General features: G+C 64.8%; 200 protein-coding genes, 9 tRNA genes and 1 pseudogene (2 of these 210 running past the window's edge). 144 read left to right on the forward strand and 66 right to left on the reverse strand.

Annotated elements, in window-relative coordinates:
* The 4 genes in view from AB4Y36_RS10370 to AB4Y36_RS10385 are tightly spaced (at most 53 nt apart) and all read left to right on the forward strand, a layout consistent with a single transcriptional unit that may run on beyond the window.
* Positions 1–273, forward strand: the final stretch of a protein-coding gene (locus tag AB4Y36_RS10370; protein ID WP_368682929.1) for a contractile injection system protein, VgrG/Pvc8 family. Its footprint begins 852 nt before the window's first position; 273 of the gene's 1,125 nt are visible here — the last part of the coding sequence; its start codon lies off the left edge, out of view; the stop codon is at positions 271–273.
* Between the two features lie 53 nt (positions 274–326).
* Complete coding sequence (locus tag AB4Y36_RS10375; protein WP_368682930.1) at positions 327–608, forward strand: holin; 282 nt, start codon at positions 327–329, stop codon at positions 606–608.
* A complete protein-coding gene (locus AB4Y36_RS10380) occupies positions 601–1,158 on the forward strand; it encodes a hypothetical protein (RefSeq protein ID WP_368682931.1) in 558 nt (185 codons plus the stop codon). Before AB4Y36_RS10375 ends, AB4Y36_RS10380 begins: the two co-directional genes overlap by 8 nt.
* A complete protein-coding gene (locus tag AB4Y36_RS10385; RefSeq protein WP_368682932.1) occupies positions 1,155–1,688 on the forward strand; it encodes a DUF2514 family protein in 534 nt (177 codons plus the stop codon). Before AB4Y36_RS10380 ends, AB4Y36_RS10385 begins: the two co-directional genes overlap by 4 nt.
* Positions 1,689–1,735: 47 nt before the next feature.
* Here the strand turns inward: AB4Y36_RS10385 and AB4Y36_RS10390 are convergent, their stop codons facing one another.
* The 3 genes from AB4Y36_RS10390 to AB4Y36_RS10400 form a co-directional block, all read right to left on the reverse strand.
* Positions 1,736–2,500, reverse strand: coding sequence for a transcription elongation protein SprT (locus AB4Y36_RS10390; RefSeq protein WP_368682933.1), 765 nt, complete (start codon positions 2,498–2,500; stop codon positions 1,736–1,738).
* 702 nt (positions 2,501–3,202) lie between these two features.
* The gene (locus tag AB4Y36_RS10395; protein ID WP_069268162.1) at positions 3,203–3,475 is read right to left on the reverse strand and encodes a hypothetical protein; all 273 of its coding nucleotides are present in this window, start codon (positions 3,473–3,475) and stop codon (positions 3,203–3,205) included.
* Positions 3,476–3,947: 472 nt separating this feature from the next.
* Positions 3,948–4,196, reverse strand: a complete 249-nt coding sequence (locus AB4Y36_RS10400; RefSeq protein ID WP_069268161.1) for a hypothetical protein — start codon at positions 4,194–4,196, stop codon at positions 3,948–3,950.
* A 431-nt stretch (positions 4,197–4,627) separates the two neighbouring features.
* Here AB4Y36_RS10400 and AB4Y36_RS10405 point away from each other — a divergent pair, with 431 nt between their 5' ends.
* The 5 genes from AB4Y36_RS10405 (at position 4,628) to AB4Y36_RS10425 (ending at position 8,353) form a co-directional block, all read left to right on the forward strand.
* On the forward strand, positions 4,628–5,242 hold the full coding sequence (locus AB4Y36_RS10405) for a glutathione S-transferase family protein (protein ID WP_069268160.1): 615 nt from the start codon (positions 4,628–4,630) through the stop codon (positions 5,240–5,242).
* Between the two features lie 239 nt (positions 5,243–5,481).
* Positions 5,482–5,691, forward strand: coding sequence for a hypothetical protein (locus AB4Y36_RS10410; protein WP_069268200.1), 210 nt, complete (start codon positions 5,482–5,484; stop codon positions 5,689–5,691).
* A 343-nt stretch (positions 5,692–6,034) separates the two neighbouring features.
* Entirely contained in the window at positions 6,035–7,438 is a 1,404-nt protein-coding gene (locus tag AB4Y36_RS10415; protein ID WP_368682934.1) for an FAD-containing oxidoreductase, read from the forward strand.
* Positions 7,439–7,448: 10 nt separating this feature from the next.
* The gene (locus AB4Y36_RS10420; RefSeq protein WP_069268158.1) at positions 7,449–7,823 is read left to right on the forward strand and encodes a cupin domain-containing protein; all 375 of its coding nucleotides are present in this window, start codon (positions 7,449–7,451) and stop codon (positions 7,821–7,823) included.
* Positions 7,824–7,864: 41 nt separating this feature from the next.
* Positions 7,865–8,353 carry a metallophosphoesterase gene (locus tag AB4Y36_RS10425; RefSeq protein WP_368682935.1) on the forward strand — a complete coding sequence of 163 codons (489 nt, stop codon included), beginning with the start codon at positions 7,865–7,867 and terminating at the stop codon, positions 8,351–8,353.
* Between the two features lie 68 nt (positions 8,354–8,421).
* On the opposite strand, the gene proP is transcribed toward AB4Y36_RS10425, so the two are convergent.
* The 3 genes from proP to argA all read right to left on the reverse strand — a co-directional run bounded on the left by proP (position 8,422) and on the right by argA (position 12,243).
* Complete coding sequence (gene proP, locus AB4Y36_RS10430; RefSeq protein WP_342945915.1) at positions 8,422–9,888, reverse strand: glycine betaine/L-proline transporter ProP; 1,467 nt, start codon at positions 9,886–9,888, stop codon at positions 8,422–8,424.
* 645 nt (positions 9,889–10,533) lie between these two features.
* Positions 10,534–10,809: an oxidative damage protection protein gene (locus tag AB4Y36_RS10435; RefSeq protein WP_069268157.1), complete on the reverse strand. Its 276-nt coding sequence runs from the start codon at positions 10,807–10,809 to the stop codon at positions 10,534–10,536.
* Between the two features lie 42 nt (positions 10,810–10,851).
* Complete coding sequence (gene argA, locus AB4Y36_RS10440) at positions 10,852–12,243, reverse strand: amino-acid N-acetyltransferase (protein WP_069268156.1); 1,392 nt, start codon at positions 12,241–12,243, stop codon at positions 10,852–10,854.
* A 23-nt stretch (positions 12,244–12,266) separates the two neighbouring features.
* Between argA and hrpA the strand changes: the two genes are divergently transcribed.
* The 5 genes from hrpA to AB4Y36_RS10465 all read left to right on the forward strand — a co-directional run bounded on the left by hrpA (position 12,267) and on the right by AB4Y36_RS10465 (position 20,999).
* Positions 12,267–16,886, forward strand: a complete 4,620-nt coding sequence (gene hrpA, locus AB4Y36_RS10445; RefSeq protein ID WP_368682936.1) for an ATP-dependent RNA helicase HrpA — start codon at positions 12,267–12,269, stop codon at positions 16,884–16,886.
* Positions 16,887–17,032: 146 nt separating this feature from the next.
* Complete coding sequence (locus tag AB4Y36_RS10450; RefSeq protein WP_368682937.1) at positions 17,033–18,058, forward strand: beta-propeller fold lactonase family protein; 1,026 nt, start codon at positions 17,033–17,035, stop codon at positions 18,056–18,058.
* Positions 18,059–18,075: 17 nt separating this feature from the next.
* Complete coding sequence (locus tag AB4Y36_RS10455) at positions 18,076–19,134, forward strand: sterol desaturase family protein (RefSeq protein WP_368682938.1); 1,059 nt, start codon at positions 18,076–18,078, stop codon at positions 19,132–19,134.
* Between the two features lie 138 nt (positions 19,135–19,272).
* A complete protein-coding gene (locus tag AB4Y36_RS10460; RefSeq protein ID WP_069268153.1) occupies positions 19,273–20,106 on the forward strand; it encodes an EI24 domain-containing protein in 834 nt (277 codons plus the stop codon).
* Positions 20,107–20,141: 35 nt separating this feature from the next.
* Entirely contained in the window at positions 20,142–20,999 is an 858-nt protein-coding gene (locus tag AB4Y36_RS10465; protein WP_342945910.1) for a molybdopterin-binding protein, read from the forward strand.
* 114 nt (positions 21,000–21,113) lie between these two features.
* Here AB4Y36_RS10465 and AB4Y36_RS10470 read toward each other — a convergent pair whose 3' ends face one another.
* On the reverse strand, positions 21,114–21,578 hold the full coding sequence (locus tag AB4Y36_RS10470) for a rhodanese-like domain-containing protein (protein WP_133181498.1): 465 nt from the start codon (positions 21,576–21,578) through the stop codon (positions 21,114–21,116).
* Between the two features lie 465 nt (positions 21,579–22,043).
* Between AB4Y36_RS10470 and glnA the strand changes: the two genes are divergently transcribed.
* The 4 genes from glnA to AB4Y36_RS10490 all read left to right on the forward strand — a co-directional run bounded on the left by glnA (position 22,044) and on the right by AB4Y36_RS10490 (position 28,681).
* A complete protein-coding gene (glnA, locus tag AB4Y36_RS10475) occupies positions 22,044–23,459 on the forward strand; it encodes a type I glutamate--ammonia ligase (RefSeq protein WP_042264808.1) in 1,416 nt (471 codons plus the stop codon).
* Positions 23,460–23,689: 230 nt separating this feature from the next.
* The gene (glnL, locus tag AB4Y36_RS10480) at positions 23,690–24,832 is read left to right on the forward strand and encodes a nitrogen regulation protein NR(II) (RefSeq protein WP_368682939.1); all 1,143 of its coding nucleotides are present in this window, start codon (positions 23,690–23,692) and stop codon (positions 24,830–24,832) included.
* A gap of 66 nt (positions 24,833–24,898) precedes the next feature.
* Entirely contained in the window at positions 24,899–26,470 is a 1,572-nt protein-coding gene (gene ntrC, locus AB4Y36_RS10485) for a nitrogen regulation protein NR(I) (RefSeq protein ID WP_368606285.1), read from the forward strand.
* Positions 26,471–26,587: 117 nt separating this feature from the next.
* Positions 26,588–28,681, forward strand: a complete 2,094-nt coding sequence (locus AB4Y36_RS10490) for a prolyl oligopeptidase family protein (RefSeq protein WP_368682940.1) — start codon at positions 26,588–26,590, stop codon at positions 28,679–28,681.
* 9 nt (positions 28,682–28,690) lie between these two features.
* Here AB4Y36_RS10490 and xth read toward each other — a convergent pair whose 3' ends face one another.
* On the reverse strand, positions 28,691–29,476 hold the full coding sequence (gene xth, locus AB4Y36_RS10495; RefSeq protein ID WP_069268147.1) for an exodeoxyribonuclease III: 786 nt from the start codon (positions 29,474–29,476) through the stop codon (positions 28,691–28,693).
* A gap of 83 nt (positions 29,477–29,559) precedes the next feature.
* Positions 29,560–30,288: an SDR family oxidoreductase gene (locus tag AB4Y36_RS10500; protein WP_069268146.1), complete on the reverse strand. Its 729-nt coding sequence runs from the start codon at positions 30,286–30,288 to the stop codon at positions 29,560–29,562.
* Positions 30,289–30,388: 100 nt separating this feature from the next.
* On the opposite strand from AB4Y36_RS10500, the gene AB4Y36_RS10505 reads away from it, so the two are divergent.
* On the forward strand, positions 30,389–31,009 hold the full coding sequence (locus tag AB4Y36_RS10505) for a 2-hydroxychromene-2-carboxylate isomerase (RefSeq protein ID WP_368682941.1): 621 nt from the start codon (positions 30,389–30,391) through the stop codon (positions 31,007–31,009).
* A gap of 61 nt (positions 31,010–31,070) precedes the next feature.
* Here the strand turns inward: AB4Y36_RS10505 and AB4Y36_RS10510 are convergent, their stop codons facing one another.
* Complete coding sequence (locus tag AB4Y36_RS10510) at positions 31,071–32,072, reverse strand: NAD(P)H-dependent flavin oxidoreductase (RefSeq protein WP_368682942.1); 1,002 nt, start codon at positions 32,070–32,072, stop codon at positions 31,071–31,073.
* A gap of 189 nt (positions 32,073–32,261) precedes the next feature.
* On the opposite strand from AB4Y36_RS10510, the gene AB4Y36_RS10515 reads away from it, so the two are divergent.
* Both AB4Y36_RS10515 and AB4Y36_RS10520 read left to right on the forward strand, forming a co-directional pair.
* Positions 32,262–32,804 carry a PadR family transcriptional regulator gene (locus AB4Y36_RS10515; RefSeq protein ID WP_368682943.1) on the forward strand — a complete coding sequence of 181 codons (543 nt, stop codon included), beginning with the start codon at positions 32,262–32,264 and terminating at the stop codon, positions 32,802–32,804.
* A gap of 135 nt (positions 32,805–32,939) precedes the next feature.
* A tRNA-Met gene (locus AB4Y36_RS10520) sits at positions 32,940–33,016 on the forward strand.
* A gap of 97 nt (positions 33,017–33,113) precedes the next feature.
* On the opposite strand, the gene AB4Y36_RS10525 is transcribed toward AB4Y36_RS10520, so the two are convergent.
* Positions 33,114–33,821, reverse strand: a complete 708-nt coding sequence (locus AB4Y36_RS10525; protein ID WP_368682944.1) for an aspartate/glutamate racemase family protein — start codon at positions 33,819–33,821, stop codon at positions 33,114–33,116.
* Positions 33,822–33,986: 165 nt separating this feature from the next.
* Here AB4Y36_RS10525 and dinB point away from each other — a divergent pair, with 165 nt between their 5' ends.
* The gene (gene dinB / locus AB4Y36_RS10530) at positions 33,987–35,159 is read left to right on the forward strand and encodes a DNA polymerase IV (protein ID WP_368682945.1); all 1,173 of its coding nucleotides are present in this window, start codon (positions 33,987–33,989) and stop codon (positions 35,157–35,159) included.
* 113 nt (positions 35,160–35,272) lie between these two features.
* Complete coding sequence (locus AB4Y36_RS10535; RefSeq protein ID WP_368682946.1) at positions 35,273–36,559, forward strand: amidohydrolase family protein; 1,287 nt, start codon at positions 35,273–35,275, stop codon at positions 36,557–36,559.
* Positions 36,560–36,642: 83 nt separating this feature from the next.
* Here the strand turns inward: AB4Y36_RS10535 and AB4Y36_RS10540 are convergent, their stop codons facing one another.
* The 4 genes from AB4Y36_RS10540 to fixL form a co-directional block, all read right to left on the reverse strand.
* A complete protein-coding gene (locus AB4Y36_RS10540; RefSeq protein ID WP_368617687.1) occupies positions 36,643–38,742 on the reverse strand; it encodes a M3 family metallopeptidase in 2,100 nt (699 codons plus the stop codon).
* Between the two features lie 246 nt (positions 38,743–38,988).
* Entirely contained in the window at positions 38,989–39,843 is an 855-nt protein-coding gene (gene folD, locus AB4Y36_RS10545; protein WP_368682947.1) for a bifunctional methylenetetrahydrofolate dehydrogenase/methenyltetrahydrofolate cyclohydrolase FolD, read from the reverse strand.
* A 218-nt stretch (positions 39,844–40,061) separates the two neighbouring features.
* On the reverse strand, positions 40,062–40,709 hold the full coding sequence (gene fixJ / locus AB4Y36_RS10550) for an oxygen response regulator transcription factor FixJ (RefSeq protein ID WP_042264842.1): 648 nt from the start codon (positions 40,707–40,709) through the stop codon (positions 40,062–40,064).
* A complete protein-coding gene (fixL, locus tag AB4Y36_RS10555; RefSeq protein ID WP_368606274.1) occupies positions 40,706–43,219 on the reverse strand; it encodes an oxygen sensor histidine kinase FixL in 2,514 nt (837 codons plus the stop codon). Before fixL ends, fixJ begins: the two co-directional genes overlap by 4 nt.
* Between fixL and AB4Y36_RS10560 the strand changes: the two are divergent.
* The 4 genes and pseudogenes from AB4Y36_RS10560 to lpdA all read left to right on the forward strand — a co-directional run bounded on the left by AB4Y36_RS10560 (position 43,139) and on the right by lpdA (position 49,819).
* Positions 43,139–43,361 (forward strand): annotated as a pseudogene (locus AB4Y36_RS10560) (hypothetical protein). The gene fixL and the pseudogene AB4Y36_RS10560 overlap by 81 nt on opposite strands.
* Before the next feature lie 153 nt (positions 43,362–43,514).
* Complete coding sequence (gene aceE, locus AB4Y36_RS10565) at positions 43,515–46,211, forward strand: pyruvate dehydrogenase (acetyl-transferring), homodimeric type (RefSeq protein WP_069268136.1); 2,697 nt, start codon at positions 43,515–43,517, stop codon at positions 46,209–46,211.
* A 78-nt stretch (positions 46,212–46,289) separates the two neighbouring features.
* Positions 46,290–47,960, forward strand: coding sequence for a dihydrolipoyllysine-residue acetyltransferase (aceF, locus tag AB4Y36_RS10570; protein ID WP_342945895.1), 1,671 nt, complete (start codon positions 46,290–46,292; stop codon positions 47,958–47,960).
* A 95-nt stretch (positions 47,961–48,055) separates the two neighbouring features.
* A complete protein-coding gene (gene lpdA, locus AB4Y36_RS10575) occupies positions 48,056–49,819 on the forward strand; it encodes a dihydrolipoyl dehydrogenase (RefSeq protein WP_368682948.1) in 1,764 nt (587 codons plus the stop codon).
* Positions 49,820–50,050: 231 nt separating this feature from the next.
* On the opposite strand, the gene AB4Y36_RS10580 is transcribed toward lpdA, so the two are convergent.
* Complete coding sequence (locus tag AB4Y36_RS10580; RefSeq protein WP_069265519.1) at positions 50,051–50,629, reverse strand: phasin family protein; 579 nt, start codon at positions 50,627–50,629, stop codon at positions 50,051–50,053.
* A gap of 714 nt (positions 50,630–51,343) precedes the next feature.
* On the opposite strand from AB4Y36_RS10580, the gene pbpG reads away from it, so the two are divergent.
* Positions 51,344–52,528 (forward strand): D-alanyl-D-alanine endopeptidase, encoded by a 1,185-nt coding sequence (pbpG, locus tag AB4Y36_RS10585; RefSeq protein ID WP_069265520.1) that lies wholly within the window; start codon positions 51,344–51,346, stop codon positions 52,526–52,528.
* Positions 52,529–52,691: 163 nt separating this feature from the next.
* On the opposite strand, the gene AB4Y36_RS10590 is transcribed toward pbpG, so the two are convergent.
* Entirely contained in the window at positions 52,692–53,492 is an 801-nt protein-coding gene (locus AB4Y36_RS10590) for an IclR family transcriptional regulator (protein ID WP_028210073.1), read from the reverse strand.
* Between the two features lie 190 nt (positions 53,493–53,682).
* Between AB4Y36_RS10590 and AB4Y36_RS10595 the strand changes: the two genes are divergently transcribed.
* From AB4Y36_RS10595 to iscX, 12 genes are all read left to right on the forward strand, one after another.
* Positions 53,683–54,405, forward strand: coding sequence for a (Fe-S)-binding protein (locus AB4Y36_RS10595; protein ID WP_368682949.1), 723 nt, complete (start codon positions 53,683–53,685; stop codon positions 54,403–54,405).
* Positions 54,406–54,507: 102 nt separating this feature from the next.
* Entirely contained in the window at positions 54,508–55,944 is a 1,437-nt protein-coding gene (locus AB4Y36_RS10600) for a lactate utilization protein B (protein WP_368617683.1), read from the forward strand.
* 159 nt (positions 55,945–56,103) lie between these two features.
* Positions 56,104–56,334, forward strand: coding sequence for a hypothetical protein (locus AB4Y36_RS10605; RefSeq protein ID WP_069265523.1), 231 nt, complete (start codon positions 56,104–56,106; stop codon positions 56,332–56,334).
* 107 nt (positions 56,335–56,441) lie between these two features.
* Positions 56,442–56,924 (forward strand): low molecular weight protein-tyrosine-phosphatase, encoded by a 483-nt coding sequence (locus AB4Y36_RS10610; protein WP_368682950.1) that lies wholly within the window; start codon positions 56,442–56,444, stop codon positions 56,922–56,924.
* A gap of 155 nt (positions 56,925–57,079) precedes the next feature.
* A complete protein-coding gene (iscR, locus tag AB4Y36_RS10615) occupies positions 57,080–57,613 on the forward strand; it encodes a Fe-S cluster assembly transcriptional regulator IscR (RefSeq protein ID WP_069265525.1) in 534 nt (177 codons plus the stop codon).
* Between the two features lie 78 nt (positions 57,614–57,691).
* A complete protein-coding gene (locus tag AB4Y36_RS10620; RefSeq protein ID WP_069265526.1) occupies positions 57,692–58,915 on the forward strand; it encodes an IscS subfamily cysteine desulfurase in 1,224 nt (407 codons plus the stop codon).
* A 109-nt stretch (positions 58,916–59,024) separates the two neighbouring features.
* Positions 59,025–59,429: a Fe-S cluster assembly scaffold IscU gene (gene iscU, locus AB4Y36_RS10625; RefSeq protein ID WP_028216879.1), complete on the forward strand. Its 405-nt coding sequence runs from the start codon at positions 59,025–59,027 to the stop codon at positions 59,427–59,429.
* A 150-nt stretch (positions 59,430–59,579) separates the two neighbouring features.
* Positions 59,580–59,903, forward strand: a complete 324-nt coding sequence (gene iscA / locus AB4Y36_RS10630) for an iron-sulfur cluster assembly protein IscA (protein ID WP_028210067.1) — start codon at positions 59,580–59,582, stop codon at positions 59,901–59,903.
* Positions 59,904–60,009: 106 nt separating this feature from the next.
* Positions 60,010–60,558: a Fe-S protein assembly co-chaperone HscB gene (gene hscB / locus AB4Y36_RS10635; protein WP_368617681.1), complete on the forward strand. Its 549-nt coding sequence runs from the start codon at positions 60,010–60,012 to the stop codon at positions 60,556–60,558.
* Positions 60,559–60,622: 64 nt separating this feature from the next.
* Positions 60,623–62,494, forward strand: a complete 1,872-nt coding sequence (gene hscA, locus AB4Y36_RS10640; protein ID WP_368682951.1) for a Fe-S protein assembly chaperone HscA — start codon at positions 60,623–60,625, stop codon at positions 62,492–62,494.
* A 184-nt stretch (positions 62,495–62,678) separates the two neighbouring features.
* The gene (fdx, locus tag AB4Y36_RS10645) at positions 62,679–63,020 is read left to right on the forward strand and encodes an ISC system 2Fe-2S type ferredoxin (protein WP_069265529.1); all 342 of its coding nucleotides are present in this window, start codon (positions 62,679–62,681) and stop codon (positions 63,018–63,020) included.
* 30 nt (positions 63,021–63,050) lie between these two features.
* A complete protein-coding gene (gene iscX, locus AB4Y36_RS10650; protein ID WP_028204168.1) occupies positions 63,051–63,248 on the forward strand; it encodes a Fe-S cluster assembly protein IscX in 198 nt (65 codons plus the stop codon).
* Positions 63,249–63,338: 90 nt separating this feature from the next.
* Here iscX and AB4Y36_RS10655 read toward each other — a convergent pair whose 3' ends face one another.
* The 5 genes from AB4Y36_RS10655 to AB4Y36_RS10675 form a co-directional block, all read right to left on the reverse strand.
* The gene (locus AB4Y36_RS10655; protein ID WP_368682952.1) at positions 63,339–64,070 is read right to left on the reverse strand and encodes a glycine zipper 2TM domain-containing protein; all 732 of its coding nucleotides are present in this window, start codon (positions 64,068–64,070) and stop codon (positions 63,339–63,341) included.
* 305 nt (positions 64,071–64,375) lie between these two features.
* Entirely contained in the window at positions 64,376–65,911 is a 1,536-nt protein-coding gene (gene lysS, locus AB4Y36_RS10660; protein ID WP_069265728.1) for a lysine--tRNA ligase, read from the reverse strand.
* Between the two features lie 211 nt (positions 65,912–66,122).
* A protein-coding gene (gene prfB, locus AB4Y36_RS10665) for a peptide chain release factor 2 (protein WP_342945887.1) occupies positions 66,123–67,227 on the reverse strand; the annotation gives its coding sequence in 2 pieces (ribosomal slippage) (positions 66,123–67,145 and positions 67,147–67,227; 1,104 coding nt in all).
* Positions 67,228–67,346: 119 nt separating this feature from the next.
* Entirely contained in the window at positions 67,347–69,053 is a 1,707-nt protein-coding gene (gene recJ / locus AB4Y36_RS10670) for a single-stranded-DNA-specific exonuclease RecJ (RefSeq protein ID WP_069265531.1), read from the reverse strand.
* Between the two features lie 33 nt (positions 69,054–69,086).
* Positions 69,087–70,214, reverse strand: a complete 1,128-nt coding sequence (locus AB4Y36_RS10675; protein ID WP_342945886.1) for a regulator — start codon at positions 70,212–70,214, stop codon at positions 69,087–69,089.
* A gap of 319 nt (positions 70,215–70,533) precedes the next feature.
* Here AB4Y36_RS10675 and AB4Y36_RS10680 point away from each other — a divergent pair, with 319 nt between their 5' ends.
* The 4 genes from AB4Y36_RS10680 (at position 70,534) to AB4Y36_RS10695 (ending at position 75,856) form a co-directional block, all read left to right on the forward strand.
* Positions 70,534–71,787, forward strand: a complete 1,254-nt coding sequence (locus AB4Y36_RS10680) for a lipoprotein-releasing ABC transporter permease subunit (RefSeq protein WP_069265533.1) — start codon at positions 70,534–70,536, stop codon at positions 71,785–71,787.
* Complete coding sequence (lolD, locus tag AB4Y36_RS10685; protein WP_069265534.1) at positions 71,780–72,511, forward strand: lipoprotein-releasing ABC transporter ATP-binding protein LolD; 732 nt, start codon at positions 71,780–71,782, stop codon at positions 72,509–72,511. The genes AB4Y36_RS10680 and lolD overlap by 8 nt, the downstream gene beginning before the upstream one ends.
* Before the next feature lie 21 nt (positions 72,512–72,532).
* On the forward strand, positions 72,533–73,321 hold the full coding sequence (locus AB4Y36_RS10690) for a TatD family hydrolase (protein ID WP_368682953.1): 789 nt from the start codon (positions 72,533–72,535) through the stop codon (positions 73,319–73,321).
* A gap of 90 nt (positions 73,322–73,411) precedes the next feature.
* Positions 73,412–75,856, forward strand: a complete 2,445-nt coding sequence (locus AB4Y36_RS10695; RefSeq protein ID WP_368682954.1) for a ComEC/Rec2 family competence protein — start codon at positions 73,412–73,414, stop codon at positions 75,854–75,856.
* 30 nt (positions 75,857–75,886) lie between these two features.
* On the opposite strand, the gene AB4Y36_RS10700 is transcribed toward AB4Y36_RS10695, so the two are convergent.
* Positions 75,887–76,948, reverse strand: a complete 1,062-nt coding sequence (locus AB4Y36_RS10700; protein WP_368682955.1) for a tyrosine-type recombinase/integrase — start codon at positions 76,946–76,948, stop codon at positions 75,887–75,889.
* 572 nt (positions 76,949–77,520) lie between these two features.
* Positions 77,521–78,123 carry a recombinase family protein gene (locus AB4Y36_RS10705; RefSeq protein ID WP_368682956.1) on the reverse strand — a complete coding sequence of 201 codons (603 nt, stop codon included), beginning with the start codon at positions 78,121–78,123 and terminating at the stop codon, positions 77,521–77,523.
* A 248-nt stretch (positions 78,124–78,371) separates the two neighbouring features.
* Here AB4Y36_RS10705 and AB4Y36_RS10710 point away from each other — a divergent pair, with 248 nt between their 5' ends.
* Both AB4Y36_RS10710 and AB4Y36_RS10715 read left to right on the forward strand, forming a co-directional pair.
* Positions 78,372–79,451 (forward strand): ATP/GTP-binding protein, encoded by a 1,080-nt coding sequence (locus tag AB4Y36_RS10710; RefSeq protein WP_368682957.1) that lies wholly within the window; start codon positions 78,372–78,374, stop codon positions 79,449–79,451.
* Entirely contained in the window at positions 79,436–80,101 is a 666-nt protein-coding gene (locus tag AB4Y36_RS10715; protein WP_368682958.1) for a DUF3226 domain-containing protein, read from the forward strand. The genes AB4Y36_RS10710 and AB4Y36_RS10715 overlap by 16 nt, the downstream gene beginning before the upstream one ends.
* Positions 80,102–80,440: 339 nt before the next feature.
* On the opposite strand, the gene AB4Y36_RS10720 is transcribed toward AB4Y36_RS10715, so the two are convergent.
* The 3 genes from AB4Y36_RS10720 to AB4Y36_RS10730 are packed head-to-tail and all read right to left on the reverse strand — an operon-like array spanning position 80,441 to position 82,010.
* Positions 80,441–80,776 carry a hypothetical protein gene (locus tag AB4Y36_RS10720; RefSeq protein ID WP_368682959.1) on the reverse strand — a complete coding sequence of 112 codons (336 nt, stop codon included), beginning with the start codon at positions 80,774–80,776 and terminating at the stop codon, positions 80,441–80,443.
* Positions 80,773–80,973 (reverse strand): hypothetical protein, encoded by a 201-nt coding sequence (locus AB4Y36_RS10725; protein WP_368682960.1) that lies wholly within the window; start codon positions 80,971–80,973, stop codon positions 80,773–80,775. The genes AB4Y36_RS10720 and AB4Y36_RS10725 overlap by 4 nt, the downstream gene beginning before the upstream one ends.
* Complete coding sequence (locus AB4Y36_RS10730; RefSeq protein WP_368682961.1) at positions 80,970–82,010, reverse strand: hypothetical protein; 1,041 nt, start codon at positions 82,008–82,010, stop codon at positions 80,970–80,972. The genes AB4Y36_RS10725 and AB4Y36_RS10730 overlap by 4 nt, the downstream gene beginning before the upstream one ends.
* 329 nt (positions 82,011–82,339) lie before the next feature.
* Here AB4Y36_RS10730 and AB4Y36_RS10735 point away from each other — a divergent pair, with 329 nt between their 5' ends.
* Entirely contained in the window at positions 82,340–82,804 is a 465-nt protein-coding gene (locus AB4Y36_RS10735) for a hypothetical protein (RefSeq protein WP_368682962.1), read from the forward strand.
* 438 nt (positions 82,805–83,242) lie between these two features.
* Here AB4Y36_RS10735 and AB4Y36_RS10740 read toward each other — a convergent pair whose 3' ends face one another.
* Together AB4Y36_RS10740 and gspG are read right to left on the reverse strand one after the other, a co-directional pair.
* Positions 83,243–83,962, reverse strand: a complete 720-nt coding sequence (locus AB4Y36_RS10740; RefSeq protein WP_368682963.1) for a lysozyme inhibitor LprI family protein — start codon at positions 83,960–83,962, stop codon at positions 83,243–83,245.
* A gap of 5 nt (positions 83,963–83,967) precedes the next feature.
* A complete protein-coding gene (gene gspG, locus AB4Y36_RS10745; protein ID WP_368682964.1) occupies positions 83,968–84,594 on the reverse strand; it encodes a type II secretion system major pseudopilin GspG in 627 nt (208 codons plus the stop codon).
* Positions 84,595–84,846: 252 nt separating this feature from the next.
* On the opposite strand from gspG, the gene AB4Y36_RS10750 reads away from it, so the two are divergent.
* From AB4Y36_RS10750 to ftsB, 7 genes are all read left to right on the forward strand, one after another.
* On the forward strand, positions 84,847–85,197 hold the full coding sequence (locus AB4Y36_RS10750) for a helix-turn-helix domain-containing protein (RefSeq protein WP_368682965.1): 351 nt from the start codon (positions 84,847–84,849) through the stop codon (positions 85,195–85,197).
* 354 nt (positions 85,198–85,551) lie between these two features.
* Entirely contained in the window at positions 85,552–85,674 is a 123-nt protein-coding gene (locus AB4Y36_RS10755) for a hypothetical protein (RefSeq protein WP_368682966.1), read from the forward strand.
* Between the two features lie 71 nt (positions 85,675–85,745).
* Positions 85,746–86,549 carry an alpha/beta fold hydrolase gene (locus tag AB4Y36_RS10760; RefSeq protein WP_069265537.1) on the forward strand — a complete coding sequence of 268 codons (804 nt, stop codon included), beginning with the start codon at positions 85,746–85,748 and terminating at the stop codon, positions 86,547–86,549.
* Between the two features lie 139 nt (positions 86,550–86,688).
* On the forward strand, positions 86,689–88,350 hold the full coding sequence (locus tag AB4Y36_RS10765) for a CTP synthase (protein ID WP_069265538.1): 1,662 nt from the start codon (positions 86,689–86,691) through the stop codon (positions 88,348–88,350).
* Positions 88,347–89,201, forward strand: a complete 855-nt coding sequence (gene kdsA / locus AB4Y36_RS10770) for a 3-deoxy-8-phosphooctulonate synthase (RefSeq protein WP_368682967.1) — start codon at positions 88,347–88,349, stop codon at positions 89,199–89,201. Before AB4Y36_RS10765 ends, kdsA begins: the two co-directional genes overlap by 4 nt.
* A 279-nt stretch (positions 89,202–89,480) precedes the next feature.
* Positions 89,481–90,764: a phosphopyruvate hydratase gene (gene eno, locus AB4Y36_RS10775; RefSeq protein ID WP_028216897.1), complete on the forward strand. Its 1,284-nt coding sequence runs from the start codon at positions 89,481–89,483 to the stop codon at positions 90,762–90,764.
* 101 nt (positions 90,765–90,865) lie between these two features.
* A complete protein-coding gene (gene ftsB, locus AB4Y36_RS10780) occupies positions 90,866–91,288 on the forward strand; it encodes a cell division protein FtsB (RefSeq protein ID WP_069265540.1) in 423 nt (140 codons plus the stop codon).
* 96 nt (positions 91,289–91,384) lie between these two features.
* Here the strand turns inward: ftsB and AB4Y36_RS10785 are convergent, their stop codons facing one another.
* The 3 genes from AB4Y36_RS10785 to AB4Y36_RS10795 form a co-directional block, all read right to left on the reverse strand.
* A complete protein-coding gene (locus tag AB4Y36_RS10785; RefSeq protein ID WP_368683074.1) occupies positions 91,385–91,744 on the reverse strand; it encodes a hypothetical protein in 360 nt (119 codons plus the stop codon).
* 195 nt (positions 91,745–91,939) lie between these two features.
* Positions 91,940–92,902 carry an Hsp33 family molecular chaperone HslO gene (hslO, locus tag AB4Y36_RS10790; protein WP_069265731.1) on the reverse strand — a complete coding sequence of 321 codons (963 nt, stop codon included), beginning with the start codon at positions 92,900–92,902 and terminating at the stop codon, positions 91,940–91,942.
* 66 nt (positions 92,903–92,968) lie between these two features.
* On the reverse strand, positions 92,969–93,493 hold the full coding sequence (locus tag AB4Y36_RS10795) for a gamma carbonic anhydrase family protein (RefSeq protein ID WP_069265541.1): 525 nt from the start codon (positions 93,491–93,493) through the stop codon (positions 92,969–92,971).
* 188 nt (positions 93,494–93,681) lie between these two features.
* On the opposite strand from AB4Y36_RS10795, the gene AB4Y36_RS10800 reads away from it, so the two are divergent.
* From AB4Y36_RS10800 to AB4Y36_RS10845, 10 genes are all read left to right on the forward strand, one after another.
* On the forward strand, positions 93,682–94,602 hold the full coding sequence (locus tag AB4Y36_RS10800) for a ferritin-like domain-containing protein (protein WP_368682968.1): 921 nt from the start codon (positions 93,682–93,684) through the stop codon (positions 94,600–94,602).
* Between the two features lie 61 nt (positions 94,603–94,663).
* The gene (locus tag AB4Y36_RS10805; RefSeq protein ID WP_368682969.1) at positions 94,664–95,563 is read left to right on the forward strand and encodes an alpha/beta fold hydrolase; all 900 of its coding nucleotides are present in this window, start codon (positions 94,664–94,666) and stop codon (positions 95,561–95,563) included.
* A 103-nt stretch (positions 95,564–95,666) separates the two neighbouring features.
* Positions 95,667–96,497 (forward strand): 3',5'-nucleoside bisphosphate phosphatase, encoded by an 831-nt coding sequence (locus AB4Y36_RS10810; protein ID WP_342945880.1) that lies wholly within the window; start codon positions 95,667–95,669, stop codon positions 96,495–96,497.
* 178 nt (positions 96,498–96,675) lie between these two features.
* On the forward strand, positions 96,676–97,314 hold the full coding sequence (locus AB4Y36_RS10815) for an L-threonylcarbamoyladenylate synthase (RefSeq protein WP_254315176.1): 639 nt from the start codon (positions 96,676–96,678) through the stop codon (positions 97,312–97,314).
* Positions 97,315–97,385: 71 nt separating this feature from the next.
* Complete coding sequence (locus AB4Y36_RS10820; RefSeq protein ID WP_069265545.1) at positions 97,386–98,051, forward strand: site-2 protease family protein; 666 nt, start codon at positions 97,386–97,388, stop codon at positions 98,049–98,051.
* Between the two features lie 4 nt (positions 98,052–98,055).
* Entirely contained in the window at positions 98,056–99,258 is a 1,203-nt protein-coding gene (locus tag AB4Y36_RS10825) for a tryptophan--tRNA ligase (protein WP_069265546.1), read from the forward strand.
* Between the two features lie 17 nt (positions 99,259–99,275).
* Entirely contained in the window at positions 99,276–99,899 is a 624-nt protein-coding gene (locus tag AB4Y36_RS10830) for a class I SAM-dependent methyltransferase (protein ID WP_368683075.1), read from the forward strand.
* 44 nt (positions 99,900–99,943) lie between these two features.
* The gene (gene dapA, locus AB4Y36_RS10835) at positions 99,944–100,849 is read left to right on the forward strand and encodes a 4-hydroxy-tetrahydrodipicolinate synthase (protein ID WP_342945878.1); all 906 of its coding nucleotides are present in this window, start codon (positions 99,944–99,946) and stop codon (positions 100,847–100,849) included.
* A gap of 136 nt (positions 100,850–100,985) precedes the next feature.
* Positions 100,986–102,125: an outer membrane protein assembly factor BamC gene (gene bamC / locus AB4Y36_RS10840; protein WP_069265548.1), complete on the forward strand. Its 1,140-nt coding sequence runs from the start codon at positions 100,986–100,988 to the stop codon at positions 102,123–102,125.
* A gap of 11 nt (positions 102,126–102,136) precedes the next feature.
* Complete coding sequence (locus AB4Y36_RS10845) at positions 102,137–102,913, forward strand: MBL fold metallo-hydrolase (RefSeq protein ID WP_069265549.1); 777 nt, start codon at positions 102,137–102,139, stop codon at positions 102,911–102,913.
* 121 nt (positions 102,914–103,034) lie between these two features.
* Here AB4Y36_RS10845 and AB4Y36_RS10850 read toward each other — a convergent pair whose 3' ends face one another.
* On the reverse strand, positions 103,035–103,733 hold the full coding sequence (locus AB4Y36_RS10850; RefSeq protein ID WP_042264929.1) for a Bax inhibitor-1/YccA family protein: 699 nt from the start codon (positions 103,731–103,733) through the stop codon (positions 103,035–103,037).
* Positions 103,734–104,036: 303 nt separating this feature from the next.
* Between AB4Y36_RS10850 and ndk the strand changes: the two genes are divergently transcribed.
* From ndk to AB4Y36_RS10935, 17 genes are all read left to right on the forward strand, one after another.
* Complete coding sequence (ndk, locus tag AB4Y36_RS10855) at positions 104,037–104,462, forward strand: nucleoside-diphosphate kinase (RefSeq protein ID WP_069265550.1); 426 nt, start codon at positions 104,037–104,039, stop codon at positions 104,460–104,462.
* 147 nt (positions 104,463–104,609) lie between these two features.
* Positions 104,610–105,773 (forward strand): 23S rRNA (adenine(2503)-C(2))-methyltransferase RlmN, encoded by a 1,164-nt coding sequence (gene rlmN, locus AB4Y36_RS10860; RefSeq protein ID WP_368682970.1) that lies wholly within the window; start codon positions 104,610–104,612, stop codon positions 105,771–105,773.
* Positions 105,774–105,973: 200 nt separating this feature from the next.
* Positions 105,974–107,164, forward strand: coding sequence for a helix-turn-helix domain-containing protein (locus tag AB4Y36_RS10865; protein WP_368682971.1), 1,191 nt, complete (start codon positions 105,974–105,976; stop codon positions 107,162–107,164).
* Positions 107,165–107,288: 124 nt separating this feature from the next.
* The gene (gene ispG, locus AB4Y36_RS10870) at positions 107,289–108,596 is read left to right on the forward strand and encodes a flavodoxin-dependent (E)-4-hydroxy-3-methylbut-2-enyl-diphosphate synthase (RefSeq protein ID WP_368683076.1); all 1,308 of its coding nucleotides are present in this window, start codon (positions 107,289–107,291) and stop codon (positions 108,594–108,596) included.
* A 96-nt stretch (positions 108,597–108,692) separates the two neighbouring features.
* The gene (hisS, locus tag AB4Y36_RS10875) at positions 108,693–110,030 is read left to right on the forward strand and encodes a histidine--tRNA ligase (protein WP_368617667.1); all 1,338 of its coding nucleotides are present in this window, start codon (positions 108,693–108,695) and stop codon (positions 110,028–110,030) included.
* A 79-nt stretch (positions 110,031–110,109) separates the two neighbouring features.
* Positions 110,110–110,739 (forward strand): tetratricopeptide repeat protein, encoded by a 630-nt coding sequence (locus AB4Y36_RS10880; protein ID WP_368682972.1) that lies wholly within the window; start codon positions 110,110–110,112, stop codon positions 110,737–110,739.
* A gap of 87 nt (positions 110,740–110,826) precedes the next feature.
* On the forward strand, positions 110,827–111,972 hold the full coding sequence (bamB, locus tag AB4Y36_RS10885) for an outer membrane protein assembly factor BamB (protein WP_069265554.1): 1,146 nt from the start codon (positions 110,827–110,829) through the stop codon (positions 111,970–111,972).
* Between the two features lie 332 nt (positions 111,973–112,304).
* Positions 112,305–113,642 (forward strand): ribosome biogenesis GTPase Der, encoded by a 1,338-nt coding sequence (gene der, locus AB4Y36_RS10890; protein WP_324160615.1) that lies wholly within the window; start codon positions 112,305–112,307, stop codon positions 113,640–113,642.
* 162 nt (positions 113,643–113,804) lie between these two features.
* The gene (gene hfq, locus AB4Y36_RS10895; RefSeq protein WP_027793540.1) at positions 113,805–114,041 is read left to right on the forward strand and encodes an RNA chaperone Hfq; all 237 of its coding nucleotides are present in this window, start codon (positions 113,805–113,807) and stop codon (positions 114,039–114,041) included.
* Between the two features lie 59 nt (positions 114,042–114,100).
* Complete coding sequence (gene hflX, locus AB4Y36_RS10900; RefSeq protein WP_083245311.1) at positions 114,101–115,285, forward strand: GTPase HflX; 1,185 nt, start codon at positions 114,101–114,103, stop codon at positions 115,283–115,285.
* Between the two features lie 98 nt (positions 115,286–115,383).
* Positions 115,384–116,859, forward strand: a complete 1,476-nt coding sequence (gene hflK, locus AB4Y36_RS10905) for an FtsH protease activity modulator HflK (protein WP_368682973.1) — start codon at positions 115,384–115,386, stop codon at positions 116,857–116,859.
* Between the two features lie 13 nt (positions 116,860–116,872).
* Positions 116,873–117,787 carry a protease modulator HflC gene (gene hflC / locus AB4Y36_RS10910; RefSeq protein WP_069265735.1) on the forward strand — a complete coding sequence of 305 codons (915 nt, stop codon included), beginning with the start codon at positions 116,873–116,875 and terminating at the stop codon, positions 117,785–117,787.
* A 47-nt stretch (positions 117,788–117,834) separates the two neighbouring features.
* Positions 117,835–118,026, forward strand: coding sequence for a DUF2065 domain-containing protein (locus AB4Y36_RS10915; RefSeq protein ID WP_028210024.1), 192 nt, complete (start codon positions 117,835–117,837; stop codon positions 118,024–118,026).
* A 121-nt stretch (positions 118,027–118,147) separates the two neighbouring features.
* A complete protein-coding gene (locus tag AB4Y36_RS10920) occupies positions 118,148–119,299 on the forward strand; it encodes an ATP phosphoribosyltransferase regulatory subunit (protein WP_342945874.1) in 1,152 nt (383 codons plus the stop codon).
* A 180-nt stretch (positions 119,300–119,479) separates the two neighbouring features.
* Complete coding sequence (locus AB4Y36_RS10925; protein ID WP_069265559.1) at positions 119,480–120,826, forward strand: adenylosuccinate synthase; 1,347 nt, start codon at positions 119,480–119,482, stop codon at positions 120,824–120,826.
* A gap of 23 nt (positions 120,827–120,849) precedes the next feature.
* Positions 120,850–121,419, forward strand: a complete 570-nt coding sequence (locus tag AB4Y36_RS10930; protein WP_028204126.1) for a phosphoribosyltransferase — start codon at positions 120,850–120,852, stop codon at positions 121,417–121,419.
* 262 nt (positions 121,420–121,681) lie between these two features.
* Positions 121,682–123,568, forward strand: a complete 1,887-nt coding sequence (locus AB4Y36_RS10935; RefSeq protein ID WP_368682974.1) for a potassium transporter Kup — start codon at positions 121,682–121,684, stop codon at positions 123,566–123,568.
* A 96-nt stretch (positions 123,569–123,664) separates the two neighbouring features.
* Here the strand turns inward: AB4Y36_RS10935 and AB4Y36_RS10940 are convergent, their stop codons facing one another.
* Entirely contained in the window at positions 123,665–126,016 is a 2,352-nt protein-coding gene (locus AB4Y36_RS10940) for a Tex family protein (protein ID WP_368682975.1), read from the reverse strand.
* Between the two features lie 366 nt (positions 126,017–126,382).
* On the opposite strand from AB4Y36_RS10940, the gene AB4Y36_RS10945 reads away from it, so the two are divergent.
* The 3 genes from AB4Y36_RS10945 (at position 126,383) to AB4Y36_RS10955 (ending at position 129,887) form a co-directional block, all read left to right on the forward strand.
* Entirely contained in the window at positions 126,383–127,219 is an 837-nt protein-coding gene (locus AB4Y36_RS10945; protein WP_368682976.1) for a colicin transporter, read from the forward strand.
* A gap of 87 nt (positions 127,220–127,306) precedes the next feature.
* The gene (locus AB4Y36_RS10950) at positions 127,307–127,540 is read left to right on the forward strand and encodes a DUF465 domain-containing protein (RefSeq protein WP_028204122.1); all 234 of its coding nucleotides are present in this window, start codon (positions 127,307–127,309) and stop codon (positions 127,538–127,540) included.
* 76 nt (positions 127,541–127,616) lie between these two features.
* Positions 127,617–129,887: an ATP-dependent DNA helicase gene (locus AB4Y36_RS10955; RefSeq protein ID WP_069265563.1), complete on the forward strand. Its 2,271-nt coding sequence runs from the start codon at positions 127,617–127,619 to the stop codon at positions 129,885–129,887.
* A gap of 166 nt (positions 129,888–130,053) precedes the next feature.
* Here the strand turns inward: AB4Y36_RS10955 and AB4Y36_RS10960 are convergent, their stop codons facing one another.
* Both AB4Y36_RS10960 and AB4Y36_RS10965 read right to left on the reverse strand, forming a co-directional pair.
* Complete coding sequence (locus tag AB4Y36_RS10960; RefSeq protein WP_081771656.1) at positions 130,054–130,329, reverse strand: hypothetical protein; 276 nt, start codon at positions 130,327–130,329, stop codon at positions 130,054–130,056.
* Between the two features lie 232 nt (positions 130,330–130,561).
* Positions 130,562–131,794: a cupin domain-containing protein gene (locus AB4Y36_RS10965; protein WP_368605041.1), complete on the reverse strand. Its 1,233-nt coding sequence runs from the start codon at positions 131,792–131,794 to the stop codon at positions 130,562–130,564.
* Positions 131,795–131,826: 32 nt separating this feature from the next.
* On the opposite strand from AB4Y36_RS10965, the gene AB4Y36_RS10970 reads away from it, so the two are divergent.
* Positions 131,827–132,372: a peptidylprolyl isomerase gene (locus tag AB4Y36_RS10970; RefSeq protein ID WP_069265565.1), complete on the forward strand. Its 546-nt coding sequence runs from the start codon at positions 131,827–131,829 to the stop codon at positions 132,370–132,372.
* A 7-nt stretch (positions 132,373–132,379) separates the two neighbouring features.
* Here the strand turns inward: AB4Y36_RS10970 and AB4Y36_RS10975 are convergent, their stop codons facing one another.
* The 4 genes from AB4Y36_RS10975 to AB4Y36_RS10990 form a co-directional block, all read right to left on the reverse strand.
* A complete protein-coding gene (locus AB4Y36_RS10975) occupies positions 132,380–133,864 on the reverse strand; it encodes a hypothetical protein (protein WP_368682977.1) in 1,485 nt (494 codons plus the stop codon).
* Positions 133,830–136,514, reverse strand: coding sequence for a DNA mismatch repair protein MutS (gene mutS / locus AB4Y36_RS10980; RefSeq protein ID WP_368682978.1), 2,685 nt, complete (start codon positions 136,512–136,514; stop codon positions 133,830–133,832). The genes AB4Y36_RS10975 and mutS overlap by 35 nt, the downstream gene beginning before the upstream one ends.
* Positions 136,515–136,610: 96 nt before the next feature.
* Positions 136,611–137,909, reverse strand: coding sequence for a lysophospholipid transporter LplT (gene lplT / locus AB4Y36_RS10985; protein WP_368605044.1), 1,299 nt, complete (start codon positions 137,907–137,909; stop codon positions 136,611–136,613).
* A gap of 155 nt (positions 137,910–138,064) precedes the next feature.
* Positions 138,065–138,865, reverse strand: a complete 801-nt coding sequence (locus tag AB4Y36_RS10990) for an inositol monophosphatase family protein (protein WP_266227414.1) — start codon at positions 138,863–138,865, stop codon at positions 138,065–138,067.
* A 482-nt stretch (positions 138,866–139,347) separates the two neighbouring features.
* Between AB4Y36_RS10990 and AB4Y36_RS10995 the strand changes: the two genes are divergently transcribed.
* Both AB4Y36_RS10995 and cysE read left to right on the forward strand, forming a co-directional pair.
* Positions 139,348–140,154, forward strand: coding sequence for an RNA methyltransferase (locus AB4Y36_RS10995; protein ID WP_141710715.1), 807 nt, complete (start codon positions 139,348–139,350; stop codon positions 140,152–140,154).
* Positions 140,155–140,372: 218 nt separating this feature from the next.
* Positions 140,373–141,197 (forward strand): serine O-acetyltransferase, encoded by an 825-nt coding sequence (gene cysE, locus AB4Y36_RS11000; protein ID WP_368682979.1) that lies wholly within the window; start codon positions 140,373–140,375, stop codon positions 141,195–141,197.
* Positions 141,198–141,253: 56 nt separating this feature from the next.
* On the opposite strand, the gene AB4Y36_RS11005 is transcribed toward cysE, so the two are convergent.
* From AB4Y36_RS11005 to AB4Y36_RS11020, 4 genes are all read right to left on the reverse strand, one after another.
* A complete protein-coding gene (locus AB4Y36_RS11005) occupies positions 141,254–142,051 on the reverse strand; it encodes a UDP-2,3-diacylglucosamine diphosphatase (protein WP_069265572.1) in 798 nt (265 codons plus the stop codon).
* A gap of 33 nt (positions 142,052–142,084) precedes the next feature.
* Positions 142,085–142,579 (reverse strand): peptidylprolyl isomerase, encoded by a 495-nt coding sequence (locus AB4Y36_RS11010; RefSeq protein WP_069265573.1) that lies wholly within the window; start codon positions 142,577–142,579, stop codon positions 142,085–142,087.
* 160 nt (positions 142,580–142,739) lie between these two features.
* The gene (locus tag AB4Y36_RS11015) at positions 142,740–143,324 is read right to left on the reverse strand and encodes a peptidylprolyl isomerase (protein WP_069265574.1); all 585 of its coding nucleotides are present in this window, start codon (positions 143,322–143,324) and stop codon (positions 142,740–142,742) included.
* 58 nt (positions 143,325–143,382) lie between these two features.
* Positions 143,383–144,093, reverse strand: a complete 711-nt coding sequence (locus AB4Y36_RS11020) for a M48 family metallopeptidase (protein ID WP_069265575.1) — start codon at positions 144,091–144,093, stop codon at positions 143,383–143,385.
* 274 nt (positions 144,094–144,367) lie between these two features.
* Here AB4Y36_RS11020 and cysS point away from each other — a divergent pair, with 274 nt between their 5' ends.
* The 7 genes from cysS (at position 144,368) to AB4Y36_RS11055 (ending at position 152,051) form a co-directional block, all read left to right on the forward strand.
* On the forward strand, positions 144,368–145,765 hold the full coding sequence (cysS, locus tag AB4Y36_RS11025) for a cysteine--tRNA ligase (RefSeq protein WP_368682980.1): 1,398 nt from the start codon (positions 144,368–144,370) through the stop codon (positions 145,763–145,765).
* 47 nt (positions 145,766–145,812) lie between these two features.
* The gene (locus tag AB4Y36_RS11030; protein WP_069265577.1) at positions 145,813–146,697 is read left to right on the forward strand and encodes a DNA-3-methyladenine glycosylase; all 885 of its coding nucleotides are present in this window, start codon (positions 145,813–145,815) and stop codon (positions 146,695–146,697) included.
* A 128-nt stretch (positions 146,698–146,825) separates the two neighbouring features.
* Complete coding sequence (locus tag AB4Y36_RS11035; RefSeq protein WP_028204107.1) at positions 146,826–147,797, forward strand: acetyl-CoA carboxylase carboxyltransferase subunit alpha; 972 nt, start codon at positions 146,826–146,828, stop codon at positions 147,795–147,797.
* Positions 147,798–147,838: 41 nt separating this feature from the next.
* Positions 147,839–149,269, forward strand: coding sequence for a tRNA lysidine(34) synthetase TilS (gene tilS, locus AB4Y36_RS11040; RefSeq protein WP_368682981.1), 1,431 nt, complete (start codon positions 147,839–147,841; stop codon positions 149,267–149,269).
* Between the two features lie 436 nt (positions 149,270–149,705).
* Positions 149,706–150,956 carry an aspartate kinase gene (locus AB4Y36_RS11045; protein WP_069265579.1) on the forward strand — a complete coding sequence of 417 codons (1,251 nt, stop codon included), beginning with the start codon at positions 149,706–149,708 and terminating at the stop codon, positions 150,954–150,956.
* Positions 150,957–151,180: 224 nt separating this feature from the next.
* Positions 151,181–151,274, forward strand: a tRNA-Ser gene (locus tag AB4Y36_RS11050).
* A gap of 414 nt (positions 151,275–151,688) precedes the next feature.
* Positions 151,689–152,051 carry a hypothetical protein gene (locus AB4Y36_RS11055; RefSeq protein ID WP_069265580.1) on the forward strand — a complete coding sequence of 121 codons (363 nt, stop codon included), beginning with the start codon at positions 151,689–151,691 and terminating at the stop codon, positions 152,049–152,051.
* Positions 152,052–152,198: 147 nt separating this feature from the next.
* Here the strand turns inward: AB4Y36_RS11055 and fabI are convergent, their stop codons facing one another.
* Entirely contained in the window at positions 152,199–152,987 is a 789-nt protein-coding gene (gene fabI, locus AB4Y36_RS11060; protein ID WP_069265581.1) for an enoyl-ACP reductase FabI, read from the reverse strand.
* Between the two features lie 201 nt (positions 152,988–153,188).
* Here fabI and AB4Y36_RS11065 point away from each other — a divergent pair, with 201 nt between their 5' ends.
* The 5 genes from AB4Y36_RS11065 (at position 153,189) to AB4Y36_RS11085 (ending at position 159,680) form a co-directional block, all read left to right on the forward strand.
* Positions 153,189–155,018 (forward strand): extracellular solute-binding protein, encoded by a 1,830-nt coding sequence (locus AB4Y36_RS11065; protein ID WP_368682982.1) that lies wholly within the window; start codon positions 153,189–153,191, stop codon positions 155,016–155,018.
* 29 nt (positions 155,019–155,047) lie between these two features.
* The gene (locus tag AB4Y36_RS11070; protein WP_028204101.1) at positions 155,048–156,085 is read left to right on the forward strand and encodes a microcin C ABC transporter permease YejB; all 1,038 of its coding nucleotides are present in this window, start codon (positions 155,048–155,050) and stop codon (positions 156,083–156,085) included.
* A gap of 34 nt (positions 156,086–156,119) precedes the next feature.
* The gene (locus AB4Y36_RS11075; RefSeq protein ID WP_256094788.1) at positions 156,120–157,193 is read left to right on the forward strand and encodes an ABC transporter permease; all 1,074 of its coding nucleotides are present in this window, start codon (positions 156,120–156,122) and stop codon (positions 157,191–157,193) included.
* Complete coding sequence (locus AB4Y36_RS11080; protein ID WP_368682983.1) at positions 157,190–158,809, forward strand: ABC transporter ATP-binding protein; 1,620 nt, start codon at positions 157,190–157,192, stop codon at positions 158,807–158,809. The genes AB4Y36_RS11075 and AB4Y36_RS11080 overlap by 4 nt, the downstream gene beginning before the upstream one ends.
* A 160-nt stretch (positions 158,810–158,969) precedes the next feature.
* Positions 158,970–159,680, forward strand: coding sequence for a C40 family peptidase (locus AB4Y36_RS11085; RefSeq protein WP_368682984.1), 711 nt, complete (start codon positions 158,970–158,972; stop codon positions 159,678–159,680).
* A 99-nt stretch (positions 159,681–159,779) separates the two neighbouring features.
* Here AB4Y36_RS11085 and AB4Y36_RS11090 read toward each other — a convergent pair whose 3' ends face one another.
* Positions 159,780–160,724 (reverse strand): patatin-like phospholipase family protein, encoded by a 945-nt coding sequence (locus tag AB4Y36_RS11090; protein ID WP_368682985.1) that lies wholly within the window; start codon positions 160,722–160,724, stop codon positions 159,780–159,782.
* A 477-nt stretch (positions 160,725–161,201) separates the two neighbouring features.
* On the opposite strand from AB4Y36_RS11090, the gene gltX reads away from it, so the two are divergent.
* From gltX to AB4Y36_RS11135, 9 genes are all read left to right on the forward strand, one after another.
* Positions 161,202–162,623, forward strand: a complete 1,422-nt coding sequence (gltX, locus tag AB4Y36_RS11095; protein ID WP_368682986.1) for a glutamate--tRNA ligase — start codon at positions 161,202–161,204, stop codon at positions 162,621–162,623.
* Positions 162,624–162,868: 245 nt separating this feature from the next.
* Positions 162,869–162,944: transfer RNA gene (locus AB4Y36_RS11100), tRNA-Ala, on the forward strand.
* 55 nt (positions 162,945–162,999) lie between these two features.
* Positions 163,000–163,075 (forward strand) — tRNA-Glu (locus AB4Y36_RS11105).
* 75 nt (positions 163,076–163,150) lie between these two features.
* A tRNA-Asp gene (locus AB4Y36_RS11110) sits at positions 163,151–163,227 on the forward strand.
* 71 nt (positions 163,228–163,298) lie between these two features.
* A tRNA-Glu gene (locus tag AB4Y36_RS11115) sits at positions 163,299–163,374 on the forward strand.
* A 99-nt stretch (positions 163,375–163,473) separates the two neighbouring features.
* A tRNA-Asp gene (locus AB4Y36_RS11120) sits at positions 163,474–163,550 on the forward strand.
* A gap of 82 nt (positions 163,551–163,632) precedes the next feature.
* A tRNA-Glu gene (locus AB4Y36_RS11125) sits at positions 163,633–163,708 on the forward strand.
* Between the two features lie 80 nt (positions 163,709–163,788).
* Positions 163,789–163,865: transfer RNA gene (locus AB4Y36_RS11130), tRNA-Asp, on the forward strand.
* A gap of 166 nt (positions 163,866–164,031) precedes the next feature.
* Complete coding sequence (locus AB4Y36_RS11135) at positions 164,032–164,496, forward strand: GNAT family N-acetyltransferase (RefSeq protein ID WP_028204095.1); 465 nt, start codon at positions 164,032–164,034, stop codon at positions 164,494–164,496.
* A gap of 18 nt (positions 164,497–164,514) precedes the next feature.
* On the opposite strand, the gene AB4Y36_RS11140 is transcribed toward AB4Y36_RS11135, so the two are convergent.
* Positions 164,515–165,447 (reverse strand): helix-turn-helix transcriptional regulator, encoded by a 933-nt coding sequence (locus AB4Y36_RS11140; RefSeq protein WP_342945855.1) that lies wholly within the window; start codon positions 165,445–165,447, stop codon positions 164,515–164,517.
* A 115-nt stretch (positions 165,448–165,562) separates the two neighbouring features.
* Between AB4Y36_RS11140 and AB4Y36_RS11145 the strand changes: the two genes are divergently transcribed.
* On the forward strand, positions 165,563–165,970 hold the full coding sequence (locus AB4Y36_RS11145; RefSeq protein ID WP_069265589.1) for a gamma-glutamylcyclotransferase: 408 nt from the start codon (positions 165,563–165,565) through the stop codon (positions 165,968–165,970).
* Positions 165,971–166,064: 94 nt separating this feature from the next.
* Here the strand turns inward: AB4Y36_RS11145 and aceB are convergent, their stop codons facing one another.
* Together aceB and AB4Y36_RS11155 are read right to left on the reverse strand one after the other, a co-directional pair.
* Positions 166,065–167,657: a malate synthase A gene (aceB, locus tag AB4Y36_RS11150; protein ID WP_368682987.1), complete on the reverse strand. Its 1,593-nt coding sequence runs from the start codon at positions 167,655–167,657 to the stop codon at positions 166,065–166,067.
* 68 nt (positions 167,658–167,725) lie between these two features.
* Entirely contained in the window at positions 167,726–168,499 is a 774-nt protein-coding gene (locus AB4Y36_RS11155; protein WP_368682988.1) for a haloacid dehalogenase type II, read from the reverse strand.
* Between the two features lie 165 nt (positions 168,500–168,664).
* On the opposite strand from AB4Y36_RS11155, the gene AB4Y36_RS11160 reads away from it, so the two are divergent.
* Together AB4Y36_RS11160 and AB4Y36_RS11165 are read left to right on the forward strand one after the other, a co-directional pair.
* Positions 168,665–169,567, forward strand: coding sequence for a LysR family transcriptional regulator (locus AB4Y36_RS11160; RefSeq protein ID WP_069265592.1), 903 nt, complete (start codon positions 168,665–168,667; stop codon positions 169,565–169,567).
* 192 nt (positions 169,568–169,759) lie between these two features.
* A complete protein-coding gene (locus AB4Y36_RS11165; protein WP_069265593.1) occupies positions 169,760–170,194 on the forward strand; it encodes a universal stress protein in 435 nt (144 codons plus the stop codon).
* A gap of 237 nt (positions 170,195–170,431) precedes the next feature.
* Here the strand turns inward: AB4Y36_RS11165 and aceA are convergent, their stop codons facing one another.
* The 3 genes from aceA to AB4Y36_RS11180 form a co-directional block, all read right to left on the reverse strand.
* Complete coding sequence (gene aceA, locus AB4Y36_RS11170) at positions 170,432–171,739, reverse strand: isocitrate lyase (RefSeq protein WP_342945852.1); 1,308 nt, start codon at positions 171,737–171,739, stop codon at positions 170,432–170,434.
* 410 nt (positions 171,740–172,149) lie between these two features.
* Positions 172,150–173,880 (reverse strand): DEAD/DEAH box helicase, encoded by a 1,731-nt coding sequence (locus AB4Y36_RS11175; protein ID WP_368682989.1) that lies wholly within the window; start codon positions 173,878–173,880, stop codon positions 172,150–172,152.
* A gap of 412 nt (positions 173,881–174,292) precedes the next feature.
* Entirely contained in the window at positions 174,293–174,562 is a 270-nt protein-coding gene (locus tag AB4Y36_RS11180) for an acyl-CoA-binding protein (RefSeq protein ID WP_368682990.1), read from the reverse strand.
* Positions 174,563–174,758: 196 nt separating this feature from the next.
* Here AB4Y36_RS11180 and tsaB point away from each other — a divergent pair, with 196 nt between their 5' ends.
* The 4 genes from tsaB to AB4Y36_RS11200 are packed head-to-tail and all read left to right on the forward strand — an operon-like array spanning position 174,759 to position 178,075.
* Positions 174,759–175,568 (forward strand): tRNA (adenosine(37)-N6)-threonylcarbamoyltransferase complex dimerization subunit type 1 TsaB, encoded by an 810-nt coding sequence (gene tsaB, locus AB4Y36_RS11185; RefSeq protein WP_368682991.1) that lies wholly within the window; start codon positions 174,759–174,761, stop codon positions 175,566–175,568.
* Positions 175,565–176,059, forward strand: a complete 495-nt coding sequence (gene rimI, locus AB4Y36_RS11190; protein ID WP_069265597.1) for a ribosomal protein S18-alanine N-acetyltransferase — start codon at positions 175,565–175,567, stop codon at positions 176,057–176,059. Before tsaB ends, rimI begins: the two co-directional genes overlap by 4 nt.
* Positions 176,046–177,032, forward strand: coding sequence for a uracil-DNA glycosylase family protein (locus AB4Y36_RS11195; RefSeq protein ID WP_368682992.1), 987 nt, complete (start codon positions 176,046–176,048; stop codon positions 177,030–177,032). The genes rimI and AB4Y36_RS11195 overlap by 14 nt, the downstream gene beginning before the upstream one ends.
* Entirely contained in the window at positions 177,029–178,075 is a 1,047-nt protein-coding gene (locus AB4Y36_RS11200; protein WP_368682993.1) for a DUF1853 family protein, read from the forward strand. The genes AB4Y36_RS11195 and AB4Y36_RS11200 overlap by 4 nt, the downstream gene beginning before the upstream one ends.
* A 16-nt stretch (positions 178,076–178,091) precedes the next feature.
* Here the strand turns inward: AB4Y36_RS11200 and thiD are convergent, their stop codons facing one another.
* The gene (gene thiD / locus AB4Y36_RS11205) at positions 178,092–178,898 is read right to left on the reverse strand and encodes a bifunctional hydroxymethylpyrimidine kinase/phosphomethylpyrimidine kinase (RefSeq protein WP_342945846.1); all 807 of its coding nucleotides are present in this window, start codon (positions 178,896–178,898) and stop codon (positions 178,092–178,094) included.
* A gap of 116 nt (positions 178,899–179,014) precedes the next feature.
* Positions 179,015–180,325, reverse strand: a complete 1,311-nt coding sequence (lplT, locus tag AB4Y36_RS11210; protein WP_069265601.1) for a lysophospholipid transporter LplT — start codon at positions 180,323–180,325, stop codon at positions 179,015–179,017.
* A gap of 220 nt (positions 180,326–180,545) precedes the next feature.
* Between lplT (AB4Y36_RS11210) and alr the strand changes: the two genes are divergently transcribed.
* The 3 genes from alr (at position 180,546) to AB4Y36_RS11225 (ending at position 183,414) form a co-directional block, all read left to right on the forward strand.
* On the forward strand, positions 180,546–181,616 hold the full coding sequence (gene alr, locus AB4Y36_RS11215; protein WP_069265602.1) for an alanine racemase: 1,071 nt from the start codon (positions 180,546–180,548) through the stop codon (positions 181,614–181,616).
* Between the two features lie 16 nt (positions 181,617–181,632).
* A complete protein-coding gene (gene radA / locus AB4Y36_RS11220; protein WP_069265603.1) occupies positions 181,633–183,009 on the forward strand; it encodes a DNA repair protein RadA in 1,377 nt (458 codons plus the stop codon).
* Positions 183,010–183,150: 141 nt separating this feature from the next.
* Positions 183,151–183,414, forward strand: coding sequence for a DUF2866 domain-containing protein (locus AB4Y36_RS11225; RefSeq protein WP_042265827.1), 264 nt, complete (start codon positions 183,151–183,153; stop codon positions 183,412–183,414).
* A 67-nt stretch (positions 183,415–183,481) separates the two neighbouring features.
* On the opposite strand, the gene AB4Y36_RS11230 is transcribed toward AB4Y36_RS11225, so the two are convergent.
* Together AB4Y36_RS11230 and AB4Y36_RS11235 are read right to left on the reverse strand one after the other, a co-directional pair.
* The gene (locus AB4Y36_RS11230) at positions 183,482–184,711 is read right to left on the reverse strand and encodes a CaiB/BaiF CoA transferase family protein (RefSeq protein WP_368682994.1); all 1,230 of its coding nucleotides are present in this window, start codon (positions 184,709–184,711) and stop codon (positions 183,482–183,484) included.
* A gap of 66 nt (positions 184,712–184,777) precedes the next feature.
* The gene (locus AB4Y36_RS11235; RefSeq protein ID WP_368682995.1) at positions 184,778–186,727 is read right to left on the reverse strand and encodes an ATP-binding cassette domain-containing protein; all 1,950 of its coding nucleotides are present in this window, start codon (positions 186,725–186,727) and stop codon (positions 184,778–184,780) included.
* 161 nt (positions 186,728–186,888) lie between these two features.
* On the opposite strand from AB4Y36_RS11235, the gene AB4Y36_RS11240 reads away from it, so the two are divergent.
* The gene (locus AB4Y36_RS11240) at positions 186,889–187,371 is read left to right on the forward strand and encodes a glutathione peroxidase (protein ID WP_069265605.1); all 483 of its coding nucleotides are present in this window, start codon (positions 186,889–186,891) and stop codon (positions 187,369–187,371) included.
* Positions 187,372–187,395: 24 nt separating this feature from the next.
* On the opposite strand, the gene cls is transcribed toward AB4Y36_RS11240, so the two are convergent.
* The 6 genes from cls to dapC form a co-directional block, all read right to left on the reverse strand.
* Positions 187,396–188,838: a cardiolipin synthase gene (gene cls, locus AB4Y36_RS11245; RefSeq protein WP_342945842.1), complete on the reverse strand. Its 1,443-nt coding sequence runs from the start codon at positions 188,836–188,838 to the stop codon at positions 187,396–187,398.
* Between the two features lie 167 nt (positions 188,839–189,005).
* Positions 189,006–189,902, reverse strand: coding sequence for a 50S ribosomal protein L3 N(5)-glutamine methyltransferase (prmB, locus tag AB4Y36_RS11250; protein WP_069265607.1), 897 nt, complete (start codon positions 189,900–189,902; stop codon positions 189,006–189,008).
* 33 nt (positions 189,903–189,935) lie between these two features.
* A complete protein-coding gene (dapE, locus tag AB4Y36_RS11255) occupies positions 189,936–191,075 on the reverse strand; it encodes a succinyl-diaminopimelate desuccinylase (protein ID WP_321925410.1) in 1,140 nt (379 codons plus the stop codon).
* A gap of 125 nt (positions 191,076–191,200) precedes the next feature.
* The gene (locus AB4Y36_RS11260; protein ID WP_368682996.1) at positions 191,201–191,566 is read right to left on the reverse strand and encodes an ArsC family reductase; all 366 of its coding nucleotides are present in this window, start codon (positions 191,564–191,566) and stop codon (positions 191,201–191,203) included.
* Positions 191,566–192,393, reverse strand: coding sequence for a 2,3,4,5-tetrahydropyridine-2,6-dicarboxylate N-succinyltransferase (gene dapD, locus AB4Y36_RS11265; RefSeq protein WP_069265609.1), 828 nt, complete (start codon positions 192,391–192,393; stop codon positions 191,566–191,568). The genes AB4Y36_RS11260 and dapD overlap by 1 nt, the downstream gene beginning before the upstream one ends.
* Positions 192,394–192,475: 82 nt before the next feature.
* Positions 192,476–193,699 (reverse strand): succinyldiaminopimelate transaminase, encoded by a 1,224-nt coding sequence (dapC, locus tag AB4Y36_RS11270; protein WP_342945840.1) that lies wholly within the window; start codon positions 193,697–193,699, stop codon positions 192,476–192,478.
* Between the two features lie 311 nt (positions 193,700–194,010).
* On the opposite strand from dapC, the gene AB4Y36_RS11275 reads away from it, so the two are divergent.
* The 5 genes from AB4Y36_RS11275 (at position 194,011) to def (ending at position 203,140) form a co-directional block, all read left to right on the forward strand.
* The gene (locus AB4Y36_RS11275) at positions 194,011–195,114 is read left to right on the forward strand and encodes a DMT family transporter (protein WP_083245316.1); all 1,104 of its coding nucleotides are present in this window, start codon (positions 194,011–194,013) and stop codon (positions 195,112–195,114) included.
* 169 nt (positions 195,115–195,283) lie between these two features.
* Positions 195,284–198,802, forward strand: coding sequence for a chromosome segregation protein SMC (gene smc / locus AB4Y36_RS11280; RefSeq protein WP_368682997.1), 3,519 nt, complete (start codon positions 195,284–195,286; stop codon positions 198,800–198,802).
* Positions 198,803–198,946: 144 nt separating this feature from the next.
* Complete coding sequence (locus AB4Y36_RS11285; RefSeq protein ID WP_069265610.1) at positions 198,947–200,242, forward strand: cell division protein ZipA C-terminal FtsZ-binding domain-containing protein; 1,296 nt, start codon at positions 198,947–198,949, stop codon at positions 200,240–200,242.
* Positions 200,243–200,540: 298 nt separating this feature from the next.
* On the forward strand, positions 200,541–202,610 hold the full coding sequence (ligA, locus tag AB4Y36_RS11290) for an NAD-dependent DNA ligase LigA (protein ID WP_368682998.1): 2,070 nt from the start codon (positions 200,541–200,543) through the stop codon (positions 202,608–202,610).
* Entirely contained in the window at positions 202,607–203,140 is a 534-nt protein-coding gene (gene def / locus AB4Y36_RS11295; protein WP_368682999.1) for a peptide deformylase, read from the forward strand. Before ligA ends, def begins: the two co-directional genes overlap by 4 nt.
* Positions 203,141–203,218: 78 nt before the next feature.
* Here the strand turns inward: def and AB4Y36_RS11300 are convergent, their stop codons facing one another.
* Positions 203,219–204,157: a pseudouridine synthase gene (locus AB4Y36_RS11300; protein ID WP_368683000.1), complete on the reverse strand. Its 939-nt coding sequence runs from the start codon at positions 204,155–204,157 to the stop codon at positions 203,219–203,221.
* A 246-nt stretch (positions 204,158–204,403) separates the two neighbouring features.
* Between AB4Y36_RS11300 and AB4Y36_RS11305 the strand changes: the two genes are divergently transcribed.
* Complete coding sequence (locus tag AB4Y36_RS11305; protein ID WP_368683001.1) at positions 204,404–205,288, forward strand: hypothetical protein; 885 nt, start codon at positions 204,404–204,406, stop codon at positions 205,286–205,288.
* Between the two features lie 196 nt (positions 205,289–205,484).
* Here the strand turns inward: AB4Y36_RS11305 and AB4Y36_RS11310 are convergent, their stop codons facing one another.
* Positions 205,485–208,064: a [protein-PII] uridylyltransferase gene (locus AB4Y36_RS11310; RefSeq protein WP_368617640.1), complete on the reverse strand. Its 2,580-nt coding sequence runs from the start codon at positions 208,062–208,064 to the stop codon at positions 205,485–205,487.
* Positions 208,065–208,334: 270 nt separating this feature from the next.
* A complete protein-coding gene (gene map / locus AB4Y36_RS11315) occupies positions 208,335–209,156 on the reverse strand; it encodes a type I methionyl aminopeptidase (protein WP_069265615.1) in 822 nt (273 codons plus the stop codon).
* A gap of 438 nt (positions 209,157–209,594) precedes the next feature.
* Between map and rpsB the strand changes: the two genes are divergently transcribed.
* The 16 genes from rpsB (at position 209,595) to AB4Y36_RS11395 (ending at position 225,961) form a co-directional block, all read left to right on the forward strand.
* Positions 209,595–210,350 (forward strand): 30S ribosomal protein S2, encoded by a 756-nt coding sequence (gene rpsB / locus AB4Y36_RS11320; protein WP_069265616.1) that lies wholly within the window; start codon positions 209,595–209,597, stop codon positions 210,348–210,350.
* A 210-nt stretch (positions 210,351–210,560) separates the two neighbouring features.
* The gene (gene tsf, locus AB4Y36_RS11325) at positions 210,561–211,442 is read left to right on the forward strand and encodes a translation elongation factor Ts (protein WP_069265617.1); all 882 of its coding nucleotides are present in this window, start codon (positions 210,561–210,563) and stop codon (positions 211,440–211,442) included.
* Positions 211,443–211,698: 256 nt separating this feature from the next.
* Positions 211,699–212,415 (forward strand): UMP kinase, encoded by a 717-nt coding sequence (gene pyrH / locus AB4Y36_RS11330; RefSeq protein WP_028204061.1) that lies wholly within the window; start codon positions 211,699–211,701, stop codon positions 212,413–212,415.
* Between the two features lie 92 nt (positions 212,416–212,507).
* Positions 212,508–213,068: a ribosome recycling factor gene (frr, locus tag AB4Y36_RS11335; protein WP_069265618.1), complete on the forward strand. Its 561-nt coding sequence runs from the start codon at positions 212,508–212,510 to the stop codon at positions 213,066–213,068.
* Positions 213,069–213,139: 71 nt separating this feature from the next.
* Positions 213,140–213,916, forward strand: a complete 777-nt coding sequence (locus AB4Y36_RS11340) for an isoprenyl transferase (protein ID WP_069265619.1) — start codon at positions 213,140–213,142, stop codon at positions 213,914–213,916.
* Positions 213,910–214,719: a phosphatidate cytidylyltransferase gene (locus tag AB4Y36_RS11345; protein ID WP_069265620.1), complete on the forward strand. Its 810-nt coding sequence runs from the start codon at positions 213,910–213,912 to the stop codon at positions 214,717–214,719. The genes AB4Y36_RS11340 and AB4Y36_RS11345 overlap by 7 nt, the downstream gene beginning before the upstream one ends.
* 37 nt (positions 214,720–214,756) lie before the next feature.
* Positions 214,757–215,938: a 1-deoxy-D-xylulose-5-phosphate reductoisomerase gene (locus tag AB4Y36_RS11350; RefSeq protein WP_042265799.1), complete on the forward strand. Its 1,182-nt coding sequence runs from the start codon at positions 214,757–214,759 to the stop codon at positions 215,936–215,938.
* Positions 215,939–216,047: 109 nt separating this feature from the next.
* Complete coding sequence (rseP, locus tag AB4Y36_RS11355) at positions 216,048–217,436, forward strand: RIP metalloprotease RseP (RefSeq protein WP_368683002.1); 1,389 nt, start codon at positions 216,048–216,050, stop codon at positions 217,434–217,436.
* A 68-nt stretch (positions 217,437–217,504) separates the two neighbouring features.
* Positions 217,505–219,811: an outer membrane protein assembly factor BamA gene (gene bamA, locus AB4Y36_RS11360; RefSeq protein ID WP_342945832.1), complete on the forward strand. Its 2,307-nt coding sequence runs from the start codon at positions 217,505–217,507 to the stop codon at positions 219,809–219,811.
* A gap of 71 nt (positions 219,812–219,882) precedes the next feature.
* A complete protein-coding gene (locus AB4Y36_RS11365; RefSeq protein WP_141710716.1) occupies positions 219,883–220,431 on the forward strand; it encodes an OmpH family outer membrane protein in 549 nt (182 codons plus the stop codon).
* A 37-nt stretch (positions 220,432–220,468) separates the two neighbouring features.
* Positions 220,469–221,542, forward strand: coding sequence for a UDP-3-O-(3-hydroxymyristoyl)glucosamine N-acyltransferase (gene lpxD, locus AB4Y36_RS11370; RefSeq protein WP_069265624.1), 1,074 nt, complete (start codon positions 220,469–220,471; stop codon positions 221,540–221,542).
* A 240-nt stretch (positions 221,543–221,782) separates the two neighbouring features.
* A complete protein-coding gene (gene fabZ, locus AB4Y36_RS11375; protein WP_028204052.1) occupies positions 221,783–222,247 on the forward strand; it encodes a 3-hydroxyacyl-ACP dehydratase FabZ in 465 nt (154 codons plus the stop codon).
* 78 nt (positions 222,248–222,325) lie between these two features.
* Positions 222,326–223,114: an acyl-ACP--UDP-N-acetylglucosamine O-acyltransferase gene (gene lpxA, locus AB4Y36_RS11380; protein ID WP_342921362.1), complete on the forward strand. Its 789-nt coding sequence runs from the start codon at positions 222,326–222,328 to the stop codon at positions 223,112–223,114.
* 3 nt (positions 223,115–223,117) lie between these two features.
* Positions 223,118–224,287, forward strand: coding sequence for a lipid-A-disaccharide synthase (gene lpxB / locus AB4Y36_RS11385; protein ID WP_069265626.1), 1,170 nt, complete (start codon positions 223,118–223,120; stop codon positions 224,285–224,287).
* Positions 224,284–225,072 carry a ribonuclease HII gene (rnhB, locus tag AB4Y36_RS11390; protein ID WP_368605421.1) on the forward strand — a complete coding sequence of 263 codons (789 nt, stop codon included), beginning with the start codon at positions 224,284–224,286 and terminating at the stop codon, positions 225,070–225,072. The genes lpxB and rnhB overlap by 4 nt, the downstream gene beginning before the upstream one ends.
* Before the next feature lie 103 nt (positions 225,073–225,175).
* Complete coding sequence (locus tag AB4Y36_RS11395; RefSeq protein WP_368683003.1) at positions 225,176–225,961, forward strand: TrmH family RNA methyltransferase; 786 nt, start codon at positions 225,176–225,178, stop codon at positions 225,959–225,961.
* Positions 225,962–226,028: 67 nt separating this feature from the next.
* Here the strand turns inward: AB4Y36_RS11395 and AB4Y36_RS11400 are convergent, their stop codons facing one another.
* Positions 226,029–226,844 carry a pyruvate, water dikinase regulatory protein gene (locus AB4Y36_RS11400; RefSeq protein WP_028204047.1) on the reverse strand — a complete coding sequence of 272 codons (816 nt, stop codon included), beginning with the start codon at positions 226,842–226,844 and terminating at the stop codon, positions 226,029–226,031.
* A 399-nt stretch (positions 226,845–227,243) separates the two neighbouring features.
* Here AB4Y36_RS11400 and ppsA point away from each other — a divergent pair, with 399 nt between their 5' ends.
* The 3 genes from ppsA to AB4Y36_RS11415 form a co-directional block, all read left to right on the forward strand.
* Entirely contained in the window at positions 227,244–229,643 is a 2,400-nt protein-coding gene (gene ppsA / locus AB4Y36_RS11405; protein ID WP_069265628.1) for a phosphoenolpyruvate synthase, read from the forward strand.
* Positions 229,644–229,790: 147 nt separating this feature from the next.
* Positions 229,791–230,276, forward strand: a complete 486-nt coding sequence (locus tag AB4Y36_RS11410) for an NfeD family protein (RefSeq protein ID WP_141710708.1) — start codon at positions 229,791–229,793, stop codon at positions 230,274–230,276.
* Between the two features lie 55 nt (positions 230,277–230,331).
* Positions 230,332–230,686 carry the 5' end (the start) of an SPFH domain-containing protein gene (locus AB4Y36_RS11415; RefSeq protein ID WP_069265629.1) on the forward strand. 605 nt of this gene lie beyond the right edge of the window, so 355 of the gene's 960 nt are visible here — the first part of the coding sequence; its start codon is at positions 230,332–230,334; the stop codon falls past the right edge of the window.

Here is a 230,686-nt window from a genome sequence, read left to right on the forward strand (position 1 = left end):
TTGACGTTCCCCGGCGTGGCGGGTATTCAGGCGCAATCCGCGTTCTACCTGTCCGGGTTCCGGTCGGACATTCCCGCGCGCTGGCTTGTGTCGCGTGTCGTGCATACCTACAGCGGCGACGTGTACCGCTGCAGTGTCGATCTGGAATTACCCAATGACGATTCTGACGTGACGATTGTCGAGACAACGAAAAAGCTGGTGAAGCGCACAAACGATAACGGCATGGTGTATGGCGAAATCGTTGACGAAGAGGTGCAATCTGATGGTTCGTGACTGTGTAGAATCGCGCGTGCGACTTTACCTATAGATAAACTTTTCAGACCATCATGGAAATCTCGGCATCGGAAGCAACTGCATACGCGGGTTCGGCGGCAAGCCTCGGTTCAAGCCTCACCCTTACCAATGTCGGGATTTGCGTTGGTATCGCAACCGCCATTCTGACGTTCGCCGCCAACGTCTATTTCATGCGCCAGCGCCGCGCCGAAGAACGAGAAGAACACTTGGCGCGCATGGCTGAAATCGAGGCGAACACGAAAGCCGGGGTCCCGATTGCGATGGGGGCGCCCGCACCCTCGCGGGACGGAATGGAGGTTATGGAAAATGGCTGAAACGCGCACGCGACTGGCGCAAAAGGTCACGGCGGGGCTGGCGGCTTTGATCGGCGCGAACGCCGCCGCCTTGTGCATTCACCTGACGGGCGGCGCGGAAGGCAAGCGAAATGACCCGTACCTTGACCGCGTGGGAAACACGGTCATTCCCACGGTGTGCTATGGGCAAACCGGCGTTCCGATGCGCCACTATTCGACGCCCGAATGTGACCGCATGCTTTCCGATCACTTGGGCGACTTCGCGGTTGGCCTGAAAAAACGGCTTCCCGAATTCGACGCCTACACGGACGGCGAGAAAGCCGCGTTGATCGACTATGCATACAACCGTGGCCTTGGGAATCTCGACAAGGCCAGCGGCCCGAATGACCCGCCGAACGTCCTGGTGCTTTACCGGACACATGACCCGGCTCGGTGCGATGCGTTCGAACGTTGGGCGGTCGTGAAGCGCGGCGGCAAGTGGGTTGATTGCAGCAAGCGCGCCAATCAGTGTTTCGGGATTTACGTTCGGCGCATGGAGGAATCCGTCATGTGTCGCGGCGAATCTGTGTGACTTCAAAAGGGGATGACGTGGGATCGATTAAGGCGGCGCTGATTGGCGCACTGGTCGGCGCTGCATTGGGTGGCGCGGCTGTCTTGTACGTGGAGCATGCGCAAGCCGCTAAAGCGGCGTTGGCGGCTTCGCAGCACGAAACGCGGGCGGTCGAAGCTGCGCGCGAAGAGGAACAGCGGCGAACCGCCGCGCAAACGGAGATTGCGAACGATGCACAAAACCAAAGGACTGCGGCGCTTGCTGACGCTTTCGCTGCCCGCGCTGATGCTGGCGGGTTGCGCCAGCAAGTCGCTAAACTACTCGACAACGCCAAGCATTCCGCCGCTACCGGCGACGGCGCGGCAACCGTTGGCCCCCTCGATCTGCTCGCCAACGTGTTCGGGGAATCTCTCGACCGCAACGAAGCGCTGGCGGAATACGCTGACCGCGCCCGAATCGCCGGGGAAGAGTGCCAGCGCGACTATGACGCTTTGACCGGCGCGAATCCCGCGCCAGCGGCTTCCGATCCGCCCGCCGATACCCAACCATAGGGAAGGCGCAAAAAAGCCCGCATGGAGCGATCCAGCGGGCTTTTTCTTTACTCTGCAACTTCCATCGCGCCATGTAGCGGGCAATGCGGCGGGCCTACTTCGTCAATCCACTTTTGCGAGGTCCGCGCAATGTAATGGCACATGGGGCATTCGCACTTAATCATTCGGGTTGATTGCTTCGGCGCTTTGTTGTTCGCCGGTTCCGCGTCATCGCCCGATTCCCCTTCGTCCGGGTCCGCGTCCGGGTCAACCGGCACGGCGTCAACGCCGCCGCCTTTCACGCGCTTGGTTGCCTTCCGCAAGCTGACGCCTGACCGTGGGCGAATCTCTGCGTGCGGGAACGGCCCCAACTTGTCGATCATCGGCTGTACCCATTCCATCAACTTCGCGGGTTGCTGCGCTTCCGTCAATGGGCGCTGGAAGCCAAGAGCCATTGCGATTTTGGCGAAGTCGCCTTTGTGACCGTGCGACAAGCCAGCGGCTGCGTGCGTGAGTTCGTGCGCGAGCGTGCAAGCAACTTGGGCGCTATTCGACCGGCGCGGGGAAAGGAAAATTTCATAGTGGTTATCCGCCGACACATGCGGGGACCAACATTCGCCTGTCACGGGCGCGTCCATGCCGCTGCTAGACCAACCCAACGACACGCGGAACGGCGGGAGCGCGTGACCCAACTCAGCGAAGCGCGGGGCCATCATCGCGGCCATGTTGTTAAGCCAGCTTTCCCGGTTCATGTTCTCGACTAGATCGCGCGTCCGGTTATCTTCCTGTTGCTTGCCGCTGGTGACAACGTGCGCTTCGTTTTTCTTCGTCATCGCTTTCCCCGTGGGTTCGTTTAAACAGGCTGGAACTGTATCACGGATCATTCCCCATGGGTAAATTTCGGACGAAAAAATAGTGGGCGCACTCTAATTCGGCTCCCGGCGCGGGACTCGCGGCGCGCTCCCCAAATTTCCCCCACGGCGGCGCGTGGGCCGTTGCTGGCGGGCTTGATGGTTTCCGGTCCCCGGCACCAGATGTTGTTGTTCCAGCGAATGCCGCTGGATTCCCGAAACCCGCGATAGCTTCAGGCTTCGCGGGTTTTTCATTTGCATGGCTAAATCCGTGCGGGCGCACGAAGGGATCTGGCTACACCGAAGAGAAAAAACAGGATAGGGCGGGAAAAGCCCGAGGCAGCCGCGCAGAATGGCGGCGCGAGGATTAGTCGGGCGCTGCGCCGCAACCGGGCGCTTGCGCAATCAACGACTACCGATCTTCCCGGTGAGAGGATTGATCAGCCTTGCGAACCCGAACAATGCCGCGATGCCGAAGGGGCAGGCGATAAAGAATGCGGTCAACATGACGCGGCCCTAAACGTAACAAAATGTATCGTCAGTTTAGCGCGGTCATGCGATTTGGGTATCAGGGTGAACGACAACAAACTATTGCGCCATCTCGAGCAATCTGGTCTGCAACAGCGCGCTAACGGGCTGCAACGCCCGTTTGACGCGGATGCGCGAGAAGACTGTGCGGTCCCCTCAGATGCAGTCGAAGATGACTTCTACTGTCTGGGACGTCATGCCGCGCACGCCTTCGCTGTGGATCTCGACCGTGTGCAACTGCTTCTTCCGTTTTTCGCAGTAGTCCTCGGCTTCGCTGAGCCCGACTGCGCGCACGTGGTTCCACGAAACAAGCTCCCAGCGCGCGCGGCTCGTGACGGTGAGATGCCCATCCTGTCTCGAATTGACGGCCGTTACCGATGTGCACGCCGCCAGCATGCTGACTCCAAACAACAGGATGCAACCTTTCATAGATTCTCCGTGGTCCGCGAGCATTCTCGCCGCCAACCCGGGGAATTGGCAACCCGCAGCGGTGCGTCCCGGCGCGCCGGGTTTGCTTGACGCTGTGGAACCGCCCGCGCCTGCGTCAACGAGCGGGAGCGACTGAGCGGTGCCTGCGGAGGTATCGACTTCGGGTGGCGCGGATGCGCGTGAACTTACGGGCGTCAGCGCGAGTCGACGACTTGTCGCACCTGAGGTCAAGGGCGAAGGTGTCGGGCAGCCGGGCGTTGGCTTCGGGGCGGCCGCGGACATCGAGGTCCGCAGTGGCGGGCGTGTGACCCTGTCCAGCCGAATGCTGAACGGCGTTCGGCGGGTCGGTCATGAGCGCGCTCCGGCGGTGGGGCCGCGAGCGAGCGTGGTACCACGTGTCGCGCCGTTAAACCGCGCCCACGCCGCGAAACGCGGCTGGGCGCTCGCGGCGTGGGCGCTCAGTCATTGGCGCTCAGTCGTGGGCGATCAGGTCGCCGACTTGACCCTGGCCTGAAACGAGACAGGAAGAGAGGAAGTTTTCGCTCTGGGCGCTCGCACCGTGTTCGCCGAATCCGCGCACGAGGGCTTCGGCCTTGACGAGTGCCGAGCCCTGGGCACAGGTAAGCGAGCCAGCCTCGTGAGCCTGCACACGTGTCATGGCACGATTCGCGAGGAGGAGTGCGAGGACGATGACAACACCAACGTTGAATGCTTGTCTCATGATTCCGTCTCCTTGTGCATTGAGACTATCTCAGCCGTTCGGCGTCCGAATCCAGGAGTTTCCCGGCGATGCACTGCAGCACATGCGGCGCGCAAAAACCCGGTTTCATGCGGTCTGCCTAATGCTTCGGCATCCTTTGCTTGCACCCCGCACGCCGCTGCGCCTTGAGCAGCGCGGCACGGTAAAAAGACGCCGGTACGCTGGGTGAAGCGCTGCGGCGCAACAATGCCGCGACGCGTCAGATTCGACGTCTGCTAACAAATGTAGCCCTGCAGTGCGGCGAGCCGGACGTGGCACATCGACACGGTGTGTTTTTGCACAACGACCGCGTTGCCGTGGCGCCGTTCCGGGATGCTCAACGTGGCTTGAAATGCGATGGGGCTTCCTGCAAGATCGACGTCCGATCCCTTTTTACTGTTCGAGGTGAACCCATGCAGTTGATCGGTATGATGGACTCCCCCTACGTGCGTCGCGTCGCGATTTCGCTCCATGTGCTGGGGCTCGAGTTCGAGCACCGCAGCATTTCGGTATTTCGGCAGTACGACGAATTTGCTCGGATCAATCCCGTCGTGAAGGCGCCGACCTTCGTCGACGACGACGGCACCCAGTTGATCGACTCGACGCTGATCCTCGACTATCTGGACCGCAAAGTGCCCGCCGCGCGGCGGCTCATGCCGGAGGAGGCGCAGGAGCGGACCTTCGCGCTGCGCGTGAACGGTTTCGCGCTCGCGGCCATGGAAAAGACGGTGCAGCAGGTCTATGAACGCCAGTTGCGCCCCGCCGAGCGCCAGCACGAGCCGTGGTTCGAGCGCGTGAACGCCCAGATGCACGCGGCCTGGACCGTACTCGACCAACTCGTTGCCGGTCGCGACGGCTGGCTGTGCGCGGGCCGCATCACGCAGGCCGACATCACCGCGGCCGTAGCGTGGCGTTTCAACCAGTACATGCTGCCCGGCTGCGCTGATCCCGCCCGATATCCGGCCATTGCCGCGCTTTCCGCACGTGCCGAGACACTGCCGGAATTCGTCGCTACGCCCCTCGACTGAAGCGCGTCCGCAGGGCCGGAATTCGCCCAAAGCCGTGTGGCGCGGCCGCGCGCGATGCCCGGCGAACACGGCGGACCCCGCCGCCGCACCCCTTGTTTCCGCATTCGGGTCGATTGTTTGCGATTCTCGACAAGTGACTTCGCTGGGGGCCCATTTATCCACGCACGCCGCATTCCTAGAATGACAACCATGGAATGACCTTGCGTCAGGAGGACGCGGGGCATGCAGCGGGAGCGGTCATGAAATCCTTTATCGAACGACAGTTATATCAGCCAGCATTGGTCCTGCCGATGGTGGACCTGATGCAGCTGATGGTGTCGCACGACTTCAACATGGGGCAAATCGGCCTGATGATGGCGACGCGCGGCGCGCGCGCCGCATTCCTGCGCTCGCGCGAACTCTGGAACGCGGGCCACGGAGAATGTGCGGCCACCGATTGTGTGCACTGATTGTGTGCTGATTGCACGCACGCGGAGCTTCCTCAACTTCAACGATTGAATATCCAGTCACGGATTCACCGAACGCCTGACGCAAGCGTGTCCGAAGTTCGCCGATCCCCCTGACGCGCAGCGGCTTCGCCCGTTTGCTGTTGCGACGTCACCCTGTGAGCCGCCTCGACGTGCGAGGCGGCTCTTTTTTTGCCCCTGCGCCCCCTTCGCAATACGTGCCAATGCGTACCCGATTCGCACAATCACGCTGCGGGCGGTGGCTATTCGTCGCGCGTAAGATGGCGCGATCGGCCGCCTTTCGCGACTCGCGGCTCAACTCGCGTCAACGGCAAAGGAGAGCGGCATGGCACAACGTTTCGATGCGATCGTGATCGGCACGGGGCAAAGCGGGCCGCCTCTCGCGGTGCGGCTCGGCAAGAGCGGCCGCAAGACCGCGGTGATCGAGCGCGCGTCATTCGGCGGGACCTGCGTGAACGTCGGCTGCACGCCGACCAAGGCCTACGTCGCCTGCGCACGTGCCGCTCATGTTGCGCGCCACGCGGCGGACTTCGGCGTGCAGATCGGCACGGGCGCGCCGCCCGGCGACGTGCGCGTCGATCTCGCGTTCGTGAAGGCGCGCAAGGAGCGCATCATCGGGGCGTCGCGCGATGGTGTCGAGCAGTGGCTGCGCCATGCGCCGAACGTCACCGTGTTCAAGGGGCACGCGCGCTTCACGGGAGCGCATGCGGTGCGCGTGGCTGCGCACGACGGTGCGCAGGTCGATCTCGAAGCGCCCGAGATCTTCATCAACACGGGCACACGCGCGCTGATTCCTGCCATTCCCGGCGTCGAGACGATCCGCTACGAGACTAACTCGACGCTGCTCGCGCTGGAGCAACTCCCCGAGCATCTGGCGATCTGCGGCGGCAGCTACGTGGCGCTCGAATTCGCGCAGATGTTCCGCCGCTTCGGCAGCCGCGTGACGGTGCTCGTGCGCGGGCAGCGTGTCCTCGCACGCGAGGACGAGGATTATTCGCGCGCGGTCCAGGACGTGCTCGCGCGTGAAGGCGTGGATTTTCGCTTCGGCGCAGAGCCGCGCAGCGTTGCGCCGCTAGATGGCCAGGCTGGCGTGCGCATCGCGCTCGACAGTGGTTCGCTCGACGTTTCGCATCTGCTCTTCGCGACTGGGCGCCTGCCTAACACTGACGATCTGGGGCTGTACGCGGCGGGCATCGAGCGCGACGCCCACGGGCTCATCGCCGTGGACGGCCAGTTGCGCACGCGCGTAGAGGGCATCTGGGCGCTCGGCGACGTGAATGGCCGCGGCGCGTTCACGCACACGTCATACGACGACTTTCAGATCGTCGCGGCGAATTTGCTGGACGGCAAAGCGCGCAGCGCCGACACACGCATTCCCGCCTACGCGGTGTTCGTCGATCCGCCGCTCGCGCGCGTCGGCATGAGCGAGCGCGAAGTGCGCGAGCGCGGCAAACCCGCGCTCATCGCCACCATGCCGATGTCGCGCGTGGGCCGCGCGCGCGAACGCGGCGAGACGGACGGTTTCATGAAGGCGCTGGTGGACCCGCCAACGCAACGTATTCTCGGCGCAGCGATCTTCGGCATCGAGGGCGACGAGGCGATCCACACGTTCATCGACACGATGACGGCCGACGCCCCCTATACGACGCTGCAATACGCGATGCACATCCACCCGACCGTGAGCGAGCTGGTGCCGACCTTGCTCGACGGCCTGAAACCTCTCGAATGAGCGCATTGGCATGAACGAACCGAACACGGTTGCATTCGGCAATCTCTTCGCAGGCATCGACGCAAATGCCGAGGATGAGCGCTTCGACACGCTCGTTTCGCGTGACGGGGTGCTGATCGAGCGCATCGTCTCCACGGGCCAGGCGAGCCCGCCCGGTTTTTGGTATGACGACGCGCGCGAGGAATGGGTGGCGCTTCTCGCCGGCGCGGCGACGCTGGAATTCGAGAACCCGGCAGTGCCGCCGCGACGCCTGCTGCCCGGCGACTATGTGCACATCCCGGCGCACTGCCGTCATCGCGTGTCATGGACCGATCCGACCGTGCCGAGCGTCTGGCTCGCGGTGTACGTCGGCGCAGCGCCTGAGGAAGGCGACGGCGAGGCGTGAGCGCGGCGATAATCGGCAGGATTCAACCGAAACGCAACGTCATGTCCGCGAAACATCCGCTACCTCCGCTACGTGTTGCACTGGTTTCCGACACGCACAATCTGCTGCGTCCGGAGCTACTCGCCTTCGTCGAGGGCGCGGACGCCATCGTGCATGCGGGCGACATCTGCGATCAACGCGTGCTCGACATGCTCGCGGCCATCGCGCCGCTCACCGCCGTGCGCGGCAACAACGATCATGGCGCGTGGGCCGAGGCGTTGCCGGTGCAAACGACCGTCGCGTTCGCTGGGGTCCGGCTTGCGGTGGTCCACGAATTACCTGACCTGCAGGGCGATCCTGCTGGCGAAGGCATTGCTGTGGTCGTGAGCGGCCATTCGCACAAGCCAGCGCTCGAAACGCGCGAGGGCGTGCTGTACGTGAACCCCGGCAGCGCGGGGCCGCGCCGTTTCAAATTGCCGATCTCGGCGGCGATGCTGACGATCGGCGACGACGGCGCATTGGACGTCGAGCACGTCAATCTCGTCGAATAGGCTCAAGCGAGCGCGCAAGAAAAAAGGCCAGCACGAAGCTGGCCTTTTTGCGTTTCAGTGGTGCCCTATCAGGCGCGCACGGCGTTGGCGACGGCGTATTCCTCGTCGAGTTCGCGCGCGAGACGCACCCCGCGTAGCACCGCGTGTGCTTCCGCCCTGGTGCTCACGCTCGGCGCCGAGCCCGGCAGCGGGCGGCGCGCCGTTTCATGCAGCGCCAGCACCGAAATGATGCCGATCACGGCTGCGCCCATCAGGTAGTACGCGGGCATCATGAGGTTCTGCGTGTGCTCGACGAGCCATGCCGCCACGAGCGGCGTGGTACCGCCGAACAGCGACACCGAGACGTTGAAGCCGATGGCGAGCGCGCCATAGCGGATCGCGGTCGGGAACAGCGCCGGCAGCGCCGAGGGCATCACGCCCGTGAAGCACGAGAGCAGCGCGCCGAGGATCAGGAGACCGAAAAACACCGGCACGAGGGCGCCCGTCTGGATCAGCGTGAGCGACGGGATCGACAGCAGGATCAGGCCCACGCAGCCCGCGAGCATCACGGGCTTGCGGCCCACGGCGTCGGACAGGCGGCCGAACGCGAGCGTCATCGGCATCATCAGCACCATCACGATCAGCACGAGGAAGAGGCCGTGCGTCTCGTTGAAGTGCAGCGTCGCCGAGAGGTAGCTCGGCAGGTACGACAGCGCCATGTAGTCGGTCACGTTGAAGATCAGCACGAGACCCACGCACAGCAGGAAGGGGCGCAGATGCTGTGTGAGGAGCGAATGCAGCGTGAGCTTGGGGCGCGTGTGCTCTTCGGCCTCGCGCAGTTCCGCTTCGCGCTTGAACGCCGGCGTTTCCTCGAGCTTCATGCGGATATAGAGACCGACGAGGCCGAGCGGGCCCGCGATCATGAACGGCACGCGCCAGCCCCAGTCGAGCAGTTGCTGGTGCGAGAGCACGGCGGTCAGCACGGCAACCGTGCCCGCGCCGAACACGTAGCCGATCAGCGTGCCGAACTCGAGGAAGCTGCCCATGAAGCCGCGGCGCTTGTCGGTGGCGAATTCGGCGATGAAGGTCGCCGCGCCGCCGTATTCGCCGCCGGTCGAGAAACCCTGAACGAGGCGTGCCACGAGCAGAAGCGCCGGCGCGGCAATGCCGATCGACTTGTACGAGGGAATCAAGCCGATGGCGAAGGTGCCGCAGGCCATCATGATCATCGTCATCGCGAGCACGCGCTGGCGGCCGATGCGGTCGCCGAGCGGCCCGAACACCATGCCGCCGATCGGGCGCACGACGAACGCGGCCGCGAACGTGCCGAACGTGGCGATGAGCTGCGCCGAGGGGCTGCTCGACGGGAAGAACACCTGGCCGAGCGTGACGGCGATGTAGCTGTACACGCCGAAGTCGAACCATTCCATGGCGTTGCCGAGCGCCATGGCGCCGACGGCGCGTTTGAGGAGGCTTTTGTCGACGATCGTGATGTCGTCGAGGGTAAGGTCGGTCTGGGCCGACGCGCCGGAAGTGGAAGCGGTCAAGGTCTGCATCTCCAATGACTGCGACGAACCCATGAGGGCCCGCCACGGTTGCCGGAGAGTACCGTTTCGCGATAGCGGCGACATTTCGCGCACGGCACGCCACGTTGCGTCAGCGACGAAGGCGGGCCGATGGTGCATCGCGCAAGGCGAGCGGCGCACGAAAGCAATGCTGAAGTGTCGCGAAACGACACTCGGACAAATTGTGTTTAACGTTGCGCCTGCGTGGCCGTGGATGGGGAGCAGGGCGCATGAGGACGCTGGACCGGCACGAGGTGCCTCGGATTGCCTGGTCAAAGCGCCACTGAAACGAAAAAGAAGCCCGCGTGGCGGAGCGTTCCTTTTGTCATATGCGCATTCGGAATGATGGCGTTTTTGGGCGCCGTGCCGAATGCAATTGATGGCTAATGCCTGTTGAACGAGGCCACATGTTAGCACGATAACGGAAGATCGCGCAAACCCAAGTATCTGCGGGGATTCGGGGCGCGGACTGGAAGCCCCACGCGGCGGGGGATTGCGCCGTTTCGATGGAACCGTTTCCGCGCCCTGGAATGCGCATGAAGCGCATAAAAAAACCGCGCCGGGGGCGCGGTTTTTGCAGGGTAACCGGTTGCGTGATGCGGCTCAGGGACGGATCCCGGTGCGCATCGCGAAGCCTTAGCCTTCGGTCGGCGGCACGTAGCCCGAAGCCTGGTCGGCGCCTTCGCCGAAGAAGAACTTCTCGGTCTGCTTCATCAGGTACTGGCGCGCGCGCGGATCGGCCATGTTCAGGCGGTTTTCATTGATGAGCATGGTCTGCTGCTTGAGCCACTGCTGCCATGCCTCTTTCGAGACGCTTTCATAGATACGCTTGCCGAGCTCGCCCGGCAGCGGCGGAAAGTCGAGACCTTCGGCTTCCTTGCCGAGCTTCGCGCATTGGATCATACGGGCCATGCTGTGCTTCTCCTGTAGTCGTATGTGTGGGTGGCGGCGCGCTCAGAGCTGTTTCATCAGCACGAGCGATTTGCGCTGCCAGTTATAGAGGCGGCGGCGGTCTTCGGGCAGGTCGTCGACCGTTGCCTTGACGAAGCCGCGCTTCAGGAACCAGTGTTCGGTGCGCGTGGTGAGCACGAAGATGCGTGTGAGACCGCGCGCCCGTGCACGCTGCTCGATGCGGCGCAAGAGACGTTCGCCGTCGCCGGAGCCTTGTGCTTCGGGAGAGACCGTGAGGCACGCCATTTCGCCGATACGCTCCTGCGAGTACGCGTAAAGCGCCGCGCAGCCGAACAGCACGCCATCGTGCTCGATCACCGAGAAGTGGTCGATGTCGCGCTCGATCTGGTGACGCCCGCGCCGCACGAGTGTGCCGTCGGTTTCGAGCGGCTCGATCAGCGTGAGAATGCCGCCGACGTCGTCAGGCGTGGCTTCGCGCAGGCTTTCCAGATTCTCGTACGAGATCATGGTGCCCACGCCGTCGTGCAGGAACAGTTCGAGCAGCAAGCCGCCGTCGAGCGCGTAGGGAATGATGTGCGCACGCCCCACGCCGCCGCGGCACGCGCGAATGGAGTGCTTCAGATAGAAGCCTTCGTCGCCGAGCACCGTGCCGCCTTCTTGCAGTTTGTAGGCGTCGTCGAGCGACATTTCGCGGATCAGCTCGCCTTCCTCGTCGATCAAGCCCTGCGTTTCCGTAAGGAAGACGATCTTGTCGGCGCGCAGCGCGATGGCTGCCGCCGAGGCGACGTCTTCCATCGACAGATTGAACGCCTCGCCCGTGGGCGAAAAACCGAGCGGCGAGAGCAGCACGAGCTTGCGGCTCGCGAGCGAGTGGCGGATCGAATCGGCGTCGATCTTGCGCACGACGCCCGTGTGCTGGAAGTCCACGCCGTCGAGAATGCCGACCGGCCGCGCCGTCACGAAGTTGCCCGACACCACGCTGATGTGCGCGTGTGCCATCGGCGTGTTCGGCAGACCCTGACTGATCGCGGCCTCGATGTCGAGACGCACTTCACCGGCCGCTTCCTTCGCCGATTCGAGCGCGCGGGCATTGGTGATGCGCATGCCGTGCGAGAACTCGGACTCGACGCCGTGCAGGCTCATCTGCTCCTCGACCTGCGGGCGCGAACCGTGCACGAGCACGATCTGGATGCCCATGGCCTGCAAGAGCGCGATGTCGGCGACGAGCGCGTTGAGCAGGTTCTGGTGCACGACCTCGCCGCCGAAACCGACGACGAACGTCTTGCCCTGGAACGCGTGGATGTAGGGCGCGACCGATCGCATCCAGTCGACGAACTGCGCGTGCTGCGCCATGATCTGCGAGTCGGAATCCGCAGCGGCGGCGGAGGCCGGCGCGCTGGCAGTAGCGGGGACGAGGTCGGTTTGGGAATTCATGCCCGGGATTATAATGCGCCCCCATGTCGAATGTACCCAAAAGACCTGCCTCGGCGCAGGGCAGCAACACCCCGGCCGGGAAGGAAACGGCGCAGGACGGCGCGAAAGCGAAAGGCGCGGCGCAGAAGTATGGCGACGGGCAAAAGCTCGCGTCGACGGACAAGCTTGCCGCGCTGATGGGCGGTGGCGCGTTGGGCGGCGCGCGCGTGCAGGACAAGCGTGCGGAGCAGAAGCAACCACAGGCGCAACAGCAGACGCCGCCGCGCGCGGAACAGCGCCCGGATCAGCGACCGGATCAGCAGCCGGATCAGCAACTGCATCAGCAGCCTGAGCAGGGAAACGAAACGAAACCCGCGCCGCAGTCGCCGTCACAATCGCCATCGCGAGGCGAACCGCGTGCGCAGCGCAGCGCCGCTCAGCCCGCCAGGCGACGCGAGGCGCGCGACGATCGACGCCCGGCGCAGCGAAACGAGCCACGAGATCGCCCGAACGAATCGCGCGAGGCACGCGCCGAGGCGCCGCGCAATCAACCGTCGCGCGCGCAGCAACCTCCGAAGCAGGCGAAGCCGCAGAACCCGCCGAATCCGCAGCGATCCGCAAAACCGAAATCCGAACACGCGCCGCGCCCCGGCAGTGAAGGCGAACGTGATCGCGCGCCGCGCGCCGAACGCCAGGAACGTCCGCCGCGTGCACCACGCGCGCACGTCGAGCCGAACAAGGTTCCGCCCATCACGTTCCCCGAAGCGCTGCCGGTCTCCGGCCGCCGCGAAGAAATCGCGCGTGCGATCGCACAGAATCAGGTCGTGATCGTGAGCGGCGAAACGGGCTCGGGCAAGACCACGCAGTTGCCGAAGATCGCGCTCGCGCTGGGCCGCGGCCTCGGCGCGGGCGGCACGGGTTTGATCGGCCATACGCAGCCGCGTCGGATCGCGGCTTCGGCCACGGCGCGGCGCATCGCCGACGAACTCAATACGCCGTTCGGCGAAGTGGTCGGCTACAAGGTGCGCTTCACCGACAATCTCTCGCCGGGCGCCTCGGTCAAGCTCATGACCGACGGCATTCTGCTCGCGGAGACGCAAACCGATCCGCTGCTCAAGGCCTACGACACGATCATCATCGACGAGGCGCACGAGCGCAGCCTGAACATCGACTTCCTGCTCGGCTATCTGAAAGAGATTCTGCCGCGCCGGCCCGACCTGAAGCTGATCGTGACGTCGGCGACCATCGACGCCGATCGCTTCGCGCGCCACTTCGGCAGCGAGGAAAAGCCCGCGCCCGTGATCGAGGTGAGCGGCCGGCTGTATCCCGTCGAAGTGCGCTATCGCCCGGTGCAGGAAGACAGCCCGGCGGTGAAGAACGCGCAGGGCACGACGGGCCGCGAAAAAGGTGCGAAGTCTCAGCGCGACACCGATCGCGACCTGATGGAAGCCATCGTCGATGCCGTCGACGAACTCTGCCGCGAGGGCTCGGGCGACGTGCTCGTGTTCCTGCCCGGCGAGCGCGAGATTCGCGACGCCGCGGAAGCACTACGCAAGCATCATCCGCCGCACACGGAAATCCTGCCGCTATTCGCGCGGCTGTCCGCGCAGGAGCAGGAGCGCGTCTTCAAGCCGTCGAACGCGCGCCGCATCGTGCTCGCGACCAATGTGGCGGAAACGTCGCTCACGGTGCCGGGCATCCGCTACGTGGTCGATACGGGCCTCGCGCGCGTGAAGCGCTATTCGTATCGCAACAAGGTCGAGCAGCTGCAGATCGAGTCGATTGCGCAGGCGGCGGCGAACCAGCGCGCGGGCCGTTGCGGGCGGGTCGCGGACGGCATCTGCATCCGGCTTTACGAGGAAGCGGATTTCATCGCACGGCCGCGCTTCTCTGATCCGGAAATCCTGCGCTCGTCGCTTGCCGCCGTGATTCTGCGCATGAAGTCGCTGCATCTCACGGCGATCGAGACGTTCCCGTTCATCGAGCCGCCGCCGGGCCGCGCGATCGCCGACGGCTATCAGCTGCTCAACGAACTCGGCGCCGTTGACGACGACAACGCGCTCACGCCGCTCGGCCGCGAACTCGCGCGCCTGCCGCTCGATCCGCGTGTGGGACGCATGATTCTCGGCGCACGCGACGAGCAGGCGCTGCGCGAAGTGCTCATCATCGCGAGCGCGCTGTCGGTGCAGGATCCGCGCGACCGACCGATCGAGGCGCAGGAGCAGGCGGACCAGGCGCATCGCCGTTTTGCGGACGAACGCTCCGAGTTTCTGCAGTGGCTCAAGATCTGGGCCTGGTTCGAAGAGGCCGTCGCGCACAAAAAGTCCAACCGGCAACTGCTCGATGCGTGCCGCGCGAATTTTCTGTCGCACTTGCGTCTGCGCGAATGGCGCGACGTGCATTCGCAATTGCTGACCGTGGTGCGCGAGCATGGCTGGCGCATCAACGAAGCCGACGCGACCTACGAGCAGATCCATCACGCGCTGCTCACGGGCCTGCTCGGCAATATCGGTCTGAAGGCCGACGACGACCCGCATTACCTCGGCGCGCGCGGCATCAAGTTCCACTTGTGGCCGGGCTCGGCGCTCGTGAAGAAGGCGGGGCGCTGGGTGGTGGCCGCCGAACTCGTCGAAACGAGCCGCCTCTACGCGCGCTGCATCGCGAAGATCGAACCCGAGTGGCTGGAGAAGGTCGGCGCGCACTTGTTAAAGAAGTCGCTCTCCGAGCCGCATTGGGAAAAACGCGCGGCGCAGGTGAGCGCGTTCGAGCGCGGGGTGCTGTATGGCCTGCCGGTGTATCAACGCAGGCGCGTGGCGTTCGGCAAGCAGGACCCGGCGCGCGCCCGCGAACTCTTCATTCGCGGCGCGCTCGTGGAGGGCGAGTTCGACACGAAGCTCGCGTTCTTCGCGCACAACCGCAAGCTGCTCGCCGATATCGAGCAACTGGAACACAAGTCGCGCCGCCAGGATGTGCTGGTCGACGATGAGCTGATCTACGGCTTCTACGATCAGGCGATTCCGGAAGGCATTTACTCGGGCGCGTCGTTCGAGCGCTGGTATCGCGACGAGGTGAGGAAGGGCGGCGAGCCCGAGGACAAGCTGCGTCTGTTGTACCTCTCTCGCGACGACCTGATGCGCCATGAGGCGGCGGGCGTGACGACCGAGCTGTTCCCGAAGCGCATGACGATGTCGGGCGTGGCGATGGCGCTCACGTATCACTTCGAGCCGGGCTCGCCGCGCGACGGCGTGACGCTCGCGGTGCCGCTCTACGCGCTCAACCAGGTCGATGCGCGCCGCTGCGAATGGCTCGTGCCGGGCATGCTCAAGGAGAAGGCGCAACTGCTGCTGAAGTCGCTGCCGCAGAAGCTGCGCCGCCACTGCGTGCCGCTGCCCGAGTACGCGGCCGGCTTCGCGGAGCGCGTGGGCGGCGAGCGTTTCGGCGCGGGCGGCCTGCTGGAAGCGCTGATCGCCGACGTGCGCGAGCAAAAGCAGATCGCCCTGAAGTCGGCCGACTTCAAGCTGGAGACGCTGCCTGCGCACCTCTTCATGAACTTCAAGGTGGTCGACGAGCACGGTCGCCAGCTCGCGATGGGCCGCAACCTCGCGCAACTGCGCGCCGAACTCGGCGCGCAGGCGCAGCAGCAATTCCAGAAGCTCGCGAGCGCGACGGCGCTCGCGGCGCTGGAAACGCATGCGCAGGGCGGTGAAGCACCACAGAACGCTCCGGGCGAGCGCATCGCAAGCAACAACGCGCCGCAAAAGAGCAATGCACCACATACGCCCACGCTGGGCGACGCCGCACCTGCCACGGCGCTCTACGAAAACCTCACGACGTGGAATTTCGGCAAGCTGCCCGAGCTGCTGGAAATCCGCCGCGGCGGACAAACGCTGTTCGGCTATCCCGCGCTCGTCGATCGCGGCACGCATTGCGACGTCGAAGTGTTCGATTCGCCGGAGGAGGCCGCACGCATCCATCGCGCGGGGCTGCGCCGGCTCTTCGGGCTGCAGTTGCGCGAGCCGATCCGCTACCTGGAGAAGAACCTGCCGGGCCTGCGCGAGATGGCGATGCAGTTCATGGCGCGCGCCACGCAGGAGGAACTGCGCGACCAGCTGGTCGAACTCGCGCTCGATCGCGCCTGCCTGCAAGACCCGCTGCCCGACGACGACGCGAGCTTCCACGCACGCAAGGATGAAGGCCGCGGACGCCTTTCGCTGCTCGCGCAGGAAATCGCGCGGCTGGTCGGGCAGATCCTCGCGGAATACGCATCGTTGGCGAAGAAGCTCGTGCAGGCCAAGGCCTTCGGCGCGCCGGCCGCGGACATGCAGGCGCAGGTCGACGCGCTCATCAGCAAGCGCTTCATTCTGGAGACGCCCTATGCACAGCTCGTGCATTTCCCGCGCTACCTGAAGGGCGTCGCGCTGCGCATCGACAAGCTGCGCGCCGACCCCGCTCGCGACGCACGCCAGGCCGCCGAATTCCAGCCACTCGCGCAGCAGTATCAGCGCGCGCTCTCGCAGCGCGGGGGCGTGTTCGATCCGCGTCTTTCGGAGTTCCGCTGGCTGCTCGAAGAGCTGCGCATATCGCTCTTCGCGCAGGAATTGCGCACACCGATGCCGGTCTCGGTCAAGCGCCTCCACAAGGTATGGGAATCGATGCAGCGATAAAGCGCATTGCGGGCCATAACAGTTCTTCAAAATTGTTCGAAAAAGGGGCGCTCAATTGCGCCTCTTGCATATTTCAAGGGCTTTACGTCAACCTTGCTTGCGGGTAGACGTTCTACAATCACGAATCTGCCCGGGAACGATTCTTCATGCCGAACAACAACACCTTTAGCCGCGTCGCCGCCAAGGCCGCAACGTTTGCGCTCGCTTGCGCAGCGACGGTCGCCACTTTCGCCTCCACGGCCGCTTACGCGAACAACATCATCGTCCTGAATTCGGGCGAAGCCACGTTGAGCCTCATCGACGACAAGACGCACGAAGTCGTCGGCACCGTGCCCACGGGCAAGGAACCGCACCACCTCTTTCCCACGCCGGACAACGCCTCGCTGATCGTCGCGAACTCGGTGTCGAACAACCTCCTGTTCGTCGATCCGAAGACCGGCAAGGCGCAGCGCTGGGTCGAAAACGTCGAAGACCCGTACCAGCTCGGCTTCTCGCCCGACCGCAAGTGGTTCGTGACCACGGGCCTGCGCCTCGACCGCCTCGACATCTACAATTACGCGGGCGGCAGCAACATCACGCTCGCCAAACGCCTGCCGCTCTCGGCCATGCCGAGCCACCTGGCGTTCACGAACGACAGCCGCACCGTGTTCGTTTCGCTGCAGGTTTCCGGCGAAATCGCCGCGGTCGATCTGCCGACGCAGAAGGTGCTCTGGAAGATGAAGGTCGGCGCCGCGCCGGCTGGCCTGTGGCTCACGCCCGGCGACAAGTATCTGCTCGTCGGCATGACGGGCGCCGACTACGTGGCGGTGGTGGACTGGCGCAACCAGAAGATCGTCAAGACGATCCAGGTGGGCAAGGCCGCGCACAACTTCCGCTCGCTCGTGGACGGCCGCCATGTGCTGGTGTCGAGCCGCGTGGCGAACGTCATCAGCATCATCGACGAGGACACGCTCGAAAAGACCGGCGAGATCAGCGGCCTGATGCCCGGCCCCGACGACATGGAGCTGACCGCCGACAAGCGCTATCTGTGGGTGACGTTCCGTTTCGCGAAGCACATCGGCCTCATCGACATGCAAACCAGGAAGCTCATCAAAACCATCGCCGTGGGCCGCTCGCCGCATGGCATCTACTTCTACGATCGCGCGCCCGTCACGGCGCCGAACGGAGCTTAAGGCAACGGGGCGCGCGCATGGATACGGTGGCGTCGTTGCTGGCCTTCGTCGCGCACGCGGGGCAGTCCGTGATCGCGTCGGCAGACGACCTCGTCTCCTGGCTGCAAACGCTCCTCTACATCGACGTCATTCAGCCGGTGCTCTTTCGCATCGGCATGATGGACGTGGACGAAGACACCTACGACGCGCTGTACTGGGTGATCGTGGGTGTGCTCGAAGTGGGCCTGATGTACGCGCTGCTGCGCCCGCTCGAAGCGCTCGTGCCCGCGGAGAAGTGGCGCGACCGCAAGGGCGTGGGCGTCGATGCGCTCTACACGTGGGTCACGCGCCTCGGCATCCTGAACCTGCTGTTTTTCTTCACGATGCAGCCGTTCTTCGATCGTGCGCAGAGCGCGCTGCGGCTCATGGGCGTGAAGACGGTGGACCTCGACAATCTCTGGCCGGGCGTGAGCACGCAGCCACTCGTGGCGTTCGCGATCTATCTCGTGGTGCTCGACTTCTTCAGCTACTGGTACCACCGGCTTTCGCATCGCTACGGCGTCTGGTGGGAGTTGCACGCCGTGCACCACAGCCAGCGCAAGATGTCGCTCTGGTGCGACGACCGCAACCACCTGCTCGACGTGATCGGGCAGTCGTGCATGTTCGCCGCCGTGGCACTCGTCATCGGCGTGCCGCCCGCGCAATTCGTGGTGCTCGTCGCGCTCACGAACTTCGTGCAGAGCGTGCAGCACGCCAACATTCGCGTGCATTTCGGCTGGCTCGGCGAGCGTCTGCTGGTGAGCCCGCGCTTTCACCGCCGCCATCACGCCGTCGGCTATGGCCACGAAGGCACCCACTATGGCTGCAACTTCGGCGTGCTGTTCCCCTGGTGGGACATGATGTTCGGCAGCGCGTCGTTCAATCGCGAGATCGAGCCCACGGGCATTCGCGATCAGCTCGAAGGCGTGAGCTATGGCGAGGGTTTCTGGGCGCAGCAGGGTTATGCGTTCACCCGCATCGCGCGGCGCCTGCGTTCGCGTTCGCACGCCGCCGCCGCCACGCCGGCCGAGGCGCGCGACGACGCCACCGTGACCTGAGCGCCGCCACGGCGTCCTTGCACTTGCTCGCACCCGTCTTACCCGCCATGCGCGCGGTGGTTTATGCTGTCGGCTTGGTCGCACCGATTTCGCCGACACCGTGTTCTCCACCCGTCCTTTTCGCCGTATTCCGCTCGCATGAATGACCTGTTGCGCTCGTTCGGACGCGCGCTCGCGAGCGTGTTCCATCCCGCCATGCTGCTGCTCACCTTCGTGCCATTTCTCGTGGCGGCGGCGGTGTGGGGCGCTGTGCTCTACGTGTTCTGGCAGCCGCTGCTCGACCTGATGCGCGGCGCGCTCGCGAACTGGTCCTCGACGGCCTACCTCTATCATCTGTTCGACGCGCTCGGTTTCGGCTGGCTGCGCGCGACGATCGCGCCGTTTCTCGTCATCATCCTGACGATTCCGCTCATCGTGATCACGGTGCTGCTGCTGATCGTCGCGATTTCGATGCCGCGCGTGATCCGACATCTGTCGAAGCGCCAGTACGGGACGCTCGAGATGCGGCACGGCGGCAGTTGGTACGGCAGCCTGTTCTATTCGCTCGTCACGACGCTCGTCTGCCTGATCGTGATGATCGTGACGCTGCCGCTGTGGCTCATTCCGCCGTTCTTCGCGCTGATTCCGCCGCTGTTGTGGGGCTGGCTCACGTATCGGGTGATGACCTACGATGCGCTTGCGCTACACGCAACCGTCGAAGAGCGCCGCACGCTGGTGCGCAGCCATCGGCTGCCGCTGCTCGTGATCGGCGTGGTGAGCGGACTGCTCGGCTCGCTGCCCACGGCCATCTGGGCCGTGTCCGCGTGGCTGCTGCTGTTCTTCCCGGTACTGGCGGCGGTGACCATCTGGATCTATGCGTTCATTCTGGTGTTCACGGCGCTCTGGTTCGGTCACTACTGCCTGCGGGCGCTGCAGCGCATGCGTGCCCACGATGTGCAGCAGGCGTCCGGCGACGTGACGATCGTGCACTAACGCTCAATCATCAAGACAATCCAACGAGGCGGCCCATGGCATTTGGCGTCATCATCATCGGCGACGAGATTCTCTCGGGGCGCCGCTCCGACAAGCATCTGCCGAAGGTCATCGAACTGCTCGGCGCGCGCGGCCTCTCGCTCGAGTGGGCCCAGTACGTGGGCGACGATCCCGAGCGCATCACCGAGACGCTGCGGCGCTCGTTCGCTTCGGGCGACATCGTGTTCTCGACGGGCGGCATCGGCGCGACGCCGGACGACCACACGCGCCAGTGCGCCGCTGCGGCGCTGGGCGTGCCGCTCGCGTTGCACCCTGACGCCGAGGTGGCGATCCGCGAGCGCATCCGCGACATGCACACGGGCGCCGATCCCGTGAATTACCAGTCGCCAGAGAATCTGCACCGCTTCCAGATGGGCACGTTCCCGCAGGGCTGCGAGATCATCCCGAACGGCTACAACAAGATTCCGGGTTTTTCGATTCGCGATCATTACTTCGTGCCCGGTTTTCCCGTGATGGCCTGGCCGATGATCGAATGGGTGCTCGACACGAAGTACGCGCACCTGCATCACCAGACGCCGCACGCCGAGAAGTCGCTGCTCGTGTTCGAGCTGCCGGAGTCGACGCTCACGCCGCTCATGGAGCGCATCGAGCGCGATTTTCCGGGCGTGCGGGTGTTTAGCCTGCCGAGCGTGGGCGATGCGGAGCGCGGCGGCATTTATGCGCGCCGGCACATCGATCTGGGCGTGAAGGGCGAGCCCGAGGCCGTGGCGGCCGCCTTCGTGAAGCTGCGCGAAGGCGTGCACGAGCTGGGCGGCGATGTGGTCGAGCCGGCGGCGCCGGGCGAGGGGACGCCCGATCGCGAACGCCGCAGCGCGCCGCGCGCCGGTTTTTGAATCAGCGTGTGAAGATGGGCCGCGTGCGGCGGGAGGGCAGGCGGCGCATCATCGGCATGTCACACGGGGCGCTCAGAGTGGCCCGTTGGGTTGGAGCGGGGCGGTTTCAGGGTGTCAGGCGCCGATCCACGGCAGGCCGCGGAAGCACCAGCCCGTAACGGTCTTGCGGTGCCCCTGGCCGTCCTTGTCGCCTTCGAAGCCTTCGAGCAGGTCATAGGCCTTCGTGAAGCCGGCCTTGGCGGCCTCGATGGCGGCGAGCTTGGAGCGCGCGGCGCTGCGGCACAGGAACAGCACTGGCGCGTCGGCTTCCACGGCGCTCTTGAGCTGGGTGAGGAACTCGGCGTTGGGCACGCCGCCCGGATAGCGGGTCCATTCGACATGCGAATACTGGCCGTCGCCCACGACGGGACGGCCGACCCAGTCGAGTTCGGCGCGTGTGCGCACGTCGACGAGGCGCGCACGCGGGTCGAGCTGCAGAAGCTCGAATGCCTCTGCGGGCGACACCGCGCCCGCGTAGGGCAGCTGGTTCTCGACGCGGCGTTTCTCGGCCTGGGCGTACAACTGTTCGAGCGTACTCATGACAACGGATCTCCTGTTTCGCGTTGGACCAAAAAAACATTCTAGCGCGTAGGGACGGAGCGGGCAGGACGGTCCGGACAAGGTGAAACCGGACGTACACGATGGATTGGGCGGCACAAAGGGCAAGATGCATTGAAATGGTGCACGCGAGGTGTTTTGCACCATAATGAAGAGAGATTCGCGCGCCAAATTCGGGATTGCACGAATTTGGTGCCGATGAGCCGCCACGGTGGCGGCTCCATAAAAGCGCGGCGCACGATTTTTGACTCCAAGTGCGTGTCGCGAAAGGGATTTGCGCCACGTTGGCGCATGCATGGCACGGAAGCTGCTTTATACGTCTCGATCGATTCGCAGCCGGCCAGCCAGGGCAGCAGGGCAGACCCGGGAAAGAGGCGGCCGGCGGGGATCAAACAAGATTGGGACGGCGGCAGCGTTCGCCGAAATCGTTAATCAGGAGAATAGGTTATGAGTAAATCCGTGGCCGACGTCATGCAACTCGTCAAGGACGAAGACGTCAAGTTTGTCGACTTCCGCTTCACGGACACGCGCGGCAAGGAGCAGCACGTTTCGGTTCCGCTGTCGGCATTCGACGAAGACAAGTTCGAGTCGGGTCATGCGTTTGACGGTTCGTCGATCGCCGGCTGGAAGGGCATCGAAGCCTCGGACATGTTGCTCGTGCCGGACCCGAACACGGCCTTCATCGACCCGTTCTACGAAGAATCGACGCTCGTGCTGACCTGCGACGTGGTCGAGCCGGCCGACGGCAAGGGCTACGAGCGCGACCCGCGTTCGCTCGCCAAGCGCGCTGAAGCCTACCTGAAGAGCACCGGCCTCGGCGACACCGCCTTCTTCGGTCCGGAGCCGGAATTCTTCATTTTCGATTCGGTCCAGTGGAACACGGATCAATCGGGCTGCTTCGTGAAGATCGGCTCGGATGAAGCACCGTGGTCGTCGGGCCGCGAAATCGAAGGCGGCAACACGGGTCACCGTCCGGGCACGAAGGGCGGCTACTTCCCGGTCGCACCGGTCGACACGTTCCAGGACATCCGCTCGGAAATGTGTCTGCTGCTCGAGCAGATCGGCATTCCGGTCGAAGTGCACCACCACGAAGTGGCGGGCCAGGGCCAGAACGAAATCGGCACGAAGTTCTCGACGCTGGTTCAGCGCGCGGACTGGACGCAGCAACTGAAGTACATCGTCCACAACGTCGCGCACACGTACGGCAAGACGGCGACGTTCATGCCGAAGCCGGTCGTCGGCGACAACGGTTCGGGCATGCACGTTCACCAGTCGATCTGGAAGGACGGCCAGAACCTGTTCGCGGGCAACGGCTACGCTGGTCTGTCGGAATTCGCGCTGTTCTACATCGGCGGCATCATCAAGCACGCTCGCGCGCTGAACGCCATCACGAACCCGGGTACGAACTCGTACAAGCGTCTCGTGCCGCACTTCGAAGCGCCGGTCAAGCTCGCTTACTCGGCACGCAATCGTTCGGCATCGATCCGTATTCCGCACGTGTCGAACCCGAAGGGCCGCCGTATCGAAACGCGCTTCCCGGATCCGCTCGCCAACCCGTACCTGTGCTTCTCGGCACTGATGATGGCAGGTCTGGACGGCGTGCAGAACAAGATCCATCCGGGCGAAGCCGCCGACAAGAACCTGTACGACCTGCCGCCGGAAGAGGATGCAAAGATCCCGACCGTCTGCGCCGGCCTCGACCAGGCTCTCGAAGCGCTCGACAAGGATCGCGAGTTCCTGACGCGCGGTGGTGTGTTCACCGACGGCATGATCGACGCGTACCTCGCGCTGAAGGAAAGCGAACTGCAACGCGTGCGTATGACCACGCACCCGGTCGAGTTCGAACTGTACTACTCGCTGTAATTGGCGATGGCGCTTCGCTGCATGCTACACAGCGAAGCGCCGGTTCAGTTTCTTCGACTCGCAGGACGCGTGCGCGTTGGGTCTCCAAGGGACGGCGGTGCCGTCCCTTTTTCGTTGGGGCACCTGTCGCTCGTCGACGAGACGTATCGACCCGCTAGTTGACCAGCGTATTGACCAGAACTAACGACCAGGACCGTTGCTGGCGCGCCGCATGGCGTCCGGCCTGAAACATGGTGCTCAAGAATCTGATCAAGGCAAGAAAGGGCCACGCCGAACCGCTCTCCGACGACGCGCCGCTCGTCGAGTCGGGCCTGTTGCCCGGCTTCGAGGCGCTGCCCACGGTCGTGCTCGTGCTCGACAAGCGCACATTGCGCGTTGCCTTCGCGAATCCGTCGGCGGAGGCGATGCTCGATCTCTCGCGCCGTCAGCTCGCGCAGATGGGGTGGTCCGATCTCTTCTCGAATGCGGACGAGCTGCTTTCGACGATCGCGTCGATCGCCGAGCATCGCTTTCACGCGACGCGGCTCGACGCTTCGCTGGAACGCCCCGGACGCGAGCCGCTGAACGTGCATGTGGTCGTGGGCTTTCTCGAAAGCACGCCCGATTACGTGCTGCTCGAACTCTTCGAGAACGAGCAGCATCTGCGCAGCGACCGCGAGGAGCGTATTCACGACCTCACGGCCGTGAACAAGCATCTGATCCGCAATCTCGCGCACGAGATCAAGAATCCGCTCGGCGGTATTCGCGGCGCGGCGCAGTTGCTCGAATTCGAACTCGGTGCGCTGGAGCGCGACGAGCTGCGCGAGTACACGCAGGTGATCATCAAGGAGTCGGACCGCCTGCAGACGCTCGTCGACCGGTTGCTGGAGCCGCACCGGCATCCGCATATCGTCGGCGACGTGAACATTCACGAAGTATGCGAGCGCGTGCGCGCCGTGATCCTCGCGGAGTTCCCGCGCGGCCTCACCATCGAGCGCGACTACGACGTGAGCGTGCCCGACCTGCGCGGCGACAAGGAGCAGTTGATCCAGGCACTGCTGAACATCGTGCGCAACGCGGCGCAGGCGCTGCGCGAACGCATTTCGCAGGGCGACGCGCGCATTGAATTGCGCACGCGCATTGCGCGCAAGGTCACGATTTCCAAACGCTTGTGCAAGCTGGCACTGGACTTGCATATCACTGACAACGGGCCCGGCATTCCCGAGGAGATTCGCGACCGCATCTTCTATCCGCTCGTCTCCGGACGCGAGGATGGCAGCGGTCTCGGCCTCACGCTCGCACAGACGTTCGTCCAGCAGCACGACGGATTGATCGAAGTGGATAGCCGGCCGGGACACACCGAGTTTCAGATACTGCTGCCGCTCGAAAGTTGAATCGATAGCTAGACCTGAATTGAGATTTACCGATACCGCACGCCACCAGGACTTCTGACCGAACTTATGAAGCCGATCTGGATAGTAGACGACGACCAATCGATACGCTGGGTGCTAGAAAAGGCCCTTGCCCGCGAGAACTTCGCTACCCGAAGCTTTTCGAACGTGCGCGAAGCCGCGAGCGCGCTCGATCACGACAGCCCGCAGGTGCTCGTCTCCGACATCCGCATGCCGGGCGGCTCGGGCCTCGAGCTGCTGCAAACCGTGCGTGAGCGCGTGCCGGGTTTGCCCGTCATCATCATGACGGCGTTCTCCGACCTCGACAGCGCCGTTGCCGCGTTTCAGGGCGGCGCGTTCGAGTATCTCGCCAAGCCGTTCGATGTCGACAAGGCCGTCGAGCTGATTCGCCGCGCCGTGGACGAAAGCATGCGGGGCGAGCAGCAGTGGGACGAGCGTCCCGCCGAAGCGCCCGAGATGCTCGGCCAGGCGCCGGCCATGCAGGACATGTTTCGCGCCATCGGGCGGCTTTCGCATTCGGCGGCCACCGTGCTCATCACCGGCGAGTCTGGCACCGGAAAGGAGCTTGTCGCGCGCGCCTTGCACCGACATAGCCCACGCGCGAACGGTCCGTTCATCGCGCTGAACACTGCGGCGATCCCGAAGGATCTTCTGGAATCCGAACTGTTCGGCCACGAACGCGGTGCGTTCACCGGCGCGCAGGCCATGCGCCAGGGCCGCTTCGAGCAGGCCGAGAACGGCACGCTGTTCCTCGACGAAATCGGCGACATGCCGTTCGACCTGCAAACGCGCCTCTTGCGTGTGCTCTCCGATGGGCAGTTCTACCGCGTGGGCGGGCACAACCCGCTGCGTGCGAACGTGCGCGTGATCGCCGCGACGCACCAGAACCTCGAAACGCGTGTGCGCCAGGGGCTGTTCCGTGAGGACTTGTATCACCGCCTCAACGTGATTCGGCTGCGTTTGCCTGCGCTGCGCGAACGCAGCGAGGACATTCCGCTGCTCACGCGCCACTTCCTTCAGAAGAGCGCGCGCGAGCTGGGCGTGGAGCCCAAGCGCGTGTCGGACGAGGCGCTCGCGTGGATGTCGTCGCTACCGTTTCCCGGCAATGTGCGTCAGCTCGAGAATCTCGCGAACTGGCTCACCGTGATGGCGCCCGCGCAGACCATCGAGATCAAGGATCTGCCGCCTGACCTCGTGCCTGCGCACGGCTCCGCGGGAGCGGTGGTGCATCTCGCCGATGCTTCGGCCGCCTCCGAAGTGGGCGCGGCGGCCAATGGCGCGGGCGGCGTCTCGCCGGTTGCGGGCGCCGTGGCCGGGGCGGGCTTGCCGGGCGTGATCGGCGGCGTGGTGTTCGGCACGCCGGCGTTCGGTGCGTCCAACGGCGCCGTTGCCGCAGTCTCGGCGCTGAGCGTGTGGGAGAGCGGTCTGCGCACGGAAGTCGCGCGTCTGTTGCGCGAAAACAGCGCCGACGTCATGGACGAACTCTCGCGCCGCTTCGAAGCCGCCGTGATCCGAGAGGCGCTCGACTTCACGCGCGGGCGCAAGGTCGAGGCGGCCGAGCGTCTTGGCATCGGCCGCAACACCATCACGCGCAAGATCCAGGAACTCAATCTGGAATGAGCGCGTACTAGCTTGTGGCACCGGTCCGGTCTCGCGTTACGCGAGCCGGCCCGGCGCGCAGTGCATCGGCGCGCACACAGGGCATAATCGACGCTGTTTTCCTGTCGACGACCGATCATGCCCGTGACTTCTCCCTGGCCCACCGAGGCCGATCCGTTCCTTTCGCTCGAATCACTCGACGACCCTGCCGTCATGGCCTGGGTCGAATCGCAGAACGCGCGCACGCGCGCCGCGTGGCAAGGTGGTGCGCGCTTCGAGGCGCTCGAGAAGCGCCTCGCGCAGGCCTACCTGCCGCGCGAGCGGCCCGTGATCCCGAGCCGCTGGCAGGAATGGGCCTACGATCTCTGGGAGGACGAAGACAATCCCAAGGGCCTGTGGCGCCGCGCGCTTTGGGCCGACTGGCGCGCCCACGAGCCGCAGTGGCAAACGCTCATCGACTTCGACGCGCTGGGCGCGAAAGAAGGCATGCCATGGGTGTGCGCCGGCATCGACATCCTCTACCCTGACGGCGACCGCGCGCTGATCCAGCTTTCCGATGGCGGCTCCGATGCGGTCATCGTGCGCGAGTTCGACATCGTGAAGCGCGAGTTCCTCGACGATGGTTTCGCCATCGCGAAGGAAGGCAAGCACATCATTTCGTGGATCGATCGCGATACCGTGTACCTGGGATGGGACGCGGGCGGCAAGAGCGGCAAGAAGATGCTCACGCGCTCGGGCTATCCGCGCGAGGTGCGCCGCTGGACGCGCGGCACCGCGCTCGCCGACGCACCCGTGGTGTTCAGCGGCGAGTTCGACGACATCAGCGTGGAGGGCGACTACGATCCGGTCGAGAAGCGCCACGACGTGGTGCGCAGTGTCGACTTCTTCGATTCATACACCTATCGTCTCGATGAGCGCGGCGACTGGCAGGTGTACGACGTGCCTACGCATGTCTCAGTCGGCGCGTGGCACGGCTGGCTGCTGCTCGAGCCGCGCCTCGACTGGAGCGTTGCGGGCGTGACGTACAAGGGCGGTGCGTTGCTCGTGATCCGCGAAGACGCTTTCCTCGCGGGCGATCGCGCGTTCACGACGCTCTTCACGCCCACGCCGGTTACGTCGGCGTGCGACTGGACCAATACGCTCAATGTCTTGATCGTCTCCTGGCTCGATGATGTGGAAAGCCGCACGATGCTATGGCAGCCGCAGCAGGACGATGGCGCATGGCGCTGGGAGTCGCGCGTGTTTCCTGCGCGTGCGAGTTCGCAGGTGGATGTCTCGCCCATCGAAGACACGCTCAATGACGAAGTATTCGTCGATGTCGACGACTACCTGCTGCCGCCCGAATACTGGCTCGCCGATCTCGCGCAAACCGATCTCCAGCAGTGGGAATTGCTCGACCGCTGGCCCACACAGTTCGATTCCGGCCCGCTCGCGGTGATCCGCTCGCACGCGCGCTCGGCGGACGGCACGAGCGTCCCGTTTACCGTGATCGGCCCGAAGGCCGTACTCGAAGGCGAGTCGCGCAAGGCGTCGCCGTGCCTGCTCACGGGCTACGGCGGCTTCGCCATCGCGCTCACGCCGCAATACCTCGTCGGCTCGGGCATTGGCTGGCTGGAGCAGGGTGGCGTGGTGGCGATCGCGCACATCCGCGGCGGCGGCGAGTACGGCACCGCCTGGCACGTCGAGGCGCAGCGCGAGCATCGCCAGCGCTCGTTCGACGACTTCATCGCGGTGGCTGAGCAGTTGATCGCCGATGGCTACACGAGCGCCGCGCAACTGGGCATTAAGGGCGGCAGCAATGGCGGGCTCCTCGTGGGTGCGTGCATGGTGCAGCGCCCCGAGCTGTTCGGCGCCGTGGTGTGCGAGGTGCCGCTGCTCGACATGCAGCGCTACCCGCTGCTGCATGCGGGTGCGTCATGGATCGACGAATATGGCGATCCTGAGGATGCCGAAGAGTCGCGTGCGCTGGCCGCCTATTCGCCTTACCACCATGTGAAGCCCGGTGTCGTGTATCCGCCGTCGCTGTTTACGACTTCGACGAGCGACGACCGCGTGCACCCCTCACACGCGCGCAAGATGGTCGCGCGCATGGAGCAGCAGGGGCACGCGAACGTCTGGTATCTGGAGAACACCGAAGGCGGCCACGGCCCCGGCAGCGATTCGCTCGAGCGCGCGGAGTATGACGCGCTCGTTTATCGCTTTCTGTGGACTACGCTCGCAGGGAACTGGTAAGGCGCGCGTTTAGCCCGCCATATCGAGCGTGGCGATCACCGGCGTGTGATCGGACGGCTGTTCCCACTTGCGCGGCACCTTGTCCACTTCGCACGCGGTGAGGTGCCCGGCAAGCGCGGGCGAGAGCAGGATATGGTCGATGCGCAAGCCCGCGTTGCGGCGAAACGCGAACATGCGATAGTCCCACCATGTGAAGAGCTTTTCGGGCTGCTCGAACTGGCGGAACGCATCGACGAAACCCAGTTCGATCAGGCGGCGAAACTGCGCGCGCTCCTCGGGCGAGACGAGGTTCTGGCCTTCCCAGGCCTTCGGATCGTGCACGTCGCGGTCTTCAGGCGCGATGTTGTAGTCGCCGAGCAGCGCGAGTTTCGGGTAGCGCTGCATTTCCTGCGCGAGCCAGTCGTGCATGGCGTCGAGCCATTGCAGCTTGTACGCGAACTTTTCGGTGCCGGGCGCCTGGCCGTTGGGGAAATACGCGCTCACCACGCGCACGTCGCCGATGGTCGTGGCGATCACGCGCTGCTGCGGATCTTCGAAGCCCGGAATGTTGCGCACGACCGTGGCCTCGTCGACGAACAGGCCTTCGCGCACGAGGATGCCCACGCCGTTATAGGTCTTCTGGCCCGCGAACCAGCTGCGATAGCCGTGCGCCTCGAGTTCGGCACGCGGGAACTTGTCGTCGGTGAGCTTGAGTTCCTGGAGGCAGAGCACGTCGGTCTTGCTCTCGTTGAGCCAGTCGATGACGTGCTGCAGACGGACCTTGAGGGAGTTGACGTTCCACGTTGCGATTTTCATGTGAGGCTCGGTAGGGTGACGGTGTGCATTCGGTGCACTTGGCCGCCATTATCGCCTGCTTCGCCAGGCGGGCAACAGTTGCCTCACCATTGCTCGAGCCACGGCCGCAGATCGAGTTCGTGTGTCCACGCATCGCGCGGCTGCTGGTGCAGCGTCCAGTAGGCGTCGGCGATGTGCTCCGGGTTCAGGATGCCGTCGCGTTCCTTGAGCTTGTAGCGCTCGGGAAAATTCTCGCGGATGAACTCGGTATCGATCGCGCCATCGACAATGATCTGGCCGACGTGAATGCCCTGCGGTCCGAGTTCGCGCGCCATCGACTGGGCGAGGGCGCGCAGCGCGTGTTTTGCGCTTGCGAACGCCGCAAAACCCTCGCGCCCGCGCAGGCTCGCGGTGGCGCCCGTGAAGAAGATCGAACCGCGCTCGCGCGGCAGCATCACTTTTGCGGCTTCGCGACCCATCAAAAACCCGGCGAAGCAGGCCATTTCCCAGACCTTGTGATAGACGCGCGCCGTGGTTTCGGTAATGCCGAAGCGCACGTTCGCGCCGATATTGAAGATCGCCACCTCGATGGGCGCGATGCGCGTTTCGATGTCCGCGAACAGCGCGATCATGTCCTCTTCCTTGCGCGCGTCCGAGCCGAAGGCGTGCGCTTCGCCGCCCTCGGCTTCGATCTGCGCGACGAGCGGCGCGAGCTTGTCGGCATTGCGGCGCGTCACGCACGCAATGTAGCCCTCGCGTGCGAAGCGGCGCGCGATGGCGCCTCCGGTGGCATCGCCTGCGCCGATTACCAGTACGGCTTTCTTTTGCGTCATGGTGCTTGTCTCACTGTCGATTGCAGCGGCCCGGTTTCAGGTATCTTAGGACGTCGGCGCGCTCGGGCAAAGGTGCGCGAATTCACATAAGGGAGACATGATGGCTGACATCAAGGTGCAGTTTCTGTTCGACTTCGGCAGTCCTAACGCTTACCTGTGCCACAAGGTGATCGGCGGCATCGAAGCGCGCCGGCAGGTGCGTTTCGAGTATGTGCCGATCCTGCTTGGCGGCCTCTTCAAGCTGAGCGGCAATCGCTCGCCGGCCGAGGCGTTCGCGGACATCGAAAACAAGCGCAAGTTCATGATCCTCGAGATGCGGCGCTTCATAGAGCGGCATGGGCTGAGCGCTTATCGGCCCAATCCGCACTTCCCGGTGAATACATTGCAGATCATGCGCGGCGCGATTGCGGCGCAGCGCTTCGGCACGTTCGAGCGCTACGTGGACCGCATGTTCGCGCACATGTGGGAAGAGCGCCTCAAGATGGACGACCCCGCCGTGATCCGCGCGGCGCTGGAGGCGGACGGCCTCGATGCCACGGCATTCGAGACGGCGATTCAGGACGCCGATGTGAAAGCCGCGCTGCTTGCGAACACGCAGTCGGCGTTCGAGCGCGGCGCGTTCGGTTCGCCGACGTTCTTCGTCGGCGAGGAAATGTACTTCGGCAAGGATCAATTGCGCGACGTCGAAGAGGAAATCGCGCGCCTGAAGTCGCACGCGTAAAAGGCGTTGCATCACGAGGCGAGGCGGATGCGGCATGATCGCTCCCGCCTCGCGCTGCGCATCAGAGCGCGGCTTGTTCTACGGATCGTTGCTCGGCTAGCGGCGCGCTCACCACGCCGAGACGCACGCGCGCCGCCTCGTATTCGCGCTTCAAACGCGCGATGAGTTCAGCCGCCGGGACGATGCTCTTTACCGCGCCGATGCCCTGGCCCGAGCCCCAGATGTCCTTCCACGGCTTCACGCGCGTCGAGCCGAAATTCATCGCCGACGGATCCGACTGCGGCAGCGCCTCCGGATCGAGACCACTCGCCACGATGCTCTGGCGCAGATAGTTGCCGTGCACGCCCGTGAAGAGATTCGAGTACACGATATCGCCCGCGCTGCCTTCGACGATCATCTGCTTGTAGGCGTCGACGGCATTCGCTTCACGCGTGGCGATGAACGCCGAGCCGATATAGGCGAGATCGGCGCCCGCCGCCTGCGCCGCGAGAATCGCGTTGCCGTTGCCGATCGCGCCCGACAGCAGCAGCGGGCCGTCGAACCATTCGCGAATTTCGTGGATGAGGGCGAACGGCGAGAGCGTGCCCGCATGGCCGCCCGCACCGGCGGCCACGGCGATCAGGCCGTCCGCGCCTTTCTCGATGGCCTTCTTGGCGAACGTGTTGTTGATCACGTCGTGCAGCACGATGCCGCCCCATGCGTGGATCGCGTGGTTGACCTCTTCGCGCGCGCCAAGCGACGTGATGACGATCGGCACCTTATATTGGGCGCACACGCCGAGGTCGTGCTCGAGGCGGTCGTTCGACTTGTGCACGATCTGGTTGACCGCGAAGGGCGCCGCCGGGGCGTCCGGATGCTTTGCGTTGTACTCGGCGAGTTCGGTGGTGATGCGGTCGAGCCATTCACCGAGCACGTGTTCAGGGCGCGCATTGAGCGCGGGGAACGAGCCGACGACACCCGCCTTGCACTGGGCGATCACGAGATCGGGATTCGAAATGATGAAGAGGGGCGAGCCGACGACCGGAATCGACAGGCCGCGGCGCAGCACGGCGGGAAGGGACATCCATATCTCCTGGACTGGCGGGGGCCGCCGGGTGCGGCTGCCCTCGCGTGATTCGATGCGCCGGCGTGCGCGCCGGCTGGCAGGTTCAAACATAGCAAAGCCGTCGAAACTATGCAACCAGTTGCATAGCTGGAAAATTCGATCCGCAACAGATCCGGTATCGGGCGAGGCGTGGTTTAGAATCGCCGCATGTCGACGCCGCATGCCATCCTCATCGCCTTGCTGGAAAAGCCTTCGTCGGGCTACGACCTCGCGCGCCGCTTCGATCGCGCAATCGGCTATTTCTGGCACGCCACCCATCAGCAGATCTATCGCGAGTTGGGCCGCATGGTCGACGCGGGATGGGTGTCGGTCATCGAGGACGAGACGGCCGCCGCGTCGCGCAAGAAGGTGTATTGCGTATTGCCGGTCGGGCGGGATGAAGTGGCGCGCTGGGTGCGCGAGACCGCGCTCGACCTCGACTCGCGCAACGTGTTTCTGCTCAAGCTGCGCGCCGATGCCGTGATCGGGCCGCTTGGCCTCGCCGAGGAACTCGCGCGGCTCATCGAAGAAAATCGTGCACGGCTCGCGACATATCGGGAGATCGAGCAGCGCGATTTCGGCGCGGCGTCGCTCACGCGCGGGCAGCAGTTGCAGTACGCGATCCTCAAGGCGGGCATTCATACGCAGGAGATGTGGCTTGCCTGGGCGGAAGAGGTGCGCACGCTGGTGGAACCCGCGCAGGCACAGTGATGTGCCAGGTTGTCCGAAGGAATTCTCGTGTCGCGTTTGCTTGCCGACGGTGTCCGAACGCGCCATGTTTCAGTCATGTGAAAAAGACCCTTGACGCAGAAGCGCGTGCACCCTATAATTCTTTTCTCTGACGGACGCGGGGTGGAGCAGTCTGGCAGCTCGTCGGGCTCATAACCCGAAGGTCGTAGGTTCAAATCCTACCCCCGCAACCAAACGTCTGAAGCAGCAAGGCCTCGTGCCAATCAACGAACCCGCTCCAAGCGGGTTTTTTGTTTTCTGCATCTCGAAGCAGCCACGAGCGTCATAGCGCTAAGCACCTGCCTCGCTTCCAATCGCCCAATCCACCGCAGCCTGCGCGTGCAACGCGGTCGTGTCGAACACCGGCAGGGCAGAATCGTTCTGCCCGATGAGCAGCGTGATTTCCGTGCAGCCGAGAATGACCGCCTGCGCGCCGCGTGCCGCGAGGTCATCGATCACGCGCTGATACACGCGCCGCGACTGCGCATCGACGTTGCCGTGACACAGCTCGTCGTAGATGATCCGATGCACGTCCGCGCGATCGTGTTCGTTCGGCACGATCGCTTCGATGCCGTGCGTCTCGCGCAATCGTCCCACGTAGAAGTCCTGTTCCATCGTGTAGCGCGTGCCGAGCAGGCCCGCGCGCGTGAAGCCGGCGGCGCGCAACGCCTGGCCGGTCGGGTCCGCGATATGCAGGAAGGGGATCGAAATCGTCGCCTCGATTGCCGCGCGCACGCGGTGCATCGTGTTCGTCGCGAGCAGCACGATATCGGCGCCGCCGCGTTCGAGCTGCTGCGCTGCTTCGGCCATCTGCACGCCTAGCGCGTCCCAGTTGCCCGCGCGCTGGAGCGCTTCGACCTGCGCGAAGTCTACGGTCACCATCAGGCTGCGCGCGTTGTGATGGCCGCCCAGACGCGCCTTGGCGTGGCGGTTCAGCAGCCGGTAATACTCGGCCGACGATTCCCAGCTCATCCCCCCAACCACCCCGATTGTCTTCATCGATTCGTTCCTCACGCTCGTGGCCCGTTCAGTCCGCACGAGTATAGGCCCGCGCAGCCAGCAGTCCAGAGACGGTCCGGCCGATCCGAAGCGGTACGGGAGCCGACAAAGGGCGCGGACACTTGTCTTGAAAATAATACTGTGTTTTTGTACAGTATCGGGACCGTGACCTCGCCTTCTTCCGACCTCGCGCCGCCGCCTGCACCCGACCCGGGGCGCACCGCCGCCGCACTTGCCGCCGCCGCTCGCAAGATCATCCATTGCGACTGCGACTGCTTCTATGCGTCGGTCGAAATGCGCGACGACCCCTCGTTGCGCGGCCGTCCGCTCGCGGTGGGCGGCCGGCCCGACCAGCGCGGCGTGATCGCCACCTGCAACTACGAGGCGCGGCGCTTCGGCATTCATTCGGCGATGTCCTCGGCGCTCGCCATGCGCAAGTGCCCCGAGCTCTTGATCCTGCCCACGGCGATGGAGAAGTACCGCACCGCCTCGCGCGCGATCATGGCGATCTACCGGGACTACACGCCCGACGTCGAACCGCTCTCGCTCGACGAAGCCTATCTCGACGTCACGCGCGCCTCGCGCTGCAAAGGCAGCGCCACGCTGATCGCCGAGGAAATACGCGCGCGCGTGCGCGAAACCGTGGGCGTGACGGTATCGGCCGGCGTCGCGCCGAACAAGTTCATCGCCAAGATCGCCTCGGACTGGAACAAGCCCGATGGCCTCTTCGTCGTGCGTCCGCCTGAAGTCGATGCCTTCATCGCTGCGCTGCCGGTGCGCAAGATTCATGGCGTCGGCAAGGTCACGGCAGCGAAGCTCGAAAACCTCGGGCTCACCACCTGCGCGCAACTGCGCACATGGTCGCTGTTCGACCTGCATCGGCATTTCGGCGTGTTCGGCAAGCGGCTCTACGAACTCGCGCGCGGCCTGGACGACCGGCCCGTGCGCGCCGATCAGGAGCGCAAGTCGGTGAGCGTCGAGACGACCTACGTGGACGATCTGCTCACGCTCGAAGCGTGCAGCGAGGAGCTCCAGCGTCTTGCAGTGCAGCTCGACGCGCGCATCGAACGCGCGGGTTGCGCGCACGCCGTGCGCAAGCTCTTCGTGAAGATCCGCTTCGCCGACTTCCAGCGCACGACGGTCGAGTGTGTGGCCAGTTCCACCGATGTGCGCACCCTGCTGCTGATGCTCGAAAAGGGGCTCGCGCGACGCAAGCTGGCGGTGCGGCTGCTCGGCGTGGGCGTGCGGCTCGAAGAGGAGAGCCCGGCGTTGCGCGGGCAGTTCGCGCTTTTCGACGACGACCCAGCGGAAGACGATGGCCCGAACGCGCTCGTGTGACGCCTTCGCGTGGAGGGGGGGCACGCCGCTGGCGGCGCCATTCTGGCGCCGATAGAATCGACGCGAGCCGAAACGAAAGCGCCACGCCACCACGCCAGAACAAGGAGCCGCAGATGGACCTGATCATTCGCCGCGCGGTGCTCGCGCATGCGCATCCCGCCGGGTATCCCACGGTGGATATCGGCATCGAGGCGGGGCGCATTACCGCGTTGGAGCCGCACCTCGCGACCGCGGCGCGCGAGGAGATCGACGCCGCGGGTGCGCTCGTGAGCGCGCCGTTCGTCGATGCGCATTTCCACATGGACGCCACGCTCTCGTACGGCCTGCCGCGCGTGAATGCGTCGGGCACGCTGCTGGAGGGCATCGCGCTGTGGGGCGAGCTCAAGCCGCATCTCACGCAGGAGGCGCTCGTCGAGCGCGCGCTGCAGTACTGCGACTGGGCTGTCGCGCGCGGGCTTCTCGCGATCCGCTCGCACGTCGACGTGTGCGATGCACGGCTACTCGCGGTCGAAGCGCTGCTCGAAGTGAAGCGCCGCGTCGCGTCGTATCTCGATCTCCAACTCGTGGCGTTTCCGCAGGATGGCGTATTGCGCAGCCCCGGTGCATTCGACAATCTCAAGCGCGCGATCGCGATGGGGGTGGACGTGGTGGGCGGCATTCCCCACTTCGAGCGCACGATGGCCGACGGCGCCGAATCGGTGCGCCTGCTCTGCGAGTTCGCCGCCGAAAAGGGCCTGCGCGTGGACATGCATTGCGACGAATCCGACGACCCGCTCTCGCGCCACATCGAAACGCTCGCGGCGCAAACGCACCGGTTGGGCCTGCATGGGCGCGTAGCCGGCTCGCATCTCACGTCGATGCATTCGATGGACAACTACTACGTGAGCAAGCTGATCCCGCTCATGCGCGAGTCGGGTGTCGCGGCGATCGCGAATCCGCTCATCAATATCACGCTGCAAGGGCGCGCCGATACCTATCCGAAGCGCCGCGGCATGACGCGCGTGCCCGAGTTGATGGCGGCAGGCGTGACCGTCGCGTTCGGCCATGACTGCGTGATGGACCCGTGGTACAGCTTCGGCTCGGGCGACATGCTCGAAGTCGCGCACATGGGCCTGCACGTCGCGCAAATGACGGGCACCGAGGCCTCGCGCGCCTCGTTCGACGCGGTGACCGTGAATGCCGCGACGATCCTCGGCCTCGAAGGCTACGGCGTGGCGCCCGGTTGCGCGGCGAATCTCGTGGTGCTCGACGCGCGTGATCCCATCGAGGCGATCCGGCTGCGCGCGGCGCGGCTCGCGGTCGTGAGCCGGGGCAGGGTGGTGAGCCGGCAACCCGCGCAGCGCGCAGCGCTTGCGCTCGAAGGTCGGCCGCCAAGCGTCGACTTCAGGCTGTATCGATAAAACGCGGGGCAATAAAAAACCGCGTATGGGTTCCACACCCATGCGCGGTTTAAGTTCGGATCGCTTACGAGCGAGTCACGCGTTCACTGCTGTGCCGGCGGCTGCTCCATGCCGTTGTGGCGCAGCAGCGCGTCGATGTTCGGCTCGCGGCCGCGGAAGGCCTTGAACGATTCCATCGCCGGGCGGCTGCCGCCCACTTCCAGAATTTCCTTGCGGTAGCGCGTGCCGGTCGCTTCGTCGAGCACGCTCGACTTCGCGGCCTGCGCGGCTTCCTCGAAGGCTGCATAGGCATCGGCGGAAAGCACTTCGGCCCACTTGTAGCTGTAATAGCCGGCCGCGTAGCCGCCCGCGAAGATGTGGCTGAACGTGTTCGGCCAGCGCGAGAACGATGCCTGCGGAATGACGTGGTAGCGCTCGTTGATCTCGCGTGCGAGGTCGTTCGCGCTCTTGCCCTTCGAAGCGTCGAAGTCCACGTGCAGCGCCATGTCGAACATCGAGAACACGATCTGGCGCAGCGTGCCGAGACCGCTCTGGAAGTTCTTCGCGGCGAGCATCTTGTCGAAGAGTTCGCGCGGCAGCGGCCTGGCGGTTTCGACGTGCGAGCTCATTTCGCGCACTACGTCCCATTCCCAGCAGAAGTTTTCCATGAACTGCGAGGGCAATTCGACGGCATCCCACTCCACGCCGTTGATGCCCGACACGCCCAGTTCGTCCACACGCGTGAGCATATGGTGCAGGCCGTGACCGAACTCGTGGAAGAGCGTAATGACTTCGTCGTGCGTGAAGCACGCGGGGCGGCCGCCGACCGGCGCCGAGAAGTTGCACGTGAGATACGCGACGGGCGTTTGCACGTCGTTGCCTTCGAGCTTGCGGCGCGAGCGGGCGTCGTCCATCCATGCGCCGCCGCGCTTGCCTTCGCGTGCATAGAGGTCGAGATAAAACTGCGCGACGAGCGTGCCGTCCGCGTTTTCCACGCGGAAGAAACGCACATCGGGATTCCACACCGGCGCGCTGTCCGGGCGGATGCGCACGCCAAAGAGCGTTTCCGTGACCTTGAAGAGGCCCTGCAGCACGAAGTCTTCCGGGAAGTACTGCTTCACTTCATTTTCCGAAAACGAGTAGCGCTTCTGGCGCAGACGCTCGGCGGCGAATGCCATGTCCCACGGCTCGATCTGCGTGAGGCCCAGTTCACTCGCGGCGAACTCGCGCAGCTCTTCCCAGTCCTTTTCGGCGTGCGGGCGCGCGCGCGTGGCGAGGTCTTCGAGGAAGCTCATCACCTGAGCCGGCGTTTCCGCCATCTTCGGCGTGAGCGAGACTTCGGCGAAGTTGTCGTAGCCGAGCATCTTCGCTTCTTCGGCGCGCAGCTTCAGTTGCTCCTCGATGATCGCCGTGTTGTCCCATTCGGCCTTGCCGCCGCCGTAGACGGGGCCAAGCTCGGACGCGCGTGTGACGTAGGCGCGGTACATCGTCTCGCGCATCGCGCGGTTTTCCGAGTACTGCAGCACCGGGAAGTACGAGGGGAAGTGCAGCGTGAACTTCCAGCCTTCCTTGTTCTCGCGCTCGGCGGCTTCGCGCGCGGCGGCGATCACGTCCTCGGGCAGGCCCGCGAGGTCGGCTTCATTCGTGGCATAGAACGCGTAGCCATTGGTTGCGTCGAGCACGTGGTCGGAGAAGGCTTTGGCGAGCGCGGCCTGGCGCTCCTGCAGCTCGGCGAAGCGCGGTTTCTGGTCTTCGGGCAGTTCCGCCCCGGAGAGGCGGAAGTCGCGCAGCGAGTTGTCGAGGATCTTCTTGCGCTCGCCCGAGAGCAGCTCGAACGAGTTGTGATTCGTAATGGCCTTGTACTTCTTGAAGAGCTCGAGATTCTGGCCGACGCTCGACCAGAATTCGGTCACGCGCGGCAGGTTCTCGCCGTGGGCGGCGCGCAGCTCCGGCGTGTCGGCGACGGCGTTCAGGTGGCCGACCACGCCCCAGGCGCGCGAAAGCGGCTCGCTGGCGCGCTCGACCGGCTCGACCACGTCGCTCCATTGCGCGGGCGTCATGGGTTGCGCGGCGCGCTCGACCGCGGCCTTCGCGTTCGCGAGCAGGACGTCGAGCGCGGGCGTCACGTGTTCGGGGCGGATTTCGCCAAAGCGCGGCAGTCCGGTGAAGTCGAGGAGCGGATTGTCGGAGGGGGTAGTAGCCATGATGCTTCCTGTTCCTGTCTGTCGCGGGTTAGGGGACCGGGGCGCGGCATGCGTGCGCCCGATAGCCAGAGTATTGGGGCGCCAGGCGCGCTTTCCAACCGGGTTATCCGAGCAAATTAACAGATGTCGGGGGGCGGTGCCGCAATCGCGGCTGCACTCGTTCAGGCGGGCGGCGCCGCAAAAAGAAAGCGGCCCGTGAGGGGCCGCTTGGGGAACGTCATGCTGTGACGCGGCGTCGCGTGTTGCTTACGCGCCTGCCGCGCGCTCCGCGGCTTCGATCGTGTTCACGAGGAGCATCGTGATGGTCATCGGGCCGACGCCGCCCGGCACCGGCGTGATGAAGCCGGCCACGTCCTTCAGGCCCGCGAAATCGACGTCGCCGCAGAGCTTGCCGTTGTCGTCGCGGTTCATGCCCACGTCGATCACGGTCGCGCCGGGCTTGACCATGTCGGCGCTCAGCACGTTGCGCTTGCCCACCGCGGCGACCACGATGTCGGCGTCGCGCGTGTGCTTCGCGAGGTCGCGCGTCTTGCTGTGGCAGATCGTGACCGTCGCGCCCTTTTCGAGCAGCAGGAGCGCCATCGGCTTGCCGACGATGTTCGAGCGGCCGATCACCACGGCGTTCGCGCCTTCGAGCGGGATCTCGTATTCCTCGAACATCTTCATCACGCCATAGGGCGTGCAGGGGCGAAAGAGCGGCTGGCCCGTCATGAGCGCGCCCGCGTTGGCGACGTGAAAGCCGTCCACGTCCTTCTCGGGCGCGATGGCTTCGATCACCTTGTGGCTGTCGATGTGCTTCGGCAGCGGCAACTGCACGAGAATGCCGTTGATTTTCGGGTCGCGGTTCAACTCGTCGATGCGCTTGAGCAGGTCGGCTTCGGAAAGCGAGTCGGGATAGCGGTCGTACGACGAGTAAAGGCCGTTGTCCTCGCAGGCCTTGACCTTGTTGCGCACGTAGACTTCGCTCGCCGGATTGTCGCCGACCAGCACGACGGCGAGTCCCGGCTGATGGCCGCGGGCGGTGAGGGCGGCGGCGCGCGTGGCGACTTCGGCGCGCAGTTTCCTGGAGAGGGCGTTGCCGTCGATGATAGTGGCAGTCATGGTCGGTCGGGGTCGAGAGTGGGCAATGCGGGCTCGTGTGGGCGCGAGCGCTGGCGCGCGTGGGGCGGGCGCCATTCAAAGGGCGATATTATACCCGCGCAGCGGCCGTGCTCCTGCCTGAACGGACGATGGGGGGTGGAAAGAGGGTCGCGGCGAGACGCCGGCGGCAGCATGCGCGCGCCGTGGGTGCGCATGCATGCTGCCGGAGAAAGACGTGCTTACTGCTGCGCTTGTTGCGGCTTGTTGGAGAGCGCCAGTCGCAGCAGGTCGGCGACCGTGTTGACGTTGAGCTTCTCCATGATGTTGGCGCGGTGCGCCTCCACCGTCTTGATGCTGATCCCGAGGTCGTCGGCGATCTGCTTGTTCAGGCGGCCCGCGATGATGCGCTCGAGCACCTGGTGCTCGCGCGCCGTGAGCTTGCCGAGGCGTTCGGCGGCCGCGCGCTGTTGCTGCACGTTGGTGCTTTCGTTGCGCGCCTTGTCGAGCATGCGCTCCACCAGCTTGCGCAGCTCGGCTTCGTCGAAGGGCTTCTCGATGAAGTCCATCGCGCCCTTCTTCATGGTCGAAACGGCCATCGGCACGTCGCCGTGGCCCGTCACGAAGATGATCGGCAGCGAGGCGTTTTCGGCGATCAGACGTTCCTGCAGTTCGAGGCCGCTCATGCCTTGCATGCGCACGTCCAGAATCATGCAGGCGATCTGCCCGGCTTGTTGCGCCGGCTGGTACGCCTCGAGGAACTCCTCCGCGCTGTTGAAACACTGGACGCGGTAGCCGTTCGCTTCGAGGAGCCAACGCAGGGAATCTCGTACGGCCTCGTCGTCATCGACAACAAAGACGGTTTCCTGGGTGGTGACTGGGCTGTTCATGGCTCTCCCGTAACGGTTTGTGGAGTCGGTTCGTCGGTGTTCCGCGAGGGGGTGTCCGATTCGCCGATAGGCAGACTGCAATGGAACGTTGCGCCGCTGATGTGGCCGTCGGATTCGACGTTGTTGACCACCCAGAGACGCCCGCGGTGCGATTCGATGATGGAACGGCAGATGTTCAGGCCCATGCCCATGCCGTCCGACTTGGTGCTGTAGAAGGGTTCGAAGAGACGCTCGGCCGTGGCTTCGTCGACGCCGGGGCCCTGATCGACCACGCTGATGCAGACGTTGCCGCCTTCGCGCTTCACGATCACGCGGATCACCGGGTCGATCGCATTCGGGCGCGCTTCGGCCATGGCTTCCGCGGCGTTCTTCAAGAGGTTGACGAGCACCTGTTCGATCAGCACCGGATCGACGTAGATCACGGGCATGCGCGAGCGCATGTCGGTCACGATGCGGATGCGGCGCTTGCGCGCCTCGATCTCGGCGAGGCCCACCGCGTCGGCGACGATGTCGGCTACGCGCGTGGCCTGCCGCTTGGGCTCGGAGCGTTTCACAAACTCGCGGATGCGCTTGATGATCATGCCCGCGCGCACGGCTTGCTGCGCCGTTTTCTCGAGCACGGGCAGCAGGTTGTCGGGCGCGGCACGGCCCGACTTCACGAGCGCGACGGTGCCCGAGGCATAGTTGTTGATCGCGGCGAGCGGCTGGTTCAGCTCGTGCGCCAGCGACGAGGCCATTTCGCCCATCGTCATCAGGCGGCTCGTGAACTGGAGCTTTTCGTCCTGCTGGCGAGCCAGTTCCTGCGCCTGCTTGCGCGTGGTGATGTCGGTCGCGATCTGCATCTGCGCGAGGTGGCCGTCCACCCACTGGATGTACTGACGGCGCACTTCGAACCACTTCTGGATGCTCTCGACATAGACCTCCTGCGCGTCCGCCGTGCTCTCGGTGAGCGCGGTGGCGGGCAGGCCGGCGAAGGCGTCGACCATGTCGATCGAATCGGAAGAGGCGCTCGCCGAATCGAAGCCGCCGCCGCCCGCGAGTTCCAGATGGCCGTCCGGGCGGATGCCGAAGAGGTGGCGGTAGTAGCGGTTCGCAAACAACAGTTCGGCTTCGTCGGCGGCGAGCACCGAGACGGCGGCGTCGAGGCTTTCCAGCACGGTGGTGAAGCGCTCGTGCGCGGCGGCGAGTTCTTCGCGGGCGCGCTTGGGCTCCGTGATGTCGGTCATCGACGACATCCAGCCAGTCTGGCGGCCCGAGCTGTCGATGAGCGGCGAGACATAGAGGCGCGCATGGAACTGCGAGCCGTCCTTGCGGCGCACGCGCAGTTCGAACCCCGAGGAGGGCGCCTTGCCACGCAGCGTCATGTCGAGCTGGCGCTGCATTTCGGGGTAGGCGTCGCGCGGCCAGTAGGGGAACGGTGCGTTCTTGCCCACGAGGTCGCTTTCGTCCCAGCCGGTCATGCGGCAGAACGCCGGGTTCACGTGCGTGATGCGGCCGTGCATGTCGAGCACGCGCATGCCGATCAGCACCGAGTTTTCCATCGCGCGGCGGAAGAACGCCTCCGCATAGAGCGCCTGCTGTGCCTCGAAGCGCTGGCGCGTGTGCTTCCAGAGGCTCCAGAGGCTCCACAGCACGAAGCACGACAGCCCCGCGACCAGCCACACGAGCGTGTTATTCGTGAAGTTGGTCATCTGCGGATACGAGTACACGCGTACCGACACGCCCTGGCCGGGCGGATCGAGCGGCAGGTCGTAATAGACGTCGCGCGGCAGGCGCGGCCGGGTCGAGGTGGTGGCGAGCTCGCGGTTGTTCGCGTCGAGGATCGAAATCTTGTACTTGGCCGACAGCTCAGATGGAATGTCGTGCTTCAGGATGCCTTCGACCGAAAACACGGCCGCGATCGACCCAAGAAATTCACGATCGCGGTATACCGGCGTTTGCAGCGTGATGTAGCCGTTACCGACGTCGTCGTAAATAAGCGGCGAATACACCTGGCGGCGCGTGGCGCGCGCCTCGGCGAAAGCGGCCTTCACGGCCTCGTCCATTTGCGCGTCGTTGGGCTTCGCGAGGCGCTGGCCGAAGACCGGCATCGCCGTGTTGGGCCAGCGCGGCGCCTCCTGGCTCGTGTACCAGTTGAGATAGAGGATCTCCGGATGGCCCTGCATGATGTCCGTGGTGGACGTCTGGAAATACTGCGGATCGCTGTGGCCCGCGGCGAGGTCGCGAGCGAGCGCCTGCAGCTGCTCCTGCGCGCCTGTCATGGATAGCCGGATCTGCTGCTGGGCCCATGCGACGTTGCGGTAGAGCGTGTCTTCCTGCTGCTGTTGCTCGCGGCGGTTCAGGCTCCACAAGATCAGGCTCATGACGATCAGGAACACGAGGATCGACAGGAGCGGCGTCAGCAAATAGGAATTCGACCACCAGGGTCCGTGGTGCCAGCGAGACGGCGACGACTCGCCGGGCGTTCCGGGCGGCCGCGCCGAGCGTGCGAAAAGCCGTTCGGTCAACATGGCAAGGATTGTAGCTCAGCGTAAGACACGGAAATGCCGCGAAAAAAGGCGTAAATCGCCGATAAACAGGTGCAAACTGGCCGTTATCGGCTCAAGGGCGCGAACGATTAAGCGTGCGCTGCAGCAATTTTTCGCATTATAAAATCGCATCTCGCAATTCGAAAATTTTGTTGCGCGATGGTCAGGGGGGTCATTACAATCGCCCCGAAGCTGCTGCGGTTGGCCCGGTCACGTCTTAAGCGTTGCCGCCCGCATGGTCCGATCAACAGCGTTCCCCTATATTCAGGAGACGAGCATGTCCGCTGTACCCGACGAAGTCCTCAAGTACGTTGCCGCCGACAAGGACGAGGATCCCCAGGAAACCGCCGAATGGCTTGAAGCGCTGGACGGCGTCATTTCGACTGTCGGCCCTGATCGCGCCCACTACCTGATCGAAAAGCAGATCGAATTCGCCCGTGTGCACGGCGAGCATCTGCCGTTCTCGGCGAACACGCCGTACATCAACACGATCCCCGTCGCCAACCAGGCCAGGAACCCGGGCGACCAGGACATCGAACACCGCATCCGCTCGTACACGCGCTGGAACGCCATGGCCATGGTGCTGCGCGCGGGCAAGCACACGAACGTGGGCGGCCACATCGCTTCGTTCGCATCGGCGGCCACGCTCTATGACGTCGGCTACAACCACTTCTGGCGCGCGCCTTCCGCCGAGCATGGCGGCGACCTCGTGTTCGTGCAGGGCCACTCGTCGCCGGGCGTCTACTCGCGCGCGTTCCTGCTCGGCCGCCTGACCGAAAAGCAGCTCGACAACTTCCGCCAGGAAGTGGGCGGCGAGGGCATCTCGTCGTACCCGCACCCGTGGCTCATGCCGGACTTCTGGCAGTTCCCGACCGTCTCGATGGGTCTCGGCCCGATCATGGCGATCTACCAGGCGCGCTTCATGAAGTACCTGCAGGCGCGCGGCATTGCCAAGACCGACGGCCGCAAGGTCTGGGCCTTCCTCGGCGACGGCGAAACGGACGAGCCGGAATCGCTCGGCGCGATCGGCATGGCCGGCCGCGAGCGTCTGGACAACCTCGTGTTCGTCATCAACTGCAACCTGCAGCGCCTCGACGGCCCGGTGCGCGGTAACGGCAAGATCATCCAGGAACTCGAAAGCGAGTTCCGCGGCGCCGGCTGGAACGTCGTCAAGGTCATCTGGGGCAGCCGCTGGGACGCGCTCTTCGCACGCGACAAGTCGGGCGCGCTGATGCGCCGCATGATGGAAGTGGTCGACGGCGAGTACCAGACGTACAAGTCGGAGTCGGGCGCGTTCGTGCGCGAGCACTTCTTCAACACGCCGGAACTGAAGGCGCTGGTCGCCGACTGGTCCGACGACGACATCTGGAATCTGAACCGCGGCGGCCACGACCCGCACAAGATCTACGCGGCGTTCCACGAAGCTTCGAACTCGAAGGGCCAGCCGACCGTCATCCTCGCGAAGACGATCAAGGGCTATGGCATGGGCGAAGCCGGCCAGGCCATGAACATCACCCACCAGCAGAAGAAGATGCAGGTGGATCAGCTCAAGAAGTTCCGCGACCAGTTCCGCCTGCCGATCACGGACGAGCAGATCGTCGACGTGCCGTACCTCACGTTCGAGGAAGGCTCGAAGGAACTCGAGTACATGCGCCAGAAGCGCATGGACCTCGGCGGTTATCTCCCGGCTCGCCGCCAGAAGGCCGAGTCGCTGCCGGTGCCGGCGCTCGACGCATTCGAGCCGCTGCTCAAGGGCACGGGCGAAGGCCGCGAGATCTCCACGACGATGGCGTTCGTGCGGATCCTGAACATCCTGCTGAAGGACAAGGCGCTCGGCAAGCGCGTCGTGCCGATCGTGCCGGACGAGTCGCGTACGTTCGGTATGGAAGGCCTGTTCCGCCAGATCGGCATCTGGAATCAGCAAGGCCAGAAGTACGTGCCGGAAGATTCCGACCAGCTGATGTTCTACAAGGAATCGGAAACCGGTCAGATCCTGCAGGAAGGCATCAACGAAGCCGGCGGCATGTCGGACTGGATCGCAGCTGCGACGTCGTACTCGACGCACGGCGAGATCATGATCCCGTTCTACATCTTCTACTCGATGTTCGGCTTCCAGCGTATCGGCGACCTGGCCTGGGCCGCAGGCGACATGCGTTCGCGCGGCTTCCTGCTGGGCGGCACGGCGGGCCGTACGACGCTCAATGGCGAAGGTCTGCAGCACGAAGACGGCCACTCGCTCCTGTGGGCGGCTTCGGTGCCGAACTGCGTGAGCTACGACCCGACGTTCGGCTATGAACTCGCGGTCATCATGCAGGACGGTCTGCGCCGCATGGTGCAGGACCAGGAAGACGTGTTCTATTACGTCACGGTGATGAACGAGAACTACGAGCACCCGGCGATTCCGCAGGGCGAGAGCGTGGCGGCCGACATCATCAAGGGCATGTACTCGTTCCGCAAGGCCGACGCGAACGCCAAGGCGCCGCGCGTTCAGCTGATGGGCGCGGGCACGATCTTCAACGAAGTGATCGCGGCCGCTGACCTGCTGAAGAACGACTGGGGCGTCGAAGCCGATCTCTGGAGCGTGCCGAGCTTCACCGAACTCGCTCGCGAAGGTCATGAAGTCGAGCGCTGGAACCTGCTGCACCCGAGCGAGCCGCGCCGCGAATCGCACGTCGAGAAGCTGCTCAAGGACACGCAAGGTCCGATCATCGCTTCGACCGACTACGTGCGTGCGCTGGTCGACCAAATCCGCGGTCTGGTGCCGCGCAAGTTCGTGGTGCTCGGCACCGACGGCTTCGGCCGTTCGGACACGCGTGAGAAGCTGCGTCACTTCTTCGAAGTCGATCGTTACTGGACCACGGTTGCAGCGCTCAATGCGCTCGCAGACGAAGGCAAGATCGAGCGCAAGGTGGTTGGCGAGGCGATCGCCAAGTACAACCTCGATCCGTCCAAACCCAACCCGATGACCGTCTAACCCATCACCCCTGTGCATGGCATGTGCGCCTCCCCGAAACGGGGAGGCGTGTCGTATGCGGCCCCGGAGACACTAACAATGAGTCAAGCGATCGAAGTCAAGGTGCCGGACATCGGCGATTACAAGGACATTCCTGTGATCGAGGTGCTGGTGAAGGCGGGCGATACCGTCGAAAAAGAGCAGTCCCTCATCACGCTCGAGTCGGACAAGGCGACCATGGACGTGCCGAGCCCGGCGTCGGGCACGGTCAAGGAAGTGAAGGTCAAGGTCGGCGATAACGTGTCGGAAGGCTCGCTCGTGCTGGTGCTGGACGGCGCCGGTGCAGGCGCTGCGCCCGCCGCTCCCGCGCCCGCCGCGAAGGCAGAAAAGGCCGCTCCTGCCGCCGCGCCCGCGCAGGCGGCTGCGCCGGCCCCCGCTGCAGCGCCCGCCGCAAGCGGCGGCGTGCAGTCGGTCAAGGTCCCCGACATCGGCGACTACAAGGACGTACCGGTCATCGAGATCGGCGTGAAGGTCGGCGACCGCGTCGAGAAGGAGCAGTCGCTCGTCACGCTCGAATCGGACAAGGCGACGATGGACGTGCCGAGCCCCGTGGCCGGCGTCGTCAAGGAAATCAAGGTCAAGGTCGGTGACAACGTGTCGGAAGGCACCGAGATCGTCGTCGTCGAAGCAGAAGGCGCCGCGGCGCCCGCCGCCGCACCGGCTGCGAAGCACGTCGAAGAGCCGTCGGACGCGCCCCAGCAAGCGCCGGCCAAGGCTGCTGCCGCAGCGCCTTCGGCACTCGCGCAGGCGCCGATCATTCCGGCAGGCGAAGGCGGCTCGCGCCGTCCGAGCCATGCCTCGCCGTCCGTGCGCAAGTTCGCGCGCGAACTCGGCGTGGACGTTGCCCGTGTCACGGGTACGGGTCCGAAGGGGCGCATCACCCAGGACGACGTCACCGCGTTCGTGAAGGGCGTGATGACGGGCGCGCTCGCAGCGCCGGCCGGCGCCGCAGCCGCACCGGCTGCGGGCGGCGCGGGCCTGAACCTGCTGCCGTGGCCGAAGGTCGACTTCACGAAGTTCGGCCCGATCGACACGCAGCCGCTGTCGCGCATCAAGAAGATCTCCGGCGCGAACCTGCACCGCAACTGGGTCATGATCCCGCACGTCACGAACAACGACGAAGCGGACATCACCGACCTCGAAGCGCTGCGCGTGCAGTTGAACAAGGAAAACGAGAAGGCGGGCGTGAAGTTCACGATGCTCGCGTTCGTCATCAAGGCCTGCGTCGCGGCGCTCAAGAAGTTCCCGGCGTTCAATGCGAGCCTCGACGGCGACAACCTCGTCTTCAAGCAGTACTACCACATCGGTTTTGCCGCCGACACGCCGAACGGCCTCGTCGTTCCGGTGATCCGCGACGCGGACAAGAAGGGCCTCGTCGACATCGCGAAGGAAATGGCCGAGCTCTCGAAGCTCGCGCGCGAAGGCAAGCTCAAGCCGGACCAGATGCAAGGCGGCTGCTTCTCGATTTCGTCGCTCGGCGGCATCGGCGGCACGCATTTCACGCCGATCATCAACGCACCGGAAGTGGCGATCCTCGGCCTGTCGAAGAGCGCGATGAAGCCGGTGTGGGACGGCAAGCAGTTCGTGCCGCGCCTCACGCTGCCGCTGTCGCTCTCGTACGATCACCGCGTGATCGACGGTGCAGCGGCCGCGCGCTTCAACGCGTACCTCGCTTCGATCCTCGGCGATTTCCGCCGCGTGATTCTGTAAAACCGATTTGACCGGCACGCGCTAACGCGCCGCACGTCCACGACGTGCGCGCTGCGGCAGGCGCGGCCGGTCATCCTTTAGGGGTAGGGGACACCATGAGTCTCGTCGAAGTGAAAGTGCCGGATATCGGCGACTTCAAGGACATCGACGTCATCGAAGTCAATATCAAGGCGGGCGATGTCATCGAGAAGGAGCAGACGCTGCTCTCGCTCGAGTCGGACAAGGCCACGATGGAAGTGCCCAGCGACGTCGCGGGCACCGTTAAGGAAGTGAAGATCAAAGCGGGCGACAAGGCTTCGCAGGGCACGGTGATCGCGCTGGTCGAGGCGTCGGAAGGCGCAGCGGCGCCGGCTCCGAAGGCTGAAGCGCCCAAGGCTGCTGAAGCACCGAGGACCGCAGAAGTTTCGAAAACCGCGGCCCCGCAAGCCGGCAGCTTCAGCGGCAGCGCCGATGTCGAATGCGACGTGCTCGTGCTCGGCGCAGGCCCCGGCGGCTACTCGGCGGCGTTCCGCTCCGCCGACCTCGGCATGAAGACCGTGCTGGTCGAGCGTTATTCGACGCTCGGCGGCGTGTGCCTGAACGTGGGCTGCATTCCGTCGAAGGCGCTGCTGCACACGGCGCTCGTGATCGACGAAGCTGAAGCGCTCGGCTCGCACGGCATCACGTTCGGCAAGCCGCAAATCGACCTGGACAAGTTGCGCGACTTCAAGTCGGGCGTCGTCAAGAAGCTGACGGGCGGCCTCGCCGGCATGGCGAAGGCGCGCAAGGTCGAAGTCGTGACGGGCGTGGGCGCGTTCCTCGATCCGAACCACATGGAAGTGGTGGGCGAGAACGGCAAGAAGATCGTCAAGTTCAAGCAGGCGATCATCGCTGCGGGTTCGCAGGCCGTGAAACTGCCGTTCATGCCGGAAGATCCGCGCGTGGTCGATTCGACCGGCGCGCTGGAACTGCGTCAGATTCCGCAGAAGATGCTTGTGATCGGCGGCGGCATCATCGGTCTGGAAATGGCCACCGTCTACGCGACGCTCGGCGCGCAGATCGACGTCGTGGAAATGCTCGACGGCCTGATGGCCGGCGCGGACCGCGATCTCGTGAAGGTCTGGGAGAAGTACAACGCGAAGCGCTTCGCGAACGTCATGCTCAAGACCAAAACCACGAACGCCGAGGCGAAGGACGACGGCATCTATGTGTCGTTCGAGGGCGAAAAGGCGCCGGCCGAGCCGCAACGCTACGACCTCGTGCTGGTCGCCGTGGGCCGCTCGCCCAACGGCAAGAAGATCGGCGCGGACAAGGCGGGCGTAGCGGTGACGGACCGCGGCTTCATCGAAGTCGACAAGCAGATGCGCACCAACGTGCCGCACATCTTCGCGATCGGCGACGTGGTCGGCCAACCGATGCTCGCGCACAAGGCCGTGCATGAAGGCCACGTGGCGGCGGAAGCGGCGCACGGCGAGAAGGCGTACTTCGACGCGCTGCAGATTCCTTCGGTGGCTTACACCGATCCGGAAGTGGCGTGGGCCGGCAAGACCGAAGACCAGTGCAAGGCCGAAGGCATCAAGTACGGCAAGGCGGTGTTCCCGTGGGCCGCTTCGGGCCGCGCGATCGCCAACGGCCGCGACGAGGGCTTCACGAAGCTGATCTTCGACGAAGAGACGCATCGCGTGATCGGCGGCGGCATCGTCGGCCTGAACGCGGGCGACCTCATCAGCGAAGTCTGCCTCGCGGTGGAAATGGGCGCGGATGCGACCGACATCGGCAAGACGATTCACCCGCACCCGACGCTGGGCGAGTCGATCGGCATGGCCGCCGAGCTGTACGAAGGCGTTTGTACCGACCTGCCGCCGCAGAAGAAGAAGTAAGTTCGTGCCGCGCGGCTCGTTGCGGCGCGCATGAAGAAACGGCGCACTCCGTGAGGGGTGCGCCGTTTGCTTTTGGGTCCTGCGGTATGTGCTACGAGAGGCGCCGGAGCGTAAAAAAGATTCCCGGTCGGCGACCGGGTAAGTGACATGCCGGGCGGCATGCCGGAGCGTTCAGGCCCGGCGCCCGGTGCGCCGCTGCTTCAGCGCACGCACCGGATCAAGCTACAACCTTCAGACCGTCTTCTTGGCCGAGGCCGAAGCGGCAGCCGAGCGCGACGCTTGGGCCGCAGCCTTGCTCGCAGCAGCGGTGGCGGCGTTGAAGTTGCTTTCCGCCATTTCCACGGCTTGCTTCGTCGCCTTGTGGACCGTTTCGTAGGTCGTGTTGGCGGCGTTGATGGCCGACTTGATCACAGCGACTGCGGTTTCCGAGCCGGCCGGCGCATTCTTCGCGACGTTGTCGACGAGCGATTGAACCTTGCGGTTCTGCTCTTCGTAGTGGGCTTCGGCGACCTTCGCGAACTCAGCCTGGGTGGCCGAGGCGATTTCATACACATGACGGCCGTACGACAGCAGCTTTTCGGTCAGCGGCTGGGCATAGCTCGTTTGCAGGGCCAGGAATTCCTGCGCGTCCTTCACCGACAGTGCGCGCTGGGCCTGTTCCTGCGATTCCGCCAGATTCGAGCGGACGGCCTGAAGATTCAATTCGACGAGCTTTTCCACGCCTTCGAATGCCTTGCCGGTGAGGCCGAACAGCGTTTCGAGGTTGGCTTTCTGGGCAGCGGCGAATTGCTCAGGGGTCAGCAGACTCATGTTTACGCTCCTGTATGTCGGCGGCCTTCGTGGGTCGCCTGAAGTAAGTGGCACGGCGCTGGTGCTCTGTCACTCGCTTTGTGCGTCGCAACATTGATTCGATTTTAGGATGCCCCAGAAGAAAGTCAAGGCTTTTTGGTGCGTCGCACAATGTCGATAATTTATTATTAAACAATCACTTATGCCCGACGCATGGCGCAACCGCGACAACGCGCCAATGCCCCGTTGCGCGGGGTTCGCTGCGAGTTGGGGGAGGCTGCGCGAAGGGTGGGGCAAGCGCGCAAAGGCGGGTTCTGGCAAGATGCGGCATGGATCGCGTGAGAGCGCCTATAGGATTTCACCTGGGTGCGTCCACCGAATTCCTGGATGGAACGTTAATGATCCATTGCGGTCGAACGCGCGTCGCGCGGCACGGCGGCACTGGTAGTCAGACAAATCTCACCTGTTTTTTCCTCAGTTCAAGTTCCTACGACGAACGCCGTTAACGCAGCAAGCGCATTTTGCGTGTGCCGCAAACGTTTTCAGCAAGCGGCGTCGCGGCGAGAGGAGTGCCTTGGCAATTGTCTGACTCCATCGAATGCGGGAAGTGCATTGGCCTGCTCAATCGAAGGTCATACTTCGGTTTAATGAGCGCCTATAAGTGCTTCAATTTGCGAATTTTTCGTGGTTTTACTACACTTGGCGAACGATCCCGCCGCTCCATCAAGAACACCAATGAAATCCGACAAGCTCCTGTCGTTCTCACTGATGCCGTCGTCGGTTATCAGCACCGCATTGTCGGTTGCTGTATCCGTCGCGATCGGTGCGACGCTCGTGGCGCCTGAGGGCGCCTTTGCTGCGTCGCAAGACGCTGCACCGGCCAAAACGGCCAAGGTGAATAAAGCCAGCAAGAAGGTTGCGAAGGCCGAGCCGGAAACGGCCAGGGCCAGCAAGAAGGCGGGCGCAACCCGTACCGTCGCCGCCAAGGAAGACGATGCGCGTCCGGTGGCCAGGAAACGCCGCGTCACTTATACGATGAACGGTCGCCACCACTCGGCGGTGCGCCGTGTCGCGTTCGAACCGCGCCAGCCGAGCGTCGGTCAGGCGTTCGGTTTGCACGATTCGCCCGACTCGCTGATGCTGCGCTCGGGCGTGGGGTACGTGGTCGACCAGAACACCCTCGAGCCGCTGTTCGACAAGAACTCGCACGCCGTCGTGCCGATCGCCTCGATCTCGAAGCTCATGACCGCGATGGTCGTGCTCGACTCGAAGGCGTCGCTCTCGGAACCGATCGAAGTCACGGACGAAGACCGCGACTACGAGAAGAACACGGGCTCGCGTCTTTCGGTGGGCTCGGTGCTCTCGCGCGAGGACATGCTGCATATCGCGCTGATGGCGTCGGAAAACCGCGCGGCAGCGGCTCTCTCGCGCTATTACCCGGGCGGTCGTCCGGCATTCATCGCGGCAATGAACGCGAAGGCGAAGCAACTCGGCATGACCGATACGCACTTCGAGAATTCGACGGGGCTTACGAGCCGCAACGTCTCGACCGCGCGTGACCTCGTGAAGATGGTGAACGCGGCGTACCAGTACCCGATGATTCGCCAGTTCTCGACCGATCGCAGCTACGACGTGTTCACGGGCAAGCGCAATCTTGCCTACAACAGCACGAATGCGCTGGTGCGCAATGCATCGTGGGACATCGGCCTGCAGAAGACGGGCTTCATCAACGAAGCGGGTGAGTGCCTAGTCATGCAGACGACGATTCACAACCGTCCGGTGATCATGGTCCTGCTCGATTCGAGCGGCAAGTACTCGCGCTTCGCGGATGCAACGCGCGTGCGCACGTGGCTCGACAATGGCGGCGCCGACCAGCAGCCGCGCATTACGAGCGCCGACGCAGGCGGCGCTGGGACCTAGATCTCAGCTTTTTCGGAATTACTCGACAAACGCCCCGCAACTGCGGGGCGTTTTGCTTTCTGGTGCGTGCCGTTCGTCCGATGTCGATACGTGAGGCACGCGGCAAGCCAAAAAAAAGCGGAGGGCACGCCTCCGCTCTTCTCGATTCTGCTGCGCCCTGCCTTCAGGCGGGCTGCGCGTTGCCTTCAGCAGGCTCCGGGTGATAGCCGAGCGACTCTGAAATCGTCAGCGCCGTCTTGCTCAACTGGCCGAGCCACGAATCCTGCAGGCGATCCGCGGGCGCCGAGAGCGAAAGACCTGCCACCAGCTTGCCGGTGTCGTCGTAGATGCCGGCAGCGATGCAGCGCACGCCCAGTTCGAGCTCTTCGTTATCACGTGCGCAGAATTGCTGGCGTACGTGAGCGAGTTCGCGCTCGAGGCGTCCGAGGTCGGTAATGCTGTTGCGCGTGTGGCCCGACAGGCCGGTGCGTGTGGCGTACGCGCGCACGCGGTTCGCTTCGTCGGCGGCAAGAAAGAGCTTGCCGACCGAAGTGAGGTGCAGCGGAGCCCGGCCGCCAATGGCGCGTACCACCTGCATGCCCGAACGCTCCGAATAGGCGCGTTCGATATAGACGATCTCGTCGCCCTGACGCACGGAGAGGTTGACGGTCTGGCCCGTGAGACGGTGCAGTTCGCGCATCGGCGTAAGCGCCGCGTCACGTACCGAAAGCCGCGCTTTCACGAGGTTGCCGAGTTCGAGCAACCGCATGCCGAGCCGGTAAGTGCCGGGATCGGAGCGGTCGACGAGACGGCAACTCACCATATCGTTCAGGATGCGGTGCGCAGTCGAAGGATGCAGTTCGGTGCGCTGCGCAAGCTCCTTCAGGCTGACAGGGTCGCTGTGCGCGGCCAGCGCGTCCAGCAGGCGCATCATGCGCTCGATCACCTGAATCGAGGTCTTCGGATCTGGATGGGTGTCGCTCATGAGTTCAGATTCGTTTGACGCGTGAGGCGGAAAATGCATTGTATCTCGTATCGTGAAAAAAGTAAGCGCCAGGACCAAGGCTCGCGCTGCACTGCGGCATCGCGGGCGGCCGGCGTGGGCGATGCCGACCGGCGTTGGTCACGGCGACGAAACAGCGGATAATCGGGGACGGTTTTCACGAGGAGTCCCCATGCGAGTCGGCTTGTTCGTCACCTGCCTCATCGACACGATGCGTCCGGAAATTGGTTTTTCGACGCTCAAATTGCTCGAAGAGGCGGGCTATGAAGTGGTCGTGCCGTCCGCACAAACCTGCTGCGGCCAGCCGGCCTACAACTCCGGCGAGCGCGCCATTGCGCGCGATCTCGCGGAAAAGACGCTGCGCGAATTCGAGCAGTTCGACTATCTCGTCGTCCCTTCGGGTTCGTGCGGCGGCATGATCCGCGTGCACTACGGCGATCTGTTTCGCGACGACCCGGAATTGATGGCGCGCTATGGCAAGTTGCGCGAGCGCGTCTACGAACTCACGGATTTCCTCGTGAACGTCGCAAAGGTCACGCTGCCGCAAGGGGAGTTCAGCGGACCGGTGACCTATCACGACTCGTGTTCCGGGCTGCGCGAACTTGGGGTCAAGGCGCAGCCGCGCGCGTTGCTCGCCCAGCGCGGCATCGAAGTGCGCGAGATGAAGGACTGCGAGCACTGCTGCGGCTTCGGCGGCACCTTTGCGGTGAAGTACGGGGACATCTCTACAGCCATTGCAGACGAGAAATGCGCGAACGTTCAGGCGAGCGGCACGCGCGCGGTGGTGCTCGGCGACCTTGGCTGCATGTTGAATATCGAAGGGCGTTTGCGCCGCACCGGCGACACCGCCACGCGCGTGCTGCACATTGCGCAAGTACTGGCCGGCGACGTGTGACGCGCCGCCGGCTGCCGCCGCTCGTTTCGCACGGCATGTGCATCTAGACGCAAAACTCAGCCCCAGACCTCGCCGAACATCGCTCAACCTCGCCCTCACGCCATGCAAGTCCAATCGATGCAGTTCAAGGCGCGCGCCGGTCAGAAGCTGGCCGATCAGCGTCTGCAGCACAACCTCAAGAAGCTCTCGACCAAGTTCGTCTCGGCGCGCGCCGAGGCGATCACCGCGATCGATTTCCCCGCCACGCGCGCGGCACTCAAGGCGCGGCGCAACCGTGCGCTCGAAAATCTCGACGTCTGGCTCGAGCAGTTCGAGACCGAGGCGACGCGGCGCGGCGTGACCGTCCTGTACGCGGAAACGGCGCAAGATGCGGCGAAGTTGGTCGCGGACATCGCGCGGCGCCACGACGTGCGCAAGGTCATCAAGACCAAGTCGATGGTCTCGGAGGAGATGCGGCTCAATACGGTGCTCGCGGAGATGGGTGTGCAGTCCATCGAGACCGATCTGGGCGAGTACATCTTGCAGATCAACGACAACGAGCCGCCGAGCCACATCATTGCGCCGGTCGTCCACAAGGACAAGGACGAGATCGCCGATCTCTTCGCGAAGACGCACGACAAGCCGCGCCTGACCGAAATCCCCGACATGACCCGCGAGGCGCGCGAAGTCCTGCGCCCGCATTTTCTTTCGGCGGACATGGGCGTGACGGGCGGCAACTTCCTCGTCGCGGAAACCGGCTCGGTCGTGCTGGTCACCAACGAGGGCAACGAGGGCATGTGCACCGTGATGCCGCGCGTGCATGTGGCGGTGACGGGCATCGAGAAGGTGCTGCCTACGCTCGAAGACCTCGCCACCGCGATGCGTCTGTTGCCGCGTTCGGCAACGGGGCAGGCCACGTCGAACTACTTCTCGGTTCTCACGGGCCCGCGTGGACCCGAGGACCAGGACGGCCCCGAGCACATGTACGTCGTGCTCGTGGACGGCGGCCGCACCGGCCTGATCGGCGGCGAATTTCAGGAGATGCTGCGCTGCATCCGTTGCGGGGCGTGTATGAACCACTGCCCGGTCTATCAGAAGGTGGGCGGCCACGCGTATGGCTGGGTCTACCCCGGTCCGATGGGCTCTGTGCTCACGCCAGGCTACGTCGGCATCGAAAAGACACTCGATCTGCCGCAGGCCGCTACGCTGTGTGGCGAATGCAATAGCGTCTGCCCGGTGGGCATCCCGCTTTCGGACCTGCTGCGCAAACTGCGCGAGAAGCAGACGGAGCGGCATCTGCGTCCGTGGCGCGAGCGCGCGGCGCTGGCAGCCTGGGGCTGGCTCGCGCTACACCCAACCGCGTACGCGCTGCTCACCAAACTCGGGGTGCGGATACTCGAGCGCATGGGCGGGCAGACAAGGCTCATTCGCAAGCTGCCATTCGCGCGCGGCTGGACCAACGGACGCGACATGCCCGCACCGGTCGGGCGCACGTTTCGCGAGTTGTACGCGGCACGGCACACGCATCTGGACACGACAAGGCGCCCCGAACAGGCCTGACACTCCCAGATCGGTCAAGTCCAGGTTGCCGACTATTTAAGCTGGCGCAACAGTGTGTTCGTCCGGACCGGGTTTTTCCTGATTGCGACTCTCTATATCATCTCGACTGGCGATAGTGCGTCCGCACCTGTCGCTTCACAGTCGATAGAGAGTCGCATCATGAGAAAGAAAATAACGGTGTACTGGCCGCTGGCGCTGATCGTGCCGCTCGCGGTGATCGCATGGATCCATGCATGGAAGACCGCCGAGCAGCAAATGCCGCTCGCCGCCGATCAGGTTACGGCAGAACTCGCGCGCGCCGTGTCTTATGGTCTCGTGGGCAGCGAAGGCAAGACGCCGGTGAAGGCGATGAACGGCATCGCGACGCTGCCGCGCTCGAACGCGATCTGAGGATCGCGCTGGCGCCAACGCGCCGCGCAGCGTGTACCTCGTGCGCTTTGTATAATTTGAGATTCGCCGTCGCGCGCTGAACGCCTCTCGCTGCCCAGCCCCCACGAATGAAAAAGGTTTCCGTCTGCTTCGTTTGTCTTGGCAATATCTGCCGCTCGCCCACGGCCGAGGCCGTGATGCTGCGTCTCGTCGACGAGGCGGGGCTGGCCGGGCGCGTCGAGATCGATTCGGCAGGCACGGGTGACTGGCATATCGGCGAGGCGCCGGACGAGCGCGCCCAGCGCGCGGGCGGTCTGCGCGGCTACGCGCTCGCGGCGTTGCGCGCCAGGCAGATCGCCGCCGACGATTTTCGCCGTTTCGACCTGATCGTGGCGATGGACGACGCCAACGTCACCGCGCTTCAGGGCGTCTGCCCGGCGAGCGAGCGCGACAAGATCCGCCTGCTGATGGAATTCGCGCCGCAGGCGGAAACGCGCGTGGTGGTCGATCCCTATTTCGGCGGCGACGCGGGCTTCGAAATGGTGCTCGATCAATGCGAGGCCGCCTACGCGGGCCTGCTCGCCGCCTTGCGTCCGCAACTGGCGGATTGAGATGAGCGGCGCGAATCCGCCGAACGTGGAAATCGCGCCATTTTTTGCGATTCGCTGCGCACCTAATAACCCAGATCGCGACGTTGATACTTGACTAAACTAGTCATGTATTTATACTTGACGAAAATTGTCGAGAATTGCGGTTCCCATACATCATGAGACTCACCACCAAAGGCCGTTTCGCCGTCACGGCGATGATTGACCTGGCACTGCGCCAGGAGCAGGGCCCGGTGACGCTTGCGGGTATCAGCCAGCGGCAGCACATCTCGCTGTCGTACCTCGAACAGCTGTTCGGCAAGCTGCGCCGTCATGAAATCGTCGAATCGGTCCGTGGGCCGGGCGGCGGGTACAACCTCGCGCGCCGCGCGGAGGACGTCACGGTCGCGGACATCATCATCGCCGTGGACGAGCCGCTCGACGCCACCCAGTGCGGCGGCAAGGGCGCCTGCGAGGGCACCAAGCAGCACGACGGCCACTGCATGACGCACGAACTCTGGTCGACGCTGAACCAGAAAATGGTCGAGTACCTCGATTCGGTGTCGCTCAAGGATTTGGTGGACAAGCAGCGCGCCCGCGAAGGCGCCGCGCCCGCCGTCCTGCGCGATCGCCGCACCGAGGCGCCGGCGGTGGAGCCGGTCAGGGCGATGCCGCTGGGTCCGAACTCGATCTTCAACATGGCGGGTTCGTAAGTCCTTCGAGCGCCGCCAGAAAGCCGCAGTTGGCAATACACAGTACAGCGCAGCACACAAGATTCCCCGGAGCGATAGATGAATAACGACATTCCCCACCTGCCCATTTACATGGACTACAGCGCGACGACCCCCGTCGACCCGCGCGTGGTGGACAAGATGATTCCGTATCTGCGCGAGCAGTTCGGCAATCCGGCGTCGCGCAGCCACGCCTATGGCTGGGATGCGGAGCGCGCCGTCGAGGAAGCGCGCGAGCAGGTCGCCGCGCTCGTCAACGCCGACCCGCGCGAAATCATCTGGACCTCCGGCGCGACCGAATCGGACAACCTCGCGATCAAGGGTGCCGCGCACTTCTACAAGAGCAAGGGTAAGCACATCATCACGGTGAAGACCGAGCACAAGGCCGTGCTCGACACCTGCCGCGAACTCGAGCGCGAAGGCTACGAAGTCACGTATCTGGACGTCAAGGACGACGGCCTGATCGACCTCGAAGCGTTCAAGGCCGCACTGCGCCCCGACACGATCCTCGTTTCCGTCATGCACGTGAACAACGAGATCGGCGTGATCCAGGACATCGCGACGATCGGCGAAATCTGCCGCGAAAAGGGCATCATTTTCCACGTCGACGCTGCGCAATCGACGGGCAAGGCGCCCATCGACCTGCAAAAGCTCAAGGTCGACCTGATGTCGTTCTCGGCGCACAAGACCTACGGCCCGAAGGGCATCGGCGCGCTGTACGTGCGCCGCAAGCCGCGCGTGCGCATCGAAGCGCAGATGCACGGCGGCGGCCATGAGCGCGGCATGCGCTCGGGCACGCTGGCCACGCACCAGATCGTCGGCATGGGCGAAGCGTTCCGCATCGCGCGTGAAGAGATGGCCACGGAAAACGAGCGCGTGCGCATGCTGCGCGACAAGCTCCTGCGCGGCCTGAAGGAAATCGAAGAAACCTACGTGAACGGCGACATGGAACAGCGTGTCCCGCACAACCTGAACATCAGCTTCAACTTCGTCGAAGGCGAGTCGCTGATCATGGCGGTGAAGGACGTGGCGGTGTCGTCGGGTTCGGCGTGCACGTCCGCATCGCTCGAGCCGTCGTACGTGCTGCGCGCGCTCGGCCGCAACGACGAACTGGCGCACAGCTCGATCCGCTTCACGGTGGGCCGCTTCACGACGGAGCAGGACGTGGATTACGTGATCAACCTGCTGAAGACGAAGATCGCCAAGCTGCGCGAGCTTTCGCCGCTGTGGGAAATGCATCAGGACGGCATCGATCTGTCGACCATCCAGTGGGCAGCGCACTGAGCCAGGCGGCGAAGTCAGCAGCGAACAACGACCCGGCCGCAGCGCAAGAGCAGTCAACTATCAGTCAACTGCGTGCAGCGCGGCAAACACGAATTGAAGGAGTGTGATCATGGCATATAGCGACAAGGTTCTGGACCACTACGAAAACCCGCGTAACGTCGGCTCGTTCGCCAAGGACGACGACGCAGTGGGCACCGGTATGGTCGGCGCGCCGGCGTGCGGCGACGTGATGAAGCTGCAGATCCGCGTGGGCGCGGACGGCGTGATCGAAGACGCGAAGTTCAAGACCTACGGCTGCGGCTCGGCGATCGCGTCGAGTTCGCTCGTGACCGAGTGGGTGAAGGGCAAGACGCTCGACCAGGCGCTCGACATCAAGAACACGCAGATCGCCGAAGAACTGGCGCTGCCGCCGGTGAAGATCCACTGCTCGATTCTCGCGGAAGACGCGATCAAGGCAGCGGTTGCCGACTATCGCCAGCGTCACACGACCGAAGCGAAGGCCGACGCGGCGTAAAGCGCAGCGCTGCGGCGTAGTAGAGGCAGGACGGCGCCGGACCGGAAAGTTCGGTGCTCTGGACTAACGATTCTGGATGCAGCAGGGTTGCGTCGCGACGCGAGGGAAGGCGAGAGCCCAACTGGCGGCGCGAGGCGCGGCGAAGATGCTATGGCAATTACGTTGACTGAAAAAGCGGCACAGCACGTGCAAAAGTACCTGACCCGTCGCGGCAAGGGCGTGGGCCTGCGTCTTGGCGTGCGCACCACGGGCTGCTCGGGCCTCGCGTACAAGCTCGAGTACGTCGACGAACTCGCGCCCGAGGACAACGTCTTCGAGAGCCACGGCGTGAAGGTCATCGTCGACCCGAAGAGTCTCGCCTATATCGACGGCACGCAGCTCGACTTCGTGCGTGAAGGCCTGAACGAGGGCTTCCGGTTCAACAACCCGAACGTGAAGGACGAGTGCGGCTGCGGCGAGTCCTTCCGCGTTTGAGCCCGCGTCGAGCGGTGAAAAGGCGGCCTGTGCCGCCTTTTTGATTTTGACGGCCCGCTGGTTGGCCCTCTCAGCCCTTCACAGCTCCACAAGAACGTTCCAGCCGATGAACACGCCTTCCACGCCTTCCCGGTCGCTCTCCGACAGCCACTTCGTGCTGTTCGGCCTGCCCGAGCAGTTCGCGATCGATGCGAACGCGCTCGACCATGCCTACCGCACGGTGCAGGCGCAGGTGCATCCCGACCGCTTCGCCGCGGCCGGCGAAGCGCAAAAGCGCATCGCCATGCAATGGGCCACGCGTACGAACGAGGCGTATCAGACGCTGCGCGATCCGCTCAAGCGCGCGAAGTATCTGCTGCATCTGCGCGGCATCGACGTTGGCGCGGAGAACAATACCGCGATGGAGCCCGCGTTCCTCATGCAGCAGATGGAGTGGCGCGAGGCGATCGAAGACGCGGTCGGCGCGAAGAACGTCGATGCGCTCGATGCACTCGCGGGCGAGCTGCGCGACGACGAACGCGTGCGCTTCACGAAGCTCGCTGCGCTGCTCGACAGCGGCTCGAATCAGCCCGCAGCCGAGGCCGTGCGCCAGCTCATGTTCATCGAGCGCGTGGCGGGCGAAATCGACTCGCAGATCGAGCGGCTCGAAGGCTGAAACCGGGCGCGCAAACGCATATCGGGCGCCTGGCGCCCATCAGGTTAAAAAGCAGATCACACAGATGGCCTTACTGCAAATCTCCGAACCCGGCATGGCGCCGGCGCCGCATCAGCGGCGACTCGCCGTCGGCATCGACCTCGGCACGACGAACTCGCTGGTCGCCGCGGTGCGCAGCGGCGTGCCCGACGTGCTGCCCGACGAAGACGGGCACGTGCTGTTGCCCTCCGTCGTGCGCTATCTCGCGAACGGCGGCCGCCGCATCGGCCGCACGGCGAAGGCGCAAGCCGCGACCGACCCGCGTAACACGATCGTGTCGGTCAAGCGCTTCATGGGCCGCGGCAAGTCCGAGGTCGAAGGCGCGGCCAACGCGCCGTACGACTTCGTCGACGCGCCGGGCATGGTGCAAATCCAGACGATCGACGGCGTGAAGAGCCCCGTCGAAGTTTCGGCGGAAATTCTCGCGACGCTGCGCCAGCGCGCCGAAGACACGCTCGGCGACGAACTCGTCGGCGCCGTCATCACGGTGCCGGCGTATTTCGACGAAGCGCAGCGCCAGGCGACCAAGGACGCCGCGCGTCTCGCCGGCCTGAACGTGCTGCGTCTGCTCAACGAGCCGACCGCGGCGGCGATCGCGTACGGGCTCGACAACGGCGCCGAAGGCCTCTACGCGGTCTACGACCTCGGCGGCGGCACGTTCGACCTGTCGATCCTCAAGCTCACGAAGGGCGTGTTCGAAGTGCTGGCGGCCGGCGGCGATTCGGCGCTCGGCGGCGACGATTTCGACCATGCGCTCTTTGCCTGGGCGCTGGAGCAGTCCGGTATCGAGCGTGCGACGCTCGCGCCCGAAGACGTGCGCCTGTTGCTCGACCGCGTGCGCGATGCGAAGGAAGCGCTCTCGTCCGCGCCCGACGCGCGCATCGAGGCGACCCTGTCGAGCGGCCAGCAGATCGCGCTGACGATCGACGAGCCGCGCTTCGAAGCGCTCACGCAAGCGCTCGTGCAGCGCACGCTCACGCCGACGAAGAAGGCGCTGCGCGACGCGAAGGTGGCGGCGAAGGACGTGAAGGGCGTGGTGCTGGTCGGCGGCGCGACGCGCATGCCCGTGATTCGCCGCGCCGTGGAGCAGCACTTCGGCCAGGCGCCGCTCACGAATCTGGACCCCGATCAGGTCGTCGCGCTGGGCGCTGCGATCCAGGCCGACCTGCTGGCGGGCAACCGCGGCGGCGAAGACGACTGGCTGCTGCTCGACGTCATTCCGCTGTCGCTCGGCGTGGAGACGATGGGTGGCCTCGTCGAGAAGATCATCCCGCGCAATTCGACCATTCCGGTCGCGCGTGCGCAGGACTTCACGACCTTCAAGGACGGCCAGACGGCCATGGCGATTCACGTCGTGCAGGGCGAGCGCGAGCTCGTCGCCGACTGCCGCTCGCTCGCCCGTTTCGAGCTGCGCGGCATTCCGCCGATGGCGGCGGGCGCGGCGCGCATTCGCGTGACTTACCAGGTGGATGCGGACGGCCTCTTGTCGGTGTTCGCGCGCGAGCAGCTCTCGGGCGTGGAAGCATCGGTGGTGGTGAAGCCGTCGTACGGCCTTGCCGACGACGACGTGGCCCGCATGCTCGAAGACAGCTTCAAGACCGCCGAAGTCGACATGCGCGCCCGCGCGCTGCGCGAGGCGCAGGTCGAGGCGCAACGCATCATCGAAGCGACGAACGCCGCTTTGGGCGCCGATGGCGAATTGCTCGACGACGCCGAGCGCGCGCAAGTCGATGCGCTGATCGCCGCGCTCGCACAAGTCGCGCAGGGCGAGGACGCGGGCGCGATCGAAGCCGCCACCAAGGCGCTGTCCGAAGGCACCGACGAGTTTGCCGCGCGCCGGATGGACAAGGGCATCAAGCGCGCGCTGGCGGGCAAGAAGCTCGACGAGATCGGCTAAAGGCGCGGCCAGGAGCGCGCCTGCAGCCTCAACAGCGTAAAGGCGAACGCGTCGTTAGCAAACGGCGTACGCGTGCGTGCTTTCCCGATGTGGCTGAGCGCGCACCGACAGTAGAATGGGCACATGCCGCCGTCGGAGGCGGGGCATGCGCCCGATATGAAAGTTATTGGATACGGAAATCACAATGCCTCAAATCGTGGTGCTGCCCCATGTCGAACTGTGCCCTGAAGGCGCGGTCATCGACGCCAAGCCGGGCGAGAGCGTGTGCGACGCGCTGCTCGAACACGGTATCGAAATCGAGCACGCATGCGAAAAGTCGTGCGCCTGCACGACCTGCCACGTGATCGTGCGCGAAGGTTTCGATGCGCTCGTGCCTTCAGAGGAAGACGAAGACGATCTCCTCGACAAGGCGTGGGGCCTCGAGCCGACGTCGCGGCTGTCGTGTCAGGCCATCGTGCCGGAGAACGACGACCTGGTGGTCGAGATTCCGCGTTACTCGATCAACCACGCGAAAGAAAACCACTGAGCCACTAAACACCAGGAGGAGCGCGCAGCCATGAAATGGACCGATACGCAGGACATCGCGATGGCCTTGACGGACACCCATCCCGAAGTGGATCCGCAGTACGTGCGCTTCACCGATCTGCACCGCTGGATCACCCAGCTCGACGGTTTCGACGACGACCCCGAGCGCTCGAACGAGAAGATTCTCGAAGCGATCCAGGCCGCGTGGATCGAAGACGCGGACTACTGATTCCCTGCACGCCCGGCAGGCAGACGAGAAAAAGGCGATTTGCCAGTACGGCAAATCGCCTTTTTTATTGCTCGTTCAGCGTCAGGGCAATCAGCCCGCGACCAACGTGCCGTTCTCCACACGCACGCGCTCGCCTTGCTGGAACGGCGGCGCTTCGTGATACGTGAAGTAGCGCATCTTGCCGTTCTCCATGCGCACGCGCACCGAATAACTGGTCGTGCTGCGCAGGTGTTTTTCGACCGAGTTGCCGGCGAAGCCGCCACCCAGTGCGCCGAGCAGCGTCATGGCCGTACGGCCGTTACCCGAGCCGAACTGGTTGCCGACCACGCCACCGGCTACCGCGCCGCCGACTGCGCCGATACCGGTGCCGTGGCCCTCATGCTTGACCTCGGAAATCGCGACGACCGTGCCACACGTCGAACAAGCGGGGTGGGCCGGCGGCGCTTCCTGTGCGTATTGCTGCTGCACAGGTTGCGCCGGCTGGGCAGGCTGCTGACCATACTGCTGCTGCGCCGGGGCGACGGGCACGGCCGCCTGCTGTTCAGGCTGTGCCGGCGCCTCTTGCGGCTCGGCGGGCGCATTCTGCCCGTTCTGCGCATACTGCGAGGCCTGCACCGGCTTCGTCGAGTCGACCACCTGCGGCTGTGAAGCCGTCATGGCCGTCTGACCCTGGGCGCTCTGTTCGGCGGTGCTGGAAGCTTTCGGGAAAACGCCGGTGATGGCCGCTGTGGCCGCAAGGCTCGCGACGATGACGGCTGCCGCCGCGGTTGCGATCAGCGGATGGAGGCGGCGTTTCGGTGTGGTCGGATCGGTTGTGTTCATGACAGGCTCCGTCTTTGGCAGAGTTGGCTCTCTTGTAAGAACCAGTTTGAGCCAATCCAGGTCTGTGAGCGTTTCATTTTGTAACCCCGCGCGATGGGTGCGGGCAGACGCCGAGGGCGTGATCGTCGGGCAGCGTTGCACAGCGCGGTTTTCCACGAGGGCGCAATCGACGTACCCGTCCCGGCCGCTGCGCTCGCCGGCAGATTTTACCGATGGTTACAAACGCATGCGCTGAAAGGCCCCAAAGAAACGGGGCGCATACGGTGTCAACCGCATGCGCCCCGTCATGTCAGGCAGGGGTCTGCTTAGTCTTCGCGGCGCAGATGCGGGAACAGGATCACGTCGCGGATGCTTGCGCTGTCCGTGAGCAGCATGATCAGACGGTCGATGCCGATGCCGCAGCCGCCCGTCGGAGGCATGCCGTATTCGAGCGCGCGGATGTAATCGGCGTCATAGAACATCGCTTCTTCGTCGCCGGCGTCCTTTTGCTCGACCTGCTTCTTGAAGCGCGCGGCCTGGTCTTCCGGATCGTTCAGCTCCGAGAAGCCGTTGGCGATCTCGCGGCCCGTGATGAACAGCTCGAAGCGCTCGGTGATGCCCGGCAGCGTGTCCGAGGCGCGCGCGAGCGGCGACACTTCGACGGGGTAGTCGATGATGTAGGTCGGTTCCCACAGCTGCGACTCGGCCGTCTCTTCGAAGAGCGCCAGTTGCAGCGAGCCCACGCCTGCGTTCAGGAAGGCCGGCTGGTTCGCGTCCACGCCGAACTTCTTGAGTTCCGTGCGCAGGAAAACGGCGTCGGCAAGCTGCTCGTTCGTGTATTGCGGCGCGTACTTCTGGATCGCCTGCACGATCGTCAAGCGATGGAACGGCTTCGAGAGGTCGAGTTCACGGCCCTGATACGTCAGCACGGCGGTGCCGCTCGCGTCGATGGCGGCCTGGCGGATCAGCTGCTCGGTGAAGTCCATGAGCCATGCGTAGTCGGTGTACGCAGCGTAGAACTCCATCATCGTGAATTCCGGATTGTGACGCGGCGAAACGCCTTCGTTACGGAAGTTCCGGTTGATCTCGAACACGCGTTCGAAGCCGCCCACGATCAGGCGCTTCAGATACAGCTCGGGCGCGATGCGCATGAACATCTGCATGTCGAGCGCGTTGTGGTGCGTGACGAACGGCTTGGCGGCCGCGCCGCCCGGGATCGGGTGCAGCATCGGCGTTTCGACTTCCATGAAGCCCGAGTCGGCCATGAAGCGGCGCACCGAGGAAATCGCCTTGGTGCGCGCCTGGAAGGTCTGACGCGCTTCCGGCGTGACGATCAGGTCGACATAGCGCTGGCGATAGCGCATTTCCTGGTCGGCGAGGCCGTGGAACTTGTCGGGCAGCGGGCGCAGCGCCTTCGAGAGCAGACGCAATTCCGTGCAGCGCACCGAAAGCTCGCCCTTGTTGGTGCGGAACAGCACGCCCTTGGCCGCGACGATGTCCCCGAGGTCCCACTTCTTGAACGCGTCGTAGGTGGCCTCGCCCACGTCGGCGGGCGTGATGAAGAACTGGATCTGGCCCGAGCCGTCGCGCACCGTGGCAAAGCTTGCCTTGCCCATCACGCGCTTGAGCATCATGCGGCCGGCGATTGCCACTTCGAGCGGATTGGCCTCGAGCGCGTCCTTGTCGGTGTCGGCGTAATCGCGCGCCAGGTCGGCGGCGTGATGGGTCGGGCGGAAGTCGTTCGGATAGGCGACGCCTGCCTCGCGCAGCGCGCGCAGTTTCTCGCGGCGCTCGGCGATGATCTGGTTGTCGTCGAGTTCGGGCGCGGCGCTGGGCGCGTTCTGCTGGGTCGGTTCAGTCATGATGGCTCGGAGTTCTTTGATTCGCAGGTGTTTCGGCGAGTTTTCGGGGCTGCGGCCCCGGCATGGTCCTTCGCGGGACACGGCGCGCATCGCACGCAGATAAGCGGACTTCGGTTCCTGCTGCGCGTCGCACGCCTCGCGCTCGAAGCGGGCGGCGCAGCAGGAGAGGGCGGCATGCGGTGAACTGCTGCGCCCGCGGCGTGCGGCAAGCTTACACGCCCTGTTTCAGGCTCGCGCTGATGAAGGCGTCGAGATCGCCGTCGAGCACGGCCTTGGTGTTGCTGATTTCGACGTTGGTGCGCAGATCCTTGATGCGGCTGTTGTCGAGCACGTAGGAGCGGATCTGGTGACCCCAGCCCACGTCCGACTTGCCCGCTTCGAGCTTGTCCTGTTCCGACTGGCGCTTGCGCATCTCGGCTTCGTACAGGCGCGACTTCAGCATGGCCATGGCTTCGGCGCGGTTGCGGTGCTGCGAGCGGTCGTTCTGGCACTGCACGACGATGCCCGACGGGACGTGCGTGATACGCACGGCGGAGTCGGTCTTGTTGATGTGTTGACCGCCCGCGCCGGAAGCGCGGTACGTGTCGATGCGCAGATCGGCCGGATTGACTTCGATTTCGAACGAGTCGTCGATCTCCGGATACACGAACACCGACGAGAACGACGTATGACGCCCGCCCGACGAGTCGAACGGCGACTTGCGCACGAGGCGGTGAATGCCGGTTTCGGTGCGCAGGAAGCCGTAGGCGTATTCGCCTTCGACCTTGATCGTCGCGCTCTTGATGCCGGCCACGTCGCCTTCGGACTCTTCGAGCACTTCGGTCTTGAAGCCCTTGCGTTCGCAGTAGCGCACGTACTGGCGCAGCAGCATGGACGCCCAGTCGCAGGCCTCGGTGCCGCCGGCGCCGGCCTGGATGTCGATGAACGCGTTGTTCGGATCGGCCGGATTCGCGAACATGCGGCGGAACTCGACGTCGGCTACGCGCGCTTCGATCGCGTGAGCGTCGGTTTCGATGGCGACGAGCGTGTCCTCATCGCCTTCTTCGCGCGCCATTTCGAAGAGATCCTGGGTGTCGCGCGTGTCGTTCTCGATGCCGTCGAGCACGTGCACCACGCCCTCGAGCAGTTTCTTTTCCTTGCCGAGACCCTGGGCGTGCTTGGAGTCGTTCCAGACGTTGGGGTCTTCGAGTTCGCTGTTGACTTCGACGAGCCGTCGGGCTTTTACGTCGTAGTCAAAGATACCCCCGTAGCTCGCCCGCGCGCGTGCGCAGGTCCGCCAAAAGGGCTTCGATCGCGTTGAGACGTTCCGCTTCCATTTGTATCGTGATCCGGCGTGTAAAACATTGAATTATAGCCGATTGGACCCGGATCAAGGGCGGCGCGGGCGCTTCCGGCGGCCCGCGCTTTTCAGTGCAACGTGCAGTTCAAGGCGCGCTTAGAGCGCAGCGTGCTCCACCACGAGCTGCACGCGCGACACGCCATTCCAGGTGTCGCGCACGAGCCGATAGGCGACCGTGGTGTGCTGCGGCAGCGATTCGGTGTGATTGAACCAGATCGCGTTGAAGCGCTGGCGCCCGCGCAGCAGTTGCAGTTTGAGGTGCTTGTCCTTCACGAGCGCCTGCGAGGCCACCTCGAATTCCCCCGAAAACACGGGCGCCGGGAAGCCCTGGCCCCACACGGCGGCATCGAGCATCTCCACGAAATCGGGCGTGAAGTAGGCGTCTTCGAGATCGCCGTCGGTTTCGACGGTGCGCGCGAGCGCCTCTTCGGTGAGCCACTCGCGGCCCACGCGCTCGAAGGCGGCGGCAAAGCGCGGCACGTCGGCAGCGGCGATCGTCATGCCCGCGGCCATCGCGTGGCCGCCGAACTTCTGGATCAGACCGGGCTCGCGCTTGCTGATCAGATCGACCGCGTCGCGCAGATGGAAACCGGGGATCGAACGGCCCGAGCCCTTCACGAGCTCGCCGTCGTCGTCGGCAGGCGCGAAGGTGAACGAGGGGCGGTGAAAGCGCTCCTTGAGCCGTCCCGCGACGATGCCGATCACACCCTGGTGCCAGCTTTCGTTGAACAGCGTGAGCGTGGCCTTGCCTTGCGGATCGACGTCGGCGAGATCGGCGAGCGCCTGCTGCTGCATGCCGGCTTCGATCTCGCGGCGTTCGCGGTTCATGCCGTCGAGCTGCTGCGCAAGCTCCCAGGCGCGGCCCACGTCGTCGGTGGTCAGGCACTCGATGCCGAGCGACATGTCCGAGAGCCGGCCGGCCGCATTTAGGCGGGGGCCGAGCGCGAAGCCGAAGTCGAAGCCCGACGCGGTTTTCGCGTCGCGGCCCGCCGCGCGAAAGAGCGCGGCGATGCCCGGCTGCATGCGGCCGTTGCGCACGCGCTGCAAGCCTTGCGCGACGAGCACGCGGTTGTTGCAGTCGAGCTTCACGACGTCGGCGACGGTGCCGAGCGCGACGAGATCGAGCAGGCCGTCGAGACGTGGCTCGGGCTTGCCGTCGCTGAACGCGCCGCGCCTGCGCAGCTCCGCACGCAGCGCGAGCAGCGTGTAGAACATCACGCCCACGCCCGCGATGCACTTGCTCGGAAACTCGCAGCCCGGCTGGTTCGGGTTGACGATGGCGCGCGCGTCGGGGAGCGTGTCGCCGGGCAAGTGGTGGTCAGTCACGAGCACCTCGATGCCGAGCGCGTTGGCGGCTTCGACGCCTTCCACGCTGGCGATGCCGTTGTCCACCGTGATCAGGACGTCGGGTGGACCACCCTTGCGTTGCGCGGCGAGTGCGACGATCTCGGGCGTGAGGCCGTAGCCATACTCGAAGCGGTTCGGCACCAGATAGTCGATCTGCGCGCCGAACATGCGCAGGCCGCGCACGGCCACGGCGCACGCCGTCGCGCCGTCGCAATCGTAGTCGGCGACCACGAGCATGCGGCACTCGGCTTCGAGCGCGTCGGCGAGCAGTTCGGCGGCCTCGTCGAGGCCCTTCATGCCGGTGGGCGGAATGAGGCGCGCGAGGCCGGTTTCGATCTCGTCGGGCTGGCAAACGCCGCGCGAGGCGTAGAGGCGCGCGAGCACCGGATGCAGGCCGTGGCGCACGAGCGCTTCGGTGTCGGCGGGCGAGCAGGCGCGGGTGACGATTCGGGTCATGCGTGAGCGCGGAAAAAAGAAGTCATTCGGGAATCATTCGATAAAAAGCGACGCGAACAGGCGGCGTCGCCAGAACTTGCGCAAATCGCCGCGCGTGATGGACAGCGTGACCGAGCCCGTGTCGCCGCATAGCGTGAGATCGAGCGCGGCGAGCGCGCCCGTTTGCAGCGCCGTGAGCGCCGGCGCGAACCAGTCGCGCTCAAGTTGAGCGAACGCGGCGTTCCAGCGGCCCCAGTCCTGCTGGATGAAGGCCGCCGAGAACGGATCGAGCTCGACGAGCGTCGCTCCCGTGCCCGAACCGTTGTTGAGCGCGGCTGCGAGCGCGGCAAAGGTCGCGGGCGCGGCATCGACTTGCGCCTTCGCGGCGAGCGCCAGGCCGCGCGTGGCGGCCGCATCGGAGCGCACGCGCGCATAGGGGCTCGTGACGGTGCGCAGCGCGCCCTGGGCGTGGAACCAGATCGAATTGACGGCGGGCAGACCGCGCGCTTCGCGGGCCTCGTTCACGGGATGCTCGAACCACGCCATCTGCACTTCGTTCTGCACCTTCATCCAGGCGCGCGAACGCTGGCCCGAATGGGCCTCGTGCGGCAGCCAGATCTCGATGTTGCGGCCGCTCGCGCGCAAGGGCGACGCGCCCGCGAGCGTGCCGAACGCTTCCGACGAGAGATACCAGCGCTGCGGCGTCGGCGCCTCGATGCGCACGCCCAGTTCTTCGATCAGCGGGCGGGCGACAGTGTAGAGCGTGGCGGCGTCGGCGTCGGCGAGTTCGAGCGAGGCGGGGTCGATCAGCACCAGATGATCGTGCGCGATGCGCACGTGCACGGGCTGCACGCACGCCCAGGTGGCGTCGCCGGGCGTGCCGCCATCGGCGAGCAGCATGTAAGGCGCAAGCGGCGCTTCGTCGTCGGCGGCCGGCGCGGAGTTTGCGCGGTTCGCGCTCGCCGGACCGAGCGCGCCGAACTGGCGCGCGACCCAGCGCTCGTGCGGCAACGTACGCTGGAAGTCCTCGCCGATCACCTGCTCGCCGAGTGTCGCGCGCGCAACCAGTTTCGCGAGCGCCGGGTATTCGAGGCCCGCGAGCGCGGTGGAGGCGGCCGCGGCGGACGGCAAGGCAAAGGGGACGAGGAAATGGAGTCGGTCGGCGGGCATGATGGTGCGCATTGTACTTCGGCGCTACGTGCGCCGGGCGGCCCTCGGGCGTGCCGCAACGGCATCGCCTCGACCCGTTATGCCGGTGCTGCGGCACTTGTGGGCGAATTGCGGCTCGAAGCAGAGGGCGGGCAAACGCCTCACGGGGGCTGCGGTTCTCACGCGGGAAAGTTCACGGGGAACTCCGTCGAATATCCGTGACCCGCCGCCAGTGTGGCAAACTTCGCGGTTGATCGCCGCCCGACCCGGCACGATATTCTCCGGCCGTCCGGCGCACTGGCCCCAGGGTCAATACGGCGCCGGAGCGCAACGAAGACGCAAAAGGATTCGCTTGAAACTTCCCTACGAATGGCAGATAGGCTGGCGCTACACCCGCGCCGGCAAACGCACGACCGGCAACGGGTTCATCTCGTTCATCGCGCTCATATCGATGTCGGGCATCGCGCTCGGCGTCGCGGCGCTGATCGTCGTGCTTTCGGTGATGAACGGCTTCCAGCGCGACGTGCGCGACCGCATGCTTTCCGTGCTTGCGCACATCGAGATTTTTTCGCCGACGGGCACGATGCCCGACTGGCAGCTCACCGCGAAAGAAGCGAAGACCAATCCTGAAGTCATTGGCGCGGCGCCTTACGTGGACGCCCAGGCGCTGCTCACGCGCGGCGACAGCGTGAACGGCGTTGCGCTGCGCGGCATCGAACCTTCCGAGGAGCCGCAGGTTTCGGACATCGGCCGGGAAATGAAGGCGGGCAGCCTGAACGACCTCACGCCCGGCAGCTTCGGCATCGTGCTCGGCGCCGATCTCGCTGTGAACCTGGGCGTGACGGTGGGCGACAAGGTCACGCTGGTCGCGCCCGAGGGTTCGATCACGCCGGCCGGCATGCTGCCGCGCTTGAAGCAGTTCACGGTGATGGGCGTATTCGAGTCGGGCCATTACGAGTACGACAGCACGCTCGCACTCACCAACATCCGCGACGCCGAAGTGCTTTATCGCTTAGGCGCGCCAAGCGGCGTGCGTCTGCGCTTGAAGGACATGCAGCGCGCGCCGGCGGTGGCGCGCCAGCTCGTGCATACGCTCTCGGGCGACCTCTATATCCGCGACTGGACGCAGCAGAACAAGACCTGGTTCTCGGCCGTGCAGATCGAAAAACGCATGATGTTCATCATTCTCACGCTCATCATCGCGGTCGCGGCGTTCAACCTCGTTTCGTCTCTCGTCATGACCGTCACCAACAAGCAGGCCGATATCGCGATCCTGCGCACGCTCGGCGCGCAGCCGGGCTCGATCATGAAGATCTTCGTCGTGCAGGGCGTGACGATCGGCTTCGTGGGCACGGCCATCGGCATTGCGCTCGGCTGCCTGATCGCGTGGAGCATTCCATGGAGCGTGCCGGCGATCGAGCATCTGCTCGGCATTCAGTTCCTGCCGCCTTCGGTTTATTTCATCAGCGAGCTGCCTTCCGAACTCGTGGCTTCCGACGTGATCCGCATCGGCGTGATCGCCTTCGTGCTGTCCGCGCTCGCCACGCTCTATCCGAGCTGGCGCGCGGCCAAGGTTCGTCCCGCGGAGGCGCTGCGCTATGAATGACCGTCAATCGCTGATCGCCGCGGCTGGCGATTATCCGTACGTGCTCGAAGCGCACGGTGTCTCGAAGGTGTTTGGCCAGGGCCAGCTTGCAGTGCAGGTGCTGCACGACACCGATCTGAAAGTGAAGCGCGGCGAGAAGCTCGCTGTGGTGGGCGCATCGGGCTCGGGCAAGAGCACGCTGCTGCACGTGCTCGGCGGACTCGACGAGCCGGGCGCGGGCAAGGTCTCGGTGCTCGGCAAGCCGTTCACCGAGCTGTCAGAGCGCGAGCGCAACGAACTGCGCAATCGGGCGCTGGGCTTCGTCTATCAGTTCCACCATCTGCTGCCGGAGTTTTCGGCGCTCGACAACGTGGCGATGCCGTTGCGTATTCGCCGCATGACGCAGGAAGACGCGCGTGCCGAGGCGATGCAGATCCTCGATCGCGTGGGCCTCTCGCATCGCGCGCGCAACCGGCCGGGCGAGCTGTCGGGCGGCGAGCGCCAGCGCGTGGCCATTGCGCGTGCGCTCGTGACGAAGCCCGCATGCGTGCTCGCCGACGAGCCCACGGGCAACCTCGACGGCGCGACAGCGGATAACGTCTTCAACCTGATGCTCGAACTCTCCGACCAGTTCGATACGAGTTTCGTGATCGTCACGCATGATCCCGACCTCGCGGCGCGCTGCGACCGCATCGTGCGCCTGCGCGACGGCATGCTGCACGAGGAACCGGTCGTACCGGTCTGAGCCTTCCCGCGAGCGAGCGCCATGTGGATCGACACGCACTGCCATCTCGATGCCGCCGAGTTCGACGCGGACCGCGACGCGGTCGCGTCGGCGGCGCGCGCGGCGGGTGTGTCGCGCATCGTGATCCCGGCGGTGGCGCGCGAGAACTTCGACGTGGTGCGCGCGCTCGCGCACCGCACCGAGGGCGCCGTCTACGCGCTCGGCATTCATCCGCTCTATACGCCGCAGGCGCATGACGAAGACCTTGAAGTGCTGCGCCGCGAGATCGAGGCGAGTCTCGATGATCCGCGCTTCGTCGGCATCGGCGAGATCGGGCTCGATTACTTCGTGCCGGGCCTCGACGACGCCCGGCAACAGCACTTCTACGATGCCCAGTTGCGCCTTGCACGCGAGTTCGGCTTGCCGGCGATCTGCCATGTGCGCAAGTCGCAGGATCAGGTGCTCAAGGGGCTGCGCCGCAACGGCGTGAAAAGCGGTATCGCGCATGCGTTCAACGGTAGCTTCCAGCAGGCGCGTGCGTTCATCGATCAAGGGATGCATTTGGGCTTCGGCGGCAATGTGACGTTCGAGCGCGCGCTGCAGATCCGCAGACTCGCGCAGCAACTGCCGCTCGAGGCCATCGTCATGGAAACCGATGCGCCGGACATCTCGCCCGCCTGGCTTTATCGCGCGCGCAACACGCCTGACCAGGTGCCGCGCATCGGCGCCGTGCTCGCAGGCTTGCGGGGCTTGAGTCCCGACGAACTCGCACTTGGCACGACGGCTAACGCGGCGGCTGCGCTGCCGCGGCTCGCGCTTTCGTCTGCATAATCGTTTCCAGGGTGGCGTGCACAGGGTGCATTTTGCGCGGCGCGACTGACACGGTTTGTGCATTCAGCCCCCTCGTTGCGAGGAGGCGGGATGCGGGCGATGTGGTGCGGGTTTGCGCTGGGCGTGATTGTCTTGCAGCGACAGGCGGCGTTGCCGGGGTGGGGGGCGTGGGTCGCGCTGGTTCTGGCAACCGTGCTCGGGGCCACGTGGGCGGCATGGGCGTTGGGCGGCGTGGCACCGGCGGACGAATCTCATGTCGGCCTGTCTTGCGGGCGACGCTGGCGCATGGCCAGCGGCTGGGCGGCGGTGTGGTTTGCGGCCGCATGCGCGGGCTTTGGCTATGCGGCGTGGCGTGCAGAAACACGGCTTGCCGAGGCGCTTCCCGCTGCCTGGCAGGCGCGCAACATCGCTATCAGCGGCTATATCTCCAGCTTGCCTTCCTACGGAGCGAACGGCGCAAGCTTCCTCTTTCGTGTCGAATCCTGGGAAACGCACAAGGCTGCCACGGCGCTGCCGCATTTGATTCAACTATCGTGGGTGGCGCGCGAGGCGCCGCTGCCGCCGCTCGTGCCCGGCGCACGCTGGCGCCTTGCCGTGCGGCTCAAACGCCCGCACGGCAACGGCAACTTCCGCCTGCGCGACACGCAGGCCGCGCTGCTCGCGCGCGGCGTGCGCGCCACCGGGTACGTGAGCGATCCCGGGCATGCCGTGCGTCTGCCCGTTGACGCCACCGGCGTAGGCGTGCGCATCGAGCGGGCGCGCGCCGCGCTGCGTGCGCGCATCGACGCAGTGCTCGGCGACGCACCGCATCGCGGCATCGTCATCGCGCTCGCCACCGGCGCACAGGACGCGATCAGCGACGCGGACAGGCGGCTCATGCGCAATACGGGCACGAGCCACCTGGTGGCGATCTCCGGGCTGCATCTCGCGTTCGTCGCGGGGCTCGCCGGGTGGGTCGCGGGCGCACTGTGGCGGCGCGCGCGCTGGCGCGGCGTCGATGCGCCACTCATCGTGCCGGCGCAAAAGGTTGCGGTGGCGGGAGCGCTGCTCGCGGCAGGAGTCTACGCCGCGCTCGCCGGCTTCAATGTGCCGGTGCAGCGCGCGCTCTGGATGCTGGCGGTCGTTGCGCTCGCGCTGTTCGCCGGGCGCGAGGTCGCGCGCTCGCACGTGCTGGCGTGGGCGCTCGGGCTCGTGCTGCTGCGCGATCCGTGGGCGGTGACGGCCGCAGGCTTCTGGCTTTCGTTTTGCGCGGTCGCGGCGATCCTCTTTGCGGCGAGCGGCGTGCCACGCTTGCACAGGGACGCGCCGCAGGATGCTAGCGCGGACGCCGCCGATCCGCTGCATGACCGAACCGATCCATTCGCAGGGCCTGCTGCGCGCGAAGGCGCGGTTCGACGTCTTGCCGCCATGGCGCTTCCGCCTGATGACTGGCGTGGGGCGATGCGACGTCTTGCGTCACGCCTTGGCGATAGCGCCCGCGTGCAGTGGGCCGTGACCCTGGCGCTCGCGCCCCTCACTGCCTACTGGTTCGCGCAAATACCGCTCATCGGCCCACTGGCCAATGCCTTTGCGATTCCCTGGGTGAGCATGCTCGTCGCGCCGCTCGTGATCGCGAGCGCCGCGATGCCCGCGCCGGTCGACGCACTCGCGCTGCGCGCGGCGCATACCTGCCTCGACTGGCTGGTTGTGGCGCTGAGCGCGCTGGAGGGCCTGCCGTGGGCGGTTTTGCGGCTGCCGCAACCCGGAGCGTGGCCGCTCGCGTGCGCTGCAGTGGGCGTCGTCTGGTGGCTTGCGCCACGCGGTTGGCCAATGCGCTGGATCGCGCCGTTCACATGGCTGCCGTTACTGGTGCCTGCGCCCACGGGGCCGCCGCCGGGCGCTTTCCGGCTCACGGCGCTCGACATCGGCCAAGGCACCTCGGTGCTGGTCGAGACGGCCCGGCATCGCCTGCTCTTCGACGCGGGCCCGGGCCCCGAGTCGACGCAGGCGGGCGAGCGCATCGTCGTGCCGTATCTGCAGGCGCATGGCATAGGGCGCCTCGATGCGCTGATGATCAGCCACGACGACTCCGATCATTCGGGCGGCGCGCAAGCCGTGTTCGACGGTGTCGACGTCGAGGCATTCGTGGCAGGCATCCTGCCCGCGCATCCGCTGTGGGCGAGCGCACGCACAAGGGGCGCGCAGACCGTGCGGTGCGCCGCCGGCCAGCGCTGGCGGTGGGACGGCGTCGACTTCGAGGTGCTCTGGCCCGACCCCGGGCCGCTCGCGGGCAAACCCAATGCGCATTGCTGCGTCCTGCGGGTGACGACGGCGGCAAGCGTTGCGCCCGAGGCACAAGACGGTCGGGTCTCCGCGCTGATCGCCGCCGACATCGAAGCGGGCGTCGAGCGCACGCTGGTCGCGCGCGACCCCGAGCGGTTGCGCGCGCAGGTGCTGGTCGTGCCGCATCACGGCAGCCGCTCCTCGTCGACTGAACCGTTCCTCGATTCTGTCTGGCCGCTCGTCGCGATATTTCAGGTAGGCTACATTAAGTAACGGTCCTCAAACCCTTACCTGGCGGGGGTTTCAGGCTGCTAAATCCGCCACCGTGTCCAAATCGTGTCCTAAGCGTTCCGGTTCTGCCCACATACTTACCGCGTTCGCGTGCTCTGCGAGTGCCCTGGTATCCAGGTGCGCATACCGTAGAACGTGCTCATACTTCGTCCAACCACCCAGCGACATAAGAACCGTCAGGGGCGTTCCTGCCTGAACGTGCCAACTTGCCCAGGTGTGGCGCACGTCGTGGAAGCGGAAATTTTCCAGACCTGCGCGCCGTACCTGCGTATTCCACTGCTTACTAGCGATGGTCGGAACCGGACGCCCGCGCAAACAAAAGACGTGCGTAGGGTGCTTTCCGATCCAGCGCCGAATGATCGTAACGGCATCATTCGACAGCGGCACGCCGATAGCTTTACGCGCCTTTGCCTGGTCAGGGTGTATCCAGGCTTGCCGCTTCACCAAATCGACTTGCGACCATTCCAGGCCCAGCAGGTTAGCGCGACGCAACCCGGTAGCGAAACCCAGCGCCGCAACGTCGCGGAGCCATTCCGTGCTGATCGCTGCTAGCAACCGCTGCGCTTCCTCGCGCGTGATCCACCTAACGCGCTTGTTCGCCAGCCTCGTTTCTTTCAGAATGGGCGCGGATTTGATCCATTCCCATTCCAGCGCCAGGTTAAACAAGTGGCGCATAGTGCCCAGATATGCGTTCTTTGTCTTGATGCCTAGCGGCGTAGTGCTCTTGGTTCGTTGGCTGAATTTGGGCAAACCGTCTAAGACTTCATCGCGAGTAATCGAATCAAGCAATCGCCCGCTAAAAATCTTTGTCCAGTGCCGAATATGTATTTCGATGTTCGCGCACGAACTAAGGTGCGTTGATTCGTCAAGCATTCGCAGCGCTGCTTCATCAAATGTGCGCTTTACTTTTTCGCCCATTTTTTTAACGCGCCACGATTCGGCCTTTACTGTGTCGTGATATTCCTGGGCTTTCTCCTTGTCGGTTGTGCCAGTCGTTTGCCTAACTCGTTTGCCGCCTGGCGCGCGGAAATCAATCCACCAGACGTCACTATCGTCGCGCTTGTAGAGGGCCATTTTTCCATCCTTTCAGCCCGCGCCGGTCGGTCTGAATTATAGGTGATATTTTTGAGTTTGTCGGGCCAGATACGCCATTGTTTGCCGACCTGGAAGAATCCCAGATCGACCTTGTGGGCATAGATGGTTGCGTATGAAACGCCAAGCAGGGCGGCGGCTTCCCTCAAGCTAAGCGCTTTTCTGGGCGTGGCGTCGTGCTCACCGGCGTCGGTTTTGTTTATTTGCATCATTCTTAATCGTGATGAATGGAATGGTGCGAAGATTATTGATGGTCGAAAATTATTTCAAATAATATTTAGTCTAATATTATGTACTTGCTTTAATATCAATGATTTAACGTTTTCAGACCTTCGAGTAATTAAGACTATTCGTTGTATTTCGCCAACAAACAAAAAGCCCCGCCGATCCGATTCGAATGGCGGGGCTGTTGTGTGCGCACTAACTGCGTGCGCCTGACGTGCGAGCGGACGGCCGATTTCTGCGGGTTCCCATATCGCGCCGCGAGCCAGGGATGTTAAGAAAAACACCCTGGGTGGGGGTATCGCGTTTCACACCCCCGTTGAAATAACAGGTCAGGCGACTTGTCTGGCGGCGCGAACGGCGCGGGCGACAGCGGACTTGCTCACGCCGTATTCGGCCATTACTTGCGTCCAGGTCGAACCGTTTTCCACGGCTCGGGCAAGCTCGGCATCGTTGATCGACTTTGTTCGGCCCCTGTACTTGCCTTCGGTCTTGGCGTGCTCGATGCCCTTGGCCTGCATTTCGCGCCGGTTGAGGTAGTCGGCTTCGCCTTGTGCAGCCATGAAGGCCAACACGGCGTCTCTGGTGGCCTTGGCGATTGCGTCCGTTGCGCGACCATCGAACGTCATGCCGTTGAGCGTGCAACGAACTAGTACGCCTTTGTCCATGAGGCGGCGCATGGTCGCGTGAAGTTCGTCGTAGCGGCGGCTGATACGGTCGAGCCAGCGCACCACCAGCACGTCACCGGATCGAAGGCAGCGTTCAAGGGCGGACCATTGCGCACGGTCGAGCGGCGCGACGTGATACCCGCTCACACCTTCGTCAACGAACACGTTGGCCGGGTCGATGTTCAGGGCAGCGGCTTCGTTGGTCTGCGTAACGATCGTTTGGCCGTCCGTCGTGCTAATTCGTCCGTAAAAGAAACTTTGGCTCATGGGTGGAGGGGTGTCAATTGAGTGGCGGTGTCGAATTATTGAGCGGTGTCGAAATACTGTCAACCCTAAAGACACCAAAACGTGACGCCTCCCACTGGTGTCAACGCGGTATACCCAAATCGAACCTGCTTGGATGGCCTGACCGCGCTGACGCCAGTGGTCTGCACGTCACTTTATGCGTTGCGGTTAGCGACTGCGAAGCCGGTAGCTGTATGATTTGTGCAAATAGGAGATCGGGGGAATCGCACGTGCTACGCAGCGTAACTATTGAACACTACAAAGGCATAAAGAAACTCAATGTTGAGCGGCTATCCCCGTTTACATTGGTTGGTGGCCGCAATGACGTCGGCAAATCGACTTTTCTAGAAGCCATCTATCTGTTCTTCGACCGGCAGAACGCTTCTGCGCTCATCTCGCATCTTGGATGGCGCAACGTGGGTTCGTTGGATGCCACGCCAGAATCGATATGGGCTCCGGCGTTCTACAACATGGACACAGAAGCGCCGATCATTATCACTACGGTTGACCAGAGCAACGTTGCGCGCGACGTGCGGTATCGTTTGGTGAAGAACCATCGGTTTCAGCAAAATTTCCAACCGTTCTCCATTGACCACCCCGAAAAGCCTACGTTGCAAACTCAGCCTACCGGACAAGCTGCGATAGGCGTTATTGCAAAACAGGGGAGTCAAACACTCCAAGATACGTATTCGTCACTTGGCATTGGTGGTATTACCCTATCAGGGCAGGTTCAACAATCCGAATCTCGTCAGGCTATTTATTTAAGTTCGTCCCGCGTGATTGACATTGGGGCAGCCGCCAGACTAAGCCGACTTGTATCAGAAAACAATGTGCAGCAAATTGTTGACGCTGCAAGACTAATTAATCCGCGCATCAAAAATTTCGCTGTTGGTGCAGCCATGAACGGCGTACCATACATTATGGTTCAGGTAGAGAATCTGGATAAATGGGTACCGCTGGCGTTTCTTGGAGCCGGTGTCGGCATCGTTATTAACATCGCATTGGCCGTTGCCACGGTCCCGAACGGAACCGTATTGATTGATGAGCTGGAAATCGGAATTCACCATTCCGCGCTGACGTCGGTGGTCTCGGCAATTAGTGATATCGCGTATAAGAATAAAGCGCAAATAATTGCGACTACGCATAGCTACGAATTCATTAAATCAGCTTTTCTCGCGTTCAAAGAAAAGAAGGCGGACTTATTCACGTATCTTAGACTTGAGCGAAACAAGCAAGACGATGTAATGGCCAAGGTATACCCAAGCGACGCACTTGAGTTTGCGCTTGAGAGTGAATGGGAAATCCGCTGATGATGATGGAAATAAAAAAGCCCAAGCTGTTATTGGTCGAGGGGCAAGACGAGATAGCGTTCATGGGCGCATTATTCCAAGTCATGAACATAACGGACGTTCAATTGTGGGACGCAAAAGGCAAAACTAAGATGCATGGCGCGCTAGGAGCGGTGCGCCTCGCGCCCGGCTTCGAAGCAGTGACGTCAATTGGTGTCATCCGAGACGCAGACGAAAACGCGCAAGGGGCATTCGATAGCGTCAAGTCAAGCCTGGCAACCCACGGTTACCCCGTACCTCGACAAGTCGGTGAAAGGGCAGCAAAGGACGGGCTCACGGCCAGTGTTTTCATCGTGCCAGGAAATGACGTTCCTGGAATGCTGGAAACGCTCGTTTGGCAATCGTTCGAGCACGAAGAGGTCGCACAGGAAGCCGCACGGTTTGTCGAGCGATGTAGTGAAATCTTGCCCGCAGAACAAGAAGGCGAACAACGCGCCGCAGGGCCTAGCGGGTGGCGAAGGCCCCGCAGCCCCGAGAAGGCGCGGATGCAGGCATTTTTAGCAACAATGATTGAAGCGCTTCCCCGAATGGGCATGGGGGCAGAAAAGGGATACTTTGACCTCACTCATGAGAGCTTCGCGGCACTGCGTGGATATATAGCCGACTTATGAGGCCCGGCTATACCCAAAAGAAATCAAAGGATTTGAAATATTTTGGAAAGATTTGCGGATATGGCCGAAAACCCGAAAGCCCCGCCAGTAGGAAAGGGGCGGGGGTTTTGAGGGGTTTTTGGTAATGCTCGTGCCTTTGCGCGTGTCGAACGTCAGACAAAGCGATTTTTCGCCACTTCGGGGGGGATCGAATGCATATTTCTGGCGGCGGAAAGTATCGAATCGGGCGTTGAGGCGCTTCCGCTAACCGAGGAAGCACCATCCGGCATGAATGCAGGCCTCCGGCGGACTCGCTGACGGCCTGGGATTGCCGGGTTGGGCGATGGGCTCTGCAGGCCGTTACAGGGGCATTGATCGAACCCAACGGAGTAGCCGGGTCGATGCAGGCTCTTCGTCGGGATCGGGGGGCATCGGCAACGGGTCATGTTCGTCGTCGTGATCGTCAAGCGTCCAGCGACTGCGGCGCGTGGGGCGCTCGCCCGAACGGGTGCGCGTCGCACGGTGGCGCGGTACGAACTCGTCTAGGTCTGGCTTCGGTGATCGCGGGTTCACCGCGTCTGTGATGACTTGGCGGGCCAGTACCTGCGGCGATACACAGCGCGACCGCGCCAGCGCTTCGAATGCCTCAAGGGTGTCTTGGTCGAGCAAGATATTGTCCAGCGTGGCGTAACTCATGCTGTGATCTCCCGCTTTGCGTGCTTCAGAACGGCTTGAATAAACGCGCGCGTCATTTTTGACGCGTCCGAACCGTTGGCTTTTGCGTATGCCTTGAACGCCGATAGCTCGCCTTTCGAAATAAGAACGTTGAGTTGAGAATCGTTCTTGTTCGCTTTTGTTTTGATCGCTTCGTTCACAGATTGGGTGATATTCATTTGGTGACTCCCAGATTGGGTTTTTCGAATGCTTCGGCAGGGAAGAAGGGCAGCGCCTTCAATGCGTCGATGGTTTGATTGAATGCCTGATCGGGGTCGTATAGCTTGATTCCGGATGCGTCCCATAGCCGCTTTGCGCGCCGGTAGAGCGTCACCGATTCGTCATTCATATCGGCAAGCGCTTTTTCAATGCCGTCGTCACGAGCGATCTTGATGAATGCCTTTGCCTCGAAGGGCGACAGCGGCTTTGCCTTTTGGGCGTCGATGTAGCGAAAATCCAGATATGCGAAGCGGTTGGGGATTTCGTGCGCTAGATGCAGCGGTGTCGCAGGAAGCTTGTGCCAGCGGCATTCAATGCGCGTCACCGGCTTGCCGTTCAGAGCGTCCTGCATCATGCAGATAATGCGGCTCTCCTCCCGCTCGGTCTTCGCGCCCTTCATCGCCTCAACCAGCCGATAACGCTGCTCAAGGTCTTTCGAATAAATGCATGTTCGGGCATCCGATCCGAGCGCATTGAAGTACATGCCCGTGACGCGTCCAGGAATATCCATACCGCCCGCGACCGAAAATGTCTCGAACTTCCGGGCGTACTTGCTCTCCACCACGAGCTTTTCGAGTTCAAGGCCAGGGATATCTATCGCGGAGTGCACCGATTGAAGCATCGCGCGACGGAGCAGGGCGGCGCATTGTTGGCCATCGCCAATGACACGCTCCAAAATGCTGTGGAACCGCTCAAGCTCGGTAAGCGAGTACTTGGACGGGGTCAGGCTGAATGAGAGCGCGCCGTGACACTCGGCGGGGCGCGGCGAACCAATCCGAATGATCGGGCGGTGGTCGGGGTTGCCTACGTCCAGAAGGTACGCGTGCATGTAGCCACGCCTTCCGCCTACTGTCTTTTCCAGTGCGCCCGTTCTCAGCGTTTCTGCATTGGCGAGCAACGGCGCTATCAGGTGGTCATGGTCGCGCGGGTTCGTGCGCGCAGCGACTGGCAACAACACAGTCAAGTGGTCGAGCACGGGTTTAAAACATACTTCCATCTCTTCTTACCTCATCTTGTATCCGAGGGAATTTCCTCGACGGCTATTTACGGAGCCGCCTCAGATTTCTATGGATGGGAGTGAGGATTTTTTTGGGGTATGGAAATGCAGACCTGTCTCGAATTCTTTGAGGTCCTGAGGTCTAGATTTCGTGGTCTAATTTGAAACGTGTTTTACGCCCTTATGGCGGCTTGCGGTCGTTGCTGTGGCAACGGTATAGGCGAGGTATCGCGAGCGGCGTGTGGGGCGGATATCAGGCCGCACGCGCCCAAATCGTTTCTTGATGACGGTTGCTAAAATGCACCGGTCCTACAAATCGGAGTTGGCAAATGGCTTGCGGCAGTTTCTCCAAAGCGTTCGAAGCCAATATGGCGGCGCTGGGCTTACCCGCGCCCACGAGCCTGTTCAGCAGCGTTCAGGCAGCGACGGGCAATCTCGCAACGATGCTGAGCGCATTAAAAACACTCGGGCCGAATGCGACGGTCGCAGAGTTGATCGGCGCAACAACGGGGTTGGAAGCGCTCGGGGCCGTGGGTGCGATACTCGCCGCCGCTTATTGCGGCGCGGTGATCGGTAGCCTGATCGTTGCCGCAGATGCGGCGATGGTGTGCACGAGCACGACTTCCGCCATTCCGTCCGTGCAGCAATGGGCGATGCGCAACGGGGTGCATGTTCCGCCGTCCATGTACAGCTTCATTTCTCGTCACCCCGAAGTGCTCATCCAGAACTCGGCGTTTCGCCCCAGCTATGCGTACCGCATGCGCAAGGCCGCAGCGGCAAAGGCGGTCGCATGAGTTGGGTCGCGGACAAACTGGCGTTGCTCATTTGCGCTGCGGCCATGCTCATCGCGGCATGGGCGGCCTTCCATTACGCCGGACAGTGGGCTTTTCCTGTGCTGACGATAATCGCCGTCGCGGTACTTCTCGCGGATAACTCGCGACTTCGGAAACGGCTTCGTGCACTCGGGGAAGAGCCGAACGCGCGCACGAGGCGCGGGCAGTGATGCGTTGCGTTGCGGGATATGGGGGGACGGCTGACAAACAGGTCTGCGGATGGTTGCCAGATTGTCGGCAACAGATGGGGGTGTCGGACGGTTGGTGGGCGAATTTTCGGGTTGCCTTTCCCGTTGTGGATCAACGTGTTAGCGCACAGGGGTAGTGGCCGGACAGAGCTAATGTAACCCGCGCGTGAGCGCCTTGGAGTGCCGCTGATCCATGCGCGCGGGCTTCGGGTTATTGGAGTGTTGCCAAGGCGTTCGTGCAGTTGTGAACGTCGCCACGGGCAAACAATATTGGAGTGAGTGAGCCGCCCAAGTTGCCGACGATGTTGTGCCTTACATCCTGAGATGCGCAACGTTGGGCGGTTACCATTTCCCCGTTACTCTTTACGCCTCGTTGCATGTCTGCTTTCAGTTTCTCAACAGCCGCCGTGCCACTCTTACGGGCTTTGGCTGCCTGCTCGGGATCATGTGTATCGAGCCAGTTTGAGACATCGGCAGTGCATACCTCCATCGCGCGAATGATCTGCGCGCATGCGGGCGGCATCGCCTGCGCACCGTCTGGCCGCGTTTGAGTGTCATCCGACTCGCTCAGCTTCGAGGCGGGCTTATTCGACGAAAGCTCGTCCTCATACTCCGCAAGCTGATTGTCGTACCAATCCGAAACGCACTTGGCATCGTGGCACTTCTGGCGATCTTTCAACGCATTACGCGCCCATTCCTTGAAGGCTGCCTGGTCTGCTGCAACAGTCCTTGCCTTCTTGATCAAGCCAGCAAGCCGGACGTCCTTTGCCGCGAGGTCTGAGTTTTCGCAGATAAGGTGCTCTGAATCCGACTTTGCCTTGGAACAATCGAAGCTCGTCGGGAACGTCGGGGTGGCAGGCTGCGCGTGCGCATTGGTTGCGGTAAACGGAAATGCAGCGGCAATGCAAAGAAACGCAATAGTATTTTTCATCGGAATCATTGGTCGGCCGTGTTGAACGAGCCTTTCTCAACGTACGTTTTTTCGAGCGCGCGCACGTCGTCTTGCCACGAACCCTCGATGAGCGGGTGGTACGTGTCGGACCCAGGCCCGAAGCTGTACACGTCGAGGTCATAGCCGTGATTGCCCGGATTCATAATCTGGTAGGGTCGGCCCCACGGATCATTGGGGAGGTGCGTCAGGTAACCGCCGTCCTTCCAGTTATTGGGAATTGGCTCGGTGGTCGGCTTCTCGATGAGTGCTTGTAAGCCCTGCGCCTGGGTCGGATACGCGCCGTTGTCGAGCTTGTAAAGCTTCACGGCGGTCGCGATGACGGCAATGTCTTGCGCAGCGGCGAGCCGCTTGATTGCGTACGACTGATCTTCTTGGGCGGCGGCACCGACGTGCGATGCGATCGCGTTCACGCAATTCGGATCGGTGCGCAGTTCGCCGGGGTTGGCGCTACAGGCCGCCAGCGCCTTTTGTCGCAGCCCGATATCCTGGCTGAACTCGTCCACCGTGTAGACGTGATCCAGGTCGGCAACTTTGGTTGCGGGTTTGCAGGCCGTAAGCGCCACGGCAAGCGGCAGTAACGCGAGTGCGCCGACGATGCGGTTGGTATTCATTTTGGCTCCATTTGTGTTCAGGCGTGCGCCTATGGATTCCCTGAAGGCGCGGATACGCACTCTTTGACGGCTTTTTGGAGTCAAACTTTATAGGTGAGTATCAATTTATATGGTCGATATTAGCCAATAATTTGGTTGACTATCAACTGTTGTGTGTGTTACGTGAAAACAGTTGTTGCCCGACTATTTGCGTTGTTCAATTAGACGCGTAGAGGGCCAGTGGCTACACGGCAGGAAGAGTCGATTAACCGAATGATCGGACGCACAATCGCGAAGAAGCGTCGTGCCGCCGATTACACCCAGGAACAGGTGGCGGAACGTTTGGGTATCGGGAACGAGGCGTTTTCGCGTATCGAACGGGGTTTGGTGAGTCCCGGTATCTCCAAGTTATATGAGATGGCAGAGATGTTCGGGTGTGGTGTTGAGTCCTTCCTGATCGAAGGTTCGCGGCGACCCACCGACCAGGCCGAGTATCTGCAACAGTTGCTGACAAGGTTGTCGGTTTCCGACCGGCAACTAATTGTTGGGGTTGTCGAAAAGTTGGCGCAGAGGTTAGGGAAAGAGATCAAGAAAACGAGGGGCGATCCAGAGTCTTTCACCTAATGGTGAGCCGGTAGCCCAACGCAAGGTTGGGCGGACTCCGGCAACGCGGGGGCTGCGGCATGCGGCATCTATCGCTCAATTGATACACGACGCAAGCTGCACTGTTGCGTGCTCGGACACGATCTTAGAGTGCGTCCTCCTGTGACCAGGGTGTGACCTTACGTATAGTACGAGGGTCGAAATGCCTCTAAAAACCTAGCAACTGTCACAGTTTCGAGTTTGACCGGCGCGAAACTATTTGTTAAAAATCAATGACTTATGATAGATCCCTAAAGCAACCGTAGGGTAGGCTATCTGAACCGCTTTCATCACCCGCATCCGGGCGTCTACGCGCGCTACGCGGCCCGCGACATCGTGCTCGCGCGCAGCGACGCGGACGGCGCCGCGCGCGTCGAGGCGCGGCCCGGCGCACTTGCCGTCGAGCGCTTTCGCGACACGCAGCGGCGCTACTGGATGGACCCGCCGACGCAGGACTGACGCGCCGATAGCAGGGTGAACGAAAGCGCGAATGACGAAAGAGATCAACAAAATAGAGAGACACGCCGCCTTTGAAAAACGTCATCCATTTCTCGCACGCGAACGGCTTTCCGGCCTCGACGTACCGCACGTTCTTCGCCGAACTGGGCGACAACTATGAGTTGCGCTACATCGAGCGCATCGGGCACGACGCGCGCTTTCCCGTCACCCGCGACTGGCCGCATCTCGTCGAGCAACTGCTCGACGACATCGGCCGCACCTACGAGGAGCCCGTGTGGCTCGTCGGCCATTCGCTCGGCGGCTATCTCTCGCTGATGGCCGCGCTGAAAAAGCCGCAATGGGTCAAGGGGGTCGTGATGCTCGATTCGCCGGTGATCGCGGGCTGGCGCAGCAGCATGTTGCGGGTCTCGCAGTGGACCGGGCTCGACGAGCGCCTGTCGCCTGCCGTCGCCACGCGCACGCGCCGCACGAACTGGGCGAGCCGCGACGAGGCCTGGCGGCATTTCCATTCGAAGGCGGCATTCGCGCGCTGGGACGAGCGCGTGCTTTCCGACTATGTCGACTTCGGCATTCCTCAGACCTCGGTCGACGGCGGTCGCACGCTCGCCTTTGACCGCCAGACCGAGTACATGATTTACCGCACGCTGCCGCACACCTTAGGCCCGAGGCTCGTGCACGGCTCGCCCGTGCCGGTGAGCTTCGTCGCGGGCACGCAGTCGCGTGAAGTGCGCCAGGTCGGGCTTGCGGCAACACGGCGCATCGCCGGCGAGCGCTTCGAGTGGATCGAGGGCAGTCATCTGTATCCGATGGAGCGTCCGATCGAGACCGCGCGCGCGGTACAGCGCATGCTTTACGCCATGGAAAACGGAGCCTGAGCGGCCGGTTTTCGGCGCGGTTGCTTGCGGGGCACGGTAGGGCGTGGGGCTACGTGTCGCGCATCGTTTCCGCTCGCTCAAAATTCAGGGTTAGCCCTTGCTTTCAGGTATAATCCGTTTTTCCCGCGAGCATCCAGCGATGACCAAATATGTTTTCGTCACCGGCGGCGTAGTTTCCTCCCTTGGCAAGGGTATTGCCGCCGCCTCCCTCGCCGCGATCCTCGAATCGCGCGGTCTGAAAGTCACCCTCCTCAAGCTCGATCCCTACATCAACGTCGACCCCGGCACGATGAGCCCGTTTCAGCACGGCGAAGTGTTCGTGACGGAAGACGGAGCGGAAACCGACCTCGACCTTGGCCACTATGAGCGCTTCATCACCACGAAGATGCGCAAGGCCAACAACTTCACCACGGGCCAGATCTACGAATCGGTGATCCGCAAGGAACGCCGCGGCGACTATCTGGGCAAGACCGTGCAGGTCATTCCGCACATCACGAACGAAATCCAGGCATTCATCGAACGCGGCGCCGCATCGGCGACGTGCGGCGAGCCGGATGTCGCGATCGTCGAAGTGGGCGGCACGGTGGGCGACATCGAATCGCTGCCGTTTCTCGAGGCCGCACGTCAGATGAGCCTGCGCCTTGGCCGCAACAGCGCGTGCTTCGTGCACCTCACGCTGGTGCCGTTCATCGCCACGGCGGGTGAGCTCAAGACCAAGCCCACGCAGCACAGCGTGCAGAAGCTGCGCGAAATCGGTATCTATCCGAACGTGCTGCTGTGCCGCGCCGACCGCCGCATTCCGGACGACGAGCGCTCGAAGATCTCGATGTTCTCGAACGTACCCGAAGACGCCGTGATCTCGGTGTGGGACGCCGACAGCATCTACAAGATCCCGCAGATGCTGCACGACCAGGGCCTCGACTCGATCGTCTGCGACGAACTGAAGCTCTCCGCCAAGCCCGCCGATCTGTCGATCTGGGCGGAAATGGTCGAAAAGCTCGAGCATCCGAAGCACGAAGTCACGATCGGCATGGTCGGCAAGTACGTCGACCTGACCGAGTCGTACAAGTCGCTCATCGAAGCGCTGCGCCACGCGTCGATCAAGACCTCGGCGAAGGTGAACATCGAGTACATCGACTCCGAGCAGATCGACGAAGAAGGTGTCGAGAGCCTCAAGCATCTCGACGCGATCCTCGTGCCGGGCGGCTTCGGCCGTCGCGGCACCGAAGGCAAGATCAAGGCCATCCAGTACGCCCGCGAAGCGAAGGTGCCGTACCTCGGCATCTGCCTCGGCATGCAGCTCGCCGTCATCGAATTCGCGCGCGACGTGGTGGGCCTGAAGCACGCGAACAGCACGGAATTCGATCCGGACACGCCCGACCGCGTCGTCGCGCTCATCACCGAATGGGCCGACCGCGAAGGCAAGGTCGAGAAGCGCACCGAAGACTCGGACCTCGGCGGCACGATGCGCCTCGGTTCGCAGCGTTGCCCGATCAAGCCCGGCACGCTCGCGGCAGAAATCTACGGCAAGGACGTGAACGAGCGTCACCGTCACCGTTATGAAGTCAATAACGGCTACGTGCCCAAGCTCGAAGCCGGCGGCCTTATCATCAGCGCCCGTACGCCGACTGAAGACCTGCCGGAAATGATGGAACTGCCGCGCGACATGCACCCGTGGTTCGTCGGCGTCCAGTTCCACCCGGAATTCACGTCCACGCCGCGTGACGGCCATCCGCTCTTCAAGGCGTATGTCGAAGCGGCAGTCGCGCACCACGAGGCGCGCGCCGAGGAGAAAGCATGAATCTGTGCGGTTTCGAGGTAGGCCTCGACAAGCCGTTCTTCCTGATCGCAGGCACCTGTGTCGTCGAGTCCGAACAGATGACGATCGACACGGCAGGGCGCCTGAAGGAAATCACGTCGAAGCTCGGCATTCCGTTCATCTACAAGTCGTCTTACGACAAGGCCAATCGTTCGAGCGGCAAGTCGTTTCGCGGCCTCGGGATGGACGAGGGCCTGCGCATCCTTTCCGGAGTGAAGCGTCAGCTCGGCTTGCCGGTGCTGACCGATGTGCACACCGAAGAAGAGATCGGACCCGTGGCTTCGGTCGTGGACGTGCTGCAAACGCCCGCGTTCCTGTGCCGCCAGACCGACTTCATCCACGCGTGTGCGCGCTCGGGCAAGCCTGTGAACATCAAGAAAGGCCAGTTCCTCGCGCCGCACGACATGAAGAACGTGATCGACAAGGCTCGCGAAGCCGCGCGTGAGGCGGGTCTTTCCGAAGACCGCTTCTTCGCCTGCGAACGCGGTGTTTCGTTCGGTTACAACAACCTCGTCTCGGACATGCGCTCGCTCGCTATCATGCGCGAGACGGGTGCGCCGGTCGTGATGGACGTGACCCACTCGGTGCAGCTGCCGGGCGGGCAGGGCACGAGCTCGGGTGGGCAGCGCGAATTCGTGCCGGTGCTCGCTCGCGCGGCCGTGGCCACGGGCGTGGCGGGTCTCTTCATGGAGACGCACCCGAACCCCGCGCAGGCGAAGTCCGACGGCCCGAACGCCGTGCCGCTGAACCGCATGGCCGACCTGCTCGAAACCCTCGTGACGCTCGACCAGGCGGTCAAGCGCACGCCGTTCCTCGAGAACGACTTCAGCTGAGCTGGAAATTACGTAGTACGGCGCGCCGCTTCGATTGCATGAGCGGCGCGATGGAGGAGCAGCGCGGCGCACCGCACCGCGCTCGATGTACAAGGCAGCGTGGCAGCGCATCGGTCACGGGAACGTGAGCGTTGCGCTGCGGCAAGTTGAACCTGGCGAGCGCGCAGCCTGTCCCATGTGACGGTGTGCCCCCGAACGAGCATAGAAACTGTGCCTCGCGGGGCGATGCGGCAGGCGGCGCAGCTCGCGCAAGAATTACTGTCATTTCCTGAGGAAACCATGAGTGCAATCGTAGATATCATCGGTCGCGAGATTCTGGATTCGCGCGGCAATCCCACCGTCGAATGCGACGTGCTGCTCGAATCGGGCACGATGGGCCGCGCGGCAGTGCCGTCGGGCGCATCCACGGGCTCGCGCGAAGCGATCGAACTGCGCGACGGCGAAGCCGGCCGCTACAACGGCAAGGGCGTGCTGAAGGCCGTCGAGCACATCAACACCGAAATCTCCGAGGCGATCATGGGCCTCGACGCGTCGGAACAAGCCTTCCTCGACAAGACCCTGCTCGAGCTCGACGGCACCGACAACAAGTCGCGCCTCGGCGCGAACGCCATGCTGGCCGTGTCGATGGCCGTCGCGAAGGCCGCCGCTGAGGAAGCCGGCCTGCCGCTGTACCGCTACTTCGGCGGCTCGGGCGCAATGCAACTGCCGGTCCCGATGATGAACATCGTCAACGGCGGCGCGCACGCGAACAACAGCCTCGACATCCAGGAATTCATGATCGTGCCGGTGAGCCAGCCGACCTTCCGCGAAGCGCTGCGTTGCGGCGCGGAAGTGTTCCACGCGCTCAAGAAGATCCTCTCGGATCGCGGCATGAGCACGGCAGTGGGCGACGAAGGCGGCTTCGCACCGAACTTCGGCAGCAACGACGAGTGCCTTTCGACCATCCTGCAAGCCATCGAGAAGGCCGGCTACCGCGCCGGTGAAGACGTCCTGCTCGCGCTCGACTGCGCAGCGAGCGAGTTCTACCACGACGGCAAGTACCAGCTCGCGGGCGAAGGCCTGCAACTGTCGTCGGCCGAATTCGCCGACTACCTCGCGACGCTCGCCGACAAGTTCCCGATCGTCTCGATCGAAGACGGCATGCACGAGTCCGACTGGGCCGGCTGGAAGCTCCTGACCGACAAGCTCGGCAAGAAGGTCCAACTCGTGGGCGACGACCTGTTCGTGACCAACACGCGCATCCTGAAGGAAGGCATCGAGAAGGGCATCGCCAACTCGATCCTCATCAAGATCAACCAGATCGGCACGCTGACGGAAACCTTCGCGGCAATCGAAATGGCCAAGCGCGCGGGTTACACGGCCGTGATCTCGCACCGCTCGGGCGAAACCGAAGACTCGACGATCGCCGACATCGCCGTGGGCCTGAACGCGGGTCAGATCAAGACCGGTTCGCTCTCGCGCAGCGACCGCATCTCGAAGTACAACCAGCTGCTGCGCATCGAGGAAGATCTCGGTGATATCGCCAGCTACCCGGGCAAGTCGGCGTTCTATAACCTCCGCTGAGCGGACCCAGCGCCGGCAGCAGCCTTGCTGTCACCCTTCGTCATCTCTCTCCGCCGCCCTGCGTATAGCGCAGGGCGGCGTGTATTTATCCGGCACCTTTCATGCGGCTTGTCACTGTCGTTCTGATCATCCTGCTCGTGCTGATCCAGTATCCGCTCTGGTGGGGCCATGGTGGTTGGCTGCGTGTCCACGAACTGCAGCAGCAACTCGCGCAGCAGCAAAAGCAGAACGACGACGAGAAACTGCGCAACGAACGCATTGCGGGCGAAGTGCAGGATCTGCAGAACGGCACGGCTGCCGTCGAGGAGCGTGCTCGCTATGAGATGGGCATGGTGAAGGACAGCGAGGTGTTCGTGCAGTTCGTCTCGCCGAACCAGTCGCCGCCGGTTACGCCGAGCGGTTCGTCGAACACCTCGACGCGCGGCGAGATGTCGGCGGCGCCGGTGAGGGTGGTGCCGAACCCCGTTTCGCGTGTGCCCGAGAAGAAGCACGGGCATGGGAAGGAAGCGAAGAAGGCGGGTTGAGCGGTTCGCTTGCGATGAGCAGATAAGACAAGCAAAAGGCGCGGCATTGAGCCGCGCCTTTTTTCGTTCTGAGCGTTGACGTCGCGAAGCCCGCGATTACCAGCCCCAGCCCGGATAGCCGTAGCCAATCCCCGTACCCCAGCCGTGCCCCCAACCGCCGCCGTAATAGCTGCCGTAGACGGTGACCGGCGGCGCATACGCGCGCGACCAGGCTTGTGCGGCAGCTTCCGCGGCCATGGCGTTGTCCTGTTCGGCGAGCGCCTGACGGTCGATCGCGTCGTAGCGCGCTTTCTCGTCGGGCGTGAGCACGGGCGCGGCGGCCGGGAGGCCCGACTGCGCCGGGGGCAGCCGGCTGTAGATCGGCGACGGGCCCGGCGGGTCCATCATGCAGCCGCTCGTCGACGCAACGGCCGCGCCGAGCGTCGTGAGTAAGAACAACGCGCTCACGCGCGGCATGCGCTCGCGTAACGGAGATACGATGGGACGTACGAAGCGTTTGTTCTTGATCATGCTTCTCTCCATCTGTCGGACGCCTAAGTAACTTGAGATGAGGGCAGGTCCGCATTTCGATCCGGTCCCCGCGCCTGTCATGTGCCGCTACGCAGGGCGGCGACGCAACACGCGTTGCGCCGCGGTTTGCTCACGCTTGCCTCAGTGACGACGCTCCGCAGCGGGGCTCACGCTTTCTGAGAGGCCGGTCACGGCAAAAAGTTGCGCGACATCCACAGGGTCGAACTCATAGCGCTGATTGCAGTAGTCGCAATGAATCTCGACATGACCGCGTTCCTCGATCACGCCGTCGACTTCCTCGCGGCCCAGCATCTTGAGCATCGCGCCCACTTTCTCGCGCGAGCACGAACACTGGAAGCGCGGCGCCAGCGGCTCGAAGTGACGCACGTTCTCCTGCCAGAAGAGGCGGCGGAACAATGTCTCGCCGTCTTCCTTGAGCATTTCGTCGCGCGTGAGCGTGCCGCCGAGCGTGCAGACGCGCTCCCACGTATCGAGGTCGTGCTCGCCCTGGTGCGGCACGATCCCGCCGTCGCCCGGCAGCTTCTGGAGCAGCATGCCGACTGCACGGTCGTCGTTGGCGGCGAGCCAAAGGCGCGAGTCGAGCTGTTCCGAGTGATGCATGTAATGCTCGAGCACGGCGGCAATCGACTTGAGCGGGCCGTCTTCGCCATTCAGCGGCACGATGCCCTGGTAGGGCTGCTGGCCCGGCTGCTTTTTCGCGGGGTCGAGCGTGATCACGCAGCGGCCCTGGCCGTCCGGATTCACGAGGTCGGCGAACGTGAGTTCTTCGCCGAGCGGCAGGGCATTTTCGCCCGTGAAGTCTTCGCCGAGGCGCGCGGTCGCGCGCATCGTCAGATCCGAGCCGCACTGTACGACCAGCATCTTCACGGGGCCGTCGCCGAAGATCTGCATGATCAGCGTGCCGTCGAACTTGAGATTCGCCGAGAGCAGCGCGCACGCTGCCATCATCTCGCCGAGCACGGTGCGCACGGGCGTCGGATACTGGCGGCGCTTGAGCACTTCCTGCCACGTGTTGTTCAGCGAGACGATCTCGCCGCGTACCGGCGCGGCGCTGAACATGAATTTTTGCAACTGGTCGTTCACAATCTTTTCCTTCGTTTCAATCGGGGCGGCGCGGCCCGCGCCGCACACGGCAAGAGCGTGTCGCTCTCAGCCGATGCGCACGAGCTGCGCCTTGAAATATTCGCGGCGCTGCGCGTAGACATCCGCGTTGCGCTTGAGGCCGGCAATGTCGGCCTCGGTCAGCTCACGCACGACTTTGGCCGGCGCGCCGAGAATCAGCGAGTTGTCGGGGAACACCTTGCCTTCGGTGACCACCGCACCCGCGCCAACCAGACAGTTGCGGCCGATCACCGCGCCATTCAAGACCACGGCCTGAATGCCGATCAGTGCGCCTTCCTTCACGGTACAGCCGTGCAGCATGGCCTGATGGCCCACGGTCACGTTCGCTTCGAGCGTGAGCGGGTAGCCGGGGTCCGTGTGGAGCACCGCGCCTTCCTGAACGTTGCTGCGCGCGCCGACGGTGATCGGCTCGTTGTCGCCGCGCAGCGTCGCGCCGAACCAGACGCTCGCGTCTTCGGCCAGTTCGACCTTGCCGATGACGGTCGCGTTGTCCGCGACGAACACGCTTTCGTGAATGGTCGGTGCAGCTTCGCCAAGCTTGTAGATGGCCACGGTGTTGAGTCTCCTATGTCTTTCGGGGCTGCTGCCGGTCTGCGGGCGACGCGCAACGGGTGCGGACGACGCCAGGCAGGTGAATCGCGTATTGTAAACGGTTGCGTGCGCGGTCCGCTCGGGGCGCTTTTCGGGCGCCCGCGCCCGAGCCTTGTATTTCCGCTTTTCGGTCCCTGTTTCTTCTGCCGATGAATTCCGCTTTTTCCGCCGTCAGCGCAAGTGCTGATCTCTCAAGACCAACCGATGCCGAGCCCGATTGCTGGCGCCTCGCCGCGCTCGCCGCGCTGCGCGAATGCGTCCCGGTCGCCAAGGCCGATGCGGTGCGCGCACTGCACGCGCAGAGTCAGGCGCAGGCCGCTGCGCCTCGCTGGGAGCCGCAGCGCGTCATCCCGACGCCGGACGGCTTGCCTGGCCGCCCGGCCGAGCCGCCGCTCGTCGAACCGCGCGAACTGCAGCGCCGCAGCATGAGCACGCCACAGGGCCGCGTCGTGCTGCTGCACGCGCTGGCCCACATCGAATTCAACGCGATCAATCTCGCGCTCGACGCGGTCTGGCGCTTCCCCGCCATGCCCGACGCGTTCTACGCCGACTGGCTCAGGGTCGCGGCGGAAGAGGCGTATCACTTCTCGCTGCTGCGTGCGCGGCTCGCCGACTATGGCCACGCATACGGCGACTTCCCCGCGCACAACGGCCTGTGGGAGATGTGCGAGCGCACCAGCGCCGACGTGCTCGCGCGCATGGCGCTCGTGCCGCGTGTGCTGGAGGCGCGCGGGCTCGACGCCTCGCCGCCCATCCGCGCGCGCCTGAAGCAGGCTGGCGACGACGAATCGGCCGCGATCCTCGACATCATCCTGCGCGACGAAGTGGGACACGTGCGCATCGGCAACCATTGGTTCCGCCACCTTTGCGAGGCACGCGCGCTCGACCCGCACGCGGCATGGCTCGCGCTCGCGGAGCACTACCACGCGCCGCGCATGCGCGGTCCGTTCAACTTCGAGGCGCGCCGCTCGGCGGGTTTCGACGACGCCGAACTGGACACGCTGGCGGCCCAGGACGCCGCGGCACAGTCCGCCTCGAAGCAGTCAGCGGGGCGTCACTCGAGCGAATGACGTACCGCGAACACCCGGCGGCTATATAATCGAACGACCATTCTTTTTTGCGGCAACGCAGATGAATCAATCCCGGTCCGAATTCGTCAACGTCAATGGCATCCGGCTGCACGTGCGCCGCTGGGGCGCCGAGAGCGCGCCCGTGCTGTTCATGCTGCACGGCTGGATGGACGTGGCGGCGTCGTTCCAGTTCGTCGTCGATGCGCTCGATGAACGCGGCGGTGACTGGCAGGTCATCGCTCCCGACCTGCGCGGCTTCGGCCTCTCCGACTGGCCCGTTGCGCAAGGACAGGGCAGTCACTACTGGTTCCCCGACTACCTCGCCGATCTCGACGCGCTGCTTGCCCACTACGCGCCCGAAGGCAAGGTGGATCTCGTCGGACACAGTCTCGGCGCGAACATCGTGTGCCTCTATGCGGGCGTGCGGCCCGAGCGTGTGCGCCGCGTGGTCGACCTGGAGGGCTTCGGCATGCCGGCGCCGTCACCGAGACAGGCGCCGGGCCGCATGCGCGAGTGGCTCGACGAAGTGCGCACGCCGCCGCAACTGCGCACGTACGCGTCGCTCGACGAGGTGGCCGCGCGGCTCGTGAAGACCAATCCGCGTCTGATCGCACCGCGAGCGCGCTTTCTCGCGGAACACTGGTCGAAGCCGGACGGCGAGGGCGATTATGTGCTGCTCGGCGATCCGGCGCACAAGATGCGCGGTCCGCTGCTGTACCAGCTCGACGAGGTGATGGCGATCTGGTCGCAGGTGAGCGCAAGGGTGCTGCACATCGAAGCGGCCAGTTCCGAAACGCTTGTGCGGCTCGCGGGGGCGGTGCCCATCGGCGAATTCAAGAAGCGCTTCGAGGCATTTCCCGACTGGCGCGAGCGTATCGTCGACGGGGCGGGGCACATGGTGCATCACGACCAGCCGGAAGAGGTCGCGCGCCTGATCGAGGCGTTCTGCGCGGGAGCGTAAAGCACATCGCGCGCTTATTCGGGCGGCCCGCCAGGCGCGAGGCGCCGCCCGACGACTTCACCGCGTTGCAGTAAAATGGACGTTCATCCTTTTCCCGCATCCAATGAACGCCGATCTCCACTGTCACTCCACTGTCTCCGACGGGCAACTGGCCCCAGCCGCCGTCGCGCAGCTGGCGAAAGCGGGTGGCGTGGGCTTGTGGGCGCTCACCGATCACGACGTGCTCGGCGGCCAGCGCGAAGCGCGCGAAGCGGCCGAGGCGCTCGGTATGCGCTATTTGAGCGGCGTCGAGATTTCGGTCACCTGGGCGTCGCGCACGGTGCACGTCGTCGGCTTGCATGTGGATCCGGAGTGCGCTGCGCTCGTCGACGGCCTCGCGCGCACGCGTGACGGCCGCGCGGCACGCGCCGAAGCCATTGGCGAGCGGCTCGGCGAACTCGGCATTCCCGACGCGTACGAAGGCGCGTTCCAGTACGTCTCGAATCCAGACCTGGTCTCGCGGACTCACTTCGCGCGATTTCTCGTCGAAAGCGGCCGTGCGCAGAACACCCAGGACGCGTTTTCGCGCTGGCTTGGCGAAGGCAAGCCCGGTTACATCGCGCACCGCTGGGCCAGGCTCGCCGACGCCGTAGCGTGGATCAAGGCGGCGGGCGGCGAGGCGATCATCGCGCATCCGGGCCGCTACGCTTACACGCAACTCGAATTCGACACGCTCTTCGGCGAATTCATCGATCTGGGCGGCAAGGCCATCGAAGTCGTTACCGGCAGCCATACGCCCGACCAGTACGCCGAGTACGCGGCCGTTGCGAGGCGCTTTGGCTTCGAGGCGTCGCGCGGCTCGGACTTCCATGCGCCCGGGCCCGACGCGATCAAGCCGGGCACGCTGCCGCCTTTGCCTTCCGGTCTCAAGCCTGTCTGGGAGCGATGGCTGTAGGCCGCGCACGGCGCGCGGCCCACTGACTCCGCCCATTTGCTGCAAGGCGTTTCGCGCCGGTCAATCCCGCCTTGTCGTCGCTTTGTGGTACTACGTGCAGTCGTCCGCCGTTTTCGCGCACCGTCCCGCTGTTTTCATCGCCTGCTGTTTTCATTGCATTCGTCAGCTGATTACTGCCATGTCCCAGTTCTTTCGGCTTCACCCGGAAAACCCGCAGCCGCGTCTCGTCAAGCAGGCGGTGGAGATCATCCGTGACGGCGGTGTGATCGCATTGCCGACCGATTCGAGCTACGCGCTCGCCGCCCGCATCGACGACAAGCACGCCGCCGAGCGCCTGCGCCGCATCCGCGGGCTCGACGAAAAGGCGCTGCTCTCGCTGATGGTGCGGGACCTGTCCGAACTCGCGAATTTCGCCATGGTCGACAACCGCCAATACCGGCTCATCAAGTCGGTGACGCCGGGGCCGTATGTGTTCGTGCTGGTGGCGACGAAGGAAGTGCCCCGGCGCCTTTCGCATCCGTCGCGCAAGACGATCGGCCTGCGCGTGCCCGGTCATCCGATTCCGCTCGCGATCCTCGAAGAACTGGGCGAGCCGCTGCTTGCCACCACGCTGATCCTGCCGCCCGACACCGAACCGCTCAACGACCCCGAGGAGATTCGGGAGCGTCTCGAGAAACAGCTCGATCTCGTGATCGACGGCGGGGCGTGCCCGTGCGAGCCGTCCACCGTGATCGATCTCACTGGCGAGGAGCCTGTGCTCGTGCGGCCGGGGCGGGGTTCGCTGGCGCCGTTCGGCATCGAAGAAGAAGAGGCGTGATGAGACAGGCGCGGATGAACGCGGCATGACCGTGGCCTGAGCGCATTGACGCATTGATACAATAGCCCGCCATGGAAGCCAATCTGATTCAGACGATCGTCGTCTACGCCTTGCCCGTGATCTTCGCGATCACGCTGCACGAGGCCGCGCACGGTTACGTCGCGCGCATGCTCGGCGACAACACCGCGTATGTGCTCGGCCGCGTTTCGTTCAACCCGATGCGCCACATCGATCCGATCGGTACGATCGCGATGCCGCTCGTGCTCTATTTCCTGACCAACGGCGCGTTCGTATTCGGTTACGCGAAGCCGGTCCCGATCGCGTTCAGCAATCTGCGCAATCCGCGCTGGGGCACGCTGTGGGTCGCGGCGGCCGGGCCGCTGTGCAACTTCGTGCAGGCCATCGTATGGGGCGTGTTCGGCGTGGGACTCGCGGTGCTCGGCGTGAACGAGCCGTTCTTCACGCGCATGGCCGCCGCCGGCGTGGGCGTGAATCTCGTGCTCGGCGTGCTGAACCTCTTTCCGCTGCCGCCGCTCGACGGCGGCCGCGTGCTCGGGGCACTCCTGCCCACTCGCGCGAGCATTGCGCTCGCCCGTATCGAGCCCTATGGTTTCATCATCGTGATGGGGTTGCTCGTGAGTGGCATCTTCACGCGATTCTGGCTGCGCCCGCTCGTAAGTCTAGGTTACGACGCGGTCACAGCCATCCTTACCCCTCTTGTGTCGCTCTTTTCATAACATCATGTTCCCAGACCGTATCTTCTCCGGCATGCGGCCCACCGGGTCGCTGCACCTCGGCCACTATCACGGCGTGCTGAAAAACTGGGTGCGCCTGCAGTCCGAGTATCCGTGCTTCTTCTGCGTGGTCGACTGGCATGCGCTCACCACGCACTACGAAACGCCGGATGTCATCGAGAAGAACGTCTGGGACGTGCTGATCGACTGGCTCGCTTCGGGCATCGACCCGAACCAGGCCACGCTTTTCATCCAGAGCCGTGTGCCCGAGCACGCCGAGCTCTCGCTGCTGCTCGGCATGAGCACGCCGCTGTCGTGGCTCGAACGCGTGCCGACCTACAAGGAACAGATCGAGAAGCTGCGCGACAAAGACCTCGGTACTTATGGCTTCCTCGGCTACCCGGTGCTGATGGCGGCCGACATCCTGCTGTACCGCGCGTCGCTCGTGCCGGTGGGCGAGGACCAGGTGCCGCACGTCGAGATGGCGCGCGAAATGGCGCGCCGCTTCAACTACATGTACGGCCGCGAACCGGGCTTCGAAGAGAAGGCCAACGATGCGGCGAAGAAGCTGGGCGGCAAGCGCTCGAAGCTCTACCACGAACTGCGCAACGCCTATCAGCAGGAAGGCAATGAAGAGGCGCTCGAACAGGCCCGCGCGATGCTCTCGGAGTCGCAAAGCCTCTCGATGAGCGATCGCGAGCGTCTTTTTGGCTACCTCGAAGGCTCGCGCAAGATCATCCTGCCGGAGCCGCAGGTGCTGCTCACGGAAGCCTCGCGCATGCCGGGTCTCGACGGCCAGAAGATGTCGAAGTCGTACGGCAACACCATTGGCCTGCGCGAAGACGCCGAGTCGATCACGAAGAAGGTCCGCACCATGCCGACCGACCCCGCGCGCGTGCGCCGCACCGATCCGGGCGATCCGGACAAGTGCCCGGTGTGGCAGCTCCACCAGGTCTACACGGACGAGCAGACGCACGACTGGGTGCAGAAGGGCTGCCGTTCGGCCGGCATCGGTTGTCTGGAGTGCAAGCAGCCCGTGATCGAGGGCATCCTGCGCGAGCAGCAGCCCATGCTCGAGCGCGCGCAGAAGTACATGGACGATCCGTCGCTGCTGCGTGCAATCGTCGCGGACGGCTGCGACAAGGCGCGCAAGTTTGCCAACGAGACGATGCGCGACGTGCGTGAGGCCATGGGCCTCTCGTACAGCTGATCGAGCCGATGACGTCGATGCCTGCCGCCGATGCGCCGGCCCACGGGCTCTCCGAGCCCTCGCGCTGGGTGCGCCGCTGGGCGCATCTCATCGCGCCCGGTGGCACGGTGCTCGACGTCGCCTCCGGCGCCGGGCGGCACACGCGCTGGCTGGCTGGTCAGGGCCACCCGGTGACGGCGCTCGATCGCGACGCCGCCGCGCTTGCCACGTTGCAGGACGTAGCCGGCGTCGCGACGCTAGAGTGCGACCTCGAAGGCGCGCCATGGCCGCTCGCGCCGGACGCCCGCTTTGCCGCCGTGGTCGTCACGAACTACCTGCATCGCCCGCTCATGCCCCGTCTCATCGAGGCACTGGCGCCGGGCGGCATCCTGATCTACGAAACCTTCGCTCAGGGCAACGAGACGGTGGGAAAGCCATCGAACCCCGCTTTCCTGCTCGCTCCCGGCGAGTTATTGGCCGTCTGTACGCCTGCGCTGCGGGTAGTCGCCTATCAGGACGGATTTCTTTCGCAGCCGCGTGAAGCGTATGTTCAGCGCATCTGCGCGGTACGGGAAAAAACGACCTCAGTGTCCCCCGAAAGCGCTGGTAATTTACCTGAGAACCAGGGCCTACCCGTAACGCGTTACGATCTGACCGGCTAATCCGCTACAATCGCGGTTTAACCGACTCATTTTTCTGGCGTTTCATGGCTAACGGCACTCAGGACGGCATTACGCTGCAAGGCAGCATTCCCGCGATCGTCACCCCCATGCACGAGGATGGCAGTCTCGACCTGCCGGCATTCCGCAAATTGATCGACTGGCACGTGGAAGAGGGGACGGATGCCCTCGTCGTCGTCGGTACGAGCGGGGAGTCCGCCACGCTGGACGTCGAAGAACACATCCTGATGATCAAGACGGCGGTCGAGCACGCTGCCGGCCGTATGCCGATCATCGCGGGCGCCGGCGGCAATTCCACCGCCGAGGCCGTCGAACTCACGAAGCACGCGAAGGAAGTGGGCGCACAGGCGTCGCTCCAGGTCGTGCCCTATTACAACAAGCCGACCCAGGAAGGCATGTACCGCCACTTCGCGAAAATCGCGGAGGACGTGGACCTGCCGGTCATTCTCTACAACGTGCCGGGCCGTACGGTCGCGGACATGGCGAGCGAAACCATCCTGCGTCTGGCCGAAGTGCCGGGCATCATCGCGGTGAAGGAAGCGACGGGTAACATCGACCGCGCCGCGCACCTCATCAAGCATGCGCCGAAAGGCTTCAAGATCTTCAGCGGCGACGATCCCACGGCGATCGCGCTGATGCTGCTTGGCGGCCACGGCAATATTTCGGTGACCGCGAACGTTGCGCCGCGCCAGATGAGCGACCTGTGCAAGGCTGCGCTCGCCGGCGACGCGAAAACGGCGCGTGAGATCCATATGAAGTTGTTGTCGCTTCACAAGAACCTGTTCATCGAATCGAATCCGATTCCGGTGAAGTGGGCGCTGCAGGAACTCGGCCGCATCGAAGGCGGCATCCGACTGCCGCTCACGCCGCTCGACGCGCGCTACCACGACGTGGTGCGTGCCGCGCTGCGCGAAGCCGGTCTGGCTGGCTGATCCGGTCAGCCAGCCGCCGATTTATCAACCGACGCCGCCACGGCCCAGCCGCCCAATCACTGAAAGACCTCGGACCGACCTCGGACCCACCGTCTCGCAGAGCAAGGCTTAGCGTTCCCGTATCACGAAGGCCCACATGAAACGTTCCGCTTTTTCCCTCCACGCAACCCGCATGGCGGTGCTGGCGCTTGCCCTCGGCTCGCTCGCAGGCTGCGAGTCGCTGAACGACATGTTCGCGTCCGATCGCGTCAACTACAAGGACACGCCGACCGCGCCGCCGCTGAATGTGCCGCAGGATCTGTCGTCGGCGCCAAACGACCAGAAGTACGTCGCGCCGCCGCCCACGATCACGCTGGGCGGCTCAGCTCAGCGCACGGTCATGCCGGCCGGCAACGCCACGCTCGGCGTGCCGGATGCGCAGGACCCGTTCGGTATGCACGTGGAGCGCGACGGCGACCGCCGCTGGCTCGTGGTGGACGGCCGCTCGCCTGACGACGTCTGGCCGCAGCTGCAGGAATTCTGGACGGAAAATGGTTTCACGCTGACGACCGATTCGCCGTCCACGGGCATCATGACGACCGACTGGGCCGAGAACCGCGCCAACATTCCGGACGACTGGTTCCGCCGTACGATCGGCCGCGTGATCGACTTCGCGTACTCGTCGGGCACGCGCGACCGCTTCCGCGTGCTGGTTTCGCGTGGCCCGGACGGTCAAACCGATATTTCCGTCACGCATAACGCCATGGAAGAAGTGCTGACTGGGCAGGACAAGACGGGGTCGAAGTGGGTCGAGCGTCCGCGCGACCCGGCGCTCGAAGCCGCTTTCCTCGCCAAGATCATGCAGAAGTTCGGCCTGACCGACGCGCAGTCCAAGCAACTGCTGACCGACGCGCGCCCGTCGACGGCTGGCGTCAAGATCGCCGCCGGTCCTGACGGCACGACGCTCGATCTGCCCGAAGCGTTCGACACCGCATGGCTGCGCGTGGGCCTCGCGCTCGACCGCACGAACTTTACAGTCGACAATCGCGACCGCGAGAAGGGCCTCTACTACGTGCGCTACGCCGATTCGATGCAGGAGCTCAAGGGCGACGGCCTGCTCGGCAAGCTTTTCTACAACCCGAAGAAGGCCACGAAGGATCAGGGGCCGGAATACCGCGTGGCCGTACGCTCGTCGGGTAATTCGACCCAGGTCGCCGTGGTCGATCAGACCGGCCGTATCGACACCTCGTCGGACGCCCAGCGTATCGTCTCCGCGCTCCACGCGCAGCTGAACTGACGTGCGCTGAGATGCGATTTGCGAGCCTCGGCAGCGGCAGCGAGGGCAACGCACTGGTCGTAGAAGCAGGCAGCGGCACGACGCCCACGCGCGTGCTGCTCGACTGCGGATTCTCAGCGAAAGAAGTCGAGCGGCGCCTCGCCCGCGCGGGCCTCGCCGCCGACTCGCTTACCGCGATTCTCATCACCCACGAACACAGCGATCACATCGGCAGCGCGCTCACGCTGGCGCGCCGCTGGTCGATTCCGCTCTACATGAGTTGGGGCACGGCGCAGGCCGTGGGCGCCGACGACGCCGCAGGCATCGAACTCAACGTGTTGTGGGGCGACGAGACGGTCGAGATCGGCGAACTCGGCGTGTTGCCCTACACGGTGCCGCACGACGCGCGCGAGCCGCTCCAGTTCGTGTTCAGCGACGGCGCGAGCCGGCTTGGCGTGCTGACCGACGTCGGCGAGTCGACCTCGCATATCGGCAATGTGCTGAGCGGTTGTGACGCACTGGTGCTCGAATGCAACCACGACCTCGAAATGCTCGCGACGAGCCGCTATCCGGCTTCGCTCAAGGCGCGTATCGGTGGGTCGCATGGTCACCTGAACAACGAGGCGGCTGGCGGCATCCTCGCGGGGCTCGACCGCGCGAAGCTGCGCCATTTGATCGCTGCGCACCTGAGCCAGCAGAACAACACACCGGAGCTTGCGCGTGCGGCGATGGCCGCGGTTCTGGGAAATGCCGCGACTCAAATCGGGGTCGCTTCGCAAGCCGAGGGTTTCGACTGGATCGCGCTCTGAATCCCGCACCCGAGAGGCAGCCAAAACGCATAGACGAAAAAAAGCCCATGACGAAACTCATGGGCTTTTGCTTTCTGCGGCCGGAATCTTTCGATCCGGCCGCGTCGGAGCTAGTTGCGCTTTAGTTACGGTTGCCGCCGAAGATACCGAGAATGGCGAGCAGGTTCGTGAACACGTTGTAGAGGTCCAGATAGATCGCGAGCGTGGCCGAGATGTAGTTCGTCTCGCCGCCGTTCACGACGCGCTGTACGTCGAACAACATATACGCGGAGAAGATCGCGATGGCGAGCACCGAAACCGTGAGCATCAGCGCGGGCAGTTGCAGGAACATGTTCGCGACGCCGGCCAGCAGGATCACGATCACGCCCATGAAGAGCCACTTGCCGAGGCCCGAGAAGTCGCGCTTGCTCACCGTGGCGATGGTGGCCATGGCGGTGAAAATGATGCCGGTGCCGCCGAACGCGAGCATGATGAGCTGCGGGCCGTTCGAAAAGCCGAGGACGAACGACAGCAGGCGCGAGAGCATCAGGCCCATGAAGAACGTGAAGCCGAGCAGCACGAACACGCCCACCGAGCTGTTCTTGGTGCGCTCGATGGCGAACATGAAGCCGAAGGCGATCGCGAAGAACGCGAGCAGGCTCATGGCCGGGCTGGTAGCCGCAAAAAGCGAGAAGCCGGTCGCGACGCCCACCCACGCCCCGAGCACCGTCGGCACCATCGACAGCGCGAGCAGCCAGTAGGTGTTGCGCAGTACGCGGTTGCGGGTCTCCGCCGAGGTGACGCTGCCGCCGCGGCCGAAGTTATAGGGATACTCGTTCATGCTTTCTCCTTGCGTGAGACGCGTGGGTGAGGGCGCGCAGATGCGCGGTCCGCTCCCCCATAAGATAAGTGCGCCGACCCAGAGTTTCAACGGGTTGCCACACAGTTTCCGTTATCTTTGCACAGCGTATGCCGCCAATCTTAAGCCTTTCTGAATGGTACGGCAGCGCAGTGAATGTGACCGGCTTGCGCTCATTTGCCTCGGTTTGCCGGGGTATGAGGGTTCAATCGCAATCATACATGGGAACATGCTACAATTGCGGATTCATTTGAATCTGTAACCTCTTAATTTTCTGGAGTTTTTATGGCGATCGAACGCACCCTGTCGATTATCAAGCCGGACGCAGTGGCGAAGAACGTGATCGGCCAGATCTACAGCCGCTTCGAAAACGCTGGCCTGAAGATCATTGCCTCCCGCATGGTTCACCTCTCGCGCGCCGACGCTGAGAAGTTCTATGCTGTTCACGCAGCGCGCCCGTTCTTCAAGGACCTCGTCGATTTCATGATCTCGGGTCCGGTCGTGATCCAGGTTCTGGAAGGCGAGAACGCTATCCTGAAGCACCGCGATCTGATGGGCGCAACCGATCCGAAGAAGGCTGAGAAGGGCACGATCCGCGCCGACTTCGCCGACAGCATCGACGCGAACGCCGTGCACGGCTCGGACGCCGCTGAAACGGCAGCCGTGGAAATCGCGTTCTTCTTCCCGCAAGTCAACGTCTACTCGCGCTAAGCACGGCGCGAGCTGACTGCAGTAGTAGCATAGGGTCGCGAACGGCGATGACGCTCACCGTCCAGTTCCCGATGCCGCGCAAATGCGCAGGCACCCGGGCAGCGCGGGCGGTGAGCGCGCTCTCGCACTGAAATGGCAGGATTCGACATGACGAGCAGTTCCACCGTCAACCTTCTCGATCTCGACGCCCAAGGGCTCGTCGCCTATTGCGAGAGCCTGGGCGAGAAGCCGTTTCGCGCCAAACAGCTTCAGCGCTGGATCCATCAGTACAACGCCGCCGACTTCGACGGCATGACGGATCTGGCCAAATCGCTGCGCGAGAAGCTCAAAGGGCGCGCCATCATCGGCATGCCCGGCATCATCAGCGACAACGTTTCCTCCGACGGCACGCGCAAGTGGCTCGTGGACGTCGGCAACGGCAACGCGGTCGAAACCGTGTTCATCCCCGAAGACAACCGCGGCACGCTGTGCGTGTCCTCGCAGGCGGGATGCGCGGTCAATTGCCGGTTTTGCTCCACCGGCAAGCAAGGTTTTTCACGCAATCTCACCACCGCCGAGATCATCGGCCAGCTGCGCATGGCGGAATTCGCCCTGCGCGCCTCGCTTCTGGGCGAGGCTGGAGGCCGGGCGACCGGCGGTGACGGCAAGGGCGAGCGCGTCATCACGAACGTCGTGATGATGGGTATGGGCGAGCCGCTCCTGAACTACGACGCGGTCGTGCCCGCCATGCGCCTGATGCTCGACGACAACGCCTACGGCCTGTCGCGCCGGCGCGTCACGCTTTCCACGTCGGGCGTCGTGCCGATGATGGATCGTCTCGGGGCCGAACTGCCCGTGGCGCTCGCCGTTTCCTTGCATGCACCGAACGACGCGCTGCGTGACGAACTCGTGCCGCTCAACCGCAAGTACCCGCTTCGTGAGTTGATGGCGGCCTGCCGGCGTTATCTGGAGGTCGCGCCGCGCGATTTCATCACGTTCGAGTACTGCATGCTCGACGGCGTCAACGACACGGAAGAGCACGCACGCCAGTTGCTCGCCGTGACGCGTGACGTGCCGTGCAAGTTCAATCTGATCCCGTTCAATCCGTTCCCCGAGTCGGGCTTGCTGCGCTCGAAATCGGACCAGATCAAGCGCTTCGCGCAGATTCTGATGGATGCGGGCGTCGTCACGACCGTGCGCAAGACGCGCGGCGACGACATCGACGCGGCCTGCGGGCAACTCGCCGGCGAGGTGAAGGACCGCACGCGCCTTGCTGAGCGCACGGGCCGGGCCGCGGGCAAGGTCATCGAAGTACGGCCGGTTCAGCACTGAACCGGCATCAGGAGGGCCGACGGCGGCGTGCGGGGGAAACGCGCGGCCGTCGGCAGTAGTAAAAGAAACGTTGCAGAAGCGATCGGAAGCGGCACACTGGCCGCGCATTTTGTTATAAACGGTCTGCGAATCGGGTAGAGGCGGGGCGGGACGCGCCAACCGGTTGCAGTATTGAAAAGAATCGACGCAAGGACTTTGGGATGAGCGAGCCGCAGCACCCTTTCGGGACAGACGGAACTGACAGCAACGCAGGTCGTTCGGCGCCGGGCGCCACACCTTCGCCGGTGCAGGCAGTGCCCGACACGCTGGCCGCAGCCGGCGCGCGTCTTGCGCAACTGCGCGAGGCCAAGGGTTGGGCGATCGAAGACGTCTCGGCGCGCCTGAAGGTGTCGGTGTCGAAGCTGCGCGAACTCGAAGCGGGCGATATCAGCCATCTGCCGGACACGACGTTCGCGCTCGGCGTGGTGCGCGCCTACGCGAAGCTGCTCGGTACGGATTCCGCGCCGTTCACGCAGGCGCTGCGCCGCGAGCGCGGCATCGCGCAGCCGGATCTGTCGATGCCGGCTTCGGCGGGCTCCGATCTGCCGCGCGGCCGCGTTTCGCTTTCGCTCGGCGGCAGCGGCGCACGGGCTCCGCGCCGCCGCGCCTCGTGGTTGTGGGGCGTGGCGATCATCGTGATCGCGGTGCTTGCCATCTCCATGTGGCACACGAACAGCGGCGAATCGTCGGCGTGGTTTGCGCGCCTGAAGGCGATGGCCAACGGCGCGAGCGTGCAGACGGGCGCATCGTCGCCGACGGTCCAGCAGGGCGTTGCAACCGGCAGCGCAGATGCATCGGACGCGCAGGGCGCGGATCAGTCCGCAGCGCCGCAGACGGCTGACGCAAACGATGCAGGCGACAACGCCAACGCGGCGCCCGATCAAGGCGCTGCGGCGAGCGCACCGCAAGCTGCGCAACCGGCGCCTCAAGCTGCGCAACCCGCGCCGCAAGCGACGCCACCGGCACCGCAGGCCGCGAAGCCCGCGGCTGCAAGCGCTGCGCCGGCGGCGGCCGTCGCCAACGCGGCCAGCGCTGCGCGCGCTCAGGCGGCGAGCGCGCCGGCCGCAGCGGCAGCGCAGAGCGCGGCAGTCGACAACGGCGCTGACACCTCGACGTTCGCGATCCGCGTGACGCAGGACACCTGGGTCAGCGTGCGCCAGAAGGATGGTAAGGAAGTGTTCTCGGGCATGATCCACGGCAGCGACGCGCGTGAGATCAGCGGCACCGAGCCGCTCAAGGTCACCGTGGGCAACAAGGCCGGCATCGAGTCGATGACCATCGACGGCCAGCCGGTCGACACGTCGAAATACGCGTCGGCGCGTGGCAATGTCGCGCGCTTCGTGCTGCCCTGATCAGGACATGGCATGCGTCGCGGCCTGGCAAGTCTCATTGCCGGCCGCGACGCTTTTTCAATTCACGCAGTGCCGCCGCCGGCTAGCCGGCGCTAGTGCGCGTGAGGCGTAAATGGGTTTTTCGATGCTAAGCGAAACGCAATCCCCGACCAGCAACAGTCAGATCTGCTCGAACGAGCCGGTTCTCGGCGGCCACGCGCCGCGCCGCAAGTCGCATGCCGTGCATGTGCGCTGGGGCGGACAGCTGGTGACGATCGGCGGCGACGCGCCGGTGCGCGTGCAGTCGATGACCAACACCGACACCGCGGATCCCATCGGCACCGCGATCCAGATCAAGGAACTCGCGCAGGCGGGTTCGGAGCTCGTGCGTATCACGGTCAACACGCCGGAAGCGGCGGCGGCCGTCCCGCATATCCGCGAACAGCTCGACCGCATGGGCGTGATGGTGCCGCTCGTCGGCGACTTCCATTACAACGGCCATCTGCTGCTGCGCGACTATCCCGCCTGCGCAGAGTCGCTGTCGAAGTACCGCATCAACCCGGGCAACGTGGGCCAGGGCGCGAAGCGCGACACGCAGTACGCGCAGATGATCGAAGCGGCCATCAAGTACGACAAGCCGGTGCGTATCGGCGTGAACTGGGGCAGCCTCGACCAGGACCTGCTCGCGCGCATGATGGACGAGAACGGCGCGCGCAAGGAGCCGTGGGAAGCGCAAAGCGTGATGTACGAAGCGCTCATCCAGTCGGCCATCGGCTCGGCGGAACGCGCGGTCGAACTCGGCCTCGGTCGCGACAAGATCATCCTGTCGTGCAAGGTGAGCGGCGTGCAGGACCTGATCGCCGTCTACCAGGAACTCGCGAAGCGTTGCGATTTCGCGCTGCACCTGGGCCTCACGGAAGCAGGCATGGGCTCGAAGGGCATCGTCGCTTCGACGGCGGCGCTTTCCGTACTGCTCCAGCAGGGCATCGGCGACACCATCCGCATCTCGCTCACGCCGGAACCGGGCGGTGCGCGTACGGGCGAAGTCGTGGTCGGCCAGGAAATCCTGCAGACCATGGGCCTGCGCTCGTTCACACCGATGGTCATCGCATGCCCCGGTTGCGGCCGCACGACCAGCACGCTGTTCCAGGAGCTGGCTTCGCAGATCCAGGGCTATCTGCGTGCGCAGATGCCGCTGTGGCGCGACGAGTATCCTGGCGTCGAGACGATGAACGTCGCCGTGATGGGCTGCATCGTGAACGGCCCGGGCGAGTCGAAGCACGCGAACATCGGCATCAGCCTGCCGGGCTCGGGCGAGAACCCCGCGGCGCCGGTTTTCATCGACGGCGAGAAGGTGAAGACGCTGCGCGGCGAGCACATCGCCGAAGAATTCCAGCAGATCGTGAGCGACTACGTCGCGCGCAAGTACGGCAAGGCCGAGGCGACGAACTGAGCAAGCCGGTCGATCCGCTTGTAGTTCGCTTGTAGCTCGCATGTAGCCCGCTCGTCGCTCGATACGCACAACCGCATAAAGCCAATTCGCAACGCAATGACTGAACAAAAACGCAAGCCCGAAAAGCTCACGGGCGTGAAGGGCATGAACGACATCCTGCCGCAGGAGGCAGGCCTGTGGGAATTCTTCGAAACCACGGTGAAGTCGCTGCTTCGTTCGTACGGCTATCAAAATATCCGCACGCCGATCGTCGAGCATACGCAACTCTTCACGCGCGGCATCGGCGAAGTGACCGACATCGTCGAGAAGGAGATGTACAGCTTCACCGACGCGCTCAACGGCGAGAACCTCACGCTGCGTCCGGAAGGCACGGCGGCTGCCGTGCGCGCGTCGATCGAGCACAACATGCTCTACGACGGTCCGAAGCGTCTGTGGTACATCGGCCCGATGTTCCGTCACGAGCGTCCGCAGCGCGGCCGCTATCGCCAGTTCCATCAGGTGGGGGTCGAGGCGCTCGGTTTCGCGGGACCCGATGCGGACGCTGAAATCATCCTGATGTGCCAACGCCTCTGGGACGATCTCGGCCTCACCGGCATCAAGCTCGAGATCAACTCGCTCGGCGTGGCCGAAGAGCGTGCGGCGCATCGCGTCGAGCTCATCAAGTATCTCGAACAGCACGTCGATCTGCTCGACGAAGACGGCAAGCGCCGCCTTTACACGAACCCGCTGCGCGTGCTCGACACGAAGAATCCCGCGCTGCAGGAGATCGCGGACAAGGCGCCGAAGTTGATCGACTTCCTCGGCGAAGACTCGCTCGCGCACTTCGAAGGGCTGCAGCGCATTCTCAAGTCGAACAACATTCCGTTCAAGATCAACCCGCGTCTCGTTCGTGGTCTCGATTACTACAATCTGACCGTGTTCGAGTGGGTGACCGACAAGCTCGGCGCGCAGGGCACCGTCGCGGCGGGCGGCCGTTACGATCCGCTGATCGAGCAGCTGGGCGGCAAGCCGACGGCGGCTTGCGGCTGGGCGATGGGCATCGAGCGCATTCTCGAACTGCTCAAGGAAGAAGACCTCGTGCCGGAAGAAGATGGTTGCGATGTCTACGTTGTCCACCAGGGCGAAGCCGCGCGTGAGAAGGCGTTCATCGTGGCGGAGCGTCTGCGCGATACGGGCCTCGACGTTATCTTGCATTGCAGCGCCGACGGTCAGAGCGCGAGCTTCAAGTCGCAGATGAAGCGCGCGGATGCCAGCGGCGCGGCCTTTGCCGTGGTACTCGGCGAGGACGAAGTGGCGAGAGGCGAGGCCGGTGTGAAGGCGCTGCGCGGCACGGCCGCGGAGGCCCGCAGCGAGCAACAAACGGTAGCGCTTGAGGACTTGACCGAATATCTGATCAATGCGATGGTTGCATCCGCCGAAGACGGCGACGATTAACAGGGCCGCCCCGGTGGGGCTGCCCAGGTCGCTGCGCATTCGAAAACAGGCTTCAGAATAAACGAGGAATCGCTACGCGATGAGTTACCACGACGAACAGGAATCGATCGAGAGCTTCAAGGCATGGTGGGGGCAGTGGGGTAACGCCGCTACGTGGGTCGTGCTGATCGTTCTGCTCGCGCTCGCAGCGTGGAACGGCTGGAACTTCTGGCTGCGCCGCCAGGCGGCCGAGGCCGCCGTGCTGTACGACCAGGTGCAGCAGGCCGCGAACAGCAGCGACAAGGCCATGCTCACGCGCGTGGCGTCGGACATGGAAGATCGCTTCGGCGGCACGGCGTACGCGCAGATGACGGCGCTCGGCGTGGCCAAGGCGCTCTATATGGCGGGCGACACGGCTGGCGCGAAGGCGCAGCTGCAATGGGCCGCCGACCACGCGAAGGACGACGAATTCCGCCAGATCGCGAAGCTGCGTCTCGCATCGCTCCTGCTCGACGAAAAGGCCTACGATCAGGGCCTCGCGCTGATTCCGCAACCCGATTCGGGTCCGTTCAAGGGCATCGTGGCAGACGGCCGCGGCGATCTGCTGGCTGCGGCCGGCAAGCGTGACGACGCGCGCGCGGCCTACAAGCTGGCCCTCGACAGCCTGCCGAAGAGCGACGCTTCCGAGCGTCAGCTGATCCAGTTCAAGCTGGATGCGCTCGGCGGCTGAGTCGCTGGCTAAATTGCGAAGCGTGCCGGGCTTGCGCGCAGCGTTGCGAAACCATTCAAACCAACTTCATTCATGCGTCGTTCACCGATGAATCTGCTGAAACGAACCGTTGTGCCCGTCGCTCTGGCGATGACCGTCCTGGCTCTCGCAGCCTGCTCATCGACGAAAGACGTGCGCCGCGTGCCGGTGCCGCTGACCGAATTCAAGCCGGCGCTGGACGTCCAGCAGGTGTGGAAGTCGAGTGTCGGCAAGGCGGGGCGCTATCTGTTCGCGCCGGTCGCCGTGGGCGACGCCGTCTATGCGGCGGGCGAAAACGGCTCGGTCGCGAAAATCGACGCCGCATCGGGCAAGGACGTCTGGCGCACCAAGCTCAAGGACGACCTCTCGGCGGGCGTGGGCAGCGACGGCAATCTCACGGCCGTCGGCGGCCTGAAGGGCGACGTCTACGTGCTCGACGCGAACGGCAAGCTCTCGTGGCAAGCCAAGGCGCCGGGCGAAATCATCTCGCCGCCGCTCGTCGGCAACGGCCTCGTGGTCGTGCGCACGATCGACGGCCAGATCGTCGCCTTCAACGGCCAGACGGGCGAGCAGAAGTGGATCTACCGCAACCGCGCCGTGCCGCTGAACCTGCGCGTTTCGGCGGGCATGACGTTCGCGGGCGAACAGGCCGTGCTGGCCGGTTTCCCGGGCGGCTCGTTCGCGGCGATCAACCTGCAAAGCGGCGACGCTTTCTGGGAAACGCCGGTTTCGTATCCGAAGGGCGTGACGGAAGTCGAGCGCATCAATGACGTGAGCGGTCCGCCCACGCTGGTCGGCGCGACGACCTGCGCAGTCACGTTCCAGGGTCAGCTGGGTTGCTTCGACGCCAATTCGGGTCGTCCGATGTGGCAAAAGCCGTTCTCGAGCACGACCGGCATCGCTCAGGATGAAAGCACGGTGGTGGGCGGCGACGACTGGTCGGTCGTGAGGGCCTTCAGCGTGTCGACGGGCGAGCCGACCTGGACGAACGAAAAGCTCAAGAGCCGCGATGTGAGCGTGCCCGCATTGCTGGGCCATGCGGTCGTGCTCGGCGACTATCAGGGCTACGTGCATTTCCTCTCGCTCGACGACGGCAGCTTCGTCTCGCGCGTGAAGACCGACGGCAGCCCGATCATGGCCGCGCCGGTGCTCGCTGGCAATACGCTGGTTGTCCAGACGAAGGACGGCGACCTGTACGGTCTGCGTCCGCATTAAGCGTCGTCTGCGGCGGTGCGCCTCACGAGCGGCGCACCGAGCAGACGCAAGAGGCGCTGGAGCCGCCGGGTTCCGATGCCTCGCCCGCTGGCCGGCTCAAGCCGGCCATGCGCATTTTGGGACAGCGGCGTCCACGACCCCGCCGTTCACCGTTGCGCCACCCGGCGTTCGCGCGGCGTCCCGCCCCGGCCGCACCGCGCTTTCGGCGCTGGGCCGCGGCCCGGCTCGTGAATTTCGTGATAATTTGCAACTGATGCAGCCCCGCAGGCGCGGGACTTGCCGCGCAGCGCGCCGGACTCTCCGGCGCTGCGCCTTACTGTAGAAAAGATCAGATGAAACCCGTAATCGCCCTCGTTGGGCGCCCCAATGTGGGGAAATCCACGCTGTTCAACCGGCTCACGCGCTCGCGCGATGCGCTGGTGGCCGACCTGCCCGGCCTCACGCGCGACCGTCACTACGGTGAAGGGCGCACGGGCGATCGCCCGTATCTCGTGGTCGATACCGGCGGCTTCGAGCCTGTCGCGAAGGACGGCATCCTGCACGAGATGGCGCGCCAGACGCGCCAGGCCGTGGAAGAGGCCGATATCGTCGTGTTCATCTGCGACGGCCGCAATGGCCTCGCGCCGCAGGACAAGCACATCGCCGACTACCTGCGCAAGACCGGCCGGCCGATCTTCCTCGTCGTCAACAAGGCCGAAGGCATGAAGTACAGCGCTGTGGCCGCCGACTTCTACGAACTCGGTCTCGGCGACCCGCGCGCGATTTCCGCGGCGCACGGCGACGGCGTGACGGAAATGATCAACGAGGCGCTCGAAAAAGCGTACGCCGACCAGCCCGAGGAGAGCGAAGAGGACGCCGCGAAGCACGGCGTCAAGATCGCGATTGTCGGCCGCCCGAACGTGGGCAAGTCGACGCTCGTCAACACGCTGATCGGCGAAGACCGCGTAATCGCGTTCGACATGCCGGGCACGACGCGCGATTCGATCTATGTGGACTTCGAGCGCAACGGCAAGAAGTACACGCTGATCGACACGGCGGGTCTACGCCGCCGCGGCAAGGTGTTCGAAGCGATCGAAAAGTTCTCGGTGGTGAAGACGCTGCAGTCGATCGCCGATGCCAACGTGGTGATTCTGCTGCTCGATGCGCAGCAGGAAATCTCCGACCAGGACGCGCATATCGCGGGCTTCGTGGTGGAACAGGGCCGCGCGCTCGTGGTGGGCGTGAACAAGTGGGACGGCATGGACGACCACGCGCGCGAGCGCACCAAGCACCACCTTCAGCGCAAGCTGAAGTTCCTCGACTTCGCGGAAATGCGCTTCATCTCGGCGACTGAAAAGTTCGGCATCGGCCCGCTGATGCGCTCGGTAGACGACGCGTACGCCGCCGCCATGGCGAAACTGCCGACGCCGAAGCTCACGCGCGCACTCATCGAAGCTGTGGAGTTCCAGCAGCCGCGCCGCCGCGGCCCGGTGCGTCCGAAGCTGCGCTACGCGCACCAAGGGGGACAGAACCCGCCCATCATCGTCATTCACGGCAACGCACTCGACGCCGTGACGGAGACCTACAAGCGCTATCTGGAGAACCGCTTCCGGGAAACTTTCTCGCTCACCGGCACTCCATTGCGCATAGAGTTTCGCTCCTCGACGAATCCCTATACAGAGAAAAACTAGGCTGTTGCTGAATAGCGTTCGCTACCCCGCAAAGGCCTCCTGGCCGAACCGCCAGGAACCGCGCGGGGGAACGAGAATCGGCTATAGTGTAGCGATTGGTGGTGGATTTCTTTTTCTTCATCCCAATATAAGTTAAACCTGCAAAAAAATACGGAGTTTGCTATGAGCAACAAAGGGCAATTGTTACAAGACCCGTTTCTGAACGCGCTGCGCAAGGAGCACGTGCCTGTTTCGATCTATCTGGTCAACGGCATCAAGCTTCAAGGGAACATCGAATCGTTCGACCAGTACGTCGTGTTGCTCCGTAATACGGTTACGCAAATGGTTTACAAGCACGCCATCTCCACGGTGGTTCCGGCCCGTCCGGTGAACTTCCACCCGGATACGGAAGCGTCCTGACCCATGACGCGGCCGGCCCGGGGCGCCTCGCAGGCTGCTCTGGTCCGGCCGCTTTCATTTTGACATCCTCTAATTTGATCAACGCCGCACTCGTCGGCATCGACTTCGGCAAGACCGAGTTCGAAGCCAGTCTCGAAGAACTCAGCCTGCTCGCCAAAAGCGCGGGCGCCACTCCCGCTGTCACGCTCACCGGGCGACGCTCCAGCCCCGACGCCGCCATGTTCATCGGCAGCGGCAAGGCCGAGGAACTGCGTCTCGCCTGTGAGGCGAACGACATCGAAATCGTCATCTTCAATCACGCGCTGTCGCCCGCCCAGCAACGTAATCTGGAGCGCGCGCTCAATCGCCGCGTGGTCGATCGCACGAGCCTCATTCTAGATATCTTCGCCCAGCGCGCCCGCAGCCACGAAGGCAAGCTGCAGGTCGAACTCGCGCAGCTGCAATACCTCGCCACGCGCCTCGTGCGCGCCTGGACTCACCTCGAGCGCCAGAAGGGCGGTATCGGCCTGCGCGGTCCGGGCGAAACGCAGCTCGAAACCGACCGCCGGCTCATCGGCGAACGCATCAAGATGCTGCAAGGCAAGCTTGCGAAGCTGCGTCGCCAGCACGGCACGCAGCGGCGTCAGCGCGAGCGCAACCGCACGATGTCGGTGTCGCTCGTAGGCTATACGAACGCGGGCAAGTCCACGCTCTTCAATGCGCTCACGAAGGCGCAGGCCTACGCCGCCGACCAGCTGTTTGCGACGCTCGACACGACTTCGCGGCGCGTCTGGCTCGGCGACGCAGTGGGGCAGATCGTGCTGTCCGATACGGTCGGGTTCATCCGCGAACTGCCTCACCAGCTCGTCGCCGCGTTTCGCGCGACGCTGCAGGAAACGGTGCAGGCCGATCTGCTTCTGCACGTGGTGGACGCGTCGAGCGCCGTGCGCCTCGATCAGATCGATCAGGTGAACGGCGTGCTGCACGATATCGGCGCGGACACGATCCGTCAGGTGCTGGTCTTCAACAAGATCGACGCCGTGCCGGAACTGGCGGCCCGCGGCGGAACGGTCGAGCGTGATGAATATGGTAATATTTCGCGCGTCTTTTTGAGCGCCCGCACAGGTGTCGGACTGGATGCGCTGCGCTCCGTCATCGCCGAAATCGCGACTGCCGAGCCGCTTGCCGATGCGCCGCAGTCCCTGGCCGCAGACTGGAGCGCGGTACAGGAAGAACCTCACTGGGAACCTGAACACGAGCGCTGAGGCGCGCCCGGCACTGTCTTGCACGCAAGGCCGGCCCAGCGGCTCCGACGGAATTCGCACGCAATTGACCCGCTGTCTACTCTGGTGAACGAACACAGGTGAACGATTACAACAAGCGGACTGGCTGGCAGCGCGCGCGCGCCATTTTCTCGTTGAACGACCCGCGTTGGGGTCGAGGCGACGGCAATGGCCAGCGTTCTGACGACGGGCGCCGCCCGCCGGGCAATAACGGCAACAAGGGTGGCAACGGCGACAAGGGCGACGGTCCGCCGGATCTCGACGAAATGTGGCGCGACTTCAACCGCCGCGTGTCCGCTTTCTTCGGCCGCAAGGGCAAGGGCTCGGGCGGCTTCGGACCGCGCCCGGACAATGGTCATGGCGCGCGCATCGGCGTGGGTATCGTTCTCGGCGTGCTCATTGCGATCTACGTGGGCAGCGGCGTCTTCGTCGTGCAGGAAGGCCAGGCCGGCGTCGTGCTGCAGTTCGGCCAGTATCGCCACACGGTTGGCCAGGGCGTCCACTGGCGTATGCCGTATCCGTTCCAGACTCACGAAATCGTCAATGTCGGGCAGATCCGCACCGTCGAGATCGGCCGCAGCAACCTCGTGCGTCCGGCAAACGTGAAGGACGCTGCAGTCATCACGCATGACGGCGACATTCTCAACGTGCGCCTGACCGTGCAGTACCAGGTCAAGCAGCCGACCGACTATCTGTTCCGCAGCGTCGATCCCGACCTCACCGTGACGCAGGCCGCCCAGGCGGCGGTGCGCACCGTGGTTGGCGCGCGCAGCACGAACGACATGCTGTACGCGGACCGCGAGCCGATTCGCGCCCAGCTTGCCGATACGATCCAGCACTCGCTCGACGAGTACAAGACGGGCCTCGGCGTGACCGGCGTCGCGATCCAGAGCGTCTCGGCGCCCGATCAGGTGCAGGCCGCGCTCGACGACGAAGCCAAGGCGCGCCAGGACCGCGACCGCGCGAAGCGCGACGCGCAGGCCTATGCCGACCAGCTCCTGCCGCGCGCGCAGACCGAGGCGGCGCGTCTCGTCGACGACGCGAAGGCTTATAGCGAGCGCGTGGTTTCGCAGGCGCAGGGCGACGCGCAACGCTTCACGCAGGTCTACGAACAGTATGCGAAGGCGCCGGCTGTGATTCGCGAGCGCATGTATCTCGAGACGATGCAACACATCTATTCGAATGCGACGAAGGTGTTCGTCGACAGCAAGTCGGGCAACAACGTGATTTATCTGCCGCTCGACAAGCTCGTCGATACGACGCGTCAGCGCGCCGCCGTGGCGGCGGGCGCAACGGGTGCGGCTGCGGCCTCGGGCGCCGGTGCGGCAACGGCAGGCGCGGCTTCGGACGCCAATGCGGCTTCCGCGCCGGCAGCCGGCAGCGAGCCACAGCAGGGTGCACAGGCAGGGCCTCAACCGGGTGCCCAGCAGCAAGACGCGCAGCAGCAGGGCGCGGCTCCCGCAACTACGGCCAGCGACGCGGCAGCCGCCGCGAGCGACGCCTTCCGTTCGCGCGATGCGTTCCGCTCGCGCGGCCGCGAAAGCGACGTGCAATAAGGGGCGCGCCAATATGAACAAGATCATTGCGCTCGTCGTTGCCGTCGTGGTTGTCGTGCTGGTTGCGTCGTCGGCCGTCTTCATGGTCGATCCGCGCCACGTCGCCATCATTTCTTCGTCGGGCGGGGCCAATGCCACGCTCGCCGGTCCGGGGCTGCATGTGAAGCTGCCGCCGCCGTTCCAGACCGTCACGTTCATCGACACGCGCATTCAGGCGTTCGATGCGCCCGACGCCGACCGCTACACGACCTCGGACAAGACCGAGCTGCTCGTGAACCCGGTCGTGCGTTATCGCATTTCCGATCCAATCAAGCTCTTCGCGGCGACCAGGGGCGATGCGCAGACGCTTTCCGATCGTCTCGCCTCGCTGTCGCGCGACGCGCTCGGCGACGCGATTTCGAAAGTCACGCTCACCGAGGCGCTCGCGCAGCAGGAAGCCATCGCCAGCGGCGCGCGCGACGCGCTGAGGCAAACCGCGGCGCCGCTCGGCATCGACGTGATCGCCATCGAACTCACGCGCGTCGATTACCCGCCGGAGTTGGCGCAGACGGTCTTCAAGCGCATGAGCGCCGCACGCGAGCAGGCTGCTGCCGAGATTCGCGAGAAGGGCGCGGCCGAAGCGCAGCAGATCAAGGACGACGCGCAGCGCAAGCAGCAGGGCGTGCTGGCCGATGCCTACGCTCAGGCGCAAGCGATCAAGGGCGAAGGTGACGGCCGGGCCGCCGCGATTGCCGCGGAGGCGTTCGGGCGCGACCCGGACTTCTACCGGTTCTATCAGAGCATGCTCGCGTACCGCGAGAGCTTCCGGCCCGGCGACGTCATCGTGGTCGATTCGTCGAGCGACTTCTTCCGCTTCATGCGTGGTCCGAACGGCGGCGCGAATAGCGGGGATAACGCTCCCGCTTCCGCCACCCCGCGCAAACACTAGACAAAACGAGACACACGCGCCGCGCACTGCGCGGCGTATTTCTTCGCATGGACATAGCTGGCTCCCTCTTGCTCGCGATCGCGCTGATGCTGATTATCGAGGGCATGTTCCCGTTCGTCTTTCCGACGGCGTGGCGTGACACATTCCGTAAAATCGCGGAGCGGCCGCCACATCACATCAGGATCGGCGGGCTCATCGTGATGGGGCTCGGCCTCGTCCTGCTGATGCTGGCGACCTGACGGCCTCGTGCCGCAGTCGCCCTCAGAGGCGGTGTGCGATTGGCGTTTTTGACGGATTCCGAAATATCGGGCCGCGTGGCGTTTGGCCGCGCGCGGCCCTCATTGTGGTAGGACTCAACCGATGTCGACCTGGTTACTCCCCGAGAATATTGCGGACGTGCTGCCGTCCGAAGCGCGCAAGATCGAAGAGCTGCGCCGTCGCCTGCTGGACCGTTTCCGCGCCTATGGCTACGAGATGGTCATGCCGCCGTTGCTCGAGTATCTCGAGTCGCTGCTCGTGGGCAGCGGGCGCGACCTGAACCTGCGCACGTTCAAGCTCGTCGATCAGCTCTCGGGCCGCACGCTCGGCCTGCGCGCCGACATGACGCCGCAGGTCGCGCGCATCGACGCGCACCTCCTGAACCGCCAGGGCGTGACGCGCCTGTGCTACGCCGGCAACGTGCTGCATACGCTGCCGCGCGGTCTGCACGCCACGCGCGAACAGATCCAGACCGGCGCGGAAATCTACGGCCACGCGGGCCTCGAAGCGGACCTCGAAATCCAGCAGCTGATGCTCGATGCGCTGCGCCTCGCGGGCCTCGCGAAGGTGCGCCTCGACCTTTCGCACGCAGGTGTGCTCGCGGCGATCTTCGAAGCGGATCCCGCTGCGGCCGCGCTTGGCGATGCTTTGTATGAAGCGCTCGCTGGCAAGGACGTGCCGCGTCTCGCGGAACTCACGCAAAACCTCGGCGCTGCCACGCGCGACGCCTTGCGAGCGCTGCCGTCGCTTTACGGCGACGAGAGCGTGATCGACGAGGCGCGCACGCGTCTGCCGGCGCTGCCGGGCATTGCTCGTGCGCTCGACGACCTCGCGTTCCTCGTGCGCGAGATCGAGGGTGCGGAGCTGATGATCGACCTTGCGGATCTCGGCGGCTACGCGTACCACAGCGGCGTGATGTTCTCGGCCTATGTGGACGGCGTGCCGAACGCCGTCGCCCGCGGCGGCCGTTACGACAAGGTGGGCGAAGTGTACGGGCGTGCCCGCGCGGCAACGGGCTTCTCACTTGATTTGCGCGAAGTGGCGCGTATTTCACCGGTCGAGGCGCGCAGCAGCGCGATCCTCGCGCCGTGGCGCCATGACGAGGCGCTGCGCAGCGCGGTCGCCGCGCTGCGCGATGCAGGCGAGGTCGTGATCCAGGCGCTGCCGGGTCACGAGCACGACATGGACGAGTTCGCCTGCGACCGCGTGCTCGTCGAGCGCGACGGCGTCTGGGTCGTCGAAAAGCACGCCTGATACCGCACTCGGGGCGGCCGTTCGCGCCGCCCGGCAAGCCTGCGCGCGAGCGCGCCAAAGCACGCTTCGCATCGCGCATGCCGTTGAGTGCAAAAGGAAATTCCGCGAATTTCGGGAAAAAAAGGCGGCCTTGCCGCTGAACCCAGGTAGAATACGTTTTTAACCAGCTAACGAAACACCATGTCTGCCAGCGCAGTGAATGTAACCCCGGGGCGCAATGTCGTCGTCGTGGGCACCCAATGGGGCGATGAGGGCAAGGGCAAGATCGTCGACTGGCTGACGGACCACGCGCAAGGCGTGGTGCGTTTCCAGGGCGGTCACAACGCCGGCCATACGCTCATCATCGGCGGCAAGAAGACCATTCTCCGGCTGATCCCGTCGGGCATCATGCGCGCCGGCGTCGCCTGCTACATCGGCAACGGCGTGGTGCTTTCGCCCGAAGCGCTCTTCAAGGAAATCGGCGAGCTCGAAGATGCGGGCATCGACGTCCAGAAGCGTCTGTTCATCTCCGAAGCCACCACGCTCATCCTGCCGTACCACATCGCCATCGACCAGGCGCGCGAAGCCAGGCGCGGCGCCGCGAAGATCGGTACGACGGGTCGCGGCATCGGTCCGGCCTACGAAGACAAGGTGGCACGCCGCGGTCTGCGCGTGCAGGACCTGTTCGAGCCGGAAACCTTCGCCGAGCGCCTGCGCGAGAACCTCGACTACCACAACTTCGTGCTTACGCAGTACCTGGGCGCGCCGGCCGTCGACTATCAGCAAACCCTCGACACGATGCTCTCGTACGCCGATCGTCTGAAGCCGATGGTCACGGACGTCTCGCGTCGTCTGTATGACGTGAACCACGAAGGCGGCAACCTGCTGTTCGAAGGCGCGCAAGGCACGCTGCTCGACATCGACCACGGCACCTATCCGTTCGTCACGTCGAGCAACTGCGTCGCGGGTGCGGCGTCCGCTGGCGCGGGCGTGGGTCCGCAAAAGCTCAACTACGTGCTCGGCATCACCAAGGCGTACTGCACGCGCGTCGGTTCGGGCCCGTTCCCGAGCGAACTGTACGACGCCGACAACGCCGATCGCCAGGAAGAAGTGGGCCTCACGCTCGCGAAGGTCGGCAAGGAATTCGGTTCGGTCACCGGCCGTCCGCGCCGCACCGGCTGGCTCGACGCCGCCGCGCTGCGCCGCTCGATCCAGATCAACGGCGTGACGGGTCTGTGCATCACGAAGCTCGACGTGCTCGACGGTCTCGACGAAGTGAAGCTCTGCGTCGGCTACAAGGTGGCTGGCCAGGACGTGGACATTCTCCCGCGCGGCGCCTCGCAAGTGGCCGCGTGCGAGCCGGTCTATGAAACGTTTGAAGGCTGGAACGAAAGCACCATCGGCATCACGCAGTTCGACGCGCTGCCGAAGAGCGCGCAGGCGTATCTCACGCGCGTGCAGGAAGTCGCCGGTGTGCCGATCGACATGGTTTCGACCGGCCCGGATCGCGACGAAACGATCCTGCTGCGTCATCCGTTCAAGGTCTAAGTGGTAAGAAGGCAGAAGCAAAAATGATTCAAATGATGGACCCGCGCAACGACGAAAAGAACCTGTGGGTCGGCTGGGACGAGTATCACCGGCTGATCGAACTGCTCGCGCTCAAGGTGCACGAGTCGCGCTGGAAGTTCGACCAGATCCTGTGTCTCGCGCGCGGCGGTCTGCGCGTGGGCGACCAGCTCTCGCGCATCTATGACCTGCCGCTGGCAATCCTCGCGACCAGCTCGTACCGCGAAGCCGCCGGCACGGAGCAGGGCGAGCTCGACATCGCGCAGTACATCACGATGACGCGCGGCCACCTGGAAGGCAACGTGCTGCTCGTCGACGATCTCGTCGACTCGGGCGTCACGCTCGCACGCGTGCAGGAGCACCTCAAGGAGCGCTACCCGGCTGTGACCGGCGTGCGCTCGGCGGTGCTCTGGTACAAGGGCTGCTCGAAGGTGACGCCGGACTATTTCGTCCAGCATCTGCCGACCAATCCGTGGATCCACCAGCCGTTCGAGGAATGGGATACGGTGCGCCCGCACAATCTCAGTGCGTGGATCAAGCGTGGTCTGCAGCGAGCGCAAGACGCGCAGAAGTAAAGCAGGGGTTGTGCCGCAGCCAGGGTTCCCATACCCGCGGCGGCCAGATCCAACGACGGAGCCTTCATGGCTCCGTTTTTTTTTGTGCGTCGCCCACCGATTCGCCTGCGGCGGCGCAGGCGGGCAGACGGCATCTGGGGCCGGTGCTAAACTGCGCGGGGATCGGGGGATGTCGCAGTGCCGCGACGACCGCTCGGTTTCCGCCGCAGCCCGGTTTAGAATAGCGCTCGTTTTTTCCGCCTCGCAACGGATTACCGCGTATATGACAACTAGCACACACGTGGCCAAGCAGCCGCTACCTACTCTCGCCGTAGCGGCCATCGGCGTGGTGTTCGGCGACATCGGCACGAGCCCGCTGTATTCGCTGAAAGAGGCGTTCAGCCCATCGCACGGCATTCCGCTCAACGACACTTCCATTCTCGGCGTCATTTCCCTGCTGTTCTGGGCGATCGTGATCGTCGTGAGCGTCAAATATGTCCTTTTTGTGATGCGCGCCGACAACAACGGCGAGGGCGGCGTGCTCGCGCTCATGGCGCTCGCCATGCGCTCGTTCAGCCGCAAGAGCAGGTCCGCTGCGCTGCTCACGGCCTTGGGGATCTTCGGCGCGTGCATGTTCTACGGCGATGCCGTCATCACGCCGGCTATCTCGGTCATGTCGGCGGTGGAAGGCCTCGAAATCGCCGCGCCCAAGCTCTCGCATCTGGTGCTGCCGTTCACGATGGTGATCCTGATCCTGCTGTTCTGGATCCAGCGGCACGGCACTGCGCTGGTGGGCCGCCTGTTCGGCCCGATCATGGTGCTCTGGTTCATCACCATCGGTGTGCTCGGCGTCTCGCGCATCGTCCAGGCGCCTGGCGTCATCGCGGCGCTTAGTCCGTATTACGCGGTCAGTTTCATGGGGGCGCACATGCTGCAGGCCTACGTGGTGCTCGGCTCGGTCGTGCTGGTGCTGACCGGCGCGGAAGCGCTCTACGCCGACATGGGCCACTTCGGCGCGAAGCCGATTCGCTTTGCCTGGTACGCGCTCGTGATGCCCTCGCTCGTGCTCAACTACTTTGGGCAGGGCGCGCTGCTGATGCAGGACCATCGCGCGATCGCGAATCCGTTCTTCCTGCTCGCGCCGCAATGGGCCTTGCTGCCGCTCGTCGTGCTTTCCACGGTGGCGACCGTGATCGCTTCGCAGGCCGTGATCTCCGGCGCGTATTCCCTGACGAGCCAGGCCATTCTGCTTGGCTACGTGCCGCGCATGAAAGTGCTGCACACGTCGGACCTCGCCATCGGCCAGATCTACGTGCCGGTCGTGAACTGGATGCTGCTCTTCATCATTCTGTGCATCGTGGTCGCCTTCAAGAGTTCGGACAATCTGGCGGCCGCATACGGTATCGCCGTGACCGCGACGATGGTGATCACCACGGTGCTCGTTGCCGTCGTGATGACGAAAGTGTGGAAGTGGAACAAGGCGCTCGTCACCTGCATCATCACGGTGCTGCTGGCCGTCGATCTGGGCTTCTTCGGCGCGAACCTGCTGAAGGTCGAGGAGGGCGGCTGGCTGCCGCTCGGCATCGGCGCGCTGCTGTTCTTCCTGCTGATGACCTGGTTCAAGGGCCGCATGATCGTGAAGGATCGCACGGCCGCCGACGGCATTCCGCTCATGCCTTTCCTGCAGGGGCTGCTCGCGCATCCGCCGCATCGCGTTTCGGGCACGGCGATCTATCTCACGGGCAGCGAATCGCTCGTGCCGGTGAGCCTGCTGCACAACCTCAAGCACAACAAGGTGCTGCACGAACGCACGATCTTCCTCACGTTCGTGATTCGCGACATTCCGTACGTCGCGGATGCAGAGCGCGTGACGGTCAAGGATATCGGCGGCGGCCTGTATCTCGTGAAGGCCGATTACGGCTTCAACGAAACGCCTGACGTGCAGGCCGTGCTCGACGAAATTTCGCGCACGCACAACATGATGTTCGAGATGATGGACACGTCGTTCTTCCTCGCACGCGAGACGGTCGTGCCGACGCAGCTTCCGGGCATGTCGATCTTCCGCGAGCGTGTGTTCGCGTGGATGCATCAGAACGCCGCGAAGCCCACCGACTTCTTCAGTATTCCTGCGAACCGCGTGGTCGAACTCGGGACGAAGATCGAAATCTGACCGCGTCGATTCGACCAGTAAAAAAGGCACCCGGGGTGCCTTTTTTGTTGCGCACGCAACGTGAGCCGTTGCGGCCCACGTTGCGTCATGCGGACATCAGCGTTGCTTGAGCTTCGCGAATGCCGCCGCCATCGCGCCTGCCGGTTCGGCATCGCGCGAACGCTGGCCGCCGCGGTTATCGCGATTGCCGCCGCCGCGATTGTCGCGGTTGCCCGACTGGCCCGCGCTGCCGCCGCTGCGCGACGCGCCGGCGCTCGCGGGGTCGTCGTCCAGGCGCATCGTGAGCGCGATACGCTGACGCTTCACGTCGACGTCGAGCACCTTCACCTTCACGACCTGGCCGGCCTTGACGACTTCGTGCGGGTCCTTGATGAACTTCGTCGACATGGCCGAGACGTGCACGAGCCCGTCCTGATGCACGCCCACGTCGATGAATGCGCCGAACGCGGCCACATTCGTCACGACGCCTTCGAGCAGCATGCCCGGCACGAGGTCGGACACCTTTTCGACGCCGTCGCGGAACGTCGCCGTCTTGAACTCGGGGCGCGGATCGCGGCCCGGCTTTTCCAGTTCGCTCAGGATGTCGCGCACCGTCGGCAGACCGAAACGTTCATCCACGAACTCGGTGGGCGCGAGGCCCGAAAGCGCTTCGCGGCTGCCGAGCACGTCGCCGATCGTACGCTTGATCTTCGCGAGCATGCGTTCGACGACGGGGTACGCTTCCGGGTGCACCGACGAGCGATCGAGCGGATTGTCGCCGCCGTTGATGCGCAGGAAACCGGCGGCCTGCTCGAAGGTCTTGTCGCCCAGACGCGGCACCTTCTTCAGATGCTCGCGCGAGGGGAACGGGCCGTTCGCATCGCGGTAATCGACGATATTGCGCGCGAGCGTCGAGTTCAGGCCCGACACGCGCGCGAGCAGGGCGACGGAGGCCGTGTTCGCGTCGACGCCCACAGCGTTCACGCAGTCCTCGACCACGGCGTCGAGCGAGCGTGCGAGTTCGCGCTGGTTCACGTCGTGCTGGTACTGCCCCACGCCAATCGCTTTCGGCTCGATCTTCACGAGTTCGGCGAGCGGGTCCTGCAGACGGCGCGCGATGGAAACCGCCCCGCGCAGCGACACGTCGAGCTCGGGGAATTCCTTTGCAGCCAGTTCGGATGCCGAATAAACCGAAGCACCGGCTTCGGAAACCACGATCTTCTGTAGCTTGAGTTCAGGATGCTTCGAAATCAGCTCGCTCGCGAGCTTGTCGGTTTCACGCGAGGCCGTGCCGTTGCCGATGCTGATGAGTTCCGCTTGCGTCTGCGCGGCGATGCGCGCGAGCTTAGCGAGCGAGCCGTCCCAGTCGCGGCGCGGCTCGTGCGGGTAGATCGTGTCGGTGGCGAGCAGCTTGCCCGTGCGGTCGACCACTGCGACCTTCACGCCCGTGCGCAAGCCCGGATCGAGGCCGATCACGGCCTTGGGGCCGGCCGGCGCGGCAAGCAGCAGATCCTTGAGATTGCGCGCGAACACGCGAATCGCTTCGTTTTCCGCCTGCTCGCGCAGTTGGGTGAGCAGCTCGTTTTCGATATGCGGCTGCACCTTCACGCGCCAGCACCAGCGGCAGACATCGGATAGCCATTTGTCGGCCGGGCGATTCTGGTTCGCGATGCCGAAGTGGCGCGCGATCATCGCTTCGCCCGGATGCGGCACCTGCGCATCCAGTTCGCCGCCAAGGCCGAGCTTGACCATCAGCACACCGGCGTTACGGCCGCGGAACAGCGCGAGCGCGCGGTGCGACGGCACGGTCTTGATGGTCTCGGAATAGTCGTAGTAGTCGCGGAACTTCTCGCCTTCCTCGTTTTCCTTGCCCTCGACCACGCTCGACATCACCACGCCCTGGTTGTGCAGCCAGTCACGCAGCTTGCCCAGCAGCTCGGCCGTTTCGCCGAACTGCTCGGAGAGGATGTCGCGCGCGCCGTCGAGCGCAGCCTTGACGTCGGCGACACCCTTTTCGGCGTCGACGTACTGTGCGGCTTCCGTTTGCGGGTCGAGCAGCGGGTTCGCGAGCAGCGCGTCGGCGAGCGGCTGCAGGCCGGCTTCGCGCGCGATCTGCGCGCGCGTGCGGCGCTTGGGCTTGTAGGGCAGATAGAGGTCTTCGAGCACCTGCTTGCTGTCGGCCGCTTCGATGGCGCTGCGCAATTCGTCGGTGAGCTTGCCTTGTTCCTCGATGCTCGCGAGGATCGCCGCGCGGCGGTCTTCGAGTTCGCGCAGATAAAGCAGGCGCTCTTCGAGCGTACGCAGTTGCGTATCGTCGAGATTGCCCGTGACTTCCTTGCGGTAACGGGCGATGAACGGAACGGTCGAGCCTTCGTCGAGAAGCTGCACGGCGGCTGCGACCTGGCGCGGCTGCACGCTCAGTTCAGTGGCGATACGCTGGACGATCTTGAGTGCTACGGTTTCCGTCATAGGGTCTGGATATTCCTGCGAGGATCGGATTGCGGTCCGGGTTTGCGGTCCGGCGGCCGGTGCGGGCTCGAGCGCCCGAGGCGCCCGGTGTGCGAAAAGGCACGTCGCCGGGTGCCTGCGCCGGCCGGTGGAGCGGGGCATTTTGCCATAAATGGCCGAGCGCTCAACCCGGGGGGTGTTAGAATTTCCCCCATGTTCCGCTGCCCACAGAAGACGTTGACGACCTCCCGCTTCTCCCCTGATTTGCCCCTTGCCCGGTTTCGCACGCCTCATGGCGTCATGCGGCGGTTCCCCGCTCTTGGGGCAATTTGTGCCGTCGCGTTGAGCCTCGGTGCGAGCGTTCCGGCCCTCGCGCAGGCGGTCGGGGTGACAGGGCCGCTGCAGCAGCAAGGTGCGGCAACGGCGCCGGTGCAGCCGGCGCCTTCGGGCGACGCGCCGCTCGCAGCGTCCGACGCGGCTGCGGCCGCCGGCGTGCAACAGTCGCAGCAGAGCGACTTCGACGCGCGGCAGCAGGTGCTGGACCGTCGTGCCGCGGAGAACGACTATCAGTTCGCAGTCGCGCAGCACAACTGCTACAGCACGTTCTTTGTGAATCATTGCATCGGCAAGGCGCGCGACAAGATGCGTGTCGTGCAGGCCGATATCCGCCGCGAGCAACTGGCGCTCGACGACGAAAAGCGTGCCGCGCATGCGCAGCAGCGCGACCAGCAGGCCGCCTTGCAGCGCGCGCAGGACGCAGCCAATGCGCCGCAGCGCGCCGCCAACGAAGCGGCCAGCGCGCAGGCGTACGAACAGAAGCAGCAGCAACACGCGCTCGATCAGGCGCAGCGCCAGGCCGAAGCGCCGCAGCGTGCGGCGAACGAGCAGGCGTATCAGGAAAAGCAGCGGCAGCATGCGCTGGCCCAGGCACAGCGTCAGGGCGAGCAATCGCAGCGCAACGCGAACCAGGCGGCGTACGACCAGAAGCAGGCGAACTACCAGAACCAGCTCGACGAAGCGCGCCGCCAGGGCGAACAAAAGGCTCAGGAGCGCGCCGACAAGGCCCAGCGCTACCAGCAGAAGCAGGAAGACGCGGCGAAGCACAAGGCCGATGTCGCCGAGCGTCAGAAACAGGCGGCCGAGAAGGCGCAGCAAAAGCAGCAACAAGAACAACAGCAGAAGCAGCAGGAAAAACAGCAGCAGGAAGAACAGCAGGACCAGTAGCACGAGTAGCACGCTTTTTCAGCCGGACTGCAACCTCAGGCGCGTCGTCCTTCGCAAGCGCGCGCCGCATATGTCGAGGAGGCGAGCATGCGCGAGCATCGTGAAGTCAAGACCGAGGTCCTTCGTGACCGCATTCTGCAACTGGAATCGGAACATGGCGATCTGGACCGCCTGATAGACAGGATGTCCGACACCCCGGACTATGACGATCTCGAACTGCAGAGGCTGAAGAAGCGCAAGCTCAAGGTCAAGGACAACATCCTCCTGCTGCAACTGCAGCTGGACCCCGATTCAACGAAGACTTCGGACGGGCACGCCTGATTCCGGGTCCTGGCAGGCGCCGGGGCGCGGCAGTCGGCGCGTTGCGCCGTTCCGGACCGAGCAGGAACCGCTTGCCTTGAATTCAACGACCGTTTCCCGTTCCCGGCCCGCGCGCGAAGGCGGCGCGCCGGAGGCCGACGCGCGCGCGGCGCAAACAGCCGCTGCACCCATGTTGAGCGCACGCCGCGCCGCCGAGCTCGAGGAGCTCTTCGCGGCCGACGGCTTGCTCGCCCGCGAGATCGACGGCTATCGCCCACGCGCTGCGCAGATCGAAATGGCGCGCGCGGTCGCGGCCGCAATGGAAGCCGCCGCGCAATCCCTGCCCGATCCTGCGGCGTTCGAACTTCAGTCGCGCCCGGCGCGCCGGGTCGAACGTGGTGCGCCGGCGCAGCCCGCCGCCGGGGAAGCGGCGCGCGCCACAGCCGAAAACGGCGACAACACGCTGATCGTCGAGGCGGGCACGGGCACGGGCAAGACCTATGCGTACCTCGTGCCGGCCATGCTGTGGGGCGGCAAGGTGGTCGTCTCGACGGGCACGAAGCATTTGCAGGACCAGCTCTTCGCGCGCGACATCCCCACGGTGCGCGACGCCCTCGCGGTGCCCGTGAGCGTGGCGATGCTCAAGGGCCGCGCCAACTATCTGTGCCACTACTATCTGCAGCGCACGGCCGACAACGGCCGGCTGCCGTCGCGCCAGGAAACCGCGTATCTGCAGGAAATCGTGCGCTTCGCGAAGATCACGCGCTCGGGCGACAAGGCCGAGCTCGCGAGCGTGCCCGAGACGGCGGCCGTCTGGTCGATGGTCACATCGACGCGCGATAACTGTCTTGGTCAGGAGTGCCCGCATTACAAGGACTGCTTCGTGATGCAGGCGCGCCGCGAGGCGCAGCAGGCCGATATCGTGGTGGTGAATCACCATCTGTTCTTCGCCGACATCATGCTGCGCGACACCGGCATGGCCGAACTGCTGCCGAGCGCGAATACGATCATCTTCGACGAAGCGCACCAGCTGCCCGAAACGGCGACGCTCTTTTTCGGCGAAACGCTCTCGACGGCGCAGTTCCTCGAGCTCGCGCGCGATTGCGTAGCCGAAGGCCTGAGCCACGCGCGCGACGCGGTGGAGTGGGTCAAGCTCGGCGCGGCGCTGGAGCGTGCTGCGCGCGACGTGCGGCTCGCGTTCAAGGAAGACTCGCTGCGCCTGTCGATTACGCAGTTGCCCGAGGATCACCCGCTCTTCGATGCGCTCGACGCGCTGCAGACCGAACTGGGCACGCTTGCCACGGCACTCGCCGGGCAGGCCGAGCGCGCCGAATCGATTGGTGCCTGCCTGCGCCGCGCGCGGGAGCTGCAGGGCATCCTCGCGGGCTGGACCGCGCCGCAGGGCGTCCCGCCAGCGCGCGAAACACACGAGGCCGACGCGGACGGACAAGGCGATAACGCTCACGCGACCGACGACGCGGACGAGAAGGTCCGCTGGGTCGAGGTGTTCTCGCACACGGTGCAGTTGCACGAAACCCCGCTCTCCGTGGCGCCGATCTTCGCGAAGCAGCGCGCCGGTGTGCCGCGCACGTGGGTCTTCACGTCGGCCACGCTTTCGGTGCGTGGCGACTTTACGCACTACGCGGCGCAAATGGGCCTGAGTTCGCGCCGTTCGATGACGCTGCCGAGCCCGTTCGACTATCCCACACAAGGGCTGCTTTACGTGCCGCGCAACATGCCGCAGCCGTCGTCGCCGCAGTTCACCGACGCCGTGTTCGAGGCGGCGTTGCCGGCGATCGAGGCGTCGGGCGGCGGTGTCTTCATGCTATGCACGACGTTGCGTGCCGTCGACCGTATTGCCCAGAAGCTGCGCGACACGATCGAGGCGCGTGGATGGAATACGCCGCTGCTCGTGCAGGGCGACGCGAGCCGCACGGAGCTGCTCGAGCGCTTCCGCGCCTATGGCAATGCGATCCTCGTGGGCAGCCAGAGCTTCTGGGAAGGGGTGGACGTGCGCGGCGACGCGCTCTCACTCGTGGTCATCGACAAGCTGCCGTTCGCGCCGCCCGACGATCCGGTGCTAGCGGCGCGCCTTGACGCGCTGGCGAAGAAAGGTCTGAGCCCGTTCGCGGTCCACCAGCTCCCGCAGGCGGTGATCACGCTCAAGCAGGGTGCGGGGCGACTGATTCGCGCGGAAACTGACCGCGGTGTGTTGATGATTTGCGACACCCGTCTCGTCGACAAGCCGTATGGGCGACGTATCTGGCAAAGTCTGCCGCCGTTCAAGCGGACCCGGGAGATCGAAGTCGTGCAGGCGTTCTTCGAAGAGAAGAACGAGCAGGCCGGGGAGCCTGGCGAAGCGCATTGAGCTTCATGCGCGCCGCATAACAAAAAGCCACGAACGTGAGTTCGTGGCTTTTTTGCTTGCCCGCCGTATGTCTGAAGCGCGTTTGACGCAAGCAGCAGACCGTACGGCGATTCGCTGCGGTGCCCACTGGGACCGAGGTCCCGGGTGAGCGTCGCGCGAACGCAACTTACTGGCTTGCGCCCGAAGCAGCAGCCGGAGCCGAAGCGCCTGCATCCGAAGCAGCAGCGCCAGCGTCCGAAGCAGCGGCGGTAGCCGAAGCAGCAGCGTCGCTCGCAGCAGCAGCAGCGCCCGAAGCAGCAGCTGCCGAATCCGAAGCAGCAGCAGCCGGTGCCGAAGCAGCAGCAGCATCGCTAGCCGGCGCAGCAGCTTGGTCGCTGCTCTTGTTGCACGCAGCGAGTGCAACAGCTGCCAGCAGGGATGCTACGAGGAGGGATTTCTTCATGATCACGTCCTTTTATGGTTAAAGGTAAGCAACAGCGCAAAATAATACCGGTAAATGTGCCCCAACACCGACCTGAGCCGCTGGTGGAGACGCACTGCAAGAGCGTGAATCTTCCCTACGGCCTGGCCGGAAATTATAGGCACTTTCGTATCGACCGTCGACAAATCCGGGGACAATACGTTGTCTTTCTCATACAAGCACTATTTTAGTACGGTATAACAGTCCGAAGCGCTTAGGCAAGCACCCCGGTCCGAATCCAGCCCGCACGATACCACTCGTGTAGCAACGCTGTCACACACGAATCGTGTGAGAGTGTTACAAAGCGTTTCCCGTCCATAGAGCGCCTGTCGGCCAGTGCCGGCAGCCACTTTCTCGCCTCTTTGAGCAAGTACTGTTCCCCATTCAGGTAATACGACCGCGAATCGTAAAGCAGGATTGTCCTGCGGTCGAGTGTTATCCCGTTTTTTGCCGCTTGCGCAACGAAACGGGCTTCGTCGAGCGGTTTTTCGGGGGTGTCGAATACCACATTGGCTTTCGGTTCCGACAGCCACGAGCCCACGAACGAGGAGACGTCGGCGTCGCTCCAGCGCACTTTAGCAAGCACGCCGCCAACCCGCTCTACGAGTGCCGCAGGAAGCTGCGCCGGGTGCGCCACGGCCGGCTGGTCGGGGTCGCGGTACAGCGTGTCCTTGCCGTTGCCGTTATCGGCGCCGCGCTCGGCAAGCCAGTAAAGAAACTGGCTCGTCAATTCGTTCGTGGAAGGAGAACGAAAGCCGATCGAGCAAGTCATGCATTCGCCTTCAGCGATGCCGTCGTGCGCGATGTGCGGCGGCAGGTAGAGCATGTCGCCCGGCTCCAGCACCCACTCCTCTTCAGGCTGGAAGTTCGCGAGAATCTTCAGCGGCAGGCCTTCCTGCAGCGAGAGGTCGCGCTGTGCGCCGATGCGCCAGCGGCGCTTGCCATGCACCTGCAGCAGGAAGACGTCATACGAATCGAAGTGCGGGCCGACACCGCCGCCGTCCGATGCGTACGAGATCATGAGGTCGTCGAGCCGCGCGTCGGGCGCGAAGCGAAAGCGCTCGAGGAGGGCACGCGCGCGGTCGTCGTGCAGGTCGGCGCCCTGCACGAGGAGCGTCCACTGGCGGGTCTTCGGCGTAGGCAGTTCGTCCGGCGAGAACGGGCCGTGTTCGAGCGCCCAGCGGCGACGAAAATGTGTGATGAGACGCGATTCGACATCGTCGTTGTCTGCCAGCGCGAAGAGGGCTTCGCGCGAGAGCGGCGCTTCGATGTCGGGAATCGCCTGGCGGATCAACAGTGGCTTTTTCTGCCAGTATTTGCGCATGAACTGCGCCGGTGTCAGGCCGCCCAGAAGCGGCGTGGCAACATCGGGCGCGGGGCATGCCGGGGGGAGGGAGGCGCGCCGCTTGCGCGCGTCCACCGGGTGGTCTGGGGACCGCTTCGGCATCGTATAATGTGGTCTGTAATCTGGAGGATCGAATGAAAATTGCAAAGGACACCGTCGTGTCGGTCGCTTACAAGCTATCGGATGCGCAGGGCAATCTGATCGAGGAAAGCGACGAGCCGATGGTCTATCTGCACGGCGGCTATGATGGCACGTTCCCCAAGATCGAGGAAGTGCTGGACGGGCAGGAGCCGGGCTTCGAGACCCAGATCCAGCTTGATCCGCAGGACGCTTTCGGGGAATACGATCCCGAGCTCGTGAAGATCGAGCCGCGCAACCGCTTCCCCGAGCCACTCGAAGTCGGCATGCAGTTCGAAGGTACGCCCGAAGAAGGCGACGAAGATCTCGACACGCTCATCTATACGGTCACGGATGTTGCCGAAGACAAGGTCGTGCTCGACGGCAACCATCCGCTAGCGGGCATGGCGCTGCGTTTCGCGCTGACGGTCAAGGAAGTGCGCACCGCCACCGAAGACGAAATCGAGCATGAGCACGCGCATGGCGCGGACGGCCTCGAAATCATCGACGAAGACGAAGAAGACGACGGCGACGAAGGCGCCTCGAAACCCACCCTGCACTAATCGCCGCTCAATGCGCGAAGCCGCCTGACGCCGGTGCGCCGGGCGGCTGCAGCTGGACTGGCGGCAGGCCATTGCCGCTGCTGTTTTCACCGCTGTTTGCACCACCCAGGCCGTTCTGGCCATTCGCATCATTCCGACCGTTTAAGCCATTCTGGCCACCCTGCGTGGGCCACGCCGGCACCAGCACGCCGTTGCCGGACGGCGGCAAGGCGGGAGGCACGGCAGTTCCCGACGCGCCAGGCGTCGCGGGCGCGACGTCAGGCGACTGCGGCATGCCGGGAATCTCGGTCACATCCGGCATTGACGACACTTCAGGCATTTCCGGCATCGCTGGCGACGAACCCGCGCCTGGCGTGAACGGCGACGGCTGCACGGGCAACAGCGGTAGATGCTTCGGCACATCGTGCACGCTCACGCGCAGCGGCGTGCGGCGCGCCATGTCGGCGTCCACCTGCAGCCATTGCGTAAGCGGATCGCGCAGTGAGAACGCGATGCGCGTGACGTTTTCTATCTTTGCGCCCTTGTCGTTGCGCAGCGGCTGATCGATCGTGAAGCCATGTGCGAGCTTCGAGTCGTCGGTATTCACGACGATGATCTGGCCGCGGAAAATCTCGGCGAGCTTCACGAGGCTGCGGCGCAGCTCGAGATAGCCGTCGCGCGGTGCGCGGTGAAAGCGCAGCCACGCGAAGCGGTCGGGACGCTCGTAATGCTCGGGCATCGCGTTGCCTTGCATGAAGATGACGATTGCGCGCGCGTTGCGGCGCTTCGCATACTCGGCTGCATGTTCGAGCCAGAAGCCGTTGGCGATCACGCGATCTTCGAACTCGCCGTTGCGTCCACCCGCATTGAGATAGTGATTGTTGCCGTCCGGCACGTTCAACCCGATGAACACGGTGTCGCCGAGCTGCCAGCGCACGTTTTCCCGGTACGGCCGGAAGCGCGAGACTTCGCTCTCGCGCGTGAGCGTCAAGGGAGTTTGGCCGAGCGCGTTGGGATCGGAGAAGAAGTTCTGGCGCAGGAAGTCGAGCCGCTCAGCGGGATCGTAGGCGCCCGAGCCGTTCATGCCGCAGGTGACCCAGTCGCGTTCGCCGGGTACGAACACGAGCGGCGCACGTGACGCATCGAGCAGGTCGTGACGCTGCTCGTAAAGATGGTCAGCACAGGTTTCGCGTGCGCCTTTGAGATTGCCGTCGTAGACCGTGAACGCGATTTGCGGATCGCGTCCGATGGCGTCGATGAGCCGCTGCGCCGACGCTTCCTCGGACTGCGAGGTGAGCGCGTTCGCCACGACCGCGAAGGCATAGCGCGGTGCTTGCGCGAACGCCGCGAGCGGCGAACCCAGTGACGCAGCCAGCATCAACGTGCACGACGCACGGCGCATGATTTTCAGATAGCGCGAGCGGCGACTGCCGCGGCCCGCCGGTTGCGGCGGCCGCGGCAGCGTCGCGAGGCGACGCTTAGCGCTTGGCGTCCGGCGCTGTGGCCAGCTCATGCAGTTCGTACAACAGGTCGAGCGCGTCGCGCGGGCGCAGTTCGTTCGGATCGAGTTCGCGCAGCCGCTGAGCGACGAGCGACGCGCCACGATCCTCTTCGACCGGCACGGCGCGATCCTCCACGAAGGGCGCCTCGTCGTCGTATTCGGCGGCGGGGGCGGCGAACAGGTCGAGTTGCGGCGTGGGCTGCCCCGCCGATTGCTGCTCGAGATGCACGAGATGTTTGCGCGCAGCGCGGATCACAGCGGCAGGCACCCCCGCGAGCTGTGCGACCTGCAGGCCGTAGCTCTGGTTCGCCGGGCCTTCCTGCACCGCGTGCAGGAACACGATGCCGTGGCCATGCTCGACTGCCGAAAGATGCACGTTCGCCGCCTGCGCAAATTCGGCCGGCAGTTGCGTGAGCTCGAAGTAGTGCGTGGCGAAGAGCGTGTGGCAACCGTTGTGCGCGAGCAGATGCCGCGCGATGGCCCACGCGAGCGCGAGGCCGTCGAACGTCGATGTGCCGCGCCCGATCTCGTCCATGAGCACGAGGCTTTGCGGCGTGGCGTCGTTGAGAATGGCCGCGGCTTCGGTCATCTCGACCATGAAGGTCGAGCGGCCGCCCGCGAGGTCGTCGGCGGCGCCGATGCGCGTGAAGATGCGGTCGATCGGCCCGCAGCTCGCGCGCTTTGCCGGCACGTAGCTGCCCACGTAAGCGAGCAAGGCGATGAGCGCGGTCTGCCGCATGAAAGTCGATTTACCGCCCATGTTCGGGCCGGTGATGAGCAGCAGCTTGCGCTCGGCCGAAAGCAGGCAGTCGTTGGCGATGAACTGCTCGACCTGCGCTTCGACCACGGGATGGCGGCCTTGCTCGATCTCGATGCCGGGCGCCTGCGCAAACGTGGGCGCATTCCAGTCCAGCGCGCGGGCGCGTTCCGCGAATGCAGCAAGCAGGTCGAGTTCCGCGAGTGCGGCAGCCACGCGCTGGCAATCGGGAATGAATGGCAGCAGCGACTGCAGCAGCGCGTCGTAGAGCGCCTTTTCGCGCGAAAGCGCGCGTTCCTGCGCCGACAGCGCCTTGTCTTCGAACGTCTTCAGTTCCGGCGTGATATAGCGCTCGGCGTTCTTGAGCGTCTGGCGACGGCGATAGTCGTCGGGAACCTTGTCGGTCTGGCCGCGTGTGACTTCGATATAGAAGCCGTGCACCTTGTTGTACTCGACGCGCAGATTGCCGATGCCGGTGCGCGTACGCTCGCGCGTTTCGAGGTCGAGCAGGAACTGACCGCAGTTCTCGGAGATGTCGCGCAGTTCGTCGAGATCCGCATCGTAGCCGCGTGCGATCACGCCGCCGTCGCGCACCATCGCCGCCGGTTCCGGCGCGACCGCGCGCTGCAGGAGTGCCGCGCACTCGGCGGGCGGTTCGAGCGCTTCGGCAATGTGCGCGAGCGACGTGGCCGCGCCGCTTGCGGCTGCGACCTGTTCGCGCAGCGCGGGCAGTGCGGCAAAGGTGTCGCGTAGGCTCGACAGATCGCGCGGGCGCGCGGAAAGCAGCGCAAGGCGCCCGGTAATGCGCTCGACGTCGGCGATCTGGCGCAAGACGCTGCGCAAGGTATCGACGCTCGCGTGCGGCGGCGCCTCGAGCAAGGCGCCGATGGCCTGCTGGCGCATTTGCGCGATCGCGGCTTCGCGCGGCGGGTGATGCAGCCAGTGACGCAGCAAGCGGCTGCCCATGGCCGTGCTGCACGTGTCGAGCAGCGAGCAGAGCGTGGGCGATTCGGTGCCGCGCAGCGTTTCCGTGAGTTCGAGGTTGCGGCGCGTGGCCGGATCGAGTCCGATGTATTCCGATTCGGCTTCGACCTTCAGGCTGCGCACGTGGCGCAGTTGCTGGCCTTGTGTGGCCGCCGCGTAGAGCAGCAGCGCGCCCGCCGCGCCGCATGCGCTCGTGAGCGTCTGCGCGCCGAAGCCGTCGAGGCTTGCCACGTCGAGCTGGTCGCACAGGCGTTGCTTGCCCGAGCCGACGTCGAAGTGCCAGGCCGGCACGCGTGTGAGCGCGCCCGAACCGGCGGGCGGCGCCCAGGCAGCGGTTTCCGCCGGCATTTCCGCGACGAGGATTTCGGCAGGCCGAATGCGCTCGAACGCCGTGGCGACCTGTTCCGGCGCGACTTCCGCGAGACGCAAGGCGCCGCTGGCGAGATTGAGCCACGCGAGGCCCACGTTGACGGTCACGCCGCGCCGGTTGTGGCCGGGGCACACGGCCATCAGGTAGACGTCGTTCTTGTCGGAAAGGAGGGCGGCGTCGGTCAGCGTGCCGGGCGTCACCACGCGCACGACCTTGCGCTCGACCGGACCCTTGGAGGTGGCGGGGTCGCCGATCTGTTCGCAGATCGCCACCGACTCGCCCAGCTTCACGAGCTTCGCGAGATATTGCTCGACCGCGTGATGCGGCACGCCCGCCATCTTGATCGGATTGCCCGCAGATGCCCCGCGCTGCGTGAGCGTGAGGTCGAGCAGGCGCGCGGCCTTCTCGGCGTCTTCGAAGAAGAGCTCGTAGAAGTCGCCCATGCGGTAGAACACGAGCGTGCCCGGATGGTCGGCCTTGATGCGCAGATACTGCTGCATCATGGGGGTGTGTTGCGCGATGTCGGCTGCGCCTGCGGTGTGTGTAGCCATCCTCGGTGTCTTGCTAGGGGTTCAGGGCGTGAGTTTAACGCGCGCCGATTGCATGTAAAGCCAGCCTTTCGGCTAACGCCGTCACAGCGGCTCCCGTCATTCGTCGACCAGCGCCTGCATGTCCACGGTGCGCGCGTTTGCCGCACTGTGCCGCATGGCGAGCCAGATCATCGTGGAAACGAACAGGCCGAACACGACGATGATCCACTGCACGGGGACCTTCGCGGTGAGCAGCAGCGCATACGCGCCGAGCATGAGCAGCACCGCGAGATTCTGGTTGAAATTCTGCACCGCGATCGAGTGGCCCGCCGAAAGCAGCGTCGCGCCGCGATGCTGGAGCAGGGCGTTCATCGGCACGATGAAGAAACCGGCGAGCACGCCGAGCAGCACCATCAGCGGGTAGGCGAAAAGCAGGTAGAAGGGCACGATGAACGTGCCGAAGCGCACGCCAACGCCTTGCGGAAAGAGGCCTTTGCTGTAGAACGCCATGCCGATCGCCACCGCGCCGCACAGTACGCCTACGGGCAGCACGCGCAACGAGGCGCGCAGAGACACCCATGCGGCTGCCGCGCCCGCGCCGAGCGCGATGCCGAGTCCCGTCACGCCCTGCATCACGGCGGCTTTCGAGAGCGAGAGTCCGAGATTCACGTCGGCCCACTTGAGCACGAGCAGTTGCAGCGTGACCGCCGCGCCCCACATCAGGGTCGTGACCCATAGTGCGATCTGCGCGAGCTTGTCGGTCCAGAGCACGTTGAAGCTATGCGTGAAATCGCCCATGAGACGAGCCGGTTCCCTGAGCCGGTTCTCGTATCGCGCGCCCGTGTCGGGAATGCCGATGTTGATGATCGCGGCGATCACATACGTGACCATGACGGCGAGCATCGCGAGGTCGGCGGCCGAATGGATCGCCGGCCACGGATGGCGCGTGACGAAACGGTCGGCGTAAGTGGAAACGAGTGCGCCGCCCATCATCGTGCCGACGATGGTGGAAAGCACCGTGGCGGATTCGAGCCACGCATTGGCGGCGATGAGCTTTTCGGCCGGCAGCAATTCCGTCAGGATTCCGTACTTTGCAGGCGAGTAAGCCGCCGCGCCGAAGCCGACCACGCCATACGCGATCATCGGATGCACGCCCGCGATCATCAGCAGACAGCCGCACGCCTTGAGCGCGTTCGAGACGAACATGACGTGGCGCTTTTGCAGGGCGTCGGCAAACGCGCCCACGAAAGGCGCGAGCAGTACGTACGAGATCGTGAAAAAGATCTGCAGCAGTGGCGTCACCCAGGCGGGCGAAGCAATCACCGTGAGCAGCGCAATCGCCGCGATGAGGAGCGCGTTGTCGGCGAGCGACGACACGAACTGCGCGGCGATGATCGTGTAGAAGCCTTTTTTCATCGGATGCGTGCGTGGTCCTCTTGCAGCAGGGCGGCGGACGAAACAAAAAAGCGGCCGAAGCCGCTCGATGCGCATGCGTGGGTCAGGCGTGACCTGGCGTGCGCTTTGCACGCATCGCGGGGGAGCCAGGCGTGCAGCGCGACGCGCACGGGCGCTTACGCCGCCTTGGGCACGCGCGTGTACTTCGAGAGGATCGGCACCATCTGCGCGTAGATCTTCGGGTTGCCCGCGACGACTTCGCCCATGTGCAGGAAGTCCGAGTCGCCCGTGTAGTTGCCGATCAGGCCGCCGGCTTCCGTCACGAGCAGGCCGCCTGCGGCGACATCCCACGGGTTGAGGCCCTGCTCGAAGAAGCCGTCCATGCGGCCGGCGGCGACGTTGGCCAGATCGAGCGCGGCCGCGCCCGGGCGGCGCAGGCCCGCGCAGGCGTTGGTCATTTCGGCGAACAGTTCGCAGTAGCTGTCGAGGCCGTCCTTTTCGCGGAACGGGAAGCCGGTGCCGATCAGGCCGTCGGCGAGACGGTCGCGGCGGCCCACGCGGATGCGGCGGTCGTTCAGGAACGCGCCGCGGCCGCGCGATGCGGTGAAGAGATCGTTGCGCGTCGGGTCATAGACCACGGCCTGCGTGACGAGGCCCTTGTGTGCGAGCGCGATCGAGACGCAGTAGTACTGGAAGCCGTGGATGAAGTTGGTGGTGCCGTCGAGCGGATCGATGATCCACTGGTATTCGGACTCGTTCTCCGACTGGCCTGATTCCTCGGCAAGGATGGCGTGGTCGGGGTAGGCGGTCTTGAGCGTTTCGATGATGGCGGCTTCAGCCGCCTTGTCGACTTCCGTGACGAAATCGTTGTGCTGCTTCTTCGCGACCTGCACGAGGTCGAGGTCGAGCGACGCGCGGTTGATGATCTGTCCGGCGCGGCGCGCGGCCTTGACAGCGATGTTGAGCATGGGATGCATGAGCCAGGATCCTTGTTGTCCGGCGCTCGCGAAGGCGGGACGCGCGCCGGTGGTGCAAAAGATAAAAGCGTCTAACGATTGGACAGGGCGCGGGCCTCGAATGGACCTGCGGAACCTGTCCCGTCAACGGAGACGAATTGGATAAGAGCGGGGCGCGGCGGCGCTGTTGGCCAGCGACTTGCCGGGCGCCTGGCGGTCAGCAACACGGCTGCACGATTCGCCCGACGCGCGCGAAACCGCCATTTTACCCGAGTATCGGCGATTCCATGGCTTCTCTCGGGCGGGATATCGGGATTTCTATGGATATGACGTTCGCGGCAGGAAGCGCATGAGCCCACATCGCCGCGGCGCCGGGCGCGCTAACATAGAGATTTCAATCTCCTTTTCGCGGTTAGAGAACCATCTTGGCGCACCCCGATTCACCCGATTCCCACGCAACTCCCCACGCTGCGGCGCCGGCTTGCGGCGACGCCCACGAGCCACTGCGCGGCGGCTTCACGTCTACCCGCTTCGTGCTCGTCGAGCCGAGCCACCCCGGCAACGTCGGCGCGGCCGCGCGCGCGCTGAAGACCATGGGATTCTCGCGCCTCGTGCTGGTGGCGCCGCGCGTGCCGCAGGTCCACTGCGACCCGGAAGCCATTGCCATGGCGAGCGGCGCCGACGACGTGCTCGCGGCCGCCCACATCGTGCCGACGCTTGCCGATGCGCTGGCGGGCGTGCAATGGTCGCTCGCGCTCACAGCGCGCACGCGCGAGTACGGGCCGCCGCCCGCAGCGCCGCGCGAGGCGGTGCAGGACGCCTGCCGCCAGGCGGTGCACGGCGGCGACATCGCGCTCGTGTTCGGCAACGAACGCACGGGCCTGTCGAACGACGACGTCGAGCGCTGCAGCGCGCTTGCGCATATTCCGGCCAATCCCGCCTATAGCTCGCTCAATCTTGCCCAGGCGGTTCAGGTGCTCGCCTATGAGCTGCGCCTCGCGTACCTCGGGGAGAGCGCACCCGCCGCCGCGCTGCCGGCGGCTGGCGGTGCGGGCGGCGCCGCCCCGCTTCCGGCCGGGTCGCCGCTCGCGACGAGCGACGACATCGAGCGCATGTACGTGCACCTCGAGAACGCGCTCATCGCGCTCGAGTTTCTCGACCCCGCCAATCCGAAGAAGCTGATGTCGCGGCTGCGGCGGCTCTTCGCCCGCTCGGGGCTCGAGCGCGAGGAGGTCAATATCGTGCGTGGCATCGCCAAGCACATCCTCCTGCTCAAGGGCAAAGGCGACGGCAAGGGCGAGATCCGCTGATCCTCTGTGTCGGCGCGGCTGCGCGCGCCGGCGCAAACCTTGCCGCCGACGGGGGCTTCCGACCTCGAATCGGCTTTGCGCCTACAATCGGCTGAAAACCGGCGAAAAATTCATAAGCAAATGCGCGCGGCTGCAATAGCCGTTGCGTCGCTTGCACGCACGCAGCGGCGTTGCGCGGCCGCCATTCCCATGTTTCATCCGTTTTTAGCGTGACAGCCATGTTCAAGAGACTTCGCGAAGACATTGCCACGATCCGCGAGCGCGATCCCGCCGCCCGCAGCGCGTGGGAGGTCCTGACCTGTTATCCGGGTCTGCACGCGCTCGTGCTGCATCGCTTCGCGCATGCGTGCTGGCTCGCCAGGCGCCGCTGGCTCGCGCGCTACATTTCGCAGATCGCGCGTTTTCTGACGGGCATCGAGATCCATCCGGGCGCGACCGTCGGCAGGCGCGTGTTCATCGATCACGGCATGGGCGTGGTGATCGGCGAGACGGCCGAGGTCGGCGACGACTGCACGATCTACCAGGGCGTGACGCTCGGCGGCACGTCGCTCACGCGCGGCGCGAAGCGCCACCCGACGCTGGGGCCGGGCGTGATCGTCGGTGCGGGCGCAAAGGTGCTCGGCGGCTTCACGGTGGGCGCCGCGGCGAAAATCGGCTCGAACGCCGTGGTCGTGAAGCCGGTGCCGGAAGGGGCTACGGCGGTAGGCAACCCCGCACGCGTCGTCGCGCCCGCGAAGACCGCGCCGGTGCAGGCCAAACCGGCCTCGGCGCGAGAGGGCTTTTGCGCCTATGGCATCACGCCCAATGCCGACGACCCGGTTTCGCTCGCGATCCACGGCCTGATCGACCACGCGGCTACGCAGACGCAGCGTGTCGATGCGATCGTCGTCGCGCTCGAGCGTCTCGGCGCGCGACTCGAGGCGCTCCATGGCGCCGATGCGGCGCTCGCCGAATTGCGGCGTCTATCCGAGGGGCTCGAATGTGTCGGCCCGCAAGCCGAAGCGTCGAGCCGCGAAGAGGAGAAGGCGCCTGCGCGCGTTTGAGGCGTGGCGCCAGGAGGGCGCTAAGAGCGAGGCGCTAAAAGTAAAGGCGGCGCACCTCAGTCCAGCGGCAAGACCCTGAAGCCTTCGGCATCCACGCGCAGATAGCCGCCACGCGGCTTGCCGTGATCGAGATCCCAGTCGGGCAAGACCCAACGTGTGCCGCCGGGCTCCTGGTGGCGCGCCGGCCGGTGCGTGTGGCCGTGCACGATGGTGTTCGCGCGCGCACGCTTGAAGAGCGCCGCAACGCCTTTGACCGTGACGTCGTACTTCGGCAGGCGCGGGCCGCTGCGTTTGCTTTCGCTCGCGCGACGCGCGCGCTCGGCGATCGCTCGCCGCCAGCGAAACGGCCAGGCAAGAAACAGCAGCTGCACGAGCCGGTTGCGCGCGAGCTTGCGGAAGACCTGATAGCCGTGATCGTCGGTGCACATCGCGTCGCCGTGCGCGAGTGCGAGGCGCGTGCCGAACGCGGTGATCGCGATGGGGTCGGGCAGCCAGATCGCGCCCGCGGCTTTCATGAAGCGCTTGCCCATCAGAAAGTCGCGGTTGCCGTGCATGATGTAGAGCGCGATGCCGCGCTCGGAGAGCGTATGCATCAGCGCAGCCATGCGCGCGGGGAACGGATCGGTGAGCATGTCGTCACCGATCCAGTATTCGAAGAGGTCGCCGAGTATGAATACCGAGTCGGCCTGATCGGCCGTGACCCGGATGAAGCGCTCGAACGCGGCGACCGTACGCGGAATCCCTTCATTCAGATGCACATCGGAAATGAACAGAAACGGACGAGCCGCGTGGGGGCGCTTGCCCTCGCCGGGCACGCCCGCGGCAGCGTGTCGTAAAGCCTTTTCCTGCAGCATCGATGAAGGGTGTGCGTGAGAGTTGTACGAAGCTTATTCGACGACGACAGCCTTCTCGATCACGACGTCGTCGACCGGCACGTCCTGATGGAAGCCCTTCGAGCCCGTCTTGACCTTCTTGATCTTGTCGACCACTTCGAGGCCTTCCACGACCTTGCCGAACACGGCGTAGCCCCAGCCTTGCGGCGTCGGCGACGAGTGGTTCAGGAAGTCGTTGTCGGCGACGTTGATGAAGAACTGCGCCGACGCCGAGTGCGGGTCGTTGGTGCGCGCCATGGCGATGGAGCCGCGCTCGTTCTTCAGGCCGTTGTTCGCTTCGTTTTCGATCGGCGCTTCGGTCGGCTTTTGCTTCATGCCGGCGTCGAAGCCGCCGCCCTGGATCATGAACCCGTCGATGACGCGGTGAAACACCGTGCCGTCATAGTGGCCGCTCTTCACATAGTTGAGGAAGTTGGCGACCGTCTTCGGGGCCTTCTCGGCGTTCAGTTCGAGCTTGATGACGCCGTGGTTCGTGTGCAGTTCGACCATGATGGAATCCTTTGCCTGTGGCGGGGGGAATGAACGTCGCTGCATCGGCAAGAGGCGGGACGTGTTGCCCAACGCGTGTGCCGGCGCCGCGACGTGCGACGGGTGAGGGCGGCGCTGCCGCCCGGTTAGTCGATGATTAACTGGCGTGTTGCCGGCGTGCTTACTTGCCGACGACGGTCGCCGACTCGATCACGATTTCCTTTTGCGGCACATCGGACATCGGGCCGCGCGAGGTGGTGGGCGCCGCTTCGATCTTCTTCACGACGTCCATGCCTTGCGTGACCTTGCCGAACACGGCATAGCCGTTGCCGTCCGGGTTCGGATAGTCGAGGCCGGCGTTATCCACCGTGTTGATGAAGAACTGGGCGGTGGCCGAATTCGGGTCGCTCGTGCGCGCCATTGCGATCGTGCCCGTGAGGTTCTTCAGGCCATTCCTGCTTTCGAGCGCGATCGGCGCGCGCGTGGGTTTCTCGACGAAGCTTTGCGTGTAGCCGCCGCCCTGGATCATGAAACCGCGAATGACGCGATGAAAGATCGTGCCGTTGTACTGGCCAGCCTTCACGTACTGCAGGAAATTGTCGACGGTCTTCGGCGCTTTCTCCGGATAGAGCTCGACGCGAATGTCGCCTTCACTGGTCTTGAAGAGCACTTGCGGATGCGCGGCGGCCGGCTGGCCGTTTTGTGCAAAGGCGGGTGCGTTCGCGATCAGGGCGGCGCTGCCGAGCGCCAACATCAACCATTTCATGAGTATCCTCGGAAGTGCGGGAAAAACGTGTCGCGGCGCGCACGCTGCGCGCCAGATGTTAGTTCGACGGCGCCACGAAAGGCGGCATCGCGAGCGATCCCGTCGAGCCGCCGAACTGGTACGCCGGGTTGCTGAGCGCGGGCACGATGGCCGACGGGCTCGCTGCCGATGCGCTTTCTGCCGCTGCCGCGGCCGACTTCTTTTGCGCGGGCGGCGGCGAGATGATCTTCGCGATGTCGGCCTGGCGCTGCTGCGTGGTGCCGCTTGCATGGCCAAGCGTTTGCGCGCGGCGGTATGACGCGTCGGCCAGACGCAGGTAAAGGTCGCCGAGATTTTCCCAAGCGAGTCCGTACGACGGGTTTGCCTTCACCGCGGTTTCGAGCGCGACGCGCGCCTCGTCGTAGCGGCCATGCTTCGCGTAAAGCGCCGCGAGATTGTTGTAAGGCTCGGGCAATTCGGGGTAGAGCTGCGTGAGTTCGGTGAACGCCTCGATCGCGTCGTCGTCGCGGTTCAGGCGCGCGAGAATGGTCGCGCGCTTGAACTTCGCCTGCACGTCGCGCGGGTTCGTCTTGATGCGCGCGTCGAGCTGGCTGAGCGCGCCAGCCCAGTCGTGCTGGCTGATCGCGGCGTCGGCGCCGGGCGTGGCGTCGGAGGTCGCCGGAGGCGCGGCATGCGCGATGCTGACACTGCACAGCACGATCGCGACGCTCGAGAGAGCCGACGCGGCAAGGGTCGCAGCACGGGGCGCGCGGCCGCTGGAAGGTTTCATAGGGTGAGGTCGCGGTGTTATACTCCGAGCCATTCTAACAAAAGGTCTGTGCGTTTCGTCGCGCGCTTTGTCCCTCGCCCGTTTCATTCGTATTCCGGGCGCGCTGCGCGAGTCGCCGGGCTTTCCAACGCCACTCGTGGTCGTCTCCGCCCCGATAGCAACCTGGTTGCAGTCCGGTCGCCGACAGACAGCAGCCTGAGCAATGCGGGCATCACCCGCTGGCTGCGGTCGGCGCCGCCGCGGATTTCTTTCGACCCACGTATCCATCGCCTTTATGGAATCACTGCGCATCTACAACACGCTCGCGCGTGACAAGCAAAATTTCGTGCCACTCGAGCCCGGCGTCGTGCGTATGTACGTCTGCGGGATGACGGTGTACGACTATTGTCATGTCGGGCATGCGCGTGTGATGGTGGTGTTCGATATCGTGCAACGCTGGCTGCGCGCGCTCGGCTACAACGTGACCTATGTGCGCAACATTACCGATATCGACGACAAGATCATTCGTCGTGCGGTAGAAAACGGCGAGACGATCAAGCAGCTCACCGACCGTTTCATCGCAGCGCTGCACGAAGACGCGGACGCGCTCGGCATCGAGCGTCCCGATCACGAGCCGCGCGCGACGCAGTACATTGCGCAGATGCTCGACATGATCGGCAAGCTCGAGCGCAACGGCTACGCGTACCAGGGCGCGGACGGCGACGTGAACTACGCGGTGCGCAAGTTCGCGAACTATGGCGCGCTCTCCGGCAAGTCGATCGAAGACCTGCGCGCGGGCGAACGTGTGGCGACGAACGATGCCAAGCAGGATCCGCTTGACTTCGTGCTCTGGAAACAGGCAAAACCGCAAGAGCCGGCCGACACGAGCTGGGATTCGAAATATGGACGCGGGCGTCCGGGCTGGCATATCGAATGCTCGGCCATGGGCTGCACGTTGCTCGGCGAGCACTTCGACATTCACGGCGGCGGTCAGGACCTGCAGTTTCCGCACCATGAGAACGAGATTGCGCAGAGCGAAGGCGCGACCGGCAAGACGTTCGTCAATACGTGGATGCATAACGGCTTCGTGAATATCGACAACGAGAAGATGTCGAAGTCGCTCGGCAACTTCTTCACGATCCGCGAAGTGCTGGCGAAGTACGATGCCGAAGTGGTGCGCTTCTTCATGGCGCGCGCGCATTACCGCTCGCCGCTGAATCACAGCGACGCGCATCTCGACGACGCGCGCAACGCGCTCACCCGTCTTTACACGGCGTTGAAAGACGTGACGCCGGACGCGGGCGAGCTTGACTGGAACGAGCCGTACGCGCAACGTTTTCGTGCGGCAATGAACGACGATTTCAACACGCCGGTGGCGATCGCCGTGCTGTTCGAACTCGCGAGCGAGGTGAACCGTACGCGCGACGCCATGCTCGCGCGTCAGTTGCAGCGTCTCGCACGTGTGATCGGGCTGCTCGTGCGCGAGCCGCGCGTGTTCCTGCAACAGGCCGCGGGCGCACAAGATGCAGGCGCGCTCGACGTGGCAGCGATCGAAGCGAAGATCGCGGCGCGCACGGCGGCCAAGCAGGCGAAGCAATATGCGGAGGCGGACCGGATTCGGGCCGAACTGCTCGAAGCCGGTGTCGCGCTCGAAGACAAACCGGGCGGGTTGACCGAGTGGCGCCGCGTGTAAGCGGGCTGTCCAGTTTCCACTGATCGATTCGCGAGGCAGGAGGCAGGATGGCAACGGCCACGAAGACGCAGACCAGGCGGTCTGCGTCGCTAACGGGCGGAACTGCGGGCGCACCCGCAGGTGCAAAGCGTGCGCTCAATGGAGCGGGCGGCAAGGCAGCGACAAGGCCGGCTGCGAAGACGGCGCGCGGGAAAACCAACGGCGCGTCCGGCTCGCACGAAGTGCTCGACGGCGCGGCAATCGAGGCTGCGCTCTCCAATGGTCCGGCGGCACTCGAAGCCGTGGAGCCTGCGGCGAACGCGCTGGGCGATCTCGAATTCGAAGTGCAGCGTCCCGACTATTGGGACAAGGCGTGCGCGGACCTCGTCAAGCGTGACCGCATTCTCAAGAAGCTGATTCCGAAGTTCGGTCCCGTGCATTTGTTGAGCCGCGACGATCCGTTCGTCACGCTCGCACGTTCGGTGGTCGGCCAGCAGATTTCGACGGCGGCGGCGCAGGCGCTGTGGCAGCGTGTGGAAGCCGCATGCCCGAAGCTCATGCCGCAGCAGTTCCTGAAACTCGGTCACGAGAAGCTCGCCGCGTGTGGCCTCTCGAAACGCAAGACGGAATACATCCTCGATCTCGCGCAGCATTTCGTCTCGGGTGCGCTGCACGTCGGCAAGTGGACGTCGATGGACGACGAAGACGTGATCGCGGAGCTCACGGCGATTCGCGGCATTGGCCGCTGGACCGCCGAGATGTTCCTGATCTTCAATCTCGCACGCCCGAATGTGCTGCCGCTCGACGATCTGGGCCTGATCCGCGCGATCAGCGTCAACTATTTCAGTGGCGAGCCGGTCACGCGCAGCGAAGCGCGCGAAGTCGCGGCCAACTGGGAGCCGTGGCGTACCGTCGCGACCTGGTATATGTGGCGCAGCCTCGAGCCGTCGTGAGGCCCGGGGCTGTCGTCAGCGTCTGAGAAAAATGCTATCGATCGAAGAAATCGATAGTTCTGAGCCGATTTCGGCGCGGGCTGGCGCGGTTAGAATACGCGCTGCCGCAAAGTGAAGGATTCCCACACATGAAGACCACGTTTCTGGATTTCGAACAGCCGATCGCTGAACTGGAAGCGAAGATCGAAGAACTGCGCTTCGTTCAGGACGATTCGGCCGTCGATATTTCGGAAGAAATCGAGCGGCTGTCGAAGAAGAGCCAGCAACTCACGAAGGACCTCTATGCGAACCTGAGCCCGTGGCAGGTTTCGCAGATCGCGCGTCATCCGCAGCGTCCGTACACGCTCGATTACGTGCACGAGCTTTTTACCGATTTTCACGAACTCCATGGCGACCGCTCGTTCGCGGACGACCTTTCCGTCGTCGGCGGCCTCGCGCGCTTCAATGGCCAGGCCTGCATGGTGATCGGCCACCAGAAGGGCCGTGACACGAAGGAGCGCGCCGCGCGCAACTTCGGCATGCCGCGCCCGGAAGGCTATCGCAAGGCCGAACGCCTGATGCGTCTCGCCGAAAAATTCGGCCTGCCCATCTTCACGTTCGTCGACACGCCGGGCGCGTACCCGGGCATCGGCGCGGAAGAGCGCGGCCAGTCGGAAGCCATTGGCCGCAATCTCTATGTGATGGCCGAACTCAAGACGCCGATCATCACGACGATCATCGGCGAAGGCGGTTCGGGCGGCGCGCTCGCTGTGGCCGTGGCCGATACCGTCATGATGCTGCAGTTCTCGACCTACTCGGTGATTTCGCCGGAAGGCTGCGCGTCGATTCTCTGGAAGAGCGCTGCGAAGGCGCCGGAAGCTGCGGAAGCGCTGGGCCTCACGGCGCACCGTCTCAAGGCGCTGGGCCTCATCGACAAGATCGTGAACGAGCCGCTCGGCGGCGCGCATCGGGACCCGAAGGGCATGGCCGCGCTGCTGCGCCGCGCGCTCGCCGACTCGCTGCGCCAGTTCCAGGGCATGAGCATCGCCGATCTGAAGCAGCGCCGTTTCGAGCGCCTGATGGCCTACGGCAAGTTCAAGGAAACGACGCCGGGCGCATAAGGCGCGCGACGTCAACGTTCCTCGACGTCTGCGGTCGTGCTGTGACCGACCATCCCGAATCCGACGCCGGGCGCATCGTTCTCGATGCGCTCGGCGTTGTGCTTTCCACGCTTGCCGACGACGCACGCATCGCGATCGCGTATAGCGGCGGGCTCGACTCGTCCGTGCTGCTGGACGCCGCGGTGCGGGCGGCGGGCGCACAGCGTCTCGTCGCACTGCATGTGCATCACGGCCTGAGCCCGAACGCCGACGCATGGCTTGCCCATTGCGAGGTAACCGCGCGCGCGTACGGCGTGACGTTCGACGCGAGGTGCGTAGAGTTGGCGCGCGACGACGCGGCCGGCGTCGAGGCGGCTGCCCGCGACGCGCGCTACCGCGCGCTCGACGCGATGTGCGCGGCGCACGGCGTGCAGGCGCTCTGGCTCGCGCAGCATGCGGACGATCAGGCGGAGACGGTGCTGCTGCAGTTGCTGCGCGGCGCCGGGCTCGCGGGGCTCGCGGCGATGGCGCCGGCACGTGCGAGCGCGAATGGCGTGGCGCGCATGCGGCCACTGCTCGCGCTGTTGCGCATGCAACTGGAGCGCTATGCGCGCGCGCACGGCCTGCACTGGATCGACGACGAATCGAACGACGACACGCGCTACGCGCGCAACGCCTTGCGTCACGACGTGATGCCGGCGCTCTCGGCTCATTTTCCTGGCTATCGCGATGCGTTCGCGCGCACGGCGGCGCATGCAGCTGCTTCGCAGCGTCTGCTCGACGATCTCGCGCGCATTGATTTGCGCGACGTCGGGCGCGAGGGCGACCGCGCGCTTTCACATGCCGCGCTGCTCGCGCTCGACGATACACGCGCCCTCAATGTGCTGCGTTACTGGATGCGCTCGCTTGGCCTGCCGGCGGCGTCGACCGCGCGGCTTGCGGATCTGTTGCGGCAGTTGCGCGAGGTTGCGCGCGATGACCCGAATGGCCATGCGTTGCGCGTCGATCACGCCGGACATCGCTTGCGCGCATATCGCGGCATCGTTTCGTGGGGAGCCATGCGGGCGCGCGACGAACGCGCAGGCGAGGGCGCCGCTCATGCACGCGCGCCCGTGTCGTTGAACTGGCGCGGCGAGGAAGTCTGGCGGCTGCCGTCATGGCGCGGGACCTACGTTTTCGCGCCCGCCGCTCCTGACGATGCCGACGCCGTTCCCGAGCACGTGCTCGCGAGCGCGCCGCTCGTCGCGCGCGAGCGCAGCGGCGGCGAGCGCTTGCGCGACGAAGCCGCGCACGTGAGCCGCACGCTCAAGAACCTGTTCCAGACGCGCGGCGTGCCGGCATGGGAGCGCGACGTGCCGTTGCTCTATGTGGGCGAGACGCTGCTGTTCGTGCCCCGTATCGGCGTGAACCGGTCGGCGTTCGGCGCGACGCCCGGCGAGCCTGACGCGGCCTGGCGACGCATCGAATGGCGCAAGGATGTGCTGATCGCCTGAAGTCGCGTCGCCGTCATCGATCAATTCGCCGACTGGTATCGCGATCGTTCCCCCGCAAATCCTTGCCACACAAGCCTTTTTCGGCCTCTGCGAGCGTGTTCTGTCTTGTAATTCTGGCGTCAATCGGGTAGTGTAAGTCGTTTGTCCAGCCCGCTTTTTCGCGTTCACGGACGCCGTCAAAAGCGGCGTGTCTCGTGAAGGCGCGATTTTTCCTTCGAGCGGTATCCGACGGTTGCAGGGACGTCGTAGCGGCATGCGGGCAGGGCGCGAGTGCAAGGCACCAGCGCGCGTCGACACGATGCGCCGGCCTTCGCGCCCCTGAGGCAAAACCCCGCGCGTGCTGCACGCGCTGAAGCCGCCGCCGTGGCCCCAAGGCGTCCGGGCGGCCCGGTTCTTCAGTGCGCCAGCGCGGTAACATCTCCAGTTCAGAACGACAATGGCACTCATCGTACACAAATACGGCGGCACCTCGATGGGCTCGGTCGAGCGCATCAAGAACGTCGCCAAGCGCGTCGCCAAATGGCACAAGGCCGGCCACAAGATGGTCGTCGTGCCTTCGGCGATGTCCGGCGAAACCAATCGTCTGCTCGGTCTCGCGAAAGAAATTTCGCCGCAGCCCAGCCCGCGCGAGCTCGACATGATTGCGTCGACCGGTGAGCAGGTGAGCGTCGGTCTTTTGTCGATCGCCCTGCAGGAAGCAGGCGTCGACGCCATCAGCTACACCGGCTGGCAAGTGCCGGTCAAAACCGACAGCTCGTTCACCAAGGCCCGCATCAACGACATCGACGGCGAGCGCGTGCTGGCCGATCTCGACGAAGGCAAGGTGGTCGTGATCACGGGCTTCCAGGGCATCGACCCGGAAGGCCACATCACCACGCTCGGGCGCGGCGGCTCGGACACGTCGGCAGTTGCAGTCGCAGCGGCGCTGAAGGCCGACGAATGCCTGATCTATACGGACGTCGACGGCGTCTACACGACCGACCCGCGTGTGGTCGACGACGCACGCCGTCTCGACCGCATTACGTTCGAAGAGATGCTGGAAATGGCCAGCCTCGGCTCGAAAGTGCTGCAGATCCGCTCGGTGGAATTCGCGGGCAAGTATCAGGTGAAGACGCGTGTGCTCTCCAGCCTGACCGACCCGATGATGAACCTCGACGAGGAGATGTCCTCGGGCACCCTGATTACTTTTGAAGAAGACGAGACCATGGAAAAAGCAGTCATCTCGGGTATCGCGTTCCAGCGCGACGAGGCCCGCATCATCGTGATGGGCGTGCCCGACAAGCCCGGTATCGCGTATCAGATCCTCGGCCCGGTGGCGGACGCTAACATCGACGTCGACATGATCATCCAGAACCAGAGCGTGGCCGGCAAGACCGACTTCACGTTCACGGTGCCGCGCGGCGACTATCAGCGCGCCATCGATGTGCTGAACAACCAGGTGAAGGGCCACGTGAGCGCGGAGCAGGTGCTCGGCGACGCGAAGGTGTCGAAGGTTTCGGTGGTCGGCGTGGGCATGCGTTCGCACGTGGGCGTGGCGAGCAAGATGTTCCGCACGCTTTCGGAAGAGGGCATCAACATCCAGATGATCTCGACCTCGGAAATCAAGATTTCGGTACTGATCGACGAGAAGTACATGGAGCTGGCAGTGCGCGCGCTGCACAAGGCGTTCGACCTCGAGCACGCGTAAACCGTGCCGTGTTTGCGCGGCCATTGCGCCGCGTTTGTGTTGTGTGACGAGGATGTGACGCGGTTTTTCCGCTCGATTCCGATGCACGATGCCGCGCCCGAGGTTCGTTGTGCGCTTGCAGAAAAAACTTTGCAAAAAAGCGTCGTATGAATTGACCGGAAGGCGCTAACCCGCTATTATCTTGGCTTCGTTGCGCTGCCTCCCTGGCGCGAACGAAGTTTTTGGGAGACGTGGCCGAGAGGTCGAAGGCACTCCCCTGCTAAGGGAGCATCTGGGCCAAAACCTGGATCGAGGGTTCGAATCCCTCCGTCTCCGCCAGTAATGGCGGTGGAAACCCCGCAAGTCTCGGCTTGCGGGGTTTTTGTTTTTTGGGTCGCAAATTGCTCGATGTGAGGAGGCAATAAGTCGTCGCTCGAAGGCAGGGAAGAAGCACTGCAAGAATCTTCAGGAATGCCAGGCAAATTGCGGTGGCGCTCTGGAGTGCAAAGGTTTTGCATTGAGGCGCCGATAAATGGACTGGGGTTCGCGAGTCGTGCGAAGTCTCCTGCACACCGGCGCAAGCGATGCTATTCTGCCCGGCGCTGTTGGCCATCCGCCGCCCAGTGTAACGAGACGTAACGACATCGAACGCAGGCCAGGCTCGTGCATCAGTTATTACAAGTTTGAAATACGCGGGCGAAAGCCGTGCGTTATATTGGCTTGAACAAAACATCAAACCCGAAAGGTGAGTCCATGAAGTTCCCACGTGTTGTTGCAATGCTGCTCGGGGGCGTGGCTATCGGCGCATCGAGCGTTGCTATGGCTGGCGTGAGCGTTGGTGTCAACATCGGTATTCCGGCCCCGGTTTATGTCGCTCCGCAACCGGTCTACGCGCCGCCTCCGCCGCCGGTCGTCTATCAGCCGGCTCCTGTTTATGCCGCGCCGCCGGCCATCGTCATCGGCTGGCACGGTGACCGTTACTGGGACGGCCGCCGCTACTGGGGGCGCGACGACTGGTATCGCCACCACGGCGGCTATGACGGCCCGGGCCGCGGCCACTACGACCGCGACCACTACGACCGCGACCACGGCGGTCCTCCGGGACACTGGCACTAAGCCGCGAGGCTCGTTGCCGGCGTGGTGCGCGTGACACGGCGCGCATGGCACATCGAACGCCACGCCAAAGGAAAAGCCGCCCAGTGGGCGGCTTTTGCATTCTTGCCGTTGCGCGCGCAACGATGCGCGCGCAACGCGAAGAGAGGCTTACTCGAGGCCGGCCATGCCGCCAACCACCGCGTTGAAGCCGGAGTCGACGTGCATGATCTCGGCGGTCACGCCGGCTGCCAGATCGGAGAGCAGGAACGCGGCGGAATTGCCGACCTGCTCGATGGTCACGTTACGCTGCAGCGGGGCGTTCTGTGCGACGAAGTCGAGAATCTTGCCAAAGCCCTTGATACCGCTTGCCGCGAGCGTCTTGATCGGGCCAGCGGAGATGCCGTTCACGCGCACGCCTTGCGCACCGAGCGCCACCGCGAGATAACGCACGCTCGCTTCGAGTGCGGCTTTCGCGACGCCCATGGTGTTGTAGTTCGGGATCGCGCGCTCTGCGCCGAGATAGGTCAGCGTCAGCAGCGAAGCGTTCTGGGCGAGCATCGGCTTGGCGGCCTTGGCAAGCGCGGGGAAGCTGTATGCCGAAATGTCGTGCGCAATGCGGAAATTCTCGCGCGTCATGCCGTCGAGGAAGTCACCCGCGATCGCCTCGCGCGGCGCGAAGCCGATCGAGTGGACGAGGCCGTCGAGCGTATCCCAGTGTTGCTTGAGGTCCGTGAAGAGCGCTTCGATTTGCGCGTCGTCGGCCACATCGCAAGGGAACACCAGGTTGCTGCCAAATTCCTGTGCGAACTCGGTGATACGGTCCTTGAAGCGGTCGCCGACGTACGTGAACGCCAGTTCCGCGCCTTCGCGCTTGCATGCCTGCGCGATGCCGTACGCGATCGAACGGTTCGACAGCAGGCCGGTCAACAGGATACGTTTGCCAGCGAGGAAGCCCATGAATTCTCCTAAATCAGGTCAATGCGCCAGCGCCTGTGGGGGCGGCGCCGCGTGGTTTGGGTAGAATTCTCTCACAACTGACAAGGCAGCCTGGACAATTACCGATCTATGACGACAGGAACGCGAGGCAGGACGGCGCTCGGCGCGCTTGGGGCAACCGTTCCTGCGGTTCGGTTCGCACTTGCCAAAAGGCTGGCGGCGATGTGTCTTGCGCTCGGATGCGGGCTGCTGGCCATGCCGAGCGCGCACGCGGTCTACGCCATTGCGCAGTACGGCGAGCCCAAATATCCGCAAGGATTCCCGCACTTCGACTACGTGAATCCGGATGCGCCCAAGGGCGGCACGCTCGTCCTCGCCAATCCCGACCGCCTCACGAGTTTCGACAAGTTCAACCCGTTCACGCTACGCGGCAACGCGGCCCCGGGGCTCGGCATGCTGTTGGAGAGCCTCACGACGGGGAGCCTCGACGAAGTGGCCTCGGCCTATGGTTTGCTCGCCGACGACATCCGCATCGCGCCCGACGGGCTTTCGGTGACCTTCCACATCAACCCGAAGGCGCGCTTCTCGAACGGCGACCCGGTGACTGCCGAAGACGTGAAGTTCTCGCTCGACACGCTCAAGAGCCGCCAGGCCGCGCCCTCCATGCAGGCGTATTTCAGCGAGATCACGCGCGCGGTGGTGGTCGATCCCGCGACGATCCGCTTCGAGTTCCGCAGTAACAACCGCGAGCTGCCGCTCATCGCGGGTGGCATGCCGGTGTTCTCGCACAAGTGGGGCTTGCGCCCGGACGGCAGCCGCGTCGCCTTCGATCAGCTCGCGTTCGAGCAGCCGATCGGCAGCGGCCCGTATGTGATCGACCGCTACTCGAACGGTCGCACGATCACCTACAAGCTCGACCCCAACTACTGGGGCAAGGACCTGCCGGTGCGCGTGGGCACCAACAACTTCGAGCGTGTTACCTACAAGCTCTATTCGGATGACGTGGCCCGCCTCGAGGCCTTCAAGGCGGGCGAGTACGACGCGCTCGTCGAATACGTCGCGCGCAACTGGGTGCGGCGCGATGTCGGCAAGCGCTTCGACAGCGGCGAGCTCATCAAGCGCGAGTTCCCGCAGCACAACGGCACCGGCATGCAGGGCTTCGTCATGAATCTGCGCAGGCCCGTGTTCCAGGACGTGCGCGTGCGCCGCGCCCTCGATCTCGCGCTCGACTTCCCGTGGCTCAACCGCATGCTGTTCTATAGCCAGTACCGTCGCATCGACAGCTGGTTCGCGAACACGCAGCTGCAGGCAAAGGGGCTGCCATCGCCTGGCGAACTTGCCTTGCTCGAGCCGTGGCGCAAGTCGCTCGATCCCGCCGTGTTCGGGCCGCCGCCCTCGCAGCCCGATACGACCCCGCCGGGCTCGCTGCGAGCAAATCTGCTCAAGGCGCGTGCGCTGCTCGCCGAAGCCGGCTGGACCTATCGCGACGGCGCGCTGCGCAACGCGAAGGGCGAGCCGTTCACGTTCGAGGTGCTCGACGACACGAGCGCTTCGGCGCAGTGGGCGCCGATCATGGCGCAGTACACGCAGGCGCTCAGGCGCCTTGGCATCCAGGTGAACTATCGCTCGGTCGATTTCGCGCTCTACCAGAAGCGGCTCGACGCCTTCGACTTCGACATGACGACCATCAAGTTCCCCGACGTCCAGGTGCCGGGCGCGGAGCAGGTCGATCGCTTCGGCAGCAAGGCCGCCGACGAGCCGGGCTCGGGCAATCTGCTGGGCCTGAAGTCGCCGGCCGTCGACGCGATCCTCAAGGCGCTCACGCGGGCGCAGACGCTCCAGCAACTGCTCGACGCCACGCATGCGCTCGACCGGGTGCTGATGCACGGCTACTATGTGGTGCCGCAGTGGTACAGCGCGACGCACCGGGTGGCGTTCAAGAACACGCTGGCCTATCCGGCGAAGTTGCCGCTGTACTATGGCGCGAACGACTGGATCATCTCGACGTGGTGGTTCAAGCCGCAGTCCGCGCCACAGGCGACGGGTCATTAACGACGGACACGACGGAAAGCATCGAAATCATGTGGAGCTACATCGTCAAACGCCTGCTGCTGATGATCCCGACGCTGCTCGGCGTGCTTACGCTGACCTTCGGCGTGATCCAGTTCGTGCCGGGCGGTCCCGTCGAACAGGCGGTGCGCGAATTGCGGCGGGGCGCGGAGCAGGGCATGCCGTTCGGCATGCGCGCGCATTCGGGCGTGGACGCGCAGCAGATCGCGCAGCTCAAGCAGCTTTACGGCTTCGACAAGCCGCCGCTGCAACGCTATTTCCTGATGCTCGGGCGCTTTGCGCGCTTCGATCTCGGACAGAGCTATTTCCATCACCAGAGCGTGTGGTCGCTGATCATTTCCAAGCTGCCGGTGTCGATCAGCATCGGCCTCTGGACCTTCTTTCTCACTTATCTGATATCGGTGCCGTTGGGCATCGCGAAGGCGGTGCGCAACGGCTCGCGGTTCGACCTCGTGACGAGTCTCGTCGTGCTCGTCGGTTATGCGATTCCGGGCTTCGTGCTGGGCGTGCTGTTGCTCGTGCTGTTCGGCGGCGGCTCGTTCCTGCAGCTCTTCCCGCTGCGCAATCTCACGTCTGACAACTGGGACACGCTCTCGCTCGGCGGCAAGATTCTCGACTATCTCTGGCACATCACGCTGCCCGTGACGGCGTCGGTCGTGGGCAGTTTCGCCGTCACGACCATGCTGACCAAGAACGCCTTTCTCGAAGAGATTCGCCGCCAATACGTGCTGACCGCGCGCGCGAAAGGGCTCTCGGAGCGCACCGTGCTCTGGAAGCACGTCTTTCGCAACGCGCTGCTGCCGCTCGTGGTGGGGTTCCCGGCGGCGTTCATCGGCGCGTTCTTCACCGGCAGCCTGCTGATCGAAACGTTGTTTTCGCTCGACGGGCTCGGCCTGCTTTCGTACGAATCCGTCGTGCGGCGCGACTATCCGGTCGTGCTGGGCACGCTGTACCTCTTCACGTTGATCGGACTGCTAACCAAACTGATTTCCGATCTGTGCTACGTGTGGGTCGATCCCCGCATCCAATTCGAACAACTGGAGCGCTGAGTTGAACCGAGTCCGCGCTGGCGCTGAACCCGAACTGCGTACCGAGAGCGTGCGCGCCCTCAAGTCGCCCACGCCCGCCCGTCGCGTGTGGCTGCGCTTCAAGCAACAGCGCCTGGGCTACTGGAGCCTGATCGTGTTTCTTGTCGCGTTTGCGGCGAGTCTCGCGGGTCCGCTCTGGTGCAACGACAAGCCGCTTGTCGTGCGCTACGACGGGCACCTGTATTTCCCGCTGTTCAAGGACTATCCGGAAACCGCGTTCGGCGGCGATTTCCCGACGCCTGCCGACTACCTCGATCCGTACATTCGCCACCGCTTCGACGCGCCGGGCAACTTCGCGATCTATCCGCCGAATCCGTACTACTACGACACACTCAACTACTTCGCGAAAGTGCCGAACCCCGCGCCGCCGTCGCGCCAGAACTGGCTCGGCACCGACGAGAGCGGCCGCGACCTGTTCGCCCGCTTGCTGTACGGCTTTCGCGTGTCGGTTGAGTTCGCGCTCGTGCTGACTGCCATCGGCACGCTGCTCGGCGTGCTGGCGGGCGCGGTGCAAGGGTACTTCGGCGGCAAGGTCGATATCTTCGGACAGCGTCTCATCGAGATCTGGAGTTCGCTACCCGAGCTTTATCTGCTGATCATTTTCGCGGCGATCTTCGAGCCGGGCTTCGTGCTGCTGATCGTGCTGCTTTCGCTGTTCGGCTGGATCGGTTTGTCCGACTATGTGCGCGCGGAATTCCTGCGCAACCGCAACCAGGACTATGTGCTCGCCGCGCGCGCAATGGGCCTGTCGAACTGGCAGATCATCTGGCATCACGTGCTGCCCAACAGCCTCACGCCGGTCATCACGTTCCTGCCGTTTCGCATGAGCGGCGCGATTCTCGCGCTCACGAGTCTCGACTTCCTGGGCCTTGGCGTGCCCGCGCCCACGCCGAGCCTCGGCGAGTTGCTCGCACAGGGCAAGCGCAATCTCGACGCATGGTGGATCGCGCTCTCGACTTTCGGTGTGCTCGTGGCGACGCTGCTGCTGCTCACGTTCATCGGCGACGCGCTACGCAACGCGCTCGATACGCGTATTTCCGACGCCATGAAGGCCGGAGGCAACCAGTGAGCGCCGTGCCTCAGGACGCCGCCGCGCCGCTCCTCTCGATCGAGCACCTGAGCGTGCGCTTCGACGAGACGCTCGCCGTCGATGATGTCACGCTCGCGATCGGGCGCGGCGAGCGCGTGGCGCTCGTCGGCGAGTCGGGCTCGGGCAAGACCGTCACCGCGCTCGCGGTACTGCGCCTGCTGCAGGACGCGCAGATCAGTGGAAGCATCCGCCTCGACGGCGACGATCTGCTCGCGAAGAGCGAACGCGCGATGCGCGGTCTGCGCGGCAACGACGTCGCGATGATCTTCCAGGAACCGATGACGGCGCTCAATCCGCTCTACACGATCGGCGAACAGATCGCGGAGACCATCGTGCTGCACGACGGCGTCTCGAAGAAAGCGGCCTACGAGCAGGCGGTGGGGCTGCTCGAGCGCACGGGCATTACCGAGGCGCGGCGGCGCGTGTCGAGTTATCCGCATCAGCTCTCGGGCGGCCAGCGCCAGCGCGTGATGATCGCGATGGCGCTCGCGTGCCGTCCGCGTCTGTTGCTCGCCGACGAGCCGACCACGGCGCTCGACGTGACGATCCGCGGCCAGATCGTCGATCTGCTGCTCGAGCTGCAGCGCGAGGAGGCGGCACGGCGCGGCATGTCGGTCTTGCTCATCACGCACGACCTGAACCTCGTGCGCCGCTTCGCGCAGCGCGTGGCCGTGATGGAGAAGGGCAGGCTCGTGGAGTCGGGCAACGTCGAGCAGATTTTCGAGGCGCCGCAACATCCGTACACGCAACGGCTCATCGCGAGCCGTCCCGAGCGCCACGTGCTGCCCGTCCTGCCGATCGCGCCGGTTCTCCTGCAGGCGAAGGACGTGATCGTCGACTTCGCAACGAAGTTGCCGGGTTTTCGCGGCTGGTGGCAAAAGGGGCGTTATCGCGCCGTGAACGACGCGAACCTTGCGGTGCGCCAGGGTGAGACGCTTGGCATCGTCGGCGAGTCCGGATCGGGAAAAACGACGCTTGCGATGGCGATGTTGGGGCTGCAGCGAACGGCGGGCGGTATCGTCGAGTTCCAGGGGCGGCCTATCGCGAGCTACACGGGCCGCGACAGGCTGTCGTTGCGCTCGCATCTGCAGGTTGTCTTTCAGGACCCGTTCAGTTCGCTTTCTCCGCGTCAAACCATCGAGCGCATCGTGGGGGAGGGGCTCGCGCTGCATCGGCCCGATCTTTCTATCGAGGAGCGGCGCAAGCGCGTTGTCGGCGTGCTGCGCGAAGTGGGCCTCGATCGCACCGCTTTGCACCGATACCCGCACGAGTTTTCGGGTGGCCAGCGCCAGCGTATCGCCATTGCGCGCACGCTGGTGCTGGAGCCTCGCGTGATCGTGCTCGACGAACCGACCAGCGCGCTCGACGTGTCAATCCAGCAACAGGTGTTGAGATTGTTGACGGATTTGCAACGCAAGTACAACCTGGGCTACGTGTTCATCAGCCACGACCTGGCGGTGATCGGCGCAATGGCGCACCGGGTGGTGGTGATGCAGGACGGGGCGATCGTCGAGTCGGGAGAGGTCGCGAATATCTTCGACAGACCCGCCCATCCTTACACCCGAAAATTGTTGAAAGCTGCATTCGATCGCTAGGCTTTGGCGGAACTTTAGTGCGAATTTCGGTGAAATTCACCAATGAGGTGAATGTCGCGATTGAATTTTTCTATTTGTTTTGACACACAAATACTTACTGGCTAGTATCGTCCAAACTTTTCCACTAACTCCCTGATTTACGGGCAATTTCTACCGACCAATGCAGCACCGATACTTGACCCAGGCTTGCACGCGCGTCGTCGCCGGGATGTTCATCGGCGTACTGATGGCCGCAGCTCCCGGCGCGTTCGCCGACGAAGTAAGCAGCTTTAGCCAGAATGCCTCATTTTCGCCGAGCAATTCGGCGAATCCGCAGTCCATCCCAGCAGTTCAGAACGCCCTCCAGAATGCCAACCAGGCGACCCCGGCGGCGGCTCCGGCCCCGACCGAAGGCGGCGCCAAGGCGTTCCTGTCCGGCATGGCCGGCAAAGCCGGCGACGTCGTTGTCGGCGCACTTAACATGATTGGTGTGCGTTACCGCTGGGGCGGCAACACGCCCGACTCCGGCCTCGACTGCAGCGGCTTCGTGCGCTACGTGTTCCAGGACACGCTCGGCATGTCGCTGCCGCGCCGCGCCGAGGAAATGAGCCGCGTGGGCGAGAAGATCAGCATGAGCAACCTGAAGCCGGGCGACCTCGTGTTCTTCAACACGATGCGCCGCACGTTCTCCCACGTCGGCATCTACATCGGCGACAACAAGTTCGTGCATTCGCCGTCTACCGGCAGCACGATCCGCGTCGACGACCTCGACGACGGATACTGGGAAAAGCGCTTCACCGGTGCACGCCGCATCGAAACGTCGTTCACGGCGGATCAGCAGCAAAACCTCAAGCGCGTGAGCGCGCAGTTCGAGGGCAACGGCGGCAACTGATCGGGGTTTTGTAGCGAACAAAAAGCCTGCTTCTTGCGAAGCAGGCTTTTGCGTTTTTTGCGCCCGTGCGCCCGCTGAAGGGGCGCTCAGGTCAAGCGATCAGGCCGTCAGGCGCGCTGCAGCGAGCTTGCGCTCGAGTTCCGGCATGATGCGCGCCGCCGCTTCCTCGCCCGCGAGAATCGCCGCGTTGCGCTGAGTGAAGTCGCTGGACGACATCGCGTTGAGATTCGGGCGGATCACGATGTCGGCGTACTTGTCGAGTTCGTAGGACTTGATCGTCTGGCCCATGATCGTGAAGGTCTGCATCAGCACGTCGAACTGGCTCAGCGTCGAGGCCGTTTCAGGGCGCGCCGAGATGTCCACGGCGATCACGAAGTCGGCGCCCATCTTGCGTGCGAACGAGGCCGGCACCGGGCTCACGAGGCCGCCGTCCACGTATTCGTGGCCCGCAATCTTCACCGGCTCGAAAATCGACGGAATGCTGCACGATGCGCGCACGGCAATGCCCGTGTTGCCGCGCTGGAACAGGATAGGCTGGCCCGTGCGCAGGTCGGTCGAGACGACGCCGAGCGGCTTCGCCATCTTCTCGATGGGCCGGTCGTGCAGCGTGGTGTTCAGATAGTTCTGGAGCGCCACGCCCTGCAGGAGACCGCGCGTGCGAAACGGCATCGCCCAGTCGCTGATCGAGGCTTCGTCCATCGTCAGGGCGAGCTTGTTGAGCGCGAAACCGTTCATGCCCGAGGCGTAGAGCGCCGCGACGACTGAGCCCGCGCTCGTGCCGACCACGAAGTCGACTTGCACGTTGCGCGCCTCGAGCGCCTTGATCACGCCGATATGCGCAAAGCCACGCGCCGCGCCGCCGCCGAGCGCGAGGCCCACGCGAACCGGGCGCTGCGGCCTGGCGACGGGCGGCAGGGGGGCGGTGGTGACGGGCGGCGGGCCACTGGCGGTTTGCGTGCCCGCGGTCGTGCAGGCGGCCAGGACGGAGGAGGCGGCCGCAAGCGAAAAGTGCCGGCGGCTCAATGAGGGCGATGACTGCTTCAAGAAGGTTCTCCATGCGGTCCGCGTGCGTGTCCGGCAAGGAGCGACGCGGTACCCCGGTCTGCTCGCGCGGGCGGCCGAGTATCTGTGTTTGCGCGCGCGACGCCGCATCGTGGTGGCGGCGCGCCGACATCATAAGGCAAAGCGCGGCCGGTTTAGCAGGCGTGCATGTAACGCGATGTGACGCCAGATGACAACGCGCTCGACGGTTTGCGAGCGTATGCACGTTTGCATGAGAGAAACGGGCGTCCGGACGCACACCCCGGGCCTCGCCCCCCAGGCCGAAGCGGTGCATGGCGGGTATAATCCCGTCTCTAATTTTCCGGATTCCCGTTCGTGTGCGCGAGGCTGCGCGCGCCCCCGGCGCTCCCGCGCTAGCCGCGCGGGCCGAACGCGCCGCGAACCCCGGCCGTCCGCCGCCGTCGCTGCTTTTGTTGCCAGCGCCGCGCTCCGGATGGCATCGTCTTCGAGTAATCGCCCATGACTACCTCTGTCGTCCGTACCCGCTTCGCGCCGAGCCCGACCGGCTTCATCCATCTCGGCAATATCCGTTCCGCGCTCTACCCGTGGGCGTTCGCGCGCCACAACAAGGGCGTCTTCGTGCTGCGGATCGAAGATACCGATCTCGAGCGTTCGACGTCGGAATCGGTCGATGCGATCCTCGAAGGCATGGAATGGCTCGGCCTGAATTTCGACGAAGGTCCGTTCTACCAGATGCAGCGCATGGACCGTTATCGCGAAGTGCTCAGGCAGATGCAGGAGCAGGGCCTCGTGTATCCGTGCTACATGTCGACCGAAGAGCTCGACGCGCTGCGCGAGCGTCAGCGCGCGGCCGGCGAGAAGCCGCGCTACGACGGCACGTGGCGCCCGGAGCCGGGCAAGGTGCTGCCCACGCCGCCGGCGGGGGTGCAGCCGGTGCTGCGCTTTCGCAACCCGCTCACGGGCGTGGTGGCATGGGACGACGCCGTCAAGGGCCGCGTGGAGATCTCGAACGAAGAGCTCGACGACCTCGTGATCGCGCGCCCGGACGGCACGCCGACCTACAACTTCTGCGTGGTCGTGGACGATCTCGACATGAAGATCACGCACGTGATTCGCGGCGACGATCACGTGAACAACACGCCGCGCCAGATCAACATCCTGCGCGCGCTCGGCGGCGAGCCGCCGGTCTACGCGCACCTGCCTACCGTGCTCAACGAGCAGGGCGAAAAGATGAGCAAGCGCCACGGCGCGATGAGCGTGATGGGTTATCGCGATGCGGGCTATCTGCCGGAAGCGGTCCTCAACTATCTCGCACGTCTGGGTTGGTCGCACGGCGACGCCGAAGTGTTCACGTGCGAGCAGTTCGTGGAGTGGTTCGATCTCGAGCATCTCGGCAAGTCGCCCGCGCAATACGACCACAACAAGCTCAACTGGCTCAACAACCACTACCTGAAGGAAGTGGACAACGTGCGCCTCGCCGAGCTCTCGAAGCCGTTCTTCGCTGCCCTCGGCGTGGACGAGGCGGCGCTCGCCAAGGGGCCGTCGCTCGAAGGCGTGGTCGCGCTTTTCAAGGACCGTGCGAACACGATCAAGGAGATCGCCGAGAGCGCGATGATGTTCTACCGCGAGCCGCAGCCGGAAGCCGAAGCGCTCGCACAGCACATCACGGAAGCCGTACGCCCCGCGCTCGCCGATCTCGTCGTCGCGCTCAAGGGCGCGGAGTGGACGAAGGAGGGCGTCTCGGCAGCGCTGAAGGCGACGCTCGCCACACACAAGCTCAAGATGCCCCAGCTCGCGATGCCGGCCCGCCTGCTCGTGGCAGGGACGACGCATACGCCTTCGGTCGATGCGGTGCTCGTGCTGTTCGGCCGCGATGCGGTGGTGAGCCGCCTCGAGAAGGGCATTTCGGCTGCAAACTAAAAATTTTGAAGAATATTCGCCCGGACCCTAGCGCCCGGGCGGCAGTTCTTGTAGTATTCGGGCTCCGTTGAATACGGAGCGCGAGAGAGTCGCAAACAAGCGGCAAATAAGCAGCAAATCTCACGCAAAGAGCCGCAGAATCGGGCAACGATGTTTCAAGGAAACCTCGAAGCGCTTCAAAAAACGATTCAAAAGCTCTTGACGAAAGCGAAATTGATGTTTAAAATCTCGCTTCTGTTCTGCAAGGGGGTATAGCTCAGCTGGGAGAGCGCTTGCATGGCATGCAAGAGGTCAGCGGTTCGATCCCGCTTACCTCCACCAACAGAACATGCAGTAAGCAGTAGAGTGCGGTAAAGGCATTATCTGAAAAGATCATGTCCCCTTCGTCTAGAGGCCTAGGACATCACCCTTTCACGGTGAGTACAGGGGTTCGAATCCCCTAGGGGACGCCAGACATGAGCGTCGTCAATGAGATTGGCGTAGCATCAGGTGGAAATCAACCGACATCCATCTGACTGTGTCGAACTGGAGCGGTAGTTCAGTCGGTTAGAATACCGGCCTGTCACGCCGGGGGTCGCGGGTTCGAGTCCCGTCCGCTCCGCCAGATCGAGCCCGTTCAGAAACTGTGAGCGGGCTTTTTAGTTAAAGTGACGATTACAGGCGAAAGCCCGTGTTGTCCCCTTCGTCTAGAGGCCTAGGACATCACCCTTTCACGGTGAGTACAGGGGTTCGAATCCCCTAGGGGACGCCAAATCAAAATGCGGCGCCAGAGAAGTAGCACTGCGAGCGAGCAGTGTGGCGACGCCGCCAGCGGGAATCGACCGACGCCCGCCGGTGTGAGCAGTAAGCTGGAGCGGTAGTTCAGTCGGTTAGAATACCGGCCTGTCACGCCGGGGGTCGCGGGTTCGAGTCCCGTCCGCTCCGCCAGTTTCAAAGCTGTTCCGTCGTTGCTTCGGCAATGGCGAACCGCTGCAGTTCAAAGGTGTAAGCCTGCGCTTATACCCGTGTTGTCCCCTTCGTCTAGAGGCCTAGGACATCACCCTTTCACGGTGAGTACAGGGGTTCGAATCCCCTAGGGGACGCCAAATCAAAATGCGGCGCCAAAGAGTCATGCGGCGACGCCGCCAGCGGGAATCGACCGACGCCCGCCGGTGAGCAGCAAGCTGGAGCGGTAGTTCAGTCGGTTAGAATACCGGCCTGTCACGCCGGGGGTCGCGGGTTCGAGTCCCGTCCGCTCCGCCAGAACGAAGCCCGTTGGATACGTCCAACGGGCTTTTTCTTTTTCCACAGACGTTTCTCGCGCTTCCATCCCCATCCTTCATTTCGTTTGCCGTACGGACAATCTGCGATTGCCGGCGGCCGCGCGTTATCGTAGCGTTGTCGAAACCTGGTTTCCTCGCTTGCCGACATGTTCGCACCGAACGACATCCCGTCGCCGTTTCAGCTGCGCCGCGCCACCATGGACGATTTCGAGTTCGCGGAGACGCTCACGCGCAATAACATGGGTGGCTACTATCTGCGGCATCACCTCGTCTGGCGCGGCGATCTCTTTCTGGCGAGCTATCGCGAGTCGGAGAACTTCATTCTCGAACTCGATGGCGAGGCGATTGGCGTGCTGCGCGTGACGCAGGAGGGCGACTCGCTGCACATTCGCGATGTGCAGATCGCCCAGGGGTATCGCGGCAATGGCGCCGGCACGTTCCTGCTCGATATCTCGCACCAGTGGGCCCGCGAGCGCGGCCTGCGCGAGCTGCAACTGCGCGTGTTCGTCGACAATCCGGCCGCGCGACTTTACTTGCGCATGGGTTATCGCGTGGCGGGTCCGAGGCTTGCGCGCCTGGGCTCGATTCGCCATATGACGCGGCTCGTCTGAGCCTGGCCGCTTTCCCACTTAACGCGTGTCGTCGTCGCGCCCGGCGGCCACGGAATCTTCCGGTTCGTCCGCATCGCGGTCACCCGTGCCGCGCGCGATGAAGGCGCGCGGGCTCTCGCCGAAGGCACGGCGAAACATCGCCGAAAACGCACTCTGGCTCCGGTAGCCGAGTTCCTGCGCCACGACGGCCATCGGGCGTCCCTGATTGAGCAGCGGGATCGCGCGCGCGAGAATCGCCTGCTGGCGCCACTGCGAAAAGCTCACCCCCAGTTCCTGCCGGAAGAGCCGCGCGATCGTGCGCGTGCTCGCGCCCACGTGTGCGGCCCAGTATTCGAGCGAGCCGGGTCCCGCCGGATCGGCGATCAGCGCTTCGCATAACGCGCGCAGGCGCTTTTCCTCGGGCATCGGCACGGCGAGCGGCAGCGGCGCCGAGCGCGTGATCTCGTCGAGCGCCAGCGCGCCGAGCAGGCGCTCACGCGCGGTGGGAATGCCGCGCTCGTCGAGTGCTGCGATCGTCTCGCGCAGCAGGCCTGAGACTTCGACCACGCGACACGCGTCGAGGCCGGGCGGAATCACCGATTCGTCTACGTAGAGCGTGCGCAGGAACGCGTCCTCGACGATCGCCACTTCGTGTGTGATGTGAGGCGGCACCCAGATCGCGCGCGAGGGCGGCACCATCCACGTCGTGCCGGGCGTCGCCATACGCAGCACGCCGCGCGAGGAGTAGGCAAGCTGCGCCCACGCATGCGTGTGCTGCGCGATGCACACACCCGACGGCATGGGACGCGAGCGTACGCGGATCGGATGCGTGGGCGTCGGCGCGAACTCGGGCGGGATATCGACGAGTTCGGCGCGCGGCAGCGCATCGTTGCGTGCATCGCTGGATGCGAAGCGGGGCAGATCCTCTGGCATGACGGGCAGGGCGACGGGTTTGGCGACTAGTGCGCCCATTGTAGACGTCTCGCGCTCGAGGGCCTTGACCGCACGCCATTCGTGGCCGTGCATAATGTGGACGAATCGACGGCGTGCTCGTGTGGCGCGCGCCGTCCTGAAGGAGAGAAAAGCCATGAAATACGTGTTCGTCTACGGCACGCTGCGCGCCGGCGAGATCAACGACATCAACCTCGCGGCCGATCGCAACGCGATCGCGCGCCCGCGTCACCTCGGTCTCGCCACGCTCGCCGGCCGGCTCTTCGACTTCGGCAGTTATCCCGGGATGGTGGCCGGATCGGCGAATGCGCAATCGACGGTCGTCGGCGACGTCTACGAAATCGACGACGCGCTCCTCGCCGTGCTCGACGAAATCGAGCAGGTGTATCCGGGCGTCGACAACCTGTTCGTTTCGCAGGAAGTGGATATCGAGGTGCAGGGCGAACGCATCGCTTGCCTCTACTATCCGGTCGCGTCGGCCGCCATTGCCGGACGCCCCGAGATCGCAGGCGGCGACTGGGTCGCGCATCGGCGCGGGCGCTGACAACTCAAGACGCGGCGCGTGAAAACACCAAGGCCCGGCGGGCTCACACCCGCCGGGCCTTATTCGTCGGCGATTCGTTAGACGTACCGAACGACTAGATCTCTTCGTACAGCGGCAGCGTCAGGAACTCGACGAAGCTTTCCGACGTCGACATCTGTTCGAAGATCTGCGCTGCGCGCTCGTACGGCTTCGTGTCGCCGCCGACCGACGCCTTCACCTTGTCCAGCTCCTGCGGGATCAGTTCGCGCACGAGTTCGGCCGTGACCTTGCGGCCGTCTTCGAGCTTGCCCTTGGGCGAGCGGATCCACTGCCACACCTGCGAGCGCGAGATTTCGGCGGTCGCGGCGTCTTCCATCAGGTTGTGGATCGGCACGCAGCCGTTGCCCGCGAGCCACGAGCCGAGGTAGTGGATGCCCACGTTGATGTTGTTGCGCAGGCCCGTCTCGGTGATCGGCGCTTCCGGACGGAAGTCGAGCAGATCCTTGCCCGTGACGTTCACGTCCCCGCGCTGCTTGCCGATCTGGTTCGGCTTGTCGCCGAGCACCTTCACGAACTCTTCCATCGCGATGGGCACGAGGCCCGGGTGCGCAACCCAGCCGCCGTCGTAGCCATCGGTCGCGTCACGCGCCTTGTCCGAACGCACGCCGCCCATGGCCTTGTCGTTGGCGGCCACGTCGTTCTTGATCGGGATGAGCGCGCTCATGCCGCCGATCGCCGGTGCGTTGCGCTTATGGCAGGTCTTGAGCAGTTCGAGCGCGTAGGCGCGCATGAACGGCACGGTCATCGTGATCTGCGCGCGGTCGGCAAGACAGAAGTCCTTGTCGTTCTTGAACTTCTTGATCGCCGAGAAGATGTAGTCCCAGCGGCCGGCGTTCAGCCCCGAGCTGTGCTCGCGCAGTTCATAGAGGATTTCGTCCATCTCGAACGCGGCGAGGATCGTCTCGACCAGCACCGTCGCGCGGATCGTGCCGCGCGGGATGCCCACACCTTCTTGCGCCGCGACGAAGATGTCGTTCCACAGACGCGCTTCGAGGTGGCTTTCCATCTTCGGCAGATAGAAGTACGGGCCGCTGCCGCGCGAAATCAGTTCCTTCGCGTTGTGGAAGAGATAGAGCGCGAAGTCGAAGATGCCGCCCGACACACGCTGACCGTCCACCGTCACGTGCTTCTCGTCGAGGTGCCAGCCGCGCGGACGCACGATCAGCGTGGCGGTCTTGTCGTTGAGCTGGTAGGTCTTGCCGTTCTGTTCGAGCGAAATCGTGCGGCGCACTGCGTCCTTCAGGTTGAGCTGGCCGACGATCTGGTTTTCCCAGTTCGGCGCGTTCGAGTCCTCGAAGTCAGTCATGTACGAGTCGGCGCCCGAGTTCAGCGCGTTGATGATCATCTTGCGCTCGACCGGGCCCGTGATTTCCACGCGGCGGCATTCGAGATCTTTCGGCAGCGCCGCGATCTTCCAGTCGCCTTCGCGGATCGATTTCGTGTCGGCAAGAAAGTCGGGGCGCTCGCCGGCGTCGAGGCGCTTGGTGCGCTCGACGCGTGCCTTCAGCAGTTCCTGGCGGCGCGGCTCGAATGCGCGGTGCAGCTTCGCGACGAGTTCGAGCGCTTCGGGCGTGAGGATCGTTTCGAAGCCGGGCCGGATGTCAGCCGTGATCTGCATGCCTTGCGGCAGTTGCAACGTGTTCGCCATTTGCTTGCTCCTTGGTCGGTCAGATTGTGAATGTGTGGTTGTTGTGGCTGCGGCGAGCGGCGTGTCTGTCACGCGCCCGGGCTGGGGCGAGGGCGGCTTTGCCGCTCGGGCGCAGCGGTTTCGAGAAAGGCGGCGAGTTCTGTCATGCCGCTGCCGGTGCCATGCGGCGCCACGCCGAGCTCTTCGGCGGGCAAGCGCTGGCGATTGATCCAGAACGTGGTGTAGCCAAACCAGCCGGCGCCCGCGGCGTCCCAGCCGTTCGACGACACGAACACGAGGTCGCGTGGCGCGGCGTCGAAGGCGGCCGAGCCGAGCGAATACGCGGCGGCGGCCGGCTTGTAGGCGCGCACGGCATCGACCGACAGCACGTGGTCGAAGAGGCCGCTCATGCCGGCGCTCTTCACCGCGATGTCGAGCATCTGCGGGTTGCCATTCGAGAGGATCGCCAGGCCCATGCGCGTGCCGTCTTCGCGTGGCTCACGCAGGCAGCGCAGCACGGGCAGCACGTCGGGGAAAGCCGACAGGCAGGCGTATTCGTCCATGAGGCGCTTTTCGCCCGCGCCCGTGAGCGACAGGTTCAGGCGGCGCGCGGCGTAGCGCAGGGCGTCGAGCGTGATGTCCCAGAACGGGCGATAGCGCGCGCCGGCCGGGTCGGAGAGCGTGCGCAACTGCGTGTACTCGATCTGCTTGAGGCGCCACAGCTGCGAGAGCGCCTCGCCCTGGCCGGGGAACATCTGCTCGGCGGCAGCGACGACCGAATGCACGTCGAAAAGCGTGCCGTACGCGTCGAAAACAACTGCCTTGGGAAATCGTGTCGTTGAGGGTGTCGTTGTGGCCGACATAGCCTTGCACTCCATCTTCAGAGGTCGAGATCGATTGTATTCATGAGTCGTATCACTGAAAAAGGCGGGATTGATCACTTGATCTTTTACTTTTACCCACCTAATCTGTCGACCTGCCTTCTCTTTTCCACTGTTTCTGTCGCCCAGTGCGCGCAGCATCCACCGATGGACCGCTTCAAACAGATCGAGACTTTCGTCACCGTGGCCGCCAAGGGTAGCCTGTCCGCCGCCGCCCAGGCCGAGGGCGTGGCGCCCGCCATCATCGGCCGGCGCATCGATGCGCTGGAAGAGCGCCTCGGCGTGAAACTGCTCGTGCGCACCACGCGGCGCATTACGCTCACGTTCGAAGGATCGGCGTTTCTCGAGGACTGCCAGCGCATCATTCACGACATGCAGAACGCCGAGGCGAGTGTGTCCGAGGGCGGCGTGAAGGCGAGCGGGCACCTGCGCGTGTCCGCGCCGGCTGGTTTTGGGCGTCGCCATGTCGCGCCGCTCGTGCCCGATTTCACGGTTGCGCATCCGGACGTGAGCATCGCGCTCGATCTTTCGGACCGGCTCGTCGATCTCGTCAACGAAGGCTTCGACTGCGCCGTGCGCCTCGGTGAATTGCCCGATTCGTCTCTCGTGTCGCTCAAGCTCGGCGAGAACCGCCGCGTGTGCGTGGCGGCGCCCGCGTATCTGTCGCGCCGCGGCGAGCCCGAAACGCCCGCCGACCTCGCGCGCCATAACTGTCTCGCTTTCGGCGCGAGCCTGAACCAGCAGCGCGGCTGGGCGTTCCAGCAGGACGGCAAAGTGGTGTCGATCCGCGTGGCGGGCACGATGGAATGCTCGGACGGCGCGGTGCTGCATGAGTGGTGTCTCGCGGGCCACGGTCTGGCATGGCGCTCGTGGTGGGAAGTCGGCGAGGACATCGCGGCGGGCCGGCTCGTGAGCGTGCTCGACGCATTCGCCGCGCCGCCCATCGGCATTCACGCCGTGTTTCCGCAGCGCCGCCATCTGCCGCTGCGCGTGCGCCTCTTTCTCGACTATCTCAAGCATACCTACGGTCAACCCGGTTACTGGGGATAGGGCGCAGTGCGCGTTTCCGATATCCGGGATGACCCGCACGCATGGCTTGCAGCGATTTATCGCGCACTACAATCGACCCTGAGGGCCCAGGCGCTCGCCCGCGCGAGACGCCTGCTGAGTCTTTGCCCCCCGTTTCGAACCGTGACTTTGATTCTAGCCTTGCCCGTAATCCGATAGACCACGGAGGGCGCCATGTTCAAGCACATCCTCGTTCCGACGGACGGCTCGGAACTGTCGAAGAAAGCGATCAACGGCGCGATCGATCTCGCGCGCACAGTGGGCGCGCGCGTCACGGCCTACGCATGCCTGCCGCAATATCCGTACTCGCCTTACGCCGACGTGGTGATCGAACCGCCCGGGGACTTCCAGACGCGCAGTGAGCGAGAGGCGCGCGTGCATCTGGACGAAATCGAGGCGGCGGCGCGTAGCGCGGGCGTGGTCTGCGACAGCCGCACGAGCGTGCATCCCTCGCCGTATCTCGGCATCATCGAAGCCGCCGAAGCGGGCGGCTGCGATGTCATCTTCATGGCCTCGCACGGGCGTCGCGGGCTGGGCAGCCTGCTGATCGGCAGCGAGACGCAGCGCGTGCTTACGCATACGAAGATTCCGGTGATCGTGTATCGCTAGCTGGCGCTTTTCCAGGTCTCGCGATGAAGCACGAGGCCATGCTCGCCCGCTGCGTTGGCTGAGCGAGCCACGGGCCGGATTCTGTCCAGCACGCGCGGCTTGTGTCCTCTACCGCTTCCTCCCTGAACGCCCTGCGGCATGCGCTCGTCGCCAGGCGGCCGGCGCGCCCCGCCAAGGTACGCGTGCCGGCCGCCTGTTCGTGCGCGGCGGCTGGCGCCGCCGTTGCTGCCGGTGGTCTTACGCCACCTTCTTGTCGAAGAACTGTTCGTCTTCCGTCGAGCCGTGCAGCGCCGTGGTCGACGCTTCGCGCTCGACCGTCTGCGTCACGGCGTCGAAGTAGCCGGTGCCCACTTCGCGCTGATGCTTCACGGCGGTGAAGCCCTTCTCGGCGGCGGCGAACTCCGCCTGCTGGAGTTCCACGAACGCGCTCATGTTCTGGCGTGCGTAGCCGTGCGCGAGGTTGAACATCGAGTAGTTGAGCGAGTGAAAGCCCGCGAGCGTGATGAACTGGAATTTGTAGCCCATCGCGCCCAGCTCGCGCTGGAAGCGGGCGATCGTCGCGTCGTCGAGGTTCTTCTTCCAGTTGAACGACGGCGAGCAGTTGTACGAGAGCAGCTTGCCCGGGAACTGCTTGTGGATCGCTTCCGCGAACTTCTTCGCGAACTCCAGATCCGGCTTGCCCGTTTCGCACCAGATCATGTCGGCGTACGGCGCGTAGGCGAGACCGCGCGAGATGGCCTGCTCGAGGCCGTTCTTCGTGCGGAAGAAGCCTTCGACGGTGCGCTCGCCGGTGAGGAACGGGCGGTCGTTATCATCGATGTCCGAGGTCACGAGGTCGGCGGCTTCCGCGTCGGTGCGGGCGAGCAGCACGGTCGGCACGCCGCAGACGTCGGCGGCCAGACGCGCGGCCGTGAGCTTGGCGACGTTCTCGCGCGTCGGCACGAGCACCTTGCCGCCCATGTGGCCGCACTTCTTCACCGAGGCGAGCTGGTCTTCGAAGTGCACGCCCGCGGCGCCCGCTTCGATCATCGCCTTCATCAGTTCGAACGCGTTGAGCACGCCACCGAAGCCGGCTTCCGCGTCGGCCACGATCGGCTGGAAGTAATCCACGTAGCCTTCGTCGCCGGGGTTCTTGCCTTCGGACCACTGGATCTGGTCGGCGCGCGTGAGCGTGTTGTTGATGCGCTTGACCACCTGCGGCACCGAGTTGGCCGGGTAGAGCGACTGGTCCGGGTACATTTCGCCGGCGAGGTTGGCGTCGCCCGCGACCTGCCAGCCCGAGAGATAGATCGCCTTGAGACCGGCCTTCACTTGCTGCATGGCCTGGTTGCCCGTGAGCGCGCCCAGTGCGTTGATGAACGGCTCGGTGTTCACGCCTTTCCAGAGCTTTTCGGCGCCGTGCTTCGCGAGCGTGTGCTCCGGCTGGAGCGAGCCGCGCAGGCGCACCACGTCTTCCGCCGTGTAGTTGCGCTTGATGCCCTTCCAGCGCGGATCGGTTTCCCATTGCTGTTGGAGTTGCTGAGCTTGCTGTTGACGAGTCGACATGGTGGGCTCCTTCGTTTGCCTGATAAGGGGATCGCTGAAACGAAACTGCTGAACCGCTGAATCGCGGAACGCAAGCGCCGGTGTTCTGGTGTTTCGTTTCGCGAACTCTTATATAAGAGTCTAGGCAAATCGTTCGACGGGCAACAGGCGGGCAATGGGCTTTTTGAAGGTTTTTTATTTAAACAAAATCAATGTGTTATTCAATTTGTTTTGTGATGTGAAACGCAATTTTCCATCTTGCAATGGGTCTCTTTGTGCCACGCAGCACGATTTTTTACGAAGCAAAAAAATTTTTTACATCGTGAAATCTACGCGGAGATAAAAAAAGACCGGTGCCTAAGCACCGGTCCTGGGTATTTCGCTGTGGCGGCGGGGCGGCTCGAAGGCCGCGCCACGCCGTTTCAGGCGATTTAGCTGTCGCGACGCGCGCCACGCGGGCCGTCGTTACGGCGCGCGCCGTAACCGCCACCGCCTTCGCGCGAGCGGCCGTAGCCTTCGCGTTGCTGGCCGTAGCCGCCTCGGTTACCTTCGCCGCGCGAGCCGCCGCCGAAGCCGCCTTCACGCGAACCCGAGTTGTAGCCGCCTTCGCGGGCACCGTAGCCGCCGCGCGAGCCTTCCGGCTTGTTGCCCCAGCTGTTGCCGTTGCGATCGCCGCCGTTGCCGCCATTGCCGCCATTGCCGCCATTGCCGGCACGGGCGCCGTAGCCACCCGGCTTGCCGTTACCGTTGCCGAAGCGACGGCCACCGCCATTGCCGCCACCCGGGCGACCGCGGCCGCCAAAGCCACGGTTGGCCGGCGGCGCCTTGCGCGGCTCGAAGCCTTCCACGACGTTCACCGGCAGCGGCGAACGCACGAAGCGCTCGATACGCTTGAGGGCGCCTTGCTCGGCGTGATGCACGAGGCTCACCGCGGTGCCCGAGCGGCCGGCACGGCCGGTACGGCCGATACGGTGCACGTAGTCTTCGGCGAACTTCGGCAGGTCGTAGTTGAACACGTGCGTGATGCCGGGGATGTCGATACCGCGCGCCGCGACGTCGGTCGCGACGAGCACGCGCACGCGACGCTCGCGCAGCGCACGGATCGTGCGGTTACGCGCGCCTTGCGGCAGGTCGCCGTGCAGCGCGGCGCTTTCGAAGCCAGCGTCGGCGAGCTTGCCGGCGAGCTGGTCAGCGTCCATCTTGGTCGCCGTGAACACGACAGCCTGGTCGAGGCTCTCGTCGCGCAGCAGATGGTCGAGCAGACGATCCTTGTGATCGCGGTCGTCCACGTAGTGCACGGTTTGCGCGATGTTCGAGGCCGCCTCGACCTTGCGCACGATCTCGATGCGCTCCGGGTCCTTCAGCAGGCGGCCGGTGATCGAAGCGATCTTGCCGTCGAGCGTGGCCGAGAACAGCATCGTCTGACGCGTTTCGGGCGTTGCGGCGACGATCGTGTCGATGTCGTCGATGAAGCCCATGTCGAGCATGCGGTCGGCTTCGTCGAGCACGAGCATCTTGAGTTCGGACAAGTCGATGCGGCCGCGCTCGAGGTGATCGAGCAGACGGCCCGGGGTCGCCACGAGAATCTCGGGGTTCTTTGCGAGCAGCATCAGCTGCTGGCCGTAAGCCACGCCGCCGAGAATGCTGACCGTGCGCAGGCGGCGCAGGTGCTTGCCGTACGTCGAAGCAGCCGTGGTCACCTGCATCGCGAGTTCACGCGTGGGCGTGAGGACGAGGAGACCGGGGCGTGCCACCGGTTGCGGACGGCGCTGGCGGCGATCGCCTTGCGGGCCGTTCGCGCCTTGCGGGCGCGGCTCGCGCGGCTGGGCGGCCAGGGCCTTCTGGATCTGCGCGAAGCGCTCGATGGCGGGCAGCATGAAGGCTGCGGTCTTGCCCGAACCGGTCGGGCTCGAGACCAGCAGGTCGCGTCCGGCGATGGCGACAGGAATGGCGCGTTCCTGCACCGGCGTCGGAGCCTTGTAGCCCGCTGCGATCAGCGCGGAGACGATCTCCGGCGACAGACCGAGTGCCGCGAACGCCGCACCGTCGGTCACATCGGCGGCCTGCGCGGGGGCTTCAACGGAAGCGTCGGCGGCGGCGGAAAGACCGAGGGCCTGATCGGCGATTGCGTCCAGGGGGCTTTGGGTATTGCTCGAAGTCATGAAAATCCTTGTTACACAGGAAATAGAACGTCGGCGCCAATCGGCATACCCAAGTCGTCGGATTTTGCGAACAAATCGAAAAACGGGGGCAATCCGCACACAATGGCGGATTTTTCGTTAGAAGCTGTTTTGGGTGCGGCTCAGGCCGGGATTGGCCAGCCGCCAGCCTGATATTGACGGCCCCAAAAACAGGGCCATGGCAGGGGGGGACAGGTTCTAAACTGGATTGGAGCTTAACGCTACGAGGCGTTGTGCTGATCGAACGAGCGACCGGAGCACAACGCAGCGCGCAGTATATCTCGTTTTGTTGCGACGCGCCAGAGCGACGCACCGCGAGGGCACGGGTGCGGCGGTGTGACGCAGGGGGCGGGGCGCCTCAACTCGTCACGCGCGCCTTGTCAGTTGCGCGCGTTCAGCTCGTGGCGCCGCTCTTGAGCGATTCAACCAATTCTACGTATTGCTGCCTGGCCGTTTCCTGCGCGGTGCCTTTCAGCGCGGCCCACGCTTCGTACTTGTACTTGCCGACGATATCCGTGAAGCCGGGCTTGTCGCCGTGCACGTCGCCTTCGGTGGCCTGCTTGAAGAGTGCATAGAGGCGCAGCAGCGTCAGATTGCCGGGGCGCTCCGGCAGTTGCTGCACGTCTTGCTGGGCTTGGGCGAACTGAGTGTTCACGTCGCTCATGATTGTTTCCTCCGCATAGGGGTCCAGGTCAGCGCGCCGATGGTAGCAGCGCAAACCCCGGAAAAGCTGGAGCGATTCCTCCACTCGTGCCGGGCACGGGTGGGCCAGAGGAGGTCATGACGCCTGACGCTTGTGCATCCGGCGGTTGGCGAGAGCCCTGGGCCCGCGCGGAGGGCGGGGCATTACAATAGCGCTCATGACCGAAACCGTGCTGCTTGCCCTCGATACTTCGACCGAATATTGCTCGGTCGCGCTGCTTCGCGTCGCCCCTGGCGGCGCAGATCTTTCTCCCTCTACCGGCGGCGAGGCTGCTACCGCGTCGCGCTCGGAAGTCAGCGTCTGGGTGCGCCACGAAGCCACCGGTGCCGTCTCCAGCACGCGGCTCCTGCCGGCCATTGGCGAATTGTTCGACGAAGCCGGCCTCACGCTCGCCGACTGCGACGCGATCGCGTTCGGCGCGGGCCCGGGCTCCTTCACGGGGCTGCGCACGGCGACGGGCGTGGCACAAGGGCTTGCGTTCGGCCTCGATATCCCGGTGGTGCCCGTGGGCACGCTGCTCGTGTGTGCGGAGAGCGCGAGGCTGCGCGATCCCGCCGCGACCCGCGTGCTGGCCGCGCTCGACGCGCGCATGGACGAAGCCTACTGGGCCGATTACGCGTGGGACGCCGCAGCCGGCGACTGGCGCACGCTGCAGGCCGCATCGCTCGACTCGCCGGAGCACATCGCCGCGCCCGACGCGCCGTTCACGCTGGCGGGCAACGCCGCCGCAGCGTTCGGCGCGCGCCTGACGGCCGCCGCCGCCGCGCGCACGATCGACGCCGAGGCGCTCCCGCACGCGCTGCCGCTGGCGCACGCGGCGTTGCGCGCGTATCGCGCGGGCCGCACGCAACCCGCCGACCAGGCTGCGCCCGAATACGTGCGCAACAAGGTCGCGCAGACCACGGCCGAGCGCCTGGCCGCGAAGGCTGCCGCTCACGGTGGCGCAGGCGGAGAGGGCGCGCAATGAGCGGCGTGCTCATGACCGACCGCTACCTGTCGCCGATGACCGAAAGCGACCTGGACGAAGTCGCGATCGTCGAGCGTTCCGCCTATGAGTTTCCGTGGTCGCGCGGCAACTTCGAAGATTCGCTGCGCAATGGCTACTACGGGCTGTGCATGCGCCATGTCACCGGCACGCTGATCGGTTATTGCGTGCTGATGCCCGTGGTCGACGAGATGCATCTGCTGAATCTGTGTGTTGCGCCTCAGGCGCAGGGCGCGGGCGCGGGGCTCGCCATGCTGCGCGAGGCGGTGCGCATTGCGCGCACGCAGGGGCTCGAAGGCCTGCTGCTCGAAGTCCGGCCTTCGAATCACCGGGCAATCCGGTTGTACGAACAGTTCGGCTTCGTCACGATCGGCCGCCGCAAGAACTACTATCCGGCCCGGCACCACAGCCGCGAGGACGCACTCGTGATGCGTTTTTCTTTTGCAGGGGAGGGCGCGGATGTCGCTCGATGAGATCGCGCTGGAGGAGCTTGGGCTCGCGCCGCGCTGGGTGCGCAAAGGGGCGCGGGGTGCTGCGCCGCTCGAAGCAGCGCGCGACGATGAGGCCGCTGCGCCGTCGTCCGCGGTGACACGCGCGCAAGCCGAGGCGCCGGCGGCGCCGGTGGTGCCGGTCGTGCATCGTCCGGTCGCTGCGGCGGAGCGGTCCGAGATACACCCGGCCGCCGCGGAGCGCTCGCAAGCACCGCAGCCCGTTGCGCGCGCCGCTTCGCCATCGACGCCCGCACCGCATTCATCCGACGAACCGCCGCCCCTCACCGACGAAGATTTCGCCTGGTTCGACACAGTGGCCCAGCCGGTTCTGCCTCACGACGCCGAGCCGGCGCAGGCTGACGGCGCACCGCGCAACGATGTCGCGACGCTCGACTGGGACGCGCTCGCCGAACGCGTGGCCTCGTGCACGCGTTGCCGCCTGTGCGAGAAACGCACCAACACCGTGTTCGGCGTAGGCGATCGCGCGGCCGACTGGATGCTGATCGGCGAGGCGCCCGGCGAGAACGAAGACCGCCAGGGCGAGCCCTTCGTCGGGCAGGCCGGCAAGCTGCTCGACAACATGCTGCGCGCGCTCTCGCTCGCCCGTGGCGAGGACGTCTATATCGCGAACGTCATCAAGTGCCGCCCGCCTGGCAACCGCAATCCGGAACCCGACGAGGTCGCGCGCTGCGAGCCGTATCTGCAGCGGCAGGTGGCGCTCGTGAAGCCGAAGATCATCGTCGCGCTCGGGCGTTTCGCGGCGCAAAGCCTGCTCAAGACCGATGGCAGCATCGCGTCGCTGCGCGGACGCGTCCACGAATACGAGGGCGTGCCCGTCATCGTCACCTATCACCCCGCTTATTTGCTGCGCAGCCTGCACGACAAGGCGAAGGCCTGGACCGACCTCTGTCTCGCCCGCGACACGTGGCGTGCGGCGTCCGGCGGCGAGCAATGAACGCCGCGCGGCCCGCGAACGTATCCGGCGCCCAATGTGCCGGGGGCGACGGCGGGCCGCAAGACGATGCTGGGTCTCAGCGTGTGCCTGGTAGCGGCGCGAACCGCGACATACTCGATCGCCTCGCCGATCCGGCCGTGCGCGATCTCGCGTGGCTGCTTTTCAGCGCGGATCTGTTGCGTGCGCAACCACCGCTAGCTCCATTGGCGCAATGGTGCGCCGATGCCGATGAAGCGCGCGCCACACGCGACTGGCTCGCGCAACTCGATCGCGATCCGGCGCGGCTGCATGAAGCGCTCATGGCCGCGCCGACGCACCGCCTCGGCCGCTATGCCGAAAATCTGCTGGGATGGTTTCTCGCGCATGGACCGGCGGCGCAGCTCGTCGCGCAGAACGTGCCGCTGCGCCGTGCGGGGCTCACGCTCGGCGAGTGCGATTTTCTCGTGCGCACGCGGGCCGGCGAACGTCTGCATTGGGAGCTGGCGGTGAAGTGCTACTTGCACGCAGGCCCCGGCGATGACGCACGTGCGTCGCTCGCCGAATTCGTCGGGCCAAATCTGCGCGATCGCTTTGATCTGAAACTGACGCATCTGCGCGACCGTCAACTGCGTTTAAGCGCACACGAAGAATTCGCTTCGCTGGGCTACGAAGGCCATTGGCTCGCGCAGATGTTCGTGAAAGGCTGGCTCTTCTACCGGGCGGGAGAGGGGGCGCCGTCACGGGTGGAGGACGCCTCCGAGCTGACCGCGGATCATGGGCGTGGCTGGTGGGTGACGTGCTCGGACTGGCCGGCGTTCGCCGGGCAACAGGCCGCCGATGGCTGGAGCGTCCTGCCGAGGCTCGCATGGCTCGCGCCGCGCAGGCTGGCGGACGCGCCCTGCGTCGACCCCAACGCGTTACTCGACGCGTTAGCCCGGCCAGACGAGCCCGCGCTGATTGCGGCATTCACGCCCGACAGCGCAGGCGGCTACCGCGAACAGTCGCGCGGCTTCATCGTTCCCGACGACTGGCCTGCGCGCGCCGCGGCATTTGCACGTCAATAAGCGCGCGCAAGCACGCTCACCACCAGCGCCAGAAGTGATGCACGGGTCCGACGCCATGACCGACGTCGAGCCGCTCACTGGCCTCGAGCGCCGCCGTCAGATACTGCTTGGCTTCGCCAATGGCCGTTGCGAGCGTCCCGCGCTGCGGCCACAGTGCGGCAATCGCAGACGAGAGCGTGCAGCCCGTGCCGTGCGTATTCGTGACCGGCACGCGCGGGCCGCCCAGGCGCAGCGTGCCGCCGGCTTCGATGAGCCAATCGGGGCTGTCCGCGCTGCCCAGATGCCCGCCTTTCATGAGCACCGCCTGCGCCCCGAGCGCGCGCAGCGCTTCGCCTTGCTCGACCATTGCGGCTTCGTCTGCGGCGGGCGGCACGCCGAGCAGCGCAGCGGCTTCCGGCAGATTCGGCGTGACGACGCCCGCTAGCGGCAGCAGCTCCTCGCGCAGCGCAGCGACGGCTTCGGGCGCGAGCAGGGCGTGATTGCTCTTCGAGATCATCACGGTGTCGAGCACGACGCGCGGCGGCTGATGGCGGCGCAGCGCGTCGGCGACGGCGCGCACGATCTGCGCGTTGGCGAGCATGCCGATCTTCACGGCGTCGATGCGGATGTCGTCGAACACAGCGTCGAGCTGCGCGGTGACGAAGCCCGCGTCGGGCGCGTGGATCGCGGTGACGCCGCGCGTGTTCTGCGCGGTGAGCGCCGTGATGACGCTCGCGCCGTACGCGCCGAGCGCGGAGAACGCCTTGAGGTCGGCCTGAATGCCCGCACCGCCGCCCGAGTCGGAGCCGGCGATCGTGAGAACGTTGGAAATCGGTGAAGTCATGGCAGCGTCAGGTGCGCGTCGCGCGCGGCCGGGTCGACAAGACGTGCCGCGCGTGCGCAGGGAAGGATCGATTCAGCAGAGGTGGTGGCCGGCCGGTGTGCGGTCAGGCGCGCCCATCAATGCCTGTGATTTTCGCCGATCAGCGCGACCGAGTCGAACGAGCGTTGATTCGCCTGGTGGCGGCGCATCACGAGCCACATCATCAGACAGACGAACGTGCCGAACAGCACGATCACGATCGTCACCGGCACGTCGAGCCAGACGAGCACGGCGTAGAGGCATAGCATCACGAGCACCGAGAGGTTCTCGTTGAAGTTCTGCACGGCGATGGAGTGGCCCGCGGAGAGCAGCACGTGGCCGCGGTGCTGGAGCAGCGCGTTCATCGGCACGACGAAGAAGCCCGAAAGGCCGCCTACGACCATGAGGAAGATGTACGCAAAAATCAGGTAGCCGGGAATGCGCATGTGGCCGATATGCAGGCCCCAATGCGGCGGAAAGAGATGGCGCGTGTAGAACGCCATGAGCATGACCGCAAGACCCATGATGATGCCGACCGGCAGCACCGAGAGCGACTTCTTGAGCGGCACGCGCGCGGCCGCGATCATGGCGCCGGCCGCCACGCCCACGGCCACCACGGCCTGCAGCACAGCGCCTTCGGAGAGCGACATGCCGAGTGAGACTTCGGCCCACTTGAGCACGATGAACTGCAACGTCGCGCCCGCGCCCCAGAAGAGCGTCGTGACCGCGAGCGAGATCTGCCCGAGCTTGTCGCGCCAGAGCGTGTTGAAGCAGTCGGCGAAGTCGCTGATGAGGCGGATGACACCGTGCTGCTGGCGCGGGTAGCGTGCGCCGGTGTCGGGAATGCGCAGATTGAAGAGGGCGGCGATTACGTAAATCACCATGATGACGACCATCGCGGCTTCGGCGGGCGTGCTGATCGCGGCGGGCGTATGGCGCAGCACATGCGACGCGATGTGGGGGCTGATCAACGCGCCGCCGAGCACGGTGCCGAGAATGATCGAGCCGACTGTCGTGCCCTCGATCCAGCCGTTGGCGGCGACGAGGCGCTCAGGCGGCAGCAGCTCGGTCAGGATGCCGTACTTGGCGGGAGAATAAGCCGCAGCCCCGAAACCCACAACGCCATAGGCGAACAAGGGATGGGTGCCTGCCAGCATCATGGCGCAGCCCACGACCTTGATCGTGTTCGTGATGAACATCACGCGGCCCTTAGGGCGGGAATCTGCGAAGGCGCCGACGAAGGCGGCAAGAACGACGTAGGAGAGGACGAAGAACAGCTTGAGCAGCGGCGTCATCCAGTTCGGGGCGTGGAGGTCTTTCAGCAGTGCAATTGCAGCGATGAGGAGCGCATTGTCGGCCAACGACGAAAAAAACTGCGCGGCCATGATGGTGTAAAAGCCTTTTTTCATCTGATGCGATGCTTTCCTCGCTGCGGTCCGTCCGCCCCGGACGGGTGGGAGGCATCCGGGCTTATTACGTTCGAAATGGGTTGTGCGCAGGGCTTTATATCACGAAAATAGGTGTATTCGGACTAGCACAATCCTTGAGCGCCCGTCAGGCGGGCCTGCGGGGCGCTGAAAACACCCTGTAAGCTCCTGATTCGAAAGCGTCTTTGCGAAAAAATCTCCCATGCCGCGCCCCCTCTCAGCAACGATTCACACCGCCGCTCTTGCCAATAACCTCGCCGTCGTCCGCCAGTACGCGCCAAAGTCGAAAATCTGGGCCGTGGTGAAGGCCAACGCCTACGGGCACGGGCTTGCGCGCGCGTTCCCCGGCCTGCGCGCAACCGACGGTTTCGGCCTGCTCGACCTCGAGGAGGCCGTGAAGCTGCGCGAACTCGGCTGGGCGGGGCCGATCCTGCTGCTCGAAGGTTTCTTCCGGCCGACCGACATCGACGTGATCGACCGCTACAGCCTCACGACCGTCGTGCACAGCGACGAGCAGATGCGCATGCTCGAAATGGCGCGTCTGTCGAAGCCGGTCAACGTCCAGCTCAAAATGAACAGCGGTATGAACCGGCTCGGCTACACGCCGGAGAAGTACCGCGCCGCATGGGAGCGTGCGCGTGCCTGTGCAGGCATCGGCCAGATCACGCTGATGACGCACTTCGCCGACGCCGACACGCCGCGCGGCGTCGGCGAGCAAATGGAAACGTTCGAGCGCGGCGCGCAAGGCATTGCCGGCGCGCGCAGCCTCGCCAATTCGGCCGCCACGCTGTGGCATCCTTCGACGCACTTCGACTGGGTGCGCCCCGGCATCATTCTGTATGGCGCTTCGCCATCGGGTTTCGCCTCGGCGCTCGAAGGCACAGGCCTGCAACCGGCCATGACGCTCGCGTCGGAACTCATCGCCACGCAGCATGTGGCTGAAGGACAGACCGTCGGCTACGGCTCGATTTTCACGGCGCGCAAGCCCATGCGCATCGGCGTGGTGGCGTGCGGTTACGCCGACGGCTATCCGCGCGTCGCGCCCGAAGGCACGCCCGTGATCGTCGACGGCGTGCTCACGCATGTGGTGGGCCGCGTCTCGATGGACATGCTTACCGTCGACCTTACGCCAGTGCACACCGCGGGCGTGGGCGCACGCGTGGAGCTGTGGGGCAACAATCTGCCCATCGACGACGTCGCGAAAGCCTGCGGCACGATCGGCTACGAGCTGATGTGCGCCGTTGCGCCGCGTGTTCCCGTGCGGGCCGAATAACGCCATGGCAAAGAGCATGGCGAAGGTCAAGACACTGTATACATGTACCGAATGCGGCGGGCAGGCTCCCAAGTGGCAAGGCCAGTGCCCCGCGTGCGGCGCCTGGAACACGCTCGTGGAGGGCGTTGCGGAAACGGCGAGCAGCCACCGTTTCCAGTCGCTCGCGAAGAGCGCCCCGGTGCGGCGTCTCGCCGATATCGAGGCGTCCGACGTGCCGCGCTTCACGACCGGCGTGGGCGAGTTCGACCGCGTGCTGGGCGGCGGCCTCGTCGCAGGCGGCGTGGTGCTGATCGGCGGCGACCCCGGGATCGGCAAATCGACGCTGCTCTTGCAGTCGCTCGCGCAAATCGCGGCTGAGCGTCGTGCGCTCTATGTGAGCGGCGAAGAATCGGCGGCGCAGATCGCGTTGCGCGCGCAACGACTGGCGCTGCTCGACCCCGGCTCCATGGCGAGCGAGCTGCAACTGCTCGCCGAGATCCAGCTCGAAAAGATCCAGGCGACGATCGAGGCCGAGAAGCCCGACGTCGCGGTCATCGACTCGATCCAGACGATCTACTCCGAAGCGCTGACTTCCGCGCCCGGTTCGGTCGCCCAGGTGCGCGAGTGCGCGGCGCAGCTCACGCGCATCGCGAAGCAGTCGGGCACGGCGATCATCATGGTCGGCCACGTGACGAAGGAGGGCAACCTGGCGGGTCCGCGGGTGCTCGAGCACATCGTCGACACCGTGCTGTATTTCGAAGGCGACACGCATTCGTCGTTCCGGCTCGTGCGCGCGTTCAAGAACCGCTTCGGCGCGGTCAACGAGCTGGGTGTGTTCGCGATGACGGAGAAGGGCCTGCGCGGCGTGGCGAATCCCTCGGCGCTCTTTCTCTCACAGCACGAGCAGAGCGTGCCGGGCTCCTGCGTGCTCGTGACCCAGGAAGGCTCGCGTCCGTTGCTCGTCGAAGTGCAGGCGCTCGTCGATACGGCGCACGTGCCGAATCCACGACGCCTCGCCGTCGGCCTCGAACAAAACCGGCTTGCCATGCTGCTGGCGGTGCTGCATCGCCATGCCGGCATCGCGTGCTTCGATCAGGACGTGTTTCTCAACGCCGTGGGCGGCGTGAAGATCACGGAGCCGGCCGCCGATCTCGCCGTGCTGCTCGCCATTCATTCTTCGATGCGTAACAAGGCGTTGCCCAAGGGTCTGATCGTTTTTGGCGAAGTCGGCCTCGCGGGCGAGATCCGACCCTCGCCGCGCGGGCAGGATCGTTTAAAGGAAGCCGCGAAGCTCGGGTTTTCATGCGCCCTGATTCCCCGCGCCAATGCGCCGAAACAGCCGATCGAAGGTTTACAGGTGATTGCGGTGGAGCGCCTCGAGGAAGCGATCGACCGGATACGCGAACTGGATTGAGCGCGCCACGCACGTGCAGATGGCCTGTACTGGCGCGTAATGATTAGTAACAACCCTGGTTCCGGCTGTAACCATTTCAGACTGCGATTTCCCTATCCTTGGCGCGGTGTTCAACCCGTGTCGAGCGGAAAGGATAGCGACTTGAAACAGACTGATACGTCCTTCGGCGGTCGTTCGATCGTCGTGCGCGGCTGCCGGGTGTCCGAGCCGCTCATGCAACCTTGGGGCAGCACGTGCCGCATCGTCGAGTGGATCGATGGCGACGGGCGCATTTCGCGCCGCGTGGTAGCAGAAGACGTGACGGCGGCCGAAGTGCGCAGCACCATTGCGCACCACGTGGAAGGCCGCAAGTACGTCATGTACGACGACGAGCGGTCGCCGCGGCAAACGCTGCCGCGACGCTAAACAAATATGGGCGCTGCGATGCGCCCATTTTTCATTATGCCAAGGGTGATGCGGGATACGGCGAGGCCTAGCCCCAAGGGCCGTAAGTGAAGGGCTTCTTGCCGCCAGGCGCGCCCGGCGTGTCGGTGCCTTGGCCTGGCTGGGCGGGTTGGACCGGTCGGGCAGGTTGGGCGGCATGCGTAGGAACACCTGGCTGAAAAGGCGCTGCCTGCATACCGGGCGTGGCCTGCTGGGTTTGCCTCGCGGCCATTTCGTCCATCATGGCTTGCAGCACGTCGGCGTTGAAGAGGGGATGGCGCGACGCCTCGCCTGGCGTGAGGACGGGCGATACACAGGTGTCGATCGCCTCCAGACGGTCGATCCAGGTCTGCAGCGACTCCGACTCGATGATGGCCGCCAACTCGCGCGTGAGCGCCGCGGCATCCGCGCCGCCGATCGCCTGACCGAGACTCCAGTGCCGCTCGGCCCAGTCGTCGCGGCCAAGGGCCTGGCACAGCGTCTGCCAGAACTTCAGTTCGAGCGCGCCGACGGCGAGCCACCGCCCGTCTTGCGTGCGATAGAGGTTGTAGCAGGGCACGCCGCCGTTGAGCAGACCGCCGCCCGGCTGCAGCGCCGCGGCGTCGTCGTTGGCGAGCGCGACCTGGGCGACCACGTTGTGCGCGTAGCTCGCGTGCGCCATCGAAACATCGACGAAACGACCTTCGCCACCGCGCGCCACCTGCCAGAGCGCCGCGAGAATCTGGGTGACCGCACTGAGTGCGCCGCCAAGCAGGTCGGCAATCTGGAAGTTGGGCAGCACCGGCACGCCGTCGCGCGCGGCCAACTGGTCGAGCACGCCCGAATAGGCGACATAGTTGATGTCGTGGCCAGGATGGCCGGCGAACGGGCCGGTTGTGCCGTAGCCCGTGATCGCGCAGTAGACGAGTTTCGGATTGACCTTGCGCAATGCCTCGTAGCCTACGCCGAGGCGGTCCATCACACCGGGCCGGAAGCTTTCGACGAGCACGTCGGCGTCGCGGGCAAGCGCAAACAACACCGAACGGCCGCTCTCGGTCTTCAGATCGACTCGCGTTTCGCGCTTGCCGCGATTGACGAGGCGATAGAACGCGCCGGGGCGCGCGGCCACTTCGTCCACTGCGCTTTGCATCATCACGCGCGCCGCGTCGCCTGCACCGGGCGGCTCGATTTTCAGGACATCGGCGCCCATTTCCGCGAGCCGCAACGTGGCCACGGGCCCAGGCAAGAGGCGGGTCAGATCCAGTACGCGAAGGCCCTGCAATGCGGCGGGTGACGACACTCGTGGCTCCCTGGCGAAAATACCTGGCGAAAGCGCCTGGTGGCGCGATGGTGAAGCAGCGTTGCGCTAGCCGATCTGCTCGAGTTCCTCGTGCGCATCGAGCCATTCGGCTTCGAGCGTTTCGAGGCGCGAGGCGACTTCGGCCTGGCGGCGAATCGCGTCGGTCAGGCGGCTCTTCTGCTGAGGCTCGTAGCTCGCCGGGTCGGCGACGAAGGTGTCGAGCGTGCTCTTTTCGCTGTTGAGCGCATCCATTTCCTTTTCGATCTTGCCGATTTTCGCCTGTAACGGCTTCTTCAGGTGCGCAACCTTCTGGCGCTGCCCGGCTTCCTGGCGGCGCTGTTCCTTGCGATTGACGCCATCGGCGGCACCTGCGCCATTTGCCGCATCCGCCGTGCCGGAAGCGGCCTCCTTGAGCGCCGCGCGTTGCTCGGCCGCGTGTTGCAGCAGCCAGTCGCGGTAGTCGTCGAGGTCGCCGTCGAACGGCTGCAGACGGTGCTTCGCCACCAGCATGAACTGATCGGTCGTGGCGCGCAGCAAATGCCGGTCGTGCGACACGAGGATCAGCGTGCCTTCGAACTGCGCGAGCGCCATGGTGAGCGCATGCCGCGTTTCGAGGTCGAGGTGGTTGGTCGGCTCGTCGAGCAGCAGCAGGTTGGGCTTTTGCCAGATGATGAGCGCGAGCGCGAGGCGCGCCTTCTCGCCGCCCGAGAACGGCGCGATGGGCGCCGTGGCCATTTCGCCGGGGAAGTTGAAGCCGCCGAGGAAGTCGCGCAGCTCCTGCTCACGCGTGTCGGGTGCGAGACGGGCGAGATGCTGGAGCGGCGAGTCGTCCGGGCGCAGCGTTTCGAGCTGGTGCTGCGCGAAATAGCCGATTTGCAGGCCCTTGCCCGTGCTCAGCTCGCCGGAGAGCGCCGCGAGCGTGCCCGCGAGCGTCTTGATGAGCGTGGACTTGCCCTGGCCGTTCGCACCGAGCAGGCCGATACGCTGGCCGTTCTGGATCGAGAGCGTGACGCGCTCGACGATGGGCGTTTCGCTGCCATCTTCAGCCCGATAGCCGCAGCGCACGTCTTCCATCACGAGCATGGGGTTGGGCGCGGAGTCGGGCGTGCGGAATTCGAACGTGAACGGCGAACTGGCGTGCGCCGGTGCGATCAACTCCATCTTTTCCAGCGCCTTCACGCGGCTTTGCGCCTGGCGCGCCTTGGTGGCCTTGGCCTTGAAGCGGTCGATGAAGCTTTGCAGATGGGCGACGGTGCGCTGCTGCTTTTCATAGGCGCTTTGCTGGAGCGCCAGTTGTTGCGCGCGCAGGATCTCGAACTGCGAGTAATTGCCGCCGTAACGCTTGATCTGCTGGTTCTCCAGATGCAGTGTGACGTTGCAGATCGAGTCGAGGAATTCGCGGTCGTGCGAGATTACGACGAGCGTGCCGGGATAGCGGTGCAGCCAGTCTTCGAGCCAGACGATCGCGTCCAGATCCAGGTGGTTCGTGGGCTCGTCGAGCAGCAGCAGGTCGGAGCGGCACATGAGCGCCTGCGCGAGGTTCAGGCGCATGCGCCAGCCGCCCGAGAAGCTCGAGACGCTCTGGCGCGTTTGCTCGAGCGTGAAGCCGAGGCCGAGGAGCAGCGCTTCGGCTCGCGCGGGAGCCGTGTAGCCATCGGCGTCGGCGAAGGCACCGTGCGCTTCGGCTTCCGCCGCGCCGTCGTGCGCCGCCGAGGCCGCGGCGATGCGGGCCTCGATTTCGCGCAGCGCGGCGTCGCCGTCCAGCGCGTAGTCGAGCGCGGTGCGCTCGACCGCCGGCGTTTCCTGCGCGACGTGCGCGATGCGCCAGGACGGCGGCAGCGAGAAGTCGCCGGCGTCGGCGTGCAGTTCGCCGCGCAGCACGGCGAACAGGGTCGATTTGCCCGCGCCGTTCGCGCCGATGAGACCGACCTTTTCGCCGGGGTTCAGCGTGAACGAGGTCTGTTCGAAAAGCGGCTTGGTGCCGCGGGCAAGACTGAATTGGTTGAAGCGGATCACGACGGCGCCGACGGGAAGAAAACGAAAGAAAGCGCTATTTTAAACCGGGGCGCGCAGCCTGGGCGCGCTCAGGCCGGCATTGGCCGAACGGCTAGCCGTCTGGTCGAGTGCTAATTGCGCGTTTTCTCACGTAGACTGGCGCTTTTCCACGGGAGAGCCAGATGACATCGATCTATTCGTTTTCGGCGCAACCGCTCGGCGGCGGCGAGCCGGTGAGCCTCGAGCGCTATACGGGCAAGGTGCTCCTGATCGTCAATACCGCGAGCGAATGCGGATTCACGCCGCAGTACGCGGGCCTGCAAACGCTGTATGACCAGTACGCCGCGCGCGGGCTCGCGGTGCTCGGCTTTCCGTGCAACCAGTTCGGCAAGCAGGAACCCGGCGACGCCGCGCAGATCGGCAGCTTCTGCGAGAAGAACTACGGCGTCACGTTCCCCATGTTCGAAAAGATCGACGTGAAAGGGGCGAACGCGCATCCGCTGTATCGCTGGCTCACGGGCGAGGCGCCGGGGCTGCTCGGGCTCGGCGGCATCAAGTGGAATTTCACGAAGTTTCTGGTCGACCGCAACGGCGATGTGGTGAAGCGCTATGCGCCGATGACGAAACCCGAGGCGATTGCAGCGGACATCGAGAAGCAGCTCTGAGCGCAGCCTGGCGGCGCAGGCGCGCTAGAGAATCGGCGCGAAGAGCCGCGCGAGATGCATCGTGATCTTGCGCCACGCGGGCGCGTCGCGGTATTCGCTGCGATCGATCTCGAACGCTTCGTCGAAATCGCGCAGCAGCATCGCTTCGACTTCGGCCGCGAAGCCGCGATGCACGGTCAGCACCATGATCTCGAAGTTCAGGCGAAACGACCGGTTATCCAGATTCGCGCTGCCGATCGCCGCAGCCACGTCGTCGATCAGCACGACCTTCTGGTGCAGAAAGCCCGGCTTGTAGCGAAAGATGCGGATGCCCGCGCGTACCGCATCGAAGGCATACAGCATCGACGCCTCGAAGACCACGTAATGGTCGCGCCGGCTCGGGATCATGATGCGCACGTCCACGCCGCGCAGTGCGGCGAGGCGTAGAGCCGAAAACACGGCTTCGTCGGGCACGAGGTAGGGCGTCGTGATCCACAGGCGTTTTTTTGCGGCGTTGATCGCCTCGACGAAGAAGAGCGAGCAGGTCTCCTGGCGGTCGGCCGGCCCCGTGGGCAGAACGAGGCAGTACATGTCGTCGCCGTCCCGCGGCACGACCGTGGGCGGCTCGCAGCCGGGCAACTGCTGGGTGGCCCAGTACCAGTCCTCGGTGAAGGCGAACTGCACGTTGGCGACCGCCGGTCCGCGCAGTTCGATATGCGTGTCGCGCCACGGAGAAAGGCGCGTGTTCGCGCCCAGGTATTCGATGCCCACGTTGTGGCCGCCCACGAATGCGTGCTGGCCGTCCACCACGACGATCTTGCGGTGGTTGCGGAAATTGAGCTGGAAGCGATTCACGAAGTGGCGCTTCGTCGAGAACGGGTGCACTTCCACGCCGCCGTCCTGCAACTCGTGCACGTAACTGGCGGGCAGGTCGAACGAGCCGATGCTGTCGTAGAGGAAGTACACGCGTACGCCGCGTTTCGTGCAGTCGAGCAGCACGTCCTTGAGCATGTCGCCGAGCGCGTCGGCGCGCACGATGAAGAACTGCACGATCACGTAGTGCCGGGCTTGCTCGATCGCATCGAAGATGGCGGAGAAGGTCGCTTCGCCATTCACGAGCGTGCGCACGGCGTTGCCCGGCACGAGCGGCATCCCGCCCAGGCGCGCGAATGTGCGGATCACGCGTACGCCCAGCTCGTCGGCAGGCCATTCGCCCGCGCGGACGAGCTTGTCCCAGTCGGGCGCGTGAGCGCGTGAGCGCAAGGTTTCGTTGCGCAGCCGCCGCGCGTCCGCATAGCCCGCGAACTTGCTGCGGCCAAGAAAGAGATACGGGACGAGCGTGAGGTAGGGCATCGTCGCGAGAGAGACGGCCCAGGCAATCGCGCCTTGCGAGGTGCGCGTGTTGAGGATGGCGTGGCACGCTGCGATCAGTCCGAGCAAATGGATGATCGCGAGCAGCGTGCCGAGATGTGACCAGTCGAATCGCATAGATGCGTGGGACGCTCCTTCAGCCGGACGCAGGACCGGCCCGCGCCGGGAAGCGCACGGCCGGAGGGCTCAATCTTACCGAACCCGCTGCGATGACGGCGAGCGCCCCGGTCCTGCGCGCGGCGAGACACGGCGCACAGGCGCCGCGGCTCTTTCGCACAGGACGATCAGACCGGCAGGTCGCAGGCCTGGATCAGGAAGACCTGGTCGTCGCCGGCGCTCGTCGAGAGCCAGACGAGATCGAGGCCGCCGAACGCCGCTTCCACGTTCTCGCGTTCGTTGCCAATTTCGATCACCAGCACACCGTCGTCGGTGAGCCAGTTGCGTGCGTCCTTGACGATGCGGCGCACGATGTCCATGCCGTCCGCGCCGCCCGCGAGCGCCAGTTCCGGCTCGTGGCGGTATTCGGGCGGCAGCGCCTGCATCGAGTCGGCGTTCACGTACGGCGGGTTGGTGATGACCACGTCGTAGCGGCGCTCGGGCAGCGGCGCGTACAGGTCGCCTTCGAAGAGGGCGATGCGCTCGTCGAGATCGTGTTCGTGCACGTTGCGCCGCGCCACTTCGAGGGCGGGTGCGGACAGATCGACCGCATCGATGTCGGCGTTCGGAAACGCGTGCGCCGCGAGAATCGCAAGGCTCGCCGAGCCGGTGCATAGCTCCAGCACCGCCGTGACTTGTTCAGGATCTTCCACGTAGGGCTGCAGGCCGTCTGCGAGCAGCTCGCCAATGAACGAGCGCGGCACGATGACGCGCTCATCCACGTAGAAGCGCAGGCCGTGCATCCACGCTTCCTGCGTGATGTAGGCCGCGGGGACGCGGTCGGTCGCGCGGCGCTCGATCACGCCGAGCACCTTGTCGATTTCCTCGCTCGTGAGGCGCGCGTCGAGAAACGGGTCGAGCAGGTCGAGCGGCAAATGCAGCGTGTGCAGGATCAGGTACGCGGCTTCGTCGTAGGCGTTGTTCGAGCCGTGGCCGAACGCGAGTTGCGCGGCCGAAAAGCGCGAGACACCGTAGCGCAGCAGGTCGCGAACGGTGGCAAAGGTAGCGGCGAGCGGATGGGTCATGTTCTGGACTCCAGAGCGTGTTCGGTGGGCCGGTCAGGCGATCAGCTGTTCGAGCACGCGGCGATAGACGTTCTTGAGCGGATCGATGAATTTCACTTCGATATGCTCATCGATCTTGTGGATGCTGGCGTTCGGCGGCCCGAACTCCACGACTTGCTCGCACATGCGGGCGATGAAGCGGCCATCGGATGTGCCACCTGTGGTCGAAAGCTCGGTCGTGACACCGGTTTCGTCGTGGATCGCTTTTTCGAGCGCATTCGAGAGCGCGCCGCGCGGCGTGAGAAAGGGCAGGCCGCTCACGCTCCAGTGCAGGTCGTATTCGAGGCCGTGCTTGTCGAGGATCGCGTGGACGCGCTTTTGCAGGCCTTCCACCGTGCTCGCGGTCGAGAAGCGGAAGTTGAACATCACATCGGCGTGGCCCGGAATCACGTTGCTCGCGCCGGTGCCGCTGTGCATGTTCGACACCTGCCACGTGGTGGGCGGGAAGTACTCGTTGCCGTCGTCCCACTTTTCGGCGACGAGTTCGGCGAGCGCGGGCGCCAGCAGATGCACCGGGTTCTTCGCGAGATGCGGATAGGCGATATGCCCCTGCACACCCTTCACGACGAGCTTGCCCGACATCGAGCCGCGGCGGCCGTTCTTCACGCAGTCGCCGAGCGTATGCGTCGAAGTCGGCTCGCCCACGATGCAGTAATCCATTTTCTCGCCGCGCGCCTGCAGCGCCTCGACGACCTTCACGGTGCCGTCGGTGGCCGGGCCTTCTTCATCGCTCGTGATGAGGAACGCGATGGCGCCGCGATGCTGCGGATGCGCCGCCACGAACTCTTCGCTCGCCACCACGAAGGCCGCGAGCGAGGTTTTCATGTCGGCGGCGCCGCGGCCATAGAGGATGCCGTCGCGATGCGAGGGCTGGAACGGCGGCGAACTCCATTGCTCGATGGGGCCGGTGGGCACGACGTCGGTGTGGCCCGCGAAGGCGAGTAGCGGGCCTTGCGCGCCCGCAGTGCCGCGCTTGACGGCCCACAGGTTGGTCACGCCGTTGGATTCGATCGTTTCGCACGCGAAGCCGAGCGCACCAAGGCGTTCGGTCATGATGCGCTGGCAGTGCTGGTCGTCGGGCGTGACGGACGCGCGCGCGATCAGGGCTTCGGTAAGGGCGAGGGTGGCGGACATAAAAAGACCACTTTCAATAAAAATGCCGGCGCCGCTGATGGAGCAGGGGCCGGCAACAACGTGTCATGACCATGTGCGCCCAAGCTGCCATCAAGCAGTTCAGACGCACCGGTCTCATGCGGCGCTCAAGCGAACAGCTCCGCATACTGGTCGGCGGAAAAGCCGAGCGTCTTTACGCGGCCGTTCACCACGACGACGGGCCGCTTGATGATCGACGGCTTGTGGATCATCAGCGCGATCGCGCCGGCGATCGTGTCGGCTTCGGCCTTGTGCACGTCCGACAGGCCGCGCCAGGTCGTGCCGCGCTTGTTGATCAGCTGATCGAGCGACACGTCCTTGAGCCAGTCCTGGACGAGCGCATTCGAGACGCCCGCTTTCTTGAAGTCGTGAAACTCGAACTCGACGCCGTGCTCTTCGAGCCACACACGGGCCTTCTTCACGGTGTCGCAGTTCGGAATGCCGTAGACGACGGTCTTGGCGGACTTCGCCATCAGTCGCCTCGCAGCAGCTCGTTCAGGCCGACCTTGGCGCGCGTCTTGGCGTCGACCTTCTTGACGATCACGGCGCAGTACAGGCTGTGCGAGCCGTCCTTCGAGGGCAGGTTGCCCGCGACCACGACCGAGCCTGCCGGGATGCGGCCGTACGAGACTTCGCCGGTTTCGCGGTCGTAAATCTTGGTCGACTGGCCAAGGTAGACGCCCATCGAGATGACCGAGTTCTCTTCGACTATCACGCCTTCCACGACTTCCGAGCGCGCGCCGATGAAGCAGTTGTCTTCGATGATGACCGGGTTGGCCTGCAGCGGCTCCAGCACGCCGCCGATGCCGACGCCGCCCGAAAGGTGCACGTTCTTGCCGATCTGCGCGCACGAACCGACCGTGGCCCACGTATCGACCATCGTGCCTTCGTCGACGTACGCGCCGATGTTGGTGTACGACGGCATCAGCACGACGTTCTTCGCGATGAACGAGCCGCGGCGCGCGATGGCCGGCGGCACGACGCGGAAGCCGCCCGCGGCGAAGTCTTCGGCCGTGTAGTTGGCGAACTTCGAGGGCACCTTGTCGTAGAACTGGCTGTAGCCGCCCGCGGGCATCGGTGCGTTGTCTTCCAGGCGGAACGACAGCAGCACGGCCTTCTTCACCCATTGGTTGACGACCCAGTCGCCGTCCTTCTTCTCGGCGCAGCGCAGCGCGCCTTTGTCCAGCTCGGCGATGACATGGGCGACGGCTTCGCGCACGTCGTTCGGAGCCGACCTGGGCGAGAAGTCGGCGCGGTTTTCCCAGGCGGTGTCGATGATCTGCTGAAGTTGTTGCGACATGGCGGTGATTTCGTGAGATTGATGGTTGAAAGCGGTGTTGCGCGTCGCGAGGTGCAGGACCGCGGCGCGCACGAAAAAGGCTTTACGGTTTGAGCGAGCGGCAGAACTCGACGATGCGCTGCGCGCCTTCGATGCACTCCTCGACGTCGGCGACGAGCGCCATGCGCACGAAGTCTTTACCCGGATTCGTGCCATGCGCCTCGCGCGCGAGGAACGAGCCGGGCAGAACCGTCACATTATAGTCGGCGTAGAGACGCTGGGCGAACGCGGTGTCCGCGAGGCCGGTGCGCGCGACGTTGGCCCAGAGGTAGAACGCGGCGTCGGGCAATTTCACGTCGAGCACGTCGGCGAGCATGGGTGTGACGGTCGAGAACTTCTTCACGTATTTCGCGCGGTTTTCGCGCACGTGCGCCTCGTCGCCCCATGCCGCGATGCTGGCGGATTGCCAGACCGGCGACAGTGCCGCGCCGTGATAGGTGCGGTACAGCAGGAACTGCTTGAGGATGGCGGCGTCCCCGGCGACGAACCCCGAGCGCATGCCCGGCGCGTTCGAGCGCTTCGAAAGGCTCGACAGCATGACGAGGCGCTCGAAGCCGCGGCCCAGCTTGTGCGCCGCTTCGAGACCGCCGAGCGGCGGCGTGGCCTCGTCGAAGTAGATCTCCGAGTAGCACTCGTCCGAGGCGATCACGAAGCCGTAGCGGTCGGAGAGCGCGAACAGCTCGCGCCAGTCGTCGAGCGTGATCACGGCACCCGTGGGATTGCCGGGCGAGCACACGTACAGCAGCTGCGTGCGCGCCCAGACTTCTTCGGGAACCTGCGAATAGTCGCAGGCGAAGTTGCGGGCCGGATCGCTATTTACGAAGTACGGCTCGCCGCCGCCGAGCAGCGCGGCGCCTTCGTAGATCTGGTAGAAAGGGTTCGGGCAGAGTACGATCGCCCGCTTTGCCGGGTCTTTCACGCCCGCTGTCGGGTCGACCACGGCCTGCGCGAGCGCGAACAGCGCCTCGCGCGAGCCGGACACAGGCAGGATTTCCGTGTTCGCATCGATGGCCGGCAGCCCGTAGCGCGCCTTCACCCAGTTCGCAATCGACTCGCGCAGCGCAGGGGTGCCCGCCGTGGCCGGGTACGACGAGAGGCCGTCGAGCGAAGCGACGATGGCGTCGCGGATCAGCGCCGGCGTGGGGTGTTTCGGCTCGCCGATCCCGAAGCTGATGTGGCGCAGGCCGGCGTTCGGCGTGATGTCCTTGAAGAGCACGCGCAGCTTTTCGAAGGGATAGGACTGAAGGGTGTCGAGTAGCGGATTCACTTGGGGCTGGACAGGCGTGGGCGAAAGACGGATGGCGTGGCGCGCAGGATTCGGGTGGCCACTGCGGGCCGGCGGGCCGGTTGCACCGCGCTCGGCGTACAAACACCGATGAACGGCGCGGCCTTGCGGCTGCAAGCCGTCGATTATAGCGTGGCGCCGCTGCTGCTGCGGGCGCCGGCCGGATCCCGCCCTGGCGCGGCCGGTGCCTGCCTGGCGACGAAATAAAGGAAAAGCATGAAATCTTCGAACGACGTTTCGAACCAAGGCGCAGGCGCTGCGAACGCGCGGCCGGGCCAAGGGCAGCGCAAGCCATGAGCCAGAGCACGGGCTTGCGCGCCGCCTGGCCGACGCTCGCCATCATGATTGGCGCGTCCGTCTGGGGTTTTGTCTGGTATCCGCTGCGCATGCTGGCGGCCGCCGGGCTCACCGGTACGGCCTCGAGCGCGGCAACGAGCGCGGCCGGCTGTCTCTTCGTGCTGGTGCTGCGCTGGCGCTCGCTCGCGAGCGTGCGCTGGCACTGGGTGCTGCCGATGCTCGGACTCGCCGCGGGCGTGACCAACGTCGGGTTCGTGTGGGGCGCAATCCACGGCGAAGTGATGCGCGTGCTGCTGCTCTTTTATCTGACCCCGGCGTGGACGGCGATCTTCGCGCACTTCATCCTGCACGAGCGCCTGAACTGGGCGGGCGGCGCGCTGGCGGCGCTCTCGCTGCTGGGTGCGGTGCTGATGCTCTGGTCGCCGCGGCTCGGCGTGCCGCTGCCCGCCAACGCTGCCGAATGGGCCGGTCTCATCGGCGGCATGGGTTTCGCGATGAGCAACGTGCTCGTCGTAAAGACGAGCCGCGTGCTGCCGCACATGAAGCCCGAGATGCGCACGGCCGTGATCTTCGCGGGCGCGGCGCTGTTCGGCTTGCTGACCTCCTGTTTCGAGCCGATGTCGGCCGCACCGGCGGGCGAGCATCTCGCACGCGTCGTGCTGCTCGTGCTCGCGCTCGGCATCGTGCTCGGCAGCAACAACATGCTCGTCCAGTACGGGCTCGCCCGCGTGCCGGCGAACCGCGCCTCGATCATCATGCTGTTCGAGATCGTCGTGACGGCGCTCACGTCGTGGCTCTTCGCCGGCGAGACGCCGGGCCCGCGCGAATGGGCGGGCGGCGCCTGCATCGTGCTGGCTTCCCTGTTGTCGAGCTGGGTGCACCGGGCGCAGGATGCGCGCAAGGGCGGCGCGCATGCGAGCGCCGATGCGAGCGTCATGACCCACGCCGACGCCAGCCGCACCCATGACGCGGACGACGCCGACGGCAGCGGCCCCGGCGGCGATGATGGCAACGGCGGCGGCAACGGCGATGGCAGCGCAGGCGGCGGAACGGGCCCAGGGCCTTCCCGCGCGCGGAATGGCGCGCGTGCGATGGTATGATTGCCGCTGATTCCCGCCGGCCGCACGCGTGCATGCGCGTTCGTACGGCGAGCCGTGGCGGCTGCCCAGTACGCACTCCGCCGTCGCGCGATCGATACCGGATGCGCGGCGGCAAGCGACGTACGGCACGGGCGGTCCCGTTCACCACTATTCAAACAGCGATATCGCCGTGCGTCTGACCTCGATTAAACTCGCTGGCTTCAAATCATTCGTCGATCCCACGCATTTCCAGGTTCCGGGCCAACTCGTCGGGGTGGTCGGGCCAAACGGCTGTGGGAAATCCAACATCATCGACGCGGTGCGCTGGGTGCTGGGTGAATCCCGGGCGTCCGAGCTGCGCGGCGAGTCGATGCAGGACGTCATCTTCAACGGTTCCACCGCGCGCAAGCCGGGCAGCCGCGCGAGCGTCGAACTGGTGTTCGACAATGCGGACGGCCGCGCCGCGGGGCAGTGGGGCCAGTATGCCGAGATTGCCGTGAAGCGCGTGCTCACGCGCGACGGCACGTCGAGCTACTACATCAACAACCTGCCGGCGCGCCGGCGCGACATTCAGGATATTTTCCTGGGTACTGGCCTCGGCCCGCGCGCCTACGCGATCATCGGGCAGGGCATGATCGCGCGGATCATCGAGGCAAAGCCCGAAGAGCTTCGCGTGTTCCTCGAAGAAGCCGCGGGCGTGTCGAAATACAAGGAACGACGCCGCGAGACCGAGAACCGCCTGCACGACACGCGCGAGAACCTGACGCGTGTCGAGGACATCGTGCGCGAGCTGTCCAGCAACCTGGAAAAGCTCGAGGGCCAGGCGGTCGTTGCCACGAAATATCGCGAGCTGCAGGCCGAGGGCGAGGAAAAGCAGCGCCTTCTGTGGCTCTTGCGCAAGAACGAGGCAGCGGGCGAGCAGCAACGCCAGCAGCGCGCGATCGAGCAGGCGCAGATCGACCTGGAGCGCCATACCGCGCAGCTGCGCGAAGTGGAAGCGCAGCTCGAAACGCTGCGCGTGGCTCACTACTCGGCAAGCGACGCCATGCAGGGCGCGCAGGGCGCGCTTTACGAAGCGAACGCCGAGGTGAGCCGTCTCGAGGCCGAGATCAAGTTCATCGTCGAGTCGCGCAACCGCGTGCAGGCGCAGATCGCCGCGCTCACCGCGCAGCGCGAGCAATGGCAGGTCCAGGCGCAGAAGGCGCAGGACGATATCGAGGACGCCGAAGAACAACTGGCGATCGCCGAGGAAAAGGCTGCGCTGGCCGAGGAAGATGCGGCGGCGAAGCAGGAAGCGCTGCCCGCGCTCGAAAACCGCTGGCGCGACGCGCAGGCGCAACTGAACGACGAGCGCGCGGGCATCGCGCGCACCGAGCAGGCCATCAAGCTCGAAGCCGCGCATCAACGCAACGCCGACCAGATGCTTCAGCAGCTTCAGCAGCGCCACGAGCGTCTGAAGTCGGAGGAAGGCGGCCTCGACGCGCCGGACGAAGCCCAGCTCGAAGAGCTGCGTATGCAGCTGGCCGAGCAGGAGGAAGTCCTGCACGAAGCGCAGGCGCGCCTCGCCGACGCGCAGGAAACGGTGCCGCGCCTCGACGCGGAACGCCGCGCCGCACACGAGCGCGTGCAGGCGGAAAACGCACAGATCCACCAGTTCGAAGCCCGTCTCGCTGCACTCAAGCAACTGCAGGAAAACGTGCAGACGGAAGGCAAGATCCAGCCGTGGCTCGAACGTCACGAACTGGGCGCGTTGCCGCGGCTGTGGAAAAAGCTGCACGTCGAAGCCGGTTGGGAAACGGCGCTCGAATCGGTGTTGCGCGAGCGGCTCGCCGCGCTCGAGGTGTCGAACCTCGACTGGGTGAAGGCATTCGCGAGCGACGCTCCGCCTGCGAAGCTCGCGTTCTATTCGCCGCCGGCCGCGGGTCAGGCAAGCGCTGCGGCCGCGGGACTCACGCCGCTGCTCTCGCTCGTCCGTATCGACGATGCAGGCTTGCGCGCGGTGCTCACCGAATGGCTCGGCTCGACCTACGTTGCGAACGATCTCGCCGAAGCGCTCGCCCAGCGTGCGCAGCTGCCAGGCAGCGGCGCGTTCGTCGTGAAGGCTGGCCATACGGTGACGCGCGTAGGCGTGCAGCTGTACGCCGCCGACACCGAGCAGGCCGGCATGCTCGCGCGTCAGCAGGAAATCGAGAATCTCGAGCGCCAGGTGCGCGCCCAGACGCTGCTCGCCGACGATGCACGCACGGCTGTCGTGCGCGCGGAAGCGGCGCACACGCATGCCGCCCAGGTGCTCACGGATGTGCGCCAGCAGGCCGAGCGCGCGACCCAGCGCGTGCACGCGCTGCAGATGGATGTGCTCAAGCTGACGCAGGCGCATGAACGCTACACGGCGCGCAGCACGCAGATCCGCGAAGAGCTCGACGAGATCCGCACGCAGATCGAAGAGCAGCGCGCATTGCGGGCAGAATCGGAAGCGAACTTCGAGCGCCACGATGTGGAACTCGCCGAACTGCAGGCCCGCTTCGAGGACAACCAGCTCGCCTTCGAGTCGCTCGACGAGGAACTCGGCGCGGCGCGCAATGAGGCGCGCGACCTCGAACGTGCGGCGGCCGACGCGCGCTTTGCCGCGCGCAACATGGCGAACCGCATCGAAGAGTTGAAGCGCAACATTCAGGTCGCGCACGATCAGAGCGAACGCGTGGCCGCGTCGCTCGAAGACGCGCGCGCCGAGCTGGAAACGATCAACGAGCAGACCGCGCACACGGGCCTGCAGGACGCGCTGGAAATTCGCGCCCAGAAGGAAGATACGCTGCGTGCCGCGCGCGCCGAACTCGACGATCTGAGCGCGAAGCTGCGGGCCGCCGACGAAACCCGCCTCGCCGCGGAGCGCGCGTTGCAGCCGTTGCGCGACCGCATCACCGAGCTTCAGCTCAAGGAGCAGGCCGCGCGCCTGAACGGCGAGCAGTTCGTCGAGCAACTGCAGGCCGCGGGCGTCGACGAGGCCGCGCTGCAGGAAAAGCTCACGGCCGATATGAAGCCGTCGTATCTGCAAGGCGAGGTTACGCGCATCAACAATGCGATCACGGCGCTTGGGCCTGTGAACATGGCCGCGCTCGACGAACTGGCCGCGGCGAAGGAGCGCAAGACCTTCCTCGACGCGCAGTCGGCCGACCTCACGAGCGCAATTGAGACGCTCGAAGACGCGATCCGCAAGATCGACCAGGAAACGCGCACGCTGCTGCAGGGCACCTTCGACGAGGTGAACCGTCATTTCGGCGAGCTATTCCCGCGCCTGTTCGGCGGCGGTCAGGCGAAGCTCATCATGACCGGCGACGAGATTCTCGACGCCGGCGTGCAGGTGATGGCGCAACCGCCCGGCAAGAAGAATTCGACGATTCACCTGCTCTCCGGCGGCGAGAAAGCGCTCACGGCCACGGCCCTCGTGTTCGCGATGTTCCAGCTCAACCCGGCGCCGTTCTGCTTGCTAGACGAAGTGGACGCACCGCTCGACGACGCGAACACCGAGCGCTTCGCGAACCTTGTTCGCGCGATGTCGGACAAAACACAGTTCCTGTTCATTTCGCACAACAAGATCGCCATGGAGATGGCGCAGCAGCTCATTGGCGTGACGATGCAGGAGCAGGGCGTTTCGCGCATCGTCGCGGTCGACATGGAAACGGCAGCGGGTTTCGCCCAAAATACGGTCTAATCGATTTATACGGTCTAACGGACGGCGCGCGATGCGCGGCCGGCGGCGCCATCAGTGAGGCAGCCGCCGCGCGCAATGCGCGCGCCAGAGCAACGGCGCATGCAATGAGCACGCCGTCGAAAAAGAATTGCTGATGGAGCATGCATGGATGAATTGACTCTCGGGTTGATCGGCGCGGGCGCCGTGGTCGTCGGGGGCGTGGTGGTGTACAACGCGTGGCAGGGCGCGAGAGTGCGCCGGCGCATGCCGCGCCCGATGCCCGAAGAGGCAGTCGAAGCGCCGCAGCGCGACGAGTTCCAGGAGCCGAGCCCGTTCATCGAACCGGCCCATGCTCCGTCGCGCCGCGAGCCGTCGCTCGCGGGCAGCACGCAAGCCGGGCGCGTGGAGCCCGGTTTCGGCACTGCTGCGCCGCTCGACACGCCAGCCGACATCCAGGCGGAAACGACGACACCCAACGGCTTTCCGGAAGCTGAATCCGACGCGCACGAAGTTGCCGAGAAGGCTGCCGACAAGGCGCCGGCTGCAACTGCGGCTGCCCCGCAATCCGCAAAGGACGATGGCGACGAAGCGGAGCGCATCGAGCCGGTCATGCCGGCGGCCACGACGATCTCTTCGGCGCCGCCCGCCGTGGTCGACCGTCGCATCGACTGCATCGTGCCGATCCGGCTTGGTGCGCCGGTGGCAGGCGAGCGGGTGATTCCGTTTGCGCAGCGATTGCGCCGCGCGGGCAGCAAGCCGGTTCATATCGAAGGCAAACCCGAAGGGGGCGACGGCTGGGAGTTGCTCCAGAGCGGCGTGCGCTACGAAGAACTGCGCGCGGCTGCGCAACTCGCGAATCGCAACGGCCCGCTCAACGAACTCGAGTTCTCGGAATTCGTGACCGGCGTGCAGCAATTCGCCGACGCGCTCGACGCCGCGCCCGAGTTTCCGGACATGATGGAGACGGTCGCCATGGCGCGCGAACTGGACGGCTTCGCGGCGCAATGCGACGCCCAGCTTTCCGTGAACGTGATGTCGGACGGCGCGCCGTGGTCGGCAAACTACGTGCAGGCGGTGGCGGCGCAGGACGGCTTGCTGCTTTCGCGCGACGGCACGCGCTTCGTCAAGCTCGATGCGAAGCAGAGCCCCGTTTTCATGCTGCAGTTCGGCGACACCAACTTCCTGCGCGACGACCTCACGTACAAGGGCGGTGAACTGATCACGCTGATCCTCGACGTGCCCGTGGCCGACGAAGACATCCTGCCGTTCCGCCTGATGTGCGACTACGCGAAATCGCTTGCCGAGCGCATTGGCGGGCGCGTGGTCGACGACCAGCGCCGGCCGCTGCCGGAATCGGTGCTGCAGTCGATCGACAAGCAGCTGATGACGCTCTACGCGAAGCTGGAGCAGGCCGGTATTCCGGCGGGCTCGCCGGCCACGCGGCGACTGTTCAGCCAGTAACGCCGAAGGCGTGCAGCGGGCCTGCAGACAAGGCGCGACGCCGTAAAGGCGCCGCGCCTTTTTTGCGCGCAGGCGGTACAGCGCAGAGGGCATCGGCACGCGTGTTGCAGTGCATTCGAGCTCAGCCCACCGGGCCCTGGATGCCAGAGCGACGCACGCAGCGTTGGCCATTCGGCCAGGACGCTGGCGAGACCCGTTCGGCGGCGCACGCAGATAGCCGCTCGTCCGATGCGACACGCGCGGCTTCCTGAGATAATCTGACGTCCGAAATCATTTTCAACAGCGAGTTGCCCAAGGCATGGTCCGTACTTCCGCCCGTCCCCCCGAAGAAGCCACCGCTGCACAGCGCGCGGTGTGGTTGCGCGCCGAACTCGAGCGTGCGAATCACGCCTACTACGTGCTCGACCAGCCGGAGCTGCCCGACGCGGAATACGACAAGCTGTTCGGCGAACTTCAGCAAATCGAAGCCGATCATCCCGACCTCATCACGCCCGATTCGCCCACGCAGCGTGTGGGTGGCGAAGTCGCCGGGGGCTTCGAGCCCGTGGTCCACGACGTGCCGATGCTGTCGCTCAACAACGGCTTTGCCGACGAAGACATCGTCGCGTTCGACAAGCGCGTGGCCGATGCGCTCGGCAAGATCGAAGGCGCCGGAGTCGTCGAGGTCGAATACGCCGCCGAACTCAAGTTCGACGGCCTCGCCATTTCGCTGCGCTACGTCGACGGCGTGTTCGTCCAGGCCTCCACGCGCGGCGATGGCGCGACCGGCGAGAACGTCACGGAGAACGTGCGCACGATCCGCTCGCTGCCCTTGCGCCTGAAGGGCAAGCGCGTGCCGAAGGTGCTCGACGTGCGCGGCGAGGTGCTGATGTTCCGCCGCGACTTCGAGCGCATGAACCAGCGTCAGCGCGATGCCGGCCACAAGGAATTCGCGAACCCGCGCAACGCGGCGGCGGGCAGCCTGCGCCAGCTCGATCCGAAAATCACGGCGCAGCGGCCGCTCTCGTTTTTCGCTTACGGCATTGGCGTGCTCGAGGGCGAGCCGATGCCGGCCACCCATAGCGAACTGCTCGACTGGTATGCGGAAATGGGCCTGCCGGTCAATGCCGAGCGTGCGGCCGTGAAGGGCGCGCACGGTCTGCTGGAATTTTTCCGCACGGTGGGCGAGAAGCGCGACGGCCTGCCGTACGACATCGACGGCGTGGTCTACAAGGTGAACCGCCGCGACGAGCAGGATGCGCTCGGCTTCGTCTCGCGCGCGCCGCGCTTCGCGCTCGCGCACAAGTTCCCGGCCCAGGAAGCGCTCACGAAGCTGCTGGCCATCGACGTGCAGGTGGGCCGCACGGGCGCGATTACGCCGGTGGCGCGGCTCGAGCCGGTGTTCGTCGGCGGCGCGACGGTGACCAACGCCACGCTGCACAACGAAGACGAAGTGCGGCGCAAGGACATCCGCATCGGCGACACGGTGATCGTGCGGCGCGCCGGCGACGTGATTCCCGAGGTGGTCAGTGCGCTCATGGACCGCCGTCCGGCCGACGCCCACGAGTTCGTCATGCCGACCGAATGCCCGGTCTGTGGGTCGCGCATCGAGCGGCTGCCCGACGAGGCGATCGCGCGTTGCACGGGCGGCCTGTTCTGTCCGGCCCAGCGCAAGCAGGCGCTCTGGCACTTCGCCCAGCGCCGCGCGCTCGATATCGACGGCCTGGGCGAGAAGATCATCGACCAGTTGGTCGACCAGAACCTCGTGCGCACGCCCGCCGATCTGTTCAATCTGGGCTTCGGCACGCTCGCGCAACTCGAGCGCATGGCGGACAAGTCGGCGCAGAACCTGCTCGACTCGCTCGAGAAGGCCAAATCGACGTCACTTGCGCGCTTCGTTTACGCGCTCGGCATCCGGCACGTGGGCGAATCGACGGCGAAGGATCTTGCGAAGCACTTCGGCTCGCTCGATCCGATCATGAACGCGACGGTCGAGGAATTGCTCGAAGTCAACGATGTGGGCCCTATCGTCGCGCTTGCGATCCACGAGTTTTTTGCGGAAGAGCATAACCGCACAGTGATCGAGCAACTGCGCGCGCCGGGCAAAGTGACATGGGCGGAAGGGCCGCCCGCGCCCAAGGCGCCGGTGGGCGTGCTGGCCGGCAAGACGGTGGTGCTCACGGGTACGCTGCCCACGCTCTCGCGCGACGAGGCAAAGGAGATGCTCGAAGCAGCCGGTGCGAAGGTCGCCGGCTCGGTATCGAAGAAGACCGATTACGTGGTGGCGGGCGCCGACGCGGGCAGCAAGCTCGCAAAAGCCGAGGAACTCGGCGTGCCGGTGCTCGACGAAGAAGGAATGCGCAAGCTCCTGGAGGGGCAAACGACATGATTCGCGAAATTCTCAGAATGGGCGATCCGCGCCTGCTCGGCATTGCGAGGCCGGTCGATCACTTCGATACGCCCGAGTTGCACGAACTCATTGCCGATATGTTCGACACCATGCACGCGGCGAACGGCGCCGGACTCGCCGCCCCGCAGATCGGCGTCGATTTGCAGGTGGTGATCTTCGGTTTCGAGCAGAACGAGCGCTATCCCGAGGCGCCGGCCGTGCCGCAGACGGTGCTCATCAACCCGGTCATCCATCCGCTGTCGCACGACATGGAAGAGGGCTGGGAGGGGTGTCTCTCGGTGCCGGGCCTGCGCGGCGCCGTGAGCCGCTATTCGATGATCCGCTACGGCGGCTTCGATCAGTACGGCATGCCCATCGAACGTGTGGCCGAGGGCTTTCACGCACGGGTCGTCCAGCACGAATGCGATCACCTGATCGGCAAGCTGTACCCCATGCGCATTACCGACTTCTCGAAGTTCGGCTTTACGGAGGTCCTGTTTCCGGAACTCGACCCGAACCGCGACGACTGAAAGTCGAAGCATCAAGAAAAACGGGAGCCATCTGGCTCCCGTTTTTCATACAGTGCGGCGTTCGACGCCGATGTGGCGCTAGAACGCTTCGTTGGCGGCCAGATAGCGCCATTGGCCCTGCGGCAGTGCGCCGAGCAGCACGCGGCCCATGCGCACACGCTTGAGGCCCACGACCTTGAGGCCGACCAGTTCGCACATGCGACGGATCTGGCGCTTCTTGCCTTCGCGCAGCACGAAACGCAACTGCTCGCCGTTTTGCCAGCTCACCTGCGCGGGCTTGAGCGGCACGTCGTCGAGCGACAGGCCGTGGCGCAGCTGAGCGAGCAACTCGGGCGGGAAGTGCTGGTCGATTTCGGTCTCGATGTCGTTGTAGGTGACGCGCACGAGGTACTCCTTGTCGATGTCCGAGCTCTCGCCGATCAACTGCTTGGCCACGCGACCGTCCTGGGTCAGCACGAGCAGGCCGGTCGAGTCGATGTCGAGGCGGCCGGCCGGCGCGAGCGTGCGCAGATGCTTCGCCGAGAAGCGGATGCCCGAGTGGTCGCCGTCCCAATGATTCTCGCCCGTGATGAGCGTGGCGGCGGGTTCATAGCCGTCCTCGGCCTGGCCCGACACGTAGCCCACCGGTTTGTGCAGCAGGATCGTCACCTGGCGCGCCTGCGCGGCGAGCGCGGCCGGATCGACTTCGATGCGCTGATTCGGCGTGACCTTGGCGCCGAGCGTGTCGACGACTTCGCCGTCCACATAAACCCAGCCTTTTTCGATCCATTCGTCGGCTTCACGGCGCGAGCACAGGCCCAGTTCGGACATGCGCTTGGAAAGGCGCAGGGTGTTGTCGCCATCGACTTCTTCGCGCGGTGTGCGGCGCGGTGCGGTTTCGGCGTCGTCGGTGCGGCGCGGGGGCTTCCCAACCGGGTTGACAGGGCTGGCGGTCTTGCGGCTGCCACCGCCTTCTTCGGTACTGCGGCGAGCGCGCGGCGCAGCGCCGCCGCGGTCATCGCTCCAGGCGGATTTCACCGGGCGCGCGAAACGGCGGTCCGTGCCCTCGTCGCGGGTGCGTGCGGGGCGGCGGTCGTCGCTGTCACTGCGGCGGGCGAAGCGTCCCTCGCTGCCTTCGCCGCGGCTACGCGGCGGGCGGCGATCATCGCCTTCGCTGCGCCGTTCGAAGCGACGCTCGCTGCCTTCCTCGCGGCTGCGTGGCGGGCGGCGGTCATCGCCCTCGGGGCGGCGTGCACCGCCTTCTTCACGGCTACGCGGCGGGCGGTGGTCATCGCCATCGGTACGACGCGTGAAGCGCCGGTCGCCTCCGTCTTCGCGGCCGCGTGCGGGGCGACGGTCATCGCCTTCGGTGCGTCGTTCGAAACGACGTTCGCCACCGTCTTCGCGGCTGCGCGGCGGGCGGCGGTCATCACCCTCGGGGCGGCGTGCGAAGGGGCGCGCACCGCCGTCTTCACGGCTGTGCGGCGGGCGGCGGTCATCGCCTTCGGTACGACGCGTGAAGCGCCGGTCGCCACCATCTTCGCGGCTGCGCGGCGGGCGTCGGTCGTCGCCCTCGGCACGCCGCGCGAAGGGGCGTGCGCCGCCTTCATCGCGGCCACGTGCGGTGCGGCGATCATCGCCCTCGGTGCGTCGTTCGAAGCGACGCTCGCCACCTTCTTCGCGGCTACGCGGCGGACGACGATCATCACCCTCGGCACGGCGCGCGAAGGGGCGTGCGCCACCTTCTTCACGGCTGCGCGGCGGACGTCGGTCATCGCCCTCGGGGCGTCGTGCAAAGGGGCGTGCGCCACCTTCGTCGCGGCTGCGTGGCGGGCGGCGGTCGTCGCCCTCGGCGCGGCGCGCGAAGGGGCGTGCGCCACCTTCTTCACGGCTACGCGGCGGACGTCGGTCATCACCCTCGGGGCGGCGTGCAAAGGGGCGTGCGCCACCTTCGTCGCGGCTGCGTGGCGGGCGGCGGTCGTCGCCCTCGGGGCGGCGCGCGAAGGGGCGTGCACCACCTTCGTCACGGCCGCGTGCAAATCCACGCGCCTCATCGCCGGAGCGACGGGCTGGGCGGCGCTCGTCGCCGAATCCGCCTTCGCGAGCCGGCCGCGCCGGGCGCTCGCCCGGGCGCGTATCGCCAGTGCGAGGCGCGGTGCGTCCGGTTGAGGCGCGCACGGGCTTCCCGGCGGAAGTCTTCGCGGCCGATGTCGGCCGAGCGTCCGTCGCCCGCACCTCCGCCGGCCGCACCGGCTTACGCGCGGTCGTACTGCCGCGGCGGACGGGGGCGCGTTCCGGAGTGGTCGGGCGCGGATGTTTGGCTGTCAGTTTGGCTCGCATGGATCTGGTATTTCGCTTGGGTCATTCACACTGCGATCGCGCGCAGCAATTCGGTTTCGACATGAATCTGCTGGCGGTTGTCGGAGAGCCCCGAGCCGTCGAGCAGAAACACGTCTTCCACGCGTTCGCCGAGCGTATTGATCCGCGCCGCATGGACGCCGACCTGATGCTCCGCGAGCACGCGCGCGATGGAATAGAGAAGGCCCGGCCGGTCGTTCGCCGACACGGACAGGATGTAGTATTGGCCGCGCTCGTCGGCCCGCAGGTCGACGCGCGGCGTCACCGGGAAGGTGCGTGACAGGCGCGAGAGACGGCCCTTCGACGGCTCGGGCAGGGCATTGCCCGTCGCCTTCAGACGCGCCGCGAGTTCCTGCTCGACGAGGTTCGCGATATCGCGGTAGTGCACGTCGCCCTCGGTGTGGGCGACGATGAAGTTATCGAGCGCGTAGCCGTGGCGCGTGGTGCTCACGCGCGCGTCGAGCACGGAAAGACCGCTGCGGTCGAAGTACGCGCACATCGTCGCGAACAGGTCGGGGCGGTCCTGCGCGTAGACGAGCACCTGCAGCGCCTCGCCGATCGGCGACGGGCGCGCACGCACGACCGGCTCCGGCGCCTCGACGTGGCGGTAGAGCACGCGCGTTTGCCAGGCGATATCGGCGGCGTCGTGGCGCAGGAAGTAGCCGACGTCGAGCTTGTCCCAGAGCGCGCGGTGCGCGTGCTCTGGCACGGTCTCGAGACGCAGCAGCGCAAGCGCCAGCTCCTGACGCGTCTTGAGCTCCGAGTGCGCGTCGGGCTTGGCGCCGCCGAGCACGGCGAGCGTCGAGCGGTAGAGGTCTTCGAGCAGCTTGCCTTTCCAGTTGTTCCAGACCTTCGGGCTCGTGCCGCGAATGTCGGCGACCGTCAGCAGGTAGAGCGCCGAAAGACGCCGCTCCGTACCGACGAGCTCCGCGAAGCGCTTCACGACCTCAGGGTCGGTGATGTCCTGCTTCTGGGCGACCTGGCTCATCGTCAGGTGCTGCTGGACGAGCCAGACGACCAGGTCCGCGTCGTCGCCCGTGATGTCGTGCTCGCGGCAAAAGCGCCGCGCGTCGGCCATGCCGAGCTGCGAGTGGTCGCCGCCGCGGCCCTTGGCGATGTCGTGGAACAGCGCCGCGACGTAGAGCACCCACGGACGCTCGAAGTTGGCGATGAGCTGGCTGCAGAACGGATACTCGTGCGCATGCTCGGCCACGGCGAAGCGGCGCATATTGCGCAGCACCATCAGGATGTGCTGATCGACCGTATAGACGTGATAGAGGTCGTGCTGCATCTGCCCGACGATGCGGCGGAAATTCAGCAGATAGCGCCCGAGGACGCTCGTCTGGTTCATGAGGCGCATGGCGTGCGTAATCCCGGCCGGCTGCTTGAGGATCTCCATGAAGAGCCGGCGGTTTTCCGGGTCGCGGCGCCAGTTCTGGTCCATGGTCTCGCGCGCGTTGTAGAGCGCGCGCAGCGTGCGCGCCGACAGGCCCTTCACGCCGGGCACCTGCTCGTAGAGCAGGAACGCCTCGAGGATCGCGTGCGGCTCGCGCTCGAACACGTCGTCGCTGACGATCTCCAGCATCCCCTGCTTCTCGACGAAGTGCTCCGAGAGCGTGCGCGTGATGCCGCTCGTGCTCGGGAAGAGCTGCGCCTCGATGTTCTGGATCAGGATGGTAGAAAGCTGAGTGACCGCCTTCGCGGCCCAGTAGTAGCGGCGCATGAGCTGTTCGCTCGCGCGCCGTGCGCTGCTCGCCTTGTAGCCGAAGCTTTCGGCCACGGCCGTCTGCAGGTCGAACACGAGGATGTCCTGGCGGCGGCCCGCGATCACATGCAGGCGCGCGCGCAGCGCCTTGAGAAATGCCTCGTTGCGGCGCAGTTCGCGCGCCTCGCGCCCGGTGATGAGGCCGCGCTGGTCCAGCTCCTTCCAGCTGCTGCCGAAGGCGGCGGCCTCGGTGATCCAGAGGATCAGCTGCAGGTCGCGCAGGCCGCCGGGGCTTTCCTTGACGTTGGGTTCGAGCGAATAGGGCGTGTCCTGGAAGCGCGCATGGCGCTGGCGCATTTCGAGCACCTTCGCCTGGAAGAATGCGCGCGGGTCCATGGCGTCGCGATAGCGCTGCGCGAAGTCGCCGAACAGCGTCGCGCTACCCGTGATGCGGCGCGCCTCGAGGAGCGACGTGCGCACGGTGACGTCATTGGCGGCTTCTTCGAGGCATTGCGAGACGCTGCGCACGCTGCTGCCGATATCGAGTCCGAGATCCCATGCAAGGCCGATAAAACGCTCGATGCGTTCTTCGAGCGGCGCGAGCGGCTCGTCGTCCGGCAGCAGCACGAGGATGTCGACGTCGGACCAGGGCGCAAGCTCGCCGCGCCCGAAGCCGCCCACCGCCACGAGCGCCAGCGTGGCCGGCAGCTCGCACCGGTCCCAGGCGCTGCGCAAGGTGTCGTCGGTGGTGCGGGCGAGGGCGCGCATCAGCGAGTCGACATTGGTCGCGGTCTTGAAACGCTCGAGCAACTGGGCCTTGGCGGCCTTGTAGTCGGACTTCAGCGACGACGTATCGGGAACGGCGACAGCGGGAACACTCATGGGCTCGGGTCGTGTCTGGCGTGGTTGGGCGGGCGGCTGGTCGTGCGCGCGGCGCGCCTCGCGATGGCGGCTGGCCGCGTTGGTTCGTCGGTTAATGCGTCGGCTGCTTTACGGGCTGCCTCATCGGCTGCGGGCGCCGGGCGGCGTCCGCATTGGGTGCATCGCTCGCGCTGGACGTACTGCCTCGAGGCCGCAGGCCGATGTTCTACGAGCCTATCCATTTTGCGCTGGATCGCGCCACGAAGCGCTTTCCGACACTTTTTCGGACGCTCAGGCCGCGGTGCCCGCCATCTGCGCGACGATGGCAGGCTTGGCGGGCGTACCCGCCGAGACCGTCAGCACTTCGTAGCCGGTTTCCGTCACGAGTACCGTGTGTTCCCACTGTGCCGAGAGGCTGCGGTCCTTCGTCTTGACGGTCCACTGGTCCGGCATGGTGCGAATGTCGCGGCGGCCGGCATTGATCATCGGCTCGACGGTGAAGATCATGCCGGGCACGAGCTCGATGCCGGTGCCGGGGCGGCCGTAGTGCAGGACCTGCGGGTCTTCGTGGAACACCGTGCCGATGCCGTGGCCGCAGTATTCGCGCACCACGCTGTAGCCCTGGCTTTCGGCGTAGCGCTGAATGGCGTGGCCGATGTCGCCCAGATGGCCGCCGGGACGCACCTGGTCGATGCCGAGCCACATGCATTCATAGGTGGTCTGCACGAGGCGCTTCGCGAGGATCGAGCCTTCGCCGACGATGAACATGCGGCTCGTGTCGCCGAAATAGCCTTCCTTGATGACGGTGATGTCGATATTGAGCGCGTCGCCGTTCTTCAGCGCCTTGTCGCCGGGAATACCGTGACAGATCACGTCGTTCACAGAGGTGCAGATTGCCTTCGGGTAGGGCGGATAGCCCGGCGGCTGATAGTTCAGCGGCGCGGGCACCGTGCCCTGCACGTTGGTCATGTACTCGTGGCAAAGGCGGTCGAGCTCACCCGTCGTCACACCCGCGGTGACAAACGGCGTGATGTAGTCGAGCACCTCGCTCGCCAGCCGGCAGGCGACGCGCATTTGCGCGATGTCTTGTTCGTTCTTGATCGAAATGGCCATGGTATGCGCCCGGAAATGCAGTCGAATATCGAATTATCGCACCTAATGCCAGGGGTCGCTGACTTTTGAGAAGGCGGGGCGCCATCAATGGCAATGCGGCGCGCGCCGCATTGCCATTGATGGCGCCGTATTCCGCGGGTAATAGCTGTCTTGAGTAAGGGGCAGTTTGCGTGCTATACTCTTCGGCTAAGTCGCTTCCCATATCTTTCGGATTCGCGTTCGGAGTTCGTGGAAGTGGCTGAATCCGCCGTTGCCGCGGAGCGCTTTGCCAAAAACGCATTTTGGCGGGTGCGCGAAGAACATTCGGAAGCATCTTCTTCAGGCAGCACACTCGCAAGCCGGCGCACCCAGGGTGTCGGGCGCGTCGATCTCCGGAAATGGGAGGGCGCACCGATACGGCAGCCGGCTTCAGACCCAAACCCTAGCGGAGAATTTCTCATGGCAGTTACCATGCGCCAAATGCTGGAAGCCGGTGTCCACTTCGGTCACCAAACGCGCTTCTGGAACCCGAAGATGGCCCCCTTCATCTTCGGTCATCGCAACAAGATTCACATCATCAACCTCGAAAAGACGCTGCCGATGTACAACGACGCGCTGAAGTACGTGCGTCAACTGGCAGCGAACCGCGGCACGATCCTGTTCGTCGGCACGAAGCGTCAATCGCGCGACACGATCGCCGAAGAGGCACAACGCGCTGGTATGCCGTTCGTGAACGCACGCTGGCTCGGCGGCATGCTGACCAACTTCAAGACGCTGAAGGTTTCGATCAAGCGCCTGAAGGACATGGAAGCAGCCGTGGAAGCGGGCGAGCTCGAGAAGATGAGCAAGAAGGAAGCGCTCCTGTTCGAACGCGAAATCGCCAAGCTGCAGAAGTCGATCGGCGGCGTGAAGGACATGGGCGGCATTCCGGACGCGATCTTCGTGGTCGACGTCGGCTACCACAAGATTGCCGTGACGGAAGCGAACAAGCTGGGCATCCCCGTGATCGCCGTGGTCGATACGAACCACTCGCCGGAAGGCATCGATTACGTGATCCCGGGCAACGACGACGCGAGCAAGGCCGTTGCGCTCTACACGCAAGGCGTGGCTGACGCGATCCTCGAAGGCCGTGCGAACGCGGTCAACGACGTGGTTGTCGCTGCGCGCGGCAACGACGGCGACGACGAGTTCGTCGAGGTCAACCCGGAGGCGTAAGCTGCCCCGTGTCCGGCAAGAAAAGGGGGCTTTCCATAGGCCCCTTTTTTTTAAGCCGCGACTTTCGTCGCCGCGTCATATGAGCGGCACCGTAGCCCTGTAGAAGCAGCTGTAAAAAAGCGTTTCACCGCAGGCGGAAACGGAAACGAATTTCTGCCGGCCGCGTCGAAAGGCGGGCGGCGTGTACCAGACAGACTCAAGGAGCGAATGATGGCGGCAATTACCGCAAGCATGGTGGCAGAACTGCGCGCGAAGACCGACGCGCCGATGATGGAATGCAAGAAGGCGCTGACGGAAGCCGACGGCGACCTCGCGCGTGCCGAAGAACTGCTGCGCGTGAAGCTCGGCAACAAGGCCAGCAAGGCCGCTTCGCGCGTCACGGCTGAAGGCGTGATCTCGTCGTTCATCGGCGGCGGCGCTGGCGCGATCGTCGAACTGAACTGCGAAACCGACTTCGTTTCGAAGAACGATGACTTCATCGGCTTCTCGAAGAAGATCGCCGAACTCGTCGCCACGCAAAACCCGGCTGACGTCGCCGCTCTGTCGGCGCTGGCGCTGGACGGCTCGACGGTCGACGCAGTGCGCCTCGCACTGGTCGGCAAGATCGGCGAAAACCTCTCGATCCGCCGTTTCGCGCGTTTCGAAACCGCCAACCAGCTGGCTGCGTACCTGCACGGCACGCGCATCGGCGTGCTGGTCGAGTACACGGGTGCCGACGAGCAAGTGGGCAAGGACGTCGCGATGCACATCGCCGCGATGAAGCCGGTCTCGCTGTCGTCGGACGATGTGCCTGCCGACCTGATCGCCAAGGAGCGCAGCATCGCCGAGCAGAAGGCTGCGGAATCGGGCAAGCCGGCTGAGATCGTCGCGAAGATGGTCGAAGGTTCGGTCCAGAAGTACCTGAAGGAAGTCTCGCTGCTGAACCAGCCGTTCGTTAAGAACGACAAGCAGACGATCGAGCAGATGCTCAAGGCTGCTGGCACGACGGTGCAGAAGTTCGCCCTCTTCGTGGTCGGCGAAGGCATCGAGAAGCGCCAGGACGACTTCGCTGCCGAAGTGGCCGCCCAAGTCGCTGCTGCAAAGCAGCAATAAAGATCGGTCAGCCCGTCTCGCCGCGCCCAGCGCGGCAGGCGGCGACTGCAGTTGTTGCAGCACCGCAGTTTGTTCAGTGGTAAGCCGTGGCGGAGCAATCCGCCGTGGCGGGCAGCGTAGCGGCGACGCGCATGGTAGTCCCCCGCCGTGCGCGGCGTCGGAAATCTTCGCTATTTCTGGCGGCGCTTGCCCGAAGCCGTATTTCACCCCTACAGTTTCAAGTTATTGCCCTTTGCGCGCGATCCTGGATACCTCCATGCCCACACCCGCCTATAAACGCGTCCTGCTCAAACTTTCCGGCGAAGCCCTGATGGGCGATGATGCCTTCGGCATCAATCGCGCCACGATCGAACGTATGGTGGCAGACGTGGCCGAGGTGGTGCGTCTGGGCACCCAGCTCGCAGTCGTGATCGGCGGCGGCAACATTTTCCGCGGTGTCGCGGGCGGCGCAGCCGGTATGGACCGCGCCACGGCCGACTATATGGGCATGCTGGCCACGATGATGAACGCGCTCGCGCTGCAGGACGCCATGCGTCACGCGGGCATCGAGGCGCGCGTGCAGTCGGCGCTGCGCATGGACCAGGTCGTCGAGCCGTACATCCGCCCCCGCGCGATTCGCCAGCTCGAAGAAGGCAAGGTCGTGATCTTCGCCGCCGGCACGGGTAACCCGTTCTTCACCACCGACACGGCTGCTGCGCTGCGTGGCTCGGAAGTCGGCGCCGAAGTCGTGCTGAAGGCCACCAAGGTCGACGGCGTCTATTCGGCCGACCCGAAGAAGGACCCGACCGCCACGCGCTACTCGACGATCAGCTTCGATGAGGCAATTGGCCGCAATCTGCAGGTGATGGACGCCACCGCGTTCGCGCTGTGCCGCGACCAGAAGCTGCCGATCCGGGTTTTTTCCATCGTCAAGCCGGGTGCGCTCAAGCGCATCGTTCTGGGCGAAGACGAAGGTACGCTCGTCCACGTGTAAACTCTCGTTTCACGAGAGGTTCGAACACGGGCCGCGCCGCCCATCAGCGCGCCGGCGGGCCCGTTCCGTTATGAAGGTTCGGAGGTATCAAAATGGCTGTGGCTGACATCAAGAAGGGCGCCGAGCAGAAAATGCAGCGCTCGATCGAAGCGTTCAAGAGCGATCTGGCGAAAATCCGCACGGGCCGCGCCCATACCGGTTTGCTCGACCACATCCAGGTCGACTACTACGGCTCGCCCGTGCCCATCTCGCAGGTCGCGAACCTCACGCTCGTCGACGCGCGCACGATCGGCGTGCAGGCGTGGGAAAAGAAGATGGTGCCGGTCATCGAAAAGGCGATCCGCGAGTCGGATCTCGGCCTGAACCCGGCCACGCACGGCGACCTGATCCGCGTGCCGATGCCCGCGCTGACCGAAGAACGCCGCAAGGAGCTCACGAAGGTCGTCAAGAACGAAGGTGAAACGGCGAAGGTCGCCGTGCGCAACCTGCGTCGCGATGCCAACGAGCAGCTCAAGAAGCTCGTGAAGGACAAGGAAATTTCCGAAGACGACGAGCGCCGCGGCGGCGACGAAGTCCAGAAGCTGACCGACCGCTTCGTGACCGAGATCGAAAAGCTCGTCCAGACGAAGGAAGCCGAGATCATGACGGTCTGAGGCCTCAGGCCTCCAGATTCGCCAGATTCCAGGCGGTTTCCCTTTCTTATCGCAGTTACAGTCCGACGGCCATGACCTATACCAGCTCAACCGTTCGCGTGCCCGACGTGGCGGCCGTGCCGCGCCACATCGCGATCATCATGGACGGCAATGGCCGTTGGGCAACCCAGCGGCGCCTGCCGCGCGTCGCGGGCCACACGCGCGGCGTCGACGCCGTGCGCTCGGTCGTCGAATCGTGCGTGCAGCGCGGCGTCGAATACGTGACGCTCTTCGCGTTCAGCTCCGAGAACTGGCGCCGCCCGACCGACGAAGTGTCGTTCCTCATGCGCCTCTTCGTCACTGCGCTCGAGCGCGAGGTGGCGCGCCTGCACGCGAACGGCATCCGCCTGCGCGTGGTCGGCGACCTGTCGATGTTCAATGAGCGCATCCAGGACCTGATTCGCCGCGCGGAAACCAAAACCGCGCGCAACACCCGTCTCACCCTCACGATCGCCGCGAACTACGGCGGCCGCTGGGATATCCTGCAGGCCACGCGCAAGCTGGTCGAGGAAGCCGCGGCCACGGGCCAGCCGGTTCCCGTCACCGAAGACACGCTGTCCCAGCATCTGGCCATGGCCTACGCGCCCGAACCGGATCTCTTCATTCGCACGGGCGGCGAGCAGCGGGTGAGCAACTTCCTGCTCTGGCAACTCGCCTACGCGGAGTTCTATTTCACCGATACGTTCTGGCCGGATTTCGACGCCGAAGCGCTCAGCCGCGCCATTGCCTCGTATGCGGAGCGCGAACGCCGCTTCGGCCGCACGAGCGCGCAGGTCGTCGCCCAGAACGCCGATTCGCTTTCATGCTGAAGACCCGCGTCATTACGGCGCTCGTCCTGCTGGCAGTCTTCCTGCCGATCACGCTGTTCGCGCCTGTGGCGGCGTTCGGCGCGCTGATCGGCGTCGTGGTCGTCTTCGCCGCATGGGAGTGGGCGCGTCTGCTGAAGGCGGGCGCGACCGGCTCGATCGTCTACGCCGTGATCGCGGCGGCCGCCGTGGCGCTCAGTACGCGCCTGCCGGCGCCCCGGCCGCTCTTTCAGGCGGCGGGCGTGTTCTGGATCATTGCCGGCCCTTACGTGCTGCTGCGCAAGCCGGTGCTCGCCGCCGGCGCCTGGCGCGCCTTCCTGCTGGCCGCCGGGCTCGTCGTTTTCGCGGCCTGCTGGCACGCCCTGGTGGCCGCGCGCACGGCCGGCGTGGCGTTTGTTCTGTCCCTGTTGCTCGTGGTCTGGCTGGCCGATATCGGCGCATACTTTGCAGGTAAGGCATTCGGAAGGCATAAGCTTGCGCCTGCGATCAGCCCCGGCAAGACCTGGGAGGGCGCCGTGGGCGGCTGGGCGGCCGTGATGGTGGTGTCCGGAGCGGCAATCGCGCTGCACGCGTTCGAACCCACGCTGTATTCCGCGCTCGCCGCCCAGATCGGGCTCGGCCGTGCGCTTTTCGTACTTACCGTGCTGGTCGCGTTCAGCGTGATCGGCGATCTGTTCGAGTCGATGATGAAGCGCCAGGCCGGCGTGAAGGATTCGAGCGGGCTTCTGCCGGGCCACGGCGGAGTCCTCGACCGCATCGACGCACTGCTGCCCGTGCTGCCGCTCGCCATGCTGCTGCTCGGCTAAAGGCGTCTGGCCGGGACGCCAGGTTAGAGATTTGAATATGCAAAAACGACTCACACTGCTCGGTTCCACGGGCTCGATTGGAGACAGCACGCTCGACGTCGTCGCGCGTCATCCGCAACGCTTCTCCGTCTATGCGCTCACTGCGCATCGCAACGGCGAGAAGCTCGTCGAACAATGCCTGCGCTTCGCCCCCGAAGTGGCCGTGGTCGGCGACGCCGACACCGCCGCACAGGTCGAGCGCAAGCTGCGCGCGGCCGGCTCGAAGACCGTCGTGACCTACGGGCCGCAGGCGCTCGTCGAAGTCTCGAAGAGCGACGGCTGCGACACCGTGGTCGCGGCCATCGTCGGTGCGGCGGGTCTCGCGCCCACGCTCGCAGCGGCGAAGGCCGGCAAGCAGATCCTGCTCGCCAACAAGGAAGCGCTCGTGATGTCGGGCGACATCTTCATCGATGCCGTGTGCGACAGCGGCGCCGTTCTGCTGCCGCTCGACAGCGAGCACAACGCCGTGTTCCAGTGCTTCCCGCGCGAAAACGCCGAGCGCGACGGCGTCACGAAGATCATCCTGACCGCCTCCGGCGGCCCGTTCCGCACCCGCGAGCCCTCGACGCTCGTGAACGTGACGCCCGACGAGGCCTGCAAGCACCCGAACTGGTCGATGGGCCGCAAGATCTCCGTCGATTCGGCCACGATGATGAACAAGGGCCTCGAAGTGATCGAGGCGCACTACCTGTTCGACTTGCCGGGCGAGCGCATCGACGTGCTGATTCACCCGCAGAGCGTGATCCACTCGATGGTTTCGTACGCCGATGGTTCGGTGCTCGCGCAACTAGGCAACCCCGACATGCGCACGCCGATCGCGCACGCGCTGGCGTATCCGGACCGTGTCGATTCCGGCGTCGCGCAGCTGGATCTCGCGCAAATCGCGACGCTCACGTTCGAAAAACCCGACTACGCGCGCTTCCCGTGTCTCGCACTCGCGATGCAGGCATTGGCCGCCGGCGGCGTGGCGAGCGCGGCACTGAACGCCGCGAACGAAGTGGCAGTGGAGGCATTTTTGAACCGGCGCATCGGCTTCATGGCCATCGCCCAGACGGTGGATGCCGTACTGAACGCGCTCGAGAACCGCAATGCGTCGAGTCTCGAAGTCGTGCTCGAAGCCGACGCGGCGGCTCGCCGCGCGGCTCACACCATCATCGACAGCCTGCCGGTGCCGGCCTGACAGGTCAGCGAGGGGCTTGCGGAAGGGCCCTGGCGGCCCCTCTGGCACGCGAGCCTGACCTCGGGGCCGCTCCCGCACCGGTGCGCTGCTTCCAGCCCAGGAGGCGCTCATGAACCTGCTTACCGAACTGGTCGCATTCGTCGTGGCGATCGGCGTTCTGGTCGTCGTGCACGAATACGGGCACTACAGCGTCGCGCGTCTGTGCGGCGTGAAGGTCCTGCGTTTCTCGATCGGCTTTGGCCGGCCGCTCGTCCAGTGGGTCAGCAAAAAGAGCGGCACCGAGTGGACCATCGCAGCGCTGCCGCTCGGCGGCTACGTGAAGATGCTCGACGAGCGCGAATCGGCCGATCAGATTCCCGCAAGCGATTTGCCACATGCATTCAACCGCCAGTCGGTTGGCAAGCGCATTGCGATCGTCGCGGCGGGGCCGATCGCCAATTTCGTGCTGGCCATTGCGCTCTTTTCCGTGGTCTACGCGAGCGGGGTGACCGAGCAGAAGGCGATTGTCGCGGCGCCGCCCGCGCAAACGGCAGCGGCGCGTGCCGGCTTCCAGGGCGGCGAAACGATTCTTTCGGTGAGCGATGCAAACGGCAGCCGCACCGAGCCCGTGCGATCGTGGTCGGACCTGCGCTGGAAACTGCTCGCCACGGCGTTCGACCAGGGCCATGTCGTCCTTGCCGCGCGCGATGGCGAGGGCACCTACGATTTTCCGCTCGATCTCTCGCAACTGACCGGCAAGGATCTCGACGACGACTTCATGGCGAAGCTCGGCCTCGAGGCGGGCAGTAACACGCTCAAGGTGGCGGCGGTGGAGGCGGGTAGTGCGGCGCAACATGCCGGGCTGCAGGCGGGCGATCAGCTGCGCGCCGTCGATGGCCGGCCCGTGGACAGCGCAAGCACTTTCATCGCCTGGGTGAAGGCGCGTGCGGGCAAGCCCGTGCGGCTCACGGTCGCGCGCGGCGACGCTTCCCAGCACGCGCAGCAGACGCTCATGCTCACGGTCACTCCCGCCCTGCAGCGCGACGCGCAGACCGGTGAGGAAGTGGGCCGAATCGGCGCGGCGCTCTCGGCGCAGGCGCCTTCCGTGGACGTGCGTTACGGGCCGCTCGAGAGCGTGCGGCTCGGTGCGTATCGCACGTGGGACATTGCCGTGTATTCGCTGAGGATGTTCGGCCGCATGATCACGGGCGAAGCCTCGCTGAAGAATCTGTCGGGCCCGGTGACGATTGCCGACTATGCCGGCAAGAGCGCGAGACTCGGTCCCTCGGCGTTCCTGTCGTTCCTCGCACTCGTGAGCATCAGCCTCGGCGTATTGAATCTGCTCCCAATTCCGGTATTGGACGGGGGGCATCTGTTATATTATGCGGTTGAAGCCGTAACGGGCAAAGCCGTCTCGGACCGCTGGCAGCTCGTACTGCAGCGCGCGGGACTTGCCTGCATCGTCGCACTGTCGGCGATCGCGTTGTTCAACGATCTGGCTCGGTTAATCCATTTTTAAAGATGTCTGGCGGCGTCCGTGGGCGGGCCGCCTGACCTGATGCAGCTATACATAATTGGGGAAGCACGTTGTTTAGACCTCATCGCTTGGTTCCAAAAACGGTTGCGGCCGCGGCGATCGCCGCACATGGACTCGTTGCCCACGCAGCAACGACGCCTTTCGTGGTTCAGGACATCCGCATCGAAGGGCTGCAACGCGTCGAGCCGGGCACGGTGTTCGCCTACCTGCCGATCAAGCAGGGCGACACGTTCACCGACGACAAGGCGTCCGAGGCCATCCGCGCACTGTATGCGACGGGCTTCTTCAACGACGTGAAGATCGCCACCGAAGGCGGCGTAGTGGTGGTGCAGGTGCAGGAGCGCCCGGCCATCGGCACGATCGACTTCGCGGGCATCAAGGAATTCGACAAGGACAACCTCACGAAGGCGCTGCGCGCCGTGGGTCTCTCGCAAGGCCGCTACTACGACAAGGCACTCGTCGACAAGGCCGAGCAGGAGCTCAAGCGCCAGTACCTCACGCGCGGCTTCTACGCCGCCGAGGTCACGACCACGGTCACACCGATCGACCGCAATCGCGTCGGTCTGCTGTTTTCGGTGGTCGAAGGTCCGAGCGCGAAGATCCGCCAGATCAACTTCATCGGCAACAAGACGTACAGCAGCGGCACGCTTCTCTCGGAGATGCAGCTGTCCACGCCGAACTGGTTCTCGTGGTACACGAAGAACGACCTGTACTCGAAGGAAAAGCTTACGGGCGACCTCGAGAACGTGCGCTCGTACTACCTGAACCACGGCTACCTCGAGTTCAACATCGACTCGACGCAGGTCTCGATCTCGCCCGACAAGAAGGACATGTACCTCACCATCGGCATTCACGAAGGTGAGCCGTACAAGGTGTCGGGCATCCAGCTGTCGGGCAATCTGCTCGACCGTGAGGCCGAGCTCAAGAAGCTCATCAAGATCAAGCCGGGCGACACCTTCTCGGCTGAGAAGCTGCAGGCCACGACCAAGGCCATCGTCGACAAGCTCGGCGAATACGGTTACGCGTTCGCGACCGTCAATGCGCTGCCGCAGATCGATCAGGCGAACCACACGGTCAACCTCACGCTGCAGGTCGATCCGAGCCGCCGCGTGTACGTGCGCCGCATCAACGTGGTGGGCAACACGCGCACACGCGACGAAGTCGTGCGCCGCGAAATGCGCCAGCTCGAAAGCTCGTGGTTCGATTCGAACCGCCTCGCGCTCTCGAAGGACCGTATCAACCGTCTAGGCTACTTCACCGACGTCGACGTGACCACGGTGCCCGTGGAAGGCACGGCCGACCAGGTGGACGTGAACGTGAAGGTCGCTGAAAAGCCGACCGGCGCGATCACGCTGGGTGCGGGCTTCTCGTCCACGGACAAGGTGGTGCTCTCGGCGGGCGTGTCGCAGGACAACGTATTCGGTTCGGGCACCTCGCTCTCGCTGAACGTGAACACCGCGAAGACGTACCGCACGCTGGCCCTCACGCAGGTGGACCCGTACTTCACGGTGGACGGCATCAAGCGCATTACCGACGTCTACTACCGCACGTACCAGCCGCTGTACTACTCGACCGATTCGAGCTTCCGCATCATCACGATGGGTGGCGACCTCAAGTTCGGCATCCCGTTCTCGGAAGTCGACACGGTCTACTTCGGCGCCGGCTTCGAGCAGGACACGCTCGACATCGACTCGAACACGCCGCAGAGCTATATCGACTACGTGAACCAGTTTGGCCGCGTGTCGAACAACGTGCCGCTCACGGTGGGCTGGTCGCGCGACGCGCGTGACAGCGCGCTCGTGCCGAGCAAGGGCTACTTCACGCAGGCGAACGCCGAATACGGCACGCCGGTCGGCGGTACGCAGTACTACAAGGCCGATATTCAGGCGCAGTACTACTACTCGTTCGCGCGAGGCTTCGTGCTGGGCCTGAACTTCCAGGGCGGCTACGGTAACGGCCTCAGCGGCAAGCCGTACCCGATCTTCAAGAACTACTACGCCGGTGGTATCGGTTCGGTGCGTGGCTACGAGCCGAGCTCGCTGGGTCCGCGCGACAAGACGACGAACGACCCGATCGGCGGCTCGAAGATGCTGGTCGGCAACATCGAGCTGACCTTCCCGCTGCCGGGTACGGGCTATGACCGCACGCTGCGCGTCTTCACGTTCGTCGATGGTGGTAACGTCTGGGGCACGGAAGGCAACAGCATTGGCGCCAACGGCCTGCGTTACAGCTACGGTTTCGGTCTCGCGTGGATTTCGCCGATCGGCCCGCTGAAGTTGAGCCTGGGCTTCCCGGTGACCAAGCACACGGGCGACCAGTACCAGAAGTTCCAGTTCCAGATCGGGACGGCGTTCTGACGTATGTTTTGCCCGGCGATGGTTGCGCGCGCAGCGCACAGCGCCGGAATCCAGGAAACGAGAGGATGACTTTGCTAACGGGTATGTTTTCCAGACGGACGATCGGGGCGATGACCGTGTCGCTGGCGCTCCTCGGTTTTGGCATGGGCGTGGCGCAGGCGCAGGAAGCCAGGATCGCGGCGGTGAACTCCGATCGCATCCTGCGTGAATCCGCTCCCGCGAAGGCCGCGCAGACCAAGCTCGAAGCCGAGTTCGCCAAGCGCGACAAGGATCTGCAGGACATGGCGCAGCGCCTGAAATCGATGTCGGATTCGCTCGACAAGAACGGCCCGTCGATGGCGCCGACCGATCGCGCGTCGAAGCAGCGCGACCTGTCCGCGCTCGACAGCGACTTCCAGCGCAAGCAGCGCGAATTCCGCGAAGACCTGAACCAGCGCCGCAATGAGGAACTGGCTGCGGTGCTCGATCGCGCGAACAAGGTGATCAAGCAGATCGCCGAGCAGCAGCATTACGACCTGATCGTGCAGGAAGCGGTGTACGTGAGCCCGCGCATCGACATCACCGACCAGGTGCTGAAGGCGCTCGCAGCGAATAGCGCGGGCGGTAGCAGCAGCAACTAAGGCAACGAAAAGCAACTAAGGCAGGAGCAGCACGCGCATGGCATTTACGCTTGAGGACATCGTCGGGCGGTTCGGCGGCGAGGTGGTGGGCGATGCGACGCAACGCGTCAGTTCGCTGGCGCCGCTCGACCAGGCTGGTCCGCAACAGCTCGCGTTCCTCGCCAATCCGAAGTATCTCGCGCAGGTCGAGACGACCCGGGCGGGCGCGGTGCTCATCAGCCCCGGCGACCTCGAGAAGCTCGCATCGCGCGAAGGACGCAACTTCATCGTCACACCGAATCCGTATGCTTACTTCGCGCGTGTCGCGCAGGCGTATATCGACCTCGCCGCGCCGAAGGCGCAGCCGGGCATCCACGCCAGCGCCCACGTCGACGCGAAGGCCCAGGTTGCCGCGAGCGCGGTGATTGGCCCGAACGTCACGGTCGAAGCGGGCGCCGTGATCGGGGAAAACGTACGGCTCGACGCGAACGTCTTCATCGGCCGCGGCACCCAGGTCGACGAGGGCTCGCACCTGTATCCGGGCGTGACCGTCTACCACAGCTGCAAGCTTGGCCCGCGCGCCATCGTGCATGCCGGCGCCGTGATCGGTTCGGACGGCTTTGGTTTCGCCCCCGATTTCACGGGCGAGGGCGCCGCGCGCACGGGTAGCTGGGTCAAGATTCCGCAGGTGGGCGGCGTGGCCATCGGGCCGGACGTCGAGATCGGCGCGAACACCACGATCGACCGTGGCGCGATGGCCGATACGATCATCGAAGAATGCGTGAAGATCGATAACCTCGTGCAGATCGGCCACAACTGCCGGATCGGCGCGTACACGGTCATCGCGGGCTGCGCCGGCATTGCGGGCAGCACGACGATCGGGCGTCATTGCATGATTGGCGGCGCGGTGGGCATCGCGGGGCACGTCACGTTGGGCGACTACGTGATCGTCACGGCGAAGTCGGGTGTCTCGAAGTCGTTGCCGAAGGCTGGCATCTACACGAGCGCTTTCCCGGCGGTCGATCATGCCGACTGGAACAAGAGCGCCGCGCTGTTGCGTAACATCGACAAGCTGCGCGACCGTATCAAGGCGCTCGAGGCGGCGGTAGCCCAGAAGCCGCAGGGCGAATAAGAAAGCAGTATCGAGGTAGCGGGCGGCGTGTCGCGGGAGCGGCGCGCCGCTTTGCGTCGCGGACGGCCAAAGCTGCTCGCCTGGGGGTTCCCCGCAGGGGGCCCTCCGCCCGGGGCAATACGCATGCACGGGAGCCCGGGCGTGGCGCATACTTCGCGTCAGCGCGGGCGTGTTTGGTCCGGCGCCTCGAATATCGAAATCGAAAGTCACACGCGCAATTCCTGCGTGAGCAGAACCACCATGAACATCGAAAAACTCAACTTCGACATCCACAAGATTCTCACGCTGCTGCCGCACCGCTATCCGTTCCTGATGGTGGACCGGGTCATCGAGCTCGAGCCGCACAAGAGCATCAAGGCGTTGAAGAACGTGACGGTCAACGAGCCCTTTTTCACGGGACACTTCCCGCAGCGTCCGGTCATGCCCGGCGTGATGATTCTCGAGGCGCTGGCGCAAACCGCCGCGCTGCTCACGTTCTCGGAGGAAGAGCAGGACTTCGAGAATACGCTGTACTACTTCGTGGGCATCGACGGCGCGCGCTTCAAGCGCGTGGTCGAGCCGGGCGACCAGCTCATCCTCAACGTGACGTTCGAGCGCTACATGCGCGGCATCTGGAAGTTCAAGGCGGTGGCCGAAGTGGAAGGCTCCGTGGCCTGCGAGGCGGAACTCATGTGCACCGTCAAGAAAATGGACGCGGCGCAATAAGCAGCGCCGCCGCATGCCGCAGCGCGCCTTGACCTCGAGGCGCCGGCGCACGGAAACAGAATCGGAGAGCGAGGACGAATGAGCAGGATCCATCCCACTGCGGTCGTCGAGTCGGGCGCGCAGATCGACGAATCGGTCGAAATCGGACCGTTCGCGGTCATCGGTGCGAACGTCACCATCGGTGCACGCACGAAGGTCGGTTCGCATAGCGTGCTGGAAGGCCACACGACGATTGGCGAAGACAACACGATCGGCCACTACGCGTCGATCGGCGGCCGTCCGCAGGACATGAAGTACAAGGGCGAGCCCACCAAGCTCGTAATCGGCAGCCGCAACACCATCCGCGAGTTCACGACGCTGCATACGGGCACGGTGCAGGACACCGGCGTCACGATCATCGGCGACGACAACTGGATCATGGCCTACGTTCACGTCGGCCACGACTGCCGTCTGGGCAACAACGTCATCATGTCGAGCAACGCGCAGCTCGCGGGCCACGTGTTCGTCGAAGACCACGCGATCGTCGGCGGCATGACCGGCGTGCACCAGTTCGTGCGCATCGGCGCGCATTCGATGGTCGGCGGCGCCTCGGCGCTCGTGCAGGACGTGCCGCCGTTCGTGATCGCCGCCGGCAACAAGGCGGTGCCGCACGGCATCAACGTCGAAGGTCTGCGCCGTCGCGGCTTTTCGGCTGACGCGATTTCCGCGCTGCGCTCGGCGTATCGCACGCTCTACAAGAACGGGCTCTCGCTCGAAGAGGCGAAGGTGCAGCTCGCCGACCTCGCGCAGGCGGGCGGCGACGGCGACGTGCACGTGAAGGCGCTGCTCGACTTCGTCGAGCAGTCGCAACGCGGCATCATTCGCTGATCGATGGCGCTGCAAACGCGTCCGCTGCGCCTGGCAATGGTCGCCGGCGAGCCGTCCGGCGACCTGCTTGCGTCGTCGCTGCTTGCAGGTCTCAAAGCCCGCTTGCCCGACACTACGCAGTACTACGGAATCGGCGGTCCGCGCATGATGGCCGCCGGCTTCGATGCGCACTGGCCGATGGAAAAACTTTCGGTGCGCGGCTACGTCGAGGCGCTGCGGCACATTCCCGAAATTCTGCGCATCCGCAACGAGCTCAAGCATCAGCTGCTGGCCGAGCCGCCTGACGCCTTCATCGGCGTGGACGCGCCTGACTTCAACTTCGGCCTCGAGCACGCGCTGCGCGACGCGGGTATTCCGACCATCCACTTCGTCTGCCCGTCGATCTGGGCGTGGCGCGGCGGTCGCATCAAGAAGATCCAGAAGGCTGTGGATCACATGCTCTGCGTGTTTCCGTTCGAAACGGCGCTCCTCGAGAAGGCCGGGGTGGCGGCATCGTACGTGGGCCATCCGCTCGCCGACGAGATTCCGCTCGAACCGGACATGCCCGGTGCGCGCCGCACGCTGGGCCTGCCGGAAAGCGGCCCGGTGATCGCGGTGCTGCCGGGCAGCCGCCGCTCGGAAATCAACCTGATCGGGCCGACCTTCTTCGACGCGATGCAGATCATGCAGCGGCGCGAGCCGACGCTGCGTTTCGTGATGCCGGCGGCAACGCCGGCCATCCACGCGCAGCTGCAGGAACTCGCGAACGCGCATCAGGGTCTCGCGCTCACGATCATCGACGGCCAGTCGCAACTCGCCATGACGGCCGCCGACGCAATCCTCGTGAAGAGCGGCACGGTCACGCTCGAAGCGGCGCTGCTCAAGAAGCCGATGGTCATCTCCTATAAGGTGCCCTGGCTCACGGGGCAGATCATGCGCCGTCAGGCTTACCTGCCGTACGTGGGTCTGCCGAACATTCTCGCGGGGCGCTTCGTCGTGCCGGAAATCCTGCAGCACTTCGCGACGCCGGAGGCGCTTGCCGACGCGACGCTCACGCAGTTGCAGGACGAGGCAAACCGGCGCACGCTGACCGAGGTGTTCACGCAGATGCATCTGACCCTGCGCCAGAACACAGCGGAGCGCGCGGCCGAGGTGGTCGCGAGCATCGTCGAAGGCCGAAAGGGGCGGGCATGAGCGAGGGCACGATCAAGCGCACGGCCAGGCGCACGACAGCGCCGGCGGAGAAAAAACCGCCGTCGCAGGCGGCGCTCAAGCTCGCCGCGCGTCGCAAGGCGGCGCGCCAGGCCGGACTGCTGTTCGAATCGCCGGACGACGTGATCTGCGGCGTGGACGAGGCCGGCCGCGGGCCGCTCGCCGGGCCCGTGGTTGCCGCGGCCGTGATTCTCGATCCGGCCCGGCCGATTCGCGGGCTCAACGATTCGAAGGTGCTGACGGCACAGGCGCGGGAAACGCTCTACGAGCGCATCGTCGAACGCTCGCTCGCGTGGTGCGTCGCATCGGCGAGCGTCGAGGAAATCGACACGCTCAACATCCTGCACGCGACGATGCTGGCGATGCGGCGCGCGGTCGAGGGCTTGAGCCTCGTGCCGACGCTCGCGAAGATCGACGGCAATCGCTGCCCGGTGATGCCGGTGCGCAGCGAGGCAGTGATCGGCGGCGACGCGCTCGTGCCGAGCATTTCGGCGGCGTCGATCGTAGCCAAGGTTACGCGCGACCGCATGCTGATCGATCTGCACCAACGCCATCCGTATTACGGTTTCGACGCCCATGTGGGCTACGGCACGCCGCAGCACCTCGAAGCGTTGCGCGTACATGGTCCGTGCGAGCATCACCGGCGCTCGTTCGCGCCCGTGCGCGACGCCTACGTGCTGCACGGCATCGTCCTGCCCGACGCTTCGACCGTGGTCAGCGACGCCGCCGGCCTCGAAGAAGACGACGCCTTCGCGCCGCTGCCTTGAGCCGCCGCTGACGGCGTCTCGCGCGAGCCGGCGCCGTCTCGCACGGTGCCGGCGCAGCCGTTTTTCTATCTCCCGATTCTCATTTGACACGCCTGAGCCGCCCGTGAAAGCCATTACCTCGCGCGACAATCCGCTCTACAAGCGTCTGAAGGCGCTCGCCGGCTCGACGCATCAACAGCGGCGCAGCCATCAGGCCTTGCTCGAAGGCTTCCATCTCGCGAGCGCGTGGCTCGACGGCGGCACACAGCCCGAGTACTGCGTCGTGACCGAAGGCGCGCTCGCGCACGAAGAAGCGCAGGCGATCGTTGCCCGCGTCGACGAGCGCCGCGTCATCACACTGCCCGATGCGCTCTTCGGGCAGCTCTCGAACGTCGTGCACGGCGTAGGGCTGCTACTGCTCGTCGATATGCCTGAAGCGCCGTTGCCCGAACGCGTTGCATCGACCTGCCTCGTGCTCGACGGATTGCAGGACGCCGGCAACGTCGGCTCGATCCTGCGCAGCGCGGCGGCCGCCGGCATCGACACGGTGTTCTGCACGCCGGGTACGGCCTATGTGTGGTCGTCGAAGGTGCTGCGCTCGGCAATGGGCGCGCATTTCCTCTTACAGGTGTTCGAGAACGTGGAGGCCGAAGCGCTCGTCGAGATGCTCGGCGTGCCGGTCGTCATCACCGATTCGCATGGCGCGCAGGCGATCGACGAAGCCGATCTCACGGGCCAGCTCGCGTGGGTGTTCGGCAACGAAGGAGCGGGCGTCTCGCAGGTTTGGCGCGACGCGGCCGCGCTGCGCGTGACGATTCCGCAGCCGGGCGGCATGGAGTCGCTCAACGTCGCGGCGGCGGCGGCGGTGTGCGTGTTCGAGCAATGCCGGCAGCAGCGTCACGCACGTTGACACTCGCGCCGGAGAGCAATAAAAAAGCCCGCTCAGATGCGGGCCTTTTCGTTTCTGGCCGGGCGTTTCAATACGACGGCTTGTCGATGCGGATTTCCTGCAGGATCGTGGTGGCGATTTCCTCGATCGACTTGTGCGTCGACGAGAGCCACTTGATGCCTTCGCGCCGCATCATCGCCTCGGCTTCGTTGACCTCGTAGCGGCAATTTTCCAGCGCGGCGTACTTGCTGCCCGGGCGCCGCTCGTTGCGGATCTCGGTCAGGCGCTGCGGATCGATCGAGAGGCCGAAAATCTTCGTTCGATGCGAAAGCAGCGCATTCGGCAGCTTGCCGCGCTCGAAATCGTCGGGGATGAGCGGGTAGTTCGCGGCCTTCACACCGTACTGCATCGCGAGATACAGGCTCGTCGGCGTCTTGCCGCTGCGCGACACGCCCACGAGGATGACGTCGGCGTCGGCGAGATTGCGGTCGGACTGCCCGTCGTCGTGCGCGAGGGAGAAGTTGATCGCCTCGATACGGTTCTTGTATTCGTCGGTGTCGGCGTTCTGGTGGCCGCGGCCCATGGCGTGGCTCGACTTGAGCTCCAGCTCCTGCTCGAGCGGTTCCACGAAGGTCTGGAACATGTCCATCACGAGCGCATTCGCGCGCTTGACGATCTCGTTCGAGTTGCTGTCCACGAGCGTCGTGAACACGATCGGACGGCGGCCTTCCTGCACGGCGGCTTCGTTGATCTTCTCGGCGGTCGAGTAGGCCTTTTCGGACGAATCGACGAAGGGCACGCGCACGAGGCGGAATTTCTGGTCGAACTGCGACAGGATCGAATGCGCGAAAGTTTCGGCAGTGATCCCGGTACCGTCGGAGACGATGAATACGGTAGGCGGCATCGGTTGAGGCTGGGTACGTGAGCTGCAGGGCCGCTCGGGACAGGCTTGGGCGCCCGGAAAGCCCCGTCCGGCGGGACCGAGGGGCAATTCTCGCCGACTGGCACAAATTCGAGAGTCGGCACGGTAGAATAGCGGCAACCTGTTGGATAAGCAATTGCAGTGCAACCGCGCCAAACCGCCGCCTATCGCGGTGCATTCTGGTGTCAATTTGCAGCGATTCCGTCTAACTTTATGTAATCGCCCGCATCTTCGTGCTTTTCCATTGAATGGAAATTCGCTCGGCTCTTGAGCGATTGCTTCTCCAACAGGTTGCGCAAGACGTGAATCCGCCCCCAATGGGCGGACCGCGTTCGAGCCCACTTGCGCAATCGTGAATTTTTTTCACACTTAGGGGCTTGTATGACTAACACCGTTGCCAAGGATCAGGCGTATGTAGTGCCTTTCGAGCAGTTGCGGATGACCGATGTCGAGATCGTGGGCGGCAAGAACGCCTCGCTCGGCGAAATGATCAGCCAGTTGGCTGAGGCAGGCGTGCGAGTGCCCACGGGTTTCGCGACGACGGCGCTCGCCTTCCGCGACTTCCTGAAACATAACAACCTGACCGAACGGATCGCGGCTCGTCTGGAGACGTTCGACGTCGACGACGTGAAGGCGCTGGCCGAAGCTGGCAAGGAGATCCGTCAGTGGATCATCGACGCGCCGCTGCAGCCGAAACTCGAAGCGGACATCCGCGCCGGTTTCGAGACGCTGCAAAACGGTTCGCCGTCCGAGCTCTCGTTCGCCGTACGTTCGTCGGCAACGGCGGAAGACCTGCCCGACGCATCGTTTGCCGGTCAGCAGGAAAGCTACCTCAACGTGGTCGGCATCGAAGACGTGCTCGATCGCCTCAAGCACGTGTTCGCGTCGCTCTACAACGACCGCGCCATTTCCTATCGCGTCCACAAGGGCTTCACCCACGCCGAAGTCGCGCTGTCGGCTGGCGTGCAGCGCATGGTCCGCTCGGACCGCGGCGCCGCAGGCGTGATGTTCACGCTGGACACGGAATCGGGCTTCAAGGACGCGGTCTTCATCACGTCGAGCTACGGCCTCGGTGAAACGGTCGTGCAGGGCGCCGTGAATCCGGACGAGTTCTACGTCTTCAAGACCACGCTCGCGCAGGGCAAGGCTCCGATCATCCGCCGCTCGATCGGCTCGAAGCTCATCAAGATGGAATTCACGCAGCCGGGCGAGCCGGGTCGCGTGAAGACGGTCGACGTCTCGCACGAACAGCGCAACCGCTTCTCGATCACCGACGAAGACGTGATCGAGCTGGCGAAGTACGCCGTCATCATCGAGAAGCACTACCAGCGTCCGATGGACATCGAGTGGGGCAAGGACGGCCTCGACGGCAAGATCTTCATTCTCCAGGCGCGTCCGGAGACCGTGAAGAGCCAGGCCGCCGGCAAGGTCGAGCAGCGCTTCAAGCTCAAGGGCCAGTCGCAGGTGCTCGCAACGGGCCGCGCGATCGGCCAGAAGATCGGCGCGGGCCGCGTGAAGGTGATTCACGACCCGTCCGAAATGGAACGCGTGCAGCCGGGCGACGTGCTCGTCGCCGACATGACCGACCCGAACTGGGAGCCAGTGATGAAGCGCGCTTCGGCGATCGTCACGAACCGTGGCGGCCGTACCTGCCACGCGGCGATCATCGCGCGCGAGCTGGGCGTGCCGGCCGTGGTGGGCTGCGGCGACGCGACCGACGTGCTGAAGGACGGCGCGCTCGTGACGGTTTCGTGCGCGGAAGGCGACGAAGGCCGCATCTACGACGGTTTGCTGGAAACCGAAGTCAGCGAAGTCCAGCGTGGCGATCTGCCGGCCATTCCGGTCAAGATCATGATGAACGTCGGCAACCCGCAGCTCGCGTTCGACTTCTCGCAGCTGCCGAACGCGGGTGTTGGCCTCGCGCGTCTCGAGTTCATCATCAACAACAACATCGGCGTGCACCCGAAGGCGATTCTCGAGTACCCGAATGTCGACGCGGACCTGAAGAAGGCCGTGGAAAGCGTGGCACGCGGCCACGCCTCGCCGCGCGCGTTCTACGTCGACAAGCTCACGGAAGGCATCGCCACGATCGCGGCGGCGTTCTATCCGAAGCCCGTGATCGTGCGTCTGTCGGACTTCAAGTCGAACGAGTACAAGAAGCTGATCGGCGGTTCGCGCTACGAGCCGGACGAAGAAAACCCGATGCTGGGTTTCCGCGGCGCGTCGCGTTACATCGCCGAGGACTTCGCGCAGGCGTTCGAAATGGAGTGCCTGGCGCTCAAGCGCGTGCGTGAAGAAATGGGTCTCGCGAACGTCGAGATCATGGTGCCGTTCGTGCGCACGCTCAAGCAGGCGGAGCGCGTGGTCGGTCTGCTCGAGAAGTTCGGCCTCAAGCGCGGCGTGAACGACCTCAAGCTGATCATGATGTGCGAAGTGCCGTCGAACGCGATTCTCGCCGAAGAGTTCCTGCAGTACTTCGACGGCTTCTCGATCGGCTCGAACGACCTTACGCAGCTCACGCTCGGCCTCGACCGGGACTCGGGCATGGAACTGCTGGCCGTCGACTTCGACGAGCGCGATCCGGCCGTGAAGTTCATGCTCAAGCGTGCGATCGAAACCTGCCGCCGTCTGAACAAGTACGTCGGCATCTGCGGTCAGGGCCCGTCCGACCATCCGGACTTCGCCCAGTGGCTCGCGGAAGAGGGCATCGCTTCGATCTCGCTGAACCCGGACTCGGTTGTCGAGACGTGGCAGCAGCTGGCGAAGTCGCAGTCGAAGTAAGTAAGCGCGGTGCCGAGGGCGTCACTCCTCGGCACATACGGAGCTTGATGCAGCTTCCCCTGCGTCACTGCACGCTGCGGAAAAAAGTGTCAGCTTCGTGCTATAACACCCCGGTCTATCCGGGGTGTTTTACTTTGGGAGGTCGTCGTGGGTCCGCATGGTTTGTTCTGGTGGATTGCCGCTGGCGTGCTCATCGTCGCCGAACTGATGACCGGCACCTTCTACTTGTTGATGATCGCGCTCGGCTTTCTCGCCGGCGCGCTCAGCTATGAGCTTGGCTGGCCGCTCGACGGGCAGCTGCTCGTCGCGGCAGCGGTCGGGCTCGCGGCCGTGGTCACGCTGCGGCGCTCGCGTTTTGGCCGCCGCCGGCGCATGACCGACGCCTCGACGGATCCGGGCGTGAACCTCGATATTGGCGCGACGCTTGCTGTCGCCGCATGGCGCGACGGCCGCGCGCGCACGATGTATCGCGGCGCCGAATGGGACGTCGAACTCGCGCCCGGCGAGCCCGAAGACGCGCCGCTCTATGAAATCAAGGCAGTGCGCGGCAGTTGCCTCGTCGTGGCGGCGAAGCGCGAACGGCGCGATGCCAATGCGCCCGGCGCCGCTCGCGACGACGCGCGCCACGCGTGACCGGCCGAATTCACCTCACACCAACACACCACACAGAAGCGAACGGAGGTCCCGTATGCAAGTCCCAGTCGTCGGCCTGATTCTGCTCGTGATCGTCGTCGTGCTGATCGCGCAGACTATCAAGATCGTGCCGCAACAGCATGCCTGGGTGCTCGAACGGCTTGGGCGCTACCACGCCACGCTTACGCCGGGGCTGACGATCGTGCTGCCGTTCGTGGATCGCGTGGCGTACAAGCACGTGCTCAAGGAGATTCCGCTCGACGTGCCGAGCCAGGTCTGCATCACGCGAGACAACACGCAGCTTCAGGTGGATGGCGTGCTGTACTTCCAGGTGACCGATCCGATGAAGGCGTCGTACGGCTCGAGCAATTTCGTGTTCGCGATTACGCAGCTTTCGCAGACCACGCTGC

Origin of the sequence: Paraburkholderia sp. BR10936, assembly GCF_040965735.1 — a bacterium.
Taxonomy (GTDB): Bacteria; Pseudomonadota; Gammaproteobacteria; order Burkholderiales; family Burkholderiaceae; genus Paraburkholderia; species Paraburkholderia nodosa_A.

Coding starts and splice junctions, on each gene's coding strand:
- ftsB (WP_069265540.1), top strand. CDS start 90,866: ATGCGGCTTGTCACTGTCGTTCTGATCATCCTGCTCGTGCTGATCCAG.
- ligA (WP_368682998.1), top strand. CDS start 200,541: ATGGTCCGTACTTCCGCCCGTCCCCCCGAAGAAGCCACCGCTGCACAG.
- xth (WP_069268147.1), bottom strand. CDS start 29,476: ATGAAAATCGCAACGTGGAACGTCAACTCCCTCAAGGTCCGTCTGCAG.
- aceE (WP_069268136.1), top strand. CDS start 43,515: ATGTCCGCTGTACCCGACGAAGTCCTCAAGTACGTTGCCGCCGACAAG.
- AB4Y36_RS10950 (WP_028204122.1), top strand. CDS start 127,307: ATGCGCGAGCATCGTGAAGTCAAGACCGAGGTCCTTCGTGACCGCATT.
- AB4Y36_RS10620 (WP_069265526.1), top strand. CDS start 57,692: ATGAATAACGACATTCCCCACCTGCCCATTTACATGGACTACAGCGCG.
- kdsA (WP_368682967.1), top strand. CDS start 88,347: ATGAATCTGTGCGGTTTCGAGGTAGGCCTCGACAAGCCGTTCTTCCTG.
- AB4Y36_RS10920 (WP_342945874.1), top strand. CDS start 118,148: ATGTCGACCTGGTTACTCCCCGAGAATATTGCGGACGTGCTGCCGTCC.
- AB4Y36_RS11260 (WP_368682996.1), bottom strand. CDS start 191,566: ATGGCGAAGTCCGCCAAGACCGTCGTCTACGGCATTCCGAACTGCGAC.
- folD (WP_368682947.1), bottom strand. CDS start 39,843: ATGACTGCCACTATCATCGACGGCAACGCCCTCTCCAGGAAACTGCGC.
- AB4Y36_RS10600 (WP_368617683.1), top strand. CDS start 54,508: ATGCAAGTCCAATCGATGCAGTTCAAGGCGCGCGCCGGTCAGAAGCTG.
- hfq (WP_027793540.1), top strand. CDS start 113,805: ATGAGCAACAAAGGGCAATTGTTACAAGACCCGTTTCTGAACGCGCTG.
- AB4Y36_RS10925 (WP_069265559.1), top strand. CDS start 119,480: ATGTCTGCCAGCGCAGTGAATGTAACCCCGGGGCGCAATGTCGTCGTC.
- AB4Y36_RS10540 (WP_368617687.1), bottom strand. CDS start 38,742: ATGGCTACTACCCCCTCCGACAATCCGCTCCTCGACTTCACCGGACTG.
- AB4Y36_RS10455 (WP_368682938.1), top strand. CDS start 18,076: ATGGATACGGTGGCGTCGTTGCTGGCCTTCGTCGCGCACGCGGGGCAG.
- AB4Y36_RS10505 (WP_368682941.1), top strand. CDS start 30,389: ATGGCTGACATCAAGGTGCAGTTTCTGTTCGACTTCGGCAGTCCTAAC.
- fabZ (WP_028204052.1), top strand. CDS start 221,783: ATGAACATCGAAAAACTCAACTTCGACATCCACAAGATTCTCACGCTG.
- AB4Y36_RS10705 (WP_368682956.1), bottom strand. CDS start 78,123: ATGAGCCAAAGTTTCTTTTACGGACGAATTAGCACGACGGACGGCCAA.
- mutS (WP_368682978.1), bottom strand. CDS start 136,514: ATGGCTACACACACCGCAGGCGCAGCCGACATCGCGCAACACACCCCC.
- map (WP_069265615.1), bottom strand. CDS start 209,156: ATGGCCATTTCGATCAAGAACGAACAAGACATCGCGCAAATGCGCGTC.
- AB4Y36_RS10815 (WP_254315176.1), top strand. CDS start 96,676: ATGTCCCAGTTCTTTCGGCTTCACCCGGAAAACCCGCAGCCGCGTCTC.
- AB4Y36_RS11155 (WP_368682988.1), bottom strand. CDS start 168,499: ATGTCGGCCACAACGACACCCTCAACGACACGATTTCCCAAGGCAGTT.
- fabI (WP_069265581.1), bottom strand. CDS start 152,987: ATGGGCTTCCTCGCTGGCAAACGTATCCTGTTGACCGGCCTGCTGTCG.
- alr (WP_069265602.1), top strand. CDS start 180,546: ATGCCGCGCCCCCTCTCAGCAACGATTCACACCGCCGCTCTTGCCAAT.
- lpxB (WP_069265626.1), top strand. CDS start 223,118: ATGGCGCTGCAAACGCGTCCGCTGCGCCTGGCAATGGTCGCCGGCGAG.
- AB4Y36_RS10845 (WP_069265549.1), top strand. CDS start 102,137: ATGCGATTTGCGAGCCTCGGCAGCGGCAGCGAGGGCAACGCACTGGTC.
- lpxA (WP_342921362.1), top strand. CDS start 222,326: ATGAGCAGGATCCATCCCACTGCGGTCGTCGAGTCGGGCGCGCAGATC.
- AB4Y36_RS10820 (WP_069265545.1), top strand. CDS start 97,386: ATGGAAGCCAATCTGATTCAGACGATCGTCGTCTACGCCTTGCCCGTG.
- aceF (WP_342945895.1), top strand. CDS start 46,290: ATGAGTCAAGCGATCGAAGTCAAGGTGCCGGACATCGGCGATTACAAG.
- rnhB (WP_368605421.1), top strand. CDS start 224,284: ATGAGCGAGGGCACGATCAAGCGCACGGCCAGGCGCACGACAGCGCCG.
- AB4Y36_RS10460 (WP_069268153.1), top strand. CDS start 19,273: ATGAATGACCTGTTGCGCTCGTTCGGACGCGCGCTCGCGAGCGTGTTC.
- ntrC (WP_368606285.1), top strand. CDS start 24,899: ATGAAGCCGATCTGGATAGTAGACGACGACCAATCGATACGCTGGGTG.
- radA (WP_069265603.1), top strand. CDS start 181,633: ATGGCGAAGGTCAAGACACTGTATACATGTACCGAATGCGGCGGGCAG.
- fixJ (WP_042264842.1), bottom strand. CDS start 40,709: ATGAACAGCCCAGTCACCACCCAGGAAACCGTCTTTGTTGTCGATGAC.
- fdx (WP_069265529.1), top strand. CDS start 62,679: ATGCCTCAAATCGTGGTGCTGCCCCATGTCGAACTGTGCCCTGAAGGC.
- AB4Y36_RS10935 (WP_368682974.1), top strand. CDS start 121,682: ATGACAACTAGCACACACGTGGCCAAGCAGCCGCTACCTACTCTCGCC.
- hscB (WP_368617681.1), top strand. CDS start 60,010: ATGAACACGCCTTCCACGCCTTCCCGGTCGCTCTCCGACAGCCACTTC.
- AB4Y36_RS10405 (WP_069268160.1), top strand. CDS start 4,628: ATGCAGTTGATCGGTATGATGGACTCCCCCTACGTGCGTCGCGTCGCG.
- iscA (WP_028210067.1), top strand. CDS start 59,580: ATGGCAATTACGTTGACTGAAAAAGCGGCACAGCACGTGCAAAAGTAC.
- AB4Y36_RS10490 (WP_368682940.1), top strand. CDS start 26,588: ATGCCCGTGACTTCTCCCTGGCCCACCGAGGCCGATCCGTTCCTTTCG.
- gspG (WP_368682964.1), bottom strand. CDS start 84,594: ATGAATACCAACCGCATCGTCGGCGCACTCGCGTTACTGCCGCTTGCC.
- AB4Y36_RS11180 (WP_368682990.1), bottom strand. CDS start 174,562: ATGAGCGACGTGAACACTCAGTTCGCCCAAGCCCAGCAAGACGTGCAG.
- AB4Y36_RS11010 (WP_069265573.1), bottom strand. CDS start 142,579: ATGGTCGAACTGCACACGAACCACGGCGTCATCAAGCTCGAACTGAAC.
- lpdA (WP_368682948.1), top strand. CDS start 48,056: ATGAGTCTCGTCGAAGTGAAAGTGCCGGATATCGGCGACTTCAAGGAC.
- AB4Y36_RS10720 (WP_368682959.1), bottom strand. CDS start 80,776: ATGAGTTACGCCACGCTGGACAATATCTTGCTCGACCAAGACACCCTT.
- AB4Y36_RS10420 (WP_069268158.1), top strand. CDS start 7,449: ATGAACGAACCGAACACGGTTGCATTCGGCAATCTCTTCGCAGGCATC.
- AB4Y36_RS10470 (WP_133181498.1), bottom strand. CDS start 21,578: ATGAGTACGCTCGAACAGTTGTACGCCCAGGCCGAGAAACGCCGCGTC.
- aceB (WP_368682987.1), bottom strand. CDS start 167,657: ATGGCGAACACGTTGCAACTGCCGCAAGGCATGCAGATCACGGCTGAC.
- AB4Y36_RS11035 (WP_028204107.1), top strand. CDS start 146,826: ATGAAGACCACGTTTCTGGATTTCGAACAGCCGATCGCTGAACTGGAA.
- proP (WP_342945915.1), bottom strand. CDS start 9,888: ATGCAGACCTTGACCGCTTCCACTTCCGGCGCGTCGGCCCAGACCGAC.
- AB4Y36_RS10990 (WP_266227414.1), bottom strand. CDS start 138,865: ATGCATCCCATGCTCAACATCGCTGTCAAGGCCGCGCGCCGCGCCGGA.
- ndk (WP_069265550.1), top strand. CDS start 104,037: ATGGCGATCGAACGCACCCTGTCGATTATCAAGCCGGACGCAGTGGCG.
- AB4Y36_RS10830 (WP_368683075.1), top strand. CDS start 99,276: ATGCCTGCCGCCGATGCGCCGGCCCACGGGCTCTCCGAGCCCTCGCGC.
- hscA (WP_368682951.1), top strand. CDS start 60,623: ATGGCCTTACTGCAAATCTCCGAACCCGGCATGGCGCCGGCGCCGCAT.
- AB4Y36_RS10390 (WP_368682933.1), bottom strand. CDS start 2,500: ATGACGAAGAAAAACGAAGCGCACGTTGTCACCAGCGGCAAGCAACAG.
- AB4Y36_RS10930 (WP_028204126.1), top strand. CDS start 120,850: ATGATTCAAATGATGGACCCGCGCAACGACGAAAAGAACCTGTGGGTC.
- AB4Y36_RS11285 (WP_069265610.1), top strand. CDS start 198,947: ATGGATGAATTGACTCTCGGGTTGATCGGCGCGGGCGCCGTGGTCGTC.
- dapD (WP_069265609.1), bottom strand. CDS start 192,393: ATGTCGCAACAACTTCAGCAGATCATCGACACCGCCTGGGAAAACCGC.
- eno (WP_028216897.1), top strand. CDS start 89,481: ATGAGTGCAATCGTAGATATCATCGGTCGCGAGATTCTGGATTCGCGC.
- AB4Y36_RS11055 (WP_069265580.1), top strand. CDS start 151,689: ATGAAGTTCCCACGTGTTGTTGCAATGCTGCTCGGGGGCGTGGCTATC.
- AB4Y36_RS10970 (WP_069265565.1), top strand. CDS start 131,827: ATGAAAATTGCAAAGGACACCGTCGTGTCGGTCGCTTACAAGCTATCG.
- AB4Y36_RS10765 (WP_069265538.1), top strand. CDS start 86,689: ATGACCAAATATGTTTTCGTCACCGGCGGCGTAGTTTCCTCCCTTGGC.
- glnA (WP_042264808.1), top strand. CDS start 22,044: ATGAGTAAATCCGTGGCCGACGTCATGCAACTCGTCAAGGACGAAGAC.
- dapA (WP_342945878.1), top strand. CDS start 99,944: ATGGCTAACGGCACTCAGGACGGCATTACGCTGCAAGGCAGCATTCCC.
- AB4Y36_RS10590 (WP_028210073.1), bottom strand. CDS start 53,492: ATGAGCGACACCCATCCAGATCCGAAGACCTCGATTCAGGTGATCGAG.
- hrpA (WP_368682936.1), top strand. CDS start 12,267: ATGTCGAATGTACCCAAAAGACCTGCCTCGGCGCAGGGCAGCAACACC.
- AB4Y36_RS11145 (WP_069265589.1), top strand. CDS start 165,563: ATGAAATACGTGTTCGTCTACGGCACGCTGCGCGCCGGCGAGATCAAC.
- dapE (WP_321925410.1), bottom strand. CDS start 191,075: ATGTCCGCCACCCTCGCCCTTACCGAAGCCCTGATCGCGCGCGCGTCC.
- AB4Y36_RS11165 (WP_069265593.1), top strand. CDS start 169,760: ATGTTCAAGCACATCCTCGTTCCGACGGACGGCTCGGAACTGTCGAAG.
- AB4Y36_RS10610 (WP_368682950.1), top strand. CDS start 56,442: ATGAAAAAGGTTTCCGTCTGCTTCGTTTGTCTTGGCAATATCTGCCGC.
- aceA (WP_342945852.1), bottom strand. CDS start 171,739: ATGTCGACTCGTCAACAGCAAGCTCAGCAACTCCAACAGCAATGGGAA.
- AB4Y36_RS10395 (WP_069268162.1), bottom strand. CDS start 3,475: ATGAAAGGTTGCATCCTGTTGTTTGGAGTCAGCATGCTGGCGGCGTGC.
- recJ (WP_069265531.1), bottom strand. CDS start 69,053: ATGACCCGAATCGTCACCCGCGCCTGCTCGCCCGCCGACACCGAAGCG.
- tsf (WP_069265617.1), top strand. CDS start 210,561: ATGGCGGCAATTACCGCAAGCATGGTGGCAGAACTGCGCGCGAAGACC.
- AB4Y36_RS10595 (WP_368682949.1), top strand. CDS start 53,683: ATGCGAGTCGGCTTGTTCGTCACCTGCCTCATCGACACGATGCGTCCG.
- lysS (WP_069265728.1), bottom strand. CDS start 65,911: ATGACTGAACCGACCCAGCAGAACGCGCCCAGCGCCGCGCCCGAACTC.
- AB4Y36_RS11070 (WP_028204101.1), top strand. CDS start 155,048: ATGTGGAGCTACATCGTCAAACGCCTGCTGCTGATGATCCCGACGCTG.
- cysS (WP_368682980.1), top strand. CDS start 144,368: ATGGAATCACTGCGCATCTACAACACGCTCGCGCGTGACAAGCAAAAT.
- AB4Y36_RS10695 (WP_368682954.1), top strand. CDS start 73,412: ATGCGGGCGATGTGGTGCGGGTTTGCGCTGGGCGTGATTGTCTTGCAG.
- AB4Y36_RS11240 (WP_069265605.1), top strand. CDS start 186,889: ATGACATCGATCTATTCGTTTTCGGCGCAACCGCTCGGCGGCGGCGAG.
- AB4Y36_RS10805 (WP_368682969.1), top strand. CDS start 94,664: ATGAATCAATCCCGGTCCGAATTCGTCAACGTCAATGGCATCCGGCTG.
- AB4Y36_RS11275 (WP_083245316.1), top strand. CDS start 194,011: ATGAGCCAGAGCACGGGCTTGCGCGCCGCCTGGCCGACGCTCGCCATC.
- iscX (WP_028204168.1), top strand. CDS start 63,051: ATGAAATGGACCGATACGCAGGACATCGCGATGGCCTTGACGGACACC.
- AB4Y36_RS10865 (WP_368682971.1), top strand. CDS start 105,974: ATGAGCGAGCCGCAGCACCCTTTCGGGACAGACGGAACTGACAGCAAC.
- AB4Y36_RS11350 (WP_042265799.1), top strand. CDS start 214,757: ATGCAAAAACGACTCACACTGCTCGGTTCCACGGGCTCGATTGGAGAC.
- AB4Y36_RS10500 (WP_069268146.1), bottom strand. CDS start 30,288: ATGACGCAAAAGAAAGCCGTACTGGTAATCGGCGCAGGCGATGCCACC.
- AB4Y36_RS11135 (WP_028204095.1), top strand. CDS start 164,032: ATGTTCGCACCGAACGACATCCCGTCGCCGTTTCAGCTGCGCCGCGCC.
- AB4Y36_RS10825 (WP_069265546.1), top strand. CDS start 98,056: ATGTTCCCAGACCGTATCTTCTCCGGCATGCGGCCCACCGGGTCGCTG.
- AB4Y36_RS10810 (WP_342945880.1), top strand. CDS start 95,667: ATGAACGCCGATCTCCACTGTCACTCCACTGTCTCCGACGGGCAACTG.
- AB4Y36_RS10730 (WP_368682961.1), bottom strand. CDS start 82,010: ATGGAAGTATGTTTTAAACCCGTGCTCGACCACTTGACTGTGTTGTTG.
- AB4Y36_RS11140 (WP_342945855.1), bottom strand. CDS start 165,447: ATGGGCGCACTAGTCGCCAAACCCGTCGCCCTGCCCGTCATGCCAGAG.
- AB4Y36_RS10410 (WP_069268200.1), top strand. CDS start 5,482: ATGAAATCCTTTATCGAACGACAGTTATATCAGCCAGCATTGGTCCTG.
- tsaB (WP_368682991.1), top strand. CDS start 174,759: ATGACCGAAACCGTGCTGCTTGCCCTCGATACTTCGACCGAATATTGC.
- lolD (WP_069265534.1), top strand. CDS start 71,780: ATGAATGACCGTCAATCGCTGATCGCCGCGGCTGGCGATTATCCGTAC.
- AB4Y36_RS10510 (WP_368682942.1), bottom strand. CDS start 32,072: ATGTCCCTTCCCGCCGTGCTGCGCCGCGGCCTGTCGATTCCGGTCGTC.
- frr (WP_069265618.1), top strand. CDS start 212,508: ATGGCTGTGGCTGACATCAAGAAGGGCGCCGAGCAGAAAATGCAGCGC.
- iscR (WP_069265525.1), top strand. CDS start 57,080: ATGAGACTCACCACCAAAGGCCGTTTCGCCGTCACGGCGATGATTGAC.
- def (WP_368682999.1), top strand. CDS start 202,607: ATGATTCGCGAAATTCTCAGAATGGGCGATCCGCGCCTGCTCGGCATT.
- bamB (WP_069265554.1), top strand. CDS start 110,827: ATGAATCTGCTGAAACGAACCGTTGTGCCCGTCGCTCTGGCGATGACC.
- AB4Y36_RS10400 (WP_069268161.1), bottom strand. CDS start 4,196: ATGAGACAAGCATTCAACGTTGGTGTTGTCATCGTCCTCGCACTCCTC.
- AB4Y36_RS11340 (WP_069265619.1), top strand. CDS start 213,140: ATGACCTATACCAGCTCAACCGTTCGCGTGCCCGACGTGGCGGCCGTG.
- AB4Y36_RS10580 (WP_069265519.1), bottom strand. CDS start 50,629: ATGAGTCTGCTGACCCCTGAGCAATTCGCCGCTGCCCAGAAAGCCAAC.
- AB4Y36_RS10800 (WP_368682968.1), top strand. CDS start 93,682: ATGAATTCCGCTTTTTCCGCCGTCAGCGCAAGTGCTGATCTCTCAAGA.
- argA (WP_069268156.1), bottom strand. CDS start 12,243: ATGAATTCCCAAACCGACCTCGTCCCCGCTACTGCCAGCGCGCCGGCC.
- iscU (WP_028216879.1), top strand. CDS start 59,025: ATGGCATATAGCGACAAGGTTCTGGACCACTACGAAAACCCGCGTAAC.
- glnL (WP_368682939.1), top strand. CDS start 23,690: ATGGTGCTCAAGAATCTGATCAAGGCAAGAAAGGGCCACGCCGAACCG.
- AB4Y36_RS10940 (WP_368682975.1), bottom strand. CDS start 126,016: ATGACGGAAACCGTAGCACTCAAGATCGTCCAGCGTATCGCCACTGAA.
- der (WP_324160615.1), top strand. CDS start 112,305: ATGAAACCCGTAATCGCCCTCGTTGGGCGCCCCAATGTGGGGAAATCC.
- AB4Y36_RS11045 (WP_069265579.1), top strand. CDS start 149,706: ATGGCACTCATCGTACACAAATACGGCGGCACCTCGATGGGCTCGGTC.
- AB4Y36_RS11030 (WP_069265577.1), top strand. CDS start 145,813: ATGGCAACGGCCACGAAGACGCAGACCAGGCGGTCTGCGTCGCTAACG.
- cls (WP_342945842.1), bottom strand. CDS start 188,838: ATGCGATTCGACTGGTCACATCTCGGCACGCTGCTCGCGATCATCCAT.
- AB4Y36_RS11195 (WP_368682992.1), top strand. CDS start 176,046: ATGTCGCTCGATGAGATCGCGCTGGAGGAGCTTGGGCTCGCGCCGCGC.
- AB4Y36_RS10715 (WP_368682958.1), top strand. CDS start 79,436: ATGGGAAATCCGCTGATGATGATGGAAATAAAAAAGCCCAAGCTGTTA.
- thiD (WP_342945846.1), bottom strand. CDS start 178,898: ATGACTTCACCGATTTCCAACGTTCTCACGATCGCCGGCTCCGACTCG.
- AB4Y36_RS11020 (WP_069265575.1), bottom strand. CDS start 144,093: ATGAAACCTTCCAGCGGCCGCGCGCCCCGTGCTGCGACCCTTGCCGCG.
- AB4Y36_RS10750 (WP_368682965.1), top strand. CDS start 84,847: ATGATCGGACGCACAATCGCGAAGAAGCGTCGTGCCGCCGATTACACC.
- AB4Y36_RS10415 (WP_368682934.1), top strand. CDS start 6,035: ATGGCACAACGTTTCGATGCGATCGTGATCGGCACGGGGCAAAGCGGG.
- pyrH (WP_028204061.1), top strand. CDS start 211,699: ATGCCCACACCCGCCTATAAACGCGTCCTGCTCAAACTTTCCGGCGAA.
- AB4Y36_RS10700 (WP_368682955.1), bottom strand. CDS start 76,948: ATGGCCCTCTACAAGCGCGACGATAGTGACGTCTGGTGGATTGATTTC.
- AB4Y36_RS10605 (WP_069265523.1), top strand. CDS start 56,104: ATGAGAAAGAAAATAACGGTGTACTGGCCGCTGGCGCTGATCGTGCCG.
- AB4Y36_RS10785 (WP_368683074.1), bottom strand. CDS start 91,744: ATGCCGCGCGTGAGCGCGTTGTTCTTACTCACGACGCTCGGCGCGGCC.
- AB4Y36_RS10965 (WP_368605041.1), bottom strand. CDS start 131,794: ATGCCGAAGCGGTCCCCAGACCACCCGGTGGACGCGCGCAAGCGGCGC.
- AB4Y36_RS10435 (WP_069268157.1), bottom strand. CDS start 10,809: ATGGCCCGTATGATCCAATGCGCGAAGCTCGGCAAGGAAGCCGAAGGT.
- AB4Y36_RS10375 (WP_368682930.1), top strand. CDS start 327: ATGGAAATCTCGGCATCGGAAGCAACTGCATACGCGGGTTCGGCGGCA.
- AB4Y36_RS10975 (WP_368682977.1), bottom strand. CDS start 133,864: ATGAGCTGGCCACAGCGCCGGACGCCAAGCGCTAAGCGTCGCCTCGCG.
- lplT (WP_069265601.1), bottom strand. CDS start 180,325: ATGAAAAAAGGCTTTTACACCATCATGGCCGCGCAGTTTTTTTCGTCG.
- fixL (WP_368606274.1), bottom strand. CDS start 43,219: ATGTTGACCGAACGGCTTTTCGCACGCTCGGCGCGGCCGCCCGGAACG.
- AB4Y36_RS10380 (WP_368682931.1), top strand. CDS start 601: ATGGCTGAAACGCGCACGCGACTGGCGCAAAAGGTCACGGCGGGGCTG.
- hflC (WP_069265735.1), top strand. CDS start 116,873: ATGAACAAGATCATTGCGCTCGTCGTTGCCGTCGTGGTTGTCGTGCTG.
- lplT (WP_368605044.1), bottom strand. CDS start 137,909: ATGAAAAAAGGCTTCTACACGATCATCGCCGCGCAGTTCGTGTCGTCG.
- pbpG (WP_069265520.1), top strand. CDS start 51,344: ATGAAATCCGACAAGCTCCTGTCGTTCTCACTGATGCCGTCGTCGGTT.
- prmB (WP_069265607.1), bottom strand. CDS start 189,902: ATGACCCATCCGCTCGCCGCTACCTTTGCCACCGTTCGCGACCTGCTG.
- AB4Y36_RS10525 (WP_368682944.1), bottom strand. CDS start 33,821: ATGAAGACAATCGGGGTGGTTGGGGGGATGAGCTGGGAATCGTCGGCC.
- cysE (WP_368682979.1), top strand. CDS start 140,373: ATGTTCAAGAGACTTCGCGAAGACATTGCCACGATCCGCGAGCGCGAT.
- hisS (WP_368617667.1), top strand. CDS start 108,693: ATGACTGAACAAAAACGCAAGCCCGAAAAGCTCACGGGCGTGAAGGGC.
- AB4Y36_RS11200 (WP_368682993.1), top strand. CDS start 177,029: ATGAACGCCGCGCGGCCCGCGAACGTATCCGGCGCCCAATGTGCCGGG.
- AB4Y36_RS11345 (WP_069265620.1), top strand. CDS start 213,910: ATGCTGAAGACCCGCGTCATTACGGCGCTCGTCCTGCTGGCAGTCTTC.
- AB4Y36_RS10535 (WP_368682946.1), top strand. CDS start 35,273: ATGGACCTGATCATTCGCCGCGCGGTGCTCGCGCATGCGCATCCCGCC.
- bamC (WP_069265548.1), top strand. CDS start 100,986: ATGAAACGTTCCGCTTTTTCCCTCCACGCAACCCGCATGGCGGTGCTG.
- rseP (WP_368683002.1), top strand. CDS start 216,048: ATGAACCTGCTTACCGAACTGGTCGCATTCGTCGTGGCGATCGGCGTT.
- rlmN (WP_368682970.1), top strand. CDS start 104,610: ATGACGAGCAGTTCCACCGTCAACCTTCTCGATCTCGACGCCCAAGGG.
- AB4Y36_RS10850 (WP_042264929.1), bottom strand. CDS start 103,733: ATGAACGAGTATCCCTATAACTTCGGCCGCGGCGGCAGCGTCACCTCG.
- AB4Y36_RS10880 (WP_368682972.1), top strand. CDS start 110,110: ATGAGTTACCACGACGAACAGGAATCGATCGAGAGCTTCAAGGCATGG.
- AB4Y36_RS11175 (WP_368682989.1), bottom strand. CDS start 173,880: ATGACTTCGAGCAATACCCAAAGCCCCCTGGACGCAATCGCCGATCAG.
- ispG (WP_368683076.1), top strand. CDS start 107,289: ATGCTAAGCGAAACGCAATCCCCGACCAGCAACAGTCAGATCTGCTCG.
- AB4Y36_RS11400 (WP_028204047.1), bottom strand. CDS start 226,844: ATGCCGCCTACCGTATTCATCGTCTCCGACGGTACCGGGATCACTGCC.
- AB4Y36_RS10515 (WP_368682943.1), top strand. CDS start 32,262: ATGTCGACGCCGCATGCCATCCTCATCGCCTTGCTGGAAAAGCCTTCG.
- AB4Y36_RS10735 (WP_368682962.1), top strand. CDS start 82,340: ATGGCTTGCGGCAGTTTCTCCAAAGCGTTCGAAGCCAATATGGCGGCG.
- gltX (WP_368682986.1), top strand. CDS start 161,202: ATGACTACCTCTGTCGTCCGTACCCGCTTCGCGCCGAGCCCGACCGGC.
- lpxD (WP_069265624.1), top strand. CDS start 220,469: ATGGCATTTACGCTTGAGGACATCGTCGGGCGGTTCGGCGGCGAGGTG.
- AB4Y36_RS10450 (WP_368682937.1), top strand. CDS start 17,033: ATGCCGAACAACAACACCTTTAGCCGCGTCGCCGCCAAGGCCGCAACG.
- AB4Y36_RS10740 (WP_368682963.1), bottom strand. CDS start 83,962: ATGAAAAATACTATTGCGTTTCTTTGCATTGCCGCTGCATTTCCGTTT.
- AB4Y36_RS11065 (WP_368682982.1), top strand. CDS start 153,189: ATGTGTCTTGCGCTCGGATGCGGGCTGCTGGCCATGCCGAGCGCGCAC.
- AB4Y36_RS10655 (WP_368682952.1), bottom strand. CDS start 64,070: ATGAACACAACCGATCCGACCACACCGAAACGCCGCCTCCATCCGCTG.
- AB4Y36_RS10725 (WP_368682960.1), bottom strand. CDS start 80,973: ATGAATATCACCCAATCTGTGAACGAAGCGATCAAAACAAAAGCGAAC.
- AB4Y36_RS10465 (WP_342945910.1), top strand. CDS start 20,142: ATGGCATTTGGCGTCATCATCATCGGCGACGAGATTCTCTCGGGGCGC.
- AB4Y36_RS10915 (WP_028210024.1), top strand. CDS start 117,835: ATGGACATAGCTGGCTCCCTCTTGCTCGCGATCGCGCTGATGCTGATT.
- AB4Y36_RS11005 (WP_069265572.1), bottom strand. CDS start 142,051: ATGCTGCAGGAAAAGGCTTTACGACACGCTGCCGCGGGCGTGCCCGGC.
- AB4Y36_RS10690 (WP_368682953.1), top strand. CDS start 72,533: ATGTGGATCGACACGCACTGCCATCTCGATGCCGCCGAGTTCGACGCG.
- AB4Y36_RS11015 (WP_069265574.1), bottom strand. CDS start 143,324: ATGAAATGGTTGATGTTGGCGCTCGGCAGCGCCGCCCTGATCGCGAAC.
- AB4Y36_RS11310 (WP_368617640.1), bottom strand. CDS start 208,064: ATGAGTGTTCCCGCTGTCGCCGTTCCCGATACGTCGTCGCTGAAGTCC.
- AB4Y36_RS11160 (WP_069265592.1), top strand. CDS start 168,665: ATGGACCGCTTCAAACAGATCGAGACTTTCGTCACCGTGGCCGCCAAG.
- rpsB (WP_069265616.1), top strand. CDS start 209,595: ATGGCAGTTACCATGCGCCAAATGCTGGAAGCCGGTGTCCACTTCGGT.
- AB4Y36_RS10960 (WP_081771656.1), bottom strand. CDS start 130,329: ATGAAGAAATCCCTCCTCGTAGCATCCCTGCTGGCAGCTGTTGCACTC.
- ppsA (WP_069265628.1), top strand. CDS start 227,244: ATGACTAACACCGTTGCCAAGGATCAGGCGTATGTAGTGCCTTTCGAG.
- rimI (WP_069265597.1), top strand. CDS start 175,565: ATGAGCGGCGTGCTCATGACCGACCGCTACCTGTCGCCGATGACCGAA.
- AB4Y36_RS10425 (WP_368682935.1), top strand. CDS start 7,865: ATGTCCGCGAAACATCCGCTACCTCCGCTACGTGTTGCACTGGTTTCC.
- AB4Y36_RS10675 (WP_342945886.1), bottom strand. CDS start 70,214: ATGCGCACCATCATGCCCGCCGACCGACTCCATTTCCTCGTCCCCTTT.
- AB4Y36_RS11085 (WP_368682984.1), top strand. CDS start 158,970: ATGCAGCACCGATACTTGACCCAGGCTTGCACGCGCGTCGTCGCCGGG.